155 protein-coding genes, 5 tRNA genes and 2 pseudogenes (1 of these 162 running past the window's edge) are annotated in these 161608 nt (G+C 68.5%); 47 read left to right on the plus strand and 115 right to left on the minus strand.

The genetic code is table 11. From position 1 onward, the window contains the following. Positions 1-663, minus strand: the 5' portion of a protein-coding gene (gene fabG / locus ASE16_RS09295; protein ID WP_055893962.1) for a 3-oxoacyl-ACP reductase FabG. 48 nt of this gene lie to the left of the window's left edge; 663 of the gene's 711 nt are visible here — the first part of the coding sequence; it begins with the start codon at positions 661-663; its stop codon lies off the left edge, out of view. A gap of 60 nt (positions 664-723) precedes the next feature. On the opposite strand from fabG, the gene ASE16_RS09300 reads away from it, so the two are divergent. From ASE16_RS09300 to ASE16_RS09310, 3 genes are read left to right on the plus strand one after another with little or no spacing between them, the layout of a single operon-like run. Further along, complete coding sequence (locus ASE16_RS09300; RefSeq protein ID WP_082581325.1) at positions 724-1035, plus strand: DUF3099 domain-containing protein; 312 nt, start codon at positions 724-726, stop codon at positions 1033-1035. Continuing rightward, positions 1032-1253 carry a hypothetical protein gene (locus ASE16_RS09305; RefSeq protein WP_055893966.1) on the plus strand — a complete coding sequence of 74 codons (222 nt, stop codon included), beginning with the start codon at positions 1032-1034 and terminating at the stop codon, positions 1251-1253. Before ASE16_RS09300 ends, ASE16_RS09305 begins: the two co-directional genes overlap by 4 nt. Beyond that, complete coding sequence (locus ASE16_RS09310) at positions 1250-2149, plus strand: SURF1 family protein (RefSeq protein WP_055893969.1); 900 nt, start codon at positions 1250-1252, stop codon at positions 2147-2149. The genes ASE16_RS09305 and ASE16_RS09310 overlap by 4 nt, the downstream gene beginning before the upstream one ends. A gap of 43 nt (positions 2150-2192) precedes the next feature. On the opposite strand, the gene ASE16_RS09315 is transcribed toward ASE16_RS09310, so the two are convergent. The 6 genes from ASE16_RS09315 to sufB form a co-directional block, all read right to left on the minus strand. After that, positions 2193-3791 (minus strand): ABC-F family ATP-binding cassette domain-containing protein, encoded by a 1599-nt coding sequence (locus ASE16_RS09315; protein ID WP_055893972.1) that lies wholly within the window; start codon positions 3789-3791, stop codon positions 2193-2195. Between the two features lie 103 nt (positions 3792-3894). Continuing rightward, positions 3895-4224 (minus strand): metal-sulfur cluster assembly factor, encoded by a 330-nt coding sequence (locus ASE16_RS09320; RefSeq protein WP_055893974.1) that lies wholly within the window; start codon positions 4222-4224, stop codon positions 3895-3897. A gap of 9 nt (positions 4225-4233) precedes the next feature. After that, positions 4234-5028, minus strand: coding sequence for a Fe-S cluster assembly ATPase SufC (gene sufC / locus ASE16_RS09325; protein WP_055893976.1), 795 nt, complete (start codon positions 5026-5028; stop codon positions 4234-4236). A gap of 3 nt (positions 5029-5031) precedes the next feature. After that, positions 5032-5355, minus strand: coding sequence for a non-heme iron oxygenase ferredoxin subunit (locus tag ASE16_RS09330; protein WP_402850037.1), 324 nt, complete (start codon positions 5353-5355; stop codon positions 5032-5034). After that, a complete protein-coding gene (sufD, locus tag ASE16_RS09335; protein WP_055893979.1) occupies positions 5355-6542 on the minus strand; it encodes a Fe-S cluster assembly protein SufD in 1188 nt (395 codons plus the stop codon). Before sufD ends, ASE16_RS09330 begins: the two co-directional genes overlap by 1 nt. After that, on the minus strand, positions 6543-7961 hold the full coding sequence (sufB, locus tag ASE16_RS09340; protein ID WP_055893981.1) for a Fe-S cluster assembly protein SufB: 1419 nt from the start codon (positions 7959-7961) through the stop codon (positions 6543-6545). Between the two features lie 289 nt (positions 7962-8250). Between sufB and ASE16_RS09345 the strand changes: the two genes are divergently transcribed. The 5 genes from ASE16_RS09345 (at position 8251) to ASE16_RS09365 (ending at position 11732) form a co-directional block, all read left to right on the plus strand. Continuing rightward, positions 8251-9195, plus strand: coding sequence for a COX15/CtaA family protein (locus tag ASE16_RS09345; protein WP_055893983.1), 945 nt, complete (start codon positions 8251-8253; stop codon positions 9193-9195). Positions 9196-9525: 330 nt separating this feature from the next. Further along, positions 9526-9810 carry a hypothetical protein gene (locus tag ASE16_RS09350; RefSeq protein WP_414843027.1) on the plus strand — a complete coding sequence of 95 codons (285 nt, stop codon included), beginning with the start codon at positions 9526-9528 and terminating at the stop codon, positions 9808-9810. Next, positions 9807-11039, plus strand: a complete 1233-nt coding sequence (locus ASE16_RS09355) for a hypothetical protein (RefSeq protein ID WP_055893987.1) — start codon at positions 9807-9809, stop codon at positions 11037-11039. The genes ASE16_RS09350 and ASE16_RS09355 overlap by 4 nt, the downstream gene beginning before the upstream one ends. Before the next feature lie 31 nt (positions 11040-11070). Then, entirely contained in the window at positions 11071-11400 is a 330-nt protein-coding gene (locus tag ASE16_RS09360) for a hypothetical protein (RefSeq protein WP_235500430.1), read from the plus strand. Continuing rightward, positions 11397-11732 carry a hypothetical protein gene (locus tag ASE16_RS09365; protein ID WP_157480232.1) on the plus strand — a complete coding sequence of 112 codons (336 nt, stop codon included), beginning with the start codon at positions 11397-11399 and terminating at the stop codon, positions 11730-11732. Before ASE16_RS09360 ends, ASE16_RS09365 begins: the two co-directional genes overlap by 4 nt. 17 nt (positions 11733-11749) lie before the next feature. Here ASE16_RS09365 and ASE16_RS09370 read toward each other — a convergent pair whose 3' ends face one another. Next, entirely contained in the window at positions 11750-12307 is a 558-nt protein-coding gene (locus ASE16_RS09370) for a GNAT family N-acetyltransferase (protein ID WP_055893995.1), read from the minus strand. 2 nt (positions 12308-12309) lie between these two features. Beyond that, positions 12310-13230 carry a heme o synthase gene (locus ASE16_RS09375; RefSeq protein ID WP_055893997.1) on the minus strand — a complete coding sequence of 307 codons (921 nt, stop codon included), beginning with the start codon at positions 13228-13230 and terminating at the stop codon, positions 12310-12312. 296 nt (positions 13231-13526) lie between these two features. On the opposite strand from ASE16_RS09375, the gene tkt reads away from it, so the two are divergent. Genes tkt through pgl form a run of 6 tightly spaced genes read left to right on the plus strand, consistent with a single transcriptional unit; the run spans position 13527 to position 21665 of the window. Next, a complete protein-coding gene (gene tkt / locus ASE16_RS09380; protein WP_055893999.1) occupies positions 13527-15620 on the plus strand; it encodes a transketolase in 2094 nt (697 codons plus the stop codon). A gap of 28 nt (positions 15621-15648) precedes the next feature. Next, a complete protein-coding gene (gene tal, locus ASE16_RS09385; protein WP_055894002.1) occupies positions 15649-16761 on the plus strand; it encodes a transaldolase in 1113 nt (370 codons plus the stop codon). Then, positions 16758-18368: a hypothetical protein gene (locus tag ASE16_RS09390; protein WP_055894004.1), complete on the plus strand. Its 1611-nt coding sequence runs from the start codon at positions 16758-16760 to the stop codon at positions 18366-18368. Before tal ends, ASE16_RS09390 begins: the two co-directional genes overlap by 4 nt. 29 nt (positions 18369-18397) lie before the next feature. Further along, positions 18398-19939 (plus strand): glucose-6-phosphate dehydrogenase, encoded by a 1542-nt coding sequence (gene zwf, locus ASE16_RS09395; RefSeq protein WP_055894007.1) that lies wholly within the window; start codon positions 18398-18400, stop codon positions 19937-19939. Further along, on the plus strand, positions 19936-20898 hold the full coding sequence (locus tag ASE16_RS09400) for a glucose-6-phosphate dehydrogenase assembly protein OpcA (RefSeq protein WP_055894009.1): 963 nt from the start codon (positions 19936-19938) through the stop codon (positions 20896-20898). The genes zwf and ASE16_RS09400 overlap by 4 nt, the downstream gene beginning before the upstream one ends. Continuing rightward, positions 20895-21665: a 6-phosphogluconolactonase gene (pgl, locus tag ASE16_RS09405; protein WP_055894012.1), complete on the plus strand. Its 771-nt coding sequence runs from the start codon at positions 20895-20897 to the stop codon at positions 21663-21665. The genes ASE16_RS09400 and pgl overlap by 4 nt, the downstream gene beginning before the upstream one ends. A 72-nt stretch (positions 21666-21737) precedes the next feature. Here the strand turns inward: pgl and ASE16_RS09410 are convergent, their stop codons facing one another. The 22 genes from ASE16_RS09410 to polA form a co-directional block, all read right to left on the minus strand. Further along, on the minus strand, positions 21738-22106 hold the full coding sequence (locus ASE16_RS09410) for an RNA polymerase-binding protein RbpA (RefSeq protein ID WP_055894014.1): 369 nt from the start codon (positions 22104-22106) through the stop codon (positions 21738-21740). A gap of 27 nt (positions 22107-22133) precedes the next feature. After that, positions 22134-22385 carry a preprotein translocase subunit SecG gene (secG, locus tag ASE16_RS09415; protein ID WP_055894015.1) on the minus strand — a complete coding sequence of 84 codons (252 nt, stop codon included), beginning with the start codon at positions 22383-22385 and terminating at the stop codon, positions 22134-22136. 68 nt (positions 22386-22453) lie between these two features. Further along, the gene (gene tpiA / locus ASE16_RS09420) at positions 22454-23257 is read right to left on the minus strand and encodes a triose-phosphate isomerase (protein WP_055894017.1); all 804 of its coding nucleotides are present in this window, start codon (positions 23255-23257) and stop codon (positions 22454-22456) included. Further along, complete coding sequence (locus tag ASE16_RS09425; protein WP_055894019.1) at positions 23245-24462, minus strand: phosphoglycerate kinase; 1218 nt, start codon at positions 24460-24462, stop codon at positions 23245-23247. Before ASE16_RS09425 ends, tpiA begins: the two co-directional genes overlap by 13 nt. A 15-nt stretch (positions 24463-24477) precedes the next feature. After that, positions 24478-25488: a type I glyceraldehyde-3-phosphate dehydrogenase gene (gap, locus tag ASE16_RS09430; protein WP_055894021.1), complete on the minus strand. Its 1011-nt coding sequence runs from the start codon at positions 25486-25488 to the stop codon at positions 24478-24480. A 102-nt stretch (positions 25489-25590) separates the two neighbouring features. Then, on the minus strand, positions 25591-26217 hold the full coding sequence (locus ASE16_RS09435) for a superoxide dismutase (protein ID WP_055894023.1): 627 nt from the start codon (positions 26215-26217) through the stop codon (positions 25591-25593). Between the two features lie 116 nt (positions 26218-26333). After that, positions 26334-27314: a DNA-binding protein WhiA gene (gene whiA, locus ASE16_RS09440; protein ID WP_055894025.1), complete on the minus strand. Its 981-nt coding sequence runs from the start codon at positions 27312-27314 to the stop codon at positions 26334-26336. Positions 27315-27371: 57 nt separating this feature from the next. Continuing rightward, a complete protein-coding gene (gene rapZ / locus ASE16_RS09445) occupies positions 27372-28247 on the minus strand; it encodes an RNase adapter RapZ (protein ID WP_055894028.1) in 876 nt (291 codons plus the stop codon). A 36-nt stretch (positions 28248-28283) separates the two neighbouring features. Further along, the gene (uvrC, locus tag ASE16_RS09450; protein ID WP_055894030.1) at positions 28284-30281 is read right to left on the minus strand and encodes an excinuclease ABC subunit UvrC; all 1998 of its coding nucleotides are present in this window, start codon (positions 30279-30281) and stop codon (positions 28284-28286) included. Between the two features lie 8 nt (positions 30282-30289). Next, positions 30290-33166, minus strand: coding sequence for an excinuclease ABC subunit UvrA (gene uvrA, locus ASE16_RS09455; RefSeq protein WP_055894033.1), 2877 nt, complete (start codon positions 33164-33166; stop codon positions 30290-30292). 201 nt (positions 33167-33367) lie between these two features. Then, complete coding sequence (locus tag ASE16_RS09460; RefSeq protein ID WP_157480235.1) at positions 33368-33898, minus strand: hypothetical protein; 531 nt, start codon at positions 33896-33898, stop codon at positions 33368-33370. Then, the gene (locus ASE16_RS09465; protein WP_235500431.1) at positions 33895-35319 is read right to left on the minus strand and encodes a DUF58 domain-containing protein; all 1425 of its coding nucleotides are present in this window, start codon (positions 35317-35319) and stop codon (positions 33895-33897) included. Before ASE16_RS09465 ends, ASE16_RS09460 begins: the two co-directional genes overlap by 4 nt. Next, entirely contained in the window at positions 35316-36392 is a 1077-nt protein-coding gene (locus ASE16_RS09470) for an AAA family ATPase (RefSeq protein WP_082581326.1), read from the minus strand. The genes ASE16_RS09465 and ASE16_RS09470 overlap by 4 nt, the downstream gene beginning before the upstream one ends. Further along, positions 36389-37060: a hypothetical protein gene (locus ASE16_RS09475; RefSeq protein WP_055894037.1), complete on the minus strand. Its 672-nt coding sequence runs from the start codon at positions 37058-37060 to the stop codon at positions 36389-36391. Before ASE16_RS09475 ends, ASE16_RS09470 begins: the two co-directional genes overlap by 4 nt. After that, entirely contained in the window at positions 37057-37788 is a 732-nt protein-coding gene (locus ASE16_RS09480; RefSeq protein ID WP_235500432.1) for a DUF4129 domain-containing protein, read from the minus strand. The genes ASE16_RS09475 and ASE16_RS09480 overlap by 4 nt, the downstream gene beginning before the upstream one ends. Before the next feature lie 49 nt (positions 37789-37837). Then, the gene (gene uvrB, locus ASE16_RS09485) at positions 37838-39904 is read right to left on the minus strand and encodes an excinuclease ABC subunit UvrB (protein ID WP_055894041.1); all 2067 of its coding nucleotides are present in this window, start codon (positions 39902-39904) and stop codon (positions 37838-37840) included. 71 nt (positions 39905-39975) lie between these two features. Next, positions 39976-40572, minus strand: coding sequence for a dephospho-CoA kinase (gene coaE, locus ASE16_RS09490; RefSeq protein WP_055894043.1), 597 nt, complete (start codon positions 40570-40572; stop codon positions 39976-39978). Positions 40573-40654: 82 nt separating this feature from the next. Then, positions 40655-42109, minus strand: coding sequence for a 30S ribosomal protein S1 (rpsA, locus tag ASE16_RS09495; RefSeq protein WP_055894045.1), 1455 nt, complete (start codon positions 42107-42109; stop codon positions 40655-40657). Between the two features lie 108 nt (positions 42110-42217). Next, positions 42218-43201, minus strand: a complete 984-nt coding sequence (locus tag ASE16_RS09500; protein WP_055894048.1) for an epimerase — start codon at positions 43199-43201, stop codon at positions 42218-42220. Further along, positions 43198-43827 carry a DUF4166 domain-containing protein gene (locus ASE16_RS09505; protein ID WP_055894051.1) on the minus strand — a complete coding sequence of 210 codons (630 nt, stop codon included), beginning with the start codon at positions 43825-43827 and terminating at the stop codon, positions 43198-43200. Before ASE16_RS09505 ends, ASE16_RS09500 begins: the two co-directional genes overlap by 4 nt. Before the next feature lie 7 nt (positions 43828-43834). Next, positions 43835-45505, minus strand: a complete 1671-nt coding sequence (locus ASE16_RS09510) for a DUF885 domain-containing protein (protein WP_055894053.1) — start codon at positions 45503-45505, stop codon at positions 43835-43837. A gap of 60 nt (positions 45506-45565) precedes the next feature. After that, on the minus strand, positions 45566-48238 hold the full coding sequence (gene polA / locus ASE16_RS09515) for a DNA polymerase I (protein ID WP_055894055.1): 2673 nt from the start codon (positions 48236-48238) through the stop codon (positions 45566-45568). A gap of 67 nt (positions 48239-48305) precedes the next feature. On the opposite strand from polA, the gene ASE16_RS09520 reads away from it, so the two are divergent. Next, positions 48306-48710, plus strand: coding sequence for a hotdog fold thioesterase (locus ASE16_RS09520; protein WP_055894057.1), 405 nt, complete (start codon positions 48306-48308; stop codon positions 48708-48710). Between the two features lie 73 nt (positions 48711-48783). Here ASE16_RS09520 and ASE16_RS09525 read toward each other — a convergent pair whose 3' ends face one another. Then, positions 48784-49389, minus strand: a complete 606-nt coding sequence (locus tag ASE16_RS09525; protein WP_055894059.1) for an ANTAR domain-containing response regulator — start codon at positions 49387-49389, stop codon at positions 48784-48786. 38 nt (positions 49390-49427) lie between these two features. Between ASE16_RS09525 and ASE16_RS09530 the strand changes: the two genes are divergently transcribed. Next, a tRNA-Leu gene (locus ASE16_RS09530) sits at positions 49428-49510 on the plus strand. A gap of 127 nt (positions 49511-49637) precedes the next feature. Next, positions 49638-51629 (plus strand): cell wall-binding repeat-containing protein, encoded by a 1992-nt coding sequence (locus ASE16_RS19400; protein ID WP_082581327.1) that lies wholly within the window; start codon positions 49638-49640, stop codon positions 51627-51629. Positions 51630-51644: 15 nt separating this feature from the next. On the opposite strand, the gene ASE16_RS09540 is transcribed toward ASE16_RS19400, so the two are convergent. Both ASE16_RS09540 and ASE16_RS09545 read right to left on the minus strand, forming a co-directional pair. Then, a complete protein-coding gene (locus tag ASE16_RS09540; protein ID WP_055894060.1) occupies positions 51645-52046 on the minus strand; it encodes a DUF6855 family protein in 402 nt (133 codons plus the stop codon). 35 nt (positions 52047-52081) lie between these two features. Further along, positions 52082-52582 carry an FBP domain-containing protein gene (locus ASE16_RS09545; protein ID WP_055894062.1) on the minus strand — a complete coding sequence of 167 codons (501 nt, stop codon included), beginning with the start codon at positions 52580-52582 and terminating at the stop codon, positions 52082-52084. A 68-nt stretch (positions 52583-52650) separates the two neighbouring features. Here ASE16_RS09545 and ASE16_RS09550 point away from each other — a divergent pair, with 68 nt between their 5' ends. Beyond that, positions 52651-52977: a thioredoxin family protein gene (locus tag ASE16_RS09550; protein WP_055894064.1), complete on the plus strand. Its 327-nt coding sequence runs from the start codon at positions 52651-52653 to the stop codon at positions 52975-52977. Here ASE16_RS09550 and ASE16_RS09555 read toward each other — a convergent pair. Continuing rightward, on the minus strand, positions 52970-53749 hold the full coding sequence (locus ASE16_RS09555) for an MBL fold metallo-hydrolase (RefSeq protein WP_082581328.1): 780 nt from the start codon (positions 53747-53749) through the stop codon (positions 52970-52972). The genes ASE16_RS09550 and ASE16_RS09555 overlap by 8 nt on opposite strands. A gap of 112 nt (positions 53750-53861) precedes the next feature. Between ASE16_RS09555 and ASE16_RS09560 the strand changes: the two genes are divergently transcribed. Together ASE16_RS09560 and ASE16_RS09565 are read left to right on the plus strand one after the other, a co-directional pair. After that, entirely contained in the window at positions 53862-54881 is a 1020-nt protein-coding gene (locus ASE16_RS09560; RefSeq protein WP_055894068.1) for an LLM class flavin-dependent oxidoreductase, read from the plus strand. A 25-nt stretch (positions 54882-54906) separates the two neighbouring features. Beyond that, positions 54907-55452, plus strand: a complete 546-nt coding sequence (locus tag ASE16_RS09565) for a sugar O-acetyltransferase (RefSeq protein WP_235500433.1) — start codon at positions 54907-54909, stop codon at positions 55450-55452. A 7-nt stretch (positions 55453-55459) separates the two neighbouring features. Here the strand turns inward: ASE16_RS09565 and ASE16_RS09570 are convergent, their stop codons facing one another. Genes ASE16_RS09570 through ASE16_RS09580 form a run of 3 tightly spaced genes read right to left on the minus strand, consistent with a single transcriptional unit; the run spans position 55460 to position 57482 of the window. Continuing rightward, positions 55460-56224 (minus strand): ABC transporter permease, encoded by a 765-nt coding sequence (locus ASE16_RS09570; protein ID WP_055894071.1) that lies wholly within the window; start codon positions 56222-56224, stop codon positions 55460-55462. Next, positions 56224-57162, minus strand: coding sequence for an ATP-binding cassette domain-containing protein (locus tag ASE16_RS09575; protein ID WP_055894073.1), 939 nt, complete (start codon positions 57160-57162; stop codon positions 56224-56226). The genes ASE16_RS09570 and ASE16_RS09575 overlap by 1 nt, the downstream gene beginning before the upstream one ends. Then, positions 57159-57482 carry a PLD nuclease N-terminal domain-containing protein gene (locus ASE16_RS09580; RefSeq protein WP_082581329.1) on the minus strand — a complete coding sequence of 108 codons (324 nt, stop codon included), beginning with the start codon at positions 57480-57482 and terminating at the stop codon, positions 57159-57161. Before ASE16_RS09580 ends, ASE16_RS09575 begins: the two co-directional genes overlap by 4 nt. Before the next feature lie 91 nt (positions 57483-57573). Here ASE16_RS09580 and ASE16_RS09585 point away from each other — a divergent pair, with 91 nt between their 5' ends. Beyond that, positions 57574-58149 carry a helix-turn-helix domain-containing protein gene (locus ASE16_RS09585; protein ID WP_055894075.1) on the plus strand — a complete coding sequence of 192 codons (576 nt, stop codon included), beginning with the start codon at positions 57574-57576 and terminating at the stop codon, positions 58147-58149. An 88-nt stretch (positions 58150-58237) separates the two neighbouring features. After that, positions 58238-59170 carry a hypothetical protein gene (locus ASE16_RS09590; RefSeq protein ID WP_055894482.1) on the plus strand — a complete coding sequence of 311 codons (933 nt, stop codon included), beginning with the start codon at positions 58238-58240 and terminating at the stop codon, positions 59168-59170. Positions 59171-59230: 60 nt separating this feature from the next. On the opposite strand, the gene ASE16_RS09595 is transcribed toward ASE16_RS09590, so the two are convergent. After that, the gene (locus ASE16_RS09595; protein WP_055894077.1) at positions 59231-59704 is read right to left on the minus strand and encodes a VOC family protein; all 474 of its coding nucleotides are present in this window, start codon (positions 59702-59704) and stop codon (positions 59231-59233) included. A 57-nt stretch (positions 59705-59761) separates the two neighbouring features. Here ASE16_RS09595 and ASE16_RS09600 point away from each other — a divergent pair, with 57 nt between their 5' ends. Then, positions 59762-60553 (plus strand): SGNH/GDSL hydrolase family protein, encoded by a 792-nt coding sequence (locus ASE16_RS09600; RefSeq protein ID WP_055894079.1) that lies wholly within the window; start codon positions 59762-59764, stop codon positions 60551-60553. Between the two features lie 64 nt (positions 60554-60617). On the opposite strand, the gene ASE16_RS09605 is transcribed toward ASE16_RS09600, so the two are convergent. Beyond that, entirely contained in the window at positions 60618-63047 is a 2430-nt protein-coding gene (locus tag ASE16_RS09605) for a phosphoketolase (RefSeq protein WP_055894081.1), read from the minus strand. Between the two features lie 55 nt (positions 63048-63102). On the opposite strand from ASE16_RS09605, the gene ASE16_RS09610 reads away from it, so the two are divergent. The 3 genes from ASE16_RS09610 to ASE16_RS09620 are packed head-to-tail and all read left to right on the plus strand — an operon-like array spanning position 63103 to position 65445. Continuing rightward, entirely contained in the window at positions 63103-63951 is an 849-nt protein-coding gene (locus ASE16_RS09610) for an alpha/beta fold hydrolase (RefSeq protein ID WP_055894083.1), read from the plus strand. 10 nt (positions 63952-63961) lie between these two features. Next, positions 63962-64543, plus strand: a complete 582-nt coding sequence (locus ASE16_RS09615) for a GNAT family N-acetyltransferase (protein WP_055894084.1) — start codon at positions 63962-63964, stop codon at positions 64541-64543. Between the two features lie 17 nt (positions 64544-64560). Further along, on the plus strand, positions 64561-65445 hold the full coding sequence (locus tag ASE16_RS09620) for an EamA family transporter (RefSeq protein ID WP_235500434.1): 885 nt from the start codon (positions 64561-64563) through the stop codon (positions 65443-65445). Positions 65446-65464: 19 nt separating this feature from the next. On the opposite strand, the gene ASE16_RS09625 is transcribed toward ASE16_RS09620, so the two are convergent. From ASE16_RS09625 to ASE16_RS09860, 48 genes are all read right to left on the minus strand, one after another. Then, positions 65465-66358 carry an ABC transporter permease gene (locus ASE16_RS09625; RefSeq protein WP_082581331.1) on the minus strand — a complete coding sequence of 298 codons (894 nt, stop codon included), beginning with the start codon at positions 66356-66358 and terminating at the stop codon, positions 65465-65467. Further along, positions 66345-67289, minus strand: a complete 945-nt coding sequence (locus ASE16_RS09630) for an ABC transporter ATP-binding protein (protein ID WP_055894088.1) — start codon at positions 67287-67289, stop codon at positions 66345-66347. The genes ASE16_RS09625 and ASE16_RS09630 overlap by 14 nt, the downstream gene beginning before the upstream one ends. Further along, positions 67286-68389 carry a LolA family protein gene (locus ASE16_RS09635; protein ID WP_055894090.1) on the minus strand — a complete coding sequence of 368 codons (1104 nt, stop codon included), beginning with the start codon at positions 68387-68389 and terminating at the stop codon, positions 67286-67288. The genes ASE16_RS09630 and ASE16_RS09635 overlap by 4 nt, the downstream gene beginning before the upstream one ends. A 161-nt stretch (positions 68390-68550) precedes the next feature. Continuing rightward, on the minus strand, positions 68551-69966 hold the full coding sequence (gene pyk / locus ASE16_RS09640) for a pyruvate kinase (RefSeq protein WP_055894092.1): 1416 nt from the start codon (positions 69964-69966) through the stop codon (positions 68551-68553). Positions 69967-70051: 85 nt separating this feature from the next. Then, on the minus strand, positions 70052-71509 hold the full coding sequence (locus tag ASE16_RS09645) for a glutamate synthase subunit beta (RefSeq protein ID WP_055894094.1): 1458 nt from the start codon (positions 71507-71509) through the stop codon (positions 70052-70054). Continuing rightward, positions 71502-76079 (minus strand): glutamate synthase large subunit, encoded by a 4578-nt coding sequence (gltB, locus tag ASE16_RS09650; protein WP_055894096.1) that lies wholly within the window; start codon positions 76077-76079, stop codon positions 71502-71504. The genes ASE16_RS09645 and gltB overlap by 8 nt, the downstream gene beginning before the upstream one ends. 146 nt (positions 76080-76225) lie before the next feature. Continuing rightward, complete coding sequence (lgt, locus tag ASE16_RS09655; protein WP_055894099.1) at positions 76226-77215, minus strand: prolipoprotein diacylglyceryl transferase; 990 nt, start codon at positions 77213-77215, stop codon at positions 76226-76228. Positions 77216-77315: 100 nt separating this feature from the next. Then, positions 77316-78122, minus strand: a complete 807-nt coding sequence (trpA, locus tag ASE16_RS09660; RefSeq protein ID WP_055894101.1) for a tryptophan synthase subunit alpha — start codon at positions 78120-78122, stop codon at positions 77316-77318. After that, positions 78119-79330 carry a tryptophan synthase subunit beta gene (trpB, locus tag ASE16_RS09665; RefSeq protein ID WP_055894103.1) on the minus strand — a complete coding sequence of 404 codons (1212 nt, stop codon included), beginning with the start codon at positions 79328-79330 and terminating at the stop codon, positions 78119-78121. Before trpB ends, trpA begins: the two co-directional genes overlap by 4 nt. Further along, positions 79330-80100, minus strand: a complete 771-nt coding sequence (trpC, locus tag ASE16_RS09670; RefSeq protein ID WP_055894104.1) for an indole-3-glycerol phosphate synthase TrpC — start codon at positions 80098-80100, stop codon at positions 79330-79332. Before trpC ends, trpB begins: the two co-directional genes overlap by 1 nt. 3 nt (positions 80101-80103) lie before the next feature. Then, positions 80104-80334 carry a DUF6704 family protein gene (locus tag ASE16_RS09675; protein ID WP_055894106.1) on the minus strand — a complete coding sequence of 77 codons (231 nt, stop codon included), beginning with the start codon at positions 80332-80334 and terminating at the stop codon, positions 80104-80106. A 142-nt stretch (positions 80335-80476) separates the two neighbouring features. Beyond that, positions 80477-81211, minus strand: a complete 735-nt coding sequence (locus tag ASE16_RS09680) for a Trp biosynthesis-associated membrane protein (protein ID WP_235500436.1) — start codon at positions 81209-81211, stop codon at positions 80477-80479. After that, complete coding sequence (locus ASE16_RS09685) at positions 81195-82742, minus strand: anthranilate synthase component I (protein WP_055894108.1); 1548 nt, start codon at positions 82740-82742, stop codon at positions 81195-81197. The genes ASE16_RS09680 and ASE16_RS09685 overlap by 17 nt, the downstream gene beginning before the upstream one ends. Further along, a complete protein-coding gene (gene hisI / locus ASE16_RS09690; protein ID WP_055894109.1) occupies positions 82739-83134 on the minus strand; it encodes a phosphoribosyl-AMP cyclohydrolase in 396 nt (131 codons plus the stop codon). The genes ASE16_RS09685 and hisI overlap by 4 nt, the downstream gene beginning before the upstream one ends. After that, positions 83131-83895, minus strand: coding sequence for an imidazole glycerol phosphate synthase subunit HisF (gene hisF, locus ASE16_RS09695; protein ID WP_055894111.1), 765 nt, complete (start codon positions 83893-83895; stop codon positions 83131-83133). The genes hisI and hisF overlap by 4 nt, the downstream gene beginning before the upstream one ends. Next, positions 83895-84737, minus strand: coding sequence for an ATP phosphoribosyltransferase (hisG, locus tag ASE16_RS09700; protein ID WP_055894114.1), 843 nt, complete (start codon positions 84735-84737; stop codon positions 83895-83897). Before hisG ends, hisF begins: the two co-directional genes overlap by 1 nt. A gap of 48 nt (positions 84738-84785) precedes the next feature. Next, positions 84786-85049, minus strand: coding sequence for a phosphoribosyl-ATP diphosphatase (locus ASE16_RS09705; RefSeq protein WP_055894116.1), 264 nt, complete (start codon positions 85047-85049; stop codon positions 84786-84788). Positions 85050-85239: 190 nt separating this feature from the next. Continuing rightward, positions 85240-85911, minus strand: a complete 672-nt coding sequence (gene rpe / locus ASE16_RS09710) for a ribulose-phosphate 3-epimerase (RefSeq protein WP_055894117.1) — start codon at positions 85909-85911, stop codon at positions 85240-85242. Between the two features lie 44 nt (positions 85912-85955). Continuing rightward, a complete protein-coding gene (locus ASE16_RS09715; protein ID WP_055894120.1) occupies positions 85956-87338 on the minus strand; it encodes an RsmB/NOP family class I SAM-dependent RNA methyltransferase in 1383 nt (460 codons plus the stop codon). After that, positions 87335-88252: a methionyl-tRNA formyltransferase gene (locus ASE16_RS09720; RefSeq protein WP_055894121.1), complete on the minus strand. Its 918-nt coding sequence runs from the start codon at positions 88250-88252 to the stop codon at positions 87335-87337. Before ASE16_RS09720 ends, ASE16_RS09715 begins: the two co-directional genes overlap by 4 nt. Positions 88253-88415: 163 nt before the next feature. Next, positions 88416-90434 carry a hypothetical protein gene (locus ASE16_RS09725; RefSeq protein WP_055894124.1) on the minus strand — a complete coding sequence of 673 codons (2019 nt, stop codon included), beginning with the start codon at positions 90432-90434 and terminating at the stop codon, positions 88416-88418. A 2-nt stretch (positions 90435-90436) separates the two neighbouring features. Next, entirely contained in the window at positions 90437-91630 is a 1194-nt protein-coding gene (gene metK / locus ASE16_RS09730) for a methionine adenosyltransferase (RefSeq protein WP_055894126.1), read from the minus strand. 48 nt (positions 91631-91678) lie between these two features. Further along, positions 91679-93025, minus strand: coding sequence for a bifunctional phosphopantothenoylcysteine decarboxylase/phosphopantothenate synthase (locus ASE16_RS09735; protein ID WP_055894127.1), 1347 nt, complete (start codon positions 93023-93025; stop codon positions 91679-91681). A 71-nt stretch (positions 93026-93096) separates the two neighbouring features. After that, positions 93097-93354: a DNA-directed RNA polymerase subunit omega gene (gene rpoZ / locus ASE16_RS09740; protein WP_055894129.1), complete on the minus strand. Its 258-nt coding sequence runs from the start codon at positions 93352-93354 to the stop codon at positions 93097-93099. An 80-nt stretch (positions 93355-93434) separates the two neighbouring features. Then, on the minus strand, positions 93435-94382 hold the full coding sequence (gmk, locus tag ASE16_RS09745) for a guanylate kinase (RefSeq protein ID WP_055894131.1): 948 nt from the start codon (positions 94380-94382) through the stop codon (positions 93435-93437). Next, positions 94375-95232 (minus strand): orotidine-5'-phosphate decarboxylase, encoded by an 858-nt coding sequence (pyrF, locus tag ASE16_RS09750; protein WP_055894134.1) that lies wholly within the window; start codon positions 95230-95232, stop codon positions 94375-94377. Before pyrF ends, gmk begins: the two co-directional genes overlap by 8 nt. After that, positions 95229-98516 (minus strand): carbamoyl-phosphate synthase large subunit, encoded by a 3288-nt coding sequence (carB, locus tag ASE16_RS09755; RefSeq protein ID WP_055894140.1) that lies wholly within the window; start codon positions 98514-98516, stop codon positions 95229-95231. Before carB ends, pyrF begins: the two co-directional genes overlap by 4 nt. Continuing rightward, positions 98516-99679 (minus strand): glutamine-hydrolyzing carbamoyl-phosphate synthase small subunit, encoded by a 1164-nt coding sequence (gene carA / locus ASE16_RS09760; RefSeq protein WP_235500439.1) that lies wholly within the window; start codon positions 99677-99679, stop codon positions 98516-98518. The genes carB and carA overlap by 1 nt, the downstream gene beginning before the upstream one ends. A gap of 1 nt (position 99680) precedes the next feature. Then, positions 99681-100223, minus strand: a complete 543-nt coding sequence (locus ASE16_RS09765) for a hypothetical protein (RefSeq protein ID WP_055894144.1) — start codon at positions 100221-100223, stop codon at positions 99681-99683. Continuing rightward, positions 100216-101571: a dihydroorotase gene (locus ASE16_RS09770; protein ID WP_055894146.1), complete on the minus strand. Its 1356-nt coding sequence runs from the start codon at positions 101569-101571 to the stop codon at positions 100216-100218. The genes ASE16_RS09765 and ASE16_RS09770 overlap by 8 nt, the downstream gene beginning before the upstream one ends. Beyond that, positions 101568-102524 (minus strand): aspartate carbamoyltransferase catalytic subunit, encoded by a 957-nt coding sequence (locus ASE16_RS09775; protein ID WP_055894148.1) that lies wholly within the window; start codon positions 102522-102524, stop codon positions 101568-101570. Before ASE16_RS09775 ends, ASE16_RS09770 begins: the two co-directional genes overlap by 4 nt. Next, entirely contained in the window at positions 102521-103153 is a 633-nt protein-coding gene (pyrR, locus tag ASE16_RS09780; RefSeq protein WP_082581332.1) for a bifunctional pyr operon transcriptional regulator/uracil phosphoribosyltransferase PyrR, read from the minus strand. Before pyrR ends, ASE16_RS09775 begins: the two co-directional genes overlap by 4 nt. 96 nt (positions 103154-103249) lie before the next feature. Further along, positions 103250-104071: a DsbA family protein gene (locus ASE16_RS09785; protein ID WP_235500440.1), complete on the minus strand. Its 822-nt coding sequence runs from the start codon at positions 104069-104071 to the stop codon at positions 103250-103252. A gap of 39 nt (positions 104072-104110) precedes the next feature. Further along, positions 104111-104527: a transcription antitermination factor NusB gene (gene nusB / locus ASE16_RS09790; RefSeq protein WP_055894151.1), complete on the minus strand. Its 417-nt coding sequence runs from the start codon at positions 104525-104527 to the stop codon at positions 104111-104113. After that, positions 104528-105091, minus strand: coding sequence for an elongation factor P (gene efp, locus ASE16_RS09795; protein WP_055894153.1), 564 nt, complete (start codon positions 105089-105091; stop codon positions 104528-104530). It abuts the gene before it with no gap. 113 nt (positions 105092-105204) lie between these two features. Further along, positions 105205-105642, minus strand: coding sequence for a type II 3-dehydroquinate dehydratase (locus ASE16_RS09800; protein ID WP_055894155.1), 438 nt, complete (start codon positions 105640-105642; stop codon positions 105205-105207). Between the two features lie 6 nt (positions 105643-105648). Next, positions 105649-106065 (minus strand): hypothetical protein, encoded by a 417-nt coding sequence (locus ASE16_RS09805; RefSeq protein ID WP_235500441.1) that lies wholly within the window; start codon positions 106063-106065, stop codon positions 105649-105651. Next, on the minus strand, positions 106062-107225 hold the full coding sequence (gene aroB / locus ASE16_RS09810) for a 3-dehydroquinate synthase (RefSeq protein WP_235500442.1): 1164 nt from the start codon (positions 107223-107225) through the stop codon (positions 106062-106064). Before aroB ends, ASE16_RS09805 begins: the two co-directional genes overlap by 4 nt. After that, a complete protein-coding gene (locus ASE16_RS09815; protein ID WP_055894157.1) occupies positions 107222-107713 on the minus strand; it encodes a shikimate kinase in 492 nt (163 codons plus the stop codon). Before ASE16_RS09815 ends, aroB begins: the two co-directional genes overlap by 4 nt. A 10-nt stretch (positions 107714-107723) precedes the next feature. Continuing rightward, positions 107724-108932: a chorismate synthase gene (gene aroC, locus ASE16_RS09820; RefSeq protein WP_055894159.1), complete on the minus strand. Its 1209-nt coding sequence runs from the start codon at positions 108930-108932 to the stop codon at positions 107724-107726. A 99-nt stretch (positions 108933-109031) separates the two neighbouring features. Beyond that, positions 109032-110141: a shikimate dehydrogenase gene (locus tag ASE16_RS09825; RefSeq protein ID WP_082581333.1), complete on the minus strand. Its 1110-nt coding sequence runs from the start codon at positions 110139-110141 to the stop codon at positions 109032-109034. Continuing rightward, positions 110134-111654 (minus strand): endolytic transglycosylase MltG, encoded by a 1521-nt coding sequence (gene mltG, locus ASE16_RS09830; protein WP_157480237.1) that lies wholly within the window; start codon positions 111652-111654, stop codon positions 110134-110136. The genes ASE16_RS09825 and mltG overlap by 8 nt, the downstream gene beginning before the upstream one ends. 82 nt (positions 111655-111736) lie before the next feature. Next, positions 111737-112204, minus strand: a complete 468-nt coding sequence (gene ruvX / locus ASE16_RS09835; protein WP_055894164.1) for a Holliday junction resolvase RuvX — start codon at positions 112202-112204, stop codon at positions 111737-111739. Positions 112205-112210: 6 nt separating this feature from the next. Next, on the minus strand, positions 112211-114868 hold the full coding sequence (gene alaS, locus ASE16_RS09840; RefSeq protein ID WP_055894167.1) for an alanine--tRNA ligase: 2658 nt from the start codon (positions 114866-114868) through the stop codon (positions 112211-112213). Between the two features lie 42 nt (positions 114869-114910). After that, the gene (locus ASE16_RS09845; RefSeq protein WP_055894169.1) at positions 114911-115102 is read right to left on the minus strand and encodes a hypothetical protein; all 192 of its coding nucleotides are present in this window, start codon (positions 115100-115102) and stop codon (positions 114911-114913) included. A gap of 75 nt (positions 115103-115177) precedes the next feature. After that, positions 115178-115555 (minus strand): DUF948 domain-containing protein, encoded by a 378-nt coding sequence (locus ASE16_RS09850; RefSeq protein WP_055894172.1) that lies wholly within the window; start codon positions 115553-115555, stop codon positions 115178-115180. Between the two features lie 135 nt (positions 115556-115690). After that, entirely contained in the window at positions 115691-116320 is a 630-nt protein-coding gene (rpsD, locus tag ASE16_RS09855) for a 30S ribosomal protein S4 (RefSeq protein ID WP_055894174.1), read from the minus strand. Positions 116321-116495: 175 nt separating this feature from the next. After that, on the minus strand, positions 116496-117836 hold the full coding sequence (locus ASE16_RS09860; RefSeq protein WP_082581335.1) for a replication-associated recombination protein A: 1341 nt from the start codon (positions 117834-117836) through the stop codon (positions 116496-116498). Between the two features lie 190 nt (positions 117837-118026). Here ASE16_RS09860 and ASE16_RS09865 point away from each other — a divergent pair, with 190 nt between their 5' ends. The 3 genes from ASE16_RS09865 to ASE16_RS09875 all read left to right on the plus strand — a co-directional run bounded on the left by ASE16_RS09865 (position 118027) and on the right by ASE16_RS09875 (position 120840). Beyond that, on the plus strand, positions 118027-118806 hold the full coding sequence (locus ASE16_RS09865; protein WP_055894179.1) for a peptidylprolyl isomerase: 780 nt from the start codon (positions 118027-118029) through the stop codon (positions 118804-118806). A gap of 106 nt (positions 118807-118912) precedes the next feature. Then, positions 118913-120142: a DUF349 domain-containing protein gene (locus ASE16_RS09870; protein WP_055894182.1), complete on the plus strand. Its 1230-nt coding sequence runs from the start codon at positions 118913-118915 to the stop codon at positions 120140-120142. A 104-nt stretch (positions 120143-120246) separates the two neighbouring features. After that, entirely contained in the window at positions 120247-120840 is a 594-nt protein-coding gene (locus ASE16_RS09875; RefSeq protein WP_055894184.1) for a hypothetical protein, read from the plus strand. 1 nt (position 120841) lies between these two features. On the opposite strand, the gene ASE16_RS09880 is transcribed toward ASE16_RS09875, so the two are convergent. The 11 genes from ASE16_RS09880 to pdxS form a co-directional block, all read right to left on the minus strand. After that, the gene (locus ASE16_RS09880; protein WP_055894187.1) at positions 120842-123094 is read right to left on the minus strand and encodes a RelA/SpoT family protein; all 2253 of its coding nucleotides are present in this window, start codon (positions 123092-123094) and stop codon (positions 120842-120844) included. Between the two features lie 69 nt (positions 123095-123163). After that, a complete protein-coding gene (locus ASE16_RS09885) occupies positions 123164-123517 on the minus strand; it encodes a rhodanese-like domain-containing protein (RefSeq protein ID WP_082581336.1) in 354 nt (117 codons plus the stop codon). Between the two features lie 9 nt (positions 123518-123526). Continuing rightward, positions 123527-124546, minus strand: a complete 1020-nt coding sequence (gene secF, locus ASE16_RS09890) for a protein translocase subunit SecF (protein ID WP_055894191.1) — start codon at positions 124544-124546, stop codon at positions 123527-123529. Next, positions 124546-126294: a protein translocase subunit SecD gene (gene secD, locus ASE16_RS09895; RefSeq protein ID WP_055894193.1), complete on the minus strand. Its 1749-nt coding sequence runs from the start codon at positions 126292-126294 to the stop codon at positions 124546-124548. The genes secF and secD overlap by 1 nt, the downstream gene beginning before the upstream one ends. A 68-nt stretch (positions 126295-126362) precedes the next feature. Continuing rightward, positions 126363-126770: a preprotein translocase subunit YajC gene (gene yajC / locus ASE16_RS09900; RefSeq protein ID WP_055894195.1), complete on the minus strand. Its 408-nt coding sequence runs from the start codon at positions 126768-126770 to the stop codon at positions 126363-126365. Positions 126771-126827: 57 nt separating this feature from the next. Further along, a complete protein-coding gene (gene ruvB, locus ASE16_RS09905) occupies positions 126828-127868 on the minus strand; it encodes a Holliday junction branch migration DNA helicase RuvB (RefSeq protein WP_055894197.1) in 1041 nt (346 codons plus the stop codon). After that, entirely contained in the window at positions 127865-128524 is a 660-nt protein-coding gene (gene ruvA / locus ASE16_RS09910; RefSeq protein WP_055894199.1) for a Holliday junction branch migration protein RuvA, read from the minus strand. Before ruvA ends, ruvB begins: the two co-directional genes overlap by 4 nt. Further along, on the minus strand, positions 128521-129114 hold the full coding sequence (ruvC, locus tag ASE16_RS09915; RefSeq protein WP_200949608.1) for a crossover junction endodeoxyribonuclease RuvC: 594 nt from the start codon (positions 129112-129114) through the stop codon (positions 128521-128523). Before ruvC ends, ruvA begins: the two co-directional genes overlap by 4 nt. 15 nt (positions 129115-129129) lie before the next feature. Beyond that, positions 129130-129891, minus strand: coding sequence for a YebC/PmpR family DNA-binding transcriptional regulator (locus ASE16_RS09920; protein ID WP_055894205.1), 762 nt, complete (start codon positions 129889-129891; stop codon positions 129130-129132). Positions 129892-129946: 55 nt separating this feature from the next. Continuing rightward, entirely contained in the window at positions 129947-130540 is a 594-nt protein-coding gene (pdxT, locus tag ASE16_RS09925) for a pyridoxal 5'-phosphate synthase glutaminase subunit PdxT (protein WP_055894208.1), read from the minus strand. Continuing rightward, positions 130530-131432, minus strand: a complete 903-nt coding sequence (gene pdxS, locus ASE16_RS09930) for a pyridoxal 5'-phosphate synthase lyase subunit PdxS (RefSeq protein WP_055894211.1) — start codon at positions 131430-131432, stop codon at positions 130530-130532. Before pdxS ends, pdxT begins: the two co-directional genes overlap by 11 nt. Before the next feature lie 87 nt (positions 131433-131519). On the opposite strand from pdxS, the gene ASE16_RS09935 reads away from it, so the two are divergent. The 5 genes from ASE16_RS09935 to pdxY all read left to right on the plus strand — a co-directional run bounded on the left by ASE16_RS09935 (position 131520) and on the right by pdxY (position 135851). Beyond that, positions 131520-132848 (plus strand): aminotransferase class I/II-fold pyridoxal phosphate-dependent enzyme, encoded by a 1329-nt coding sequence (locus ASE16_RS09935; protein WP_055894213.1) that lies wholly within the window; start codon positions 131520-131522, stop codon positions 132846-132848. A 133-nt stretch (positions 132849-132981) separates the two neighbouring features. Beyond that, positions 132982-133338: a hypothetical protein gene (locus tag ASE16_RS09940; protein WP_055894215.1), complete on the plus strand. Its 357-nt coding sequence runs from the start codon at positions 132982-132984 to the stop codon at positions 133336-133338. Then, positions 133335-134573, plus strand: a complete 1239-nt coding sequence (locus ASE16_RS09945; RefSeq protein WP_235500443.1) for a hypothetical protein — start codon at positions 133335-133337, stop codon at positions 134571-134573. Before ASE16_RS09940 ends, ASE16_RS09945 begins: the two co-directional genes overlap by 4 nt. 4 nt (positions 134574-134577) lie before the next feature. Next, positions 134578-134949 carry a hypothetical protein gene (locus tag ASE16_RS09950; protein ID WP_055894216.1) on the plus strand — a complete coding sequence of 124 codons (372 nt, stop codon included), beginning with the start codon at positions 134578-134580 and terminating at the stop codon, positions 134947-134949. A gap of 50 nt (positions 134950-134999) precedes the next feature. Beyond that, positions 135000-135851, plus strand: a complete 852-nt coding sequence (gene pdxY / locus ASE16_RS09955) for a pyridoxal kinase PdxY (RefSeq protein WP_055894217.1) — start codon at positions 135000-135002, stop codon at positions 135849-135851. A gap of 84 nt (positions 135852-135935) precedes the next feature. Here pdxY and ASE16_RS09960 read toward each other — a convergent pair whose 3' ends face one another. The 3 genes from ASE16_RS09960 to ASE16_RS09970 form a co-directional block, all read right to left on the minus strand. Next, on the minus strand, positions 135936-136580 hold the full coding sequence (locus ASE16_RS09960; RefSeq protein WP_055894219.1) for an HIT family protein: 645 nt from the start codon (positions 136578-136580) through the stop codon (positions 135936-135938). Further along, entirely contained in the window at positions 136568-138505 is a 1938-nt protein-coding gene (gene thrS, locus ASE16_RS09965) for a threonine--tRNA ligase (RefSeq protein ID WP_414843030.1), read from the minus strand. Before thrS ends, ASE16_RS09960 begins: the two co-directional genes overlap by 13 nt. Before the next feature lie 245 nt (positions 138506-138750). Continuing rightward, positions 138751-139128 carry a hypothetical protein gene (locus ASE16_RS09970; RefSeq protein ID WP_055894224.1) on the minus strand — a complete coding sequence of 126 codons (378 nt, stop codon included), beginning with the start codon at positions 139126-139128 and terminating at the stop codon, positions 138751-138753. A 111-nt stretch (positions 139129-139239) separates the two neighbouring features. Between ASE16_RS09970 and ASE16_RS09975 the strand changes: the two genes are divergently transcribed. Beyond that, a complete protein-coding gene (locus ASE16_RS09975; RefSeq protein WP_055894226.1) occupies positions 139240-139986 on the plus strand; it encodes a hypothetical protein in 747 nt (248 codons plus the stop codon). Between the two features lie 54 nt (positions 139987-140040). Here ASE16_RS09975 and ASE16_RS09980 read toward each other — a convergent pair whose 3' ends face one another. The 7 genes from ASE16_RS09980 to ASE16_RS10010 form a co-directional block, all read right to left on the minus strand. Then, positions 140041-140952 (minus strand): bifunctional methylenetetrahydrofolate dehydrogenase/methenyltetrahydrofolate cyclohydrolase, encoded by a 912-nt coding sequence (locus ASE16_RS09980; protein WP_055894228.1) that lies wholly within the window; start codon positions 140950-140952, stop codon positions 140041-140043. Next, positions 140949-141530 (minus strand): cyclodeaminase/cyclohydrolase family protein, encoded by a 582-nt coding sequence (locus ASE16_RS09985; RefSeq protein ID WP_082581338.1) that lies wholly within the window; start codon positions 141528-141530, stop codon positions 140949-140951. Before ASE16_RS09985 ends, ASE16_RS09980 begins: the two co-directional genes overlap by 4 nt. A gap of 70 nt (positions 141531-141600) precedes the next feature. Continuing rightward, positions 141601-142224 carry a dihydrofolate reductase family protein gene (locus ASE16_RS09990; RefSeq protein WP_055894233.1) on the minus strand — a complete coding sequence of 208 codons (624 nt, stop codon included), beginning with the start codon at positions 142222-142224 and terminating at the stop codon, positions 141601-141603. A 116-nt stretch (positions 142225-142340) separates the two neighbouring features. Continuing rightward, on the minus strand, positions 142341-142715 hold the full coding sequence (locus ASE16_RS09995) for a YciI family protein (protein WP_055894237.1): 375 nt from the start codon (positions 142713-142715) through the stop codon (positions 142341-142343). Positions 142716-142844: 129 nt separating this feature from the next. Then, a tRNA-Val gene (locus tag ASE16_RS10000) sits at positions 142845-142919 on the minus strand. Between the two features lie 20 nt (positions 142920-142939). Then, a tRNA-Cys gene (locus tag ASE16_RS10005) sits at positions 142940-143013 on the minus strand. A gap of 53 nt (positions 143014-143066) precedes the next feature. Further along, positions 143067-143139 (minus strand) — tRNA-Gly (locus ASE16_RS10010). A 163-nt stretch (positions 143140-143302) separates the two neighbouring features. On the opposite strand from ASE16_RS10010, the gene ASE16_RS10015 reads away from it, so the two are divergent. Together ASE16_RS10015 and ASE16_RS10020 are read left to right on the plus strand one after the other, a co-directional pair. Further along, positions 143303-143375, plus strand: a tRNA-Val gene (locus ASE16_RS10015). Positions 143376-143435: 60 nt separating this feature from the next. Further along, a complete protein-coding gene (locus ASE16_RS10020) occupies positions 143436-143726 on the plus strand; it encodes a YciI family protein (protein WP_055894240.1) in 291 nt (96 codons plus the stop codon). Positions 143727-143765: 39 nt separating this feature from the next. Here the strand turns inward: ASE16_RS10020 and ASE16_RS20100 are convergent, their stop codons facing one another. From ASE16_RS20100 to zapE, 4 genes and pseudogenes are all read right to left on the minus strand, one after another. Then, positions 143766-144344 carry a type II toxin-antitoxin system PemK/MazF family toxin gene (locus tag ASE16_RS20100; RefSeq protein WP_082581339.1) on the minus strand — a complete coding sequence of 193 codons (579 nt, stop codon included), beginning with the start codon at positions 144342-144344 and terminating at the stop codon, positions 143766-143768. A 49-nt stretch (positions 144345-144393) separates the two neighbouring features. After that, a pseudogene (locus tag ASE16_RS10030) lies at positions 144394-145521 on the minus strand (ammonium transporter); the annotation flags it as partial. A gap of 131 nt (positions 145522-145652) precedes the next feature. Then, a complete protein-coding gene (locus ASE16_RS10035; protein WP_055894244.1) occupies positions 145653-146927 on the minus strand; it encodes an ammonium transporter in 1275 nt (424 codons plus the stop codon). 214 nt (positions 146928-147141) lie between these two features. Continuing rightward, positions 147142-148191 carry a cell division protein ZapE gene (zapE, locus tag ASE16_RS10040; RefSeq protein WP_055894246.1) on the minus strand — a complete coding sequence of 350 codons (1050 nt, stop codon included), beginning with the start codon at positions 148189-148191 and terminating at the stop codon, positions 147142-147144. Between the two features lie 155 nt (positions 148192-148346). Between zapE and ASE16_RS10045 the strand changes: the two genes are divergently transcribed. Continuing rightward, positions 148347-149264: a sulfurtransferase gene (locus tag ASE16_RS10045; RefSeq protein WP_055894248.1), complete on the plus strand. Its 918-nt coding sequence runs from the start codon at positions 148347-148349 to the stop codon at positions 149262-149264. Positions 149265-149273: 9 nt separating this feature from the next. After that, complete coding sequence (locus ASE16_RS10050) at positions 149274-149717, plus strand: SufE family protein (RefSeq protein ID WP_055894251.1); 444 nt, start codon at positions 149274-149276, stop codon at positions 149715-149717. Here the strand turns inward: ASE16_RS10050 and ASE16_RS10055 are convergent. Next, entirely contained in the window at positions 149714-150949 is a 1236-nt protein-coding gene (locus ASE16_RS10055) for an alpha/beta hydrolase family protein (protein WP_055894253.1), read from the minus strand. The two genes, ASE16_RS10050 and ASE16_RS10055, sit on opposite strands and share 4 nt — an antisense overlap. A gap of 100 nt (positions 150950-151049) precedes the next feature. Between ASE16_RS10055 and ASE16_RS10060 the strand changes: the two genes are divergently transcribed. From ASE16_RS10060 to ASE16_RS10075, 4 genes are all read left to right on the plus strand, one after another. Beyond that, the gene (locus ASE16_RS10060; RefSeq protein WP_055894256.1) at positions 151050-151643 is read left to right on the plus strand and encodes a DUF3000 domain-containing protein; all 594 of its coding nucleotides are present in this window, start codon (positions 151050-151052) and stop codon (positions 151641-151643) included. Beyond that, on the plus strand, positions 151636-152832 hold the full coding sequence (locus ASE16_RS10065) for an HRDC domain-containing protein (RefSeq protein WP_055894258.1): 1197 nt from the start codon (positions 151636-151638) through the stop codon (positions 152830-152832). Before ASE16_RS10060 ends, ASE16_RS10065 begins: the two co-directional genes overlap by 8 nt. Before the next feature lie 71 nt (positions 152833-152903). Next, positions 152904-154109 (plus strand): thiolase family protein, encoded by a 1206-nt coding sequence (locus ASE16_RS10070; protein ID WP_055894261.1) that lies wholly within the window; start codon positions 152904-152906, stop codon positions 154107-154109. A gap of 3 nt (positions 154110-154112) precedes the next feature. Next, positions 154113-156251 carry a 3-hydroxyacyl-CoA dehydrogenase NAD-binding domain-containing protein gene (locus ASE16_RS10075; protein ID WP_055894263.1) on the plus strand — a complete coding sequence of 713 codons (2139 nt, stop codon included), beginning with the start codon at positions 154113-154115 and terminating at the stop codon, positions 156249-156251. 74 nt (positions 156252-156325) lie between these two features. Here the strand turns inward: ASE16_RS10075 and ASE16_RS10080 are convergent, their stop codons facing one another. Continuing rightward, on the minus strand, positions 156326-156940 hold the full coding sequence (locus ASE16_RS10080) for a TetR/AcrR family transcriptional regulator (RefSeq protein WP_055894266.1): 615 nt from the start codon (positions 156938-156940) through the stop codon (positions 156326-156328). Positions 156941-157019: 79 nt separating this feature from the next. On the opposite strand from ASE16_RS10080, the gene ASE16_RS10085 reads away from it, so the two are divergent. The 4 genes and pseudogenes from ASE16_RS10085 to ASE16_RS10100 form a co-directional block, all read left to right on the plus strand. Continuing rightward, positions 157020-158369, plus strand: a complete 1350-nt coding sequence (locus tag ASE16_RS10085) for an ABC transporter substrate-binding protein (protein ID WP_055894268.1) — start codon at positions 157020-157022, stop codon at positions 158367-158369. Beyond that, the gene (locus tag ASE16_RS10090) at positions 158366-159253 is read left to right on the plus strand and encodes a carbohydrate ABC transporter permease (RefSeq protein ID WP_055894270.1); all 888 of its coding nucleotides are present in this window, start codon (positions 158366-158368) and stop codon (positions 159251-159253) included. Before ASE16_RS10085 ends, ASE16_RS10090 begins: the two co-directional genes overlap by 4 nt. Continuing rightward, a complete protein-coding gene (locus tag ASE16_RS10095; RefSeq protein WP_055894273.1) occupies positions 159250-160188 on the plus strand; it encodes a carbohydrate ABC transporter permease in 939 nt (312 codons plus the stop codon). Before ASE16_RS10090 ends, ASE16_RS10095 begins: the two co-directional genes overlap by 4 nt. A gap of 209 nt (positions 160189-160397) precedes the next feature. After that, positions 160398-161608, plus strand: a pseudogene (locus ASE16_RS10100) (glycoside hydrolase family 2 TIM barrel-domain containing protein); the annotation flags it as partial.

Consider the following 161608-nt stretch of genomic DNA (forward strand, 5'->3'; position numbering starts at 1 on the left):
GATGTAGCCGGCGTCATCGCCGGCGACCCACGCCACGACCTTCGCGACCTCGTTCGCCGTTGCGAAGCGCGCAGCGGGGATGTTGCGCTTGTACTCGGCCTGCTGGGTCTCCGGCAGGGCGGCCGTCATGTCGGTCTCGATGAAGCCGGGAGACACCACGTTCGCAGTGATCCCTCGCGCTCCGAGCTCGCGGGTGATCGAGCGTGCCATGCCGACCAGCCCGGCCTTGGAGGCTGCGTAGTTGACCTGGCCGGCGCTGCCGTAGAGGCCGACAACGCTGGAGATGAACACGATGCGGCCGAACCTGGCCTTGAGCATCCCCTTGGATGCGCGCTTCACGACACGGAACGAGCCGCCGAGGTTCGTGTCGACCACCGTGTCGAAGTCCTCGTCCGTCATGCGCATCAGGAGGGTGTCGCGGGTGATCCCCGCGTTGGCGACGACCACCTCGACAGGGCCGAGCTTCTCCTCGATCTCCGTGAACGCCGCGTCCACCGCCGCGGCGTCTGTGACGTCGGCGCGCACGGTGAGCGCACCGTCAGGGCCCTCGCCCGAGCGCGCCGTGACGGCGACCCTGTGGCCCTGGGCCAGGAACTCCTCCGCGATGGCGTAGCCGATTCCGCGGTTTCCTCCTGTGACGAGCACGGTGCGCTGGGTAGTCATGCATTTTCCTCTCAATAGAAACGATCACCAGTTTATGGACGTAGTCTTGGACCAACGCACATGAAGCAGCCACACCAGTCGATCACGAATCTTCCGCTCTCACCCGACGAAGAGCGACGACACCGGATGATCAAGTATTCGGTCGCCATGGGAATCCGTGTGCTCTGCATCTTCGCGATCCTGTTCGTGCCGGGCTGGTGGGCGATCATCCCCCTCATCGGCGCCATCTTCCTCCCGTACTTCGCCGTCGTCGTCGCTAACGTCTCCACCGACCCTCGTCGAGCGGAAGTTCAGCGTCCGGGGAATATCCTTCCCATGACCCCTCCGCCACCGGCGGGACCCCGCGACGACACGAAGGACACGGACGAGTGATCGGCTTCGGTGAACCGGAACCACTGACCTGCTCGCGAGCGAACTGTCGCGAGCAGGCGTCCTGGCGCATCGAGTGGCGCAACCCGAAGATCCACACGGAGGACCGCGTGAAAGTCTGGCTCGCCTGCGACGAGCACGTCGACTTCCTGAGAGAGTTCTTGGGCGCCCGCGACTTCCCGCTGAGCGTACATCCCGTGTCCGAGAGGACGACGGCGTGAGCGGCAGCGGCGCCGGCAGGGACACCGCCACAGAGGCGGGCAGGGACAACGGCAGCTGGCGCTTCGCGTTCTCCCGGCGCTGGCTCGGCTACCTGGCGTTCGCCGTCGCCTTCGCGATCGCCTGCGGCTGCCTGTCCGCGTGGCAGCTCGCCCGCAGCAAAGAGGCCGCGGCCGCGAACGCGCTCATCTCGGACAACTTCTACTCGAAGCCCGTCCCGCTCACCGACGAGCTCTCCGACCTCACCGCGTACCAGCCCGGCCAGGAATGGACGCGCGTTCAGGTCACCGGCACCTACGAGAAGGACCAGGAACTCCTGGTGCGCAACCGGCCGTTCAACGGCAGCCCAGGCTTCGAAGTGCTCACCCCGCTGCGCACGGCGGACGGCGCGCTGTTCATCGTCGACCGCGGGTGGGTGCCGACGGGCAACACCACGGATGCGCCAGACCACGTTCCCGCCGCACCGTCCGGAACGGTCACCGTCGTCGCGCGCCTCAAAGCCAGCGAGCCGTCCATTCCGGGCCGCACGGCGATCGGCCGTCAGGTCGGCACCATCCAGCTCTCCGTTGTGAAGTCGAAGCTCGACACGGACGACGTGTACACCGGCGCGTACGGCCTGCTCGACTCGCAGAAGCCGTCTCCGGCCTCCACGCCGACGCCCACCGTGACCGACCCTCCCACCCAGGATGAGGGCCTCCACTGGTCGTACATGATCCAGTGGATCATCTTCGCCCTGATCGGGTTCTTCGGCCTCGGCTACGCGCTGCTCACGGAGTACCGCAAGCGCAACGAGCACACCCCCGAAGAGCAGGCCAAGGCCGCGGAGCGGCAGCGGAAGCGCGCGCTGAAGCGCACGGACTCCGACGTGGAGGACGAGCTGATCGACGCCGCGCGCTGAGCGCGGGAGAACCCGCACTCAGCACGCAGAGCGCACGCGGCCGCTAGGCCAGCGAGATCAGTTCCAGGTAGTCCTTGTTCCAGTGGTCCTCGACGCCGTCGGGCAGGATGAGGACGCGCTCCGGGTTCAGAGCCTCGACTGCGCCCTCGTCGTGGCTGACCAGGACGACGGCACCCTCGTAGTGCGCCAGCGCATCCAGGATCTCCTCGCGGCTCGCGGGGTCCAGGTTGTTGGTCGGCTCGTCGAGCAGCAGCACGTTGGCGCCGGAGACCACGATCATCGCCAGGGCGAGACGCGTCTTCTCGCCGCCGGAGAGGACCCCGGCAGGCTTGTGCGAGTCGTCGCCGGTGAACAGGAACGAGCCGAGCACGCGGCGCGCCTCGGTCTCTGCCAGGTTCGGTGACGCCGACATCATGTTCTGCAGCACGGAGCGCTCGACGTCGATCGTCTCGTGCTCCTGCGCGTAGTAGCCGATGCGGAGGCCGTGGCCGGGCTCCACCTGGCCGGTGTCCGGCTTGTCGACCCCGGCGAGCATCCGGAGCAGCGTGGTCTTGCCCGCACCGTTGAGGCCGAGCACGACCACCTTGGAGCCGCGGTCGATCGCGAGGTCGACGGCGGTGAAGATCTCCAGCGAGCCGTAGCTCTTGGACAGGTCGCTCGCCTGCAGCGGCGTGCGGCCGCAGGGCGCTGGGGTCGGGAAACGCAGCTTGGCGACGCGGTCGACGGCGCGCACGTCCTCGAGGCCGGCCAGCAGCTTCTCCGCGCGGGCCACCATCTGGTGGGCCGCGGCCGCCTTGCTCGCCTTCGCACCGAACTTGGCCGCCTGCAACTGCAGCACGCCCGCCTTCTTCTCGGCGTTGGCGCGCTCCTTCTTGCGGCGCTCCTCGTCGGCGGCGCGCTGGCGCTGGTAGTGCTTCCAGCCCATGTTGTAGATGTCGATGACCTGGCGGTTCGCATCCAGATAGAAGACGCGGTTGACGGTCTCCCCGACCAGCTCCACGTCGTGCGAGATCACGATGAAGCCGCCGGTGTAGTTCTTGAGGAACTCCCGCAGCCAGATCACCGAGTCGGCGTCGAGGTGGTTGGTGGGCTCGTCGAGGATCATCGTGCGCGCGTCGGAGAACAGGATGCGCGCGAGCTCGATGCGGCGGCGCTGACCACCGGAGAGGGTCTTCAGCGGCTGGTCGAGGATGCGATCGGGCAGGTTGAGGTTGCTCGCGATGGATGCGGCCTCCGCCTCGGCCGCGTAGCCGCCCAGCATGTGGAAGCGCTCCTCCAACGTGCCGTACTTCTTCATGGCGGCGGCGGAGACCTTCTCGTCCGTGCTCGCCATGTCGACGGTCGCCTGCTGCATGCCGAGGACGATCGAGCCGAGGCCACGAGCATCCAGGATGCGGGTGCGAGCCAGGTCTTCCAGGTTGCCGGAGCGCGGGTCCTGCGGCAGATAGCCGAGCTCCTCCGTGCGGTCCACCTTGCCGCCGTTGGGCAGCAGGTCGCCGGCCAGCACCTTGGTGAGGGTGGTCTTCCCTGCTCCGTTTCGGCCGACGAGACCGATCTTGTCGCCGGGCGCGACACGGAAGCTCACGTTCTCCATGAGCAACCGGGCTCCGACTCGGAGCTCGAGGTCTTGCACGGCAAGCACAGTCAATCCATTCGTTCGTAAAGTGTCGTGTTCACGCCAGTGGTCCCGGACCGCGCACGAGCCGGGGCTCGCGGCGGTCCGGGACCACTCGCACAGTGTGTGTCTAGATGGCGAAGCCGAGCGCGCGCATCATGTCGCGCCCGTCGTCGGTGATCCGCTCCGGACCCCACGGCGGCATCCACACCCAGTTGATGCGGAACGCCTCGACGATGCCGTCCAGGCTCTCAGCCGTCTGCTCTTCGAGCACATCGGTGAGTGGGCAGCCGGCGCTCGTCAGCGTCATCGAGATGATGAGGGCGTTGTTCTCGTCGTCCCAGGCCAGGTCGTAGATGAGGCCGAGGTCGACGACGTTGATCCCGAGTTCGGGGTCCATGACGTTCTTCAGCGCCTCTTCGACCTGGTCGAAGAGCGCGGGGCTCAGCGTGGCGGGCATACCGGAAGCCTACGCCTCTGTCAGCTCAGCGGCGTCGGCCTTGGCCGGCTCCGGAGCGTCCACGAAGCGGTCGTAGCCCTCTTCCTCGAGCCGGTCGGCCAGCTCTGGGCCGCCCTGCTCCGCCACGCGGCCGGCGACGAAGACGTGCACGAAGTCCGGCTTGATGTAGCGCAGGATGCGCGTGTAGTGCGTGATGAGGAGGATGCCGAGTCCGGTGTTCTCCTTGGCACGGTTGACGCCCTCGGAGACGACCTTCAGCGCATCGACGTCGAGGCCGGAGTCGGTCTCGTCGAGCACCGCGAACTTCGGCTTCAGGAGCTCGAGCTGGAGGATCTCGTTGCGCTTCTTCTCTCCACCGGAGAAGCCCTCGTTGACGTTGCGCTCTGCGAAGGACGAGTCCATGCGGAGCTTTCCCATCGACTCGCGGACATCCTTGACCCAGGAGCGGATCGAGGGCGCCTCGCCGTCGATGGCGGTCTTCGCGGTGCGCAGGAAGTTGGTGTTGGTCACCCCGGGGATCTCCACCGGGTACTGCATGGCGAGGAACAGGCCGGCGCGGGCGCGCTCGTCCACGGTCATCGCGAGGACGTCCTCGCCGTCGAGCGTGATGGTGCCACCGGTGACGGTGTACTTCGGGTGCCCGGCGATCGTGTACGCGAGGGTGGACTTGCCAGAGCCGTTCGGGCCCATGATCGCGTGGATCTCGCCCTCGCGGATGGTCAGGTCGACGCCGTTCAGGATGGGCTTGACGCCCTGCTCCGTCTCGACGGTGACGTGCAGGTCGCGGATCTCAAGGACTGACATGGACTAAATCTCTTTCGTTGCGTTCGGGTCGATGTAGACGTCACCGTCGATGAGCTCGACCTGGTAGACGGGGACCGGCTCGTACGCCGGTAGGTTCATGGGCTTTCCGGTGAGGAGGGAGAATTGCGAGCCGTGCGCCCAGCACTCGAGCGTCTCGCCCTCGACGAAACCCTCGGACAGCGAGATCTCGCCGTGCGTGCAGGTGTCGCCGATGGCGTGGATCGCTCCTGCCGAGTCTTTGACGACGGCGATGGGGGTGCCTTCGACGACGACGCGGGTGGCCTGGTCGACCACCAGCTCGTCGGCGGAGCAGACGCGCGTGCCCATCAGCTCCCCACCGTGACGACGGACTCGAGCTCGGCCTCGATGGCCGCGTGCAGGCGCTCCTGCAGTGCAGGCGAGCCGATCTGCTGCACGATCTCCGCGAGGAAGCCGCGGACGACCAGGCGGCGCGCCTCGTCCTCCGTGATCCCGCGGGACTGCAGGTAGAAGAGCTGCTCGTCGTCGAATCGGCCTGTCGCGCTCGCGTGGCCTGCCCCGACGATGTCGCCTGTCTCGATCTCCAGGTTGGGCACGGAGTCGGCGCGGGCGCCGTCCGTGAGCACCAGGTTGCGGTTCTGCTCGTAGGTGTCCGTGCCGACGGCCTTCGGGCCGATCAGCACGTCGCCGATCCACACCGTGCGCGCTCCGACGCCCTGCAGTGCGCCCTTGTATGTGACGCGACTGCGGGTGGCCGGGGCGTCGTGGAAGACGTACACCTGCTGCTCGAGGTGCTGGCCTGCGTCGGCGAAGTACGCGCCGTAGAGCTCGGCGTCCGCGCGCTCGCCCGCGAGGTGCGCGGACGGGTTGAGCCGGACGACCCCGCCGCCGAGCGTCACTGCGACGTGCTTGAGAAGCGCGTCCTTGCCGATGCTGGCGAAGTGGGTCGCGACGTGGAGCGCGTCGTCGTCCCACTCCTGCACGGTCACGACCGTGAGGTGCGCGCCGTCGCCGAGGACGAACTCGACGTTCTCAGTGAGGTGCGCCGCCCCGCTGTTCTGCAGGATGAGCGTCGCACGGCTGTTCGGCGCGGCCACGACGACGGTGTGCGCCGCACGGGGACCGCTGCCGAGCGCGGAGCGGGTGAGGGTGAACTCCTTGTCGTCGTCCCCGGTGACGGAGATGACGAGAGCCTGCTGGAAGGCGGTCCAGGCGTTCGCGGACGCCCGGTCCTCCGGCGTGCCCGCACTGCCGATACGCGCGTCGTCACGGCCGACCCATTCGGTGCTGACACCGGATGCGACGGTCGCGTCGAACATGTACGGCGCGCCGTCCAGCTCGCCGGAGATGAGCTCGGCGAGGCGGGCGACCGGCGTGTACTTCCAGACGGCCTCGCGGCCGGTGACATCCGGGAACTCGGAGACGACGGTGGACTTGAAACGGTCGGAGCGGGTCTGAACGGGCACAGCGCTGCGCATGTGCTTCGGCGCTGCCGTTCCCGCGGTTTCGATGGTCTTCGGGGTGGCGGTGGTCATTTAGCCGACAGAGCCTTCCATGCCCATCTCGATGAGCTTGTTGAGTTCGAGTGCGTATTCCATCGGGAGCTCCCTGGCGATCGGTTCGATGAAGCCGCGCACGATCATCGCCATGGCTTCGTCCTCAGGGAGACCGCGGGACATCAGGTAGAACAGCTGCTCCTCGCTCACGCGCGACACGGTCGCCTCGTGCCCGAGCTGCACGTCGTCGACACGGATGTCGATCGCCGGGTATGTGTCGGAGCGGGAGATCGAGTCGACCAGGAGAGCGTCGCAGCGCACCGTGTTGGCCGCGTGGTGCGCGTTCGCATCCACGCGCACTTCACCGCGGTAGCCTGCGCGGCCACCGCCGCGCGCGATCGACTTGGAGACGATCGACGACTGCGTGTACGGCGCCATGTGGATCATCTTCGCGCCGGCGTCCTGGTGCTGGCCCGGGCCGGCGAACGCGACGGACAGGGTCTCGCCCTTGGCGTGCTCCCCCATCAGGTAGATCGACGGGTACTTCATCGTGACCTTGGAGCCGATGTTGCCGTCGATCCACTCCATGGTCGCGCCCTCGGCCGCCGTCGCGCGCTTGGTGACGAGGTTGTACACGTTGTTCGACCAGTTCTGGATGGTCGTGTAGCGCACGCGGGCGTTCTTCTTGACGATGATCTCGACCACGGCGGAGTGCAGAGAGTCGGACTTGTAGATCGGAGCCGTGCAGCCCTCGATGTAGTGCACGTAGCTGTCCTCGTCCGCGATGATCAGCGTGCGCTCGAACTGCCCCATGTTCTCCGTGTTGATGCGGAAGTATGCCTGCAGCGGGATCTCGACGTGCACGCCCTTCGGGACGTAGACGAACGAGCCGCCGGACCACACGGCTGTGTTCAGCGCGGCGAACTTGTTGTCGCCTGCCGGGATCACCGTTCCGAAGTACTCCTGGAAGATCTCGGGGTACTGCTTGAGCGCGGTGTCGGTGTCGAGGAAGATGACGCCCTGCTGCTCCAGGTCCTCGCGGATCTGGTGGTAGACGACCTCCGACTCGTACTGAGCAGCCACGCCGGCGACGAGGCGCTGACGCTCCGCCTCGGGGATGCCGAGCTTCTCGTACGTGTTGCGGATGTCCTCCGGCAGGTCTTCCCAGGTCTGGGCCTGCTTCTCCGTGGACCGCACGAAGTACTTGATGTTGTCGAAGTCGATCTCGGAGAGATCGGCGCCCCAGGTGGGCATCGGCTTGCGCTCGAAGAGCTGCAGCGCCTTGAGGCGACGCTCGCGCATCCAGTCCGGCTCGTTCTTGAGCGCGGAGATATCGGTCACCACCTCAGGCGAGATCCCTCGACGCGCGGACTGCCCCGCCGTGTCGGAGTCCGCCCAGCCGAACTCGTATTGCCCAAGGCTCTCGAGTTCGGGGCGGTCGATCAGGATGTCTGACATATCTACCTCGTTTCCTTCCACTCGTAACCGGCTATCATTCCGGCTCATTCCCTCGGACAGGTCGAATACACGACCTGCACAAGCGTCGTGATTGTGCGGGTGGCTGGTGTGCGTACCTAAACTGTTCGGAGACTCGGGCTTCGTCGCCCCGGCTGCAAGAAGCTGCAGGCACGCGCATCGGGCGCGTTTCTCGAACCCACCAATTCTACAGGTGCGGACCGGTAATAGTAGAGACGCGCCTGCGCGTTGCCCGAGTATCCGACCAAGAAGCAAGGAAAACAGACCCAGAATGAAGCGCATCATCGCCTGGCTGCCCGACCGCGTGGACATTCGCCTGAAGGTCATCGCGTGGATCTACCTCGTCGGGCAGATCGTTCTGGTCGGCACAGGCGGCCTCGTCCGCCTCACGTCGAGCGGTCTCGGCTGCCCCACCTGGCCCAAGTGCACGGCCGATTCGCTGGTGAACACGCCGGAGATGGGCATCCACGGCGTCATCGAGTTCGGCAACCGGCTGCTGGGCGTTCTGCTCGGGATCGTGGCGATCGTGGCGTTCGTCGCCATTCTTCGCCTCCGCAAGGAGCGCAAGGACCTCTTCTGGCTCACCCTGCTCGCCGGACTCGGCATCCCCGCCCAGGCGGTCATCGGCGGCCTGAGCGTGCTCACCGAGCTGAACCCGTACGTCGTCGGCCTGCACTTCGTGGTCTCGATCGCGCTCGTCGCGCTCTGCACCACGTTCCTGTTCCGCCTCTACACGACCCCTGGGCCCCGGATGCGCGGCGTGCCGGCGTGGTTCGCCGTCGTCGCGCACATCACCAGCTTCGTCGTCGCCGTGACGATCATCGTGGGCATCCTGACCACGGGCTCGGGACCGCACGCCGGAGACGCGAACGCGCCCAGGAACGATCTCAACCCGGAGATCCTGCAGCACGTGCACGCCATCCCCGCCTATGTGACGTTCGCTCTGACGCTCGTGCTGGTCGTGGCGTCCCTCCGCATCCGCGGCACGCGCGTGCACCGCTACACGATGTACCTGCTCGCGGTCGAGGTCCTGCAGATCGCGGTCGGCCTGATCCAGGCGAACACAGGGCTACCCGGCATCCTGGTCGGCATCCACATGATGCTCGCTGCCATGCTCGCCGCAGCCATGACCGCCGTCGTGCTGTCACTGAAGGCGCCGGTCGCCGCCGGCCAGGCGGACGCGGCGTCAATGGAGCGCGGGGCTGCCGTCGCCTGACGGCTGAGTCACGACGCCGAGCGCCGCATGCGCGGCTCGGCGATTTCTCCCCTGCGCTGCGCCCGGCCCCTCGGTCGGGCCCGCTCGGGGCGGATCGGGAGCGTTCGCTCTGGTATGGTCACGTCTAATATGTCGATGCATCATTCCAGCGGTCGAGTCGCGAGCACTTCGTCGCGGACTCACGTGCACCGATCGACGTCGCGCAAGCGCGGAGACAGGCGAAGAACACGACGAGCGGTGGGCTCGGCGCTGCTAGGCGTCACTCTGATCGTTGGCCTGACTGCGTGCTCGTTGCTACGAGATCGCCTCATGACACCGGACCCTCCTGTGTTGGAACAGCAGCGAGCGTCCGCGCTCTACTTCCGCGACGAGTACCAACCGAACGTCGAAAAGATCAAGTTCACCCAAGATGGGAGCCGCGGGGGGCTCGGCGCGCCATGGCGAGCGAATGCGATCGCAACAGTCGCGGGCGACGACTACTTCGTGATCATCGGGCCGGACACAGGTCCAGCGTTCGTGGGCGGCACCGGCAGGCCTCCCGAACCGCTGCCACCTGCCCCGAACCTCCCGCTGACGGTGGTCTACAGCGACGGAACGTCGGAGGTGTTCGAGTGACGACCGCCGAGCAATTCATGCATCTTGCAAGCGAGGTATACGACGTCGACCGCCTGAAACGCGACCCTCCGCTGGCGGTGGGCGAAGAGTTCGATGCCGGTAGCGGTGACCACACGCAGGCCTATCGAGTGATCGACACCGAGGATCACCCTGCGAACGGCTTCCAGGCGATGGCTGTCGTGCCCGTCGTGGATGGCGTGCCGGACCTGTCGCAGATCGTCGTGTCGTACGCGGGCACCAATCCGGAGCACCGAGCTGACCTGTTGGAGGATGTCGAGACGGTCGTCGGGGGCACGCAGGGCCCGCTGAGTCAGGTGGCGGATGCTCGGCGATTCGCAGACCGGGTGAAGAAGGCGCATCCCGACTCGTCTATCGAGGCTGCGGGGCATTCGCTCGGTGGGTTCCTCGCGTTGCTGGTGGCCGCGGAGAACAACTGGAGCGCGACGACCTTCAACGGGCCAGACCCGTGGGAGTGGTTGTCCTCCGAGGCGAAGACGCGACTGGAGGCCGATCAGAAGACGGGCAGGTTGCGGCTGCACAACTACGTGAACGAGTGGGACCCCATCGGCAATCTGTACGTCAACCGGACCGGCGCTGCCGACTTCGTGACCGATGAGCGTGGCCGCTCGGCGTTGGATTATCACAACATCGGAAAGGGCGGCGCCTTCTCGTTCGAGCCGGATGGGTCGGTCACAGCCGCCGGGACGAAAGGCCATCGCCTTGACGACATTCTCGCCAACGTCGTCGATTCTCTCCTTCCCGGGGCGTCCGCAGCCCTGTCCCCCGCCCTGCTGGCGGTCGCCGGCATCGCCAGGAACCCGGCATCGATGAAGTCGCTGGCCTCGAACGCGTCCGGGGCGATGGTGGCAGTCAACTCGGTCGCCGCGCTGAGCCTCGCGGCGAGCATCGGCAATACCGCGACCGCGCTTACCGAGATCAAGCAGGCCAATGGCCGCATCATCCCCCGGATGGAGGAGGGCCTGCTGGAGGCTAAGAACTCAGCCGCCGTTCTGCCCACGATCACCGCCTACGACATCGAGCACTGCATCGAGATGCACCGCTTGCATGTACACCAGAACGTCGATGAGGACGCCGTGTGGGCCGTCAGTGCCCGGGTCGAACGCCACATCGAACGGGTGGGCCAGCTCAGTGAGGGTATCGCCCAGTCCGTGCGTCACACACTGGAGCAGGATGCGCAGTGGGCTGTCACTTTCGGACTCGGCAGATAGGAGAAGTCTCATCATGGATCCCGCAGAATTCGTGCAGGAACTCTTCGACGGAATCGACCGTGAGATGCGGACCGGCGTCCACGACGTCCAGGACTGGATCGAAGCCCAGGTCCACGGTGCAGCGGTTCAGCTTCTGAACGCCCTGATGCCGCCGATCGTCCACGCGAACAACGCCGCCGTGAAGATCAGCGAGTCCGCCGTCGTTGCTTCAGCGAGCACGGGCATCGGAGTCACCATCGGCAGCGCTGATCTCGGCAATTCGGTCCTCGCCGGCGCCGTGGCAGACACCGTGGAGCGCGGGCTCGGCGAACTGAGGTCTGAGAGCGACTACGCCCAGGGGGTGAACAGCATCGCATGGTGACCTACCGATCGCTCTCGGAGCTGGAGGACGCCCACGACCAGGAGCGCAGTGCCGCACGAATGCGAATAGATTCGGCCGAACAGTACATCGGCCACTACCGCTCCCGAATCAACCAGGTCGCAGAGGAGCTCTACGGTCTGGGCGCTCACAAGGGCGTGGTCGACGACCCTGGCTTCCGCGCGGAACTCCGTCGCGTCACGGATACCGCCAGCGAGAATGTCGCGTACACGGGCCGCAGGATCGGCGAGCTGGAAGACGAGTACGACGCGATGCTCAGGGGGCAGGACGAGCAGCGCGAGCGCTTTCTCGCAGAACGACTCGACGCGGACTGACGACCCTCGAGACCGGGTCAGCTAGCGGACCGTGCTGGCGCAGGGGCCGCTGGGCCGGCCAGGACGCCGACGACCGCACCCCGCGACTCACCACGAAAGTCGACAGTGTGCGCGCTCGCCTGGTCGAAGACGAAGCCGACGTCCATCGCGAGCCGTTTGCTCCGCTCGTTGCCGACCAGGTACTCCCAGCGCAACCGGGAGAACCCCATGCCCTCCGGGTCGAGCGCGTGCGCGACCACGCGGGAGAGCGCCTCGCGCATGTAGCCGTGTCCCCGCGCATCCGGAACCTGCCAGCAGCCGACGGATGCGGACCCGGCCGCCTCGTCCTTGCGCACCTCGATCACACCGAGCAGCCCGCCGTCGCCGATGCGGTACGCCCAGACCGTGAACCGCCCGCTCGCCGCGCCGTGGGGCACGTAGCTGCGGACGAAGAACTCGGCGTTCTCGTGCGTGTACGGAGAGGCCAACGGGATCCACTGCTGGATCACCTGGTCTTGGCACGCCGCATACACGGCGTCGATGTCCGACTCGCGCGGCGCATCCAGAACCAGGCGTTCTGTGCGCAGCACGGTCATGGTCAGAACGGCAGCAGCGGGTCGATCGCGACGGCGAGGAAGATCAGCGTCAGGTAGGCGATGGAACCGTGGAACACGCGCATCGGCGACACCGCGGCGTGGCGGATCGCCAGGTTGTAGAGGCGGTGCGACTCGTACAGGAACCAGCCGCCGACGACCACGGAGATCGTGGTGTAGACGAGCCCCATGTGGGCGACGGGGATGAGCAGCAGCGAGCAGGCGACCATCGCCCACGCGTACAGGATGACCTGCAGGCCGACGACGGCGCGACCGCGGACGACCGCGAGCATCGGAACCCCTGCCTCCTTGTAGTCGTCGCGGTACTTCATCGACAGCGGCCAGTAGTGCGGGGGCGTCCAGAGGAAGATGACGCCGAACAGGATGAACGCCGGCCAGGCGAGCGAACCGGTGACGGCCGCCCAGCCGATCAGCACGGGCATGCATCCGGCGATGCCGCCCCAGACGATGTTCTGCGGGGTGCGGCGCTTCAGGATCAGCGTGTAGAAGACCACGTAGAGCAGGATCGCGACGAGGGAGAGCCCTGCCGCGAGCCAGTTGGTGAAGAAGCCGAGCACGAGCACGGATGCGACGCCGAGGGCGTACGCGAAGACCAGCGCCTCGCGGTCGGTCAGCTCGCCGGTGACCAGCGGGCGGTTCTTGGTGCGCTTCATCACGCGGTCGATGTCGCGATCGATGTAGCAGTTGAACGCGCCTGCCGAGCCGGCGGACATGTATCCGCCGATCACGGTGGCGAGCACCAGCCACAGGTTCGGGATGCCGTTGGCCGCGAGGATCATCGTCGGCACGGTCGTAACGAGAAGCAACTCGACGACACGCGGCTTCGTCAGAGAGAAGTAGGCCTTGACCTTGCGGCTGAAGCCGATTCGGCCCGATTCGACACGGCTCTCTACAGCGACGTCCATTGCTCCTCTAACGATCAGACCGATTCCCCAAGCGATTCTACGATACCGCCGCCCGGCCCTCCCCCGCCTACTCCGCTCACGGCTTATCCACAACCGGCCGAGGGAACACCCCACGTTTCGTGTGTGTTACCTATACTTGGAGATGCTCGCCAGCCGGAACCCGCAGATCCCCGTGTCCTTTTGTAGGAGTCGAACGGATGCGAATCCGGCGCCGATGACGTCCACGGCGCGCACTACCTCAACCGGTGCGGGACCATGACGGCCCTCACCATTTTCTACGAAGGGTCAGTTTTCACGTGGCAGCTCTGCAATGGGATCCCATTGACAACAAGGCAGTAGACACCGCTCGCGTCCTCGCGGCGGACGCAGTCGAGAAGGTGGGCAACGGGCATCCCGGAACCGCCATGAGTCTCGCACCAGCCGCCTACCTCCTCTTCCAGAAGGTGATGCGCCGCGATCCGCACGACCAGCACTGGCTCGGCAGGGACCGCTTCATCCTCTCGGCGGGCCACAGCTCGCTGACGCAGTACATCCAGCTCTACTTCGGCGGATACGGCCTGGAGCTCGACGACCTGGAGAAGCTCCGCACGTGGGGCTCGCTCACGCCCGGTCACCCGGAGTACGGCCACACGGATGGCGTCGAGATCACCACTGGCCCGCTCGGCCAGGGCATCTCCTCGTCGGTGGGCTTCGCATACGCCAGCCGCTTCGAGCGCGGTCTGTTCGATCCGGACGCCGAGCCGGGCACCAGCCCGTTCGACCACTTCGTCTACGTGATCGCCGGCGACGGCGACCTGCAGGAGGGTGTGAGCAGCGAGGCGTCCTCGCTCGCCGGCCACCAGCATCTCGGCAACCTCATCGCGATCTACGACAGCAACCAGATCTCCATCGAGGACGACACCAACATCGCGTTCACCGAGGACGTGAAGGCACGCTATGAGGCGTACCACTGGCACGTCCAGGTCGTCGACTGGAAGAAGACGGGCGTCTACGAGGAGGACGTGCAGGAGCTGCACGCCGCCATCGAGGCCGCCAAGGGCGTCACGGACAAGCCGTCGCTGATCATCCTGAAGACGATCATCGGCTGGCCGGCCCCGAAGAAGCAGAACACGGGCAAGATCCACGGCTCCGCTCTCGGCGCAGACGAGCTGCGCGCCGTCAAGGAGGTCCTCGGCTTCGACCCCGACAAGAACTTCGACGTCGCCCCCGAGGTCATCGAGCACACCCGCAAGGCCGTCGAGCGCGGCGCAGAGCAGCGCGCGGAATGGCAGAAGGGCTTCGACGCCTGGGCAGCGGCCAACCCGGAGCGCAAGCAGCTCCTCGACCGCCTCCTCACCGGCGAGCTGCCGGAGGGCATCGAAGAGGCACTCCCCGTCTTCGAGGCAGGCAAGGACGTCTCCACCCGCGCGGCGAGCGGCAAGGTGCTCAACGCCCTCGGCGCCGTCATCCCCGAGCTGTGGGGCGGCTCGGCCGACCTGGCAGAGTCGAACAACACCACCATCGAGGGCGCAGCGTCGTTCGTGCCGTCCGAGCACTCGACGCACGAGTGGACGGGCAACCCGTACGGCCGCGTGCTGCACTTCGGCATCCGCGAGCACGCCATGGCCGCGATCCTGAACGGCATCGTCCTGCACGGACCGACGCGTCCGTTCGGCGGCACGTTCCTGATCTTCAGCGACTACATGCGCCCCGCCGTTCGCCTGGCCGCGCTGATGAAGGCGCCGTCGATCTTCGTCTGGACGCACGACTCCGTCGCGCTCGGCGAGGACGGCCCGACGCACCAGCCGATCGAGCAGCTCTCGACCCTCCGCGCCATCCCGCAGCTCGACGTCGTCCGCCCCGGCGACGCGAACGAGGTCGCGTACGCCTGGAAGACCATCCTGGAGCGTCGCAACGGCCCGGCCGGTATCGCACTCACCCGCCAGAACATCCCGGTGTTCGAGCGTGGGGACGGCGAGGCGACGGGTGACACCTTCGCGTCTGCTGCGAACGTCTCGAAGGGCGCGTACGTGCTCGCAGAGGCGCCGAACGGCACGCCGGACATCCTGCTGATCGCCACGGGCTCCGAGCTCCAGATCGCTGTTGAGGCCCGCGAGGTCCTCAAGGGCGAAGGCATCAACGCCCGCGTCGTCTCCGCACCGAGCCTCGAATGGTTCGAAGAGCAGAGCGACGAGTACAAGGAAGCCGTGCTCCCCTCCGCCGTCAAGGCCCGCGTCTCGATCGAGGCCGGTCTGGCGCTGAGCTGGAGGAAGTACGTCGGCGACCACGGCCGCAGCGTGTCGATCGAGCACTTCGGTGCGTCGGCCGACTACAAGACCCTGTTCCGCGAGTTCGGCATGACCACCGAGCACGCCGTCGCCGCAGCCAAGGAATCGCTCGCGTCGCTCTGAGCGCGAGACAAGAGGAGATAGAAGAAAAATGACAGACTCCACCCCCACCGCACAGCTCTCCGCAGCCGGCGTCAGCATCTGGCTCGACGACCTGTCGCGTGAGCGCATCGCCACCGGCGGTCTGCAGAAGCTCATCGCGGAGAAGAACGTGGTCGGCGTGACCACGAACCCGACGATCTTCGCCACGGCGCTCTCCAACGGAGAGGCGTACGACGCGCAGGTGCGCGCCCTCGCCGCAGCAGGAACGAACGTCACCGACGCGGTCTTCGAGATCACCACGGACGACGTGGCAGCGGCGAGCGACATCTTCCACGAGCTCTATGAGCAGACGGAGGGCACGGACGGCCGCGTCTCGATCGAGGTCGAGCCCGGCCTCGCGCACGACGCAGCAGGCACCATCGAGCAGGCCAAGAAGCTCGCGGCCAAGGTCGACAAGCCCAACGTGCTCATCAAGATCCCCGCGACGGTCGAGGGCCTCGCGGCGATCACCGAGGTGATCGGCGCCGGCATCAGCGTCAACGTCACCCTGATCTTCAGCCTGGAGCGCTACCGCGGCGTCATCGAGGCGTACCTCGCCGGACTGGAGAAGGCCAAGGCCGCCGGAATCGACCTGTCCGGCATCCAGTCGGTCGCCTCGTTCTTCGTGTCGCGCGTCGACACCGAGATCGACAAGCGTCTGACCGCCATCGGCACCGACGAGGCGCTCGCGCTCAAGAGCAAGGCAGGCGTTGCGAACGCGCGCCTCGCATACCAGGTGTACGAGGAGGCGTTCGCCACCGACCGTGCCAAGGAACTCGTCGCCGCCGGCGCCAACGAGCAGCGCCCACTCTGGGCGTCCACCGGCGTCAAGGACCCGAGCCTGCCTGACACGCTCTACGTGACCGAGCTCGTCGCGCCGAACACCGTCAACACGATGCCGGAGAAGACGCTCGACGCGACCTTCGACCACGGCGTCATCACCGGCGACACCGTCACGGGCAACTACGCGGACGCACAGTCGGTCCTCGACAAGCTCGCCGCGCTCGGCATCTCGTACGACGACGTCACCGAACTCCTCGAGAAGGAGGGCGTCGAGAAGTTCATCGTGTCCTGGAACGAACTGCTGGACACCGTGACCGCAGCGCTGGAGGCGGCGAAGTGACGTTCCGCATCCACGTCACCGGCTCCACCGCCGCGGCCGTCAAGGCCGTCGTTCCGCAGCTGGTCGCCGACCGCGTCGCCTCCGGGATCACCGCCCAGGACCCCGCCCTCTGGGGTCCTGCGGCCGAGGCTGAGGCGTCCAAGCGCCTCGGCTGGACCGAGGCCGTCGCGATCTCCCGTCCGCTCGTCGACGAGATCACGGCTCTGCGCGAGGAACTGCACGCCAAGGGCGTCGACCACATCGTGCTCGGCGGCATGGGCGGATCGTCGCTCGCTCCGGAGGTCATCACCAAGACGGCGGAGGCCGAGCTGACCGTGCTCGACTCCACCGACCCTGGCCAGGTGCTCTCCGCCCTGCGCGACCGTCTCGCGGAGACCGCGGTCGTCATCTCGAGCAAGTCGGGTTCGACGCTCGAGACCGACAGCCAGCGCCGCATCTACGAGAAGTGGTTCCGCGACGCCGGCATCGACCCAGCAGAGCGCATCGTGGTCGTCACCGACCCCGGTTCGCCGCTCGACGCGTCGGCCCGCGAGGCGGGATACCGCGTGTTCAACGCCGACCCCAACGTGGGCGGACGCTACTCGGCGCTGACCGCGTTCGGCCTCGTGCCGTCCGGGCTCGCCGGGGTGAACATCGGCGAGCTGCTCGACGAGGCGGAGGCGACGCTGATCGAGCTCGCCGTCGACAACGACGAGAACCCCGGACTCGTGCTCGGCGCCGCCATCGCGGGCACCAGCCCGCTCAAGGACAAGCTCGGCATCATCGCGGACGGAACGCACATCGTCGGCTTCGCCGACTGGGCGGAGCAGCTGATCGCCGAGTCGACCGGCAAGGAAGGCACCGGCCTCCTCCCCGTCGTCCTGGACCCGCTCTCCCCCGAGGTGGGCGAGAACCTCCCCGACCTGCAGATCGTGCGTCTCGTCGACAACGCGGAGGCTCACCACCTGTTCCCCGCCAACCGCCACGACGGCGAGATCCTCGTCTCCGGCAGCCTCGGCGCACAGCTCATTGTGTGGGAGTACGCCACGGCCGTCGCCGGCCGCCTGCTCGGGATCAACCCGTTCGACCAGCCGGACGTGGAGGCCGCGAAGGTCGCCGCTCGCTCGCTGCTCGACAACCGTCCGGAGCCCGCGACTCCCGCGTTCGTCGCGAACGGCGTCGAGGTGCGCACCACGGGAGACTTCCTGGGCGGCGCGGCAACGCTCGACGCCGCGGTGGATGCCCTCCTCGCCCAGCTCGGACCGGACGGCTACGTCTCCATCCAGGCGTACGTCGACCGTCTCGCATACCCGCAGCTCGCCGGGATGCGCGACCTCCTCGCCGCCAAGTCCAAGCGCCCAGTGACGTTCGGCTGGGGACCGCGCTTCCTGCACTCGACAGGTCAGTTCCACAAGGGCGGCCCCGCCGTCGGCGTGTTCCTCCAGATCACTGCGGCAGCGCCGGAGGACCTGGAGATCCCCGACCGTCCGTTCACCTTCGGCCAGCTCATCCAGGCGCAGGCGGCAGGCGACGCGAGCGTGCTCGGTGAGCACGGCCGTCCCGTCCTCACCCTGAACCTGACGAACCCCGAGGCGAGCATCGTCTCGCTGTTCGAGGCCGTCAACTAACAGCGAAACCTTCCTGACCTAGGAGCTCAATGTCCCCGGTGGAAATCACCCCGGAGTTCAATCCCCTGCGGTTGCCCTCCGATCGCCGACTGAATCGCATCGCCGGCCCGAGCAGCCTCATCATCTTCGGCGTGACAGGCGATCTGTCGCGCAAGAAGCTGATGCCCGCTGTCTACGACCTCGCCAACCGAGGCCTGCTTCCTCCCGGCTTCTCCCTCGTCGGGTTCGCCCGGCGTGACTGGGAGGACCAGGACTTCGAGAAGGTCGTCTACGACGCGGTGAAGCAGTACGCTCGCACGCCGTTCGAAGACGATGTCTGGAAGCAGCTGGCCCAGGGCATCCGGTTCGTGCCAGGCGAGTTCGATGACGACGCGGCCTTCGAGCGTCTCAAAGAGACGGTCGAAGAACTCGACAAGGAACGCGGAACGATGGGCAACCACGCGTTCTACCTGTCGATCCCGCCCAAGGCGTTCCCGCTCGTCACCGAGCAGCTTCGCCGGTCGGGGCTCGCCGACCAGTCCGAGACGGGCTGGCGCCGCGTCGTCATCGAGAAGCCGTTCGGCAGCGACCTGAAGACAGCGCGCGAGCTGAACAAGGTCGTCGAGTCGGTGTTCCCCGCCGACTCCGTCTTCCGCATCGACCACTACCTCGGCAAGGAGACGGTGCAGAACATCCTTGCTCTGCGCTTCGCCAACGAGTTGTACGAGCCGATCTGGAACGCGAACTACGTCGACCACGTGCAGATCACGATGGCGGAGGACATCGGCGTCGGGGGCCGTGCAGGCTACTACGACGGGATCGGTGCCGCTCGCGACGTCATCCAGAACCACCTGCTGCAGCTGCTGGCGCTGACCGCGATGGAGGAGCCCATCTCCTTCGACGCGGCCGACCTCCGCGCTGAGAAGGAGAAGGTGCTCAAGGCGGTGCGTTTGCCGAAGGACCTGAACACCTCCACCGCACGCGGTCAGTACTCCAGCGGGTGGCAGGGCGGCGAGAAGGTCGTCGGCTTCCTCCAGGAGGACGGGATGAACCCCGAGTCCACCACGGAGACGTACGCGGCCATCAAGCTCGACATCGGCACCCGCCGCTGGGCCGGCGTGCCGTTCTACCTGCGCGCAGGCAAGCGTCTCGGTCGCCGCGTGACGGAGATCGCCGTGGTCTTCAAGCGTGCCCCGCAGCAGCTGTTCGCGGAGAGCCAGACCTCTGCCCTCGGCCAGAACGCACTCGTCATCCGCGTGCAGCCGGACGAGGGTGTCACCATCCGCTTCGGCTCCAAGGTGCCCGGCGCCGGGATGCAGGTGCGCGACGTGTCGATGGACTTCGGCTACGGCCACGCCTTCACCGAGGCGAGCCCCGAGGCGTACGAGCGGCTCATCCTGGATGTGCTGCTCGGCGACCCGCCGCTCTTCCCCCGTCATGAGGAGGTCGAGCTCTCCTGGAAGATCCTCGACCCGATCGAAGAATTCTGGGCGACCCAGGGCCAGCCGGAGCAGTACCGTCCCGGCACCTGGGGCCCGAGCTCCGCGGACGAGCTTCTCGCCCGCGACGGCCGCGTTTGGAGGCGTCCATGATCGTCGATCTGCCCGACACCACGACGAGCAACATCTCGAAGGCGCTCGTCAAGATCCGCGAGGAGGGTGGCGCCGTCGCCCTCGGCCGCGTCCTCACCCTGGTGATCGCGACCCACCTCGGCCAGGAGGAGGAGGCCATCGAGGCCGCCAACGACGCCTCTCGCGAGCACCCGATGCGCGTGATCGTCGTCTCCACCGAAGAGGAGCGCACCTCCAACGGCGATGGCCGGCTCGATGCGCAGATCCGCGTCGGCGGCGACGCCGGGGCCAGCGAGGTCATCGTGCTCCGCGCGTACGGAGAGACCGCGAGCGACGAGGAGGGCCTGGTCACCGGGCTCCTGCTCCCCGACGCGCCCGTCGTCGTCTGGTGGCCGGGGATCGCTCCGTCCGTCGTCTCGAAGTCGCCGCTCGGCCGCATCGCTACCCGCCGCATCACGGACGCATCCGCGCAGCCGGACCCGCAGGAGGCACTTCGTCACCTGGCGAAGACGTACGCCCCCGGCGACACGGACTTCGCCTGGACCAGGCTCACCCTGTGGCGCGCGCAGCTCGCCGCCGTGCTCGACCAGCCGCCGTACGAGCCGATCACCGCCGTCGAGGTCGCAGGGGCGGCGGACTCCCCGTCGACCATGCTGCTCGCGTCCTGGCTTGCCCTGCAGCTGCAGGTGCCCGTGCAGTACGACCTGACCTCGCGTGCGACCGGTTCCAGCGGCATCCACGGTGTCCGCATGGAGCGCGCATCCGGCGTCATCGAACTCGAACGCGAGATCCCGAACGTGGCAAGGCTGTCGCAGCCGAACCAGCCGACGCACGACCTCTCGCTTCCGCGGCGCAGCCTCCGCGACTGCCTCGCCGAGGAATTGCGTAGGCTGGACCCTGATGATCTGTACGGTGAGGTGATCACCAAAGGCCTCGACCAGCTCGAGACCGCCGACAAGGGAGCGGGCGCGAAAGCATGACCAACGAACGACGGGTGCTCGTCCACCCCGACAAGCAGGCGCTCACCGGATCGGTTGCAGCTCGATTCCTCACCAAGACCGTCGACATCCTCGACGAACTCGACGAGGCGAACATCGCGCTGACCGGAGGCTCCGTCGGCATCGCCGTGCTGGAGGCGATCAACGAGTCCCCCGCCCGTGACAGCGTCGACTGGTCGAAGGTCCACTTCTGGTGGGGCGACGAGCGATTCGTCGAGAAGGCCAGCGAAGACAGGAACGAGACCCAGGCCCGCGAGGCGCTGCTCGACCACATCGCTGTGCCGCCGGAGAACATCCACGCGTTCCCCGCGTCGGATGAGATCCCCGACATCGACGAGGCCGCCGCGGTGTACGCCGCCGAGCTGGAGGCGTTCGCGCCCGAGGGCGCCCGCGCTCCCCGGTTCGACATCACCTTCCTCGGTGTCGGGCCGGACGGCCACATCGCGTCGCTGTTCCCGGACCGTGCCGGTATCCGGGAGACCGAGGCCACGGTGATCGCCGAGCGCGACTCCCCCAAGCCGCCGCCGGCCCGCCTCAGTCTGACGCGTCCGGTGCTCAACGCGTCCGACCGCATCTGGCTGGTGCTCGCCGGAAGCGACAAGGCCAGCGCCCTCGGTCTCGCCCTCGCGGGCGCCAGCTACACCGAGGTCCCGGTCGCCGGGGCCAAGGGCCGCAAGCGCACGGTGTTCTTCGTCGACAAGGATGCGGCCGTCGACGTGCCGGAGAACCTGATCGCGCCCAGCTACTGAGCTGACGCCGCGCGCGCCAACGACGAAGCCCCCACCAGTCTGAGACTGGCGGGGGCTTTGTGCTGTACTGCGCTAGTTGGTGGGGCTCAGCTTGCCGCGACGAGCACGGAGCTGGTTGAGCGCGTCCTCGAGGAGCTGCTCGGCTTCCTCCTCCGTGCGACGTTCCTTCACATAGGCCAGGTGCGTCTTGTACGGCTCGAGCTTGGTGACCGACGGCGGGTTCTCCTTGTCGCGGCCGGCGGGCAGGCCCGACGACGGCGAGTCGATCACATCGGGGATCTCTTCCTCGGGGAGGTTGGCCGCGAAGTGGCGGACCGTCTCATTCCCGAGGGCGTCCCAGTAAGAGATGGTGATGCGCTCAGCGTGGAATCCACGATCCTGCTCCCCCATCGGGCCCGCGCCGACGCGCGAACCCCGAATTGCACTTCCTCCGGATGCCATGCTGCTCCTCGTGGTGAACTAGGGCGCCTACGCGCCGGAATCGAACTTGGTGATGAGTCCGAGCACGACGATGCAGATGATCCAGACGAGCCCGAGAACCACGGTGATGCGGTTCAGGTTGCGCTCGGCGACACCGGATGCGCCGAGGTTGGAGGTGACGCCTCCGCCGAACATGTCGGAGAGACCACCACCGCGCCCCTTGTGCAGGAGGATGAGCAGCGTCAGCAGGAGGCTGGTGATACCCAGCAGGACCTGCAGGACGACCTGGAGAATTTGCACGACGTACCTTTCGCAAAGCACCCGGACTCAGCGCCCGGGAAGACCAACGACCAGTATAACCGGTGGGGTCAGAGTCCGACGTGCTTCTGGTATCGCACGATGCTCGCGAACTCGGCGACATCGAGGCTCGCGCCTCCGACGAGGGCTCCGTCGACGTTCGGCTCGCGCATGAAACTCGCGATGTTGCCGGACTTCACCGAGCCGCCGTAGAGGATGCGTGTCTTCGCAGCGACGTCCTCGCCGAGCACCTCGACCAGCACGGCGCGCAATGCGGCACAGACCTGCTCGGCCTGCTCGGGCGTCGCGGCCTGGCCGGAGCCGATCGCCCAGACGGGCTCGTACGCCACCACCAGGTCGGCGGCAGAGGAGACGTTCGCCAGAGCGGCGCGCAGCTGGGCGACGGGCACGGCGCTCGCGCCGTGGACCTCGAGGTCCTCCGCCGTCTCGCCGACGCAGATGATCGGCGACAGGTTGTGCGACAGCGCCGCAGCGACCTTGCCGGCGACCTGCTCGTCCGTCTCTCCGTGCAGCGTGCGCCGCTCCGAGTGACCGATGATCACATAGCGGCACTCGAGCTGCGCGAGGAAGGTCGCGGAGATCTCACCCGTGTACGCGCCGGACTCGTGCTCCGAGACGTCCTGCCCGCCGAAGGCGAGCGGGAGCTTGTCGGCCGACACCAGGGTCTGCACGCTGCGCAGGTCGGTGAACGGCGGGAACACCGCGACCTCGACACTGGCGAAGTCGTGGTTCGCGTCCTTGAGGCTCCACGCGAGCTTCTGGACGAACGCGATCGCCTGCAGGTGATCGAGGTTCATCTTCCAGTTGCCTGCGATGAGCGGCGTGCGCCGCACCGATGAGCTCACTGCTGCCATCCGAGGACCTCCAGTCCCGGCAGGTGCTTGCCCTCGAGGAACTCGAGGCTCGCACCGCCACCCGTAGAAATGTGACCGAACTGGTCGTCTGAGAAACCGAGAGCGCGCACGGCGGCGGCGGAGTCGCCCCCGCCGACGACCCCGAGGCCGTCGATCTCGGTGAGCGCCTGCGCGACAGCCTTGGTGCCTGCGGCGAACGGTGCGAGTTCGAACACGCCCATCGGGCCGTTCCAGAACACGGTGCGTGCACCGCGGATGTACTCGCCGAACAGCGTGCCCGTCTCCGGGCCGATGTCGAGCCCGAGTCCTGCGGAGCCCCAGTCGGTGTTCTCGATGCCGTCGACGGGACGCACGACGTGCTCCGCATCGGCACCGAACTTCGACGCCACCACGACGTCGCGCGGGAGCACGATCTCGACGCCCAGCTCCTTCGCCTTCGCGAGGTAGCCCTTGACGGTGTCGATCTGGTCGGCCTCCAGCAGGCTGGAGCCGACGGGGTGGCCGAGTGCCGCGAGGAAGGTGAAGAGCATCCCGCCGCCGATGAGCAGCGAGTCGACCCGCGGAAGCAGGTGGCCGATGACGCCGAGCTTGTCGGACACCTTCGAGCCGCCGAGGACGACGACGTACGGCCGCTCGGGGTTCTCCGTGAGGCGGTCGAGCACATCCAGTTCGGTGGCGATCAGCTGTCCGGCAGCGCTCGGGATGGCCTTCGCCAGCTCGTAGACGCTTGCCTGCTTGCGGTGCACGACGCCGAAGCCGTCGGAGACGAAGGCGTCGCCGAACGCGGCGAGCTTCGCGGCGAATGCCTCGCGCTCGGCCTCGTCCTTGCTGGTTTCGCCGGGGTTGAAGCGGAGGTTCTCCAGCAGCGCGACGTCGCCGTCCTGCAGCCCGGCGACCGCGTCCTGGGCGCCGGAGCCGACGGTGTCCTTGGCGAAGGTCACCGGCTTGCCCAGCAGCTCCGAGAGCCGCTGGGCAACCGGCGCCAGGCTGTACTTCGCGTCCGGGGCGCCCTCCGGGCGTCCCAGGTGGGAGATGACGACCACCTTCGCGCCCTGATTGATCAGGGCGTTCAGGGTGGGAATCGACGCTCGCACGCGGCCATCGTCCGTGATCTGGCCGTCCTTCAGAGGGACGTTCAGATCACAGCGGACGATGACCACCTTGCCGGCGAGCGAACCGAGTGAATCAAGTGTGCGGAGCGTCACGTCGGTTCCCTGTCGTTAGAGGCGCTCGGCCACGTACTCGGTCAGGTCGACGAGACGGTTGGAGTAACCCCACTCGTTGTCGTACCAGGACGCGACCTTGACCTGCGTGCCGCCGATGACCTTGGTCAGGCCGGCGTCGAAGATCGACGAGTGCGGGTCGCTGACGATGTCGGTGGAGACGATCGGGTCCTCGGTGTACTTGAGGATGCCCTTGAGCGGGCCTTCGGCAGCAGCCTTGTACGCCGCGTTGACCTGCTCGACCGTGACCGGGTTGGCGACCTCGACCGTGAGGTCGGTGATCGAGCCGGTGATGACCGGGACGCGGAGCGCGTAGCCGTCCAGCTTGCCGACGAGCTCGGGGATGACCAGGCCGAGAGCCTTGGCGGCTCCGGTGGAGGTCGGGATGATGTTGGCGGCGGCTGCACGGGCGCGACGGAGGTCGCTGTGCGGGCCGTCCTGCAGGTTCTGGTCCGCCGTGTATGCGTGGACCGTGGTCATGAGACCGCGCTCGATGCCGAAGTTGTCGAGCAGGACCTTCGCGAGCGGTGCGAGGCAGTTGGTGGTGCAGGAGGCGTTCGACAGGATGTCGCTCACGGCGCTGTCGTATGTCTCCTCGTTGACGCCGAGGACGATCGTGGCCACGTCGTCGCCGGTGGCGGGAGCGGAGACGATGACCTTCTTGGCGCCGCCGGCGATGTGCTTGCGCGCATCCTCCGACTTGGTGAAGCGGCCGGTGGACTCGATGACGATGTCGACGCCCAGCTCGCCCCACGGGAGGTTGGCGGGGTCGCGCTCTTCGAGGACCTTGATGGCCTTGCCGTTGACGATGATGTTGTCGCCGTCGAGCTCGACCGTCGCATCCAGACGACCGGTGATCGAGTCGTACTTGAGCAGGTGCGCGAGCGCCTTGTTGTCGGTCAGGTCGTTGACGGCGACGATCTCGAGGTCGCTGCCCTTGGCCAGAGCGGCACGGAAGAAGTTACGACCAATGCGACCGAACCCGTTGATTCCGATCTTTACGGACACAGATGTCTCCAGTTACTTGATGGGCGCCCGACGGCGCGGTGTTGTGGGTATGGGGCGGACGGCGGTGTCCCGGGCGGCGAACCATCCGGGACACCGTTCCCGCTATGACAGTAGCAGCAGGCCGGAGGTCTTCTCGCGCGCCCTGGTGAAGCGCTCCTGAACGTCGCCCCAGTTGGTGATGTTCCAGAATGCCTTGACGTAATCCGCCTTCACATTCACGTAGTCCAGGTAGAACGCGTGCTCCCACATGTCGAGGAGGAGCAGCGGAACCGTGGCCGCCGCGAGGTTGCCCTGGTGGTCGTAGAGCTGCTCGATGATGAGCTTCTGCCCGAGCGAGTCCCAGGCCAGGATCGACCAGCCCGAGCCCTGGATGCCGAGGGCGGATGCGGTGAAGTGCGCACGGAACTTGTCGAACGATCCGAAGAACTCGTCGATCGCGGCCGCGAGCTCGCCGGTGGGCTTGTCGCCGCCGTCCGGCGACAGGTTGTTCCAGAACACCGTGTGGTTGACGTGACCCGCGAGGTTGAACGCGAGGTCTTTCTGGAGCTTGTTGACGTTGCCGAGGTCATCGGCGTCGCGCGCCTCTGCCAGCTTGGCGATGGCGGTGTTCGCACCGTCGACATACGCCTTGTGGTGCTTGTCGTGGTGCAGCTCCATGATCCGACCACTGATGTTCGGCTCAAGCGCCGAGTAATCGTATGGAAGGTCTGCGAGCGTGTAGTCAGCCATTACTCATCTCCTCATGTGGTTCCCGGCGCGATCGGTTCGCGCCGGGCTTCGAGCGACGTTTCCAGTCTACTGAGCGCAACGGTCTTGGCCACCGGTTGCTTCCCCAGGGTGAGGGGCTATACCTCGTCGAGGTCCGACGGCAGGTTGGCCTCCGTGCCGGGGATGCCGAGGTCGACGGCCTTCTTGTCCGCCATGGCGAGCAGCCGGCGGATGCGGCCGGCGACAGCGTCCTTCGTCATCGGCGGGTCGGCGTGGTGGCCGAGCTCGTCGAGGCTCGAGTCGCGGAAGTTCAGGCGAAGCTCACCGGCGTAGCGCAGGTGGTCAGGAACGTCGTCGCCCAGGATCTCCATCGCGCGCTCGACGCGGGCGCAGGCGGCGACAGCGGCCTGGGCGGAGCGGCGCAGGTTGGCGTCATCGAAGTTCACGAGACGGTTCGCCGTCGCGCGCACCTCGCGGCGCTGGCGCAGCTGCTCCCAGTTCTCGACGGTCTTGGCAGCGCCCATGTGGACGAGCATCGCGCTGATGGCGTCGCCGTCGCGGATCACGACGCGGTGCACTCCGCGCACCTCGCGCGCCTTCGCGGCCACGCCGAGGCGGCCTGCGGCGCCGACGAGGGCCATCGCCGACTCGTTGCCGGGGCAGGTGATCTCCAGGGCGGCGGAACGGCCGGGGTCGGTGAGCGAGCCGTGGGCGAGGAACGCACCGCGCCAGACGGCGGCGAGCTCGTCGCGGGAACCAGTGGTGAGGCGGTTCGGGAGGCCGCGGATCGGCCGGCGGCGCGCATCCAGCAGGCCGGTCTGACGGGCGAGCGTCTCCCCGCCGTCGAGCACGCGGACCAGGTACTGGCTGGTGCGGCGGAGGCCGGAGGCAGAGATCACGGAGACCTCGCTGCGAACGCCGTAGAGCTCTGCCAGGTCTTTCCTGACCCTGCGGGCCAGCTCTGGCGTGTCCAGCTCGCTCTCGACGGCGATGCGGCCGCTGATCAAGTGCAGCCCACCGGAGAACCGCAGGATGGTCGCGAGTTCGGCTGCCCGGACGGTGGTCTTACTGACCTCGACCTTCGTGAGTTCGTCTTTGACGTCGGCGGTGAGAGCCAATCGTGTTCCTTTTCTGTCGAACGGCCTGTCGTGGGGCCGTGGAGGGTGTGGCCGGCTTCATTCACGGCCGAGGTCGCGGTGTTTTGTGTTCACCGCGAGCCCTGGGATCTCTTTCAACCGGGCGGCGAGCTCTTCCGCAATCGCCACGGACCGGTGTTTTCCCCCGGTGCAGCCTACCGCGATCGTGGCGTGCCTTTTGTTCTCGCGCTGGTAGCCGTCCAGGATCGGGCGCAGTGCGGACACGTATGCGTCGATGAACTCCTGCGCTCCCCGCTGCTCCAGGACGAAGTCGCGCACCACGGCGTCGAGGCCGGTGAACGGGCGCAGCTCCGGGTTCCAGAACGGATTGGGCAGGAAGCGGGCGTCCGTCACCAGGTCGGCGTCCGCGGGGAGGCCGTATTTGAAGCCGAAGCTCATCAGCGTGACCTGGACGCCTGCGGTGTTCTCCGCCGCGAACGTCTCCGTGATGTTGGTGGCGAGCTGGTGGATGTTCAGATCCGAGGTGTCGACGATGATGTCGCTCGCCTCGCGGATCTCCCGCAGCCTGGTGCGCTCCGCGGTGATGCCGTCGAGGATCGTGCCGTCGCCCTGCAGCGGGTGCGGCCTGCGCACCTGCTCGAACCGGCGCACCAGCACGGCGTCCGTCGCCTCCAGGAACAGCACGCGCACCTTGGTGCCCTCGCGCAGGCTCTGGATGAGGTCGCGCAGGTCGACGAAGAAGTTCCGGCCCCGCACATCCACCACGGCGGCGATGCGCGGAAGCCCGGACTCTGCGCGATTCGCGAGCTCGATCAGGGGGCGAAGCATCTGGGGAGGAAGGTTGTCGACCACGTACCAGTCGAGGTCTTCGAGTGCGTTCGCGACCGTGGACCTCCCCGCTCCCGACATCCCGGTCACGATCAGCACTTCCTGCTGCTCGGTGTCGGTGCTCATCAGCCTTGTCCTCCGCTCGAAAGGTGTCCCCCAAGACTAGCGACTGGCGAGTCGTTCATGGATGGCCGCCGCCAGGGTCGGACCCACTCCGCGCACATGCGCAATCTCGTCCGGCGTCGCCTTCCTGAGCTGCGCGACCGACCCGAAGTGCTTCAGCAGCTCCTTGACCCTCGACGGCCCGAGTCCGGGGATCTCGCCGAGCACGGAACCGATGTCGCGCTTGCGCTTCGCGCGCTGGTAGGTGATGGCGAACCTGTGCGCCTCGTCGCGGATGCGCTGGATGAGGAAGAGGGCGTCGCTGTTGCGCGGGAGGATGACGGGGAAGTCGGAGTCCGGCAGCCAGATCTCCTCGAGACGCTTGGCGATGCCGACCAGCTGGATGCCCTGAACACCGGACTCCTCGAGCGCCCGCCTGGCCGCCGCGACCTGCGGCTGCCCGCCGTCGACGATGAGCAGGTTGGGCGGGTACGCGAACTTCTTGCGCCGTTTCTCCGCCGCCTCGGCGAGCTCTGCGTCGATGTCGATCGACGGGTCGTCTCCGTCGTTGGCGGAGTCGGCGGCATCCACCGGCGGCTCCGCCTGCTGCTCGTCGGCGTCGGCGAACTCCGCTTCCGGGTTCTTGAGGTAGGCCAGCCTGCGCGTGATGACCTGGTAGATCGACTCGGTGTCGTCCGTGGACTCCGGGATGCTGAACCGCCGGTACTGGTCTTTGCGCGGCAGGCCGTCCTCGAACACGACCATCGACGCGACGATGTTCGTGCCGCTGAGGTGCGAGACGTCGTAGCACTCCATCCGGAGCGGGGCGTCGGCCATGCCGAGCGCATCCTGGATGTCGTTGAGCGCCTTGGACCGCGCGACGAAGTCCGAGCTGCGCCTGGTCTTGTAGAGCACGAGGGCGTTCTTCGCGTTCATCTCGACCGTCTGGGCGAGCGCCGCCTTGTCGCCACGCTGTGCGACACGCAGCTCGACGCGGCCGGAGAGCCGTCCGCGCGACGCAGCAGGGTCGCCGATCTCCTGCCTGCGCGCCGTCAGCCACTGCTCGAGTTCGACGGCGTCGTCCGGGAGCTCCGGCACCAGGATCTCGCGCGGCGGCGCATCCGCGCCCTCGTAGGCGTTCTGCACGACCGTCTCGACGAGGTCGCCGAGTTCGACGTCGAGTTCCTTGTCGACCACCCAGCTCCGCACACCGCGGATGCGGCCCCCGCGCACGATGAACTGCTGCACGGCGGCCGCCAGCTCGTCGTGCGCGATGCCGAACACGTCGGCATCCACGTTGTCGGGAAGCACGACGGCGCTCTTGCCCATCGCGGCCTCCAGCGCCTGGATGGCGTCGCGATGCCTGGCCGCCGCCTCGTAGTCCTGGATGCTCGCCGCCGCCTTCATGCGCTCGGTGAGCTGCCGGATGGCCTTGGTGTCGTTGCCCGCCATGAAGGAGACGAAGTCCTCGGCGAGCCCTCGGTGATCCTCGGGGCTGATCCTGCCGACGCAGGGCGCGGCGCATTTGCCGATGTCGCCGAGCAGGCAGGGTCGTCCCGTCAGCTCCGCCCGGCGGTAGACGCCGTCGGAGCAACTCCGCATCGGGAACGCCTTGAGCATCAGGTCCACCGTGTCCCTGATCGCCCACACCTTCGTGTACGGGCCGAAGTACCGCGCATCCTTCACCCCGCGGTTGCGCGTCACCATCACCCTCGGGATGCGGTCCCCCAGCGTCACGGCCAGGTACGGGTACGACTTGTCGTCCCGGAACTGGACGTTGAACGGCGGGTTGAACTCCTTGATCCAGGTGTATTCGAGCTGCAGGGCCTCGAACTCGGACGCGACGACCGTCCACTCCACGGAGGCGGCGGTGGTCACCATGCGCCTGGTGCGCTCGTGCAGGCTGCGGAGCGGCTGAAAGTAGTTGCTCAGCCTCGCGCGGAGGTTCTTCGCCTTGCCGACGTAGAGCACGCGCCGGTTGGCGTCGCGGAACCGGTACACGCCCGGCTGGGTCGGGATCTCCCCGGCCTTGGGCCGGTAGCTGACGGTGTCTGCCACCGCGTGCCCTACGCGGCGCCCCGGGCGCTCTCGCCCTGCAGGATCTCCTTGAGGAAGTACCCGGTGTGGCTTCCCGGGGTCTCCGCGACGCGCTCCGGCGTACCGGTCGCGATGACCTCGCCACCGCCGGCTCCGCCCTCCGGGCCCATGTCGATGATCCAGTCGGCCGACTTGATCACGTCGAGGTTGTGCTCGATGACGATGACGGTGTTTCCCTTGTCGAGGAGCCCGTTGAGCACCAGCAGCAGCTTGCGCACGTCTTCGAAGTGCAGCCCGGTGGTCGGCTCGTCGAGCACGTAGACGCTGCGGCCGTTGGAGCGGCGCTGCAGTTCGGTGGCGAGCTTGACGCGCTGCGCCTCGCCTCCGGACAGCGTCGTGGCGCTCTGGCCGAGCCGCACGTAGCCGAGACCGACGTCCACCAGCGTCTGCAGGAAGCGGTGGATCGCCGAGATCGGCCGGAAGAACTCCGCCGCCTCGCTGATCGGCATGTCGAGCACTTCCGCGATGTTCTTGCCCTTGTAGTGCACGGCCAGGGTGTCGCGGTTGTAGCGCGCTCCCCCGCAGACCTCGCACGCGACGTAGACGTCAGGCAGGAAGTTCATCTCGATCTTGATCGTGCCGTCGCCTGAGCACGCCTCGCAGCGCCCGCCCTTGACGTTGAAGCTGAACCGGCCGGGCAGATAACCGCGCGACTTCGCTTCCATCGTCTCGGAGAACAGCGTGCGGATGCGGTCGAAGACGCCGGTGTACGTCGCCGGGTTGGACCGAGGCGTGCGGCCGATCGGCGCCTGGTCGACGTGGACGACCTTGTCGAGGTTCTCCAGACCGGTGACCGCCTTGTGCTTGCCTGGCAGCTTGCGAGCACCGTTGAGCTTGTTGGCGAGCACCCGGTAGAGGATGTCGTTGACGAGCGACGACTTGCCGGAGCCGCTCACGCCGGTGACGGCCACGAACGTGCCAAGCGGGAAGTCGACCGTGACCTTCTTCAGGTTGTTGGCCTCAGCGCCGACCACGGAGATCATGCGCTTCTTGTCGATCTTGCGGCGCTTCGCCGGGATCTCGATCTCCTTGCGGCCGGAGAGGTAGTCGCCGGTGAGCGATTCCCTGTTCTGCAGCAGCTCGTCGTACGAGCCGGAGTGCACGACGTGTCCGCCGTTGACGCCGGCGCCCGGTCCGATGTCGACCACCCAGTCCGCTGTGCGGATGGTGTCTTCGTCGTGTTCGACCACGATGAGCGTGTTTCCGAGGTCGCGCAGGGCGACGAGGGTGTCGATCAGGCGACGGTTGTCGCGCTGGTGCAACCCGATGCTCGGCTCGTCGAGCACGTACAGCACGCCCGTGAGGCCGGAGCCGATCTGCGTGGCCAGCCGGATGCGCTGGGCCTCTCCACCGGAGAGGGTTGCGGCAGCGCGCGACAGGTCGAGGTAGTTGAGCCCGACCTGGATGAGGAAGTCGAGACGGAGCTTGATCTCGCGCAGCACCTGCGCGGCGATCTTCTCCTCGCGCTCGGTGAGGTGGAGCTTGTCCATGAAGAGCCTGGCGTCGCTGAGGCTGAGCTCCGACGCATCCGCGATGCTCGCACCGTGCACGAGGACGGCGAGGACCTCCGGCTTGAGGCGCTTGCCCCCGCACACGGAGCACGGGACCTCGCGCAGGTACTCCGCCCAGCGGGCGCGCTGCGTGTCCGTCTCGGCCTGCAGGTACTGGCGCTCGATGTACGGGACGACTCCCTCGAAGCCCGAGGTGTAGCTCATCTCACGGCCGTACCGGTTCTTCCACTTGACCTTGACCTCGAAGTTGTCGCCGCGCATGACCGCGTTGCGCACCTCTTCCGAGAGCTTCTTCCACGGAGTCTTCAGCGAGAACTTCAGGTCGCGGGCGAGGCCGTCGAGCAGCTTCTCGTAGTACTGGAACAGCCCCTTGCCCTGGGTGGTCCACGGGATGATGACGCCCTCGGCGATGCTGACGTCCTCGTCGCCCAGCAGCAGGTCCTCGTCCACGGCCATGCGGGTGCCGAGGCCGGAGCACTCAGGGCAGGCGCCGAACGGTGCGTTGAACGAGAACGTACGCGGCTCGATCTCGGTGAGCTGGATGGGGTGGTTGTTGGGGCAGGACAGCTTCTCGCTGAACGTGCGCCAGGCATCAGGGCCTTCTTCGTCGACGAAGTTGACCTGGACGAGACCGTCCGTGAGGCGCAGGGCCGTCTCCAGCGAGTCGGTCAGTCTGCTCAGGATGTCCGGACCGGCGACCAGACGGTCGACGACCACGGAGATGTCGTGCTTGTACTGCTTCTTGAGCGTCGGCGGATCGCTGAGCTGTACCGGCTCTCCGTCGACGAGCGCTCGGGAGTATCCGCTGGCCGCGAGCTCTTTGAAGAGATCGACGAACTCGCCCTTCTTCTGCGACACGACCGGGCTCAGCACCTGGTAGCGCCTGCCGGTCTCGAGCTCCATGAGCTGGTCGGCGATCTGCTGAACGGTCTGGCGCTGGATGGGTTCTCCGCAGACAGGGCAGTGCGGCACGCCGATGCGCGCCCAGAGCAGACGCATGTAGTCGTAGATCTCGGTGATCGTGCCGACCGTGGACCGCGGGTTGCGGTTGGTGGACTTCTGGTCGATGGAGACGGCTGGGCTCAGACCCTCGATGAAGTCGACGTCCGGCCGGTCCACCTGCCCGAGGAACTGGCGCGCATACGCAGACAGCGATTCGACGTAGCGGCGCTGTCCCTCGGCGAAGATCGTGTCGAAGGCGAGCGACGACTTGCCGGAGCCGGACAGCCCGGTGAAGACGACGAGCGAATCCCTCGGAATCTCGAGGTCGACGTTGTGCAGGTTGTGCACACGCGCTCCACGCACGCTGAGGTGTGAACCGGTCACCTTGCCCATAACCACCCGATCAATTTCAGTCACTCGATCAATTCTCCGCTACTCTTCGCCGCTCGCCGGCCGTGTTCGCCCAGCGCAGATCGAAGATATGTTCGATTGTACCGGCTCATCGACAGACCTGTCACCGCACGCCGCCGAGTCTATGCCGGACCACCGACATTGCACGGCGGGGGCTCCTGGTTCAGCGGTGCAGGCGGCCGATCACGGGTGCGGGCGGCGGAGCAGCACGGGCGCGGCGACGAGGACGAGGGCAGCGACGGCCACCCCGGCGAGCACGGCCGGCCAGATCACCGCGGACCCGTGCGCTGCGCCGGTGAGCGCGAGCAGCCCGGCCGTGGCCGCCTGCACAGGCACTTGGATGAGAACGAACCGGCGCAGCGACGGCAGCAGGACGGCGGGCTGCAGGCGGGCGAACGGCGGCACCACGAGCATCCACGTCGCCGCGATGTGCAGGGCGTGCGCGCCGGCGATCAGCGCGTACACGCGCCACTCCTCGAGCGACTGGGGATGCAGCAGCACGGTGAACGCGAGCGCTCCGATCAGGAACCAGGCAGTCAGCCAGCGGGGAACCGCGACGGCCGCCGCGGTCAGCGCGAGCGACACGGCCACCCAGAAGCCGGAGTCCGCGACTGTGACGCACAGGGCGACGGCGATGACGCCGAACAGGGCGCGCACGCTCCAGCCAGGCACCGTGAGGCCGAGCTCCGGCTGCGGGGTGGCCGTGTCGCTCATCTGGCCCTCCTCGGTCTGCTCAGCTCGCGCAGGCGCGCATCCCGCGCTCCCGTCGGCAGGCCGGATGCGTCGGCATCCTGCCAGACCAGCACGTCGATGCCCGCCGCTGCCAGCCGCCGGAAGCGCAGGGCACGTTCCAGCTCGACGACCCGCAGCGCAAGCCGCTCCCTCGCAGGCAGGTCGCGCGTGAGCCTGGCGGGGAGCACGTCGACCGCGATCACCCGATGCCCGGCCGCCCGCCAGACGAGCGCGAGACGCAGCGGCTGCTCGTCGAGGAACGTCGACATCACGTAGACCAGCGCGCCTGGCGCGAGGACCGGGGCGCGGACGCGCTCAGTGGCGGCGCCCCTCGGCGCGGTGAGCTCGACGGCGCGGCGCACCCTGTGCAGGTGGCGCGCGCCGGCGCGGGGCGGGACGGCGCGGGCCGGGTCGGCGAGGTCGTCGAAGCCGACCATGTCCCCTGCCGCGACATACGCCCCGGCGAGCGACCCCACGGCTTCCCTCGCCAGATCCTGCGACGACACGCCGGGCAGGGGATGCAGCGCGGCCCAGTCCGCAACCCTCGCGGTGAGATCGTCCCTGCTGTCGATGACGAACTGCACGGACGCATCCGAGGTCGCCATCGTCCGGCGGACGAAGAGTTCGCCAGCGTTCTGCGCGCGCCTGGCCGTCGCCTTCCAGTCGATGCGGCGCAGCCTGTCCCCCGGCTGGAACCGGTCGACGTCGCGGAACTCGCCGCCGTCGCCAGGCCGAGCGGATGGATGGGGACCGGTCAGGCCGATCAGGTGGGCGGGCAGCGGAAGGCTCCTGATCTGGACGATGCGCGGGCGAACCACTCTGTCGAGCGACGGACCGTCCGCGGTGTCGCCGACGAACGCTGCATCGGCGCCGATCGCTCTGGCGCCGAGCTGCAGCAGCCGCTGGGGACCGGAATGGCCGACGACGATGTGCGTGGCGATGTCGGCGGCGGTGCGCTCGGTGACGACGGCGTCGAGCGGCGCACGGTTCGGGAGGGCGATGCGCACGCCGAGCGCGTCGACCGTCGCGGGGGTGGTGACGGAGCCCGCAGCGAGGACACTGGCACCCTGGGCTGGGGCGGTGGCACCCTGGGCTGGGGCGGTGGATGCGGCGGCATCGGCGTGCACGGAGAAGGACAGCTGGATGCGTTCGCCTGGGCGTCGATCCCAGCCGAACGCGGCGGCGATCAGCAGCGGAACGCCGACCATCGCCAGTTCGACCCGCCCGGCGACGAAGCCGGCGCCGAGGCAGAGCAGCGCGACGAGCAGGGCCGCAACGACGGCCGGGCTGAGATTCCAGCGGGTGGACGTGGTGCGGGTGGGGGCTGCCGTCTGCACGGCGCCGCCCGACTGCTGGTCTGCGGCCGCCGGGGCGCCTCGTCCGCTCGCCGAGGGGTCGCTCACCCCTGGCGCCCCGCATCCGGCGCTGCGGAGGGGACCGCATCCCGCTCGACGTCGGCCGCGTCGCGCGCGGCGCCGATCGACGGAGGGCCTGGGACCGAGTTGACCACCTCGGCCACGACCTGGGAGGCCTGAACTCCGCTCGTCCACGCTTGAACGGTGAGCGAGAGGCGGTGGGCGAGGACGGGGATCGCGACGGCCTTCACGTCGTCGGGGATGACGAAGTCGCGTCCCGCCATCACGGCCCGGGCGCGGGCGACGAGCAGGAGGCCCTGGGAACCGCGCGGCGACGCTCCCACCTCCACGGAGCGGTGGCGGCGGGTGGCGGCTGCGATGGCGACGCAGTATGCGGCGATGTCCTGGTCGACGTCGACCAGCTCGACGCCGTCCTGCATGGCGCGGAGCGTCGCGCCGTCGATGACCGGCTCGACGGTCGCGATCTCCCTGCGCCTGCTCACGCGGGCGAGGAGGACGCGGCTCTCGCCGTCGGCATCCGGGTAGCCGACGCTCAGGCGGGTCATGAAGCGGTCGAGCTGCGCCTCCGGCAGCGCGTACGTGCCCTCGAACTCGATGGGGTTGGAGGTGGCGACGACGTGGAACGGCTGCGGGAGAGGGAAGCTCTGGCCCTCGACCGTCACCTGACCCTCCGCCATCGCCTCGAGCAGCGCCGATTGGGTCTTCGGTGACGTTCGGTTGATCTCGTCGGCGAGGAACAGCCCGGTGAAGATGGGGCCAGGGCGGAACACGAACTCCGCCGTCGACGGGGCGAACACGAAGGAGCCGGTGATGTCCGCCGGAAGCAGGTCGGGGGTGCACTGCAGACGACGGAAGTCGAGTCCGATGGCCGCCGCGATGCTGCGGGCGGCGAGCGTCTTGCCGAGTCCTGGGACGTCCTCGAACAGGACGTGCCCTCCCGCGAGGATGGTGGCGAGCGCCAGCTCGAGGGCCGACCGCATCCCAACGACCACGCTGCCCACTCTGTCGAGCACCTCGGAGCTCAGGCGCGCGATCTCGGCGACGGGGAGTGCGGCGCCCTGCTGCGCGGTGGCCGGGGAGGTTGGGCTGTCGGTGGTCATGGGTGCGGCTCCTGGGGCGGGGTGGGAACGGTGGATGCGGCGGGGGCGGTGGATGGCGGCCCTGGGGATGGGTCGGGGCCGGCTGCCGCGGTCGCGTCGAGGGGCCCGACCGGGGCGTATGCGAGGTGGGCGAGGCGGTCGATGATCGCCTCGTAGGTTGCGGCCTTCGGGGACTCGGCGCTGCCGCGACGCAGGAGACGTACCGTGTCCTTTCCGAGGATGCGTGCGATCTCGGTGGCGTCTGCCGGCGCATCCAGGTCGAGGCCGTGGAGGTCGAGTGTCTGGGCGGTCACGGACCGTAGGCGGCGGACCGCCTCCGGCGCGACGCCTCCGCCTTTGGTGTGGAGCGCCCAGCCGAGCTGCGATACGTCGCGTCTGGCGCCGTCGCGCGGGAGCACGGGGTCGGGCGCCCAGCCGACGAACGCCTGGTCGCCGAGCAGCGTCATGCAGACGGCCACGGCCAGGAGGACAGCCGCGAGGCCGGCCGCGTGCTCGACGTCGAGTCCGAAGAACCAGGCGAGGAAACCGACCACGACGGCGAGCAGGACGCATCCGGCGATCCGCCAGCGGAGACCGACGGCGAACAAGAGCCTGCGGCTCGGGGCTGTCTCCTGGAGGAGTGCGGCGTCCGGTGCGGGGTGCGAGACGCCCGGCGTCTGCCCGCTCACCGTCCCGCTCCCCCGCTGTCGGCCGCCGCGGAACGCGGTTCCGCCGTCCAGGACTCGCGGAGCGCGTCCACCGCCTCGCGCGCGCGATAGACGTCGGCGGCGGTGACAGGCGCATCGCTGAAACGCGCGCGGAGGTAGAGCGCGAGCAGGCTGTCGGCCGCGGCGCGGTCGGTGGCCGCGCGGACGACGACGCGCGCCGTGAACTCGCCGGGGGTCTCGGCGGGGAGTCTGCGCATCCCGGAGTCGGTCGCCGCCTCCTCCAGGCCGAGCCAGGCGCGCTCGATGGCGTCGCGGGGTTCGCGACGCTCCCTCAGCCTGTCGTGGGCGAGGTCGAGGCCGCGGCGGACCTGCACCGGCTCCGGCGTCGGTTCCTGCTCGGGGACGGCGTCGCCGAGCGCATCAGGCAGGATGGGGAGCACATCGCGTTCCGGGAGCTGGAGGCGGCGGCGCACCGCGCGCCAGATCAGCGCGGCGACGACGACCAGCACCAGGACGGCGGCCGCGACGACGAACCAGGAGATGTCGAACCGGCCCGCCTGGTGCAGCTCGTGCGGCGCAGGGCTGGCGGAGTCCGTCTGGCCTGTGAGGTTCTGCGGCAGCGGCTGTTGGGTGGCGGCCGGCGGGACCCACCGCATCCCGGAGAAGACCGGAGCGCCCTGCACCGCCAGCGCGATCACGGCGACGAGGGCGAGCGCCGAGCAGGCGAACAGCATGCGATGACGCTTCATCGCCCCGCCGTCGTCGTCGCGCTCACCCTGCCACCGTATACCGCACGGCTCAGCCCAGGTGACCGGCCTTCTCCATCTGGCGAAGATCGCGCTTCAGGTCGCCGAGTTCGTCGCGGAGGCGGGCGGCGAGCTCGAACTTGAGTTCGCCGGCGGCAGCGAGCATCTGATCGTTGAGGTCGGCGATGAGCGCTTCGAGCTCGTTCGCGCCCTGCGCCGCGATGCCGCCCTTGCGGAGGTTGGGCGTCGGGCTCTTCTTCTTGGCCTCGCGTCCGGCGAGCATCGCCGCCGTGTCAGCGCCCTCGCGGGCGAGGACGTCGGTGATGTCCGCGATGCGCTTGCGCAGCGGCTGGGGGTCGATGCCGTTGACCCTGTTGTACTCGACCTGCTTCTCGCGGCGCCTGGTGGTCTCCTCGATGGCGTTCTTCATCGAGTCGGTGAGGACGTCCGCGTACATGTGCACCTCGCCGGACACGTTGCGGGCCGCGCGCCCGATGGTCTGGATGAGCGACGTCGAGGAGCGCAGGAAGCCCTCCTTGTCCGCGTCCAGGATCGCGACGAGCGACACCTCGGGAAGGTCGAGCCCCTCGCGCAGCAGGTTGATGCCGACCAGCACGTCGTAGACGCCGGCGCGCAGCTCGGTCAGGAGTTCGACACGACGGAGCGTGTCGACGTCGGAGTGCAGGTAGCGGACCTTGACGCCGGCCTCCGCGAGGAAGTCGGTGAGCTCCTCCGCCATCTTCTTGGTGAGCGTGGTGACGAGCACGCGCTCGTCGCGCTCGACGCGCAGGCGGATCTCCTCGAGCAGGTCGTCGATCTGGCCCTTGGTCGGCTTGACGACGATCTCGGGGTCGACCAGGCCGGTCGGACGGATGATCTGCTCGACCACCCCGTCTGCGATGCCCATCTCGTACCGGCCGGGCGTGGCGGACAGGTACACGGTCTGACCGACGCGGTCCTTGAACTCGTTCCACTTGAGCGGGCGGTTGTCTAGCGCGCTCGGCAAGCGGAACCCGTGCTCGACCAGCGTGCGCTTGCGGGACGAGTCTCCCTCGTACATCGCGCCGATCTGCGGCACGGTGACGTGCGACTCGTCGATCACCACGAGGAAGTCGTCCGGGAAGTAGTCGAGCAGGCAGTTCGGGGCTTCGCCAGGCTGACGGCCGTCGATGTGGCGCGAGTAGTTCTCGATGCCGGAGCAGAAGCCGATCTGCTCCATCATCTCGATGTCGAACTGCGTGCGCATCCGGAGTCGCTGCGCTTCGAGAAGCTTGCCCTCGCGCTCCAGCTCGACCAGCCGGTCGTGCAGCTCGGTCTGGATGGTGCCGATGGCGCGCTGCATGGTGGCAGGGCTGGCGGCGTAGTGGGTGGCTGGGAAGATCGAGACCGCATCCACTTTGGAGATGATGTCGCCGGTGAGCGGGTGCAGCGTGTAGATCGCCTCGATCTCGTCGCCGAAGAGCTCGATGCGGACGGCGTGCTCCTCGTAGACCGGGATGATCTCGATTGTGTCGCCGCGCACGCGGAACTTGCCACGGGAGAAGTCGACGTCGTTGCGCTCGTACTGCATTCCGACGAAGCGCCGGATGAGCTTGTCGCGTCCGACGTTCTCGCCCACCTGCAGCGCGACCATCGCCTCCAGGTACTCCTCCGCCGCACCGAGGCCGTAGATGCACGAGACGGTCGACACCACGACGACGTCGCGACGGCTGAGCAGCGAGTTGGTGGTGGAGTGCCGGAGCCGCTCGACCTCGGAGTTGATCGAGGAGTCCTTCTCGATGAAGGTGTCCGTCTGCGGGACGTACGCCTCGGGCTGGTAGTAGTCGTAGTAGGAGACGAAGTACTCGACGGCGTTGTTGGGCATGAGCTCGCGGAACTCGTTGGCGAGCTGCGCCGCGAGCGTCTTGTTGTGCGCGAGCACGAGCGTCGGGCGCTGCACCTGCTCGATCAGCCACGCGGTGGTGGCGGACTTTCCGGTTCCTGTCGCGCCGAGGAGGACGACATCGGTCTCACCGGCGTTGATACGGCCGGCGAGCTCGGCGATGGCCTGGGGCTGGTCACCGCTCGGCTGGTACTCGCTGACGACCTCGAACGGACGGACGGCGCGCGTGGGTTGCATGTGACCAGTCTAGGAAGGACCACCGACATTCCTGCCGGTGTGCGCTCTGAGCGGAACGCCTGGCACCACGCTCAGGCGCGCAGCCTGTCCCACAGCGCGTCGGTCTGCGCGATCGTCTGCTCCAGGGTGCCGTCGGTGTCGATCACGACGTCGGCGACCGCCAGGCGCTCCTCGTCCGTCGCCTGCGAGCCGACTCTGCGCCGCGCCTCCTCCTCGTCCGTCCCGCGCAGTTCCATCAGTCTCCGGATGCGCGTGGCGGCAGACGCGTGCGCGACCACCACCAGGTCGAACGGGTACTCGTTGGCCGACTCGACCAGCAGAGGGACGTCGTACACCACGACGGCGTCGGGGTCCGCCTCCCCCGCTGCCCGGAAGCGCTCGGTGGACGTGGCCAGCACGGCGGGGTGGGTGATCGCGTTGAGCTTCAGCCGCGCATCCTCGTCGGCGAAGACGATGGCGCCGAGCGCCGGCCGGTTGAGCGAGCCGTCTGCGGCGATCACGTCTGGCCCGAACGTCTCGGCGATCTGCGCGAGCGCGGGCGTGCCTGGTTCGACGACCTCGCGGGCGATGCGGTCGGCGTCGACGACGACGGCTCCGTGCTCGGCGAGACGGCGGGCGATGGTCGATTTTCCGGAGGCGATGCCGCCGGTGAGTCCGATCAGGTGCACCCGTCCATGCTAGCGGCGTGCATCCACCGGTTAACGCCGGAACGGCCGACCCCGAAGGGACCGGCCGTTCCAGATGAACCGCTTAGGAGTTCGAGCTGAGCTTCTCGCGCAGAGCGGCGAGCGACTCGTCGTCGGCCAGCGTTCCGCCCGTGGTGGACTCGGAGGTGAAGGTCGAACCGCCGGTGGACGTCGTGCCCTCGGCAGCGGCCTCTTCGAGACCCTTCGCGACCTGCTTCTTGTGAGCCTCCCAGCGAGCCTGGGCAGCAGCGTAGTCCTGCTCCCACTTCTCGCGCTGGGCCTCGAAGCCTTCCTTCCACTCGTTCGTCTCGGGGTCGAAGCCCTCAGGGTACTTGTAGTTGCCCTGGTCGTCGTACTCCGTGAGCATGCCGTAGAGCGCCGGGTCGAACTCGGTGCCCTCGGGGTCGACGCCCTCGTTCGCCTGCTTCAGCGAGAGGGAGATGCGACGACGCTCGAGGTCGATGTCGATGACCTTGACGAAGACCTCGTCGCCGACCGAAACGACCTGCTCGGCGAGCTCGACGTGCTTGCCGGACAGCTCCGAGATGTGCACGAGGCCCTCGATGCCGTCTGCGACGCGCACGAACGCACCGAACGGAACCAGCTTGGTGACCTTGCCCGGTGCGACCTGACCGATCGCGTGGGTGCGGGCGAAGACCTGCCACGGGTCCTCCTGGGTGGCCTTGAGCGACAGCGAGACGCGCTCGCGGTCCAGGTCCACCTCGAGGATCTCGACAGTGACTTCCTGACCGACCTCGACGACCTCGGAGGCGTGCTCGATGTGCTTCCAGGAGAGCTCGGAGACGTGGACGAGACCGTCGACGCCGCCGAGGTCGACGAACGCACCGAAGTTGACGATCGACGAAACGACACCCTTGCGGACCTGACCCTTGTGCAGGTTGTTCAGGAACGTGGTGCGGCTCTCGGACTGGGTCTGCTCGAGCAGGGCACGGCGCGACAGGACCACGTTGTTGCGGTTCTTGTCGAGCTCGAGGATCTTCGCCTCGATCTCCTGGCCGAGGTACGGCGTGAGGTCGCGCACACGGCGGAGCTCGATGAGCGACGCCGGGAGGAAGCCACGGAGGCCGATGTCGACGATGAGGCCACCCTTGACGACCTCGATCACGGTGCCGGTGACGACGCCGTCGGCTTCCTTGATCTTCTCGACATCGCCCCACGCGCGCTCGTACTGCGCACGCTTCTTGGACAGGATGAGACGGCCTTCCTTGTCCTCCTTCTGGAGAACGAGGGCCTCGACCGTGTCGCCGACCTCGACGACCTCGGTGGGGTCGACGTCGTGCTTGATGGAGAGTTCGCGGGAGGGGATGACACCCTCGGTCTTGTAACCGACGTCGAGGAGGACCTCGTCGCGGTCGATCTTGACGACGGTACCTTCGATGAGGTCTCCGTCGTTGAAGAACTTCAGCGTCTTTTCGACCGCGGCAAGAAAGTCTTCAGCAGATCCGATGTCGTTGATGGCGACCTGCTTGGGTGCCTTGTCGGTCGTTGCGGTTGTCATGTAGTGAGTGCTCCGTTATGGACATAATTCAGGCCGGTCGCAGTGGTGCTTCTGTTTGGTTCCGCGAACGGCAGGCGGATAGAGGTGTCACAAAGGTGACAGTCCAGCTTAGCTGTGTTGGGACGCGGTGGGCAACCCGCGTTCTGCGACGATATCGCTGAGCGCCTTCTCGAGGTCGGGCTCGGCGAACTCGTAGCCGGCTTCGACCAGCCTCTCCGGCACGACCCAGCGGCTTTTCAGCACCAGTTCTGTCTCCGTGCGGATCGCGATCGAGCCGGCTTCGAGCATCCACCGGTACGCGGGAAGGCCGAACGGGACGCGCAGCACGCGACGCAGCGTGGCCATGAAAGTGCGGTTGTCCGTCGGATTCGGGGACGAGACGTTGACGACGCCGTCGAGTTCCGGATGCGCGCGCACGAACTCGATGACGCCGAGCACGTCCGCGATGTGCACCCAGCTGAACCGCTGGCGTCCTGCCCGCGCACGGAATTCGTGGAACGTCCCCGCGTTCCTGCGCGCGGCGGTGGCGAACCAGCGGCCGTCGCGCTGCGGGCCGCCGAGCCCGAATTGCGCGAGCCTGATCAGCGGGAGCAGCGCGCTGCCGTCGCCGAGCACGATGGCCATGCGCAGGGCGACCCTGCGGGTGTGCGGCAGCTCCAGCTCGAAGAAGGCACGCTCCCACGAGGTGGCGACGTTCACGGAGAAGCCCGTGCCCAGCTCGCCGCCGCGCTCGGTCATCGGCCGGTCCTCCGCGTGGCGGTAGATGGTGGCGGTCGATGAGTTGATCCAGAGCGGCGGCGGGTTCTCGCTCGCGGCGATGGCCGCGCCGATCGCCCGCGTTGTGTCGAGTCTGGAGCGGAAGATCTCCGCACGGTTCGCGTCGGAGTAGCGGCAGTTGACGCTCTTGCCGGCGAGGTTGATCACGACGTCGGCGCCGTCGACCAGCGTGCGGATGCCGTCCGCATCCCCCCAGACCGCGTCTGCGCCACGGCGCCCGATGGTCTGCACGACGTCGCCGGATGCGCGGAACGCGTCTGTCAGGTACTGCCCGATGAAACCGGATGCCCCGGCGATGACGATGCGGCTGCTCACGCGGTCCGCTCCCCCTGTTCGATCCCGTAGCGGAACGTTCCCGCGTACTCGTAGAGCCTACCGACGACCGGCAGGTCGAGAGTGATCGAGACGCGCTGCGCATCCACGTCGTCGTCGTACCGCTCGGAAAGCACGACGCGCGGCGCGATCGGTCTTGGCAACGGGATGCGCGCCCTCCCCACCAGGAACGCCACGGCCGTCGACGTGAGCACCAGCCCGCCGTCGACCACGGCCGCGTCGAATCGTGCGGTCACCCGGGCTGGACGGCCGAGGGTGTCCACGATCGTGTGCCCGTCGACGGCGATCTCGTCGACCATCGCCCGGCGCCCTGCGACGAACCGGAAAACCCGGACAGCCCTGACCGACGGAGCACCGGCCGCCGTCGTATCCGGCAGGTTGGAGACCGTGAACGGCACGCCGTGCTCCCAGACCGGGAACACGACGTGCGCGCGCGCCAGCAGCCACAGCGCTGGCCAGAGCCAGCGCCGGGGCGTGCCGACAGCGTCGAACACGCCCCGGCCGAAGCCGTGGCCGCCCTCCGGGATGGCGTCGAAGTACGCCTTCAGCCGCGGGTGCAACCCCTCGAAGGCGTCACCGAGCGCCACCCGGTACGGCGACGTCGTCACGCGATGCTCAGTCGAGCAGCGCCGACTTCAGGGTGTCGAGCCCGACACCGCCAATGTCGAGCGCCTTCTTGTGGAACGCCTTGATGTCGAACGACGCGCCCTCGCGGCGGGCGTACTCGTCGCGCAACTGCTCCCAGATGCGCTGGCCGATCTTGTACGACGGCGCCTGCCCTGGCCAGCCGAGGTAGCGGTTGACCTCGAACCGGACGAAGCCGTCGTTCATGTTGACGTTCTCGCCGAGGAACTGGAAGGCGTACTCGCCGGTCCACGGGCCGGAGCCGTCCGGCAACTGCTTCTCGAGGTGCACGCCGATGTCGAGGACGACGCGCGCTGCGCGCATCCGCTGGCCGTCGAGCATCCCGAGCCTGTCGGCCGGGTCGTCGAGGTAGCCGAGCTGCTCCATCAGGCGCTCCGCATAGAGCGCCCAGCCCTCCGCGTGGCCGGAGGTGCCCGCGATGCGGCGCCAAGAGTTGAGCTGCGCCTTGTTGTACGTGGCCTGCGCGATCTGCAGGTGGTGTCCGGGGACGCCCTCGTGATACACCGTGGTCAGCTCGCGCCAGGTGTCGAACTCGGTGACGCCTTCCGGCACGCTCCACCACATCCGCCCCGCGCGGGCGAAGTCGTCGCTCGGGCCGGTGTAGTAGATGCCGCCCTCCTGGGTGGGGGCGATCATGCACTCGAGACGGCGGATCTCGGTGGGGATGTCGAAGTGCGACTTGCCGAGCTCTTCGATGGCCCGGTCGCTGGTCTCCTGCATCCAGCGTTGCAGGGCGTCTGTGCCGTGCAGCTTGCGGCTGGCGTCGCCGTCGAGGAACTCGATGGCCTCGGCCACCGACGCGCCCGGCTTGATCTCGCGCGCGATCGACTCCTGCTCGGCCACCATACGAGCGAGTTCCTCGATGCCCCACTCGTACGTCTCGTCGAGGTCGACGGTGGCGCCGAGGAAGCTGCGGGAGGCGAGCGCGTAGAGCTCGCGGCCGACCGCATCCTTCTCCGGCGCGTGCTGAGCGAGCTCGTCCTTGAGGAATCCGGCGAGCTTGGCGTACGCAGCGGCCGACTCCTGCGCGCCGGCCGCGAGGTCGGACGAGAGCGAAGCGGGAAGCTCTGCGTCGCCCGCCTTGGCCCCCGCGGTGAACTCGTAGAAGAAGCCGGTGTCCGCGACCTGCTTGTTCGCCTGCGCGAGCACCTCGCGCACCTGCCTGATGGCGGGTACGTTGCCACTCGCGATGCCGCTGCGCAGCGTCTCGATGTAGCCGTCCATCGCTGCCGGGAGGTTGTGCAGGCGCTTGGCGACATTGGCCCAGTCCTCCTCCGTGTCGGTCGGGACCAGGTCGAAGATGTCGCGCAGCTCCTGGGCGGGAGAGGCGATCACGTTGAGGTCGCGCTGGTTGAAACCGGCCTCGTGCTTCTCGACGGTGAGCTGCAGGTCGCGCGTGAGGTCCATCTTGGTGACGCGGTCGATGTCGTCGACCGGCTCCGCCGCCTGGATCTTGGCCAGGGTCTCTCTGACCTTGCCGACGGCCTCCTCTGCCCCTGCTGGGGAGTAGTCGGCGTACTCGCCCTCCCGGCCTGGACGGCCGAGCCAGACGTGGAACTCCGGGTACAGCTCGAGTTGGGTGTCCACCCACTCCTCGGCGATCGTGTCGACCGGAGTGGGCGTGCGGTTTTCTTCTGTCATACCTCGACCCTATTGCGGCGGCTCGCCTCCGCACCATGCCCGAACCGGGGCGAGCGGTGGCTAGTGGGCCGCTGCGTCCCAGTTGGGGCCACGCCCGACCTGCACATCGAGCGGGACGCGGAGGTCGACGGCGTGCGTCATCCTGTCGCGGACGATGGCCTCGAGCGCGTCCCACTCGCCGGACGCGACCTCGAAGATCAGTTCGTCGTGCACCTGGAGGAGCATCCGGGAGGTGAGCTTCTGGTCGATGATGTCGCCGGCGATCCCGAGCATGGCGATCTTCATGATGTCGGCCGCCGAACCCTGGATGGGCGCGTTCAGCGCTGCGCGCTCCGCGTTGTCGCGGAGGACGCGGTTGGTGCTGGTGAGGTCGGCGAACGGGCGGCGGCGACCGAAGATGGTCTCGGTGTATCCGTCGACGCGCGCCTGCTCGACCACGTTGCGCAGGTAGTCGCGGACGTTGCCGAAGCGCTCGAAGTAGTCGCTCATGAGCTGGCGGGCCTCCGCCGTCTCGATGCGGAGCTGCTTCGACAGCCCGAACGCGCTGAGCCCGTACGCGAGGCCGTACGACATCGCCTTGACCTTCGAGCGCATCGAGGAGGTGACCTCCTCCGGCGTCACGCCGAAGATGCGGGCGCCGACGAAGCGGTGCAGGTCCTCCCCCGCGTTGAACGCCTCGATCAGCCCCGGATCCTCCGACAGGTGCGCCATGATGCGCATCTCGATCTGCGAGTAGTCGGCGGTGAGCAGGGTCTCGAACTCCTCGCCGCTGCGGATCGCCGAGCGGATCTCGCGCCCCTCCTCCGTGCGCACCGGGATGTTCTGCAGGTTCGGGTCGTTGGACGAGATGCGGCCCGTGCTGGTGCCGGTCTGGTCGTATGTCGTGTGTATGCGCCCGTCCGGCTCCACGGCGCGCTCCAGCGTCTCGACGATCTGCTTGAGCTTCGTCGCATCCCTGTGCTGCAGCAGCAGGCCGAGGAACGGGTGCGGGTTCTTCTCCTGCAGGTCGGCGAGCGACGCGGCGTCGGTGGAGAAGCCGGTCTTGGTGGACCGGGTCTTCGGCATCTGCAGCTCCTCGAACAGCACTTGCTGCAGCTGCTTGGGCGAGCCGAGGTTGACCTCGTGCCCGATTTCGGCGTACGCCCTGGCGGCGTAATCGTTGGCCTTGTCGGTGAGCTCGCCGCGCAGGCGCGCGAGCACCTCGCTGTCGATGCTGACGCCGTTCAGTTCCATCTCGGCTAGCACGGCCACCAACGGCAGCTCGATGTCGTCGAGCACGGCGCGGGTGCCATCGTCGAGGGCGATCATCTGCGCCTCGGCCACACGGCGCATGTACCAGGCCTCCGTGGCAGGGCTGACCGCATCCGTGAGTGCCACGAGCTGGTTGGGGTCCGACACCGGCAGCGTCTCCCCCAGCACCTCGTAGACCTGTTCGGCGAGCGACTGCGCCGCGGCGCCAGGACGCACGAGCCAGGAGGCAATGCTGGTGTCGAAGGCCAGACCGTCGACGATCAGGCCGGCACGGCTCATCGCCTTGAACTGGGGCTTGGCACGGAAGAAGTATTTGGGCGCGCTGCCGGCGAACCACTCCTCGAGCGCCTGGTAGTCCTTGCGTCCTGCCGCCCACGGCACGTAGACCGTGTCGTCGTCCGCCGCGAGCCCGAACCCGGTGATGCCGCCTGGACCGAGCTCCACCTGCACGCCGACCGCCGTGTCGTCCGCCGACGCCTTGGCCAGCCAGTTCGCCAACTCCTCGTCGACCATCGTTCGCACGGGAGGGATCTCGATCGCGCCGGTCTCGACGGCGGCACTGAAACCGGACGAGCCGTCGAGCTGCCCCTCCTCCGCCGCGGTCTTGAGCAGCCGGTCGAGCAGCGTCTTGAACTGCAGCTTGGCGAAGATGTCGCGCACGGCGTTCTCGTTGAGCGGGCGACGCTCCAGGTCCGCAGGGCCGACGGGGAGCTCGACATCGGTGAGGAGCTTGTTGAGGCGGCGGTTGCGCAGCGCGTTCTCCTGCTGGTCGCGCAGGTTCTGACCGACGACGCCCTTGATCTCATCGGCGTGGGCGAGGAGGTTCTCGACGGTGCCGTACTGCTGCACCCACTTGACGGCGGTCTTCTCGCCGACCTTGTCGATGCCGATCAGGTTGTCGCTGGTCTCGCCGACGAGGGCGGCGATCTCCGGATACTGGTGCGGCTCGATGCCGTAGCGCTCGCGGACGGCCGCCGGATCGTAGATCTTGAGCTCCGAGACTCCGCGCACGTTCGGATAGAGCAGCGTGACGTCGTCGTTGACGAGCTGGATGGTGTCGCGGTCGCCGGAGACGATGAGCACGCGGTAGCCCTCCGCCGCACCCTTGGCGGACAGCGTGGCCAGGATGTCGTCCGCCTCGAAGTCCTCCTTGGCGATGGTGGTGATGTTCATCGCGTGCAGTGCCTCTTCGAGCAGCGGGATCTGTCCGACGAACTCCGACGGGGTCTCCCCGCGGGTGCCCTTGTACTCCGGGTACTCTCGCGTGCGGAACGAGTACCTCGAGATGTCGAACGCGACGGCGATGTGCGTCGGACGCTGCTGGGACAGCAGGTTGATGAGCATCGCGATGAAGCCGTGGATGGCGTTCGTGTGCTGGCCGTCGCGGTTGACGAAGCTGTCCACCGGGAGCGCGTAGAAGGCCCGGAATGCCAGCGAATGGCCGTCGATGATCAGGAGGGTAGGCTTTTCGGAGTCTGACACCAGGACAGCCTACAAGGCACCTGTGACACCCAGACTCCCCGACCGACGAAGGTGAGAAAGGCCGCCGATGACCGAGGACGCGCTCGCATACGTGAACCAGAGAGGACTCGGCAAACTGGCCGAGAAGATGGGGATCGAGATGCTCGAATTCACCATCGAACGGGCCGTGGCCAGGATGCCCGTCGAGGGCAACCAGCAGCCGGCCGACCTCCTCCATGGCGGTGCGTACGTAGTGCTCGGCGAGTCGCTCGGGTCGATGTCCGCCAACCTGCACGCCGGCGCCGACCGGCTCGCTGTCGGAATCGAGATCAACGCGACGCACACCCGCTCTGCGACGAGCGGCTATGTCACCGGCGTGTGCACCCCCATCCACCTGGGGCGCACGCTGACGACGCACGAGATCGCCGTCACAGACGATCAGGGCCGCCGCTGCTCGACCATCAGGATCACGAACCTGATCAAGGATCGCTGAGGCGCAGCCACGGGATGCACGAAGCGCGGCCGGGATTCCTCCCGGCCGCGCTTCTGCTTCGTCTGGGGTGCTGCTACTTCTTGGGCGCGAGCTGTTCGATGATCGCCTGGGCGACATCGTGCATCGTGAGACGGCGATCCATCGACGCCTTCTGGATCCAGCGGAACGCCTCAGGCTCGGTGAGGCCCATCTTCTCGTTGAGCAGACCCTTGGCCCTGTCGACGAGCTTGCGGGTCTCGAAGCGCTCGACCATGTCGGACACCTCGGCTTCGAGGGCGATGATCTGGGCGTAGCGGGCGAGGGCGATCTCGATGGCGGGGAGGAGGTCGTTCGGCGTGAACGGCTTGACGACGTACGCGAGTGCTCCCGCCTCCGTCGCCCGCTCGACGAGCTCCTTCTGGCTGAACGCGGTGAGGAGCACGACAGGGGCGATGTGCCCCTTGGAGAGGCGCTCTGCCGCGGAGATGCCGTCGAGCTGGGGCATCTTGACGTCCATGATCACCAGGTCGGGGCGCAGCTCGGTGGCGAGCGCGACGGCGGTCTCGCCGTCTCCGGCCTCGCCGACGACCTCGAATCCGTTGTCACGGAGGATCTCGACGATGTCGAGCCGGATGAGGGATTCGTCTTCGGCGACGACGACGCGCCGTGGTGCGGTGGGAGTTGCTTCCTGGTCAGTCACGGACAAAAGCCTACGGTATTGTTCAGGTGTTGTTGTGCGCCGGTGTGGCGGAATGGCAGACGCGGAGCACTCAAAATGCTTTGTCCGAGAGGGCGTGTGGGTTCGAGTCCCACCACCGGCACAACCAGAATCCCCGCCGATTCCTGTCCCCCAATGTGGGCCAGTCAGCGCGTGTGGGGTGTGCCCCGGCCGATACTGAATTAGTCTGCCTTGGACCGCACCGACAGGCGGTCAGGGGAGAAACAACCATGCGTTCCAGGCTCAAGGTCGGCCTCGCCACGACCTTCACACTCGTGACGGCGGTCGGTCTCGTCGTGGCTGGAGCACAGCTCCCCGCCACGGCGGCGCCAGAGCCGACGTCGACTCCGACACCCACCTCCACATCGACTGAGGCACCGGATGCGTCGCCGAGCGCGACTCCGACCGCCGACCCGTCCGCGACGCCGACACCGTCGACGACCCCTGCCCCGACCCCCGCACCGGATGCGAGCGCCCCCGCAGCGCCCGCCCCCACCGCAGCGGCACCGGACGCATCCGTCGGCGCCGACCCGACGCTCGCCGAGATGAACCAGACCGGCAACCACACGATGGGCTCGACCTTCTCGCTCAGCGGGGCCGCGGCGGACGCCGCCATCGGCAACAACGCGGCGAGCCAGTCAGCGGCCCGCACGTTCAGCTCAGCGGCCACCACCTTCCCGCCCGGCGTCCGCGGTCTCGACGTCAGCGGATGGCAGACCAACATCAACTGGAACCAGGTCTGGGCGGACGGCGGTCGCTTCGCGTACATCAAGGCCACGGAGTCGCTCGACTACAAGAGCAGCCAGTTCTCCAGCCAGTACAGCGGCGCATACAACGTCGGCATCATCCGCGGCGCGTACCACTTCGCAACGCCGAACACCTCCTCTGGAGCCGCGCAGGCCCGCTACTTCGTCCAGAACGGCGGCGGCTGGTCCGCCGACGGCCGCACGCTTCCACCTCTGCTCGACATCGAGTTCAACCCGTACGGCGGCAGCAACACCTGCTGGGGCCTCAGCGCACCGCAGATGGTCGCCTGGGTCGCCGACTTCGTGAACACGGTCACCTCGATGACCGGCATCGCCCCTGCGATCTACACCAACACCAACTGGTGGAACCTCTGCACCGGCGGAAGTGCAGCGTTCGGCGCGTACCCGCTCTTCGTCGCCAACTACTCCAACATCAGCACCCCTCCGCTTCCGCCTGGGTGGGGCGCATACACGATCTGGCAGTTCGCGAACGGCGTCGGCCCGTTCCCCGGCGACCAGGACGTCTTCAACGGGTCGATGAACGACCTGCAGGCGTTCGCCCTCGGAAACCGGCTCGCCGGATCGGACGCGTTCGGCACCAGTGCCGCGCTCTCCTCCACCTTCTCCCCCGGCGTGCCCGTCGCGTACGTCGCGTCCGGCTACAACTATGCGGATGCGCTTGCCGGCGGCCCAGCGGCCGGTAAGCAGAAGGGACCGGTGCTGCTCGTCCAGCCGTACGGTGTTCCCGACGTGATCGCGACAGAGCTGAAACGCCTGAGACCGGCCCGCATCGTGGTGCTCGGCGGTCCGTCGGCGGTCTCGGACGCCACGGTGGCAACGCTCAGCGCTTACACCTCTGGCGGCGTCACCCGGCTGGCCGGCTCCGATCGGTTCGAGACAAGCGTCGCAGTCTCGAAGAGCGCGTTCGGAGCGAACCCGTCCGTCGCGTACATTGCGACAGGGATGAACTTCCCTGACGCCCTGACCGGCGCATCCGTCGCCGCCGGAACCGCGCACAGCGGACCTTTGCTGCTGGTGACGAGCGTGAGCATCCCGCCCAGCGTCTCCGCCGAACTGCAGCGACTGCGCCCTGGCCGGATCGTCGTGCTCGGCGGAACGGACGCGATCAACGCCTCCGTCATGTCGCGGCTCTCGTCGTACACGTCCGGCTCCGTCACCCGCCTCTCCGGCGACGACCGATACATCACCAGCGCCAAGGTGTCGCAGGCGAACTTCTCGCCAGGGGTCGCAGCAGCGTACGTCGCTGTCGGCACCAACTTCCCGGATGCGCTCTCCGGCGCGCCGGTGGCCGGGATCGCGAACGCTCCGGTGCTGCTCACCCAGTCCACGGCCATCCCGCAGTCGATCACCGCTGAGCTGAGTCGTCTCAAGCCGAAGAAGATCGTCATCCTGGGCGGCACGGCCGCCGTGAGCGCTGCCGTGGCAGCGCAGCTGAACGGCTACGTGGTCAAGTAGCCTGGCCGGCCGGACTCACAGCGCGCGCACGCGATTGTTGCGGGCGTCGTGCGTGAGTTCGGCCAGGCCGAGGGCTTCCAGGAGCGGCGGGAGGTACATTCCGAACCGTCCACGGTAGCCCGTGCGGAGTCCGTACCAGCCGCCGACGGGGTTGGCCTCCGAGCGTCCCCACGCTTCGACCGATCCCTCGGCGGCGTCCTTCTGCTCGTCCGCGGCGCCGAGCGGCACCCAGTCGCCCTGCTCGCGCAGCCACGCGGCGAGGTCGTCGATCGCGCTCAGGTGATACCGCAGGCTGGTGGAGCCGACCTGGCAGACCAGCGCGGGTGGGTCGGCGTCCTCGTCGCGCCACATGCTGTACTCGCTCGACCCCGGCGCCGTCTTCAGCACCCACGGGTCTGCCTTCGTTCCGTCGCTCATCTGCTCAGTATGGCGCTGGATGCGGTCGTATGGCGCTAGATGCGGGCGCCGACCACGGTGGCGGCGAAGCGACGTGCACGCTCGGCGAGCCCGGCGATCCTGTCGGCGACCACGGATTCCGCGTCGAACCCGACGTACGCGGGAGGCGGCGTCCTGCGCACGTTCTCGCTGCATTCGAAACTTCCGCAGAGCATCGTGCCGACCGTGTCGCCGTTGCGGCCGGCCTGACCGGCCCTGCGTGCCACGTAGAGATACACGTCGCGGGTCACGTGCACGTCCTGGCACCAGCCGCACATCGACGGCGCGTGCGACCGCATCGACGCGTCAGACGCCCGCAGCACGATGCCGACCGGCCCGTTCTCCGTCGGGACGACCACGTAGCCGCGCTGCGGGATGCGCGGGTCGCGCCAGCCGAGGTACTCGCGTCTCGACCAGTCCACTTCGTGCATCCCGGGCGGCAGCGGCAACTCCGCCGCCTCGCTCCTCGAACAGTTGACGAACGACTCCCGGATCTGCTCCTGGGTCAGTGTCTCCATGCGCGCCTCCGAATTCCATGCTCGCACAGCTTGACCCTGACCCAGAGGTCACGGTCTAGCCTCGCCGCATGACAACACTCAACGCCGTCACAGACGCCACATTCCCTGACGCGGTGCTCGCCGCATCCGGAACAACCATCGTCGAGTTCTGGGCGGAGTGGTGCGGCCCCTGCCGCGCTCTCGGCCCGATCCTCGAACAGCTCGCCACCGAGCACGCCGACCGCATCAGCATCGTGAAGATCAACGCGGACGAGAACCCGCAGTCCTCCGCCACCTACCGGGCGATGGCGCTGCCGGTGATGAAGGTGTTCCAGAACGGCGAGGTGGTGAAGACGATCGTCGGCGCGAAGCCGAAGCCGGCGCTGGAGTTCGAGCTGGCGCCCTATCTCAGGTGAGGTCGTCGTACGCCCCGCTCACCCAGCCGATGTAGCGCTCTGCCGAGCGCAGCACCGCGTCCCGCGCATCCACGGGCACCACGTTGCCGAGGTTGCCGTACAGCCGGTCGAACGGGAGCTCGCAGACGCGGTCCGCCGTCCGCCGCACGACGGCGGCCGACAGCGGCAGGTCGTTCGGGTAGCTGCGCATGAAGGTCACCCAGCGCTGCGACGGCCCGGGGAACACGGTGTCTCCGGAGAGCACCACCCCGCGATCCCAGTGCACGATCGCGCTCCCTGGGAAGTGCCCGCCGATCGTCCGCAGCGTCACACCCGGCAGCACCTCCTCGTCTCCCGTCCAGTCCCGGATGCACGGCTCGTCCCGCTGCACCCAGCCCCTGTCTGCCGCGTTGACCAGCACGGGCGGGTCGCCGAGCATCCGGGACCAGGAGGTCTGCGCGCCGAACATGTGCGGGTGGCTGGTGGCGATGACCGCGACGCCGCCGAGGTCCTGCACCGCGGCGGCGGCGGCCTCGTCGACGTAGCCGGTGGGGTCCCAGAGCAGATTGCCATCCGGGGTGCGCAGCAGGATGCTCTGCTGGCCGATGCCCACCTTCGGCTGGGAGCGCAGCGCGAAGAGGTCGGGCTCCAGCTCGGCGATGGTGACGCGTTCGCCTGCCCGCTGCAACGCCTGCAGCGACGTCCACTCCTGCCCGGAAGGCGGGACGTACTGCCGTTCGTCCTCGCAGATCGGGCACGACGCGGGATGCGCATCCCCCGCCGGAAACTCCACAGCGCACGCAGCGCACAACCAATCGACCACCCTGCGACGATACGCCGGCGCGCACACGGCGGAATAGACCCGGTGGCGGAATAGCCGGAGCGGCGGCATCATTGAGACCACTGTGAAACGCATCGGATTCCTCTCCTTCGGCCACTGGCAGCCCATCCCGGGCTCCGTCTCCCGCACGGCCGCCGACGCCCTGCTGCAGACCATCGACCTCGCCGTGGCCGCGGAGGAGGTCGGCGCTGACGGCGCGTTCGTGCGCGTGCACCACTTCGCCAGGCAGCTCGCCTCGCCGTTTCCGCTGCTGGCGGCGATCGGCGCGCGGACGAAGCGCATCGAGATCGGCACCGGCGTGATCGACATGCGCTACGAGAATCCGCTGTACATGGCGGAGGACGCGGCGGCCGCCGACCTGATCAGCGGCGGCAGGCTGCAGCTCGGGGTGAGCAGAGGATCACCGGAGACGGCGGTGCGCGGCTACGAGTCGTTCGGCTACGTGCCGGCAGACGACGAGACGGACGCGGACATGGCGCGTCGCCACACCGAGGTGTTCCGCGCGGCGATCTCCGGGGCGGGTGTCGCGATGTCGAACCCGCAGATGACGGGCGTTTCGCAGCCGCTCCCGATCGAGCCGCGCTCCCCCGGCCTCGACGAGCGCATCTGGTGGGGAGCGGGCAGCAGGGCGACGGCGGTCTGGACGGCGGAGCAGGGCATGAACCTGATGAGCTCCACCCTGCTCACCGAGGACACCGGCGTGCCGTTCGACCAGCTCCAGGCCGAGCAGATCCGGATGTTCCGCGACACCTGGCGGGATGCCGGCCACGAGCGCGAGCCGCGCGTCTCGGTGAGCCGCAGCATCATCCCGATCATCGACGACGAGACCCGCCGCTACTTCGGCGCCCGCGCCGTGGCGGAGTCGCAGGACCAGGTCGGCCACCTCGACGGCGGCCTCGCCCGCTTCGGCAGGAGCTTCGTCGGCGAACCGGACGTGATCGCCGCAGAGCTTGCTGCGGACGAGGCTGTGCAGGCGGCGGACACGGTGCTGGTGACGGTGCCGAACCAGCTCGGGGTGGACTTCAATGCGCGCATCCTGGAATCGCTGGTGAAGGACGTCGCACCGGCAGCGGGCTGGCGATGACCTGCTGTGCTGGGCGGTTCCCGGCGTGACGGACAGGATGCACCTCATCCCGCGACGCACTCCGGAGTCGCGCGCCGTCGTCGAGCGCGTGCAGACGGTGCTCGACCTGACCTCGCGGCTGAACGCGCTGCCGTACTCCGACGCCGAGGGACGCACGGCGCTGCTGAGCGCGATCCTCGGCAGGCCGCTGCCGTCCGACGTGACGATCTACCCGCCGTTCTACTGCGACCACGGCCTGGCGATCAGCTTCGGAGCGAACGTGTTCGTCAACCAGAACTGCTCATTCTACGACATCGGTGGCATCACCATCGGCGACCGCACGATGATCGGCCCCGGCGTGACGCTGAGCACGGCCGGACATCCGGTCGCCCCCGATGCACGGCACGACGGCATCACGACCGCGCCCATCGTGGTCGAGGAGGACGTCTGGATCGGTGCGAACGTGACGGTCGCGCCGGGGGTCACCATCGGGCGCGGCTCGGTGATCGGGGCGGGAGCGGTGATCGCGAAGGACGTAGCGGCGAACACCGTGGTGACGAGCGGGAGCCAGGTCGTGCGGAAGGTGCTCTAGCCGAGGCTCAGAGCTCCTGCCTCCTGAACACCGCGGCCGCTGCCGCCACCGCCGCCGCCGCCACCGCGAGCGACACCAGCACCGGCCACAGCACCTGGTCGGTCGCCGTCCCCACCGCCAGGGTGGATGCGCGGCCGAGCAGGCCGCCCGGCGACCAGTCGGCCACCGGCCGCCACACCGCAGCGACCGAGATCACGACGAACAGTCCGAGCCCCAGTCCTGCCGCCCCGGCGGCCGACGGGATGAGCACGGAGAACAGGGTCATCAGTGCCAGGTAGAACACCGCGAGGACGAGCCAGACCAGAGCGGACGACCAGAGCGGGCCACCAGGCGCGTCGCCGAACACGAGCGCCGTCACGCCCCAGGTCACCAGCGTTCCCGCCGCCAGCAGCAGCGTCAGGTACAGGATGTTCACGACCGCCTTGACCACCACGAACGCAACCCGCGACACCGGTTTCGTCAGCACCAGCACCGCCGTTCCGCTGCGCCGCTCGCCGGAGACGATGCCGCCGTAGATGATGATCAGCGCGAAGATGCCGATCTGGCCGAGGTTCTTGATCCACTGCGCGTACGCGTCGCCGGCCGTCGGCGTCGGCAGACGGAGCGAGGAGAACTGGTCGCCCGCCACCGCCGACAGCAGCTCTGGCGTGTACTTCGCGATGAGCGGCCCCGTCACCGCGAACAGCAGCAGGATCGCCGGCAGCACGAACACCCGCCAGGTGCGCAGGATCTCGAACGTCTCTTTGCGCGCGAACACCAGGGCGGAGCGCATCAGATCGCCTCCCCGACCAGCTCGACGAAGACGTCCTCGAGGGTGAGCTCGCCCGCCTCCAGCCGGATCAGCCCCGCGTTGCGGGAGGCGACCAGCGATGGCAGCTCGTGCTGCGCGGCGGCCGCATCCGACACCAGCACGTCGATGACGCCCTGGCCGTCGCGCGAGACCGTGGTCGCCCACGACCGTTCCGCGATGAGCGTCGCCAGCGCATCCGCGTCCGCCGTCTCTGTGACCTCGAGCACGATGCGGTGACGGCCGTGCCGCGACCGGAGGTCCTGCATCGACGATTGCGTCAGCACGCGCCCGCGGTTCAGGATCGCGACGGTGTCGCAGACCCGCTCGACATCGCTCAGGATGTGCGAGGAGAAAAAGATCGTCGCGCGCCCGCGGAGCGCATCCAGCATGTCGAGCACATCCTTGCGGCCGATCGGGTCGAGAGCGCTGGTCGGCTCGTCCAGCAGGAGCAGGCGCGGGGCGTTGATGAGGGCCTGCGCGATCCCGAGCCGCTGCTTCATCCCGCGCGAGTACCCGCCGATCCTGGTCGTCACTCCCCCGAGCCCTGCCGTGTCCAGCAGCATCGCGGTGCGCTGCCTCAGGATGCGATGGTCCAGCCCGAACAGACCGCCGACGAACTCCATGAACTCGGGCGCCGTCATCCAGTCGTAGAACGCAGGCACGTCCGGCAGGAATCCGAGCTGCCCACGCACGGCGTTGCCCGCGCTGGCGATGTCCTGGCCGAGCACGCGCACGGTGCCGCTGGTCGGCTTCGCCAAGCCGGTGATGATGCGCAGCGCCGTGGTCTTCCCCGCACCGTTGGGGCCGAGGAAGCCGAAGACGGAACCATCGTCGACGCAGAGGTCCACCGCGTCGAGCGCGAGCGCGTGCCTGCCGCCGAAGGTCTTGGTCAGGGCGACGGTTTCCAGGGCCGTGCTCATGCGTCCTCCCGATCGCGTTCTCCGTAGAGCGCGTCTGCGACCTCCGCCATCGTCACGCGCCCAGGTGGTGCAGCGGCAGGCTCCTCCGCTGGCACGCCGCGGAGCCGCCCGACGGCGAAGTACAGGATGGGGCCGATCAGGTTCACCAGCACGATGATCGCGACCCACACCCACTTGTTGCCGAACGCCACGCGCTCCTTAGGCCGACGCACCAGAGAGACGAGGGCGACGACGTCCAGAACCACTTCGGCGAGCAGCACCGCGCCCAGGATCACGAGGACAGCGGGCGGCAGGGAGGCGAGGTCCACGTTCGGCTTCATCGTGCATCCCCTTGTCGCATTGTTCTCGTTACATTGTTCTCGTCGATGAGAACATTATCACGCGCGAGAATGCGCGCCATAGACTACGGGGATGAACAGCTCGGAACTCCTCCTGCATCCGGTGCGCCTCCGCATCGTGCAGGCGTTCCTCGGCGACCGCGCACTCACCACCGCCCAGCTCGCCGACGAGCTCTCCGACGTGCCGACCGCCTCCCTCTACCGCCACGTCTCGCTGCTGACCACGGCAGGGGTGCTCGACGTGGTCGCAGAACGGCGGGTGCGCGGCGGCGTCGAGCGCACCCTCGCGCTGCGGGTGGATGCGGCGCGCGTCAGCCCCGCCGAGCTCGCCACACTGACCGTCGAGCAGCACGCGGCCATGTTCCGCGCGTTCGTCGCCGCTCTGCTCAACACGTTCGATCAGTACCTCGCCGCCGGCTCCCCCGACCTCGTGGCCGACGGAGCCGGATACAGCATGAACGGCCTCTGGCTCACCGACGCCGAGTTCGCCCAGCTGGCCCAGGACCTGGGCACGGTCTACGAGACGAGGGCGGCGAACGGCCCGGGCGACGGCCGTACCCTCCGGATGTTCGCGAGCGTCGTCATCCCCGGTGCTCCATCGGCCCAGTCAGCATCCACCGGATCAGATGTACCCCGGACTGAGGGTTAACGTCCCCCGGTCGGCCTGCGACAATGGACGTGCTGCACACCCGAAATGGCAGCGCAATCGTCATTCGGCGACGCTGAAAGGGGTGTGCGTGCGTTTCTCAGGTGCCAGGTCGGTCATCGCCGGTGCAGGGTTCGCGATTCTCGCCGTCGCCGTGCTGACCCCGACCGCCGCGAACGCGGTCTCCAACGTGTCAGAGGGGTCGTCGCCGTCCGCGATCACGAGCGTGTGGGCGTGGGGCAACCCCATCGACCCCGCGACGGATGCGCGCGGCCTCGGCCAGCAGCAGTTCCAGCCGGATGCGCTGGCCGCCTTCGCCGGCGAGCACCACCTGACCAGCGTCTACCTCTCCGTGCCCTGGGCGCCACAGGAGGGCGCGTTCGCGACCTGGCTGCCGCAGGCGGTCGACGCGCTGCACGCGGCGGGGGTCACCACGGTCTCCGCTCTCGGCGGCGACCCGGAGTGGGCGAAGCAGCCGCAGCTCGCAGCGCAGTGGACGCACGACGCCCTCGCCACCGCCGACTTCGATGCGGTCCAGTTCGATGTCGAGCCGTGGGCGTCCGGCGGAGGCGAGCCGGACCTCGGCGTCATCGTCCCGCAGCTGAACGCGATGTTCGATGCGGCGTCCTCCGTCGCGGACGGCACGCCGATCGGCGCCGACCTGCCATGGTGGCTCGCGGCGAAAACCTACGGGAGCTCGACGGCGTTCGACAGCCTGCTCGGCCACGTCGACACGGTGGCGATCGTCGCCTTCTCCGACCACGCGGCCGGCGACGACGGGATCGTCGCGCTCGCGCAACCGGCCGCCGTCGCCGCCGCGGCGCATTCGGTGCCGTTCACGATCGGCGTCGAGACCGACACCCCGGCTGTCGCCGGAGGCCCGCAGTACACCTTCGGCGACGACACGGCCGTCGCCCTGGAGACGCAGACGGCGCTCGTGCGGCAGCAGCTCTCGGCCACCGCCGGGTATCGCGGCGTCACCGCGGAGCACCTGCTCGCCTGGCAGACGCTGATCGCACGCTGACCCGGCGCCGGAGAAGGTGACCCAACGCCGGAGCTGCCGACCAGCGCCGGACCCACGGAGTCAGCCGTCGGCGGCGGCACGCAGCGCCGCGATGTCCAGCTTGCCCATGCTCAGCATCGCCTGGATGGCGCGGTTGGCACGCTCAGGGTCTGGGTCGCCGATCAGCGCATCCAGCGCCGAGGGGACGATCTGCCAGCTCAGCCCCCACCTGTCCTTGAGCCATCCGCACTGGCCGGGCTCGCCGCCGTCGCCGGTGAGCGCATCCCACAGCCGGTCGACCTCGGCCTGGTCGTCGACGGACACCGAGAACGAGAACGCCTCGGTGAACGGGAACATCGGCCCTCCGTTGAGCGCCATCACCTCGACGCCGTCGAGCAAGAACCGCACCCGGGACACCCCGGCCGCCTGCCCTGGCGCGTCCGGTGCGAACCGGCTCACCTCCAGCATCCGGGAGTTCGGGATGACGGAGACGTAGAACTCCGCCGCCTGCTCTGCCTGATCGTTGAACCAGAGGAAAGGGGTGACCCGTGACATGCGCGCTCCTTGTGTCGGCTGGCGCCCATGCTACGCGCAGGCGGGTAACGTAGCGATGTGTTCACGAGCTACATCGCCATCGGCGACAGTTTCACAGAGGGCGTCGGAGACGAGCTTCCGGACGGCCGCACCCGCGGCTGGGCGGACTTCGTCGCGCTCGGCCTCGCGCAGGCCGCCACGGCGAACGGCGACGCCGGCAGCGTCCGTTACGCCAACCTCGCCATCCGCGGCCGCAAGCTCGGCCCGCTGATCGCCGAACAGCTCCCCCCTGCCGTCGACCAGCGGCCGGAGCTGATCAGCTTGAACGGCGGAGGCAACGACATCATGCGCCCGCGGGTGTCGATCGAGGCCGTCGCGCAGCAGCTGGTGGATGCGGCACGCACGGTCACCGACGCCGGCATCCACCTCCTCCTGCTGAGCGGAGCCAACCCGTCGCTGCACCTGCCGATGGGCTCGCTGATGCGCCGCAGAGGCAACGAGCTGGACGCCGCCGTTCGCGTGCACCTCCCCCTCGACGACGTCACCTACGTGGACAACTGGGCGGACGAGCGCCTCTGGGACATCCGCTACTGGTCGCAGGACCGCCTGCACCTCAATCCGCTCGGCCACGCGCGCGTCGCCAGCAACGTGCTCACCGCGTTCGGCGTTCCCGTGCCGGCCGAGTGGGGCGTCGAGGAGGTCGCCGCCGGTCCGGCCAGCGCCACCTCGCGGCGCACCGCTGACTACTACCGCCGCTACGTGCTGCCGTGGGTCGGCAGACGACTCACCGGGCGTTCCTCCGGCGATGGCCGCACGGCCAAGATCGCCGAGCTCACCGTTGTCGACCCGACGGCCATGCCGCCGCTCTAGTCGTTCGGAGCGGCGGCGCTTCGGAGCGGCGGCGCTTCGGAGAGGCGGCGCATCGTCGCCCGCGTCAGTCGTTGTCCCCGCCCGTCGTGTCGAATCTCGTGGTCTTCGTGCCGCCGGCCCAGGCCCACTCCGCGACCTCGGGGATGTCTTCTCCGTGCTCGCGGGTGTACTCGCGTGCGGCGATCCGCGCATCCTGCATCTCCTGCCGCAGCGCGCCGTTCTTCGCCGCCAGCCCTGGGACCCGGTCGAGCACGTCGATCACCAGGTGGTAGCGGTCCAGATCGTTCAGCATCACCATGTCGAAGGGCGTCGTGGTGGTGCCCTCCTCCTTGTAGCCGCGCACGTGCAGGTTGTCGTGGCCGGCCCTCCGGTAGGTCAGGCGGTGGATCAGCCACGGGTAGCCGTGGTAGGCGAAGATCACCGGCTTGTCCGTGGTGAACAGGGCGTCGTACTCGCGGTCGTTCAGCCCGTGCGGGTGCTCCCCCTCGCTCTGCAGCCGCATCAGGTCGACCACGTTGACAACGCGCACCTTCAGCGACGGGATGCGGTCCCGCAGGATCGAGGCAGCGGCCAGCACCTCCAGGGTCGGGATGTCGCCCGCGCAGCCGAGGACCACGTCCGGTTCGTCCCCCGCCTCCTCGGTTCCCGCCCAGTCGAAGATGCCGATGCCGCGCGTGCAGTGCGCGATGGCCTCCTCCATGGTCAGCCAGTTCGGAGCAGGCTGCTTCCCTGCCACCACCACGTTCACGTAGTCGACGGAGCGCAAGCAGTGGTCGTACGTCGACAGCAGCGTGTTCGCGTCGAACGGCAGGTACACCCGCACCACGTCGGCCTTCTTGTTGACGACGTGGTCGATGAAGCCGGGGTCCTGGTGCGACGCTCCGTTGTGGTCCTGTCGCCAGACGTGCGAGCTGAGCAGGTAGTTCAGCGAGGCCACCGGCCGCCGCCAGGCGATCTGCCTGGAGGACTTCAACCACTTGGCGTGCTGGTTGAACATCGAGTCCACGATGTGGATGAACGCCTCGTACGAGTTGATGACGCCGTGCCGACCGGTGAGCAGATAGCCCTCCAGCCAGCCCTGGCACTGGTGCTCGCTCAGCATCTCCATCACACGGCCGGAGCGCACGAGGTGGTTGTCGGAGTCGATCGGCCAGTACTCGGCGTTCCACTGCTTCCCGGTCACGTCGTAGACCGCCTGCAACCGGTTGGATGCGGTCTCGTCCGGCCCGAACAGGCGGAAGTCGCGGGGATTGGCCGCCATCACATCCCGGAACCACTCGCCGAGCACCTTCGTGGCCTCGGCGACGGTCTCGCCGGGCGACGGAACATCCACCGCGTATTCGCGGAAGTCGGGCAGCCGCAGGTCGCGGCGCAGCAGGCCGCCGTTGGCGACAGGGTTGGCGCTCATCCTCCTGTCGCCCTGCGGCGCGAGCGCTGTCACCAGCTCCACGGGAGCCCCCGACTCGTCGAACAGCTCCTCCGGCCGGTACGACGCCATCCAGCTCTCCAGCAGGCGCGTGTGCGCCTCCGTGTCCCTGGCGTCCGCGAGCGGCACCTGGTGCGAGCGCCAGTTGTTCTCGGCGGGGTGGCCGTCGATCTCCTTCGGGCAGGTCCAGCCCTTCGGGGTGCGGAGGATGAGCATCGGCCAGGCCGGACGCTCGGTCAGCTCGCCGACGGCCGCCGCCTTCTTGATCCCGGCGATCTGATCGAGGATCGTGTCGAGCGTCTCCGCCATCCGCTCGTGAACCAGGCGCGGGTCCTCTCCGTCGAACCCGCCGGAGACGAGGTACGGGGTGTATCCGTAGCCGCGCATGAGCTCGAACAGCTCGCTCTCCGGGATGCGCGCGAGCACGGTCGGGTTGGCGATCTTGTACCCGTTGAGGTGCAGGATCGGCAGCACGACGCCGTCGTGCACGGGGTCGAGGAACTTGTTCGAGTGCCAGGCCGTTGCAAGCGGCCCTGTCTCAGCCTCGCCGTCGCCGACCACGGCGGCGACCAGGAGGTCAGGGTTGTCGAAGGCGGCCCCGTAGGCGTGCGAGAGCGCGTAGCCGAGCTCCCCGCCCTCGTGGATCGACCCAGGCGTCTCCGGGGCGGCGTGGCTCGGGATGCCGCCGGGGAAGGAGAACTGCCTGAACAGCCTGCGCAGCCCGTCGACGCTCTGGTCGATGGCGCTGTACGTCTCGCTGTAGGTCCCGTCGAGGTACGCGCTGGCGACGACGCCCGGGCCGCCGTGGCCGGGGCCTGCGACGAAGATCGTGTCCAGGGCGCGCTCCTGGATCACCCGGTTGAGGTGCGCGTAGATGAAGTTCAGGCCTGGCGTCGTTCCCCAGTGGCCGAGAAGCCGCGGTTTGATGTGGTCGCGCGAGAGCGGCTCCCGCAGCAGCGGGTTGTCCAGCAGGTAGATCTGCCCGACCGAGAGGTAGTTGGCGGCTCGCCACCACGCATCCAATCGGTCGAGAGTCTCGGGAGTGAGCGTGGCGGTCGATGATGTCACAGGATTCCTTCCCCTCGTTCGGCATCCTACGTTGGCTCCGCTCCGAACAACAGGCATGGAAACCACCACCGTCGCCACCGAGATCGGCGCCGTCACCGTGCGGCGCACCCCGCGGGAGTCGCACACCGCCACGATCCTGCTGCACGGCGCTGCCGGCTCCTGGACCACCTGGCGGGCGGCCATCGCAGCGGCGGAGTCCGGTGGATCGGTCGCCGACCTCGTCGTACCCGATCTGCCTGGCTGGGGCGACTCCCCCGTCGCCGACCTGACCAGGCTCGACGCCGGCAGCATCGCGGATGCGGTCGCCGAGGTCGCCCGCGCCCTCGGCTACACCAGGTGGCGCCTGGTCGGGCACTCGCTCGGCGGTTTCATCGCCCTGGAGCTCGCCGTGCGCGAGCCGGTGGCGACGGAGTCCGTCGTGCTGGTCTCCGCCACGACCTTCGGCGGACGGGGCGACCGGCTCGGTCCGCTGGGGCGGCTGCTGCACTACGCGCCGCTGATGCTCCTGACGGCCGGGATCAGGATGCTCACGGCACTCGGCCCCCTCGCCGCCCGTTTCGTGCGCGCCATCGACCGGGCCGGACTGCTCACCGTGCTCGCTGCCCCGCTGTTCACGGTTGTCGACCGGCAGGCGGTGCACGAGCTCGCGCACGACCTCCGGCCTGGCGCGCTCCTGCGGGCGATGCAGTGCGCGGCCACGTACCCTGCTGCAGAGCGCTGGGCGCGCATCCACTGCCCGGTGTTCGCGCTGCACGGGGACAGGGACGTCTTCGTCGCGCGCGACGACGATGCCAGGCTGGCGGCGATCATCCCGGATTTCCGCGCCGTCGTCGTGCCGGCGACAGGGCACTTCGGCCACGTCGAGCACCCGACGATCCTCGCCGGGGCGCTGCACGCGCGATAACCTGGCGGGCATGGCAGAGCAGACCATCAGCGTCGAGTCGGTCGGCACGGAAACGTGGGACGAGCTTCGCACGGTGTTCGGGGAGCGCGGGGACGCCTCCGGATGCTGGTGCCAGTGGTTCAAGGTGACGGGGGCGCAGTTCCACGAGCTGCCGCGGGAGCGCAAGGCCGAGCTGCTGCACACGAGCGTCGAGGGCGGGTCTCCCGGGGTGATCGCGCGGCTCGGCGGCGAGCCCGTCGGCTGGGCGGCGGTCGAGCCGTTCAGCGCGTACCCGGCGCTCCGGCGCTCGCCGATCACCAAGCGGCAGCCCGGTGACCCCGAGGACCCGTGGGCGGTCACCTGCTTCGTGGTGCGCATCGACCACCGCAACCGCGGCATCGCCCGCGCGCTGCTCGCGGGTGCCGTCGACCATGCCGCCGAACGCGGCGCCGAGGTCGTGGAGGGGTACCCGGTCGACCCGGGTGTTCGCCCGTCGCTCAGCGCGGCCGAGCGCTACCACGGCACCGTCTCCCTCTTCGCCTCTCGCGGCTTCGAGGTGGTGCGACGGCCATCGGCCACGCGAGCCGTCATGCGACTTCTCGTGGGCTCCTGACCCCATAAGCTCGTCTGGTGAGCTCGAAACGCGACCGCCTGATCGGCGCAGGAACCCAGGTCGCCACCGAGGTCAGCATCAACTTCGGCTCGTCGGTCGCCGGGCTGCTCATCCCGATCGTCGGATCGGTGGTCGTCGTGGCGGTGCGACAGATCATCACCGCCATCGCCGTGCTGCCGTTCTACCGGCCGAAGCGCGCTGAACTCACCTGGCGCAGGCTTTGGCCGGCCATCGCGCTCGGCGTCGTGCTAGCCACGATGAACCTCAGCTTCTACGAGGCGGTCGGCCGGCTCGGGCTCGGCATCGCGGCGACCATCGAGTTCCTCGGCCCGTTCGCTCTCGCCCTCGCAGGCTCCCGCAGGGTCGTGGATGTGATCTGCGCCCTGTTCGCCGCCGGCGGCGTCGTGCTGCTCACCGGCACAGAGGGCGCCATCGACCCGATCGGCGTGCTGCTCGCGCTCGCGGCGGCGGCCAGCTGGGCGGCGTACATCCTGCTCACGCGCCGGGTCGCCACCCGCCTGCCCGGACTCGAAGGACTGAGCGTCGCGAGCGTCGTCGCCACGATCATCCTGCTCCCGATCGCGCTCGTCGTCGTCGACTACAGCCGTCTGAACTGGCCGGTGATCGGGATGCTCGTCGCCGCCGGCGTGCTGTCGTCCGCCATCCCGTACAGCCTCGACACGTTCATCCTGCGCAGGATCACCCCGCGGCTGTACGCGATCATCACCAGCCTCGGGCCGGCGATCGCGACCCTGTTCGGCGTGCTGGTGCTGCACGAGCGGTTCAGCGGCGTTCAGCTGCTCGGCATCGCGGTGGTGTGCTTCGCCGCGGGCGTCACGATCGCCACGCAGCGCGACCAGCAGAAGTCCGACCTGGAGTCGACCGCCGAGGCGATCCCCTAGCCGGGCCGGCCGGCCGTGCTCAGGACAGGATGTCCTTCGTGGTGAAGCGTCCGATCGCCAGCGCCCCGAACACCGCCACGTAGCCGAGCTGCAGCAGCGCGTTGCTGCCGAACGAGTCCCACGACACCGGGTCGCGCAGGAAGTCGGCGAACCCGAACCAGTAGTGGCTGAACAGCCAGGGGTGCAGGCCGTCCAACTGCGGGAGCTGGTCGAGCACCTGCGAGACCACCGAGAGCACGATCGTCGCCGCCATCGCGCCGACAGGCACGTCGGTGAGCGTCGAGAAGAACAGGCCGATCGCGCACAACCCGAGCAGCGAGACGACGACGTACGCGCCGATCAGCAGCAGCCGCAGGAACGCGTCCCAGGCTCCCACCTGGCTGCCGGAGAGCAGCGTCACCGGACCGACGGGGAACAGGATCGCGCCGATCGCCGACCCAGCGGCGATCACCACGGCCGTGCCCGCGATGCAGAACGCGGCGGAGCCTGCGTACTTGACCGCCAGCAACCGCAGCCGCCCCGCTGGAGCGATCACCAGGTAGCGCAGCGTGCCGTGGCTCGCCTCGCCCGCGATGGTGTCCCCGGCCACCACCCCGACGGTGAGCGGCAGGAACAGCGGCACGCACACCACGAGCGCCGTGAAGCCGACGAACAGCCCGTTGGCTGTGATCTGGTCGAGGAACGCCGGACCGCGCCCGGCGCGTGACCCTCCGGTGATGCGCACGGCGACGGCGATCAGGATGGGGATGGCCGCCAGCGCTGCAAGCATCGCCCAGGTGCGCCAGCGGCGGAACAGCACGGCCAGCTCCGACCAGAGCAGCGACCACCCAGCCGATGGGTGCGGCAGCTTCGCCGTCGGCACGGGATGCGCCGGCGCGGCCACCCCGTCCGCCTCCGTCTCACTGCTCGACATCGAAGCCCTCCCCGGTGAGCTCCACGAACCGCTCCTCCAGCGTCGACCCGTGCACCCCGAAGCCACGCACCCGGACTCCGGCGGCGACGAGGGCCGCCACGATGGTCTCCGCGGCCGGCGCCGGTTCGGGCAGGGGCGCATCCAGCACCCCGTCCGTCGCTGTCGCAGGGGCGATGCCGAGGTGGGTGAGGACGGTCGCCGCCTCCCGCGCATCCGGTGTCTCGACGCGGACCCTCGGCCCTGTCGCTCCGCGAAGCGCGTCGAGCGAGCCCTGCGCCACGAGCCGCCCCGTCCGCATGATCGCGGCGTGCGTGCAGACCTGCTCGATCTCCGCCAGCAGGTGGCTGGACACGAACACCGTCCTGCCCTCGTCGGCCAGCGAACGGACCAGAGAGCGCACCTCCCGCGTGCCCTGCGGGTCGAGGCCGTTCGTCGGTTCGTCGAGCACGAGCAGGTCACGGTCGGTGAGCAGAGCGCCCGCGATCCCGAGACGCTGCTTCATGCCGAGCGAGTACGCGCGCACGTTCTTGCCTGCCGCGTGGGTGAGGCCCACCCGCTCCAGCGCGACAGCGACCCGCTCGCGGCGGGTCGCGGACGGCGCGTAGCGGTCGGCGGAGTCGCGGCGGACGAGGTTCGCGAAGCCGGACAGGTACGGTGCGAACGCCGGGCCCTCGACGAGCGCACCGACGCGCGGGAGCACGGTGGCTCCCCGGTCGGGCATCGGCTGCCCGAACAGGCGGATCTCCCCCGCCGACGCGGAGACGAGCCCAAGGAGCATCCGGATGGTCGTGGTCTTCCCAGACCCGTTCGGCCCGAGGAAGCCGAACACCGACCCGCGCGGCACGCTCAGGTCGATGCCGTCGACCACGGCACGGGAGCCGAAGCGTTTGGTGAGGCCGCTCGTCGTGATGGCGGCGGCTGCGTCCGTCACCGAGCGGCGGCCTGCAGGGCGGACACCGGGACGGCTCCGGCGAAGACGCGCCCGTCGTCGGTCACCAGCACCGACACCAGCGAGGTGCTGAAGGCGCGGCCGCCGTCGACGGCGGTGGTGAGCTGCCCGAACAGCGGAGAGGAGGTGAGGTCGGCCGGCACCGAGCCGGCAGGCACACTCACGATGGCGTCCCAGCCGCTGCCGGTGACGGTCGGCTTCTGGTGCGTCCCAGCCTGTGCCTTCTTCTCGCCGAGCCCGGACGGCGACTGCTCGGTGACCGTCGCGCCCTTCGGCGGGGTGAACGCGAACACGCTCGCGGACGGCGTCGCCGTGCTGAACTCGCTGAAACCGACCTCGAAGGCCGGAGTGCTCTGGCCGCGCGCATCCACCTGCACCCGCAGCGGGATGCCCGTGGTGCCGTCGACGGCGATCGACACGGACCCGACGAGGGTCGCGTCGGTCTTCGGAGTGAGGACCAGGTCGTATGCGTCGCGTCCCGCGACCTTCACCGGGTCGCCGAGCGTGACCGAGGTGCTGGGGTCGACAGCGGTCAGGAACCGCTGCGCGAGCTGGGATGGCGTGGTGGCGGCACCGGTGGTCGCATCCGGGTCGGGCTGCTTGTTGTCCGGGGTCTTCACATTGTCCGGGGACTTCACGAGCGACCGGTCCGGCAGCGTCACGTGCGTGACCTTCGTACCGGTCGAGGTGTAGAGCCAGACGTCGGAGCCGTTGCGGATCACGTCGCGCTCGGCGAGCTGGTCGAGCACCTGCAGGCGCTGCTTGGACGGCCCGTCGACGTAGACCTTCGCCGTGTGGTCGCCGGTCAGCAGTTCGATGACGCTCGCGGCGTCGCCTGAGCCCGAACCGGACCCGGCGCCTGGTCCTGTCGACGGGATCGACGGCAGACCGAGGTCGGAACTCTGCTCGACCGTGCCGGAGAACGCCTTCACGTCGCTCGACGCGACGAGCCGCAGCACATCGTCTGGCGTCTTCGACGGAAGGTCTGCCGCGCCGGCCGCGAGCGGCGCGACGATCACGCCCGCCGCGATCGCGACGGGCACAACGGCAGCGGGGAGCCAGCGAACCCAACGGCGTTTCATGACTTCGAGACTACGCCTGTGGCGGGGCCGCGAACCCTCCTGGATGCTGCGAACTCCGTGGGAACCGCCCGCCGCATCCCGGCGACAACGAACGGAGACAGCGAGCGGATACGACGAACGGCCCCCGCACAGAGCGGGGGCCGTTCGCACATCCGGTCGTCTTAGAGGACGTCTCCGACCCTGTGGACGCGGATGTCGTTGGTGGTTCCGGGGATTCCGGGAGGGGAACCGGAGATGATGATGACCTTGTCACCGTTCTCCGCGCGGCCGGTCGACTTGAGCGCCTCGTCCACCTGGGCGACCATCTGGTCGGTGTGGGTGACCCGCGAGACGACGAACGACTCGACGCCCCAGTTGAGAGACATGCGACGGCGCACCGACTCCTCCGGCGTGAACGCCAGGATCGGGATCTTGTTGCGCAGACGCGACATGCGACGAGCGGACTCGCCGGACTCGGTGAAGACGCAGAGGTACTTCGCCTCGACGAAGTCGGCGACCTCCACGGCGGCGAGGGTGATCGCGCCGCTCTGGGTGCGCGGGCGGGTGCCGAGCGGCTGGATGCGGTCGAGACCGTGCTCCTCCGTCGACTCCACGATGCGCGCCATGGTCTGAACGGTGATGACCGGGTACTCGCCGACGCTGGTCTCGCCGCTGAGCATGACCGCGTCAGCGCCGTCGAGGACGGCGTTGGCGACGTCGGAGGTCTCCGCGCGGGTCGGGACGGGGCTGGAGATCATCGACTCGAGCATCTGGGTCGCGACGATGACCGGCTTCGCCGCGCGGCGGGCGAGCTCGACGGCGCGCTTCTGCACGATCGGCACGGCCTCGAGCGGGAGCTCGACGCCCAGGTCGCCACGGGCGACCATGATCGCGTCGAACGCCTCGATGATGCTCTCGAGGTTGTCGACGGCCTGCGGCTTCTCGATCTTGGCGACGACGGGGAGCTTGCGTCCCTCCTCCGCCATGATCTCGTGCACGCGATCGATGTCGGCGGCGTTGCGCACGAACGACAGCGCGATGAGGTCTGCGCCGAGCTTGAGGCCCCAGCGGAGGTCAGCCTCGTCCTTCTCGGACAGCGCAGGCACGTTGACGGCGACGCCGGGCAGGTTGATGCCCTTGTTGTTGGACACCGGGCCCGCCACGATGACCTTGGTAGTCACGACGGTGCCGTCGGTCTCGAGCACCTGGACGCGGACCTTGCCGTCGTCGATCAGGAGGAAGTCGCCCGGCTTGACGTCCTGGGGAAGCCCCTTGAACGTGGTCGAGGAGATCTCCTTGGTGCCGATGATGTCCTCGGTGGTGATCTTGAAGATGTCGCCTTCGGCGAGGTCGTATGGACCTGCCTCGAACTTGCCGAGGCGGATCTTCGGGCCCTGCAGGTCGACCAGCACGGCGACCGGCTTGCCTGCGTCGTCCGCTGCCTTGCGCACGTTGGCGTAAACGCCCTCGTGGACGTCGTAGCTTCCGTGGCTCAGGTTCATCCTGGCCACGTCAACACCCGCGTCGATGATCGCGCGGATGTTGTCATAGCTCGATGTCGCAGGCCCGAGGGTCGCGACGATTTTCGCCCTTCTCATACTTTTACTTGCTCCGTGATTCTGCGCCCCTGACGGCGCTCGATTCGGTGATGACGCCCGCGGGGTGCCGGGGTGTCCGTTCAGCTCAGACGAGGATTCCCCTGTCGGTGGGTCGGACGGGGGACGGCAGATGCGTCTCCCCTTCAAGATACCGGTCAACGGCGGCTGCCGCTGCACGGCCTTCCGCGATCGCCCACACGATGAGCGACTGGCCGCGGCCGGCATCGCCCGCCACGAACACGCCCGGCTGGCTGGTCTGGTAGCCGCTGTCGCGCGCCACGTTGCCGCGGTCGTCGAACGGCAGCGCGAGCTGCGCATCCAGGTCGGCCTGCTCAGGGCCGGTGAAGCCGAGGGCGAGGAGGACCAGGTCGGCCGGGATCTCGCGCTCGGTGCCCGCCTTGGGCACGCGGCGTCCATCGAGGTACTCGGTCTCTGCGACGCGGATGGCGCGGACCTCTCCGTACTCGTTGGAGAGGAACTCGACGGTGGATGCGAGGAACTCGCGCTTGCCGCCCTCCTCGTGCGCCGAGGAGACCTCGAACAGCGTCGGCGTCATCGGCCACGGCTGGTGGCTCGGACGCTCCGACGGCGGCTGCGTTCCGATGGCGAGGTTGGTCACGCTGGCTGCGCCCTGGCGGTGCGCCGTTCCGATGCAGTCGGCTCCGGTGTCTCCACCGCCGAGGACGACGACGTGCTTGCCCTCCGCCGAGATCTGGTCGGCGACCTGGTCGCCCGCGCCCGTCTTGTTCTGCTGGACGAGGTACTCCATCGCGAAGTGCACGCCGCTCAGGTCGCGCCCGGGGATGGGGAGGTCGCGAGGGACCATCGCCCCCGTCGCCACCACGACGGAGTCGTACCGGGCGCGGAGGTCGTCCCAGGTGATGTCGACGCCGATGTTGACGCCGGCGCGGAACCGGGTGCCCTCCGCCATCATCTGGTTGAGACGCGCCTCGAGGTGCTTCTTCTCCATCTTGAAGTCCGGGATGCCGTAGCGCAGCAGGCCGCCGATGCGGTCGTCGCGCTCGTAGACGGCAACGGTGTGACCGGCGCGGGTGAGCTGCTGGGCAGCGGCGAGACCGGCAGGGCCGGAGCCGACCACGGCGACCGTCTTTCCGGTGAGCCGCTCCGGCGGGTGCGGCTGCACCCAGCCGTTCTGCCAGGCCTGGTCGATGATCGACACCTCGACCTGCTTGATCGTGACCGCCGGCTGGTTGATGCCGAGCACGCACGACGACTCGCAGGGCGCAGGGCACAGGCGGCCGGTGAACTCCGGGAAGTTGTTCGTGGCGTGCAGGCGCTCGATGGCCTGACGGCCCTCGCCGCGGTACATCAGGTCGTTCCACTCCGGGATGAGGTTCCCGAGCGGGCAGCCCTGGTGGCAGAACGGCACTCCGCAGTCCATGCAGCGGCCCGCCTGCCTGCGGAGCTGGGCGGAGTCGCCTGCTTCGTAGACCTCTTTCCAGTCCATCAGTCGCACCGAGACGGGCCGGCGCTTGGGGAGCTCGCGCTCCGTAACCTTGAGGAAGCCCTTGGGGTCAGCCACCTGTCACCTCCAGAATCCTGTTCCACACGATGTCGCCGTCCGGGTCGAGTCCCTCGTCGACGGCGTCTTGACGCATCTGCAGCACGGCGGCGTAATCACGCGGCAGTACCTTGACGAACTTCGCGACCGTGTCGTCGAAGTTCTCGAGCAGCCGGGCTGCCAGAGCGGACTCCGTCTCAGCGACGTGCCGTTCCAGGAGGTCGCGGACGATCTCCACGTCGGCGCTGCCGAGCGGAAGCAGCTCCAGCTCGCCGCTCGCGAGCGAGTCGCGGTTGACGAGGTCCTTCTGCAGCTCGTACACGTACGCAGTGCCTCCGGACATCCCCGCCCCGAGGTTTCGGCCCGTGCTGCCGAGGATGACGGCGAGCCCGCCTGTCATGTACTCCAGCGCGTGGTCGCCGACACCCTCGACGACCGCTGTGGCCCCCGAGTTGCGGACCAGGAAGCGCTCACCGACGATGCCGCGGATGAACATGCTGCCCTGGGTCGCGCCGTAGCCGATCACGTTGCCGGCGATCACGTTCTCCTCCGCGGGGAACACGCTGCCGCGCGGCGGGCGCACGACGATCTGGCCGCCGGAGAGACCCTTGCCGACGTAGTCGTTCGAGTCGCCCTCGAGCCGCAGCGTGATGCCGCTCGGCAGGAACGCGCCGAGCGACTGCCCTGCCGATCCCGTGAGCGTGATCTCGATGGAGCCGGTCGGCAGGCCGTTCTCGCCGTGCCGCACTGTGACCTCGTGGCCGAGCATCGTGCCGACCGCGCGCTCCGTGTTCCGGATGGGCAGGTTCAGCTCGATGTGACCGCCGCGGGCGAGCACGTCTGCGCTCTCCGCGATCAGGTGGTTGTCGAAGTGCTTGTCGAGCTCGTGGTCCTGCGCCTTCGCGTTCTTGCGCGGGGCGTCTGCCGGGAACTCCGGGCCGGTGAGGATCGGGGAGAGGTCGAGCCCCGACGCCTTCCAGTGGTCGATCGCACCGTCGACGCCGAGCAGCTCATTGTGGCCGATCGCCTCGTCGAGCGTGCGGAAACCGAGCTCGGCGAGGTACTCGCGCACCTCCTGCGCGATGAACTCGAAGAAGTTCACCACGAACTCCGGCTTGCCGGAGAACCGGGAGCGCAGCTCGGGGTTCTGCGTCGCGACGCCGACCGGGCAGGTGTCCAGGTGGCAGACGCGCATCATGATGCAGCCGGAGACGACGAGCGGCGCCGTGGCGAAACCGAACTCCTCCGCTCCGAGCAGGGCGCCGACGATGACGTCGCGGCCGGTCTTGAGCTGGCCGTCGACCTGGACGACGACGCGGTCGCGCATCCCGTTAAGCATCAGGGTCTGCTGGGTCTCGGCGAGGCCGAGCTCCCACGGAGTACCTGCGTGCTTGAGCGAGTTGACCGGCGATGCACCCGTTCCTCCGTCGTGGCCGGAGACCAGGACGACGTCGGCGAGAGCCTTGGCCACGCCCGCCGCCACCGCGCCGATGCCGGACTCGGAGACGAGCTTGACGTGAACTCGCGCATCCGGGTTGGCGCGCTTCAGATCGAAGATGAGCTGCTTGAGGTCTTCGATCGAGTAGATGTCGTGGTGCGGCGGCGGAGAGATGAGGCCGACGCCCGCTGTCGCGTGCCTGGTGCGGGCCACCCACGGGTAGACCTTGGTCGGCGGGAGCTGACCGCCCTCGCCGGGCTTCGCGCCCTGCGCCAGCTTGATCTGGATGTCGTCGGCGTGCGTCAGGTACATACTCGTCACGCCGAACCGGCCGGAGGCGACCTGCTTGATCGCACTGCGACGCTCAGGGTCGAGCAGACGGTCGAGGTCTTCTCCCCCCTCACCGGTGTTCGACTTGCCGCCGAGACGGTTCATCGCGATGGCGAGGGTCTCGTGGGCTTCCCTGGAGATCGAGCCGTAGCTCATCGCCCCTGTCGAGAACCGCTTGACGATCGACTCGACGGACTCGACCTCGTCCAGAGGCACGGCGGGGCGGACACCGGTGCGGAGGGTGAACATCCCGCGCAGCGTCATGAGGCTCTCCGCCTGGTCGTCGACCAGCTTCGTGTACTCGCGGAACACGTCGTACCGCCTGGTGCGGGTGGAGTGCTGCAGCCGGAACACCGTCTCCGGGTTGAACAGGTGCGGGGCGCCGTCGCGACGCCACTGGTACTCGCCGCCGGTCGCCAGGCGCTCGTGCGCGACAATGGCGCTCTCCGCCGGGTACGCGCTCTCGTGCCTGGACAGGTTCTCGGCCGCGATGACCTCGATGCCAACGCCGCCGAGCTTGCTGGTGGTGCCGGTGAAGTAGTGGTCGACGAACTCCTGGCTGAGGCCGACAGCCTCGAACGCTTGAGCGCCCGCGTATGACGAGACAGTGGAGATGCCCATCTTCGACATGATCTTGAGCACGCCCTTGCCGAGCGCCTTGATCACGTTCTTGACGGCCTTCTCCGGCGTGATGCCAGTGATGGCGCCGCTGCGGACGAGCTCCTCGCAGGTCTCCATCGCCAGGTACGGGTTGATCGCGGACGCGCCGTAGCCGATCAGGAGCGCGATGTGGTGCACCTCGCGCACGTCGCCAGCCTCGACGATCAAGCCGACCTTCATGCGGTTCTCCGCACGAATCAGGTGGTGGTGGACCGCGGCGAGCATCAGCAGCGACGGGATGGGCGCGAGGTCTTTCGTGGAGTCGCGGTCGCTCAGCACGATGAACTGGGCGCCGGCCGCGATGGCCTCGTCCACCTCGTCGCACATCTCGGCAAGCCGGCGCGCGAGCGCGTCCGTCCCCGCGTCGAACCGGTAGAGGCCCTTGACCGTCGTGGTGAGGCGGCTGCCTGGACGCGGGTCGATGTGCTGGATCTTCGCGAGCTCGTCGTTGTCGATCACCGGGAAGTCGAGCACGACCTGCTTGGCGTGTTCCGGCCCGGCGGAGAGCAGGTTGCGCTCCGGACCGAGGCCGAGCTTCAGGGAGGTGACGACCTCCTCGCGGATCGAGTCGAGCGGCGGGTTGGTCACCTGCGCGAACTGCTGCGTGAAGTAGTCGAACAGCAGCCGAGGTCGGTCGGAGAGCACGGCGACGGGCGTGTCGGAGCCCATCGCGCCGAGCGGCTCGGCGCCGGTGGTGGCCATCGGCTTGAGCAGGATGCGCACCTCCTCCTCCGTGTAGCCGAAGGTGCGCTGGCGGCGCGTGATCGACGCGGGGGTGTGCACGATGTGCTCACGCTCCGGGAGGTCTTTGAGGTTGATGCGGCCCTCGTCCAGCCACTCGCCGTACGGGGCGCCCGCCGCGAGGTCGGCCTTGATCTCGTCGTCCTCGATCAGGCGGCCTGCGACGGTGTCGACCAGGAACATCTTGCCTGGGCGGAGACGCCCCTTGCGCACGACGCGGCTCGGCTCGATGTCGAGCACGCCGATCTCGCTGGCGAGCACGACGAGGCCGTCGTTGGTCACCACGTACCGGCCGGGGCGGAGCCCGTTGCGGTCGAGCGTCGCGCCGACGAGAGAGCCGTCGGTGAAGACGATCGCGGCCGGGCCGTCCCACGGCTCCATCAGCATCGAGTTGTACTCGTAGAAGTCGCGACGGGACTTCTCGATCTCCGTCTGGTTCTCCCACGCTTCCGGCACCATCATCATGACGGCGTGCGGCAGCGACCTGCCGGACAGCGACAGCAGCTCCACGACCTCGTCGAACGAGGCGGAGTCGCTCGCGCCCGGTGTGACGATCGGCAGCACGGGCGACAGGTCGCCAAGCAGCTCGCTCTCCAGCTGGGACTGGCGCGCGCGCATCCAGTTGCGGTTGCCCTGCACGGTGTTGATCTCGCCGTTGTGCGCGATCATCCGGAACGGCTGGGCGAGCGGCCAGGACGGGAAGGTGTTCGTCGAGTACCGCGAGTGGACGAGCGCCAGCTTGGAGGCGAAGCGCTGGTCGGAGAGATCGGGGTAGAACGGCTCCAGCTGGAGCGTCGTGACCATGCCCTTGTAGACGAGGGTGCGACTGGACAGCGAGGAGAAGTAGATGTCGAGCTCGCGCTCCGCGCGCTTGCGGAGGAAGAAAGTCTGCCGATCGAGGAGGATGCCGCCGACCTGCTCGCCGTCGTCGCCCGTGCGCGTGCTGGACACGTAGAGCTGCTCGATGAACGGCATGGCGCCGCGCGCCAGTGTTCCGATCTCGTCCGCTGCGACCGGCACCTCGCGCCAGCCGAGGACGGTGAGCTCCTGCTCAGCAGCGATCGCCTCGATCGCGGCCTTCGCCGCTGCCCGCTCCCCGTCCTCCGTGGAGAGGAACACGTTGCCGACCGCGTAGCGGCCGGCCGCGGGCAGCTCGAAACCGGCGACGGCGCGCAGGAAAGCGTCAGGCACCTGCGTGATGATGCCTGCGCCGTCGCCCGTGCCGGCGTCGGAGCCGACAGCACCGCGGTGCTCCAGGTTGCGCAGCGCGTCGAGCGCCGCGTCGATGATGTCGTGGCCGGCCGTTCCGCGGAGCGTCGCGACCATCGCGAGCCCGCAGGCGTCCTTCTCATGAGCGGGGTCGTAAAGACCCTGCTTCACGGGGGTGGTGCTGAAACGGGAGCGGGAGGGCATAAGCGCCATCAACGACCGTCCTCACATATTCGGTGGTGCGGGGGGACGCCATCGGCCCTGGACTGAGGGGAAGGGGGTTCCGCCGCTCACGAGAGGCTTGGTGCTGCTCTGGGAGACGGTGAGGTGAGGTGCTCGGGGATGACCTCGAGAGGGGATTACGCGCCGAGTGAGCTTGTGGCCTTGGCTGCGTCCTTCTCGGTGGGCTCCTCGGCGTCATCGCCGGAAACCTCGTCATCCGAGTAGGTGTCGTCAGAGTCTACCTCAGCATCCGGCCTGACCCATTCACGACCAGGGCGGTACACGCTCGGCTCGAGTCCAGGGTGGCGACGGGACTGCACGATGAACAGGACGACACCGAGCACGACGGCCGCGAACGCCGCCCACACGTTGGTCGGGATGCCCAGGAAGCTGAACTCGCTCGGGTCGATGCGGATCGACTCGAGGTAGGAACGGCCCAGGCCGTACCAGATCAGGTAGACCGCGAAGGCCTTGCCCCAGCGCAGCTGGAACTTGCGCTCGAGCAGGATGATCACGACGATGCCGATGACGTTCCAGATGATCTCGTAGAGGAACAGCGGCTGGAACAGCGTGCCGTCCGGCAGGCCGACGGGGATGGCCTTGTTGCCGGAGTCGATCTGCAGACCCCACGGCAGGTTGGTCGGCAGGCCGAACAGCTCCTGGTTGAAGTAGTTGCCGAGACGACCGAGCGCCTGGGCGAGCAGCAGGGCGGGAGCGAGGGCGTCGGCGAACGACCAGAACCGGATGCCGGACCAGCGGCAGCCGATGTACGCACCGACGGCTCCGCCGATCAGCGCGCCGAAGATGGCGTTTCCGCCCTCCCAGATGTAGAGCGTCTTGAGGAGGTCCGCTCCCGGGTAGAAGTAGTCCGCCGGGTGGGTCACCACGTGGTAGACGCGGGCTCCGATGATGCCGAGCGGCACCGCCCAGAGGATGATGTCGAGCACGACGCCCGGCTCTCCCCCGCGCTTCGAGAGTCGCCTGGAGGTCCACATGGCGGCGACGACGATACCGATCAGGATGCAGATCGCGTACGTCTGGATGCGCCAGTGCAGCCCGAAGATGTCGATCGGGATCTGCTGCCATTCCGGCCCAGGGCTGGGGATGCTCGCGTACCAGCTGCTCATCGTCGCAAACACCCGATGACTCACCTTTCGTGTTGATCAGACCGCGCGAAGACCACGCGCGGCCACCATAGTCTAATTCGGTTTGGAGAGGCTGCCGCGCCTAGGCGGCGGTGCCTGCGGAGAGGGAAGCGGCGAGACGGCCGACACCCTCGACGCCGTCGTCGGCCAGCGCCTTCACGAGCGCCGATCCGACGATCGCGCCGTCCGCGTATCCGAGCACCTCCGCGACCTGCGCCGCGGTGGAGATGCCGATGCCGACGCACGTGCTCGTCGCCCCGGCGTCACGCAGCCTGGCGACCAGTGAGCGGGCGGCGGAGTCGACGTCCGAACGTGCCCCGGTGATGCCCATGGTCGAGACGGCGTATACGAAGCCGCGGCTCGCATCCACTGCCTGCCGCAGGCGCTCGTCCGTGGAGGACGGAGCGGCGAGGAACACGCGGTCGAGCCCGGTGCGCTCCGACGCCGCGAGCCAGGATGCGCCCTCGTCGGGGATGAGGTCCGGCGTGATGAGGCCGGCTCCCCCTGCGGCGAGCAGGTCGTCGGCGAAGCGGTCGACGCCGTACTGCAGCACGGGGTTCCAGTAGGTCATCACCAGGATGGGGATGTTCACCTGGGCGGTGATCTCGCGCACGGCGGTGAAGCCGTCGCGCAGGCGGAAGCCGTTGGAGAGCGCCTGCTGGGTGGCCGCCTGGATGACCGTGCCGTCCATGACGGGATCGGAGTACGGCAGCCCGAGCTCGATCACGTCGACGCCGTTCTGCGCGAGCGCGACGGCGGCGTCGACGCTGGTCTTCAGGTCGGGGAACCCGGCAGGCAGGTAGCCGACCAGGGCGCCGGACGCCTCGGCCTTTCGCTGGGCGATGACGCTCTCGACGCGACTCTCCGCGCGCTTCACGGCGCCGCTCACGACTGCACCGCGTCGTGGTCGATCAGGTCGAAGTACCGTCCGGCGGTCTCCATGTCCTTGTCTCCGCGACCGCTGAGGTTGACCAGGATCGTGGCGTCCTTCCCGAGCTCCTGACCGAGCTTCAGAGCACCGGCCAGAGCGTGTGAGGATTCGATGGCGGGGATGATGCCCTCCGTGCGGCTGAGGAGGCGTAGCGCGTCCATCGCCTCGGCGTCCGAGATGGGCAGGTACTCCGCCCGGCCGATGGATGCGAGCCACGCGTGCTCCGGGCCGACGCCAGGGTAGTCGAGCCCGGCGGAGATCGAGTGCGACTCGATGGTCTGGCCGTCCTCGTCCTGCAGCAGCATGCTGCGGGCGCCGTGCAGGACGCCGGGGCGTCCCTTGGTGATGGTGGCGGCGTGGCGCGGGGTCTCCGCTCCTTCGCCTCCCGCCTCGTAGCCGATCAGGCGCACGTCTTCGTCGTCGAGGAAGGCGTGGAAGATGCCCATGGCGTTCGAGCCGCCTCCGACGCAGGCGACCACGGCATCCGGGAGCGAGCCGGTGAGGTCGATGACCTGCTGGCGCGCTTCCTCGCCGATGATCTTCTGGAGGTCGCGGACCATCGCGGGGAACGGGTGCGGTCCTGCGACCGTGCCGAAGATGTAGTTGGTGTTCTCCACGTTGGTGACCCAGTCGCGCATGGCGTCGTTGATCGCGTCCTTGAGAGTGCGCGATCCGGTCTTGACGGCGACGACCTCGGCACCAAGCAGGCGCATCCTGGCGACGTTGAGCGCCTGGCGCTCTGTGTCGACCTCGCCCATGTAGATGGTGCACTCGAGGCCGAACAGGGCTGCGGCGGTCGCGGTGGCGACGCCGTGCTGGCCTGCACCGGTCTCGGCGATCACGCGCGTCTTGCCGATGCGCTTGGTGAGGATCGCCTGGCCGAGCACGTTGTTGATCTTGTGCGAGCCCGTGTGGTTGAGGTCCTCGCGCTTGAGGATGATGCGGGCACCGCCTGCGTGCGCCGCGAAGCGCGGCACCTCGGTGATGATCGACGGACGCCCGGTATACGTGCGGTTCAGCTCGTCCAGCTCCGCGTGGTACGCGGGGTCGGCCTTCGCCTCCTCCCACGCAGCGGACAGCTCGTCGAGGGCTGCGACGAGCGACTCGGGGACGAAACGTCCCCCGAAGTCGCCGAAGTACGGACCGGTCTCGGAACGCAGGGACATCAGGCCACCAGGAATTCTTCGAGCGTCGCGACGGGGTCGCTCGTGACGAGTGCCTCGCCGACGAGGACGACGTCCGCCCCTGCCGCCCGATAGTGCGCGACGTCGTCTGCCGACTTCACGGCGGACTCCGCGACGCGGATGACACCGGACGGGATGCTGTCGGCCAGGCGGCCGAACAGGTCTCTGTCCAGTTCGAATGTGGAGAGGTTGCGGGCGTTCACGCCGACGAGCCCGGCGCCCGTGTCGAGCGCGCGGCTCAGCTCGTCCGCGGTGTGCGCCTCGACGAGCGATGTCATGCCGAGCGACGTGATGAGCTCGTGCAGTTCGACGAGCTTGCGCTGGTCGAGGGCGGCGACGATGAGGAGCACGAGGTCGGCTCCCGCCGCCCGGGCTTCGAACACCTGGTACGGGTCGGAGACGAACTCCTTGCGCAGCACAGGGAGCGACACGGCGTCGCGAACGGCCTCCAGATCGGCGAGCGACCCGCGGAACCTGCGCTCCTCGGTGAGGACGCTGATCGCGCTCGCTCCGCCGGTCTCGTACGAGACCGCGAGGGCGGCCGGGTCGGCGATCTCGGCGAGCGACCCGCGGGACGGGCTCGCGCGCTTCACCTCCGCGATGATCTTGACGCGCTCGGCAGGGGCGAGGTGACTCAGGGCATCCAGGGCGGGAGCGCGATCGGCTGCGGCGGCCTCGACCACCGCGAGCGGGCGCTCTGCCCGGCGCCGCTCAGCGTCTTCGCGGGCGCCGGCGACGAGGTCGTCGAGCACGCGTCAGTGGCCCTTCGGCTGGTACTTGGTGCCGCCGACGCCGTAACCGGCCTTCTTCATCGCCCATCCGACGATGAGCCCGATGATGGCGAGTCCCGCTGCCGCCCAGACGACGATCGGGGCGTCGAAGTAGAACGCGACGGCACCGACGGTGAAGGCGACCAGCATGATGATGACGGCCGTCCACGCCGCCGGCGAGTGACCGTGGCCTGGTTCGACTGACTCGGTGCTCATGGGACTCCTGCTTCGTGAGGTGCGCGTCGCGAGAGGCGACGCGCACGGTGGATCGGGGGAATACGGGTTCAAGTCTAGCGAGTGGGGCGCGCTCGCTCGCCACTCCGGGCGGCGGGTCAGCGCTGCGGGGCAGAGCGGCGGATCAGCGCGTGGGGTCTTCGCCGCGGGTGAGGTCGTCCCAGCTGTCGATGGCGGTGTCCTTGTCGACGACCCCTGTGCCCGGTGTGCTCTCGCCGTCGGCGACGGCGCGAGCCTCCGCGTCGTCCGACACCTCGGAGGACGGTTCGCCGTCCGCCTCGCCGTCGAGGAGCAGCGCCGTGCCCTCCTGGTCTTCGAAGCGCGTCTGATACTTGCGCGAGGAGCCCGGCCAGAGCCGGTTGGTCAGCACGACGGCTGCGCTCGCGAGCACCAGTACCACGCCCCCCGCCACCGCGGCGCCCGGCCAGAGCTCGGTGCTGACGGAGTCGACCAGCCGCGCGATCGACGACGTCCCAGCGACGCCGGTCGCCGTGGTGATGGTCGCCGACGATGCGCGTAGCGCGTCGGCCAGTGCGCTGATCGAGGAGATGAGGACGGAGGCGCCGAGCAGCAGCCCGAGCAGCGCGAGGACGATGCGGAACACCGGTCCTGCGATGGCGAGCGCCGCCGTGAGCGCGAGGCCGGCGAGCGACAGCGCCGTGAGCGCAGGCGCAGCGGCCGACCCTGCGACCGCCAGCGTCGCCGTGTGGTCCGCGACGTCGGTCAGGTGCACCGTGAACCAGGTCTGCGTCGACGCGAGCAGGGCGAGCAGGCTGCCGACCACGACGGCGAGCAGCGTCAGGTACTTGGCCCTGCGGGAGACGCGGCGCACGGCCGTAGCGTCAGTCTGCTCGCTCACCGGTCACCCGCCTCATCGCGTTGGCGACGGCGACCGCGCGCAGCGGAGCGGCCGCCTTGTTCTGCGACTCCTCGAACTCGCTCTGCGGCACGGAATCGGCGACGAGGCCGCCGCCGGCCTGCACGCGTGCGACGCCGTCCATGATGGTCGCCGTGCGGATCGCGATGGCGAGGTCGGCGTCCCCGGAGAACCCGAAGTAGCCGATCACCCCGCCGTAGACGCCGCGCTGCGCGGGCTCCAGCTCGTCGATGATCTCGAGCGCCCTCGGCTTCGGTGCGCCGGAGAGCGTGCCGGCAGGGAATGTGGCGCGGAACACATCCACTGCCGTCCTCCCTGGCAGCACGTCGCCCTCGACGGACGACACGATGTGCATGATGTGGCTGAACCGCTCGACGCGCATGAACTCCGTCACCTCGACGGAACCGGCGGCGCACACCTTGAGCAGGTCGTTGCGCGCCAGGTCGACGAGCATCAGGTGCTCCGCGCGCTCCTTGTCGTCCGTGAGCAGCGATGTCTCCAGCTCCAGATCCTCCTCCGGCGACGCGCCTCTCGGGCGGGAGCCTGCGATCGGATGCGTGAACGCGCGCCCGTTCTGCACTTTGAACAGCGCCTCGGGAGACGAGCCGACGATGGAGTACTCCCCTCCGTCCGGCCGCTCCAGCGCGAGCAGGTACATGTACGGGCTCGGGTTCAGCGAGCGCAGCACCCGGTACACGTCGAGCGGAGCGGCTTCGCACTCCAGCTCGAAGCGCTGCGAGATGACGACCTGGAAGATGTCGCCGTCGACGATGCGGGTCTTGGCGGTCTCGACGGCCGCGAGGAAGTCGTCCTTCGCCGTGCGGGACACCGGGTGCGCCGGCGTGCCGAGGTCGACCTGCGCCAGCCACGCCTCCGACGGCTGGGCGAGGCCCTCCTGCATCGCATCGAGCCTGCGCTGCGCCGCGTCCCACATCGTGTCGGCCTCGTCGATGCCGTCGTTCAGCACCGTCGCGATGAGCTGCACGGTGCCGTAGCGGTGGTCGATGGCGACGAGGTCGGAGCAGAACGCGAGTGCCTGACCGGGGATGTCGTAGTCGGCGGGCGGCTGGTGCGGCAGCCGCTCGATCTGCCGGATCGCCTCCCAGCCGATGAAGCCGACCAGGCCGCCGGTCAGCGGGGGCAGGCCGGGGATGCGCGGGGTCTGCCACCGCGCGTACAGGGCGGCGAGAGCTTCCAGTGGCGGCAGGTCGGCCGAGGACCCGATGGCGCGCTCGGCAGGGATGCCGTAGTCGAGCCAGCGGACAGCATCCCCCTGCTGGGTGAGCACGCCGAACGACGAGACGCCGACGAACGAGAAGCGGGACCAGATGCCGCCCTGCTCGGCCGATTCGAGCAGGAAGGTGCCAGGACGGCCAGCGGCGAGCTTGCGGTAGATGCCGACCGGCGTCTCCCCGTCCGCGAACAGCTCGCGGACGACGGGCACGACGCGGTGGTCGGCGAGCAGCTCTGCGAAGCCGTCGCGGGTGGTGGAGCTGGTGACGGTGTCGATCACGAATCCTCCGTTTGACTCGCTTCGACGTGACCGACGACGGGTGAGAGCTGGTCGGCGTCGAAGCAGGTGCGGGTTCCAGTGTGGCAGGCTGCGCCGATCTGCTCGACGGTCACCAGCAGGGTGTCGCCGTCGCAGTCGAGAGCAGCGCCCTTGACGTATTGCGCGTGGCCGGACGTGTCGCCTTTGCGCCAGTACTCCTGCCGGGAGCGGGACCAGAACGTGACGCGGCCCTCCGTGAGGGTGCGGCCGAGTGCTTCGGCGTCCATCCAGCCCATCATCAGGACCTCTTTGGTGTCCCACTGCTGGATGATCGCCGGCACAAGGCCGTCGCCGTTGAAGGCGACGCGCTCGATGATGGCGGGATCCACTCTGCTCGTGCTCTGTTCGCTCATGCTCTGATCTCCAGTCCGGCGCGGACGAGCTCGTCCTTCACATCGCCGATCGTCATCTCGCCGGAGTGGAAAACGCTCGCGGCGAGCACGGCGTCCGCCCCTGCCTCCACGGCGGGGACGAAGTCGGTCACTTTCCCCGCCCCGCCAGACGCGATCACGGGCACGCTGCTGATGCCGCGCATCAGCCGGATGAGCTCGGTGTCGAACCCTTCCTTGGTGCCGTCCGCGTCGATCGAGTTGACCAGCAGTTCGCCCGCGCCCAGCCCGATCGCCCGCTCAGCCCACTCCAGGGCGTCGAGGTCCGTCTCCGTGCGTCCTCCGTGGGTCGTGACGACGAAACCGGATGCGGTGGCCGCCGACCGCTTGACGTCGAGCGAGAGCACGAGCACCTGCGCGCCGAACCGGTCGGCGATCTCGGAGACCAGCTCCGGCCGGGCGATGGCCGCGGAGTTGACTCCGATCTTGTCCGCGCCGCTCGCCAGCAGCTTCGCCACATCCTCTGCGCTGCGCACGCCGCCGCCCACCGTCAGCGGGATGAAGACCTGCTCGGCCGTCGCGCGCACCACGTCGTAGGTGGTCGCCCGGTTGTCGACCGTCGCCGTGACGTCGAGGAAGGTGAGCTCGTCCGCCCCCTGCTCGTAGTAGCGGCGGGCGAGCGCGACGGGATCGCCTGCGTCACGCAGGTTCTGGAAGTTGACGCCCTTGACGACGCGGCCGTCTGCCACGTCCAGACACGGGATGACCCTGACCGCGACGGACATCAGATCCGCGCAGCGTGGATCGACGTGACGAGGATGGCGCGCGCGCCCAGCTCGTACAGCGCATCCATGATGTGATTGGTCTGGTCGCGCTTGATCATGACGCGCACCGCCAGCCAGTCCGGCTCGCCGAGCGGGGAGACGGTCGGCGACTCGACGCCGGGGGTGAGCGCCACAGCCCTGTCGAGCAGGACGGCAGGCAGGTTGTAGTCGATCAGCACGTACTGGCGCGCGACCATCACGCCCTGCAGGCGGCGCAGGAGCGTGTCGACGCCGGCAGCGGGCGACGCGGACGAGATGAGCACCGCCTCGGACTCCAGGATGACGGGTCCGAAGATCTCCAGGCCCTGCTTGCGCAGCGTGGTGCCGGTCTCGACCACGTCGGCCACCGCGTCTGCGACACCGAGCCGCACAGCGGACTCCACCGCGCCGTCGAGCTTGATCAGGGTGGTGGATGCGATACCGTTCTCCGCCAGGAACGCCCCGACCAGACCGGGGTAGCTGGTGGCGACGCGCTTGCCGTCGAGGTCGGCCAGCTCGGAGAACGAACCGGTCGGCCCGGCGAACCGGAACGTGGATGCGGCGAAGTCGAGCGCGGCGATCTCGCCGGCGGTCGAACCGGAGTCGAGCAGCAGGTCGCGCCCGGTGATGCCGACGTCGAGCGCGCCGGAGCCGACGTAGGTCGCGATGTCGCGCGGCCGCAGGTAGAAGAACTCGACGTCGTTGCGGGCGTCGGTGACGATCAGCTCTTTGGGGTCGCGGCGGCCGACGTAGCCGGCCTCGTGCAGCATCTGCGCCGCGGTCTCGGAGAGGGAGCCTTTGTTGGGAACGGCGATCTTCAGCATGGGTGGTCTTTCGTGTACGAGGGGACGATCAGGACGCGGGGGTGCCGGTCACAGATGTCGGTACACGTCGGCCGGGCTGAGACCCTTCGCGATGAGCAGCACCTGGAGGTGGTAGAGCAGCTGCGAGATCTCCTCGGCGGTCTCCTCGTCCGACTGGTACTCGGCGGCCATCCAGACCTCGGCCGCCTCCTCCACGATCTTCTTTCCGATGGCGTGCACGCCAGCATCCAGCTCACGGACCGTGCCGGAACCCTCCGGGCGGGTCGCAGCCTTCTCGCTGAGCTCGGCGAAGAGGTCGTCGAAGGTTTTCACGATTACAGGCTACTAGCTCGCGAACGCGCCGCCGGACATCGGGGATGTGACGGAGACGGTCCGCTGGATGTCGAGCAGTCGATCGGCGGCAGCCGCAAGCGCGCCCCGGATGCGCTCGACGCGGTCCGCGTCGCCCGAACCTGGCGGTCAGCACCGGCAGCCTGGCCGTGTCGTTCTCTTCGTGACCTCGTCAGCGGCTGACGTGGATGTGCTGCGCCGCCGTGTCGCGGAGCAGCGCGATCTGCCGCTCGGTGTTCTCCGCACGGAACACGCTGGAGCCCGCCACGAACGTGTCTGCGCCGTTCTCGGCCGCGATCACGATCGTCTCCTCGGTGATGCCGCCGTCGACCTGCAGCCACACGTCGGCGCCCGTCGCGTCGACGGCGGAGCGCAGCCGCGCGAGCTTCGGCATCGTCTCCGCCATGAACGACTGGCCGCCGAAGCCTGGCTCCACGGTCATCACGAGCACCTGGTCGAACTCCGGGAGCAGGCCGAGGTAGTCGTCGACCGGCGTGCCTGGCTTCAGCGCGATGCCGGCGCGGGCGCCGATCGCGCGGAGCCGCCTGGCGAGCCGCACCGGATCGGCCGCCGCCTCCGCGTGGAAGGTCACGGAGTACGCGCCGAGCTCGGCGTATCCCGGCGCCCACCGGTCGGGATCGTCGATCATCAGGTGCACGTCGAGCGGGATGGCCGACACATCCTGGATGCGCCCCACCATCTGCGGCCCGAACGTCAGGTTCGGCACGAAGTGGTTGTCCATCACGTCCACGTGCACGAGGTCGGCCGTCGCGATGCGGCCGAGGTCACGCTCCAGGTTGACGAAGTCGGCGGCGAGAATGCTGGGGTTGATCCGGGGTGGCATGCCTCCAGCCTACAAAGCCGGCACGCCGCCGACCGTCACGCCGGTCAGCGCTTCTCGAGCAGAGCGACGAACATCGCGTCCGTGCCGTGCCGGTGCGGCCAGAGCTGCACCGCCAGGCCGTCGCCGGCGAGGTCGAGCCGTTCGGACGCGAGCGCCTGGAGCACGGCGGGCGTGTCGACGGCAGCGATGTCGTCGTGCGCATCAAGCGCCGCACTGACGATCCCCCTCGTCTCCGCGATGTGCGGCGAGCAGGTCACGTATGCGATCAGCCCGCCCGGCTTCAGCGCCGCGATGGCCGCGTCGAGCAGTCTCGCCTGGAGGCCCGTCAGTTCTGCGACGTCGCGCGGCGTCTTTCGCCAGCGCGCCTCAGGGCGGCGGCGCAGCGCGCCGAGGCCGGTGCACGGCGCATCCAGCAGGATGCGGTCGAAGCGCTCCGGGTGCGTCTCTCCGATGGTCGTACCGTCCAGCTCCCACACCTCCACGGGCTCCGGCACGGCGGCCAGCGCCCGGCGCACGAGCTCGGCGCGGGCGGGGACGACCTCGTTCGCGGTCAGCGTCGCGCCCCCGAGTCGGGCTTCTGCGGCCAGCAGCGCCGCCTTTCCTCCCGGCCCGGCGCAGAGGTCGAGCCACCGCTCGCCCTGCACGATCGGGCGCGCCCTGCTGAGGGCGAGCGCTGCGAGCTGCGAGCCCTCGTCCTGCACGCGCAGCCTGCCGTCCGCGCCCTCGACGCGAGCCTGCGGGTCCCCGCCGCCCGCGGTGAAGCCCACGGGAGAGAACCGGTCGGCTGTCGCATCGTCGGGCAGCTCGGCCAGCCCGGGAAGGGCGACGAGGTTGACGCGGGGGGCTGCGTTGTCCGCGTTCAGCAGGTCGGTGAGCTCCGCCTCCCTGCCCTCCGCCTCCAGCGCACGGCGGAAGGCGCGCACGATCCAGACGGGATGCGATGTCAGCGCCGACAGCTCCTGGTCAGCGCCCTTCGCGTCCGCAAGGATGCGCTGTCGCCACTCCTCCGGGCTGTGCCGCCCGATCTCACGCAGGACACCGTTCGTGAAGCCGGTCGCGGAGCGGGAGCCGACAGAGCGCGCGAGCGCCACGGACTCGTTGACGGCCGCGTGCGGCGCAACCCTGGTCGAGAGCAGCTGGTGCGCACCGAGGCGCAGCACGTCCAGGATCGGCGGGTCGATGCGGTCGACGGGGCGGCCGGCGGCCCTGGCGATCACGAGGTCGTAGTAGCCCTGCATCCGGAGCGTGCCGTATGTCAGCTCGGTGGCGAGGCCGGCATCCCCCTGGTTGAGCCCAGCGCGGGCGATCCTGGTAGGCAGCAGCAGGTTGGCGTACGCGTCCGAATCGCGCACCGCGGCGATCACGTCGTATGCGACCCGGCGCGCCGGCTGCACGTGGCCACCCTGGTTCCTGTTCCTGTCGTTCATCGCAGCACCAGCTCGCTTCCCGTGGGGAGGCCGCGCCACCAGTCGGCGGCGGCCATCGCCTTCTTGCCTGCCGGCTGCACGGTCAGCAGTTCCAGTGGATGCGTTCCCGTCCCCACCACGACGCGCTTGCCCTGAAGCGCGACGGCACCTGCCGGAAGGGGGTCGGCATTCGCCGCCTGGCGCGCGGCGATGAGCTTGAACCGGTCGTCGCCGAGCATGGCGAACGCGCCAGGCTCAGGGGTCACCCCGCGCAGCCGGGCGTACACGGCGTCGGCGGGCTTGCCGAAGTCGAGGTGGGCGTCCGCGAGCGACAGCTTCGGGGCGAGGGTGACGTCGCCGGTCTGCTCGACGGCGACGGCCGTACCGGAGGCCAGCGCATCCACGGTGCCTGCCAGCAGCTCTGCGCCGGACTGCGAGAGTGCGTCCAGCACGTCGCCGGCCGTCTCGTCCGCGCCGATCGGCCTGGTCAGCTCCGAGAACACCGCGCCGGCGTCGAGCTCTGGCACGAGCTGGAACACCGCGGCGCCGGTGACCTCGTCGCCCGCGATCACGGCGTGCTGCACGGGCGCGGCACCCCGCCACGCCGGCAGCAGGGAGAAGTGCAGGTTGACCCAGCCGAGCCGTGGCGTCGACAGCAGCGGCTCGCGCACCAGGCCGCCGTACGCGACGATCACGCCCAGCTCCGGTGCCAGAGCGCGGATGCGATCTGTGACGGACTCGTCGAGCCTGTTCGCCTTGATCGTCTCGATGCCCAGCTCCTCTGCGGCAGCCGCGACGGGCGACGGGGTGAGCACGCGCTTGCGCCCCAGCTCGGCGTCGCGCCTGGTGAGCACGGCCACGACCTCGTGCCGCTCCGCCAGGAGCCTCAGCGCGGGAACGGCGACCACGGGCGTGCCGGCGAACACCAGCCTCATCCGGCGATCTCCCGGCTTGGGGGCGTGGACGGCACTCGCTGCATGACAGGTTCTTTCGGTCGACTTCGGCGGTCGCGCGCTCCGCGACCACCGTCGATCCTACCGGCCCGAGTTCCGGCGTTCCCTGGTCGAACGGCGCCCTCCACCGCGGATGCAGAGCTGGTCAGATGATGTCGGGATCGTCGAACTGCACGCGCAGCGTCGGCGCAGGGCGGAACCCGGTCTTCCCCGCCGGCGCCTTGCGCCGCTTGCTCGCGTTCCGCACGATGGCGCCGCGCACGGCGGTCGCGACGTCCTGCCCCTTCGCGTACTCGAAGCGAAGGATCGCGCGCACCGTCGCGTCGTCGACGGTCGCCGGGCCGAGCACGTCGATCAGCAGCGCAGGGTCGACGGCCGCGACGGCGGCGTCCACCACGTCCGGCGCTCCGGCGATCGAGGCGAGGCGCACGGCGGGAGGGAAGTGCAGGGCGCGGCGGTCGGCAAGCTCCGCGTGCGCGAACTCGGCGACGCGGCCTGTTGCGAAGTCCCGGGCGAGACCGCCGGAGACGCCGACGAGCACGGTCGGGGCTCCGGGGGCGGCGAGCCCTGCCGCGTTGGTCCACCAGCGCAGGCAGTCCTCCGCGACGCCGAGCGTCTCCCTGGCGAGCATCCGCTCGCCGTCGAGCAGCAGCACGGCACGGTAGCCGCCCGCAGCGACGGGTTCCGCGCCGCGCGTCGCCACGACGATGGCGCGCGCGTCGGGGACGGACTGCACGGGATGCTCGCCGTCCGCCACGATCACCCGCACGCCGGGGAACGCGCGGCCAAGCTCCTCCGCCGTTCGGCCGGAGCCCAGCGTGACCAGTCGGAATCTGTCGTGCTCGCAGTGGTCGCAGTGCCAGTTGGTCGCGAGAGCACCGCACCAGCCGCAGGACGGGACGCTGCCGGCCCTCCGCTGGCCGAGCGGTCCCGTGCAGCGGTTGCAGCGCGCGGCCTGACCGCACTTCGCGCAGGCGATCTGAGGCGCGTACCCCGGTCGCGCCACCTGGATGAGGACGGGACCCGCCGCGGTCTTCTCGTCGCCCTCCAGCGCGGCACGCGCCGTCCTCCACGCCACGGACGGGATGCGCGCCGCCCGCGCGACAGGCTCCTCCGCAGTCTGGTTGGCGCTCAGGATGACCTTCGGCCAGACAGCACGCTCCGGGTCGACGGCCCGCAGCCAGCCGAGCTCGACCAGCCGTTGCGCCTCGACGCTCCGGATGCGCCCGGCCAGCACGAGCGCCCCTCCCTGCTGTTCCTGCCGCACCAGCGCCGCATCCCTGGTGTGGATGTACGGGGCCTGCCTGGCCGCGTGCAGCGGGTCTCCGTCGTTCCAGACGATCAGCAGCCCGAGATCGTCGGCCGGGGCGTACACCGCCGACTGGCTGCCGATCACGATGCGCGGACCGGACAGCGCCCCGAGGAACGCCTTGTAGCGCTCGGAGTCGGTCTGCCTGCCGTCGACGCGCACGACAGCGTCGGCCGGAGCGAGCGCGACCAGGGTCGCGGCGAGCTGATCGAGGTCGCGATAGTCCGGCACGGCGATGATGGCCGTCCTTCCCGAAGCCCAGCAGGCAACGGCCGCCCCGGCGAGCGTCACGGCCCACTGGCCGACCCACTCGCCCTCCGGCGTGCGCACCACGCCGGGCGTGGTGCGCAGTGCCACCCGCTCCCCTGCGGCGATCGCCGATTCGAGCAGGCCGTCGCCGTAGCCGCCGATCGGCGCGACGGACGGGCGCGCCGACGCGGACGCGTGCGCCTCCCGGCCGGCCTCCTGGGCGGCCTCCTGGGCGGTCAGCCACGCCTTCTCCACCCGCACGGAACGCGGGGGAACAGCGAACCGCAGGATGTCGTTGGCCGTCCCAGCGCTCCGGTCGGCGAGCTTGCGCGCCAGCGCCCACACCGCGGGGGTCAGCACCCGCGCCGTCGAGACCACCTGGTCGATCGGCGTCAACTCGCCCTCGAAGTCGATCTGCTCGCGCGGAAGCACCTCGACCACATACCCGGACACCATCCTGGCGCCGGTACGCAGGGGCACCTTGACCCGCACCCCGGGATGCACGTCGGCGTCGAGCGTGTCCGGCACCCCGTAGTCGAACAGGTGATCGAGCTGGGGAAGCGCCGAGTCGATCACGATGCGGGCGACCCGGCCGGCCGCCGCCACCGTCAGAGTCCTGCGGCCGACCGCAGGTCGTCGACGCGGTCCAGACGCTCCCAGGTGAAGTCGGGGAGCTCACGGCCGAAGTGGCCGTACGTCGCGGTCTGCGCGTAGATCGGGCGCAGCAGGTCCAGGTCGCGGATGATCGCGGCGGGGCGCAGGTCGAAGACCTCGCGGATGGCCTCGATGATGCGCTCCTCCGGCACCCTGCCCGTGCCGAACGTCTCGACGTACAGGCCGACGGGCGCCGCCTTGCCGATCGCGTACGCGATCTGCACCTCGAGGCGGTCGGCGAACCCGGCGGCCACGGCGTTCTTCGCCACCCAGCGCATCGCGTACGCAGCCGAGCGGTCCACCTTCGACGGGTCCTTGCCGGAGAACGCACCGCCGCCGTGACGACTGGCTCCCCCGTAGGTGTCCACGATGATCTTGCGCCCGGTGAGCCCGGCGTCGCCCTTCGGGCCGCCGATCTCGAACCGGCCGGTCGGGTTGATGAGGGTGCGCACGTGAGCGGACTCGAGCCCTGCCTCGTGCAGCACGGGGGCGATGATCTCCTCGATCACCTCGGCCTGCAGCCGCTCGTTCGTCACGCTCGGCGCGTGCTGGGTGGAGAGCACGACGGTCTGCACCGACTTCGGGACGATGCCCTCGTAGCCGATGGTCACCTGCGTCTTGCCGTCCGGGCGGAGGTAGTCGAGCGTGCCGTCCTTGCGCACGGCGGCCAGACGCTCGGAGAGCCGGTGGGCGAGCCAGATCGGCAACGGCATGTACTGCGGCGTCTCGGTGGTCGCGTAGCCGAACATGATGCCCTGGTCGCCTGCGCCCTGACGGTCGAGGTCGTCGCTGCTCTGCTCCGCGCGGGTCTCCAGCGCGTCGTCGACGCCCTGGGCGATGTCGGGAGACTGCGCGCCGATCGACACGGACACTCCGCACTGTGTTCCGTCGAAGCTCACGTCGGACGAGTCGTAGCCGATCTCGACCAGCTTGGCGCGCACGAGGGCGGGGATCTCGACGTAGCCCTTCGTGGTCACCTCACCTGCCACGTGCACGAGGCCGGTGGTCACGAGGGTCTCGACGGCGACGCGGCTGTGCGGGTCGACGGTCAGGAGCGCATCCAGGATGCTGTCGGAGATCTGGTCACAGATCTTGTCCGGGTGGCCTTCCGTGACCGATTCGGACGTGAAGAGGCGCAGATCTGCCATTGTTCTCCCTAGTCGGATAGTGGCTGCTCGGACGGTGTCCGAGACTCGTCAGGCGATGACGTCGAGAATACGATCGGCCACCGACAGCTTGCTCCCCGAGGCCTCCATCACTATATCGCCGCCCCGTCGGAGGACCACGACTTCATTGCTGTCCGTTGCGAAACCCTGTGACCAGCCCACCTGGTTGATCACCAGGAAGTCGCTGCCCTTCGACGCGAGCTTGCCTCGGCCGAGCTCGATCAGGGCGGACGGGTCCGGCTCGGTCTCCGCTGCGAAGCCGACGACGACCTGCCCGTCGCGCTTGGCGGACGACAGACCGGCGAGGATGTCGGGGTTGGCGACCAGTTCGAGCGTGAGGGTGTCACCCTCGGCCGACTTCTTGATCTTGGAGTCGCGCACCTCGGCAGGACGGTAGTCGGCGACGGCGGCGGTCATCACGATGACGTCAGCTGCACGGGCCGCCTCCGTTACGGCCTCCTGCAGTTCGAGGGCGGTCTGGACCTCGATCAGCTCGACGCCCTCCGGCGGCTCCACCTCGAGGTGGGCCGCGATCAGCACCACCTGCGCGCCGCGCGCCTGCGCAGCGCTCGCGATGGCGACGCCCTGGCGGCCGCTCGACCTGTTGCCGAGGAAGCGCACGGGATCGAGCGGCTCCCTGGTGCCTCCCGCGGTGACGACGACGCGCTTGCCCGCCAGGTCGTCTCCGCCACGCGGGCGCCTGGCGGCCTCGTTGGCCCTGCGGCGCTCGGAGAGGACCACGATGTCGGCGCCGGATGCGCCTGCAACACCGGATGCGGCGGATGCTGCGGGAGCCGGAGCATCCTGCGCAGGCTCTGCTGGCGCATCCGCTGCTGCCGCACGCTCGGGATGCGCGCCGACAGCGGCCAGCGCCTCCCGCACGATCACGGCCGGCTCCTCCATCCGGCCGGGACCGGAGTCCTTGCCGGTGAGCTGTCCGCTCGCCGGGCCCACGACCGTGACGCCGCGCGAGCGCAGCGTGGCGATGTTCGCGACGGTCGCCTGGTTGCGCCACATCTCGGTGTGCATCGCCGGGGCGATGACGAGAGGCGCCGTGCTCGCGAGCACGGTGTTGCCGAGCAGGTCGTCGGCGAGACCGGCCGCGAGCTTGGCGATGGTGTTCGCCGTCGCCGGGGCGATGACGATGAGGTCGGCTGACTGGCCGATGGCCACGTGCCGCACCTCGGCGACGCCCTCATAGAGGTCGGTCGCGACCGGATTGCGGCTGATCGCCTCCAGCGTCGGGCGCCCGACGAAGCGCAGGGCTGCCTCGGTGGCGACCACGTGCACCGAGTGCCCTTCGAGCACCAGAGAACGGATGACGCCGACGGCCTTGTACGCGGCGATGCCGCCGGTGACTCCGACGACGATGGTCAATCGTGCGCTCACGGCACCCTCCCCTTCAGCGACCCGGCCGCGATGGGCCGGGCCGGGCGCTGACGCTGTCGTTACTCGACGATCGGCTTGATGGTGAGCTTGTCCTCGTTGATCTCGTGCAGTGCGACGGACAGCGGCTTGTCGTCGACCGACGAGTCGACGAGCGGTCCGACGTTGTCGAACAGGCTGCCCTCGTGCAGGTCGGCGTAGTAGTCGTTGATCTGGCGGGCGCGCTTGGAGGCGAAGATGACCAGAGCGTACTTGGACTCGACCTTGGCGAGAACGTCGTCGATGGGCGGGTCGATGATGCCCTTGTTGCTGAGTGCCATGCGTGTAGTGCTCCTTGCAGGTTGTCGATCAGTGGTGGTCGCAGGCGGCGACGGCGTCGAAAGGACGCGACGAAAACGGTCTACGGGCGCGACGGCGCCGCGCGGATCTTCATCAAGTCTACGACCTCGCGCGCCGCATCGGCCACGTCGGTGTTCACGACGCGGTGGTCGAACTCGTCCTGAGCGGCCAATTCGACCTTCGCCGTCTCGAGTCTGCGCTGCTGCTCCGCCGGCTCCTCCGTGCCGCGGCCGATGAGCCTGCGGACCAGCTCCTCCCAGGTGGGAGGGAGCAGGAAGATCAGGCGGGCCTCCGGCATCGCGGCGCGAACGCTGCGCGCGCCCTGCAGGTCGATCTCGAGCAGGACGCTCTTGCCCTCCTCGAGCGCACGCTCGATCGGCTTGCGCGGCGTGCCGTAGCGATACGCGTTGTGCACGGTGGCGTACTCGAGCAGTTCGCCCTCCGCGATCATGCGGTCGAACTCCGCGTCGTCGACGAAGTAGTAGTTGACGCCGTCGACCTCGCCTGGGCGCGGAGCGCGCGTGGTCGCAGAGACCGAGAGCAGCACGTCCGGGTAGTTCTCGCGGATGTAGGTGGACACCGTCCCCTTGCCGACCGCTGTCGGCCCGGCGAGCACGACGAGGTGGCTTTTCAGGCGACCGGCCTTCGCCTCCCTGTCGATCAGGTAGTCGCGCAGCCGCAGGCGCTGGTGCCTGCCGAGGCCGCCGAGACGCTTGGCGGGAGAGATGGCCAGGGTGCGCAACGCATCCTGCATCTTGGTGGTGCCGATCGCGGGAACGCTGAGCAGGAACTCTGTGACCCGCAGCCGGCCCTCGACCCCGTCCGGCTCGGCTGTTGCGCGGTCGAGCACGGTGAGCGGCGAGAGCTCCTGACGGGCGATGGCGGCCTTGACGGCCGCACGCGCGCGACGAGCGGCGACGGCGGCCTGCGAGGCTGCCGCGCGGTCCACTTCCGGAGGCGCTGGGCGAAGGGATGCTGTGCCGTGCTCCGACGTGCCGGGCTCAGCCATGGTTCTCCCGCACCTCGTCCGTGCGGCGTGCGATGGCGTCGGCGAGCCCCGCCGGACCTGCGCCGAGCAGCCCCCGTGACTCGCTGACGATCACACCACCGGCGAACGAGCCGAACAGCCGGGCGGCGTCCTGCACCTTCGCGCCCTGGTGACCGAAGCCGGGAGCGAGCACGGGCGTGGCGTTGACGCCGGGCGCTGCCGCGATGTCGATGCCGAAGGCCGGAAGGTCGAGGGTCGCGCCGAGCACGAGCCCGACCGATCCGAATGCGCTGGGCGGCTGCGCCTGATTGAACGATTGCACGTCTTCGATGATCGCACGCGCGACGGTGCTCCCCGCACGCGGCCCGTCCTGCACGATCGCCTTCTGGATGGCGGCGGCCTCAGGATTCGAGGTGGCGGCGAGCACGAACAGGCCCTTGCCGTTCGCCTCCGCGAGTCGCATCGGGTCGTCGATCGAGCCGACGCCCTGGAACGCCGCGATGGTCATCGCGTCCGCCTCCAGCGGCGCGCCTGGCGTGAGCCACGCCTCGGCGTACGCCGTGACGCTGGTGCCGATGTCTCCGCGCTTCGCGTCGGCGATCACGAGCAGCCCCGCGGCGCGCGCCGCCCCGATCACCTCTTCGAGGGCGGCGTATCCCGCGGAGCCGTATCGCTCGAAGAACGCCACCTGCGGCTTCACGATGCCGGCGCGCCCCGTCGCCGCCTCGACCACGGCGAGACCGAAGGCGCGCACGCCGGAGGCCGAGGCGGGAAGGCCCCAGCTCTCCAGCAGGTGCGCGTGCGGGTCGATGCCGACGCACAGGCGTCCGCGTTCCGCGAAGACTCCGGCGAGCCGGTCACCGAAGCTCACGCGCGGGCTGCCCTCTCCACCGCGTACTGCTGCAGCGACTTCACGTCGAATCCCTCGCGGATCGCGTCCACGGACGCGACGGCGGCGCTGAGCTCCGCGATGGTGGTGAACAGGGGCTTGTCCCCCGCCACCGCCGCCGCGCGGATCTCGTAGCCGTCCGCGCGAGCAGACCGGCCGCTCGGAGTGTTGATGACCACGTCCACCTCGTTGCGGTTGATCAGGTCGACGATGGACGGCGCATCCACGTTCTCGGTCTCGCTGAACTTGCGGACGACGCGCGCGGCGATGCCGTTGCGGTTGAGCACCTCGGCCGTTCCCTCCGTCGCGAGGATCTCGAAGCCGAGCTCGCGCAGCCGCAGCACCGGGAGCACGATCGAGCGCTTGTCGCGGTCGGAGACCGAGACGAAGGCGGTTCCGCCGAGCGGCATCCCGCCGTACGCGGCCGACTGGCTCTTGGCGAACGCACGCGGGAAGTCCTTGTCGATGCCCATGACCTCGCCGGTGGAGCGCATCTCCGGGCCGAGGACGGAGTCGACGACGTTGCCCTCCTTGGTGCGGAAGCGCTTGAACGGAAGCACGGCCTCCTTGACGGCGACAGGCGAGTCCATCGGGATGACCGACCCGTCCTGCGCGGGAAGCAGGCCCTCGGCGATCAGCCCGGCGACCGTGTCGCCCACCATGATGCGCGATGCCGCCTTGGCGAGCGGGATGCCGAGCGCCTTCGACACGAACGGCACGGTGCGGGACGCCCGCGGGTTCGCCTCCAGCACGTAGAGCACGCCGGCGCCGATCGCGAACTGCACGTTCAGCAGGCCGCGCACGCCGATGCCCTCCGCGATCTTCAGCGTCGCGTCGCGCACGCGATCGATCTCACGGCGGCCGAGCGTGATCGGAGGCAGGGTGCAGCTCGAGTCGCCCGAGTGGATGCCCGCCTCCTCGATGTGCTCCATCACGCCGCCGATGTACAGGTTCTCTCCGTCGTACAGCGCGTCGACGTCGATCTCGATCGCGTCGTCGAGGAAGCGGTCGACCAGCAGCGGATGCGCAGGGCCGACGATGCCCTGACCGGCGACGCGCTCGAAGTAGTCGGCGAGCGACGGGCTGTCGTAGACGATCTCCATGCCGCGGCCGCCGAGCACGTAGCTCGGGCGCACGAGCACCGGGTAGCCGATCTGCTCGGCCACCTGCACAGCGCCGGGGAAGTCGAACGCTGTGCCGTTGCGCGGGGCGAGGAGGCCGGCGTTCTCCAGGATCTCGGCGAACAGGCCGCGCTCCTCCGCCAGGTCGATCGCCTCCGGCGTCGTGCCGAGGATCGGGACGCCGGCGGCCTCGAGGCCCTTCGCGAGCCCGAGTGCTGTCTGGCCGCCGAGCTGCACGACGACGCCGACCAGCTCGCCGGTCTGGCTCTCCGCGTGGATGACCTCCAGCACGTCCTCCAGCGTCAGCGGCTCGAAGTAGAGCCTGTCGCTGGTGTCGTAGTCGGTCGAGACCGTCTCCGGGTTGCAGTTGATCATGATGGTCTCGAACCCGGCGTCGCTCAGCGCGAACGATGCGTGCACGCAGGAGTAGTCGAACTCGACGCCCTGACCGATGCGGTTCGGGCCCGAGCCCAGGATGACGACCTTGCGTCGGTCGCTCGGCTCCACCTCGGTCTCCAGGTCGTAGCTGGAGTAGTGGTACGGCGTGAGCGCGGGGAACTCGCCGGCGCAGGTGTCGACCGTCTTGTAGACGGGACGCACCCCCAGGATGTGGCGGATCTCGCGCACGTCCGCCTCGCCGAAGCCGCGGAGCTGACCGATCTGCGCGTCGGAGAAGCCGTGGTCCTTCGCATCCCGCAGCGTGTCGGTGTCCAGGGTCTCCGCGGTGCGGATCTGCTCGGCCACCTCGTTGATGAGAACGATCTGGTCGACGAACCATGGGTCGATCTTGGTGGCATCGAAGACCTGCTCCGGCGTCGCGCCGAGGCGGAGCGCCTGCTGCACGTCCACGATGCGGCCGTCCGTCGGCGTCTGGATGCTCGTGAGCAGCTCCTCCACCGTGCGGTTCTCCGGCCCCCAGTGGAACGACGATCCGCGCTTCTCCAGCGAGCGGAGCGCCTTCTGCAGCGCGCTCGTGAAGCTGCGGCCGATGGCCATCGCCTCTCCGACCGACTTCATGGTGGTGGTCAGCGTCGGGTCGGCGGCGGGGAACTTCTCGAACGCGAACCGCGGCACCTTCACGACCACGTAGTCGAGCGTCGGCTCGAAGCTCGCGGGGGTGACCTTGGTGATGTCGTTCGGGATCTCGTCCAGGCGGTAGCCGATGGCGAGCTTTGCGGCGATCTTCGCGATCGGGAAGCCGGTCGCCTTCGACGCGAGAGCAGACGAGCGGGAGACGCGCGGGTTCATCTCGATGACGATGATGCGGCCGTCCGCCGGGTCCACCGCGAACTGGATGTTGCATCCACCGGTGTCGACGCCGACGGCGCGGATGATGTCGATGCCGATGTCGCGCAGCTTCTGGTATTCGCGGTCGGTCAGGGTGAGAGCAGGGGCGACCGTGATCGAGTCTCCGGTGTGCACGCCGACAGGGTCCACGTTCTCGATCGAGCAGACGACCACCGTGTTGTCCGCGGTGTCGCGCATCAGCTCGAGCTCGTACTCCTTCCAGCCGAGGATGGACTCCTCCAGGAGCACCTCGCTGGTCGGGCTCTGGTGGATGCCGTCGCCGACGATGCGGCGCAGCTCTTGCTCGGTGTATGCGAAGCCCGAGCCGAGACCGCCCATCGTGAACGACGGACGGACGACGAGCGGGTAGCCGAGGTCCTCGGCGAACGCGACGGCCTCCTCGACCGTGTGTGCGATGTGCGAGCGGGCCACCTCTGCGCCCGCCTCGATGACGAGGTCCTTGAAGATCTGGCGGTCCTCGCCCTTCTGGATCGCCTCGAACTTGGCGCCGATCAGCTCGACGTTGTACTTCTCCAGGATGCCGTGCTCGTGCAGCTGGATGGCCGCGTTGAGAGCGGTCTGGCCGCCCAGGGTCGGCAGGATCGCATCCGGCTTCTCCTTGGCGATGATGGTCTCGATGACCTCCCAGGTGATCGGCTCGACGTACGTGGCGTCTGCGAAGTCCGGGTCGGTCATGATCGTGGCCGGGTTCGAGTTCACCAGGATGACGCGCACGCCCTCCTCGCGGAGCACCCGGCACGCCTGGGTGCCCGAGTAGTCGAACTCGCAGGCCTGCCCGATGACGATCGGGCCGGAGCCGATGACCAGGACGGAATTGATGTCGGAACGCTTGGGCATTACTCGGACTCTCCCTGCGGTGCGGTTGCGCCGTTCTCCCGAGCAATGATCATGTCGAGGAAGCGGTCGAAGAGGTAGTTGGCGTCGTGGGGCCCTGCGGCCGCCTCCGGGTGGTACTGCACGCTGAACGCGTTCAGGTCGAGGCAGTTCAGCCCCTCCACCACGTTGTCGTTGAGGCTGAAGTGGCTGACCTCCACCTTGCCGAATCCGGCCGGGGAGTCGAAGATGCCCTCGATGGGCGCATCCACGGCGAAACCGTGGTTCTGCGCGGTTATCTCGACCCTGCCCGTGCGCTTGTCGAGCACCGGCTGGTTGATGCCGCGGTGCCCGAACGGCAGCTTGTATGTGCCGAGGCCGAGGGCGCGGCCGAGGAGCTGGTTGCCGAAGCAGATGCCGAAGTACGGGATGCCTGCCCTCAGTACCTCCTGCAGCAGCGCGACGTGCTTGCCGGACGCCTGCGGGTCGCCTGGGCCGTTCGAGAAGAACAGAGCGGACGGCTGCAGCTCGAGCACATCCCGTGCCGAGACCATCTGCGGCAGCACGTGCACGTCGAGGCCGCGGGCTGCGAGGTTCTCGAGCGTCGATTTCTTGACGCCGAGGTCGAGGACGGCGACGGAGCCGACCCTCTCCCCCACCGCCGGCACCGTGAACGGCTCCGGCGTCGAGACCTCTGCCGACAGGTTCGTGCCCGCCATCTTCGCCGTGGAGCGCACGAGTTCGAGCTGCTCGCCGTCGGTGAGGTCGAAGTCCTCACCGGAGAAGATGCCGGAGCGCATCGCGCCGGCCGACCGGATGTGCCTGGTCACCGCGCGGGTGTCGATCCCGCTGATGCCGACGACGCCCTGGGCGACCAGATCGTCGTCGAGGCTGCGCTGGGCGCGGAAGTTCGACACGATGCGGCTTGGCTCGCGCACCACATACCCGGCGACCCAGATCTGACGGGACTCCATGTCCTCGTCGTTCGTGCCCGTGTTGCCGATGTGCGGGGCCGTCATCAGGACGATCTGCCCCGCGTAGCTCGGGTCGGTCAGCGTCTCCTGATATCCGGTCATGCCGGTGGAGAACACCGCCTCGCCGAAGGTGCGGCCGACAGCACCGTACGCGCGGCCGACATAGCGGGTTCCGTCTTCGAGGACGAGGACGGCTGGGTTCTGCTGCGCCACGTCACACCTCACTTTCCGTGCTGGTTCCCGCCTGAGACCCGGCGGGGAGAATGGATTCGACCGCGCCGACGATCGGCGCCCGGTCGGCAGGGTCGACGACCCGGAAGAAGCTGTCGGCCGCCGCGCCACCGCTGGTGGTCCAGGACAGCCGGAGCAGGCCGTCCTTCTCGACGACGCGGTCGATGGCGGTGGTCGCCGCCCCGAGGCCGCTGATCGCGGACACCGGGATGTAGACGGGCTGCTCGCCGGTGACGGCGATGGTCACGCCGTCCGCTGCGACGCTCACCGTCGCCTTGCCGCGGAAGGAGAGGCCGGGGAGCGCCAGGCGCTCCAGGTGCTCTCCACCCTTGGTGGTGGCGACGTAGAAGCTCTCAGCGGTCGCGATCGGCTGCGCCGGAGCTTCGCCCCGCGCATCCGTTCGGGCCGCATAGCCGCCGCCCGCCGGTCGGTCGCGTCGCACGCGTCGTCGCCAGCCCCAGACGATCAGCAGGAGCGCGACGACCAGGACGGCCGCGACGACCAGGGTGGGGACGAGCTTATCCACGCAGTGCCTCCTCGTGCTTTCCGGCGAATGCTCTGGCTCGAGCGGCGACCTCGTCCACGGCTGCCACGACGCCGTCGAGGACGGTCGGGTATCCGTGGTGGAAGGTCGCGACGACGCGGCCGGGCAGCGTCATCGACAGATACGGCGAGTTGACGCCCTTCCCGGCGAGGTCGCCGGTCGAGAACGAACGGGATGCGGTCGGGTCGTAGAGGGTGAACTCCGCCGGGGCTCCCGCCTCGATCGGCCCGCCGTGACCGGCCAGCCGTCCGATGCGCGCCGGCGTCTGCGAGAGCACGCGGGCGACGTCCGCCCAGTCGAGCATCCCGTTCTGGACGACGGAGGCGTGCACCACGGAGAGCGCCGATTCGAGGCCGACCATGCCGAACGCCGCTGCATCCCACTCGCAGTCTTTCGCCTCGACCGGATGCGGGGCGTGGTCGGTGGCGACGATGTCGATGGTCCCGTCGGCGAGGCCTGCGCGAAGCGCCTCGACGTCCTCCGCGCGGCGCAGCGGCGGGTTCACCTTGAACCGCGCGTCGTAGCCGGTGGCCAGCTCCTCGGTGAGGATCAGGTGGTGCGGCGTGACCTCTGCGGTCACGTCGATGCCGCGCGCCTTCGCCCAGCGGATCACGTCGACAGAACCGGCGGTGGAGACGTGGCAGACGTGCAGGCGGGAGCCGACATGCTCGGCGAGGAGCACGTCCCTGGCGATGATCGACTCCTCCGCCACCGCAGGCCAGCCGGCGAGGCCGAGCTCGCCGGACAGCGCGCCCTCGTTCATCTGCGCGCCGATGGTCAGCCGCGGCTCTTGCGCGTGCTGGGCGATGACGCCGTCGAACGCCTTGACGTATTCGAGCGCCCTGCGCATCAGCAGCGGGTCGGAGACGCACTTGCCGTCGTCCGAGAACACCCGCACCCGTGCGCGGGAGTCGGCCATCGCGCCGAGCTCGGCGAGCCGCTCGCCTTCGAGGCCGACGGTGACGGCGCCGATCGGGCGGACCGTCGCGTAGCCGGCGGCGTCGCCGAGGCTGAGCACCTGCTCGACCACTCCGGCCGTGTCGGCCACCGGCGAGGTGTTCGCCATCGCGAACACCGAGGTGAACCCGCCCGCCGCCGCGGCGCGGGTGCCGGTCAGCACGGTCTCGCTCTGCTCGTAGCCCGGCTCCCGCAGGTGCGTGTGCAGGTCGACGAGGCCGGGAAGGGCGATCAGCCCGTCGGCGTCGACGGCCGTCGCGCCGGCGGAGGACAGGCCGCTGCCGACCTCCGCGATCCTGCCGCCGTCGACCAGCAGGTCGGTGCGCGACCCATCGGCGAGCGTCGCGCCCTCGATCAGATACTTCTCGTTCAAGCTACGTCCTCCCGATCTCCACCGGACAGCAGGAGGTACAGAGCGGCCATTCGCACGGAAACCCCGTTGGCCACCTGTTCCCTGACCGTCGAGCGGGGCGAATCCGCCGCCGCCGCCGAAATCTCCAGACCCCGATTCATCGGACCGGGGTGCATGACAATGCTACCGGTGCCGAGCCTGGCCAGTCGTTCGTCGTCCAGCCCCCAGCGGCGCGCGTACTCCCTGGTGTTCGGGAAGAACGCAGCATTCATCCGTTCGGCCTGGATGCGCAGCATCATGACCACGTCGGGGTTCGCGTCGATGGCGGCGTCGAGGTCGTAGCCGATCCGCGCCGGCCAGCTGGACGCATCCACCGGCAGCAGCGTCGGCGGCGCGATGAGCGTCACGTCTGCGCCCAGCGTCTTCAGCAGCCAGACGTTCGAGCGCGCGACCCTCGAGTGCAGGATGTCGCCGACGATCGTCACCGTCACACCGTCGAGGTCGCGGCCACGGGATGCTGCACCGTGCAGCCTGCGCCGCATGGTGAACGCGTCGAGCAGCGCCTGGGTCGGGTGCTCGTGCATCCCGTCGCCCGCGTTGACGATGCCGGCGTCGATCCACCCGCTGGTCGCCAGGGTCTGCGGCGCACCGGATGCACTGTGCCGCACCACGACGGCGTCGGCGCCCATCGCGGCGAGCGTCTGGGCCGTGTCTTTCAGGCTCTCGCCCTTCGAGACGCTCGATCCCTTCGCGCTGAAATTGATCACGTCGGCGGAGAGCCGCTTGGCCGCCGCCTCGAACGAGATGCGGGTGCGGGTCGAATCCTCGAAGAAGAGGTTCACGACGGTCTTGCCGCGCAGGGTGGGCAGCTTCTTGACCTCGCGCTCCTGCACGTCTGCCATGTCCTCGGCAACGTCCAGGATGCGGATGGCCTCGTCGCGCCCGAGCGTGCGGGTGGAGAGGAGGTGCCTCATGCGCCTGCCTCCGATCCGTGCTCGGCGGGGGCGGCTGAAGTGTCGGTGTCGGTGTCGGTGCCTGCGTCGGTGTCGGTGTCGGCCAGACCGTCCTCGATGGTCACGGCCTCGTCTCCGTCGATCTCCGTCAGCAGCACGTTGATGCGTTCCGACGCGGCCGACGGAAGGTTCTTGCCGACGAAGTCCGCCCGGATCGGGAGCTCGCGGTGGCCGCGGTCGACCAGCACGGCCAGCCGCACAGCACGCGGCCTGCCCAGGTCGCTCAGCGCATCCAAGGCCGCCCGGATCGTGCGCCCCGAGTACAGCACGTCGTCGACCAGCACGACGGTCTTGCCGTCGATGCTGCCCGGCAGCGACGTCGGCGCCGGCGTGCGCGTCGGGTTCCGGGAGAGATCGTCGCGATACATCGTCACGTCGAGCGCGCCGACGAGCTCGGCCGTCGAGGCGACGGCCTGCGGCTCGATCCGCTGGATGTTCTCCGCGATCCTCTGCGCGAGGACGACGCCTCGGGTGGGGATGCCCAGAATGATGAGATCGTTCGTACCCCGGTTGGACTCCAGGATCTCGTGGGAGATCCGAGTCAACGCCCGGGTGATGTCAGCGTGTTGCAGCACTGTTCGCACTGTCATGCCGACCTCCTTCCCCGCCTCACTGGACGGCTGTTAAAGGATGTCTACCGCGAACGAGCATAGCAGCAGCGCGGGATGCGCCGCGGCGCGCGCTGCTCAGTGCTTGGCCAGGAACGACGTGAACGCGGCGGCGTCCGTGACTTTGCCTGCGAACTGCGTCCCGTTCACGAGCACGGTCGGGGTGCCCTGGATCGTGTCGAGCACCTTCTTGTCGTCGACCACGATCGGTCCGGTCTGCGAGTGCGCGGTGTTCGCCTGCGCCCACGCCTGGTACGGGCCGCTCCTGCCGAGGCAGTCCGTGATGTCGGTCAGCCCGTTGTCGGTCGCGAGCTTCGCCAGCTCCTCGTTGGTCAGACCGTTGGAGTTCTCCTCCGGCTGGTTCGCGAACAGCGCCGTGTAGTAGTCCAGCGCGCCATTCGGCTCCTTCACCGCGACGCAGGTGAGCGCCGCGGAGGCGCGCGTCGAGTATCCGGTGCCGTTGGAGGCGCGGTCGAGGAAGGTCAGCGGGTGCAGCCGCAGCGTGATCGTGCCGTCGGAGACCGCCTTCGCCAAGGTCTCCCCGTTGGCCTTCTCGAACTCGCCGCAGATCGGGCACATCGGGTCGAACCAGATGTCGACGTGCTTCGATCCCGTCCCCGTCTGGATGTATCCGCCGTCGAAGTTGACGGCGCCGTCCGTGCCGGTCGGCGCCGTCGCGGTGGCGACAGGAACCGGGGAGTTGCCGCCGACGAGCGAGCACGCCGCCGTCCCGGCCACGAGGGCGAGCGCGATCACCGCAGCGCCGAGTGCGCGCATCCCGTGGCGTCGCACCCCCGACCGCTCCGTCCCCGATGTCTCTGGCCCCGACGTCTCCGGCGCTGGTCGGCCTGTGCCTGGAAGCTCGGTGCCTGGTCGTAGAACGGCGGGGGTGCTGCGCATGTGGTGGTGTTCCCTCGGTTGTTGCGTGGCCTGCGTGGACTACTTGGGCTTGTTCTGCGCGATCTTCGCGAGCAGACCGTTGATGAATCCGGCAGAGTCGTCGGTCGACAGCACGGTCGCCGCCTCGACGGCCTCCGAGATGGCGACGCCGTCCGGCACCTGCTCGTTGAAGAGCAGCTCCCAGACGCCGATGCGGAGGATGGCGCGGTCGACGATCGGCATCCGCGCGAGGGTCCAGCCCTGCGCGTAAGTCTCGATCTGCTCGTCGATCTCGTCCTGGTTGTCGATGATCCCGTCGAGGATCTCGCGGGCGTACAGCCAGGAGGCTTCGCGCTGCGGCTCGCTGGCTGCGCGCTCCGCCTCGGTGGCGAGTGCCTGGTTCAGCGCGATCTGCCGGACGTCCGCTCCGTAGAGCACGTCCAGAGCACGCTTGCGGGCTTTGGTCCTGGCGCTCATCTAGTCGTTGACGCGGCCGAGGTAGTCGCCGGTACGCGTGTCGACCTTGACCTTGGTGCCGGTCTCCAGGAACAGCGGAACCTGGATCTGGTAGCCGGTCTCGACGGTCGCCGGCTTGGTGCCGCCGGTGGAACGGTCGCCCTGCAGGCCGGGCTCGGTGTACGTGATCTCCAGCACGACGGAGGCGGGGAGCTCGACGTAAAGCGGCTCGCCCTCGTGCAGTGCGATGGTGACGTTCTGGTTCTCGAGCATGAAGTTGGCTGCGTCACCGACGACGACGCCGGAGACGGTGAGCTGGTCGTAGTCGCTGGTGTCCATGAAGACGAAGCTCTCGCCGTCCTGGTACAGGTACTGGTAGTCGCGACGGTCGACGTTGGAGGTCTCGATCTTCGACCCGGCGTTGAAGGTGCGGTCGACGGTCTTGCCGCTGGTGACGTTCTTCAGCTTGGTGCGGACGAACGCGCCGCCCTTGCCCGGCTTGACGTGCTGGAACTCGATCACGGTCCAGAGCTGGCCGTCCATGTTCAGGACGATGCCGTTCTTGATGTCAGCGGTTGTTGCCATGCGTGAGTTCCGTTCGATTATGGGAGAAGATCCGGGTGGAAGCGCGCCGGAGCGGTCCACGGTGGCCGGCCACGCACGATGGACGCGGCGGCAGCCTCAAGAGATTCTAGTTGTCAGGCGGCGTTTCGGCGAATATGAGCGAGAGCCAGGCGGTATGAGTCGAACCCGAACCCGGCGATCACCCCGCTGGCGACGGCCGAGATCACACTGGTGTGCCGGAACTCCTCGCGCGCGTGCGGGTTGGACAGGTGCACCTCGATGACGGTGCCGCCCGCCTTGGTGACGAGGGAGACCGCATCCCGGAGCGCGTACGAGTAGTGGGTCCAGGCGCCGGCATTCAGGATGACGGGCGCTCCGGAGTCTGCCGCCTCGTACAGCCAGTGCAGGAGCTGTGACTCCTCGTCCGTCTGCCGCAGGTCGATCGTGGTCTCCGGCGCGTCGGACTGCAAGACGGTGCGCAGGTCGTCGAGCGTCCCTGCGCCGTAGACGTCGGGTTCGCGGGTGCCGAGACGACCGAGGTTCGGGCCGTTGAGGACGAGAACGCTGCTCATGTCGAGTCAGCCTACCGGCGCTTCGCCATCGGCGAGCGGACGCACCCGCGCGGCCGACCACGTGTCGTCGACGGCGACGTTGCTGATCGCACGCCACCCGAACGCGCCGGCCTCCCGCATGATCGTGTCACGGTTGACCTCCGAGCGCCCGCCCTTCTCGTACAGGTACCAGACCGCTCGCGCGCCGCCGAGCGACGGAAGGTCGGCCGCGAACCGCGCCAGCAGCTCGCCGCGGTCGTGCACGAACGTGACGGCGACGGAGGGGGTGCCGCTCTCGTCTGTCTCGGCGGCTCCGTCCGGAAGCGCCCCGACCAGCCGGCGCTCCTCCCCCGCGTCACCCGAGATCCGAACGGTGTCGCCCTGCTTCACCTGCAGCTTCTGGGCCACGCTCTTCTGGACGGGCGGCTCCGCTGCCACGGTCACGACCCGATCTCTTGGTATGCCGCGAAGAGGAGGCTCTGGTCGGGGCCGGCGAGGACGGTCGGCCTGGCGATGTCGTCGAGCACGATGAAGCGCAGCAGGCTCCCGCGCGCCTTCTTGTCGCGCTGCATGGACGCGAGGAGCGTCTGCCAGCGGCCGAGCGGGTAGCTGACGGGCAGCGTCAGCGACTCCAGGATGCGGCGGTGCCTGTCAACGACCTCGTCGCTCAGGCGACCGCTCAGCCGTGCGAGCTCCGCTGCGAACATCATGCCGACCGCGACGGCGGCACCGTGCCGCCACTGGTAGCGCTCCGCGTGCTCGATCGCGTGCCCGAGCGTGTGGCCGTAGTTGAGGATCTCGCGCAGACCCTGCTCGGTGAAGTCCTCCCCCACGACCCGTGCCTTGATGCCGATGGAGAGCTCCACGAGACGGCGGAACTCCGGCGTCAGCGGATCGGTCGCCCTGTCGACGTCGCGCTCGATGATGTCGAGGATCTCGGGTTCAGCGATGAAGCCGTACTTCACCACCTCGCCGAACCCGGCCAGAATCTCGTTGCGGGCGAGCGAGGTGAGCGTGTCGAGGTCGCAGATCACCGCGGCAGGCGCGTAGAAAGCTCCGACCAGGTTCTTGCCTTCAGCCGTGTTGATGCCGGTCTTTCCCCCGACGGCCGCGTCGACCATCCCGAGCAGCGTGGTCGGCACCTGCACGAGCCGGACGCCGCGCAGCCAGGTGGCGGCGACGAATCCGGCGAGGTCGGTCACGGCGCCCCCGCCGAAGCCGATGACCGCGTCCGACCTGGTGAAGTCGGCCTGTCCCATCACCTGCCAGCAGAATGCGGCGACCTCGACCCGCTTGGCCGCCTCCGCATCCGGCACCTCGGCCAGCAGCACCTCGTAGCGCCCGACGAGAGACTCGCGCAGGTCCGCCGCAGCCGCCCCGAGCGTCGGCGGGTGGACGATCAGCACCTTGGACACGCCGCTGCCGAGGTACGACGCCAGTTCGGTGCGCAGCCCGCGGCCGATCACCACCGGGTACTGATCTTCGCCCGGGACGATGATCTCGGTGGGCCGGCCTCCGGCAGCGTCGTTCCCGGTCTCCTCGGCCCCCGTAGGCTCCGTCTCGTAGGGCTCCGTCTCGTTGGGCTCTGCCTCGTTGGCTGTCATCGCTGTCCTTCCTCGACCCAGGCCGCGATCTCTTCCACGATGGTGTCGATCGGCCTGTTCGATGTGTCTGCCGTGTAGTCGGCTAGTGCTGTGTAGATGTCTGAGCGGGCAGCGACGAGACGTTTCCAGGATTCGACGTCCGTCACCAAGGGCCGCTTGCCGCTGCCGATCCGGGAGGCGATCGCCTCCGGGCTGACCGTGAGTAGCACGACCAGTGCGTCGGCGAGGTCTGCCTGGGTGTCCCTGTCGATCACAGCCCCGCCACCGAGCGAGACGACCCCTGGCTCGCCGAGGGCGGCGGCGACGATCTCACGCTCGATGGCCCGGAAGTGCGGTTCCCCGTGTTCGGCGAAGATCGCGGGAATCGGTCCGTGCGCGGCGACGATGCGCGAGTCCGTGTCGACGAACGGCACTTTGAGACGCGCAGCGAGCCGCTTGCCGAGCCGGGTCTTGCCCGCCGCCGGCGGGCCGATCAGGACGATGGTCACGAGCGCGTGCTCAGGCGTACGGCGCCGAAAGGCGCTCCGTCGCGAGGTTCTGCGGGATGGCGTCGAGGTAGCCGCGCAGGTTGCGCGCCGTCTCGGTGACCGAGTCTCCTCCGAACTTCTCCACGACAGCGTTGGCGAGCACGAGGGCGACCATCGCCTCGGCGACCACTCCGGCCGCCGGCACGGCGCAGACGTCCGAGCGCTGGTGGTGCGCTGCCGCGGCCTCGCTGGTGGCGATGTCGATCGTGCGCAGGGCGTGCGGAACGGTCGCGATCGGCTTCATGCCCGCGCGGACGCGCAGCACCGTTCCGGTGCTCATGCCGCCCTCGGTTCCTCCTGCCTTGTCGCTCGTGCGGACGATCTCGCCGTCCTCCGCCACCAGTTCGTCGTGCGCCTCTGAGCCGCGGCGCGTCGTCGTCAGGAAGCCGTCGCCGACCTCGACGCCCTTGATCGCCTGGATGCCCATCAGGGCTGCGGCGAGCTGTGCATCCAGCCTGCGGTCCCAGTGCACGTGCGAGCCGAGACCCGGCGGAAGCCCGTATGCGAGCACCTCGACGACGCCGCCGAGCGTGTCGCCGTCCTTGTGCGCGGCGTCCACCTCCTGCACCATGAGCGCGCTCGTGGCCGCGTCGAAGCAGCGCAGGGGGTCTGCGTCGAGCGCGGCGACGTCGCTCGGCAGCGGAAGCGCGGAGCCCTCCGGCACCCGCACCGGCCCGATGGAAAGAGTGTGGCTGACGAGCGTGATGCCGAGCTCGTTCAGGAACGAGCGGGCGATGGCCCCGAGGGCGACGCGGGCGGCGGTCTCCCTGGCGCTCGCGCGCTCGAGGACGGGACGGGCCTCGTCGAACCCGTACTTCTGCATTCCGACCAGGTCGGCGTGGCCCGGCCGCGGACGGGTGAGCGGCGCACCTCGACCTCCTGCGAGCTTCTCCTCGTCCACCGGCTCCGCGCTCATCACGTCGACCCACTTGGGCCACTCGGTGTTCCCGATGCGCAGCGCGATAGGGCTGCCGAGGCTGAACCCGTGCCGGACGCCGCCGGAGATGTCGAGCGCGTCCTGCTCGAACTTCATGCGCGCACCACGCCCATAACCGAGTTTGCGCCGCGCGAGATCAGCGCGGATGGCGTCGAGGGAGACGGGCACCCCAGCGGGGAGCCCTTCCAGGAGGGCAGTGAGTTCGGGGCCGTGGGATTCCCCGGCCGTGAGCCAACGAAGCATGGTTCGATTCTGGCACAGCGCGCAGGGGCCTCCTGGCCGCGTGACTCCTCCGTGGACAACTCCCGGAGCCCACGGCCTGTGGAGGGATCGGCGGGAGCGTCAGTCCTCGAGCGGCGCGCCGCTCGCGTCGATCCCCACCGCGTCCAGCATCGCGGCGAGCACGGCGTCCTCGCCGTCCAACGGCTGCAGCGGGTCGCCGGAGACGAAGATGCGCACCTGCAGGAGCGCCTGATGCGCCAGCAACGCCAGCCCGGACACCACATGCCCTCCGACGGTGTTCCACGACCGACCGAGCACGCTCGGCCACGGGTCGTACGAAACGTCGAAGAGGACCGCCCTGCGCCGTGTCGAATCGGTGTAGAGCGCATCCGTCGTCACCCCGCCGGGCAGCGTGCTGATGACCAGGTCGGGCACGTCGAGCGACCGGTCGGCCTGGCTCAGCGGCCGGATGCGAACCATCAGTCCGAGCTGGTGGGCGAGCGGCTCCAGCCACACGCTCTTCTCCAGCGAGCGAACGTAGATGTCGACCTTCTCCGCCCCGAGCTCGGCGGCGGCGACCAGCGCGGAGGCTGCCGTCGCTCCTCCGCCCAGGATGTGAACGAAGTGCGCGCTCTCCAGCCCGGCGGCGGAGAGCGCCCGGACGAAGCCAGGCACGTCGGTGTTGAACCCGCGAAGGACGCCGTCGTCGTCGAGAAGCACCGTGTTGGCGCCTCCGGTCTGCTCGGCGACCCTGTCGATCTCGCCGAGCAGCGGGATCACGGACTGCTTGAGCGGCATGGTGAGCGACAGCCCTCGCCACTCAGGACCGCGACCGTCGATGAAGTCGGCCAGTGTCTCGGACGTCACGTCGACGGCCTCATACTCCCAGGTGAGACCGAGACTGTCGTACGCCGCGCGATGCAGAGCGGGCGATTTCGAGTGTTCGATGGGCGAACCGAGGACAGCGAGCTTGCGGGCGACGGGCTTGGCTGCCTTCGGCTTGCTGGCCTTCGACCTGGTCGGCGCGGCCTTCGGCGCGGTCGGCTCGACCGGCGCGGCAACCTCGCCGGCCGGCTCCTCCAGCTCAGCGGCAGCCACCGCGGCTTCTTCGGCTTCCGCTTCCCGCTCCGCCTCCACGATCGCCGCGATCGAGGCTTCGGCCTCCGCCTCGGAGACTCCGTCCTCCTCCGCGGCTCCGTCTGGCTCGTTCACGCCGCGTGCATCACTCATAGCCGGGGTTGTCCCTCATCCACTGTTGCCACTTCTCCACCGCGGCGTCGTGCTCCTCGACGGTCGTCGAGAAGATGGTCTCGCCTGTCTTCAGATTCCATGTCACGAAGAACATCCACGGGCCGTCCGCCGGGTGGATCGCCGCGTTGATGGCGAGGTCGCCCGGGTTCGAGATCGGTCCGACCGGCAGCCCGGAATGCACGTACGTGTTGTAGGGGTTGCCCGCGTCCGCGCGCTCCGCGTCGGTCGTGGTGACCGTGTGCGTGTTTCCCGTTCCGTATGCGACCGTCGCGTCCGACTGCAGGTCCCAGCCCTGAGCGAGCCGGTTCAGGAACACCCTGGACACCTTCGGATAGTCCGGCGCCAGTCCCGCCTCGCGCTGGACGATGGATGCGAGCACCACTGTCTTCCAACGATCGGCCGGGGCGACCCCGGCTTCGTCGAGCGCCTGGAAGCTGCGATCGACCATCGTCTTGATCGCGTCGTGCGCCGTGATTCCAGGGGTGAACGTGTACGTCGCGGGGAACAGGAAGCCTTCGAGCGTCTTCGCCTCGGCCGGCACACCGTATTCAGCCGGGTTCGCTGCGGCTGCCTGCAGGTCGGCCAGCGGAAGCTTGGTCGCGTCCGCCACGATCGGCAGGATGTCCTTCTCCGCCGTCCCCTCGGGGATCACTGCCGTGTTCTCCATCTTCGACGCCGGGTCCTGCAGAGCGATCAGCGCCGCCTGGGCGCTCATCTGCTTGGCGAGCTTGAACAGGCCTGGCTGGAAGTTCACCTCCGGCTTCTGCCTGAGCAGCAGCGTGTAGAACGCCTCGTAACTCTTCGTCACGCCCTTCTTGGCGAGGTTGTTCGCGATGTCCGAGCCGCTGTCGCCCGACTGGATCGAGAACAGCACCTGCCCTGTGCCGTTGCCCGAGTAGTCGTTGTCGACCGGCGTGATCGCCTGGACGAGTTTCGCGACCTGCGGCTGGAACACGGCGTACGCGCCGCCGATCAGCCCGCCGAAGATCGCGACGATGATGAGCGTCACCCACAGGCCCTTGAGGCTGCGCTTCTTCTTGGGCGGCTCGGAGTGGGACAGGTAGTGCTGCTGTCGCCAGACCAGCGGCGACTCCTTCTGCGCATCGGGGGCGTGCTCGGCCTCCGGCGCGTGGTCCTGCTGTGCTGTCAATTCCTCGAACGTCGCGAACGGGTCGCTCGTCACGGCCTCTTGCGCGCTTTCGGCCGCTGGGCCACGGGCAGCGATGAAGTTCGATCGTCGTGCGCCGACCGTCTCTCGCTCGCGCCCGCCCCCGCTGACGTCCTCGCTGATGTCCGCGAACGCATCCACGCTCTCGCCCTGCTGCGACCGCTGCGAGGCGATGGGACCGGTGATCACGCTGTCGAAGTCGAGCGGCGGCGGCGTTGCCTGGCTCCCAGGCGCGCCAGTCTGCGCCGTGTCTCCACCGGAAGCGGCGGCGGCCGCGGCCTCCCTGGCCTTGGCCTCGCGCCTGGTGAGGGGCTGCCTGTTCACCGAGGGGAATGACGGCGGAGCGGGCTGGCCGTCCGGCTGGCTGGTTTCGCCGTGCCCCGGGGTGTGAGGGTTCTGCGACAAACTAGGGTCCAATGTTCGGTTCAACGGGTGTGCCCGGCGGACGGTCTGTTGCGCGCTCCGCGTCGAGGGCGTGCTGCAAAATTATCGTGGCGGCCACCTGATCCACCACCGGACGCGCGCTTTTCGAGTTCTTTCCCGACGCCCGGAGGGCCGAATGCGCCGAGACGGTCGACAGTCGTTCGTCCACCAGCCGAACCGGCACACCCACCTCCGCGACGAGCGCCTCAGCGAATCCGACAGCGTCAGCCGTGGATGCGGTGTGGCCGCCCGAGAGCGCCAAAGGCAAACCGACGATAATCTCGAAAACTCCGAGTTCCGTCACAATCTCGGCGATCCTACGCCGATCCGCAGCATCTTTGGAGCGTTGCACCGTCTCCACCGGTGTCGCGAGCATCCCGTGCAGGTCGGACCGGCTCACGCCGATCCTGACCTTTCCGACGTCGATGCCGAGGCGGACTCCTGAGCGCACGGCGCCCTAGCCGCCGATCGCCGACGTCACCGCGCTGAGCGCTGCCGGGATGGCGTCGACGTTCGTGCCTCCACCCTGTGCGAGGTCCGGCTTGCCGCCCCCGCCTCCGCCGAGGACACCGGACGCGGTCTTCGCCAGTGCCCCGGCGTTGACGCCGGCATCCCGCGCGCCCTGGTTGGTGGCGACGATCACGACCGGCTTGTCGCCCGCACGCGCCGCGAGGGCGACGACGGCAGGGTCGGAGCCGAGACGTTCGCGAACGGTGGTCGCCAGCAGGCGCAGGTCGTCCGCCGAGTTCAGCGTGCCGGCGTCGCTCGCGACGACCGTCACCGATCCGTGACGGGACGCGGATTCCAGCAGCGCAGGCACCTTGTCGAGCACAGCGCGAGCCTCGAACGCGGCGATGCGCTTCTCCGCCGCCTTCAGGTTGTTGAGCAGGTCCGCGATCTTCTCCGGAAGCTGCTCGCGCGGGGTCTTGAGCGACCCGGAGAGCTGGGACACGATCGTGCGCTCGACCGCGAGGTCGCGGAACGCCTCGAGGCCGACGAGCGACTCGACGCGGCGGTTCGTCGATCCGACGGACGACTCGCTCACCAGGTTGATCATGCCGATCTCGGCGCTCGATGCCACGTGCGTTCCCGCGCACAGCTCGCGCGACCACGGGCCGCCGATGTCGACGACGCGCACCGTCTCGCCATACTTCTCGCCGAACAGCGCCATCGCGCCGAGCGCCTTGGCCTCGGCCAGCGGCAGCTCGCGCGTCGTCACCTGCAGGTTGTCGCGGATCGCATTGTTCGAGATCTCCTCGATCTCGGTGCGGGTCTCCGGCGACAGCGCCTGATTCCAGGAGAAGTCGAGGCGAAGGTAGCCCGCCTTGTTGAACGAGCCGGACTGGTGGGCGTTGGAGCCGAGCACCTGACGCAGAGCCGCGTGGATGATGTGCGTGCCGGAGTGCGCCTGGCGCGCTCCGCGGCGGTAGTCCTTGTCGACCAGCGAGGTCGCGGGCGAGCCGACGCCCGCTTCACCGCTGCGCACGAAGACCTTGTGACTGATCAGCCCCTTCACCGGCTTCTGGACGTCGAGCACCTCGAGCTCGTAGCCGGGGCCGACGATCAACCCGGCGTCGGCGTCCTGTCCACCCGACTCGGCGTAGAGCGCCGTCGCCCCGAGGATGACCTCCGCGATCTGCCCCTCGGTCGCCTTGTTCACCGACGCGCCATCGACGATCAGGCCCAGGATGCTCGACTCGGTCTCCAGCTCGGTGTACCCGGTGAAGACCGTCTCGCCCTGCGACCGGAACGCGCTGTAGACGGACAGGTCGGCCAGCGCCGTCTTCTTCGCCTTCGCATCCGCCTTCGCGCGGGAGCGCTGGTCGGCCATCAGGCTGTCGAACGCCTTGCGGTCGACGCTGAGGCCCGCCTCCTCCGCCATCTCCAGCGTGAGGTCGATCGGGAACCCGTACGTGTCGTGCAGCAGGAACGCCGTGTCTCCCGCGAGCTGGTCCTTCCCTGCACGCTGCGTGTTCGCCACAGCGGTGTCCAGGATGCTCGTGCCGGCGACCAGGGTGCGGAGGAACGTCTCCTCCTCCGCGTATGCGAGCTGCGCGATGCGCGCGAAGTCCGCATCCACTTCCGGGTATGCGGCCTTCATCGCGTCCCGCGACACGGGGAACAGTTCGGGGAAGGTCGCCCTCTCCACGCCGAGCAGGCGCATCGCGCGCACCGTTCGGCGCAGCAGGCGGCGCAGGATGTATCCGCGGCCCTCGTTCGACGGCGTCACGCCGTCCGACATCAGCATGAGCGCGCTGCGGACGTGGTCGGCGATCACGCGCAGGCGGACGTCGTCGTCGTGGACAGCGCCGTACTCCTTGCCTGCAAGCTCGGCGGCACGGTCGAGCACAGGGCGCACCTGGTCGATCTCGTACATGTTCTCGACGCCCTGCTTGAGGAACGCGACGCGCTCGAGCCCCATGCCGGTGTCGATGTTCTTCTTAGGCAGGTCGCCGAGGATCTCGAAGTCGGCCTTGCCCGTGCCCTCTCCCCGCAGGTACTGCATGAAGACGAGGTTCCAGATCTCCACGTAGCGGTCGTCGTCGGTGGCCGGACCGCCGTCGATGCCGTACGCGGGTCCGCGGTCGAAGAAGATCTCCGAGCACGGCCCAGCAGGACCAGGCTGACCGGTCGACCAGTAGTTGGTGTCCCTGCCGAGACCCTGGATGCGCTCATCCGGGAGCTGCGCGACGCGCTTCCAGATCTCCCGCGCCTCGTCGTCCTCCTCGTACACGGTGACCCACAGGTCCTTCGGGTCGAAGCCGAGACCGCCGTCGGACTCCGGCGTCGTCAGGAGCTCCCAGGCGAACGTGATCGCCTGCTCCTTGAAATAGTCGCCGAAGGAGAAGTTGCCGCACATCTGGAAGAACGTTCCGTGGCGAGGGGTCTTGCCGACCTCCTCGATGTCCAGCGTCCTGATGCATTTCTGCACGCTCGTGGCGCGCGGGAACGGCGCGGGAACGAGGCCGGTGAGATACGGCACGAACGGGACCATTCCGGCCACCGTGAACAGCAGCGACGGGTCGTCGCTGACGAGGGAGGCGGACGGGACGACGGTGTGACCGCGCGTGGCGAAGAAGTCGAGCCAGCGGCGGTGGATTTCAGCAGTCTGCATGGTTTCCGAGCGGTAGAGAGCGGTAAGTCGGTGAGAGAGGGATCAGTCGCCGTCGATGGCGGAGCGGATCTCCGCCTCGCGCTGGCGGTAGCCATCCGAGACGGCCTCGCCGAAGTCGCGCGCCTTCTTGTCGATGCTGCTGAAGAACTGACGCCCCTGCGGGGTCTCGTTCACCTTGTGCGCGACGACGAACCCGATCGCGACGCCGACGACGAGCCACAGAAAACTCTTCATGTCCTGATTCTCCCTCGATGGATACGACGCGGGCGCCGACGAGCTGCCGCCGGTCTCCCGCGCGCCTCGGTCAGTTTAGTCGGTGGTCGTGCGGGAACGTCGAGAGCCCCGCGTCCAGCCGAAGGCGGCACGGACCGCCGCGCTGAAGCCCGCGAGCTTGATGAGCGGGCCGCCCACCGTCGCGGCGAACAGCGACACGAGGGCGGAGACGTTGCCCGTCACGTCCGCGACGTTCCTGGTGATGACGTCCACGCGCGCCAGCTGCTTGTTGGTCTCGTGGATGGTCGTGGCCGTCTCGTCGAGGATCGGCGTGATGCCGTCGCTCGCCTCTTTGATCGCATCCCTGGTCTGGTCGAGCACGCGCCCGAACTTCAGCAGAGGGACCGCGATGAATCCGACCAGCACCGCGAAGACGCCCGCCGCGATCAGTCCTGCGATATCGCCACCTGACACGAGGCCACCTTCCATTCCGTCAACGGCATACAGCACAAGCGTAAACCCCGTGGAGGGCGCGATGGGCTACCTGGGCGAAAACGACGGAAGGGGCCGTGGCTGATGCCACGACCCCTTCCGTTCTGAGCGCTGTGCTTAGCGAGCCGCGTAGTACTCGACGACGAGCTGGACTTCACACGTCACCGGAACCTCGGCACGCTTCGGGCGACGCACGAGGCGCGCCTGCAGCTTGTCGAGTTCGACCTCGAGGTAGCCAGGGGTCTTCGGCAGGACGTCGACGTGTCCGCCGGCGGCCGCGACCTGGAACTGCTCCGTGCCCTCCGAGCGAGCCTTGACGTGGATCAGCTGACCCGGCTTCACGCGGAACGAGGGACGGTCGACGATCTGGCCGTCGACGAGGATGTGGCGGTGAACCACGAACTGACGAGCCTGCGCGGTCGTGCGGGCGAAGCCTGCGCGGAGCACGAGAGCGTCGAGACGCATCTCGAGGAGCTCGACCAGGTTCTCACCGGTCAGGCCCTGGGTGCGACGAGCTTCTTCGAACGCGATGCGCAGCTGCTTCTCGCGGATGCCGTACTGGGCGCGCAGACGCTGCTTCTCGCGAAGACGAACGGCGTAGTCCGAGTCGGCCTTGCGCTTGGTGCGGCCGTGCTCGCCGGGGGCGTACGGGCGCTTCTCAAGGTACTTCGCCGCCTTCGGGGTCAGGGCGATGCCCAGCGACCGCGAGAGGCGGGTCTTGCTACGGGTACGTGACTTGGTAGACACGATGTCCTTTCGGTTGTCTCTCTAACAATGAACGCAGGCACACATGTTCGTCCTGCAAAAGTAGAGGGATGTGCCGGGGAGGCCCGGCTACAGGGCCTGTCCCTTCGAAGACGTTGCTCGACGCAGCCGCACGCGAACACGCTTCTAGGCCAGAGAAGTCTAGCAGATCGCGCAGTCAGCGTCCGCGCACGATCCGGCGCAGCTTCGCGAGGCGAGCGGAGACGTCGCGCTCGTTTCCGTGTTCGGTCGGTGTGTAGTACGTCGCGTCCCTGAGTTCGTCCGGCAGATACTGCTGCTGCAGCACGCCGAGCGCGTCGTCGTGCGGATACTGGTACCCCTTTCCGTGGCCGAGCCGTTTGGCGCCAGGGTAGTGCGCATCGCGCAGATGCTTGGGCACGCGCCCGATGCGACCGGCGCGCACATCGGCGATCGCCGCATCCAGTGCCATGTACGCGGCGTTGGACTTCGGAGCCGTCGCCAGGTGCACCACGGCCTGTGCCAACGGGATGCGCCCCTCCGGCATCCCGATGAGCTGCACGGCGTCCGCGGCGGCCACCGCGACGACGAGCGCCTGAGGGTCGGCGAGGCCGATGTCCTCCGAGGCGAGGATGATGATGCGCCGCGCGATGAAGCGAGGGTCCTCCCCCGCTTCGATCATGCGGGCGAGGTAGTGCAGCGACGCATCCACGTCGGAGCCGCGCACCGACTTGATGAACGCGCTGATCACGTCGTAGTGCTCGTCGCCGTTGCGGTCGTAGCGCAGCAGCGCCCTGTCGACCGCCTGCGCCACGAGCTCGGCCGTGATGACGGGCTTCTTCTTCGACGTCGCCCGTGTGGACGACGCCGCGCTCACCGATGCGGCTTCGAGCGCGGTGAGCGCTCGTCGCGCATCCCCCGATGCCAGCCGGACGATCGCCGCTCTGGCCTCCTGGTCGAGCGTGTACTGGCCGGCGAGCCCTCTGTCGTCTGCGACGGCCCTGTCGACCACTGTGCCGAGGTCGTCGTCACTGAGCGTCTCCAAGGTGAGCAGCAGCGACCTGGACAGCAGCGGAGAGATGACGGAGAACGACGGGTTCTCCGTGGTGGCGGCGACGAGGATCACCCAGCCGTTCTCCACCCCGGGCAGCAGGGCGTCCTGCTGCGCCTTGGTGAAGCGGTGGATCTCGTCGAGGAAGAGGACGGTGGACACCCCGTACAGGTCGCGCGTGGAGAGCGCCTCATCCATCACCAGCCGCACGTCCTTGACTCCGGCGGTGACCGCGGACAGTTCCACGAACCGTCGACCCGAGGAGTGCGCGATGGCCTGGGCCAGCGTGGTCTTGCCCGTTCCAGGGGGACCCCAGAGGATGACGGAGACCGACCCGGTCTCCCCGCTCTTGTCCGACGCGAGGCTCACCAGCGGCGAGCCAGGCCGGAGCAGATGCTTCTGGCCGGCGACTTCGTCGAGCGACTTCGGCCTCATCCGCACAGCGAGAGGCGTCGCTCCCGTACGGAGCCCAGGTTGCACGTCGACCACCTGACAAGGCTAGTCGCTCCCACTGACACTCGCGCCGCCAACACGGCCTGCGGATGCGCCCCGTCCAGCACCCGAACCTGAGAGTCACGACTTTGCCGCTCATAGGCGGGTCCAATAGGGTTCATCCTGATCCTCGGGCGTTGCGCGACGGGTCGGGATTTTGCACGACGGCGCGCTCCGGAGGACACACGTGGCACCTAACAAGCAGAACGATCGCGAAGCCAGGCAGGCGCGGGAACGACTCCGCGCGTACCAGGCGCGTCAGACCGTGCACGAGAAGAAGACGAAGCGGCGCGTCAGGGACAACTGGATCGCCGGCGTGGCCGTGCTGATCGTCGTGGTACTCGCCATCGGCACGCAGCTCCTCTTCTTCGCGAAGCCGGGGACGCCGACGGCCTCGGGGTCTCCATCGCCGTCGCCGTCCGCGTCGTCCGCTGCTCTCACGCTTCCGCCCAAGACCCTCGCAGAGGACCGCACCTGGACGGGCACGCTGACGATCAACGACATCGCGCTCGGCGTCGACCTCGACGGCGCGAAGGCTCCGCAGGCCGTCTCGTCCACGATCGCGCTCACGCAGAAGGGCTTCTACGACGGCCTCACCTGCCACAGGCTCACCAACGGCGGCTTCTACGTGCTGCAGTGCGGCGACCCTGCCGGCGACGGCAGCGGCGGACCTGGATACTCATACGGCCCGATCGAGAACGCACCGAAGGACAACGTCTACCCGGCCGGCACGATCGCGATGGCCAGGCAGAGCAACAACGCGAGCAGCCAAGGCAGCCAGTTCTTCATCGTCTACAAGGACACGACGATCGGCGCAGACTCGGCCGGCGGATACACCGTCATCGGAAAGGTCACCAGCGGCCTCGACAAGCTGATCTCCGAGGTTGCGGACAAGGGCGTCTCCGGCGGTGGCACGGACGGCAAGCCTGCTGTCGCGACGAAGATCGACACCTTCACCGTCAAGTGACGCACGAGGTCGCGCTGACGGCTGCACGCCGCGCGCTCGTGCAATAGGCTAATTCGCAACCGTGGGGCGTTCTGCGCCCGCACCGTACATCAGCAAGGTGAGGCTCTTGGCTACAACTGATCAGCAACCGTGGGGTCGTGTCGATGAGACCGGCACCGTCTTCGTCCGCGAAGGCGACGGCGAGAGGGCCGTCGGCCAATACCCTGACGGAACTCCGGAAGAGGCGCTCGCGTACTTCGAGCGCAAGTTCACCGATCTCGCCGGTCAGGTGACGCTGCTCGAGCAGCGCGCGCGCCGGGGAGCACCTGCCTCCGACATCGCCAAGGCAGTCGCCACTCTGCGCAACACCCTCGACGGAGCGAACGCTGTGGGAGATCTCGCGTCGCTCGCCACTCGGCTGGATGCGCTCGGGGGCACCGTCGAAGAGCTCACCGAGCAGCAGAGCGCCGAGGCGAAGGCCGCCGTCGAGCAGGCCGTCGCGGAGCGCACGGCCATCGTCGAGGAGGCAGAGGCCCTCGCGGCCGAAGACCCTGCGCGCACCCAGTGGAAGCAGACCACCGCGGCACTCGACGCGCTGTTCGCCCGCTGGCAGAGCCACCAGCACGACGGCCCGCGCATCCCCAAGAACGAGGCCAACGAGTTGTGGAAGCGTTTCCGCGCCGCACGGTCCACCATCGAGCACAACCGCAAGGCGTTCTTCGCAGACCTGGACAACCAGCACCGTGACGTGCGCACCCGCAAGACCGCGCTGATCGAACAGGCAGAGGCCCTCATCCCGCGCGGTGCGGACGGCGTGCCGGAGTACCGGCAGTTGCTGGACCAGTGGAAGCTGGCCGGTCGCGCAGGCAAGCGCAACGACGACGCCCTGTGGGCGCGCTTCAAGGCGGCGGGCGACGCGATCTACTCAGCCAAGGCGGAGGTGGATGCGCGCGACAACGTCGAGTACGAGGCCAACCTCGAGCTCAAACTCGCCCTTCTCGAGGAGGCGGAGCCGCTGCTGAAGGCCACCAACCGCGAGTCAGCCCGCAACACGCTGCTCTCCATCCAGCAGCGCTGGGACGAGATCGGGCGGGTCCCGCGCGAGCAGGTGCGGCCGATCGAAGACCGCCTTCGCAAGGTCGAAGCAGCCGTCCGCAAGCTGGACGAGGAGCACTGGGAGCGCAACAACCCGGAGAAGAAGGCTCGCACGGAGGGTCTGGCCAGCCAGCTCAACGCGGCCATCGCCAAGCTGGAGCAGGAGCTCGACGATGCCAAGGCGAGCGGAGACGCCCGCAAGGTCAAAGAGGCCCAGGAAGCTCTCGACGCGCGCAAGATCTGGCTCGACGCGCTGCAGTGACACGCGTGCTGCCATCGACGTAGCAGGTTCTCCACAGGCCGCCGGATCTCCACAGATCCGGCGGCCCTGTTCTTTCCCGCTGCAGCCCGCCGCAAGGTGGATGCATGACAGCACTCCTCCCCCGCCTCTTCCGGCCCGATGTCCTCCCCCTCGCCGAGCTCATGGCGCTGTGCCTGGACGGCCAGCTCTATCGCGTCGGCGACTCGTTCGCCACACTGGACACCCCGGACTCCGCGGCTCTCCGCGCTGCCGCCTTCGCCTCGTCAGCGCCCTCGCACGTGATCGCCGACCGGGGAACGGCCGCGTGGATCCACGGCGCGCGTGCGGCCCCGTCGCACCGCCCCCAGGTGTGCGTCGACGCGCGCAGCCGCGGCGGCCGCATCCCGCCGGAGTTCGACGGCAGGCAGACCACGCTCTCCCGCGGTGACGTTCAGCTGATCGACGAGGCCAGAGTGACCTCACCAGCCCGAACAGCGCTCGACCTGCTCTGCGTCGACGGGCGTTTCTCCCCCGACGCGGCCGCTCAGGTGCTCTACCTGCTCGATCGCGCGGGCGTACCGGTGTCGTCCATCAAGTCCAGGATGCGCGGATCGTCCCGCACGAACGCCAGACGCTACCTGGCGAGGGCCGACCAGCTCAGTGCCAGAGCGCGCAGCGTACTCCGTCCGTTTCCCGGCCCAACGCGCAGCAGCCGCTGACTCAGCCGGCGCTGACCCGATACACGTCGTACACGGCGTCGATGCGCCGCACAGCGTTCAGCACGCGGTCGAGGTGGGTGGTGTCGCCCATCTCGAAAACGAACCTGCTGAGTGCCAGGCGGTTGCTCGACGTCGTCACGGTGGCAGAAAGGATGTTCACATGATGCTCGGACAGCACGCGCGTCACATCGGAGAGCAGGCCGGACCGGTCGAGCGCCTCCACCTGGATCTGAACGAGGAACACGCTCTTCGAGCTCGGCGCCCACTCCACGTCGATCATGCGGTCCGGCTCCTGCATCAGCGACTGCACGTTGTGGCAGTTCGACTGGTGCACGGAGACTCCGGCTCCCCTGGTGATGAACCCGACGATGGGGTCGCCCGGCACCGGCGTGCAGCACTTCGCGAGCTTGACCAGGATGTCGGGCGCGCCACGCACGAGCACGCCGGAATCACTGTCGCGGAGCTTCCGCGAACGACCCTTGACGGGCAGGTCGATGTCGCCGGCGTCGGACTCCGCCTCCGTCTGCACCGAGGCGACGATCTTCTCGATCACCGACTGGGTGGAGACGTGTCCCTCGCCGACGGCCGCGTAGAGCGCGGAGACGTCGTCGTATTTGAGCAGCGACGCCACTTCGCTCAGCGAGTCCTGCGACATCAGCTTCTGCAGTGGCAGGTTCTGCTTGCGCATCGCGCGCGCGATCGCGTCCTTGCCCTGCTCGATCGCCTCGTCGCGGCGCTCCTTGGTGAACCACTGGCGGATCTTGTTGCGCGCCCTCGGGCTCTTGACGAAGTTCAGCCAGTCCTGGCTGGGGCCGGAGTCGGGGTTCTTCGAGGTGAAGACCTCGACCACGTCACCGGTCGTCAGGGTGCTCTCCAGCGGCACCAGGCGTCCGTTGACCTTCGCGCCCATGGTGCGGTGGCCGACCTCGGTGTGCACGGCGTACGCGAAGTCCACGGGCGTCGCGCCTGCGGGAAGGCCGATCACCCGGCCCTTCGGCGTGAAGACGTAGACCTCCTTGGCCCCGATCTCGAAGCGCAGGGAGTCGAGGAACTCGCTCGGGTCCGCGGTCTCCGCCTGCCAGTCCGAGATGTGCGCCAGCCAGGCCAGGTCGGTGTCGGAACGCGCCGGACCGCCGGCGCTCTTCCCTGTGGTCTGCTCCTTGTACTTCCAGTGCGCTGCGACACCCAGCTCGGCGCGCTGGTGCATCTCCTCCGTGCGGATCTGGATCTCGACGGGGCGCCCCTCCGGCCCGACCACCGTGGTGTGCAGCGACTGGTAGAGATTGAACTTGGGGGTGGCGATGTAGTCCTTGAACCGTCCGGGCATCGGGGTCCACCTGGCGTGGATCTGGCCAAGCACGGCGTAGCAGTCGCGCACGGAGTTGACCAGGATGCGGATGCCGACGAGATCGTAGATTTCGTCGAATTCGCGGCCGCGCACGACCATCTTCTGGTAGATCGAGTAGTACTGCTTCGGCCTTCCGACCACCTTGCCGCGGATCTTCGCTGACTTGAGGTCGTCGTTGATCGCGTCGATGACCTGCTGCACCAGGCGCTCGCGCTCCGGGGTGCGCTGGCGCACCAGGCTCTCGATCTCTGCGTACAGCTTGGGGTAGAGCACGGCGAACGACAGATCCTCGAGCTCCCATTTGATCGTCTGGATGCCGAGGCGGTGCGCGAGCGGTGCGTAGATCTCCAGCGTCTCCGTGGCCTTGCGCGTGGCGGAGGCCGCCGGCACGAAGCCCCAGGTGCGCGCGTTGTGCAGTCGGTCGGCGAGCTTGATGATGAGCACGCGGATGTCCTTCGACATCGCGACGATCATCTTGCGCACGGTCTCCGCCTGGGCGCTGTCTCCGTACTTGACCTTGTCGAGCTTGGTGACGCCGTCCACCAGCATGGCGATCTCATCGCCGAAGGCGTCGCGCAGCTCGTCGAGGGTGTACTCGGTGTCCTCCACCGTGTCGTGCAGGAGCGCGGCGGCGATGGTCTTCGCACCGATGCCGAGGTCGGCGAGAATCTGCGCGACGGCCACGGGATGCGTGATGTACGGCTCCCCCGACCGGCGCTTCTGGCCGGAGTGGGCGCGCTCGGCGACCGCGTATGCGCGCTCGATCAGCGAGAGATCCGCCTTCGGGTGGTGCAGACGCACCGTGCGGATCAGGGTGTCGACGGCTCCGGCCGGCTGCGCGCGGGAGAAGATGCGCGGAACGAGTCGGCGCAGCGAAGCGGCCTGTGGTGTCGAAGTATCAACCATGTGCACGCCTCCTGTCGTCCATTATCGCCGTCATCGCGCCCTGCTCTGACACAGGGCCGATTCCGGCGGTCAGGCGACCGCCCCCGGCGAGCCGTCGTCGCGCACGACGGGCGCTCCGCTCGCCTGCCAGGCGAACATCCCGCCGGCGACGTTGGCCGTCGGATAGTCGGCACGGTTCAACGCGTCCGTCACGAGTCGCGAGCGACCCCCTGAGAGGCAGACCACGAGGATCTGCTGATCCTCCGGCAGTTCGTGCTGGCGCGACTCGATCTCGTACAGCGGGATGTGGTGAGCAGCGGGCGCGTGCCCGGCCTCCCACTCGTGCGCCTCACGGACGTCGAGCAGCCAGGCCGAACCCGACTCGACGAGCTCGTGCGCGCGCGCGGCGCTCACCTCGTCTTCCGACAGATAAGAACCGCTCACGCTCCCCCGCTATTCCGCCGCGACCGGCACGGCTTCGGGCTGCTTCGCAGCCTTGGGACGGATGGCGAGCACCTTCTGGTCGTGCTTGCGCACGGCCGCCTCGCCCTCGCGGAACTGCGAGTACATCGGCGCTGCCAGGAAGATCGTCGAGTACGTGCCGACGATGATGCCGATCAGCAGCGCGAGCGAGATGTCGCGCAGCGTGTCCGCACCGAGCCAGAAGGCACCGATGAAGAGGATAGACGCAACAGGGAGCACAGCGACCACGGCCGTGTTGATGGAGCGCACGAGGGTCTGGTTGACCGCGAGGTTGACCGACTCGGCGAACGTGCGCCTGGTGAGCTCCATCTCCTCCTTGGTGTTCTCTCGCACCTTGTCGAACACCACGACGGTGTCGTAGAGCGAGTAGCCGAGGATGGTCAGGAAGCCGATCATCGTCGCAGGCGAGATCTCGAACCCGACGAGCGCGTAGATGCCCGCCGTGATGATGAGGTCGTGGAACAGCGAGATGATCGCGGACGCCGACATCTTCCAGGTGCGGAAGTACAGCGCCATCGCGATGAACGCGAGCAGCAGGAACACCACAAGGCCCTGGATGGACTGTTGCGTCACGTCAGCGCCCCACGACGGGCCGATGAACGTGGAGGCGACCTCGGTGACCGGAACGTCGTACGCCTTCGCGAGAGCGTCGGCGACCTGCTTGGTCTGCGCCTCGGAGAGCTGGTCGGTCTGCACCCGCACCGCGTCGCTGCCGACGGAGCTGACGTGGGCGACGGCATTCGGGACGACGCTGGTCAGCGCATCCTGAGCTTTCGCCTGGTCGGTGTCCGTGACGTTCGTCACCGTGAACTGCGAACCGCCGCGGAACTCGATGCTGAAGTTGAAGCCGCCCTTGACCACGGGGATCAGGATGGCGATGACGACCATCACGGCCGCGATCGAGTACCAGATCTTGCGCTTTCCGACGAAGTCGAACGAGCGGGCGCCTGTGTAGAGGTCGTTTCCGAACTTGGTGAGACGGCTGGCCATCAGGAGTCCTTCCCCTCGGTCGAGCGATCAGAGGACGTCGATGACGATGACGAAGCCGAAGCGCCTGCCAGCTCGGCGGCCTTGCGCTCTGCGATCGTCTGGCGGCGAGCCGCCTCCTTGCCGCTGGACGCGGCCTTGCCTGCGCTCACGGTGACCGTCGGCTTGCGGAACTGGGCCGCACCGCGGTAAACGGCCCCCAGCGCCTGCGGGTCGAGGCCGGAGGCCTTGTGACCCGTGCTGAAGAACTTCGTGCGGGCAAGCAGCTGCAGTGTCGGGTGCGTGAACAGCAGCACGACGATCACGTCGATGACGGTCGTGAGGCCGAGCGTGAACGCGAAGCCGCGAACGTTCGCAGCAGCGAGCACGTAAAGAACGATGGCGGCCAGCAGGTTGGTGGCCTTCGACGCATAGATGGTGCGGCGTGCGCGCGTCCAGCCAGCCTCGACGGCGGACTCCAAGCCTCTGCCGTCCCGCAGCTCGTCGCGTATTCGTTCGAAGTAGACGATGAACGAGTCGGCTGTGAATCCGATGGCGACGATCAGACCCGCCACACCTGCCAACGACAGTCGGTAGTCGTAGTGCCACGACAGCAGCGAGATGGTCAACAGCGTGAGCACGGCGGCGACGACCAGCGAGATGATCGTGACGAAGCCGAGCAGGCGGTACTGGAAGAACGTGTAGATGGCGACGAGCAGGAGGCCGATCGCTCCGGCGATCAGACCGCTCATCAGCTGGGTCGATCCGAGGGTGGCCGAGATCGTGTCCTGGCTCTGCACCTTGAAGCTGAACGGCAGGGCGCCGAACTTGAGCTGGTCGGCCAGCGTCTTCGCGGTGGCCTCGGTGAAGTTGCCCGTGATCTGCGGGCGGCCGTCCGTGATGACCGCGTTCGTGGTCGGTGCGGAGATGACCTTGCCGTCGAGGACGATGGCGAACTGGTTCTGCGCGCCGGTGAGGCCGTTGAGGCGGGTGGTCACATCCGCGAACGACTTGGTGCCCGCATCGTTGAAGATGATGTTGACGGCCCACTGGCCGTTGCTGACACCGCTCGAGCTCTGGGCGAGGCCGCTGTTCGCGTCCTTGATGTCCTGACCTTTGACCTCGACGGGGCCGAGGAGGTACTTGACCGTCTTGGCGTCGTCACAAGTGATCAGCGGCTTATCCGTCGGCGCCTGGTTGACGTTCTCCAGGTTGGCGGTGGTACACGAGAACGCGTCGAACTGCGCCTGCAGTTCGGGGGTCACCCACGCGAGGTCGCTGCCGTTGGTCGGCTTGGTGGACGGCGTCGACTGCAGGCCGGGCGCGGGGCTCGGCGCCGGCGTGGACTTGCCGTCCGCTCCGACGACCTCGTTGGTCGGGCCGCTCGTGGCGAGCACCGCGCGGAAGTCGAGGCGTGCGCTGGCCTTGACGCGGTCGAGCGTCGCCTGGTCAGGCGTGCCGGGCAGCGAGACCACGATGTTCCGCGATCCCTCGGTGGAGATCTGCGCCTCGGAGACGCCGGAGGCGTCGATGCGCTGACGGATGATCGAGACAGCCTGGTCGAGCTGCTGCTGTTGAACGGTCTGACCGTTCTCGACCTGCGGCGCGAGGATGATCTGCGTGCCGCCCTCCAGGTCGAGGGCGAGCTTGGGCAGCCAGGTGGCATTTCCCCAGATGACGCCGGCCGTGAGCACTCCGAGGAGCACCACCACGATGGCGCCAAGCCAACTCAACGAACGCCAGGCTTTTTTGACCGGGGTCGACTTTGCCACCTAGGAACTCAGCTTTCTACGCGCGCGACGACGCCGGCACGGCGCCGTCGCACAAAGGGATTAACGGATCAGTCGTCGCTCTTCGAGCCTGGCTTCTTCGAGGCGTCGTCGACGCGCTCACCGAACTCGGGCTCGGACAGAGGGATGGCGTGGTCTTCGTTGATCTGCGGCTCGGTCGAGGAGATCTCGGCGGAGATCGGCTCTGCGACCGTCGGCTCGACGACGCGGGCGAGCACCTGGCGGTGCACCTTCAGGATGGTGCCAGGGCTGGTCTCCACGAGAGCCGTGTTGTCGTCTTCGTTGACGGAGAGCAGCGTGCCGTACAGGCCGAAGTTCGTCATGACCTCCGCGCCAGGGACCATCTTCGAGCGCGTCTCAGCCTGCTCCTTCTGGCGCTTGCGGCTGTTGCGGAACATGAAGAAGATGAGGGCCGCCAGGATGACGACCATCACAATGGTTAACGGGTCAATGGGCATGAAATCTGCCAAACCTTCCGGTGGGGTTTGTGGGAATGGCCGAGAGGCCAGATTGAATTATATGTCATCTATCAGTGATGGTTGCTGTGAGACTCCTAGCTGCGGGCTGGAGAGTCCGAAGTGGCGCCACGCTGCGGGGGTCGCGACCCGCCCTCTGGGGGTACGGGAGAGCAGTCCGATGCGGACCAGGAAGGGTTCGACGACCGACTCGATGGTCTCCGCCTCCTCGCCGACGGACACGGCCAGCGTGTTCAGTCCGACCGGCCCGCCGTCGAAACGCTCGAGGATGGCGCGCAGCACAGCGCGGTCTAGCCGGTCGAGTCCCAGCGCATCCACGTCGTAGAGGTCGAGTGCGGCCCGCACGGACTCGACGTCGGCCTCGCGGCCGTGCACGAGCGCGTAGTCCCGCACCCGGCGCAGCAGTCGGTTGGCGATACGGGGAGTGCCCCTGCAGCGTCCCGCGATCTCGGCGAGTGCCTCCTTGTCGACCGCGAAGTCGAGCATGACGGCAGCGCGGGTGAGCACCTGGGTGAGCTCAGCCTCATCGTAGAACTCCAGATGCGCCGTGAAGCCGAAGCGGTCGCGCAGCGGATTGGGCAGGAGGCCGGACCGTGTCGTGGCGCCCACCAGCGTGAACGGCGCGAGGTCGAGCGGGATGGACGTGGCGCCCGCTCCTTTGCCGACCATGATGTCGATGCGGAAGTCCTCCATCGCGAGGTACAGCATCTCCTCTGCCGACCGCGCCATCCTGTGGATCTCGTCGATGAAGAGCACCTCCCCCGGCGTCAGCGACGACAGGAGAGCGGCGAGGTCGCCGGCGTGCTGGATGGCCGGACCGCTCGACAGGCGCAGTGGTCGCTCGCTCTCGTGGGCGACGATCATCGCGAGCGTGGTCTTGCCGAGCCCGGGAGGACCGGCCAGCAGGATGTGGTCCGCCGTGCGATCCTGCATCTTGGCGGCCGTCAGCAGCAGTTGGAGCTGCCCGCGCACCTTCGCCTGGCCGACGAACTCGGCGAGCGAGCGTGGACGCAGGGCGCCCTCGAAGGCAAGCTCGGACTCCGACTCCAGCTCGGGGGCGGTCAGATCCTCGTCGCTCATGAGCCGACCCGCCCGCTCTGCGCCGACCCGCTCTGCGCCGCTCCTGTATGGGCGGCGGGGCCGAGCCGCGCGAGCGTGAGCCGCAGCAGCGTCTGGACGCTGTCACGCAGCTTCTCGTCCGTGTCGGCGACGACCTCGGCGACAGCCTCGGCTGCGACCTTCTCCGGCCAGCCCAGCCCGACGAGGGCCACGAGCACGCTGTCGCCGATGGAGGACGGAGCGCCCGGCTTCCGGACGGCCGCCGGCGCCCTGTGCGTCACGGCGAGCTTGCCTGCGAGCTGCACCACGATGAGCTTGGCCGTCTTCGGGCCGATGCCGGAGACCTTGCGGAACGGCGCGTCGTCGTCGGCGGAGACCGCCTCGGCGATCTGATCCGGCGAGAGCACCGACAGCACGCCGATGGCGGACTTGGGGCCGACCCCGGAGACGCCGGTGAGCAGCTCGAACACCTGGAGCTGCTCCACGTCGGAGAAGCCGAAGAGCTGCAGGGCGTCCTCGCGGACGATGAGAGAGGTGTAGACGAACGCTTCGTCGCCGACACGCAGGGACAGCACGTGGTCGGCGGTCAGCTGCACGGAGAACCCGACACCGCCGACCTCGATCACGGCTGAACCGCCTGCCGCCTGGAGTACCGTGCCGCGGAGGGAGGAAATCACTTGGCCAGCCTAGGGCGCACAACCGACGTGCGGCTGGAGCGCTCGGCGGCGCGCCACGCGGCCTGCGCGGGAGTGAGCGAGCCTGTCCCAGCATCCCCGGCTGTCGCGGGGGTGGCGGGAGCCCCGCGCCAGGCGTGGCAGATCGCGATGGCGAGCGCGTCAGCGGCGTCTGCCGGCTTCGGCACCTCCGCCAGGCCCAGGATGCGCGCGACCATCGTCTGCACCTGCCGCTTGTCGGCCGAGCCGTAGCCCGTGACGGCGGCCTTCACCTCGGACGGCGTGTGCAACGCGACGGCCAGGCCGCGCTTGGCCGCTGCGTGCAGCGCGACGCCGCTCACCTGGGCGACGCCCATCACGGTGTGCAGGTTCTGCTGCGCGAAGACCCGCTCGATCGCGACCGCGGACGGCTGGTGCGCATCCAGGAGACGTTCGATTCCGTCGCCGACGGCGAGCAGCCGCTGTTCGAGCGGCATGGTCGCGGGCGTCCGGATGACGACGACCTCGACGAGGGTCGCGGTGCGGTCCGGCCGTACATCCACGATCCCGACGCCACAGCGCGTCAGGCCGGGGTCGATGCCGAGTACGCGCACCGACATGGCCTGGCGCTACTCGTCTTCGCCGAGCTCGGCCTGGACCTCGGGAGTGAGGTCGAGGTTGGTGTAGACGTTCTGTACATCGTCCGAGTCCTCGAGAGCGTCGATCAACCGGAACACCTTGCGCGCCGTCTCGGCGTCCGCCTCGATGTTGAGGCTCGCCACGAACTCGACGTCGGCCGAGTCGTAGTCGATGCCGGCCTCCTGGAGCGCCGTGCGGGCGGCGACCATGTCGGTCGCCTCTGTCTGCACCTCGAACGACTCTCCGCGGTCGGTGACGTCTTCCGCACCGGCGTCGAGCACGGCCGTGAGAACGTCATCCTCGGTGAGGCCATCGGCGTGCGGGACGACGATGACGCCCTTCCGGTGGAAGTTGTATGCGACGCTGCCTGGGTCGGCCATGGTGCCGCCGTTGCGGGTCATCGCCGTGCGCACCTCGGCGGCAGCGCGGTTCTTGTTGTCGGTCAGGCACTCGATGAGGAGGGCGATGCCGTTGGGGCCGTAGCCCTCGTACATGATCGTCGCGTAGTCGATGGACTCGCCGGTGAGTCCTGCGCCGCGCTTGACGGCGCGGTCGATGTTGTCGTTCGGGACCGAAGTCTTCTTCGCCTTCTGGATGGCGTCGACCAGCGTCGGGTTGCCGGAGAGGTCGGCGCCGCCCATCTTGGCCGCGACCTCGATGTTCTTGATCAGCTTGGCGAACGACTTGGCGCGGCGCTGGTCGATGACCGCCTTCTTGTGCTTGGTCGTTGCCCACTTGGAATGCCCGGACACTGGTGCTCCCTCAGTTACGTCTAAAGATCCTGACCATTGTAGGACGTGCACACGCTCAGGCCGCGCGCACCTTGCCAAGGAAGTACTCGTGGAATCGGCTGTCCCCCGTGATCTCCGGGTGGAACGACGTGCCGATCAGGTTGCCCTGTTCGACGGCAACGACCCGCCCGTCCGCGAGCTGCGCGAGCGGCGTCGCCCGTGATCCGACGCTCTCCACGATGGGCGCACGGATGAACACGGCGTGCATCGGCTCCCCTCCGACGGCGGGAACGTCGAGGTCTGTCTCGAACGAGTCGAGCTGCGAGCCGAACGCGTTGCGGCGCACGGAGACGTCGAGTCCGCCGAGGCTCTGCTGACCGCGGATGCCGTCGAGCACCCTGTCGGCCAGCATGATGAGGCCGGCGCAGGTGCCGTAGACCGGCAGGCCGTCGGCGATCGCCTGCTTCAGCGGCTCAGCGAGGCCGAAGGTGCGGGACAGCTTGTCCATCACGCTCGACTCCCCGCCGGGGATCACCAGACCGCCGACTTCCGCCAGTTCGGAGGGCCGACGGACGGGCACGGCGTCGGCGCCCAGTCCGCGCAGGACCGCGATGTGCTCGCGGAAGTCTCCCTGCAGGGCCAGGACGCCGACCGGCGTGCTACCAGCCACGCTCGGCGAGGCGGTGCGGAGCTGCGAGGTCGGAGACGTTGATGCCGACCATGGCCTCGCCGAGTCCACGGGAGACCTCGGCGATCACAGCGGGGTCGTCGTAGAACGTGGTGGCCTTGACGATCGCGGCGGCGCGCTGCTCCGGGTTGCCGGACTTGAAGATGCCGGAGCCGACGAACACGCCGTCCGCACCGAGCTGCATCATCATCGCGGCGTCCGCGGGGGTGGCAACGCCACCAGCGGTGAACAGGACGACCGGCAGTGTGCCGGTCTCGGCGATCTCGACAACGAGGTCGTACGGCGCCTGCAGCTCCTTGGCCGCGACGTACAGCTCGTCCTTGCTCATCGCGCTGAGCGCTGCGATCTCGGACTTGATCTTGCGGATGTGCTTGGTCGCCTCGGAGACGTCGCCTGTTCCCGCCTCGCCCTTCGAGCGAATCATCGCAGCGCCCTCGTTGATGCGGCGCAGCGCCTCACCCAGGTTGGTCGCTCCGCAGACGAAGGGGACGGTGAAGCCCCACTTGTCGATGTGGTTGACGTAGTCCGCCGGCGACAGCACCTCCGACTCGTCGATGTAGTCGACGTCGAGCGCCTGCAGCACCTGCGCCTCGACGAAGTGACCGATGCGGGCCTTCGCCATGACAGGGATGGAGACCTCGGCGATGATGGCCTCGATCAGGTCGGGGTCGCTCATCCTGGCGACGCCGCCCTGCGCGCGGATGTCGGCGGGGACGCGCTCCAGCGCCATGACGGCGACGGCTCCCGCATCCTCGGCGATGCGCGCCTGCTCGGGCGTGACGACGTCCATGATGACGCCGCCCTTCAGCATTTCTGCCAGGCCCCGCTTGACCCTGTTCGATCCGGTGGCGGCGTTCTGTTCCGTGTCAGCCATCGTGGTCCTCTCGTCTGGAACTAAGTAATCTTTGACCTATGCCAAACGATAGCACTCGGCCTGACGCTCGCTAAACTCGGGAGCGACATGGATCAGATCATCACAGGGACGACCGCCGCAGAGATCGCAGACAGCGTGCGCACCCTGCACGAGCGCGGCGAACTGCGGACGGGCGATGCGCTCCCGCCCGTCCGCGAACTCGCCGCTCTGCTGGGCGTCAACCGCAACACGGCAGTCGCCGCGTACCGGCTGCTCGCGCAGGCGGGCGTGGTCGTCGCCCGCGGAAGGGCGGGAACGGTGGTCGCCGGCCACGAGGCCGTCGCGCAGGAGGGCTATGCGGCAGACACCGTCCTTCGCGACATCGGCACGGGCAACCCCGATCCCAGGCGCATCCCCGACCCGAGCAGGGCGCTGGCGCGCGCTGCAGGCCGGCCCGTGCTCTACGGCGAGCCGGTGATCGACCCCGCGCTCGAAAGCCTGGCCATCTCCTGGGCTGGCACGGACCTCCCAGGCGTCGACCTGCGCATCACCGTCACCAGCGGCGCCGTCGATGCCGTCGAGCGCCTGCTCGCACAGGCGCTCCTCCGCGACGACGCCGTCGCGCTCGAAGACCCGTGCTTCCTGGCGAGCATCCACACGGTGCGGCTCGGCGGCTATCGCGCCGTCCCCGTGCCGGTCGACGAGGAAGGAATGACCGTCGCCGGACTGCAGGCGGCGCTCGACGCCGGCGTCCGCGCGATCATCTGCACGCCGCGCGCCCAGAACCCGACAGGCTCGACCCTCACGCCTCGCAGAGCCGCAGCACTGCGCGCCCTGCTGACCGCTCATCCATACGTGCTGGTCATCGAGGACGACCACTTCTCGATGCTCTCCCAGCTCCCGTACGAGACCCTCATCGGCCCCGAACACCGCCGCTTCGCGCTGGTGCGCTCGGTGTCGAAGTTCCTCGGACCCGACATGTGCCTCGCCATCGCGGCGACGGATCAGGAGACCGCCGACCGTCTCGCCCTCCGGCTCAGCCCAGGCACGACGTGGGTGAGCCACCTGCTGCAACGCCTCGTGCTCTCCCAGCTCACCGACGAGACAGTACTGGGCGAGATCGCCGACGCAGGCCGCCACTACGCCGAGCGCAACGCGGCTTTCGCTGCGCGACTCAGGGAGCACGGGCTGCATGCCTCCGCGGCAGACGGCCTCAATGTCTGGGTGGAGTCGCCGATCGAGGCGAAGGTAGTGGCCGAGCGACTGATGCGGCGCGGCTGGCTCGCCCGCACAGGCGACGAGTTCCTGCTGACCGAGCGTGCAGCGCCGTCGCACCACCTGCGGCTGACGGTGCACGACCTCACGGAGGATGAGACCGCACGGCTGATCGACGACCTGGCCGACGCGGCGGATTCGCGTTCCAGCCAGAGAGCGTGACTCCTGGGACCACCGAACATCCCGTCACCTGCGCTCCAGCGACCACCTTACGCCGTTGTAATGTTTGTTGTTAACCAGTAATGTTTTGCCGGTGACAGAGCATGCAACATTCGGCTTCACAAGGTTGATCGCCATGACGGCGATCATCGGCGGCATCAGTGCCGGGGTGAGCGGCTGCTCGGTGTCCGGGGCAGACAAGGAAGAACAGATGCAGGCGAATTTGGCGAACCAGCGGAAAGTCGCGGTGAAACTCGTGGAGAACTACCCCAATCCCGAGTTGGAGTCGATCACATTCACGAGCGCGGGCAGCGTAGGCGGCGCGGGCGACTGGGCGGCTCGGGCTGTCATCTCCGTCGGAGGACGCGACTACAACGGCATCCTCGGGACCTCGCTCTCAAGCGGGGACGGTTTGCCCACGATCGCCGAGGATGTGACGCCGGGCCTCGTGGCCGTGACCTACAGTGACGGCACCTCTGAGATGCTGCCATGACGAGCGACAGCGACTTCGCGGACATCGCAAGAATGGCGTATCGAGTCGACCCGCTGTGGCAGGACCCTCCCGAAGCAAAAGGAACACAATTTCCCCAGGAGAATCCGCGGTATGTGGTGATCTCCGACCCCGCCAGCGATCCGGTGACGGGTTTTCAAGGCATGGCGGTGGCGCCGCTGGTGGACGGCCTGCCGGATTATTCGCAGGTGCACGTGTCGTTCGCGGGGACGAATCCAGGCCACCATGCCGACATCAGCGCTGATGCGCAGATCGTGCTCGGGCGGGAGACCGCCAGCGCGACGCAGGCCGGTCAGGCTCTCGCCTACGCCGAGAAGGTGCGAGCGGACGTGCTGAGGGAGAACCCCGACGTGACGTTCTCAACCGTCGGCCATTCCCTGGGCGGCTACCTCGCCCTCTACGTCGCGGGCGAACTCGAGTGGACGTCGACGACGTTCAACGCACCCGACCCATGGAACGCGATGACCCCGCGCGCCCAGCAATGGCGACGCGACCAGCTCGACGCCGGCACCACGACGTGGCGCAACTTCGTGAACGAATGGGACCCGATCGCCAACTTCCACGGCAACGGGACAGGCGCCGCCATCTACGTCACAGGCGAGCCAGGGAAAGACCCCCTCTCCTACCACAACCTCGAAACGGGGTTCCCGTTCGACGCAGACGGCGCGATCACCACCACCGGCGACGGCCGATCCACCTACGAGATCACCGAGAACCTGCTCAGCGGGTTCCCCGCCAGCGTCCGCCCCGTCCCCGCCGCCGCCCTCTCCCAGCTCCTGACTGTGCTCCACGACCCGGTCGTCGGCGCGTCGGTCGGGAGCTCCGTGTCCGCGATCCTGGTCGCCGTCGACACCATCGCCTCGGCCGCGCTCGCCTCCACGATCCTGAAATCGGCCGAGCACCTGACACAGCTCAAACAGCTCAACAGTGGCCTGATCCCGCAGATGCAACACGACCTCGACAACGCCAAACGCGCCGCCCTAGACCTGCCTTACATCACCGAAGCCGACATCGAGAACTGCGTCACCACGCACCGCCTTCGCGTGCACGACAACATCGACGAAGACGCCGTCGACACCGTCAACCGGCGCATCGACGACCACCTCGACACTGTCCAGAAACTCTTCGACGGAATCAACACCGCCATCCACAACGCCACCGCACAAGACGAACAATGGGCATCCGTCTACCGTCAGTCCAGCGCGAACGCGAAGTAGCCCCATGAGCAACGACGGATCGAACCGCACTGCCCGGACGCACCTCAGCCTCGCGGACGTGATCGAAGGGATCGCGAGCGGCGACCACGACATTGCTCATAACGCCCAGAGCTACATCGACGAACTCGTGCACCAGGCCGCGGTCCAGCTTCTGAACGCGCTGCTCCCGCTGATCGTTCATGGAGACAACGCCGTCACTCGTTCCACCCGCTGGGTCGCAACGGAAGCCAGCACCCTCGAATTGCAGCTCGACCTGGCCGGCGCAGACATCAGCAACACCGTGCTCGCCGGACTGGTCGCCGAGAAGGTCGAGATCGGTCTCAATCGCATCACCACGGATCTCGACTTCACAGGCGGAGTGAACAGCATCACGTGAGTCGACGTCGCTCGGCGCGAGCAGGTTCTGCGATCTGAGAGGATCGAGGGATGAAGATCCTCTCCATCCAGTCCGCGGTGGCGTACGGCCACGTCGGCAACTCCGCAGCCGTCTTCCCGCTCCAGCGCATCGGGGTCGAGGTGCTCCCCGTCTACACGGTGAACTTCTCGAACCACACCGGATACGGCGCCTGGCGCGGACCGCTGATCGCTCCGGAGGACGTGCGCGAGGTCATCACCGGCATCGAGGAGCGCGGCGTGCTCGGGCAGATCGACGCCGTGCTGTCCGGCTACCAGGGCGGCGAGGGCATCGGCGACGTGATCATCGACGCTGTCGCCAGGGTCAAGGCCGCCAACCCGGATGCGGTCTACGCCTGCGACCCTGTGATGGGGAACGCGACGTCCGGATGCTTCGTGGCCCCGGCCATCCCCGACCTGCTGCGCGACCGCGTCGTACCGGTCGCCGACATCATCACACCGAACCAGTTCGAGCTCGGCTACCTCACCGGCACCTCCCCCGACACCCTCGAATCCACGCTCGAGTCGGTGGATGCGGCGCGCGGCATGGGCCCAGACACCGTGCTCGTGACCAGCGTGGAGCGTCCAGACCGACCGGAGGAGACCATCGAGATGCTCGCCGTCGACGGCACAGGCGCGTGGATCGTGCAGACCCCGCGACTGCCGATGAAGGCGAACGGGTCAGGCGACGTGACCGCCGCACTGTTCACCGCGCACTACCTCCGCGACCGCAGCGCGGAGTCCGCCCTGCGTAAGACCGTGTCGAGCGTGTACGACCTGCTGGCCCGCACCCTGGAGTCGGGCGAGCGCGAGCTGCAGCTCGTGGAGTCGCAGGAGTTCTACGCGAACCCGCGCGAACAGTTCGCCGTTCGCCAGGTGCGCTGAACGCGCTACCTCCGCTGAACGCGGCAGCGCCCGCATCGTCTCCGGTGCGGGCGCTGTGCGTAGCGGGGCTTCGCAGCGGTCCGGTCAGGCGTCGTCCTTCGGCCACGCGTCGGCGATGGCCGCGCGCACCTCGCCGAGGAGCTGCGGGAGCGCCTTCGTCTTGGCGATGATCGGCAGGAAGTTCGCATCCTGAGCCCAGCGCGGCACGATGTGCTGGTGCAGGTGCGCCGCGATCCCCGCTCCGGCGATGGCGCCCTGGTTCATCCCGAGGTTGAAGCCGTCGTTCTTCGACACCTCGCGGATAACCCGCATCGCCGTCTGGGTGAGGCTGCCGATCTCGGCGACCTCTTCCGGCGTCGCCTCGTCGTACTGGGCGATGTGGCGGTACGGGCAGACCAGCAGGTGTCCACTGTTGTACGGGAACAGGTTGAGCAGCGCGTACGCGTGCTTCCCGCGCGCGACGATCAGCGCATCCTCGTCGCTCATGCTCGGCGCGACGCAGAACGGGCAGTCGTCTTCGCCCGGCTGCTGACCGTGCTGGATGTAGACCATCCGGTGCGGCGTCCACAGGCGCTGGAACTCGTCCGGCACGCCGACGAGATAGCCGGGGTCGTCGATGCGGACCCCGCCCTCCTCGGCGCCGGTTGCACCGGCCGCCCCGGTCGCGCGGTCGGCGCTTCCGGCGCGGTCGGCGCTCTCGGCGTAGTCGTCGAGGCTCAGTCGAGCCATGCGGTGTCGACCTGCTCGTGCTTCTCGATCGCGGACACGATGCGGTCGATCGCCTCGTCCACGGTGACCCCGTTGCGCTGTGTGCCGTCGCGGAAGCGGAAGCTGACCGTGCCGGCCGACGCGTCCTCCTCGCCGACGATGAGCTGGAACGGCACCTTGGCCTTGGTGTGGGTGCGAATCTTCTTCTGCATCCGGTCGTCCGAGTGGTCGACCTCTGCGCGCACGCCGCGCGCCTTGAGACGCGAGACGACGTCGTCCAGGAACGGGCCGAACTGGTCAGCGACCGGGATGCCGACGACCTGCACAGGAGACAGCCACACGGGGAACGCCCCGGCGTAGTGCTCCAGCAGGATCGCGAAGAACCGCTCGATCGACCCGAGCAGAGCGCGGTGGATCATCGCGGGCTGCTTGCGGGTGCCGTCCGCCGCGGTGTACTCCAGCTCGAACAGCTCCGGCTGGTTGAAGTCGAGCTGCACCGTGGAGAGCTGCCAGGTGCGACCGATCGCATCCCGTGCCTGCACCGAGATCTTCGGGCCGTAGAACGCGGCCCCTCCCGGGTCGGCGACGAGCTCCAGACCGGATTCGACGGCGACCTGTCGCAGCGTCTCCGTCGCCTGCTCCCAGCTCTGGTCCGAACCCACGTACTTGTCGGGGTCCTTGGTGGACAGCTCCAGGTAGAAGTCGGTGAGGCCGTAGCCGCGCAGCGTCTCCAGCACGAACTCGAGCTGGCGCGCGACCTCGTCCTTGATCTGCTCATCGGTGACGTAGATGTGGGCGTCGTCCTGAGTCAGGCCGCGCACACGGGTCAGGCCGGAGAGCGTTCCGCTCTTCTCGTAGCGATACACCGTGCCGAACTCCGCCAGCCGCAACGGGAGCTCCCGGTAGCTGCGTCCGCGCGCCCGGTAGATCAGGTTGTGCATCGGGCAGTTCATGGGCTTCAGGTAGTAGTCCTGGCCCTGGCGGGTGACGTGACCCTCCGCATCCACCTCTTCGTCCAGGTGCATGGCCGGGAACATGCCGTCTTTGTACCAGTTGAGGTGCTGGCTGATCTCGTAGAGGCGGCCCTTGGTGATGTGCGGGGTGTTGACGAGCTCGTAGTCGTTCGCGATGAGGCGCTCGCGCATGTAGTTCTCGATCTCGTTCCGGATGATCCCGCCCTTGGGGTGGAACACCGCGAGACCGGAGCCGATCTCCTCCGGGAAGCTGAACAGGTCGAGCTCAGAGCCCAGCTTGCGGTGATCGCGCTTGGCGGCCTCCTCCATGCGGGTCTGGTACGCGCGCAGCTCGTCCTTGGTCGGCCAGGCCGTTCCGTAGACGCGCTGCAGCTGCTTGTTCCTCTCGTTGCCGCGCCAGTACGCGGCGGCGACGCGGGTGAGCGACCAGCCGTTGCCGATCATCCTCGTGTTCGGCAGGTGCGGGCCGCGGCAGAGGTCCTTCCAGACCGTCTCCCCCGTCTTCGGATCGACGTTGTCGTAGATCGTGAGCTCCGAGCCGCCGACCTCGACGGACTCGCTCTCGTCGAATGCGGTGGTGTCGCCGTGCACGACGCCGCCCTTGAGCCCGATGAGCTCCAGCTTGTACGGCTCGTTCGCGAGCTCTGCACGCGCCTCGTCGTCGGTGACGACCCTGCGCACGAAGCGCTGGCCCGCACGCACGATGCGTGACATCTCTTTGTCGAGCGCCTTCAGATCCTCCGGGGTGAAGGACTCTGCGACGTCGAAGTCGTAGTAGAACCCGTCGGTGATGGGCGGCCCGATGCCGAGCTTGGCCTCAGGGTTGATCGCCTGGACGGCCTGCGCGAGCACGTGCGCTGTCGAGTGCCGGAGAATGTTCAGCCCGTCCGGAGAGTCGATGGTCACCGATTCGACGGTGTCCGTGGTCGTGACCTGCGTTGCGAGATCTTTCAGTTCGCCGTTGACGCGCATCGCGACAACGGAACGGTCGGTGAAGAGCTCGAAGCCGTCAGCCACCTTTTCCACTCCTTGGGATCGTGTTAATCGGAACCCTTCAACCTTAGTGCGCGCGGGAAGGGCGCCTTCGCGCGCGACGGAGGTGCGCACAGCCCCCTCCACAGGCTGCGCCCCCGGAAACGACGAGATGCCAGAAACCGTGTCGAGATCAGGAAGGATCGACGCAGTTTCTGGCATCTCGTGAGCGTGAGCCGGCGCGGTCAGTCGTTGCGGCGCATCCAGTGCTCGCGCATGAACATCCGGCCGAACCACGCGCTGAGTCCGTTGCCGCCGAACTCTTCGGGGTCGGCATCGAACACCTCCGTGCCCTCCGGTTCGGGGAGCGCTTCCGCCTGCGCGGCCGTCAGCGTCGTGTGCACGGCGGCCGTGGTGATCCGGCCGACGACGCCCGCGTCGACGAATCGCAGCCCGTTGGCCGTCGTGACGGCGATGCCGTCGAAGAGGTCGATCGTGCTGTCCTGGAGCACGTGCTCGACGGTGCCGATCTCGGCGCCGTCGGCATCCAGAACCGCCGTGCCCGTGGTGAGTGCTGTATATGCGATCGGCGTCTCCGCCTGCCCTTGTGTGTTGTCCGTCACGCCGGGAACTCTACCCCCGGGCAGCTTCCGTGCGGAATGGCCAGCACCGACGCCCCCCCTCATCCCCCAGGAGGATGCCTCCTGGCACCCACGGGAGGTAGCGTCGAACACATGCATCGACGTGGAGCCGCCGCGGTCGCGCTCCTGCTGACAGGGGCGCTGCTCTCCGGGTGCAGTGCCCTGCACGATCTGGCGGCGGGCAGCACGACCGGGGATGCGACACCCTCACCGCGAACGTGCCTTCCTCCGGGCGCGGACCCCGACCCGTCTCCGGCTCCCGCTCCGACCCTGGACCCGAACGTCGCCACGCAGATCCGGAAAGCGCTCGCCGCCGTGCGCGCGTTGCCCGCAGTGGACACTGTCGGCGAGAGTAGGTCCAACGCTCAGAGCACATACCCCGACCCCGAACGCTCCTACTGCCAGCTCGTGGAGAACCACTTCTCGACGGACGTCACTGTGACCGTGTCGCCGGAGGCGACGCCGCAGCAGGCAGGGGCCGTGCCGTCGACGATGGCGAAGCACCTCGCCTGGACGGGTGTCAGCCTGTCCATGACGGTGCCCGCCGGCCCCGGACACGTTGCCAGCGTCGTCCACTACAACCGGACGTTCGACCAGTCGATCCCGCTGGAGACGTCCACCGGGGTGGCCGACGGCCTGCAGCGCATCGCCTCGACTTCCGGGGTGACCTCCGTGGAGGCGTCGATCCCCTACACGATGCGGGTGGAATACGGGTCGCTCACGGTGACGGTCGATCCCGCTGACGAAACCACGCTGGCGGCAGTGCGCAGCGTCATCGACGGGACCGCGTTCGCGGACACGACGCTGCACGGATCGTTCCACAATGGCGCGAAGCCGTAGGAGGATGCATCCTCGCTGGACGATCCGCTCACGCGGAACGTCGCGGCGTTCGCGTCATTTCTGCGTGATGTGAGCCAGCCGGATCAGGTTCCGCGCCGCCATCGCGACCGTGAGAGGCCCGACGCGTGGGACGAAGACGCCCGCACGCTCCTTGGCCGACTCAGCGAAGTTGGTGAACTCCGCGACGTCGACGCAGATCGCGCCCGCACGGATCTCGTCGCCTCGGATGAGTTCGAAGTCACGGGATGGCACGGCCGAGATGACGACGTCGGCGTCGGCCAGCGCTGCCGCACGGTCGATTCCCGACGACCGCACCTCGTGGGTGTGCCGGCCGATGGCAGGCTCGTAGGTCACGGCTCCCGAGATGTCGAGCGAGTGGACGCGCGCGCCGTCATTGGCCAGCATGGCCGCGAGCGGGCGTCCGACCACCTCGCTGCGGTTGATCACGCACGCCGTGACGCCCTCGAGCGGGGCGTTCCCGCTGGTGCCGCGCATCCCGGCACGGTTCAACAGCTTCAGAATGGCCAGGGGCGTGCACGGCAGGATCGCCCGCAGAGTGCGGCCGGAGTCGACGAACCGCTCGTTCTCGTAGAGAAGGCGGCTCCAGAAGGAGTGCATCCCCTCGATGTCTTTGCGGGGATCGACCAGTTCGCGGAGCCATCGGTCGTCGCGGCCGGCGAGCGGGTAGTAGAGGAAGATGCCGTCCACGTCCGCGTCGACGTTCGCGGCCGCGACGGCCGCCTCGGCCTCGTCCGGCGTGACGTGGCGGAGGTCGAATTCGATGCCGACATCGTCGAAACCCCGACGTGCGAAGCGCGCATACGTTGCGGCCGGGCCGTCGTCCTGGCCGAGGAGACCGACGACGCGGAGCGTGCGACCTTCAGCACGGAGCCGTTCCACGTCCTCACGGACCTCGTCCCGGAAGGACGCAGCCACGGGGGACGGATCGAGCACGGTTGCGGTCATGAGGCCTCCTGTAGACGATGGGCGAGCTCCGTGCGCGTCGCCAGCAGAGCCGGTGCGCGGTGGGAGTGCATGCGGTCGAGCTGGGCGAGGTTGACATCGACGGTACGGATGGCGGCCCATGCGGCGCCGCCGATGACGTCGCGGCCCGCGATCACGTCGCTCACGATTCCTGGCTTCACCGCGGATTCAGCCTCGCGCGAGGCGTCGAGTGCGTCGATGAGGGCCGCGACAAGCGAGAGCGGACGCTCCGTCGCTGCGACGGTCGCCGCCTCGATCACTCCTCGGCGCTGCTCACGATCTGCGTCGTCCGAGCGAGGCAGGCGATAGGCGGACATGAGGCGCTCGAAGTCCGTCACGTCCGCATCCGCGCCGGGGACGATACGCTCCTGCAGAGCACCGAGTCGCTCACTCAGAGACTCCAGCTCCGGGTCGGCCGTCACCGCGACAGCCATCTGCACGAGGCCGACCCCGAGCGCCCCCGTCATGGCAGCGATCGAGCCGCCACCCGGCGTCGGTTCGGACGATGCCGTCCTCGACAGCAGCTCCGACGCGGGGAGCTCCCACAAACTCTGTTGCACCCACCAAGCCTATCCACGCCGACAGCACGGTTCGGCCTCGACGTGGGTTCCCCACGGGAATCGTTCGTCCTCAGCCGGCCGGTGTCGCACCCACCTGAGGGCCGAGCGGCCGGTAGGTCAGGGGCGTCACACGAGACGCCTGTCGCAGCGACGTCAGCTCCAGCTGCTGGGGAGGCACGCCGTCGAACACACGCACCCCAGCGCCGGCGATGTACGGAGTCACATGGAGTCGCAACTCGTCGATGAGCCCTGCGGTCAGGTAGGCGTTGACCGTGCTCGGGCCTCCGATGACCTCGATGTCCCTGGCGCCCGCCACAGCGCGCGCCGCCTCCATGGCCGAGTGGATGCCGTCGGTGACGAAGTGGAACGTCGTCCCGCCCTCCATCTCGATGGGCTCGTGAGCGTGGTGGGTGAGCACGAACACCGGGCCGTGGAACGGCGGATTCGGCCCCCACCAGCCACGCCACTCACGATCCCATCCCCCTCGAATCGGACCGAACATATTGCGGCCCATGATGAAGGCGCCGGCGTCGGAGATCGCCGCGACCTCCGACTGGTTCTCGCCGTCGTCCTGGAACATCCAGCCGTGCAGCCAGTTCTCGTCGAGGTCGCCGAACGGTTTCTCCTCCGTCTGATTCAGCCCCGTCGCGTAGCCGTCCGCCGTGACCGCGAGGTCGCTGTTCACCGTGCTCATGATGTGACTTCCTCACCCGTCGTCGTTAGCAATCGGTTCGATGGTAGGTCGATCCGGAGTTCTCCGACAGGTTCGTGGATGAGCTGCGCAGACAGCATCCGAGGCTCGTGACGCGCTCAGTAGATCGGATGCACCAGCTTGCGCACCTCGACCTGTGAATACCGCGCCTCGACAAAGCGCCCGGCGATCTCCACCGCTCTCTCCAGGCTCTCGCAATCGACGGTGTAGAAGCCGCCGACCCACTCCTTCGACTCGCTGAATGGGCCGTCCGTCAACCGGACGTGGTGCGGAGCGCGACGGTCTGCGCGCACGATCGCTGCAGTCCGTTGGCTGTATTCGTTCGAATCCAGGTACTCGTCGGATTCCTTCAGCTCGGCCAGCATCTGCTGGTGGACACGCGCCCATTCCGCTGCGACAGCCGGGTCAGGATGGTCGCCTTGGGCGGCTGCGGCGAACTCGGAGTTGTTGTAGATGATGATTTCGAAACGCATTGTGCTCCTGTCAATGGTGTGAGTGACACATTGACGTCGAACGAACCCGTCCGTATTCGACACTTTGCTCGCCGGAGATCTCCTGTCCCGGCACAACGAAAAAACCCCCGGATCTCCGGGGGTTCTGCGTGGTGGGCGATACTGGGATCGAACCAGTGACCTCTTCCGTGTCAGGGAAGCGCGCTACCGCTGCGCCAATCGCCCAAGCCTGAATGACTCCAGGTTGGAGGTGGATACGGGATTCGAACCCGTGTATACGGCTTTGCAGGCCGCTGCCTCGCCTCTCGGCCAATCCACCGTTTGGGTTCACCACCGTTGTGAGAAGCCCGACCTTTCGATCGGGCTGACTCGAGCGGATGACGAGATTCGAACTCGCGACCCTCACCTTGGCAAGGTGATGCGCTACCAACTGCGCTACATCCGCATTTCGTTCCGCATCTCTGCGGCACTTGAATGACTTTAGCCGATGCCGACGCGGAAAACCAAACCGGGTGACGCAGCCGGGTGTGTCGCGCTGCCGATGTGCGCTCGGCCCCGTTCGTCGGCTAGTATCGAGTCTCGCAGCCGGTTCACGGCCGCGAAACCCAGGGCGATTGGCGCAGTTGGTAGCGCGCTTCCTTCACACGGAAGAGGTCATCGGTTCGAGTCCGGTATCGCCCACCGAACGCCCCCGGTCCGCCGGGGGTTTTTGCGTTCCCGCCACCGTGTCATCATGCAGGGATGGCATCGTTCATCTTCATCTACCGGGCGGGACCCGACCCCATCCCGCCGTCGCGGCTCGCAGAGAATCGAGAGGCGTGGCGGGCCTGGAACGTCGCGCTCCACGAGGACTACGGCATCCGGACGGCGCACGGGAAGCTCGTGACCTCGGATGGGGTCACGGAGAGTGACGGCCAGGTGCGAGGAGCGTCGATGGTCGAGTTCGATTCGATGGAGGCCGCGCTCGAGGTGGCGAGGCGCAGCCCGAACCTCGCATTCGGCGGAACCGTGGAAGTCCTGCAGGAGTACTGAGCCGCTATCCGCACGGCGGTCTCCGGGCGGTGGAGCGACTCAGCGCCACCCGTAGCGCGCGACGAGCGCGTCTCGCACCGCGCCGTAGCGGCGACGGTCGAGGGCCGTGGCCTCGCGCCGCATCCCCGCCTGGTGCAGCCGGAAGACGCGATCGGTGTTCACGTAGCTCGGCCTGCGCTGTGCATCCCAGTCCCCCGTGCCGATCGGCACGTACTCCGTGCGGCCGGGATGCGCCTGGCTGGTGAGCTGGACGGCCAGAACGGTCCCGGAGCGTTCGCTGGCGACCACCAGCACCGGCCGGTCCTTGCCTCGGCCGTCGCGCTCTTCGTACGGCACCCAGGTCCAGACGATCTCGCCAGGGTCCGCGTCGCCGTCCGTGCTCGGCGCGTACGCCATCGTCACGCGGCTGATCGCGCGCGGGTCGACCTCGACGGTCGCAGACGGGCCGGAACGGCCAGGCTCATCCCCTGCTGTCCGCTGCGGAGCCGCCGAGCGCTTCTGCGTCGTCGGCCGCGGAGCCGCCGCTGTCCGGGTCGTAGCCGGCGTCCTGGTCGACGTTGTGGCCGGCGTCTTCTTCGCCGGCAGCAGCGCGTTCGCGATCGCGCGCACGAGGTTCATCGGGAAAGCCACCGTCCGCACGATACCGGAGCCTGGTCAGCCCGAGCGTGTACCGGAGCGCGATCGCGATCAGCAGCGAGACCACGAACGAGTACGCCGCCACGCCGAGCCCGGCGACCGCCTGTGCGACGAACAGGTCGAAGTTGCCGCTGTCGACCATCCCGTCGCCGTTGGCGAACAGGCCGATGTAGAGCAGGCCGACCAGGCTCGCCACGATGTGGATGACGCAGATGGTCATCGGCACGCCGAAACGCGCCCTGGCCGCCAGGTCGACCATGCTCGCGCAGGCGATCGCGGCCAGCGCGCCGAGCAGCAGCGACCAGCCGATGGTCAGCACACCGGATGCGGGGGTGATCGCCACCAGGCCGGCCACGGCGCCGCACAGGGCGCTCGTCACGGTCGGCCGCCGCAGCAGCACCCTGTCGACGATGATCCACATGAGCGCGCCGCCCGCGGACGCCATCAGCGTGTTCAGCGCGATCAGCGGGGCGAACGCGTCGAGTGCACCCTCCGATCCGACCGTGAGGCCGAACCAGCCGACCCAGACGAGCGCTCCCCCCGCCGCGACGAGCGGGAGGCGCCGTTCGCCCGCGACGGGATGGTCGCGGTGGCCGCAGGCGAGGATGACCCCGGCTGCTCCGCTGCCCGCCGCGAGGCTGATCGGGATGGCTCCGCCGAAGTCGATGACGTGCATGCCAGCCACCGCCCAGCCGTCCCCGAGCGCGAACACCGCGTATCCGGCCGGGAAGAGCACGAGCACCGACCAGAGCGCGGAGAACACGGCCCACGCGCGCAGCGTCACGCGGGAGGCGATGGCCGTGCCGAGGATGGTCACCGCCACCGCGCACACCGCGATCAGGTATCCGGCCCTCGCCAACGGGTACAGCGTGGATGCGGTCCCCTTCCCCGGAGTGAACACGTCGGCGAGGCCCCAGTCCGGCCGCCCGACCAGGTGGGCGATCAGCGGCGAGCCTGCGAGCATCCCGTAGCCGCCCAGCACGGCGAGCAGCACGACGATCGCGGATCCGACGAGCGCAGCTCTGAACGCTTGAGACGCACCCTTCGCTCCCGTCATCCCTCCGTAGAAGAACGCGAGGCCAGGGACGACCGCCATGACGAAGGTGGCGCTCACCAGCAGCAGGAGGGCGTCGACCTGCGCGCTCGTGGCAGGCGTCATCCGTCCTCCTCGTCGCGCGAACCGGGCAGCAACACCCTACTGGGCCGCACAGCACCCTGCGGCGCACGCGCGGAGCGGGGCGCCGCCCGAAGGCGACGCCCCGCTCGCGTGCTGTGGAACTGCCGAACCGATCAGACCGTCTCGAGGGCGTAGCCCTCTTCGCCGTGCACCACCGTGTCGACGCCGGCGAGCTCGTCCTCGTTCTTGATCCGGAAGCCCATCGTCCGCTGGATGACCGTGCCGATGATCCAGGCGAGGACGAAGGAGTAGATCATCACACCGAACGCACCGACCGCCTGCGCCCCCAGCTGCAGGAAGCTGCCGCCGTAGAGGAGGCTGGAGAAGCCCTTGGTCGCGTCGCCGTCGATGTGGGTGAAGCCGAAGACGCCGATCCAGAGCGTTCCGATGAGACCGCCGATGAGGTGGATGCCGACCACGTCGAGCGAGTCGTCGAAGCCGAGCTTGAACTTCAGGTCGATGGCAATGGCGCAGACAGCACCGGCGACCAGGCCGAGGAGGATCGCGAAGCCGGGCGTCAGGATGTTACAGGCCGGGGTGATCGCGACCAGACCGGTGACAGCGCCGGAGGCCGCACCGATGGAGGTCGGCTTGCCGTCCTTCAGCTTCTCGACGATCAGCCAGCCGATGGTCGCGGCGGCCGGAGCGGCGAGGGTGTTGATCCAGGCCAACGCTGCCACGCCGTCCACTGCGGCTTCCGAACCGGCGTTGAAGCCGAACCAGCCGAACCACAGGAGAGCGGCGCCCAGGAGCGTGAGCGGCACGTTGTGCGGCTTCGACATGCCCTTCTGGAAGCCGACGCGCTTGCCGAGCACCAGGGCGAGTGCCAGGCCTGCTGCACCGGCGTTGATGTGGACCGCTGTGCCACCGGCGAAGTCGTTGACGTGCAGGACAGCGGGCGCCCAGCCATCGGCCAGGTTGAACACCCAGTACGCGACCGGGAAGTACACGACCGTGACCCAGATGCCCGCGAACACCATCCATGCGCCGAATTTGGCGCGGTCGGCGATCGCACCGGAGATCAGAGCGACCGTGATGATGGCGAAGGTGGCCTGGAACCCGGCGAAGGCGAGACCGCCGAGGTCGGGGGTCATGCCGTCCTTGCCCATCAGGCTGGACAGGAACCAGTCAGGAGCGCCGAGGAAGTGCGGGATGATCGGCTTGCCGAACGCGAGGCCGTACCCGTAGAACACCCACAGGACGCCCACGATCGCCATCGCGCCGAAGCTCATCATCATCATGCTGATCACGCTCTTGGCGCGGACCATTCCTCCGTAGAAGAAGGCGACGCCGGGGGTCATCAGCAGAACAAGTGCTGCGGCGACGAGCAGCCACAGGGAGTTGACGGTCCCTGCGGGTGCGTAGTCCGCTGCTGTGTGTAGCAACATACGTTGGTCTACCTCTCTCATGAATGCACACGGGCCCCGGTCTGGCTGATCGGTGAGCGTTTCGGGGTGTGCCCAGTTTCATCACGGGAGGTTTCCGTGGAGGGATACTCGTGTTTCGCGTCTGTTACGCATCCACCACGGGTGTAAACATCGTGTTTCGCGCCGCCACGAATCCGTCGAGCGCTGTCAGGCGCGCGCGGTCGGTCGTGCGGTGTCAGTCGTGCGGGGGAAGCTCTCCGGTGGTCAGCGCGATCATGCGCGAGACGGAGCGGAGGTACTTCTTGCGGTAGCCGCCGCCCAGCATCTCCTCGTCGAAGACCTCGTTGAGCGGGGTGCCGGTCTGCACGATCGGGATCTCAGCGTCGTAGACGCGGTCGATGAAAGCGACCAGGCGCAGCGCGGCCATCTGGTCGTGCAGGATGCGCACATCCGTGAGCCCGATGACATCCACGCCGTCGAGCAGCTTGATGTATCGCGACGGGTGCACCGTGGCGAGGTGCGCGATGAGCGCGTCGAAGTCGTCGCTGGTGACGGTCTCGCCGCGCGAGCTGAGCGCTCCGGTGATCCTGTCGTACTCGTCGCGCTCGACGGTGACGGCCCGGCCTTCCGTGTCGCGGCGGCGGTAGTCGAGCCCGTCGATGCGGATGGTCTCGAAGTTGGCGGACAGCGACTGGATCTCGCGAAGGAAGTCGCTCGCGGCGAACCGGCCCTCCCCGAGCGCGTTCGGCGGGGTGTTGCTGGTGGCGGCGATCCTGGTGCCCGAGGCGACGAGCTCGCCGAGCATCCTGGTCATCATCATCGTGTCGCCGGGGTCGTCGAGCTCGAACTCGTCGATGCAGATCAGCGCGGAGCCGCGGAGCAGGTTGACCGCGCCCGCGTAGCCGAGGGCTCCCACCAGTGCCGTGTACTCGATGAAGGTGCCGAAGTACTTGGGTCCCGGCGCCTCGTGCCACAGGGATGCGAGGAGGTGCGTCTTGCCGACGCCGAATCCGCCGTCGAGGTACACACCGGGCTTCGTCTCCGCCTTCTTACGGTTGCGGCTGAACAGCCCGGCGGGGCGCTGCGGCTCCCACGATTTCGCGAAGGTGCGCAGGATGCTCACGGCCTCCGCCTGCGACGGGTAGTCGTGGTCCGGCCGGTACGACTCGAAGGTGGCGTTGTGGAACTGCGACGGTGGGACCAGCGACGACGCGATCTCCGCCCCGGTGATCTGCGGGGCACGGTCGGCGAGGCGCACGAGAGCGCCGGTCTGGTCGATCGTCATGGAAGCTGCACCTTTGTGTCGAAGTCTTACCGCACCGGTTTACGCGCAGATAGCCTGGAACGTAAGTTCGCACAGTGTCGGGGTGTCCAGCCTAAACCGACGCAGCCGATTGTTCCCCTTGCGCTCACGAGGCGCTCTCTGGAGGTAATGCAACCATGTCCATCGAGGTCGACCGGTCCCCCGCTTTCGCCGAGTACGCGCATCCCGAGCGGCTGGTGAGCACGGAATGGCTCGCCGAGCACCTGGGGCAGCCAGGACTGGTCGTGGTGGAGTCCGACGAGGACGTCCTGCTCTACGAGACGGGTCACATCCCCGGCGCCGTGAAGATCGACTGGCACACCGACCTCAACGACCCCGTGCAGCGCGACTACGTCGACGGCGAGCGCTTCGCCGAGCTGCTCGGCTCCAAAGGCATCGCCCGCGACACCACCGTGGTCATCTACGGGGACAAGAACAACTGGTGGGCGGCGTACGCGCTCTGGGTGTTCACACTGTTCGGCCACGAGGATGTGCGTCTGCTCGACGGCGGGCGCGACAAGTGGATCGCCGAGGGCCGAGAGCTCACCAAGGACAAGCCGGTCGTCACGCCGGTCGAGTATCCGATCGTCGAGCGGGACGACACCGTCATCCGCGCGTTCAAGGACGATGTGCTCGCCCACCTCGCACTCGTCGATTCGGGGAAGGGGGCGCTCATCGACGTCCGCTCTCCCGAGGAGTACAGCGGCGAGCGCACCGAGATCCCCGGCTACCCGACCGAGGGCGCTCTGCGCGCAGGGCACATCCCGTCCGCTGCGTCCGTGCCGTGGGCGAGGGCTGCCGCACCGGATGCGACGTTCAAGCGCCGCGCGGAGCTCGAGTCCATCTACCTCGGCGATGCTGGGCTGAAGGAGGGCGACGATGTGATCGCGTACTGCCGCATCGGCGAGCGGTCGAGCCACACCTGGTTCGTGCTCACGCACCTGCTCGGTTTCGAGAACGTACGCAACTACGACGGCTCGTGGACCGAGTGGGGTTCCGCTGTGCGCGTACCGATCGTCACGGGCAGCGAGCCGGGAGCCGTTCAGGCGAAGTAGCCTTGTCGTATGACTGATCCTGCGGCCCTGGCACCCGCTCTCGCGGAGATCCGCGACGACTTCCTGGCGCTCGAGCAGCCAGACAGGCTCCAGCTTCTGCTGGAGTTCTCGGAAGAGCTGCCCGAGCTGCCGGAGCGCTACCGCGACCATCCCGATCTGTTCGAGCGGGTCGTGGAGTGCCAGTCGCCCGTCTTCATTTTCGTGGAGGTGGACGACGGGAACATCGTGCACCTCTATGCGACCGCTCCGCAGGAGTCGCCGACCACGCGCGGGTTCGCGTCGATCCTGGCGCATGGTCTCGCCGGCCTCACGGCCGAGGAGGTGCTGGCCGTCCCCGATGACTACCCGCAGACGCTGGGGCTCACGCAGGCGGTCTCTCCCCTGCGCATCCGGGGCATGACGGCGCTGCTCGGCCGCACCAAGCGGCAGGTGCGGGAGAAGCTGGCGGCCTAGCTCGCCGCTTCGACGGCGGGCGCGTCCGGCGCGGCTGCGTTGATGTCCGCGCCTGCGTCGGCGTGGATGTGCTCGGCGAGCCAGTCGGCGATCGAGGTCTTCCAGCGTTCCTCGTCGTAGTTCCAGAGCTTGGTGTGCAGCGCTGTCGCGAACGGCACCAGCGTGACGATGTCGCTGCGGGCCTCCGCCAGAGCACGGGATGCGGTCGACGGCACGAACCCGTCGTCGTCGCTGTGCAGGATGAGGGTGGGCAGGCTGAGGTCGGCTGCGCGGGCGACGAAGTTCATGCTGGTGAGGTCGATCGGCGCTGCCTGGCCGGTGATCGGGCCTCCCCAGGTCGACTCGATCAGGCGCAGGGCGCCCTGGGTGATCGGGTCGGGGAGGCGGAGCATCCGCGCTTGGTATTCGAGCGTGTCGATCCAGTCGATCACCGGGGATTCCAGGATGAGGCCGCGGAGCAGGTCGGTGGCGGTCGACCTGGTGACGGTCTGCAGCACGACGGCGCCGCCCATCGACCAGCCCATCAGGACGATCGAGCTGGCGCCATGGTCTGCGGCGTACCGCAGCGCTGCGTCGATGTCGTGCCACTCCGTGCCGCCGAGGCCGTAGCGGCGGTCGGCGCTGTTCGGCGCATCCCCGTCGTTGCGGTACGAGGCGAGCAGCACGGTGTACCCCTGCTCGTGGAAGGTGCGGACGGCGCGCAGCCCCTCCTGCCTGGTGGCACCCCAGCCGTGCACCTGGATCACCCAGTGCCCTGTGTCCTCGCCCGGCTCCGGGGGGAACAGCCAGCCGGGCGCTTCGCCGAGCTCCGTCTCCACGGTCACGCTCTCCACACGGTAGTCCAGCTCGGAGGGTTCGAGGTAGTAGTAGCCGCTGATCCGCCCGCGCCCAGGGCGGAGGTCGCCGAACGCGACGGACTCCAGCGTGCGCGTGACAGAGCCGTCCTCACGGGAGATGACGCCACCGATCTTCGCGTAGCCGGCGTCCTCGGAGAACCAGAGGCCGTAACGGCCTGGCACAGAGGAGTCCGGCGTCTCGCGCAGCGTCACCGTTCCCGCATCCGGGTCGACGGCCCTGATGCTCTGGTTCTGCGGGCGTTTGCGCACCGGCGTGACGACCGTGCGAGCCACCCTCGCCATGATCAGCACAGCACCTGCACCGGCCGCCAGGCCGAGGACACCGGCCGCGACGACGGCCGTGCGGACGGATTTCGCGAACGTCGAACGCGCCATGCCGCCAGCGTAACCCCGATGCCATCGCGCGGTGTTCAGGACTTCCTCAGGCGGCGTGCCGTACCGTCACATGCCCCGAATGGACCATAGTGTTCCTAACGTGCCGACAACACCCTCGACCCCACGCACTCCCCCGGAGTTCGCCGCGGCGTTGGAGACGATCCGCCACGCGAAGTCCCGCCCGGAACTCGTGGTCACCGAGATCCCCGCGCCGGGCCAGCTCGCGCCGCACTCCGTCGCGCTGGCGGCCGACGTGCGTCCGACACGGCACGGAAGCGACTCCGACCTGGGCACCGGCCGGTTCATCCTGCTCTACGACGAGGACGAGCCAGAGGCGTGGGGCGGCCCGTTCCGCATCGTCTGCTTTGCGCAGGCGCCCTTGGAGACCGACATCGGTCTCGACCCGTTCCTGGCCGACGTCGCCTGGTCGTGGCTGGTGGATGCACTGGATGCGCGGCACGCGAAGTACACGGCGGCCAGCGGCACCGCCACCAAGATCATCTCCACCGGGTTCGGCGAGCTCGCCGCTCAGGGCGACGGTTCGCAGATCGAGCTGCGCGCGTCCTGGAGCCCGCTGGAGAGCGACATCACCGCGCACGTCGAGGGCTGGGGCGAGTTGCTGTGCATGCTCGCAGGGCTGCCACCGACCGGAGAGGGCGTCAGCCTGCTGACGAGACGGGAGCCGCGTGGCTGACCATCACGTCATCGCGACCAGAGACGAGTACCTGGAGGCCGTCGAGGCGATCGCGGCGGGGAACGGCCCGGTGGCCGTGGACGCCGAGCGCGCGAGCGGCTTCCGGTACTCTCAGCGGGCGTACCTCATCCAGGTGTTCCGGCGCGGGTCGGGCACGTTCCTGTTCGACCCTCCGCCGATCGGGCGCTTCGACGAACTGAACGCCGCCATCGCAGACGAGGAGTGGGTGCTGCACGCAGCCACCCAGGACCTCACCTGCCTGCGCGAGGTCGGGCTCGACCCGAAGCACGTCTTCGACACCGAGCTCGCCGCCCGGCTGCTCGGGATGCCGAGGGTCGGCCTCGGCACCGTGGTGGAGGAGCTGCTCGGCATTCACCTGGCCAAGGAGCACTCGGCCGCCGACTGGTCCACCAGGCCGCTGCCGGAACCCTGGCTCGTGTACGCGGCCCTCGACGTCGAGCTGCTGCCCGACCTCAGAGACGCCATCGCTGCACTGCTGGAGGAGCAGGGCAAGACGGGGATCGCCCAGCAGGAGTTCGCCGACGAGCTCGCCCGTGACCTCAAGGTGGTCCGCAGCGAGCCGTGGCGCCGCCTGTCCGGCATCCACTCGATCAGGGGCATCCGCAATCTCGCCGTCGCCCGCGAGCTCTGGCTGAGCCGCGACGAGCTCGCCCGCACCACGGACATCGCGCCGGGCCGCCTGGTCCCGGATGCGTCGCTCACCGCCGCGGCGAAGGCCATGCCGGAGACCAAGCGCGGTCTCGCGGCGCTCCGCGAGTTCAACGGCAGAGCGAGCAGGACGGAGCTCGACCGCTGGTGGGAGGCCATCGAGGCCGGACGCACCACGGAGGACCTCCCCGTGATGCGCGGAAACGGAGACACCCTTCCTCCGCCCCGCGCGTGGGCGGACAGGAACCCGGAGGCGGACGCCAGGCTCAAGGCGGCCCGCGCCGCCGTCACCGCGCTCTCCGAGGAGCTGTCGATCCCGATCGAGAACCTGCTCACGCCGGAGACGCTGCGCCGCGTCGCGTGGGCCCCGCCCGCCGAGATCGACGCCGCATCCATCGCCGCCGCCCTCGCCGAATGGGGTGCCCGGCCCTGGCAGATTGAGGCAACCTCACAGTCGATCGCCCAGGCGTTTGTGGAAGCCAACCAAAACGGCCCGGAGACCGCCGAAGCGGATTCGTAGAAAGAATCAAACGATTCTTCCCCGTTCCGCCGCATCCCTAGGATCGAATTCGACCTGATTTGGGAGGCATTGTGGCCGATAGAGCTGATGTCGTCTTCGTCGACGGAGTTCGCACTCCGTTCGGGCGAGCCGGCGAAAAAGGGCAGTACTGGAACACGCGAGCGGACGATCTGGTGGTCAAGGCCATGATCGAGCTGCTGGAGCGCAACCCGAACGTGCCCAAAGACAGGATCGACGACGTGGCCATCGCCGCCACGACGCAGCAGGGCGACCAGGGCCTCACCCTCGGCCGCACCGCCGCTCTGCTCGCCGGTCTGCCGAAGTCCGTGCCAGGCTTCGCCATCGATCGGATGTGCGCCGGCGCGATGACCAGCGTCACCACCCTCGGCTCCGGGATCGCGTTCGGCGCGTACGACCTGGCCATCGCCGGCGGCGTCGAGCACATGGGACGCCACCCGATGGGCTTCGGCGCAGACCCGAACCCGCGTTTCCTCTCCGAGCGCCTGGTCGGCGAGGACGCCCTCAACATGGGCATGACCGCCGAGCGCATCCACGACAGGTTCCCCGCCCTCACCAAGGAGCGCTCCGACCGCTTCGCGATGCGCAGCCAGCAGAAGACCGCGGCGGCGTACGCTGCGGGCAAGCTGCAGCCCGACCTGGTGCCCGTCGCCATCCGCTCCGAGAGCGGCTGGGGCCTCGCCACCCAGGACGAGGGGATGCGGCCGGAGACGAACATGGAGTCGCTCGCCACCCTGCGCACCCCGTTCCGTCCGCACGGCCGGGTCTCCGCCGGGAACTCGTCGCCGCTCACCGACGGCGCCACAGCGAGCCTGCTCGCGTCCGGCGACGCGGTGAAGGAGTTCGGCCTGCAGCCGAAGATGCGCATGGTCAGCTTCGCCTTCGCGGGCGTCGAGCCGGAGATCATGGGCATCGGCCCTGTGCCGTCGACGGAGAAGGCGCTCCGCAAGGCGGGGCTCAGCATCGACGACATCGGCCTGTTCGAGCTGAACGAAGCGTTCGCCATCCAGGTGCTCTCGCTGCTCGACCACTTCGGCATCGACGACGAGGACCCCCGCGTCAACCAGTGGGGCGGCGCCATCGCCGTCGGCCACCCGCTCGCCGCCAGCGGCGTGCGCCTCATGATCCAGCTCGCCCGCCAGTTCGAGGAGCACCCGGAGGTCCGCTACGGCCTCACCGCGATGTGCGTCGGACTCGGCCAGGGCGGGTCCGTCATCTGGGAGAACCCCCACTACAACAAGCGCGCGCGGAAGGCTTAACACGTGACCGACTACAGCAAGATCGACTTCTCCCCGCTCGTCGACCTCACCTCAGACGAGGTCGTGACCCACTCGTTCGTCAAGGACATCCCGCTGCCGAGCGGCAAGACGCTCGCTCTGGTGACCCTCGACAACGGCCGCGACCACACGCGACCGAACACGATGGGCCCCGCCACCCTCCTGGAGCTCGGGAAGACCTTCGACGAGCTGACGGAGCGCGCTGGCCGCGGCGAGATCGACGCGGTCGCCGTCACGGGCAAGCCGTTCATCCTCGCCGCAGGCGCCGACCTCAGCCGCGTGGGGGACATCCCGAGCGTCGAGGTCGCGAAACTGCTCCCCCAGCTCGGTCACTACGTGCTCGGCAAGCAAGCCGCCTTCGGCGTCCCGTCGTTCGTGTTCACCAACGGTCTCGCGCTCGGCGGCGGTGTGGAGATCGGCCTGAACGCCGACTACCGCACCATCGACCGCTCTGCCGCGGCCTTCGCCCTCCCAGAGGTGTTCCTCGGCCTCATCCCCGGCTGGGGCGGCGCGTACATCCTGCCGAACCTGATCGGCATCGAGAACGCCCTCAAGGTGATCGTCGAGAACCCGCTCAAGCAGAACAGGATGCTCAAGCCGCAGGACGTCTTCGACCTCGGCATCGCGGACGCGATCTTCGACTCCGCCAACTTCCTCGAGGACTCGCTGCGCTGGGCCGACAGGGTCCTCACCGGCGAGCTCACCGTGAAGCGGCCGAACGTGCCCGGCAAGGTCGAGCGCATGGTCAAGTGGGATGCGGCCATCGGCATCGCCCGCAAGATGCTGGAGAGCCGCATCGGCACCGTGCCGAAGTCGCCGTACGCCGCACTCGACCTGCTCAAGGCGGCCAAGTCCGGTACCAAGGAGGAGGGCTTCGAGCGCGAGGACGACGTGCTCGCCGAGCTCATCTCCGGCGACCAGTTCCAGGCCAGCATCTACGCCTTCAACCTGGTGCAGAAGCGGGCCAAGCGCCCGGCAGGCGCGCCGGACAAGAAGCTCGCCAAGAAGGTCACCAAGGTCGGCGTGATCGGCGCAGGCTACATGGCCAGCCAGTTCGCTCTGCTGTTCGTGCGCCGTCTGCGGGTGCCCGTGGTCATCACCGACCTCGACCAGGCGCACGTCGACAAGGGTGTCGCGTACATCCACGACGAGATCGGCAAGCTGCAGGAGAAGGGCCGCATCTCGCCGGACGAAGGCAACCGGCTGCGCGCGCTGGTCACCGGCACGACCGACAAGTCCCTCTTCGCCGACGCGGACTGGGTGATCGAGGCCGTGTTCGAGGAGCTGTCGGTCAAGCAGGACGTGTTCGCCGAGATCGAGCAGTACATCTCGGACGACGCCGTGCTCGCCACGAACACCTCGTCGCTGTCGGTCGAGCAGATCGGGGCGAAGCTGAAGCACCCGGAGCGCCTGGTCGGCTTCCACTTCTTCACCCCGGTCGCCGTCATGCCGCTGATCGAGGTGGTGAACACGCCGAACACCGACGAGGCGACTCTGTCGACGGCGATGGTCACGGCGGCGACGCTCAAGAAGAACGCGGTCATCACCGCGGACACCCCCGGCTTCGTGGTCAACCGCGTGCTGGCGAAGGTGCTCGGCGAGGCGATGCACGCCGTCGACGACGGCACCCCGTTCGAGACGGTCGACGACGCGTTCGCGCCGCTCGGCCTGCCGATGCCGCCGTCCGCGCTGCTCGACCTGGTCGGGCTGAAGGTCGGTGCGCACGTCCTGGACACGCACCACGCCGCGTTCCCCGACCGGTTCTACCGCAGCGAGAACCTGCACAAGCTGGCCGAGCACGGGACGCTGCTGGAGAAGGACTCCAAGGGCAGGGTCAAGGGCATCGACAAGCAGGCGGCGAAGATCGTCTCCGGCGGCAAGAACCCGTGGACCAAGGAGCAGATCCTCCGCGGCCTCGAGGACGGCCTCGCCGACGAGATCCACCGGATGCTCGTGGACGACCACGTCGTGGCGGCGCCGGAGGACATCGACCTGTGCATGATCCTCGGCGCGGGCTTCCCGTTCCAGATGGGCGGCATCACGCCGTACCTCGACCGCGTCGGAGCGTCGGAGCGGGTGTTCGGAGACACGTTCCAGCACCCGCCAGTGAAGGGCGTGCTCTAACCGCTCACAGCGTGAAAAGCCGGTGACCGCATCCACGTCGGATGCGGTCACCGGCTTTTGTTACGCGCGCTGGCTCACGCGGTCTGGGGCGCGAGGAGCACCAGGTCCAGGTATGCGCGGAGGGTGGCGGCCGCGTCGATCCGGTCGGGCGTGTACAGCCACTGGAGCTGAATGCCCTCCCAGAGCGCGATCACGGTCGCGGCCGCGAGCGCCGGGTCGACGCCGACGCGCAGGCGGCCCTGGTCGCGGAGCGCGGCGAACTCCGCCTCGTACTCGGAGCGGAGCGTGTCGTAGCGCCCGAGGAAGTATTCGCGTCCTGGGTGGTCGTCCGTCACGGCCTCGGCGGAGAGCACGCTGTAGAGCGCGATGACCCCGGGGATGCGCTCGTTGGCCGCCGCCTGTGCCACGATGTGGCGCTCGAACGGCTCGTCGTCCTCCGGGGCGTCCACGCCGGCGCCGAGTTCGTCGCGGAGTTCGAGGACGGCGAGCAGCACGTCCTCCTTGCCGATGAAGTAGTGCTGCAGGTTGGACAGGCTGATGCCGGCCGCAGCCGCGATCTCGCGCAGCGAGCTGCCGTGATACCCGCGCGTGGCGAACACGCGGTACGCCTCTTCGACGATCTGACGGCGACGGGCTGCGCTCTTTGCGTACGGTCCGCGGCGGCGGGGACCGGCGATCTCGGTGTCCACACAACCAAATTAGGTCACCCGCGCTAGTTTTGTATAGGGTCGCAGTACTCGTATTCCCACTCACGACGAAGTGAAGGACATGGCGCAACTCACACGACGAAGTCTCCTCGGCCTGGGAGCAGCGGCGGGGGTCACCGCGCTGCTCGCCGGGTGCAGCACCCCCGGCACCACCTCCGTCAACAGCAGGCCGCTCATCCAGCCGGCCGCGAGCGGCGAGAAGATCACCCTCACGTACTGGGCCTGGCTGAAAGACCTGCAGAAGGTCGCGGATGTGTGGAACGCCACGCATCCGAATGTGCAGGTCGAGGCCGTCTGGATCCCCGGCGGCAACAGCGGCGGATACCAGAAGCTGTACTCGGCCCTCGCGGCGGGCGGCGGCCCGGACCTCGCCCAGGTCGAGCTGCGCTCCGTGCCGGAGTTCATGCTCGTGAACGGCCTGGTCGACCTGGCCCGCTACGGCGCGAACGACTACGCCGACCGCTACGACCCCACGCTCTGGAAGCAGGTCAGCTACGTCGACGGCGTGTACGCCATCCCGCAGGACTCCGGCCCGATGGCGTTCTACCACCGGCCGGACCTGTTCGAGAAGGTCGGCGCCTCCGCCCCCACCACCTGGGACGAGTGGATGAGCACCGGCGCCGAACTGCGCACGGCCGGTTCCTGGATCGACACCTTCAACTACGCCGATCCGTCCTGGTTCGCCGCGGTCGCAGGGCAGGCGGGCGCATCCTGGTTCGCGGTCGACGGCGACCGCTGGACCGTGAACATGACCGACGACGCGACGCTCACCGCCGCCCGGTTCTTCGACAAGGCGATCGACGACGGCGTGATCCAGACCGCGTACGGCGCGTACACGACGCCGTGGTTCGCCGCTGCTGCGTCGAACAAGATCGCCGGTCTCACCAGCGCGAGCTGGGGGGACGCGCTGCTCGAGGGTGTCTCGGGAGGCGAAGGCAAGTGGCGGGTCGCTCCGATGGCCCGCTGGGGCTCCGACGGCACGACCGGATACGGCTCCAGCTACCTCGGCGGCTCCACGGCTGCGGTGCTCGCCAACAGCAAGCACCCGAAGGAGGCGCTGGAGTTCGCGGTCTGGATGACCACCAGTCACGAGGGCATCGACGCAATGATCGAGAACAGCGGCATCGGCTGGTCGCCCTCCGCCGACTTCATCGGCACCTCCCGGCAGAAGCCGTCGAAGTTCTTCGGCGGCCAGAACTACAACGAGGAGATCTTCCTCCCCGCATCGCGCCAGCAGAATCAGGACTGGTCGTGGTGGCCGCTGACGCAGCAGTCGTTCAACATCCTCGCCGACGGGTTCCGCAAGAAGTCCTCCGGCCTCACCCTCGTGGATGCGATCGCGCAGAGCGAGAAGAACATCGTCACCGCGTTCCGCGACAAGGGACTCAGCATCGAGAAGGTGACCTCGTGAGGGGCGTGCGACGTTCCTGGGCGCCGTGGGTGCTGCTCGGGCCGTTCCTCGCCCTCTTCCTGCTCACGTTCATCCTCCCGATCATCGTGGCGGTGGGCAGCAGCTTCACCAAGGTCACCAGGCAGGGCGTGTTCGGCGAGAAGGGTGTGACGAGCGAGTTCGCCTGGTTCGCCAACTACGCCCAGGCGCTCTCGAACCCGAACTTCATCGCGTCCATCGGCAGGATGCTGCTGTTCGGCGTGGTGCAGGTCACGCTGATGATCGCGCTGTGCACGGTGCTCGCGCTGCTGCTCGAGTCGGCGTCCGCGCGCTGGCCGGGGATGTTCAGGGCCGTGTACTTCCTGCCGTACGGCATCCCCGGTGTCGTGGCGACCATCCTGTGGTCGTTCCTCTACGTCCCAGGGCTCAGCCCGCTGATCGACCTCGCGAGCGCGTTCGGCCTGCAGGTCGACTTCCTCGGGCCGAACACGGTGCTGTGGTCGATCGCGAACATCGTCACCTGGACGTACACCGGCTACAACATGATGATCATCATCGCCCAGCTCAAGTCGATCCCGACCGAGGTGTACGAGGCGGCGAAGGTCGACGGCGCGAGCCCGTGGCGGGTGGCGACGAGCATCCAGTTGCCGCTGATCAAACCGGCGCTGATGCTCACCACCGTGTTCTCGATCATCGGCACCCTGCAGCTCTTCGCCGAGCCGCAGGTGCTGCAGACGGTCTCCCCCGCGATCGACAGCGAGTACACGCCCAACCTCAGCGCGTACACGACCGCGTTCGCGTACAACGACTACAACGTCGCAGCCGCGCAGGCTGTGCTCATCGCCCTGGTCGCGTTCCTGCTGTCGTTCGCGTTCCTGCGTCTGTCGAACAGGAGAGCGAAATGACCGCAACAGACACCCCGACAGGCAGCGTCGCAGCGCCAGGCACCTCCTCGGTCACGGCACAGAAGGCGCGAGGCACCGGTCCTGACCGCTCGGCAGGGCGCAGGCCGGGGATGCGCATCCTGGTCACCGGCATCCTGGTCGTCGTCGCCGTCTACTTCCTGGTGCCGGTCTACTGGGTGATCGTCGCCGCCACGAAGACCACGCAGGATCTGTTCTCGACCAACGGCTTCTGGTTCGCGCCGACCTTCGCGCTCTGGCACAACCTCGGCGAGGTGCTGACCTACGACGGCGGCATCTTCGTGCGCTGGTTCGCCAACTCGGTGCTGTACGCCGGAGTCGGTGCGATCCTCGCGACCTACTTCGCCGCCGCAGGCGGGTACGCGCTGTCGAAGTACGCATTCCGCGGCCGTGGATTCATCTTCGGGCTGGTGCTCGGCGGCGTGCTCGTGCCCGGCACCGCGACGGCGCTGCCGCTGTTCCTGCTGTTCAGCCAGCTCGGGCTCGCGAACACCTACTGGTCGGTGCTGCTGCCGTCGCTGGTGTCACCGTTCGGGCTGTTCCTCTGCCGGATCTACGCGGATGCGACGGTCGACACCGCCCTGATCGAGGCCGCCAGGATCGACGGGGCAGGCGAGCTGAGGATCTTCCACACGGTGGGACTGCGGATCATGGTGCCCGCGCTGGTGACGGTGTTCCTGTTCCAGCTCGTCGGCATCTGGAACAACTACTTCCTGCCGCTCGTGATGCTGTCCGACAACACGCTGTACCCGATCACGCTCGGGCTCAACAACTGGCGCAGTCAGACCGACCGGCTGCCGGAGTTCTACGAGCTGACCACCGGCGGCGTGCTGCTGTCGATCATCCCCCTCGCCATCGCCATGATCGTGCTGCAGCGGTTCTGGCGCGGCGGTCTCACCGAAGGAGCCGTGAAGTAGTGCTGACGCCCCACGTCCTGTCCGACCCGTATCTGTCCGACACCGCGCCAGGCCGGGGTGCGCGTAGCGCGCCGCGGTCCTGGCTGCGCACCGACGCCCCCGCGCTCTGCCTCGACGGCGACTGGGCGTTCCGGCTCTCCCCCACCGCCGCCGTCTCCGAGGACATCGCAGCGACCGACTTCGACTCGAAGCGGGGCAGGGAGCTTGGNAGCGCGCCGCGGTCCTGGCTGCGCACCGACGCCCCCGCGCTCTGCCTCGACGGCGACTGGGCGTTCCGGCTCTCCCCCACCGCCGCCGTCTCCGAGGACATCGCAGCGACCGACTTCGACGACTCCGGCTGGGACAGCTTGCCGGTGCCGTCGCACTGGGTGCTGCACGGCGACGGCGCATACGGCAGGCCGATCTACACCAACGTGCAGTACCCGTTCCCGATCGACCCGCCGCACGTCCCCGACGAGAACCCCACCGGCGACCACCGCCGCCGCTTCACCCTGCCAGCCACGTTCGCCGACGCCGGACGGGTGCTGCTGCGGTTCGACGGGGTCGAGTCGATGTACAAGGTGTGGGTCAACGGGGCAGAGGTCGGCGTCGGCACCGGGTCGCGGCTGGCGCAGGAGTTCGACGTCACCGGTCTCGTGCATCCCGGCGAGAACCTGGTCGTGGTGCGGGTGCACCAGTGGTCGGCCGCGTCGTATCTGGAGGACCAGGACCAGTGGTGGCTGCCCGGCATCTTCCGCAGCGTCACCCTCCTCGCCCGCCCCACCGGCGGCATCGACGACGTCTGGCTGCGCACCGGCTACCGCGACGGCGCCGGGACGGTCGAGGTGGAGCTGACCGCTGACCCGTCGGCGTATCCGGTGACCCTGCGCATCCCCGAGCTAGGGATCGAGCAGAGCTGGCAGAGCGCCGCCGAGGTCGTGCCCCTTCCCGTGGATGCGGTGGAGCCGTGGTCGGCGGAGACCCCGCGGCTCTACGACGYGACCGTCTCGAACGCCGCCGAGACCATCGCACTGCGGGCGGGCTTCCGCACGGTGGAGATCGTCGGCGACCGGTTCCTCGTGAACGGCCGCCGCGTCGTCTTCCACGGCATGAACCGGCACGAAACGCACCCGGTGCGCGGCCGCGTCTTCGACGAGGAGCACGCCCGCGCCGACCTGGCCAGGATGAAGCGGTTCAACGTCAACGCCATCCGCACCAGCCACTACCCGCCCCATCCCCGCCTCCTCGACCTCGCCGACGAACTGGGCTTCTGGGTCATCGACGAGTGCGACCTGGAGACCCACGGCTTCGACAAGCTCGGCTGGGAGGGCAACCCGAGCGACGACCCGCGCTGGCGCGCTGCATACCTCGACCGCATCCAGCGCACCGTCGAGCGGGACAAGAACCACCCCAGCATCGTGATCTGGTCGCTCGGCAACGA

The organism is Leifsonia sp. Root227, assembly GCF_001428745.1.
In the GTDB taxonomy this organism is placed as follows: Bacteria; Actinomycetota; Actinomycetes; order Actinomycetales; family Microbacteriaceae; genus Leifsonia.

Excerpts from the sequence above, each read along its gene's own strand:
- ASE16_RS09300 (WP_082581325.1), top strand. The coding sequence starts at position 724 with ATGAAGCAGCCACACCAGTCGATCACGAATCTTCCGCTCTCACCCGAC.
- ASE16_RS09320 (WP_055893974.1), bottom strand. The coding sequence starts at position 4,224 with ATGCCCGCCACGCTGAGCCCCGCGCTCTTCGACCAGGTCGAAGAGGCG.
- sufC (WP_055893976.1), bottom strand. The coding sequence starts at position 5,028 with ATGTCAGTCCTTGAGATCCGCGACCTGCACGTCACCGTCGAGACGGAG.
- ASE16_RS09330 (WP_402850037.1), bottom strand. The coding sequence starts at position 5,355 with ATGGGCACGCGCGTCTGCTCCGCCGACGAGCTGGTGGTCGACCAGGCC.
- sufD (WP_055893979.1), bottom strand. The coding sequence starts at position 6,542 with ATGACCACCGCCACCCCGAAGACCATCGAAACCGCGGGAACGGCAGCG.
- sufB (WP_055893981.1), bottom strand. The coding sequence starts at position 7,961 with ATGTCAGACATCCTGATCGACCGCCCCGAACTCGAGAGCCTTGGGCAA.
- ASE16_RS09345 (WP_055893983.1), top strand. The coding sequence starts at position 8,251 with ATGAAGCGCATCATCGCCTGGCTGCCCGACCGCGTGGACATTCGCCTG.
- ASE16_RS09370 (WP_055893995.1), bottom strand. The coding sequence starts at position 12,307 with ATGACCGTGCTGCGCACAGAACGCCTGGTTCTGGATGCGCCGCGCGAG.
- ASE16_RS09375 (WP_055893997.1), bottom strand. The coding sequence starts at position 13,230 with ATGGACGTCGCTGTAGAGAGCCGTGTCGAATCGGGCCGAATCGGCTTC.
- tal (WP_055894002.1), top strand. The coding sequence starts at position 15,649 with ATGACAGACTCCACCCCCACCGCACAGCTCTCCGCAGCCGGCGTCAGC.
- zwf (WP_055894007.1), top strand. The coding sequence starts at position 18,398 with ATGTCCCCGGTGGAAATCACCCCGGAGTTCAATCCCCTGCGGTTGCCC.
- ASE16_RS09400 (WP_055894009.1), top strand. The coding sequence starts at position 19,936 with ATGATCGTCGATCTGCCCGACACCACGACGAGCAACATCTCGAAGGCG.
- pgl (WP_055894012.1), top strand. The coding sequence starts at position 20,895 with ATGACCAACGAACGACGGGTGCTCGTCCACCCCGACAAGCAGGCGCTC.
- ASE16_RS09410 (WP_055894014.1), bottom strand. The coding sequence starts at position 22,106 with ATGGCATCCGGAGGAAGTGCAATTCGGGGTTCGCGCGTCGGCGCGGGC.
- tpiA (WP_055894017.1), bottom strand. The coding sequence starts at position 23,257 with ATGGCAGCAGTGAGCTCATCGGTGCGGCGCACGCCGCTCATCGCAGGC.
- ASE16_RS09435 (WP_055894023.1), bottom strand. The coding sequence starts at position 26,217 with ATGGCTGACTACACGCTCGCAGACCTTCCATACGATTACTCGGCGCTT.
- rapZ (WP_055894028.1), bottom strand. The coding sequence starts at position 28,247 with ATGAGCACCGACACCGAGCAGCAGGAAGTGCTGATCGTGACCGGGATG.
- uvrA (WP_055894033.1), bottom strand. The coding sequence starts at position 33,166 with ATGGGCAAGGTGACCGGTTCACACCTCAGCGTGCGTGGAGCGCGTGTG.
- ASE16_RS09460 (WP_157480235.1), bottom strand. The coding sequence starts at position 33,898 with ATGAGCGACACGGCCACCCCGCAGCCGGAGCTCGGCCTCACGGTGCCT.
- ASE16_RS09470 (WP_082581326.1), bottom strand. The coding sequence starts at position 36,392 with ATGACCACCGACAGCCCAACCTCCCCGGCCACCGCGCAGCAGGGCGCC.
- ASE16_RS09480 (WP_235500432.1), bottom strand. The coding sequence starts at position 37,788 with ATGAAGCGTCATCGCATGCTGTTCGCCTGCTCGGCGCTCGCCCTCGTC.
- uvrB (WP_055894041.1), bottom strand. The coding sequence starts at position 39,904 with ATGCAACCCACGCGCGCCGTCCGTCCGTTCGAGGTCGTCAGCGAGTAC.
- rpsA (WP_055894045.1), bottom strand. The coding sequence starts at position 42,109 with ATGACAACCGCAACGACCGACAAGGCACCCAAGCAGGTCGCCATCAAC.
- ASE16_RS09510 (WP_055894053.1), bottom strand. The coding sequence starts at position 45,505 with ATGACAGAAGAAAACCGCACGCCCACTCCGGTCGACACGATCGCCGAG.
- ASE16_RS09520 (WP_055894057.1), top strand. The coding sequence starts at position 48,306 with ATGACCGAGGACGCGCTCGCATACGTGAACCAGAGAGGACTCGGCAAA.
- ASE16_RS19400 (WP_082581327.1), top strand. The coding sequence starts at position 49,638 with ATGCGTTCCAGGCTCAAGGTCGGCCTCGCCACGACCTTCACACTCGTG.
- ASE16_RS09540 (WP_055894060.1), bottom strand. The coding sequence starts at position 52,046 with ATGAGCGACGGAACGAAGGCAGACCCGTGGGTGCTGAAGACGGCGCCG.
- ASE16_RS09545 (WP_055894062.1), bottom strand. The coding sequence starts at position 52,582 with ATGGAGACACTGACCCAGGAGCAGATCCGGGAGTCGTTCGTCAACTGT.
- ASE16_RS09550 (WP_055894064.1), top strand. The coding sequence starts at position 52,651 with ATGACAACACTCAACGCCGTCACAGACGCCACATTCCCTGACGCGGTG.
- ASE16_RS09570 (WP_055894071.1), bottom strand. The coding sequence starts at position 56,224 with ATGCGCTCCGCCCTGGTGTTCGCGCGCAAAGAGACGTTCGAGATCCTG.
- ASE16_RS09575 (WP_055894073.1), bottom strand. The coding sequence starts at position 57,162 with ATGAGCACGGCCCTGGAAACCGTCGCCCTGACCAAGACCTTCGGCGGC.
- ASE16_RS09580 (WP_082581329.1), bottom strand. The coding sequence starts at position 57,482 with ATGAAGCCGAACGTGGACCTCGCCTCCCTGCCGCCCGCTGTCCTCGTG.
- ASE16_RS09585 (WP_055894075.1), top strand. The coding sequence starts at position 57,574 with ATGAACAGCTCGGAACTCCTCCTGCATCCGGTGCGCCTCCGCATCGTG.
- ASE16_RS09595 (WP_055894077.1), bottom strand. The coding sequence starts at position 59,704 with ATGTCACGGGTCACCCCTTTCCTCTGGTTCAACGATCAGGCAGAGCAG.
- ASE16_RS09610 (WP_055894083.1), top strand. The coding sequence starts at position 63,103 with ATGGAAACCACCACCGTCGCCACCGAGATCGGCGCCGTCACCGTGCGG.
- ASE16_RS09615 (WP_055894084.1), top strand. The coding sequence starts at position 63,962 with ATGGCAGAGCAGACCATCAGCGTCGAGTCGGTCGGCACGGAAACGTGG.
- ASE16_RS09625 (WP_082581331.1), bottom strand. The coding sequence starts at position 66,358 with ATGTCGAGCAGTGAGACGGAGGCGGACGGGGTGGCCGCGCCGGCGCAT.
- ASE16_RS09635 (WP_055894090.1), bottom strand. The coding sequence starts at position 68,389 with ATGAAACGCCGTTGGGTTCGCTGGCTCCCCGCTGCCGTTGTGCCCGTC.
- pyk (WP_055894092.1), bottom strand. The coding sequence starts at position 69,966 with ATGAGAAGGGCGAAAATCGTCGCGACCCTCGGGCCTGCGACATCGAGC.
- gltB (WP_055894096.1), bottom strand. The coding sequence starts at position 76,079 with ATGGCGCTTATGCCCTCCCGCTCCCGTTTCAGCACCACCCCCGTGAAG.
- lgt (WP_055894099.1), bottom strand. The coding sequence starts at position 77,215 with ATGAGCAGCTGGTACGCGAGCATCCCCAGCCCTGGGCCGGAATGGCAG.
- trpB (WP_055894103.1), bottom strand. The coding sequence starts at position 79,330 with ATGTCCCTGCGTTCCGAGACCGGTCCGTACTTCGGCGACTTCGGGGGA.
- ASE16_RS09675 (WP_055894106.1), bottom strand. The coding sequence starts at position 80,334 with ATGAGCACCGAGTCAGTCGAACCAGGCCACGGTCACTCGCCGGCGGCG.
- hisI (WP_055894109.1), bottom strand. The coding sequence starts at position 83,134 with ATGAGCGAACAGAGCACGAGCAGAGTGGATCCCGCCATCATCGAGCGC.
- hisF (WP_055894111.1), bottom strand. The coding sequence starts at position 83,895 with ATGTCCGTCGCGGTCAGGGTCATCCCGTGTCTGGACGTGGCAGACGGC.
- hisG (WP_055894114.1), bottom strand. The coding sequence starts at position 84,737 with ATGCTGAAGATCGCCGTTCCCAACAAAGGCTCCCTCTCCGAGACCGCG.
- rpe (WP_055894117.1), bottom strand. The coding sequence starts at position 85,911 with ATGCCACCCCGGATCAACCCCAGCATTCTCGCCGCCGACTTCGTCAAC.
- ASE16_RS09715 (WP_055894120.1), bottom strand. The coding sequence starts at position 87,338 with ATGAACGACAGGAACAGGAACCAGGGTGGCCACGTGCAGCCGGCGCGC.
- ASE16_RS09720 (WP_055894121.1), bottom strand. The coding sequence starts at position 88,252 with ATGAGGCTGGTGTTCGCCGGCACGCCCGTGGTCGCCGTTCCCGCGCTG.
- metK (WP_055894126.1), bottom strand. The coding sequence starts at position 91,630 with ATGGCAGATCTGCGCCTCTTCACGTCCGAATCGGTCACGGAAGGCCAC.
- rpoZ (WP_055894129.1), bottom strand. The coding sequence starts at position 93,354 with ATGGCACTCAGCAACAAGGGCATCATCGACCCGCCCATCGACGACGTT.
- gmk (WP_055894131.1), bottom strand. The coding sequence starts at position 94,382 with ATGGCTGAGCCCGGCACGTCGGAGCACGGCACAGCATCCCTTCGCCCA.
- carB (WP_055894140.1), bottom strand. The coding sequence starts at position 98,516 with ATGCCCAAGCGTTCCGACATCAATTCCGTCCTGGTCATCGGCTCCGGC.
- ASE16_RS09775 (WP_055894148.1), bottom strand. The coding sequence starts at position 102,524 with ATGAGGCACCTCCTCTCCACCCGCACGCTCGGGCGCGACGAGGCCATC.
- pyrR (WP_082581332.1), bottom strand. The coding sequence starts at position 103,153 with ATGACAGTGCGAACAGTGCTGCAACACGCTGACATCACCCGGGCGTTG.
- ASE16_RS09785 (WP_235500440.1), bottom strand. The coding sequence starts at position 104,071 with ATGCGCAGCACCCCCGCCGTTCTACGACCAGGCACCGAGCTTCCAGGC.
- nusB (WP_055894151.1), bottom strand. The coding sequence starts at position 104,527 with ATGAGCGCCAGGACCAAAGCCCGCAAGCGTGCTCTGGACGTGCTCTAC.
- efp (WP_055894153.1), bottom strand. The coding sequence starts at position 105,091 with ATGGCAACAACCGCTGACATCAAGAACGGCATCGTCCTGAACATGGAC.
- ASE16_RS09800 (WP_055894155.1), bottom strand. The coding sequence starts at position 105,642 with ATGAGCAGCGTTCTCGTCCTCAACGGCCCGAACCTCGGTCGTCTCGGC.
- aroB (WP_235500442.1), bottom strand. The coding sequence starts at position 107,225 with ATGACAGCCAACGAGGCAGAGCCCAACGAGACGGAGCCCTACGAGACG.
- aroC (WP_055894159.1), bottom strand. The coding sequence starts at position 108,932 with ATGCTTCGTTGGCTCACGGCCGGGGAATCCCACGGCCCCGAACTCACT.
- ASE16_RS09825 (WP_082581333.1), bottom strand. The coding sequence starts at position 110,141 with ATGAGTGATGCACGCGGCGTGAACGAGCCAGACGGAGCCGCGGAGGAG.
- alaS (WP_055894167.1), bottom strand. The coding sequence starts at position 114,868 with ATGCAGACTGCTGAAATCCACCGCCGCTGGCTCGACTTCTTCGCCACG.
- ASE16_RS09845 (WP_055894169.1), bottom strand. The coding sequence starts at position 115,102 with ATGAAGAGTTTTCTGTGGCTCGTCGTCGGCGTCGCGATCGGGTTCGTC.
- ASE16_RS09875 (WP_055894184.1), top strand. The coding sequence starts at position 120,247 with ATGACAGCACTCCTCCCCCGCCTCTTCCGGCCCGATGTCCTCCCCCTC.
- ASE16_RS09880 (WP_055894187.1), bottom strand. The coding sequence starts at position 123,094 with ATGGTTGATACTTCGACACCACAGGCCGCTTCGCTGCGCCGACTCGTT.
- secF (WP_055894191.1), bottom strand. The coding sequence starts at position 124,546 with ATGGCCAGCCGTCTCACCAAGTTCGGAAACGACCTCTACACAGGCGCC.
- yajC (WP_055894195.1), bottom strand. The coding sequence starts at position 126,770 with ATGCCCATTGACCCGTTAACCATTGTGATGGTCGTCATCCTGGCGGCC.
- ruvB (WP_055894197.1), bottom strand. The coding sequence starts at position 127,868 with ATGAGCGACGAGGATCTGACCGCCCCCGAGCTGGAGTCGGAGTCCGAG.
- pdxS (WP_055894211.1), bottom strand. The coding sequence starts at position 131,432 with ATGGCTGACACGGAACAGAACGCCGCCACCGGATCGAACAGGGTCAAG.
- ASE16_RS09935 (WP_055894213.1), top strand. The coding sequence starts at position 131,520 with ATGGATCAGATCATCACAGGGACGACCGCCGCAGAGATCGCAGACAGC.
- ASE16_RS09940 (WP_055894215.1), top strand. The coding sequence starts at position 132,982 with ATGACGGCGATCATCGGCGGCATCAGTGCCGGGGTGAGCGGCTGCTCG.
- ASE16_RS09945 (WP_235500443.1), top strand. The coding sequence starts at position 133,335 with ATGACGAGCGACAGCGACTTCGCGGACATCGCAAGAATGGCGTATCGA.
- ASE16_RS09950 (WP_055894216.1), top strand. The coding sequence starts at position 134,578 with ATGAGCAACGACGGATCGAACCGCACTGCCCGGACGCACCTCAGCCTC.
- pdxY (WP_055894217.1), top strand. The coding sequence starts at position 135,000 with ATGAAGATCCTCTCCATCCAGTCCGCGGTGGCGTACGGCCACGTCGGC.
- ASE16_RS09960 (WP_055894219.1), bottom strand. The coding sequence starts at position 136,580 with ATGGCTCGACTGAGCCTCGACGACTACGCCGAGAGCGCCGACCGCGCC.
- thrS (WP_414843030.1), bottom strand. The coding sequence starts at position 138,505 with ATGCGCGTCAACGGCGAACTGAAAGATCTCGCAACGCAGGTCACGACC.
- ASE16_RS09975 (WP_055894226.1), top strand. The coding sequence starts at position 139,240 with ATGCATCGACGTGGAGCCGCCGCGGTCGCGCTCCTGCTGACAGGGGCG.
- ASE16_RS09980 (WP_055894228.1), bottom strand. The coding sequence starts at position 140,952 with ATGACCGCAACCGTGCTCGATCCGTCCCCCGTGGCTGCGTCCTTCCGG.
- ASE16_RS09990 (WP_055894233.1), bottom strand. The coding sequence starts at position 142,224 with ATGAGCACGGTGAACAGCGACCTCGCGGTCACGGCGGACGGCTACGCG.
- ASE16_RS09995 (WP_055894237.1), bottom strand. The coding sequence starts at position 142,715 with ATGCGTTTCGAAATCATCATCTACAACAACTCCGAGTTCGCCGCAGCC.
- ASE16_RS10020 (WP_055894240.1), top strand. The coding sequence starts at position 143,436 with ATGGCATCGTTCATCTTCATCTACCGGGCGGGACCCGACCCCATCCCG.
- ASE16_RS20100 (WP_082581339.1), bottom strand. The coding sequence starts at position 144,344 with ATGAACCTCGTGCGCGCGATCGCGAACGCGCTGCTGCCGGCGAAGAAG.
- ASE16_RS10035 (WP_055894244.1), bottom strand. The coding sequence starts at position 146,927 with ATGTTGCTACACACAGCAGCGGACTACGCACCCGCAGGGACCGTCAAC.
- zapE (WP_055894246.1), bottom strand. The coding sequence starts at position 148,191 with ATGACGATCGACCAGACCGGCGCTCTCGTGCGCCTCGCCGACCGTGCC.
- ASE16_RS10045 (WP_055894248.1), top strand. The coding sequence starts at position 148,347 with ATGTCCATCGAGGTCGACCGGTCCCCCGCTTTCGCCGAGTACGCGCAT.
- ASE16_RS10050 (WP_055894251.1), top strand. The coding sequence starts at position 149,274 with ATGACTGATCCTGCGGCCCTGGCACCCGCTCTCGCGGAGATCCGCGAC.
- ASE16_RS10055 (WP_055894253.1), bottom strand. The coding sequence starts at position 150,949 with ATGGCGCGTTCGACGTTCGCGAAATCCGTCCGCACGGCCGTCGTCGCG.
- ASE16_RS10085 (WP_055894268.1), top strand. The coding sequence starts at position 157,020 with ATGGCGCAACTCACACGACGAAGTCTCCTCGGCCTGGGAGCAGCGGCG.
- ASE16_RS10095 (WP_055894273.1), top strand. The coding sequence starts at position 159,250 with ATGACCGCAACAGACACCCCGACAGGCAGCGTCGCAGCGCCAGGCACC.